Origin of the sequence: Ferriphaselus amnicola, assembly GCF_000974685.2 — a bacterium.
In the GTDB taxonomy this organism is placed as follows: domain Bacteria; phylum Pseudomonadota; class Gammaproteobacteria; order Burkholderiales; family Gallionellaceae; genus Ferriphaselus; species Ferriphaselus amnicola.
In genome coordinates this window covers 2113736-2343005 of record NZ_AP018738.1, presented here as the reverse complement: position 1 = coordinate 2343005, position 229270 = coordinate 2113736, and the positions used below count along the sequence as shown (strand labels likewise).

Genomic DNA, 229270 nt, shown 5'->3' with positions numbered 1-229270 from the left:
CGCAGCGGCGGCCTGATCCGTTGGTCCATGCCGCAAAGGCTGACTTACCTTGGACGCATCTCCTTCTCCGTCTTCCTAGTTCACTTCCCGCTTCTGCTGGTTGTGAATGCAGCTTTCTCCCAACTTTTCCCGGCCGATCCTATTGTCAATGCGTTTGGGATGGTTCTAGGCTTTGCCATCAGTATTGTGGGTGGCGCGCTATTCTACCAATGGGTGGAGAGCAGATACCTTTCACAAAAGATGCGATTGTTACTCCCCGCCAGCTTTTTTGCGTCAGGCTGGCTGGCAGCAGTGGGCTTACACTAGGCTGTACTCATATCAGACAAAGCCAAAGCGCCCCATTCGGGGCGCTTTGGCTTTGTCTGATATACGTTGTGCGTAAGTCATTGAGATGTACCAGGGATGCTGGCGATCGGGAGCGAATCTGGGGGCTTCAAAAGTCCGTAAAGTTGGTGAAATTAGGGGGAGGATATATATCCTGTCTATATCCATCGGCATATGGTTATATTTTTTGAGGTCATATAGAGTCACGGCCGCATCCACTCGAGAATCGCGTATCTACTAGAAAATCTGAGCGGGATGCTGGCATTAATCTTTCGAAATAATCTTGGTGACACCAACTGCTTGGTGGCAACCAGATGATTAATTAATAACATTTAAAATATATAACTTCAGGGGTTGTTGTATGAACAAAATCACATCGGTAATTTTACTGGCTATATGTGCATCTGCTACAGGATGTTCCACGATCACAGGGAGCGGAACAACCCAGCCAATGTCATTTGAGACCCTCTCATCAGAGGGGGCAGAACTCGATGGGGCTAAATGCGAACTAACCAATGACGAGGGTACTTGGTTTGTTGTTACACCGGGTTCGACGACTGTACATCGGTCAAATAAAGATTTGCGTGTTATCTGCAAGAAGCAGGGAATTGATGCGGGCACCGCAGCAGTTGTCTCCCGCACTAAAGGTAATATGTTCGGCAACATATTATTTGGTGGGGGAGTCGGTGCCATTATTGATCACAACAATGGCAGCGCTTATGAGTACCCCCCGCTAGTGCAGATTTTCATGGGGCGCGAAAATCAAAAGATTGATGCCAAGACACAAAAAGCCGATGGAAATAGCCAGCAGCCGAAAGAGCAGAGTAGCAGCCAGCCAACGCAAGAGCAGAGTGGTGGTCAGCAGCATCAAGCCGCGAAATAGAGCTATTTAGTCAGGCTCTTATTCAGACTAGGTGAACTTGGACTGAGAACAACTAAGCCCCGAGATCGGGGCTTAGTTAATGGTTGATCTGTCCTATCGTCAAGCGGGAATTAATCCCAACTCAATGCTCCGCCCGACTGATATTCGGTGACGCGCGTCTCGAAGAAGTTCTTTTCCTTCTTCAAGTCGATCATTTCGGCCATCCAGGGGAAGGGGTTGGTTGCGCCTTGGAACAGTACGTCGATGCCGATCTGCTGGCAGCGGCGGTTAGCGATGAAGCGCAGGTATTCCTTGAACATGCCGGAATTCAGTCCGAGCACGCCGCGCGGCATGGTGTCTTCGGCGTAACGGTATTCGAGGTCAACGGCTTTCTGGAACAGGCCTTGGATCTCGGCGCGGAACTCGGGTGTCCACAGGTGCGGATTCTCTAGCTTGATCTGGTTGATCACGTCCACGCCAAAATTTAGATGCATGGACTCGTCGCGCAGGATGTACTGGTATTGCTCGGCCGCGCCTGTCATCTTGTTTTGGCGACCGAGCGCCAGGATCTGCACGAAGCCGACGTAGAAGAACAGGCCTTCCATGATGCAGGCGAACACGATCAGGCTGCGCAGCAGCTTCTGGTCGGCTTCCGGCGTGCCGGTCTTGAAGTCCGGGTCGGTCAGCGTCTCGATGAACGGGATCAGGAACTCGTCCTTGTCGCGGATGCTCTGGATCTCGTGATAAGCGTTGAACACCTCGCCTTCGTCCAGCCCTAGGCTCTCTACGATGTACTGGTAGGCGTGGGTGTGGATGGCTTCCTCGAAGGCCTGACGCAGCAGGAACTGGCGGCATTCCGGGTTGGTGATATGGCGATAGGTGCCCAGCGCGATGTTGTTTGCTGCCAGCGAATCGGCGGTGGTGAAGAAGCCCAGATTGCGCTTGACCAGACGACGCTCGTCCTCGGTCAGGCCGTTGGGGTTCTTCCACAGCGCGATGTCGGCGGACATGTTCACTTCTTGCGGCATCCAATGATTAGCGCACGCCGCGAGGTATTTCTCCCACGCCCATTTGTATTTGAACGGCACCAGCTGATTCACATCGGCGCGGCTATTGATGATGCGTTTGTCTTCCACGCGCACGCGACCTGTGCCGGTGGACGCAGTCTGAGTTGCCGTGCTGGTGCTGCTCAGCATGGATGTGGCGGAATTCATCGCGCCCATGCGGATGGCAGGGGCGATGGAAGGGGTGATCTCGTCGTCGAAAGATAGCATTTCGGTTCTCCTGCTTGGTTCCCGCTGTGCGGGAAAGGTGTCGCTTGTTCTATGGATGCTTATCAATGAGCGACCTGCTTACAGGCCGCTCGCTTGGAACCGGCCTTACTGGCAGGCTTCACACTCGGGGTTGTCAATCGAGCAGAACTTCGTCTCCTCAACAGGAGCGGCCGAGGCCGTCGCAATCCCGCCGCTGTTCGGTACGGCATTCAGCGAACCTGCACGCGAGGTCGATTTCTCTGCCGAAGTCGCGCCCAAAGTACGCAGGTAATACGTTGTCTTCAAGCCGCGCAGCCAAGCCATCTTGTAGGTCTCATCCAGCTTGCGACCAGAAACACCTGCCATGTAGATATTGAGCGATTGCGCTTGGTCGATCCATTTCTGGCGACGCGAGGCGGCTTCGATCAGCCAGCTAGGTTCGACTTCAAACGCGGTGGCGTACAGGTTGCGCAGCTCGGCTGGGATGCGGTCGATTTTGCTCAAGCTACCGTCGAAATACTTCAAGTCGGCAATCATCACTTCATCCCACAGGCCGAGTGCTTTGAGGTCGTTCACCAAGTGGTCGTTGATGATGGTGAATTCGCCGGACAGGTTCGATTTCACGAAGATGTTCTGGTAGGTCGGCTCGATGCTGGCCGACACGCCGACGATGTTGGAGATGGTCGCGGTCGGGGCGATCGCCACGCAGTTGGAATTGCGCATGCCATGTTGGGCGATGCGGGCGCGCAGCGCGGCCCAGTCTAGCGTGGCGGAGGTGTCCACTTCGACGTAGCCGCCGCGAGCGTCGCGCAGCATGTCCAGCGTGTCTTGCGGCAGGATGCCCTTATCCCACAGGCTGCCGCGATAGCTGGAGTAGCGACCGCGTTCTTCAGCTAGATCGGTGGAGGCGAGGTAGGCGTAGTAGCACACGGCTTCCATCGAGCGGTCGGCGAATTCCACAGCCTGTTCGCTGGCGTAAGGGACGCGCAGAGTGTGCAGCGCATCCTGAAAGCCCATGATGCCCATGCCCACTGGACGATGGCGCAAATTGGCGTCGCGCGCTTTCTTCACAGCGTAGAAATTGATGTCGATCACGTTGTCTAGCATGCGCATCGCGGTGCGGATGGTGCGCTGTAGCTTAGTGTGGTCGAGCTTGCCGTCAGCAGTCAGGTGCGCGGCCAGGTTCACCGAGCCCAGGTTGCACACGGCGATCTCGGATTCCGAGGTGTTCAGCGTGATCTCGGTACACAGGTTGGAACTGTGCACCACACCGACGTGCTGTTGCGGGCTACGGATGTTGCACGGATCCTTGAAAGTGATCCAGGGATGGCCGGTCTCGAACAGCATGGTCAGCATCTTGCGCCACAGCGAAGCGGCGGCGACCTTTTTGAACAGCTTCAACTCGCCGGAAGCGACCTTCGCCTCGTAACCGGTGTAGGCCTTTTCAAAGTCAGCGCCGAATTTGTCATGCAGGTCTGGGCAGGTTGATGGCGAGAACAGCGTCCACTCGCCACCTTCCATCACGCGCTTCATGAACAGATCGGGGATCCAGTTGGCGGTGTTCATGTCGTGGGTGCGTCGGCGGTCGTCGCCGGTGTTCTTGCGCAGCTCCATGAACTCTTCGATGTCGAGGTGCCAAGTCTCCAGATAGGCGCATACCGCGCCCTTGCGCTTGCCGCCTTGGTTCACCGCCACGGCGGTGTCGTTCACCACCTTGAGGAACGGCACCACGCCTTGCGACTTGCCGTTAGTGCCCTTGATGTGGCTGCCCAGCGCACGCACGCTGGTCCAGTCGTTGCCCAGACCGCCAGCGAACTTGGACAGCAGCGCGTTCTCCTTCAAGGCTTCGTAGATGCCGTCGAGGTCGTCCGCGACAGTGGTCAGGTAGCAGGAAGACAGTTGCGAACGGCGCGTGCCAGAGTTGAACAGCGTCGGCGTGGACGACATGAAGTCGAAGCTGGACAGCAAGCGGTAGAACTCGATGGCGCGCGCTTCGCGGTCGATCTCGTTCAGCGCTAGACCCATCGCCACACGCATGAAAAACGCTTGCGGTAGCTCGATGCGTTCGTCTTCGATGTGCAGGAAGTAGCGGTCATACAGGGTTTGCAAGCCGAGGTAGTTGAAGTTCAGGTCGCGGCTGGCGTCTAGCTCGGCGCCCAGACGAGCTAGGTCGTAGTGGCCTAGCTCTGGGTTCAGCAACTCGGCATCGATGCCGCGCTTGATGAATTTGGGGAAATACTCGGCGTAACGCGCAGCCATTTCAGCTTGCGTTACCTCTTCGCCCAGAATGACGAAGCGGATGTTGTCCAGTAGCAGGCGAGCGGTGACGAAGCCGTAAGCTGGGTCTTTCTCGATCAGGGTGCGTGCGGACAGGATGGTGCTCTTGTGGACTTCCTTCAGTGACACACCTTCGTACAGGTCTTTCAGGGTTTGCTTGAGGATCAGCTCGGGATCGACCGCATTGCCCAAGCCTTCGCAAGATGACGCAATGACGTTCTTCAGGCGCGACATGTCCAGCGGATGCAGGCTGCCGTCCAGATGGGTGACGTTCAGCGTATGTTCGACCTCAGTCTTCTTCGCCTTGGCGCGCTCTTGGGAGCGCTGCTCGCGATAAAGCACATAGGCTCGCGCCACGTCGTGTTCGCCGGAGCGCATTAGCGACAGCTCGACCTGATCTTGGATGTCTTCGATATGTACCGTGCCGCCCTGCGGCTGACGGCGCACCAGCGCGTTCACCACGTTGGCGGTGAGTTGCTCCACCATTTCGCGTACACGGGCGGAACCGGCGGCTTGGCTGCCGTTGACAGCGATGAACGCCTTGGTTACGGCGATGGCGATCTTGGACGGCTCGAACGGGACGACGGAGCCGTTACGGCGCACGACTTTATATAGATCGAACACGGAAGCGCTGGCTTCTGAGGATTCGGTTCCGTGCTGGAAAGGCGGCGGAACAACGGCGGAGGTTTCGGCGGTGTACAGCATGGAATATTTCTCCCTTTGTAATTATTGGGTTGTATGGTTTTTATGATGTAAACCACAACATATGGTGTTTGTGCTGCGTGGAATGCGCTAATTCTAGTGGAAAGCAAAATTTCCGCAAGTGCTTTTTCAGAAAAAATATCGCTTGTTTTCAGGCAGAAAATACTGCCTGTGGAAGAGCTTATTTCAGGCTGGAAAGATAGCGATCCCAGTCAAAATGCGAGCCGGGATCGGTCTTGCGGCTGGGGGCGATGTCGCTGTGGCCAGCGATGTCACGCAGTGGGTAACGGCGACGCAGACGGCGAGTTAGGCGAGTTAGGGTGGCGTACTGGGCTGGGGTGAATGGCGTGTCGTCATCGCCTTCCAGTTCGATGCCTACGGAGAAGTCGTTGCAGCGGGTGCGTCCCTGCCATTCGGACACGCCAGCGTGCCAAGCACGTTTGCCACAAGGGACGAACTGGATGAGTTGGCCATCGCGCCGGATCAGAAAGTGCGCCGAGACTTTAAGTCCGTGCAGTCGTTCGTAGTACGGGTGTGCGTCGCAATCCAGTGTATTGGTGAAAAGTCGCTCAATCGCCGGGCCGCCGAATTCGCCCGGGGGCAAGCTGATGTTGTGGATCACCAGCAGTGAGATCGCTGTACCGGGCGCGCGGCGGTCACAGTTCGGTGATGCGATGCGGCGCACACCGCTGAACCAGCCTTCGGCATCAGCCTTCATCTTTGTCCGCCCCCTTGATGCCGAGCCGCTCCATGCGATAGCGCAGGGTGCGGAATGTCACGCCTAGCATTCGCGCAGCCGCCGTGCGATTGAAACGCGTGCGTCCTAAAGCCTTGAGGATTTCGTTGCGTTCGACTTGGTCGAGGTAGTCTGGCAACGGCACGGCACCGTCGGCGGCGAGAGCTGTGCCGGTGGTTTCGTCCTCGCTGGGCGTGAGTTGTAGATCATCCACATGGATGGCTACGCCGTCGCACAATGCCAGCGCACGTTCGATGATGTTCTCCAGTTCGCGCACATTGCCGGGGAAAGCATACGCGCCGAGTGTGCTCAGCGCATCTGGAGCGAAAGTCACAGTCGAGTCGCCGCGCAGTCGCAGCAGCAAGCGCTGGGCGATTTCTGGGATGTCATCGCGCAGCTCGCGCAGCGGCGGCATCGTTAGATTGATGACATTCAGCCGGTAATACAGGTCTTGGCGGAACTTGCCTTCCTGCACGCGTTGGGCGAGGTCGTTGTGGGTGGCACTGATGATGCGCACGTCCACCGCCTCTTCCTGCGTCGCACCGACCTTGCGCACCTTCTTTTCCTGAATGGCGCGCAGCAACTTGACCTGCATCGCCAGCGGCAGATCGGCCACTTCGTCGAGGAACAGCGTGCCGCCGTTGGCCGCTTGGAAAAATCCGTCGCGATCCTGCTCTGCGCCGGTGAACGCACCCTTGCGGTAACCGAAGAATTCGCTTTCCATCAGATTCTCGGGGATGGCACCGCAGTTGACCGGCACGAACGTCTGCTCGCGGCGGGGACTTTGCTCCACGATTAAACGTGCCGCCAGCTCCTTGCCGCTGCCGGACTCACCGCAGATATGCACCGGAGCCTGACTGCGCGCCACGCGGCCGATCAGATCACGCACCTTTTGCATCGCGGGCGCATGTCCGAGCAGGCCGCGTTCGTCGCTGCTTTGTTCGGTTTTTCCGGGTGCGGGTTTAGGGACGTGGATGGCGGATTTGACCAGCGCACGTAACTGATCTAGCGACACCGGTTTGGACAGGTAGTCGAATGCGCCAGCCTTGAGTGCCGTGATGGCACTTTCCATATTGCCGTGAGCAGTGATGACGGCGATGGGCAAGTCTAGATTCTGTGCCGTGATGTGACGTACGATGTCCAGCCCTTCGCCGTCCTGCATCCGCATGTCGGTCAGGCACAAGTCATAGTCGTTGTGCTTTAAACAGTCCAGTGCGGCATGCACGCCATCTGCGCGATCCACTTCCAGCCCCATCCGTAGCAAAGCTAACTCAAGCAACTCAAGGATGTCTGGCTCGTCGTCCACCAGCAGCACGCGGGCGGCGGTGTTGCTGGTCTGGCGTCGCTCATTGCTCATTCGTTCCTCCAAAACTGATCCTGAAGCTGGCACCGCCGGTCTCCGTAGGGCGGTATTCCAGCCGTGCTCCGTTCGCCTCGCACAACTCTCGCGAGATGTAGAGCCCCAAGCCTGTGCCCGAGGCTTCTGTGGTGAAGAACGGCTCGAACAGATGTGGCACGGCTTCCGGCGGGATGCCGCTGCCATCGTCGCTGACTTCCAGTGTGGTATGGCCGTTTTCGCACCAGCCGCGCAAGGTTACGCTGCCGGGTTGCTGGCGGCAATGACGCAGCGCATTGCCGCACAGATTCCATAGGATCTGTTCCAGATGGCCGCGGTCGAAGCAGACGGGTAGCGCGCCATCGAGCGTCAACTTGAGGGTTTTCTTCGGTAGGCCGGTGGGTTGGATGATCTCGTTCGTTAGCCCCGGCAACTGAGCATGCAGGTCGAAACTTTCCTGATGCAAGCGATCACGGCGATTGAGCTGCATGATGTCGTTCACCATGTGATTGAGCCGCGCTACGTTGGACAGGATGAGCTGCAGCATGCGGTTGCGCGACTCGGTGCGCTTCTCTTCGCGCAGGAGCTCGGCAGCATAGCTGATCGAGGATAGGGGATTGCGTACCTCGTGAGCGATGCTGGCGGTGAGTCGGCCTAGGGCGGCGAGCTTGAATTGCTGCGCCTGTTCCTGAATCCGCCGAGTGTCCTCCAGCACGATCACCGCCCCCCAGAAACCTTCACGTTGCACCGGAAGAAAGCGCACGCCCAGTGGCGAGGGTTGGCCTGGCACGTTGAGTGTGGTGTGCGTGGGATGAGGCTCGGTGCGCCACATGGCGTACAGATCGGCCAGTAAAGGGGAGAGTTCTGTGAGTGCCCACTCGCTGCTGGAATCAATCTCTATTTCAAGTAGGCGTGAGGCGCTGGGGTTGGACTGGCGAACGACGCCGTGTTCGTTGACCACCAGCACACCGTCCGGTAAGTCTTGGATCAGCAGGCGATTGGCCTCCGCCATATTAGACAGTTCCACGCCGCGTGACAGAGCGAGTTGCTCGCTTTGTGTAGCGAACTTCGCCAACAGGAGAGCCAACCAAGTGACGGCGAAATAGGCGACGCACAGTAGCCCGACCTGCATGAACAGTTCCGGTGCGACACCGCGCGTGAGCACCGAGTGAGCTTGTTGCAGTAACACCGCGATGCTGGCGAGCGCCGCGTAGAGCAGGGTGGTTCGCCCTCGACTGACCAAACCGGCAGCGGCTAGCGAGACCAGCATCAACACACTTAGTCCGCTGGAAATGCCTCCGCTGGCATCGGCCAGTAAGGCGATGCAGACGATATCCACGCCGACCATGCTGGCGAGCAGCCATGTGAAGCTAGGAAGTTGGGCCCGAACCACGACGAGGCCCACCAAGGCGATAAAGAAGTAGCTGAGGCTGGTCCAGAAGAATAAGGGTGAGTCATTGCCGCCCAGCCAGAGCTCGTTGCTGAATGGATAGAGCAGGAACAGAAATACGCCACCGAGCAGCAATCGATACGTTGCGTAAAAATAGAGCGAGCGCCATAGCCGCTCTTGTGCCGAAGCGGCTCCGAATTCTGGCGGCAAGGGCGAGGGGAATGGCACGTCTAATCTGCTTGATCGCCGGAATGAAGGCGGCGATGTGCCTCGTTGCAATAGCGTTTTCCATCCGCCAACAGGCTCTCGCTCTTAGGCAGATTCACACCGCAGTATGCGCAACACACCATGTCTTCGGTGGCTTCAGGCGTGTGAGGCTTGCGTGGCGAACGACGATAGGATTTTAGTAGCAGATAGACCAGCGCCACGATAGCGGCTAGGAACAATAAACGACTCATCGCCGTCACTCCAATCAGGATTCAAGAACAGGCCGCACTTTATCATCCGCCAGCCGTTTGGGGGAGCGGGCGGCTTAGGTCAAGCGCCGGGCGTGAGCCGTACTCGTTCGATCAGCACACTCTCTTTGCCGTCGCTGATCCAGCATTGCCCGTCTTGGATGGTGGCCTGCAACGACATGGTGCGCTGCGCCAGCTTGGACAACGCGACCGTCTGCTCGGAAGGAAGTTGGTACACGGTGAGGTTCTTCAAGCGAGCGAACGCGTTCTTGTTCTGCTCGAACCAGATGTCGGCAGCGCGACCGCCGTAGGCGTACTGCACTACCTGATCGGCACGGCCGCAAGCGCGGCGGATCAACTTCTCGTCCGGCAGCCCGACATCCAGCCACAGCTGGATCGCCCCAGTCAGGTCTTTCTGCCACAGCGCAGGCTCGTCGTCCGCACTCAACCCGCGCCCGAAATCCAGCCACTCGTGCGCGTGCAGCGCAAAGGCCAGCAGCCGCACCATCATCCGTTCGTCCGTCTCGGACGGATGGCGCGCCAGCGTCAGCGAGTGGTCGGCGTAATAATGCCGCTCCATATCGGCGATCTGGAGGTTGGCTTTGAAGACGGTGGATTTGATGGCCATGATTATTCGTTCACCCTACCGCGCAATTGCTTCACCGCGCCGCGTTTGGTCTTGCTCTCGATGCGCCGCTGCTGCGAGCCGCGCGTGGGTTTGGTGGCGATGCGGTTCTTCGGTGGTGTCGCCACGCTTTGCAGCACAGCCTTCAGTCGCCGCAACGCCTCGTTGCGATTCTGTTCCTGATTGCGATGCTCCTGCGCCTTGATCACTAGCACGCCCTCCTTGCTGATACGCTGATCGGCGAGGTTCAGTACACGTTGTTTGAAGTCATCCGGCAGGCTGGAGGCTGGGATGTCGAAACGCAGCTGCACCGCGCTCGACACCTTGTTGACGTTCTGCCCACCCGCCCCCTGCGCGCGGATCGCCAAGAACTCGATCTCGCGCAGAGAAAGCAACAGGCCGGGGGCGAGATAGAGCATGGCTTAGGCCAGCACGCGGATGGTCACGTCGCCCAGAGTGACCACCTGACCGGCGCGAATCTTGGCCGTCTTGCGCAGTTCGAGCACGCCGTCCACGGAGACCATGCCCTCGGCCACCATCATCTTGCCCGCGCCGCCGGAGTCGCACACGCCGGTGAGTTTGAGCAGGTCGTTGAGGGCGACGAATTCGCCGCGCAGGTGGAAATCGACGGTCTGGTTCATAGCTTCGCCGCGTGTTCACGCGTGGTATGGAACACCACCTTTGGCCATCTTTCCTGCGTCAGCCTCAGGTTGACATTGTTGGGCGCGAGGTAGGCGAGGTTGCCTGCCGCGTCGATGGCGAGGTTGTGCGACAGGGCTTTCTCGAAGTCGGCGAAGATCTTCTTGTCTTCGCAGCTCACCCAGCGTGCGCTGCTGATCGAGGCGCTCTCGAACATCGCATCCACGCCGTATTCGCCTTGCAAGCGGCTGGCCACTACGTCGAACTGCAACATGCCGACCGCGCCGATGATGAGATCGCCGCCATCCACGGGTTTGAACACCTGCACCGCACCTTCCTCGCCCAGCTGTTGCAAGCCTTTATGCAGCTGCTTGATCTTGAGCGGGTTGCGGATGCGTACCACGCGGAAGAAGTCCGGTGCGAAGTAGGGAATGCCGGTGAATTGCAGCAGTTCGCCTTCGGAGAAGCTGTCGCCGATCTGCATGTTGCCGTGGTTGGGCAGGCCGATGATGTCGCCCGCATAGGCCTCTTCAGCTTGTTCGCGGCTGGAGGCCATGAAGGTCACCACGCTGGAGACGCGAATCTCTTTGCCGATGCGCAGGTGCTTCATCTTCATGCCCCGCTCGAAGTGGCCGGAGCAGACACGCAAAAAGGCGATGCGGTCACGGTGCGCCGGGTCCATGTTGGCCTGGATCTTGAACACGAAACCGGAGAACGGCTGTTCGGTCGGTTCGACGCTGCGCACGGAAGCGTCGCGTTCGCGCGGCGCGGGTGCCCAGTCGATCAGCGCGTTGAGGATCTCGCGCACGCCGAAGTTGTTGATGGCGGAGCCGAAGAACACTGGTGTCTGTTTGCCGGCAAGAAACTGTTCCAGATCGAAGGGGTGCGATGCGCCATGCACCAGCTCGACCTCCATCTTGAGTTGCTCGATCTCCAGCGGGAAGCGCTCGGCGAGGATCGGATTGTCGATACCCTTGATGATCTCCACCTCGCCATCGGCGCGCTCTTCGCCCGGCGTGAATAGCAGGATCTCGTCGCGCAGCAGGTGGTAAACGCCCCGGAAGGTCTTGCCCATGCCCAGCGGCCAAGTCACCGGCGCGCACTGGATGTTGAGCACCGACTCGACCTCGTCCAGCAATTCCAGCGAATCGCGCACTTCGCGGTCCATCTTGTTCATGAAGGTAACGATGGGCGTGGCGCGCATCCGGCACACGTCCAGCAGCTTGATGGTCTGCGCTTCCACGCCCTTGGCGGCGTCGATCACCATCAGCGCCGAGTCCACGGCGGTCAGCACACGGTAGGTGTCTTCGGAGAAGTCTTGGTGGCCAGGGGTGTCGAGCAGGTTCACCACGTGGTCGCGGTACTCGAACTGCATCACCGACGAGGCCACCGAGATGCCGCGCTGCTTTTCGATCTCCAAAAAGTCGGACGTGGCATGGCGACCGCTCTTGCGCGCCTTCACCGCACCGGCCATCTGGATCGCGCCCGAGAACAGCAGCAGCTTTTCGGTCAGCGTGGTCTTGCCCGCATCCGGGTGGGATATGATGCCAAAGGTGCGGCGACGCGCCACTTCGCGCGCGATGAGTTCGCTCGGCGCGGCAGCGTTGGATGAGGATACGATGTCGTCGGACATGATGTGCGTCCCGTGAAAAAAGTGCGCGAGTTTAATGGGTTGGTCACGGAAAGTCTAACCGGCATGAATTTCTATCGAGTTTCGATACTTTCCACTAAAGTGAGCAGGGGTATCGCCGATAGTGAGGATGGGCAGTGACCAATGTAAGGCTGGTAAATCAGCGTGGGGGAATTATGAGCAACGGACATTCTTCAATACTTGGGCAGTTGAAATTATCGTTTCTTGGCTTTGGTCTGAGCATGGGGCTGGTCTTTCCTTTCTACGCGAACCTGTTCGTGGTTTGGAAAGATGGGATGCTGCTTTGGTTCTGCATCGGTTGCGTCGTGGCGGGGGTGACGATTGGCGTTATCAACCATCGACTGCTTACCTTGCTGTTGTTGAGTAAGTTGCACCAAGTGGCGATGGCGGCTGATCGGATACGCAAGGGTGATCTGCGTGAAGGGTGCGGAGTGCGTAGCCGCGACACGATAGGTGAGATCACCGAAGGCTTCGATGCCATGACCATGAGCTTGCGCGAGACAATCAAAGACATATCCAGCGCTGCCAATGTCGTCGATAACTCGGCCCGTGAGATCGGCGAAACTATGTCATCGCTGGATGGAAATATGGCGGAGCACCGTTCCAATTCACGGGAGATCATTCATGTGGTCAATGGGCTGTCCGATGCATCGGACTCGATCCTGACTTTGTCCAGCGAGGCGGGGGAGGGGGCATCCTCCGTTGATAGTTTGGTTCAGTTGGGCGTGACCCACGTCAAGGCATCCGAACAAGCGATCTCCGTACTGGATACGGCTAGCAAAAAAATCTCTGCCAATGCGACTAGCCTGCAAACCAGTGCGAAAGAGGTGGAGGCGGCGATCGCGGATATTCGTGCAATTGCGGATCAGACTAATCTTCTGGCATTGAACGCGGCGATCGAAGCCGCTCGCGCTGGGGAGCAGGGGCGCGGGTTTGCGGTCGTGGCGGATGAGGTTAGGAAGCTCTCCGAGCAAGCCGCACAAGCGACGAGACGTATCGACAGCGTGCTTAAGCGCGTCAGTCAGGATGTCGCCTCCACGGTGGAACTGTCGAATGAGAATGCGGGTGCTGTGCGCGAAGGTCTTGAAGCATCTAGGCTTTCCTCGGAGATATTTGTGCAAATCGAGCAATCGACTTCGGCGATGAGGCACTCGGTCGATGCGGTGCGCGAAGCCGCTGATGATCAGCAGACTTTAGTGGGTATCGTGCGTACCCGTATCGCTGAAAATGAGGTGCGCACCGATGATGTGGCTCAATACACTGCATCCTGTTTGTCGGACGTACAGCAAATGGTGCAAACAGCCCATGATCTGAATGACATCACCAAGAAGTTCGTGGTTTAAGGTGTAGGCCCCCTCATTTTTTGGTGATCGACTTGGGTCGGTCAAAATCACTCAAGCTGCCCAGAGTGGAGCTTCCTCCATCAGCGCGATCTGTTCGCGTAACTCCAAGATGCGATCCTGCCAGTAGTGCTGCGTGTTGAACCAAGGGAAAGCATGTTTGAACGCTGGATCGTCCCAGCGGCGGGCGAGCCAAGCGGAATAGTGGATCAGCCTCAAGGTGCGCAGCGCTTCGATGAGGTGCAGTTCGCGCGTGTCGAATTCGCAGAAGTCCTCATAACCGGCCAGCACGTCACCCAACTGGCGCACGCGGTCTTCGCGCTCGCCAGAGAGCAGCATCCATAGATCTTGCACCGCGGGTCCCATACGGCTGTCGTCGAAATCGACGAAATGCGGGCCGCCGTCTGTCCACAGCATATTGCCGGAATGGCAGTCGCCATGTAGTCGAAGCTGGCGAGATGTCCCCGCGCGTTCGTAACAATGCCGCACCCCTTGTAGCGCCTGATCTACCACGCTGCGGTAAGCGGCGTCGAGGTCGGGCGGGATAAATCCGTTGTTCAGTAGATAGTCGCGTGGCTCGATGCCAAACGTGGCGATATCCAGTGTGGGGCGCTGCGCATAGTCTTTGAGCTGACCAACGGCGTGGATGCGCCCCATGAATCGCCCCAGCCATTCCAGCGTATCGCGGTTCTCCAGCTCCGGTGTGCGGCCACCGTGTTTGGAAAAGACCGAAAAGCGAAAACCATCGAAATGATGCAGCGTGGTGCCGTTGAGTGTCAGCGCGGGTACTACGGGTATCTCGCGTTCCACGAGTTCTTGCACGAAGGCGTGCTCTTCGAGGATGGCGGCGTCTGTCCAGCGCTGCGGGCGGTAGAACTTCGCCACCAGCGGAGCCTCGTCTTCAATGCCCACTTGATACACGCGATTCTCGTAGCTGTTGAGCGCAAGGAGACGCCCATCACAACGAAAGCCTAAACTTTCGAGCGCGCTAAGGATGCTGTCGGGGGAGAGAGCGCTGAAGGTCTGAAAGTCCATACTGAATGTGTCGAGAGTGTGCGCGTTGAGCAGGAGTGCGCTGCCATTGTCCGCCAAAGTCGAGTTGAACGCTAACAGGTCACACGGAGGCGGTCGATACATGTGATTGACATGGTCAAGCGTGGCGGGATAGATTCCGGCCCTCACTTACGTCCCTCGGCAACTCGAACATTATGGAAAAACTACTCGCAGATATCGTCCACATTGCACGACAGGCTGGTCAAGCCATCATGGTGGTATATGCAGATCCGGCCAATGCGGTGATGACCAAGTCGGATGACTCACCGCTGACCCAAGCGGACTTGGCGGCTGATCGTGTTATCAAGGATGGCTTGCTAGCCTTGAATACCGGCTGGCCGATCCTGTCGGAAGAGTCGGCGCAGATCCCATTCGAGGAACGCAAAGCATGGTCGAGCTTCTGGCTGGTCGATCCCTTGGATGGCACTAAAGAGTTTATCAAGCGCAATGGCGAGTTCACCGTCAATATCGCACTGGTCGAGAACGGTCAGCCCATCCTCGGTGTGGTGTATGCGCCAGTGCTGGATGTGTGTTACTTCGCCGCACGCGGTGTGGGCGCGTTCATCAAGCGCGGTGCCGAAGATGCGCATCCGATCCATGCAGTGAGCCCAGCGGCAGGGGAGGCGATCAAAGTCGTCGCCAGTCGATCACATGCCGACGAGCGCACCACGGCACTGTTGCAAATGCTGGGCGAGCAGCAATGCGTCAGCATGGGCAGTTCGTTGAAGCTCTGTCTGGTTGCTGAAGGGGCTGCGCATTACTATCCTCGCCTAGGGCCAACCATGGAGTGGGATACGGCCGCCGCTCATGCGGTGGTGATCGCATCCGGTGGCAATGTTCACGACAATGCGGGCGTTGAACTTCAATATAACAAGCCAGACTTGCACAACCCAGAATTCTTAGTTCGGGCAAGTGCGGCGAAGCCGTTGCGGTGGTGAGGCGACTGACTAGCTGATCGCGTGATTGGGATCGCGGTGCGAGATGGCTTAGGACAGCAAAGTCTTCGCACCGATACCGATCAAGGCGACGGCAAGGATACGCTTGATCCAATCAGCCGAGACTTTTCGAGCCAAGAGGCTACCGACGATCACGCTGGGAATGGAGCCAGCCAGTAGGCTCACCAGCATGTGGCCATCGACCTTGCCTGCAAACAGATAGCCCAAGCCCGCTGCGACCGCCAGTGGAATGGCATGCACTAGGTCGGTGGCGACCAAGCGATGCGGGGTCATGCGTAGCGGATAAAGATATACCAGCAGGACGCTACCGAGCGCACCTGCACCGATCGATGTCAGGGCGACGATGATGCCCAGCATGGCGCCCGCCAAGGTGGTCAGCGCGGGTTGAAGTTGCTTGAAACGCTGTGCTCCGCTACCCGTGCGCTTTGCGCGGGCGACTTCCATTAATCGGTGAGAAAAGAACATACCCAGCGCGGTGAGGATGACGATGCCGCCGATAGCATGGTTCAGCCAGCTTATTTTGCTGACGGATTCTCCCAGCGACAAGGCGATCACTACCAAAAGTGCCATGGGTATGCTGCCCAGCCAGAGGCGTTTAGCTACTTGCCAATCGATCTGCCCAGACTGGTGGTGGATGCTAGCACCGACGATCTTGGTGATGGCGGCGAACCAGAGGTCGGTTGCGATGGCTGTGGTTGGTGAGATACCAAAGATCAAAAGCAGGATGGGGGTCATCAAGGCGCCGCCACCGACACCGGTCAAGCCGACCAGTGCGCCGGTCACGGCACCGGCTATCGAATAATTCCAGTCGATCATGGGGATATTTGTCGTAAGAATGGGGAGGCTACCTCTGTTCTGAATGAGTTTCGAACAGAGGTGGTCATTGGCGTGTCAGCCCGCTGGTGTTGATCGCCGAGCGGGCTAACGGGGCTACTGAGTGAGCTTCGCTTTCATCAAGCTGACGGATTCGCTAGGTGTCGCTTGGGTCGTGTCGATCCGAATCTCAGCATGCAGCGGTGCTTCGTAAGCGCTATTGATCCCAGTCATGTTTGGGATCTGTCCGGCGCGCGCCTTCTTGTACAAGCCCTTGGGGTCGCGGCTTTCGCAGACATCCAAAGGGGTATCCACGAACACCTCGACGAATTGCCCCTCTTCGAACAAGGATCGGGCGAAGTCCCGTTCGCTGCGGAAGGGCGAGATGAAGGCGGTGATGACCACCAGTCCGGCATCGACCATCAGCTTGGCGACTTCGGCGACGCGGCGGATGTTCTCGACGCGGTCGGCATCCGTGAAGCCCAAGTCTTTGTTCAGACCGTGGCGGATGTTATCGCCATCCAGGGTATAAGTGCGATAACCCTCTGCGTGGATCGCCGACTCGAACGAGTTGGCGATGGTCGATTTTCCGGAGCCGGAGTAGCCGGTCAGCCAGAACACCTTGCCCTGATGGCCATTCAGCCGCTCGCGCTCAACACGGGTGATGGTGTGTGAGTGGCGGTGGATGTTTTGCGCGCGGCGCAGGGTGTGGCGGATCGTCCCGGCAGCAATGGTCGCGTGGGTGAAACGATCCACCAGAATGAACGAACCCAAGCTGTTGCTGTTGGCGAAGCTGTCGAACGCCAGTGGCTTGCTGGTGGACAGCTTGCACACGCAGATGTCGTTCAATTCGAGTTGCTTGTGCGATTCGTGCTTCAGCGTGTTCACATCGATCTTGTAGTCGATGGCGGTGATGGAGGCTGAAGTCCACTGAGTCGCCAAGCGCAGATCATAAGTGCGGCCACTCAGCCCAGGCTCTTCGCCCATCCAGACGATGGTCGCTTCGAATTGATCGGTGGTGTCGAGCGGATTCTGGGCGTGGCTGAACACGTCGCCGCGCGAGGCATCGATCTCGCGGTTCAGGGTCAGCGTGATGGCTTGCCCTGCACGCGCTTCCGGCAGGTCGCCATGGAAGGTGACGATGCGCTCGACTTCGGCTGTCTGGCCAGTGGCGGTGACGCGCACGGTGTCGCCGACTTTGACGGTGCCTTCAGTGATGGTGCCGGTGAAGCCACGGAAATCCAGATTCGGTCGATTGACCCACTGCACTGGGAATACTAGATCGTGCTTGGCCGGACGGCTCACGTCCACAGTCTCTAGGTAACCCATCAGCGTCGGGCCGGTGTACCAAGGCGATTTTTCCGAACGGGAGAGCATGTTGTCGCCCTTGAGCGCGGACAGCGGGATCGGTGTGATGCTCTCGAAACCCAGTGTTTGAGCGAACTCGCGGAAATCGGCTTCGATGTTCTGATACACCTGCTGATCGAAATTCACCAGATCCATTTTGTTGATGGCCAGTACCACATGGCGGATGCCCATCAACGACACCAGATAAGCGTGGCGGCGGGTCTGCACTTGCACGCCGTAACGTGCGTCGATCAGCAAAATGGCGACATCAGCGGTCGAGGCACCGGTAACCATGTTGCGAGTGTATTGCTCGTGGCCGGGGGTGTCGGCGACGATGAACTTGCGCTTGTCAGTGGCGAAGAAACGGTATGCCACGTCGATGGTGATGCCCTGTTCGCGTTCAGCGGCCAGTCCGTCCACCAGCAGGGCGAAGTCGATATCCTCACCTTGGGTACCGTGTTTCTTGGAGTCACTTTTTAAGGAGGCGACTTGATCGTCATAGATCTGCTTGGCTTCCCATAACATACGGCCGATCAACGTGCTCTTGCCGTCATCGACGCTGCCGCAGGTGATGAAGCGCAGCAGGCCGAGTTGCTCTTGCTCTACCAGGTAGGCTTCAACTGCAGTGCGCGCATCGGCAGCGCGGGTGGCACTCGTTGTTTTAGCGATCTTGCTCATTAGAAGTACCCTTCTTGCTTTTTCTTTTCCATGGAGGCCGACTGGTCGCTGTCGATGGCGCGACCTTGTCGTTCGGAGACGTGGGAGTTCATCAGTTCAAGGATGATCTCTGGCAGCGTCTCGGATTCGGATTCGATGGCGCCGGACAGTGGGTAGCAGCCCAGGGTGCGGAAGCGGATCTTGCGGCGCTGGATGGTTTCGCCGGGAAGTAGGCGCATGCGGGCATCGTCCACCATCAGCAGCATGCCGTTGCGTTCGACCACGGGGCGCTCTTTGGCGAAATACAAAGGCACCAGCGGGATGTTCTCGCGGTAGATGTACTGCCAGATGTCCAGTTCAGTCCAGTTGGAGATCGGGAAAGCTCGAATACTCTCGCCTCGGCGTTTTTTGCTGTTGTACAGGTTCCACAGCTCGGGGCGCTGATTCTTTGGCTCCCAGCGGTGTTGAGCGGTGCGGAAGGAGAAGATGCGCTCCTTGGCGCGTGACTTTTCCTCATCGCGACGGGCACCGCCGAAGGCGACATCGAATTTCCACTTGTCCAGCGCTTGCTTCAGGCCTTCGGTCTTGGTCACATCGGTATGTAACGCCGAGCCGTGGTCGAAAGGATTGATGTCCTTTTCGATGGCTTCAGGATTGACGTGCACCAGCAGATCCATACCGCTCACTTCAGCCATGTAGTCGCGGAACTGGTACATCTCTTGGAATTTCCAGCGCGTATCCACATGGAGCAGCGGGAAGGGCGGTGGCGCGGGGTGGAAGGCTTTACGAGCCAAGTGCAACATCACGGCAGAGTCTTTACCGATGGAGTACAGCATCACGGGATTCTCAGCCTCTGCAGCCACTTCGCGCATGATGTAGATACTCTCGGCTTCGAGGCGATCCAGATGACTCATGGTCTCGGCGGGTAGCGCGCGGTGTGGGCGTGCAGCTTGTGTCTGCGGCGACAGGTCGAGCACTGGCTGGTAGCCTAGCAGGCCAAAGGCGATGCCGGCGGGTGCTGCCATTGTGCGCAAAAGCTCGGTGAGTGCGCCATGCGGGAAAATCACCACGTCTTTGTCGATGTGGGTGCGCAATTTGACTAGCGCATCCGTCAGTGCGGTGAGGCCACCTTCGCTGGTCAGTGGATATTCGAGCGGAACCCAATAGCGAGCACCGCGCGCATCATTGGCGTGCAAGCAGTCAGCGCCGCTGGGTAACTGGGCGAGTTGGGCAAATAGCACCAGCTTGCGGCGCGCACGCACGTCCTCAATTTCCCACTCCAGTACCTTGGGGGTGGGCACGCGATTCAACTCGTCCCGCAGACTGTTCGCATCCAGCTCGATAGGCAAAATGCTCAATTCATGCAAGCGGCGCTCAGCGGTTCGCTTGGTATCCGCGACACCGAGCTCGGTCAAGTGAGTGAAGGCAAGATCGGTATCCCAAACTTGGGGTGATTCCAATTTATGGCTGACAGTCATAGTAGGGGGTAATTGTCGCAATAAGTTTAATTGATGTATTCTGCATGATATTGGCAATTATCGCTACCATAAAAATGCCATTTAAATATTTTTATGCAAAATGCGACAAGGATCTGGCTGGTCGGTTGGCGTGTATAAGTGGGTGCGCTACGTTTTGTGTGTACAGGCTGCATCAAATGAATGTGGGCACTAGATTCTAGTGCCCACATTCATGCGTGATTGGTGCGCTCGGCGGGAGTCGAACCCACGACCCTTGGCTTCGGAAACCAATACTCTTATTGTAATTTATTCTAGTATTGGCGAGTGATTTATTGATATTTAATATAATTAAACTATAATTCCAGCACACTTTGAGCACACTGAGAGGTGGAAGTTATGGCGTCGTTTCGGCAATTACCCAGCGGGAAGTGGCAAGCGATTGTCCGGAAAAGAGGGCAAGCCCCGCAGTACCGATCATTTGATTTTAAGCAAGATGCGCAAGATTGGTCGGCCGATGTGGAAACAAAGATAAATCGACGGGTATTTAGCGATCTTGCTAGTGCTCGGGAAAAAACACTGGGTGACGCTCTGGATGAATACGCTGAGTACGTCAAGTCGCGGCATAGAGGGGCGAATATTGAGCTTTTCAGGATAGACCGATGGAAGTCGCATCAATTATCCAAGCGCTGCATTGCGGACATCACCAGCGAAGACATCGAGTTGTTTCGGAAGGCTAGGCAAGCCGAAGGTGTCAAGGATGGGACAATTCGGAATGACATCAATGTCCTCCGCGCGGCTTGGAAACACGGGGACTTTAAGGTTGAATGCCCAGTCGCCCGCTCGTTTCGAGTGCTGAAGCCGGCAGATGAGAGAGATCGCAGACTATCCGAACTGGAAGAGCGATACCTGTTCGCGGCTTTATCGAGCACGCAGTGTTCGCGGCCAGACAAGGCAAACAGGTGGCTGTCGCTGGTGGCACGATTTGCAATTGAGACATCTGCGCGCCTAGGTGAAGTCATGTCGTTACGCTGGGAACGCGTTGACATGAAAGCGGCGGTTGCGACACTCTTGAAGGAGGACACTAAAAACGGCGAAGCGAGATTGGTTCCGCTATCGCCGGGGGCACTTGATACATTGAAGTCTGCCAGAGCGCTGAATCCGGCGCTTACTGGGCCGGTATTTCAAACAACCAGAAGCGCGTTCGATCAGGGGTGGAAGCGCGCCAAGGCCAGAGCAAGGAAAGCCTACGAAAATGATTGCAGGGCATCGAGCCTTCCCGTCGATCTCGGCTTCCTGGATGACTTTCGATTCCATGATTTTAGGCATGAGGCTGCATCCCGGTGGGCACTTCAGTTCAGTCACTTCGACTTGAAACAAATAACTGGTCACAAGGATGATCGAAGCCTGGCGCGGTATGTAAATAAGTCGCGCGAGGATGTGTCGGAAATTGCTCGGAAAATGAAAACGAGAGTCAGTTAGCTGCTCCTCTTGAGTTTCCCGCTCGGTCAATATTCGAGAGTGAGCCTCTACTTGTTGATGCGCACACTAGGTTATCCCACCCGCGCAAACAACAGTGCAGGTTTTGGCACCCCTCCTCTTGCCCTGCCCAAAATAGACTATTAATACCCCGGTGGTGGGCAAGAGGGAGTGTCATCCTACTTTTTCCGCTTTTTCGTGGGACCGGAGGAAAATGCTGCCTTCAGAAGTTGTTTCACTTCAGCATCTTGATCAGGGGAGGCGAGGGGGGGTACCTGCTCATTGTCGCCTGATACATTTTGTCCGGTTTCTTGGGAAAGAGGCGGATTGTTTTGGCCCTGCTCCACTGGGAGTAAAACTGGGTAGTTAACAATCGCATACTCATCTTCGGGCTGATCGCATTCGTTGGTGAGTGGTGCGGTAGCTGGTTGCTGCGACAAGTTGTACGATGGGCTGGTCTCTTGTGTCCTTGGCTCTTCCATAATCACTATCGTCTGCTCGTCTGATTTCAACCACTTAATGAGTATAACTAGAGCGAGCACCCCGATGGCAGCAAGGCAGGGAAGGGCAAGGTGGAACCAGCGCGCCCACCACCATCGTGCGGCCTCGGTGCGATACCCATATTGCGCAGCATATACTTCAAGGGTGTTGGTGGGCATCGACCAGTAGAAGGGGGTTTGGGGAAGCCGAGTCGGCGGCAGGGTCTTGAGCTGACGGGCAATGGAGTCCTTTGATGCAAGTGCTACAACCGCTTTACACATCGTGCTTCGCTGGTCGACACGGCAACTGGAAATTGACACGACGATATCAGTCAACTGTTCGGTAACCAGCGCACAGTCCGAAATTGAGTTGAAACTCCTGCACAGTTCGTGTGCGTGTATCAGTTCTCTGGTAGGGATTCCATTACTCTTCCAATCCCGGTGCGTTGCTTGGAAAATCTGCAGCTCGGCATCCCTCTTGTTCTTGTATTCATCGAGATACGAACACCCAGATACGAAGAGAGACGCAATCAGAAGACTAATCAGAGGAGCCATTAGAGTCTCCTGAGCGAGAGAAGAGATGGAAGTCGACCTTCCGAATAAGCCAATCCGGGATGGTCTCTGATTTGATGGATTCCCAGTGATTTCTGGAATTCTTCTGCCATTCTTTGAGGGTGGCCTCAGGCTGCATCGCTGCAGAATAACGGCTCAAGATTGCCTGTGAGTCGCTGACAATCGCAAACCGATCAAATGCTGGTGGAATTCCGTCTTCGATTTTAAGGGATTGAATAATGCCCAAAACGAATTGGTCAAGATCACGCTCCCACTTTGCGCTCAGTTCGACCTCTATCGCGAGCCGAAGACCAGAGGACAAATGAAGTACTACATCCGGTAGCTTCTGGAGTGGTTGGGTATCAGTTGATATCAGCATTCGTTCCGTTTGATAGCCCTTCGCCAGACCCGCATTGATCGCGTTCAGCGTGGCGACTTGGGCAATCAGGTTATGACGAATGTTTGACTGATTGACCCGGTACGGGTCAATCTCCGGGTACCGAAGTAGCTCGCTTGCCTGCCGCTCAGCCTCGGCCAGACCAGATGCGGAGAGCGTGAAATACGCTTTCGGGTGACCGCTTTTCGTCGGGGTTGCAATAAGCCACCCCTGCTTGGACAGTCTTGAAGCATAACCAGCGGATGTGCGGTTCAAAAGTTGCTGGATGACTGTCGCGGTGGAGTAACCCCATCGATAAATCCAGTTGAGCACCAAATTTCTTGAGGCCATTGATAATTCATTGGGGCTTTTGCCAGAGGATTTCAATGCCTCTCTAGCATTGGCCAACTGCTGCAGCCGGGCTGCGGATTTTTCAGCATCAGCTGCACTTACCTCGTGGGCCATTGTTTCATCATGTGAGTTTTCCATTTCCCTGCCTCCGATTCGTTGTTCTGGCTAATCCCCCTTGCAGCAGTTGATTGGAGAAATCTGCCTTGTTGAACATATTTCAGCAGTCATGACATTTTTATGCAAGAAAAAAATACAAATAAAACAAATAGATGAGCTAATAAATTAGAGCGAAAATATAGAGATGCCTCACACGAGAAAAGAAGATTTTGCGCAGGAATATCGTGAGGTTTTTCTTGGATAAACCATTGTGGTGGGGCTCTGATTCTGAGCCTGATTACGTCTCTGAGCGCTGTAATCAGACGAACAATCAGAGCATGGTGATACTTCGGCCAGGAAAGACGCTCTGGCCTGCGCGCAAAAATCTGCACCACACTGGCTCCCTGCGGTCGATCGCCTAGGGGCGATTTCCCAGTGTTTATGCGGCTGGACGCCGCATATGCAGTTCTTTACTTGCCTTTCGTCGTGCCGACTCCAGCGGCTGGATGAATCCAGCCTCGGGGCCGCCCGCGCAAAGCGCGGCTCCCCTCTGCGAGGGCTGCGCCGCGAGCTGTCTTCGACATTCCCGGCTTGTGGTGCTGCCGCCCCATCGGTCTGGACGACCGACCTCTCCCAGAGGGGAGCCGCGCTTCGCTCTGGCGGCGGGACTGCGTCCCCCAACAACGACCACTCGCTTGGGCTCGTTTTCGGCCGCTGATCGCGTCCTCATCCGTTGTCGGCTCCCCCTGCCATGAGATATGTCTGCTGGGGCAGACGTATCTCATGGGCTGCGTGCTGGACGCACTTGCCCATCCACCTCGATAGTGGTGGATGGCTCCCTAGGCGTCGCTAGCGAAAATCGAATCCGCGCTAAGGCACAGCTTCATCTACTTCGACACTATTGCTAATTGAGACCTCTATATCCTTTGGCATATTGCCTTGCCTGCCCAATCCACGCAGAATGCGTCCGGAAAATATAACGACAAGAACCAATGAACCACCAATCCCTTTCATCTTTCATTTGGTCTGTCGCCGACCTGCTGCGTGGCGACTATAAGCAATCCGAATATGGCAAGGTGATCTTGCCGTTTACCGTGCTGCGCCGTCTGGACTGTGTGCTGGAAACCACCAAGACGGCGGTGCTGGCAGAACTTGAATCCCGGCAGCAAGCCGGGCTGAATCCGGAGCCCTTCCTGTTACGCAAAGCGGGACAGAGCTTCTACAACACCTCGCCGCTGGACATGAAGAAGCTGATGGGCGATCAGGATCACATCCGCGAAAACCTCTACAGCTACGTGCAAGCCTTTTCGCCCGCCGTGCGCGACATCTTCGAGCGGTTCGATTTTCATACTCAGGTTGAGCGTTTGGGCAAAGCTGGGTTGCTGTATCAGGTCACCGAGAAATTTGCGCAGATTGACCTGCATCCCGAATCGGTCAGCAACAGCCAGATGGGGTTGGTGTTCGAGGAGCTGATCCGCAAGTTTGCCGAAATATCCAACGAGACTGCCGGGGAGCACTTCACCCCGCGTGAAGTTATCCGTCTGATGGTTAATCTGCTGTTCATCGAAGATGATGATGTGCTGTCCAAGCCGGGCGTGGTGCGTACCATTTATGACCCGACCGCAGGCACGGGCGGAATGCTGTCCATCGCGGGCGAATATCTGGAAGAGCATAACCCTCAAGCCCGTCTCACCATGTTCGGTCAGGAACTCAACGATGAGTCCTATGCCATCTGCAAGGCCGACATGCTCATCAAAGGGCAGGATGTCGCCAACATCATGCCGGGCAACACGCTGTCGGATGACGGCCACCTGCACAAGAAATTCGACTACATGCTGTCCAATCCGCCGTTTGGCGTGGAGTGGAAAAAGGTCGAGAAGGAAATCCGCAAGGAACACGAGCAACAAGGATTCAACGGTCGCTTCGGCCCCGGCCTGCCGCGTGTGTCGGACGGCTCGCTGCTGTTCCTGCTGCATCTGGTCAGCAAGATGCGCCCTGCGGCAGAAGGCGGTAGCCGTTTCGGTATTGTGCTGAATGGCTCACCGCTATTCACTGGCGGCGCAGGTTCAGGCGAAAGCGAAATCCGCCGTTACGTGCTGGAAAACGATCTGGTCGAGGCTATCATCGGCCTGCCCACCGACATGTTCTACAACACCGGCATCAGCACCTACGTCTGGATACTCTCCAACCGCAAGCCGGAAGCGCGCAAAGGCAACGTGCAACTGATCGACGCCAGTGGTTTCTGGCAGAAGATGCGTAAGAGTCTGGGCAGCAAGCGCAAGGAACTGTCGGACGCGCATATCAACGAGATCACCCGCTTGTTTGGCGAGTTCGTTGAGGCCGAGCAAGATGGAAAACCGATCAGCCGCATCTTCAAGAATCAGGATTTTGGCTATCGCACCATCACCGTCGAACGCCCGCTGCGCGATGAGCAAGGCAAGATCGTGCTGGGAACAAAGGGAAAACAGAAGGGCAAGCCGCAGCCTGATTCCAGCCTGCGCGACACCGAAAACGTCCCGCTGAATGAGGATGTGGAAAGCTACTTCAAACGCGAAGTGCTACCCCACGCCCCGGATGCGTGGATTGACCACGACAAGACCAAGGTGGGCTACGAAATCCCGTTCAACCGCCACTTCTACGTGTTCCAGCCGCCGCGCCCGCTGGCCGAGATTGATGCAGAACTGAAGCAATGCACGGATCGGATTTTGACGATGATTGCGGGGTTGTCGGCATGAACACCGAAAAAAAACTCCAAATCCGTAACAGCACGGCAGAGTTTTTGATCTTCACCGGACAAAGCGGCGAGCAGAGCATCGAAGCGCGCTACGAAGATGAGAATGTCTGGCTGACGCAAAAGCTGATGGCAGCGCTATTCGATGTCAGTGTGCCTACGATTAACGAACACCTGAAGAATGTCTTTGAGCAGGGGGAAGTCACCCGCGAGGCAACTATTCGGAAATTCCGAACAGTTCAAACCGAGGGCAGTCGCGAGGTTGAGCGCAACATAGATTTCTACAACCTCGATGCCATCATCTCCGTCGGCTACCGCGTCAACTCCGTACGAGCCACCCAATTTCGCCAGTGGGCCACGCAGGTGCTGCGCGAGTTCGCCATCAAGGGCTACGTGCTGGACAAAAAACGTATGGAGAATGGCGCTTTTCTGGGCGAGGACTACTTCGAGCGCCTGCTGGCGGAAATCCGCGAGATCCGCCTCAGCGAGCGCAAGTTTTACCAGAAGATCACCGACATCTATGCGACCAGCGTGGACTACAACAAAGACGCCCCCACCACTCGCGACTTTTTTGCCAAAGTGCAAAACAAACTGCACTTCGCCATACATGGCCACACCGCCGCCGAGCTGGTCGTGAAGCGGGCCGACAGCAACAAAGAGCACATGGGCCTGACCTCATGGGAAAACGCCCCGCTCGGCAAGATCATCAAAAACGATGTCGTCATCGCCAAGAACTATTTGAATAAAGAAGAGCTGGAATCATTGGGGCGCATCGTCAACGCCTATCTGGAACTGGCTGAAGAAAGAGCGTTGCGCAAAATCCCTATGACGATGGAAGACTGGGCAATCCGCTTGGACAAATTTCTGGAGCTCACCGAACGCGAAATTCTGCAAGACAGCGGCAAAGTCACGGCGCAGATCGCCAAAGACTTCGCGGAAAGCGAATTCGAGAAATACCGCATCGTGCAGGACAGATTGTTTGAGTCCGACTTTGATCGCGAGATCAAACGCATCGAAGGTGAAAAAGAATGAGTTTGCCGCGTTATTCGGAATACAAGGACAGCGGTGTGGAATGGCTGGGTGAGGTGCCGGAGCATTGGGGTATTGCACCCTTTTATAGTGTTGCCACTGAGCGTGAAGAATCAAATGTCGGAATGCAGGAAGATAATCTCTTGTCTCTTAGCTATGGACGCATTGTTCAGAAGGACATCAGCTCGAATGATGGCCTGCTCCCAGAATCATTTGAAACCTATCAAATAGTCAGACCGGGCGACATTGTTTTCAGACTGACCGACCTTCAGAACGACAAGCGCAGTCTGCGCACTGCAATCGTCGAAGAAACAGGAATCATTACTTTTGCCTATGTCGCTGCGAAACCAACCAAAATTGAGTCACGTTATCTGTGTCATTTGCTTCGCGCCTACGATGTGACGAAAGTGTTTTACTCGATGGGCGGTGGATTGCGTCAGTCCATGAAGTTCTCGGATCTCAAGCGCTTACCTACGCTGCTACCTCCGCCAGACGAACAACAAGCCATCGCCGCCTTCCTCGACCGCGAGACGGGGAAGATCGATGCATTGATTGCCGAGCAGCAGCGACTGGTGGTGGTGCTGGCGGAAAAGCGGCAGGCGGTGATTTCGCACGCCGTCACCAAGGGGCTGAACCCTAAGGCCAAGATGAAAGATTCCGGCATCGAATGGCTAGGCGAAGTGCCGGAGCATTGGGATGTGATGAGGCTGAAACATATTAAGGCGCTAACGCCCAATGCGTTTGTTGATGGCCCATTTGGAAGCAACCTAAAAAGTGTGCATTTCATTGACGATGGCGATGTATACGTCATTGAAAGCAACTTCGCTACACAAGGAAAACTTGAGCCGTCTGAATTGAAGACAATTTCAAGTGAGCACTTCGAAAGCATTAGGCGTAGTGAGACAAAAGCTGGGGATATTGTGATTGCCAAGATTGGCGCGCAATTTGGCAAGGCATCTGTTCTGCCTTCCATCGACAAACCAGCAGTGGTTTCTGGAAACTCGATGAAGCTGACTGTTGATGAAACAGTCTGTACAACATTATGGGCCTATTGGCAGTTATATATCTTGAAGGCAAGCGGTGAAATTGATCTTCTTAATAATGGAAGCGCGCAACCTGCACTTTCTCTTAGCGCAATGAATCAGTTGGTCTTCTTGCTTCCACAGATAGATGAGCAAAAAATAATTCTTGCTTTCCTCGACACCGAAACCGCCAAATTCGACACCCTCACCGCCGAATCCAACCGCGCCATCGCACTATTGCAAGAGCGCCGCAGCGCGCTGATTTCCGCCGCCGTCACCGGCAAGATTGATGTGCGGCAGGCAGTCTGATGGCGAGGCGCTACCAAAGGCGTAGCGCTGCAAGCGGCGTGGTGCGCGATACGATAGAGGTTGCGAATGTGCTGCCTTGGTGGGGTGCCGCGATACTCGGTTTGGTGCTGTTCATTCTGTTTTATTGGGCGTTGCCTTTTTGGTTGCAATCGAAGCTGGATGAGCTACAGGGCAATATGTTCAAGCCGATGGTGGAGGTGCTGTTTGGCCGTCGTATGCACTGGCTGCAATGGATCGGTATTGCGTTAGGGTTGGTTAGGTTGTTCTTTGCGATGCGCAATTATTTTGTTGCTTGCAGCATGAATAGGCGCGATTTGTGGGGCGTCGGTTGGCTTGCCAGATCGTTGGCACGTCTCTTTGATTGAAAGTGAACTATGACAGGCTTGCACAAGGAAATCGAATTCGAGAACGACATCTGCGAGCATCTGGCAGCACATGACTGGCTGTATGCAGAAGGGGACTTTACAGCCTATGACCGCGCCCGTGCTGTATTCCCCGCCGATGTGATCGCTTGGGTGCAGGCCACCCAACCCAAGGCATGGGAGTCATTGAGCAAGAGTCACGGAGCCGCTACCGAAACCGTGTTGCTGGATCGTATCCGCAAGCAACTGGATGACCGGGGCACGCTGGATGTATTGCGGCATGGCATCGAGTTGCTGGGCTTGCGCCAGCCCTTGCAACTTGCCCAGTTCAAACCCGCGCTGGCGATGAACTCGGAGTTGCAAGCCAAATACGCCGCCAATCGGCTGCGTGTGGTGCGTCAGGTGCGCTATTCGCTGTTCAACGAGAACGCGATTGATCTGGTGCTATTCCTGAACGGCCTGCCGATTGCGACGGTGGAGCTGAAATCGCACTTCACGCAGTCGGTGGACGATGCGGTGGATCAATACCGTTTTGACCGCCACCCCAAACCCAAGGGGCAAGCTGCCGCCGAGCCGCTGCTGGATTTCCCGCGTGGTGCGTTGGTGCATTTCGCGGTGAGCAACAGCGCAGCGATGATGACTACGCGCCTGCTGGGTGCGGCAACCACTTTCCTGCCCTTCAATCTGGGCGACCACGGCGCAGCAGGTAATCCAGTCAATCCGAACGGACACCGCACCGCGTATCTGTGGGAGCAGGTCTGGGCGCGGGAAAGCTGGCTGGAAATCATCGGGCGTTACATCGTCGCCAAGCGCGACAGCAAAAAGCAGATCAAGGCGATCATCTTCCCGCGCTATCACCAACTGGATGCGACCCGGAAGCTGGTGGCGGCGGTAATCAGTGAGGGGGCCGGGCAGAAGTACCTGATCCAGCATTCCGCTGGTTCGGGCAAGACCAATTCCATCGCATGGACGGCGCACTTCCTTGCCGACCTGCACGATGCCCAGCACAAGAAACTGTTCGACTCTGTGCTTGTGGTGTCGGATCGCACGGTGCTGGATACGCAGTTGCAGGAAGCCATTTTTGACTTCGAGCGTACCGCTGGTGTCGTCGCCACCATCAAGGGCGAAAGCCAGAGCAAGAGCGGCGAACTGGCGCAGGCATTGTCCGGCGGGAAGAAGATCGTGGTGTGTACCATCCAGACCTTCCCGTTCGCGTTGCAGGCTGTTCGGGAACTCGCCGCCACGCAAGGCAAACGCTTTGCCGTGATAGCCGATGAAGCGCACAGCTCGCAGACCGGCACGGCAGCTTCCAAGCTCAAGCAGTTGCTAAGTGCCGAGGAAATGCAGGAATTGGCGGACGGTGGCGAGGTGGGCACAGAGGATTTGCTGGCGATGCAAATGGCCGCGAGGTCGAACGACGCGGGCATCACTTATGTCGCCTTCACCGCCACGCCCAAGGCCAAGACGCTGGAGCTATTCGGTCGCCGCCCCAATCCGGCCTTACCCGCCAGCGATGAGAATCTGCCCGCGCCGTTCCATGTTTATTCCATGCGTCAGGCCATCGAGGAGGGTTTCATCCTCGACGTGCTGAAAAACTACACCCCCTACAAGCTGGCGTTCAAGCTCGCGAACGAGGGACACGAGTGGGACGAAAAGGAAGTGGAACGCAGCACGGCGATGAAAGGCATCATGCGCTGGGTGCGTCTGCATCCCTACAACATCAGCCAGAAGGTGCAAGTGGTGGTGGAACACTTCCGCGACAGCGTACAGCCGCTGCTGGAAGGTAAAGCCAAAGCAATGGTGGTAGTCGGTAGCCGACTTGAGGCGGTGCGCTGGCAGATCGCCATCGACAAGTACATCAAGTCACAGGGCTACAAAATCGGCACGCTGGTGGCATTCTCGGGCGAAGTAAACGATCAGGAATCACATCCCGATCCGCTCACCGAAACCAGCAAGGTGCTCAACACCAACCTGAACGGGCGCGACATCCGTGAAGCCTTCGCCACGGATGAGTACCAAATTTTGCTGGTCGCCAACAAGTTCCAGACCGGCTTTGACCAGCCGTTGCTGTGCGGCATGTACGTGGACAAGCGGCTGGCAGGCATACAGGCGGTGCAAACCCTGTCACGCCTGAATCGCGCCTATCCGGGCAAGGATACGACCTACATCCTCGACTTCGTAAACGACCCGAACGAGGTGCTGGCAGCTTTCAAGACCTATTACGAAACAGCAGAGCTGGACGGTGTGACCGACCCCAATCTGGTGTATGACTTGCGAGCCAAGCTGGATGCCGAAGGCCACTACGACGATAACGAGGTGGATCGTGTCGTGAACGTGGAAATGAATCCGCACGCATCACAGGCTGAGCTTTCCGCAGCCATTGAGCCGGTCGCAGATCGTCTGCTCAAGCGTTACCGGGCGGCACTGACAAATCACCAAGCCGCCGTCGCCAACAAGGATGCAAAGGCCGAACAAGAGGCGCAGGACGAGATGAATGCGCTGATGCTGTTCAAGCGTAATCTGGGCGCATTCCAGCGGGTGTATGCCTTCCTGTCGCAAATCTTCGACTACGGCAACACAGCCATCGAGAAGCGGGCGATCTTCTTCAAGCGACTGCTGCCCTTGCTGGAGTTTGGGCGTGAGCGTGAGGGTGTCGATCTCTCGAAGGTGACGTTGACCCATCACAAGCTGAAGGACCAGGGAAAACGCAACTTGGCACTGGTGAATGGCGAATATCCCAAGCTGTCGCCACTGTCCGAGACGGGCAGCGGAGAGGTGCAGCAGAAAGAGAAAGTCTATCTGGCCGAGATCATCACCAAGGTGAACGAGCTGTTTGAAGGCGAACTCACGGACGACGACAAGCTGATCTACGTGAACCACGTCCTCAAGGGCAAGCTGCTCGAATCGGAGATTCTGGTGCAGCAGGCTAACAACAACACCAAAGAACAGTTCGCCAATTCGCCCGACCTGTCCAATGCGATTCTGAGTGCGATTATGGATGCACTGTCTGCGCATTCGACCTTGAGCAAGCAGGCATTGGATTCGGAAAAGGTGCGGAGCGGTTTGAAAGATGTACTGCTTGGGCCGGCTCAGTTGTATGAGGCGTTGAGAGCACAGCAGGTTGTTAACGGCTAGGTTACCAAGACTGTTGATGCGCGCACTAAACTATCCATACTGCGCGCTTAAGACTACCCAGCAAATATCGCCGAACCGTGTTTCCATGAAAGGGTAACTTACCCATCGCCCTGGGTAGTCAGATTTGCGCACACTGGGTCATCCCACCTACGCAAACAATACGCAATTGTTCAACAAGCTGAAAGCAGACATTCTGGCAGACAACCCCGACAGCCTTTTCAGCAAATTGCCGCCGCCCGCCATAGCCAAAGAATGAGCTTTACCAGCATCGGTATTAAGCGACCGAAAATGGCAGGCAACCGCCAGATCACAGTAAATTCTGCTGTTCATATTGCTGCCATTCAATAGTTCATCGGTCGCGTGGTGACTGGCAGTCATACTCCACTTTCTGAATTGGACGGGTTAAAGAATCTAGCTTCGGCTTTTCCATAGAAGTGCAGGAACTTCTTCGGTAGTTGGCGCTGACTTGGCCGCTGGAACGGACATATCTTTGGCAAGGCAGAGGAGGGGTATTAAAAGCAATCGTGAGTTTTTGCGCGAAAACTGCGGTCTGAGGGAAATCAAGAATTTTGCACCACACGAAGTGGCAGGGGGATTGATAGGTTGTGAGCGGGGGAGTATCTCTTCAGCTGCGGGTAGTGCTTTGCTAAAGTTATTCCAATTCCTATATTAGGTCACAGTCCCCCGCCAACTATGGCTGATATTCAGGTTTACGGCGGGTGATTGGAAACATCAGGATTTTGGCTCTTCGATTTTCGGTAGTCGCGAGCACTGGTGTGCCTCCAGTGAATCTAGGAGTGCTCAGCTTGTCCCACTTGATTGCCGCCTGAGTTCGATGTGGTTCGGGCAGCAGGGAAATGGTCACCTCAGTGAATAACTCATAGGGCACCTCTTTCCAGCGCTCATGAGCTTCTTGCCATGCAGCCTTTCCAAGCTCAATGGTTGTGGAGCCATCGTTTTCCATGATCGAGTTTTTTGAGATGTACAGTTTAAAATATTTCAAAGTGATGGTGCTCAGTCGTCGGTAGTATGGAGCGAATCATGACATTTTGAAACGCAAAACCTGAACCATGACTGCCAACAACTCAAACAGCCTAGTATTGAAAATTATCCGCAAGTATTCACTTTGGGCATTATGCCTTGGTTTCTTACCAATTCCAGTCTTGGGCGTAGTTGCGATCATTGTCGTCCAACTTTTGATGCTGTCAGAGTTGGCCAAAACATACGGCGGGTTCGATAAGATACATACGGCGAAATGGATGATTGTGGCGATCATCGTAGCCTTGGCAGTGCTTCCTTTGAGTCGGGCGGCTGTAACAATATTGAAGGCGGTCCCGGTTGTTGGCAGTATCTTGGCCTTTTTGATATTGCCGGCGATTGCTGGAGTGGTCACGGCTGGTTTAGGCCGGTATTTTATGTCCCGCTATTCTGGTACTCGTACCGCCTAGCAGATGACCGAATGGCGCGGCTCTGATGGCGGGGTATCTTCGTTGCCCCTGAGCTGGCTACCGAACCCGTCCACCTCTGCCTATTTTTGCGCGCTCTTTTCGAAGCCGATCTCGTTCGGTTCGTTCCCTCATTTCACGTTTGTCCTTGGCATTGCGCTTGGCATGCTCGATTAAATATTTGCCAGCGAAGATGACGACAACCCACAAGCACAGTAGGAATAGAAGGTCAGGGCGCATGATTCAGTTGTATTGAGAATATCGGTTGGTTAGTTGCGAACGTAAATAAACTTCTGGTTTGCAAAAATACCAGAAACGTGACAAACAGTCACCATCAAAATAGAAACTGATAGATATGGGCTGGCTTGTTAGTTTCTTGAACATGGAAGCTATAAAAGAACGCAAAGAGTTCAGCAAACGTCTGCGAGAGTCGTTGGAGGAGGCTGGGCTAAGAAGTGATAGCCCGGCCGCGTTAGCGCGCGAATTCAATCGGCGCTATCCCGGCAATCCTATATCCTCTTATGGGGTCAGAAAGTGGTTGATGGCTGAAGCGATACCTAGCCAAGATAAGCTGCGCGTATTAGCGCAACTGCTGAAAGTCAGTGCCGATTGGTTACGATTTGGCGGTCAAGCAGAGTCCGGGGTGGCTGCTCAAGTGGAAGTGGCTCCAATGCTGGACTACGCTTTGATGCGAGCCATTGCCGATCTTTCTGAAGAGCATCAAACAGTGGTTCGAAGTTTGGTGGCCTCGTTGAAAAAAATAGAGACTCGGTAGGGATTGCCTTAGGAGGGTTCGCATTGCAGATGGCCCCTTGATTCTTGCCGCACTTAGTGGGGTGTGCGCGCAGTATGGATCGGCTCTGCTAACATGCAACTAATGCGAAGACCAAGTGGCCTTTGTCAACGATGCTATGGATGACGATTGAGGAAGTCGAGTTCGATAGCGCCCGCAGCTTACTCGACGATATCAATCGGAAGCATTAACAATATGGGCACATTTACCATTGGGTAAATGTGCCCATCAAGTCAGTATTTCATCGCGACTGACTTCACTTCGTCAATTGAGATTTCTCCGGTGTGGACGAGGAATTCGAGATTGGAAATGGTCAAATACATACACAGACGGTGACGTATAGCTTCGCTCACCGATCTGAAGGATCGAGCCCCATTCGACAAAGACCGCAAATATATCAAGCTGACATTCAGCTCTGCTGCGAGCTCTTTCAGCGACCAGCCACGTTCGCGATTTTTCTTACGAATGAGTCGCTTGATGTCCCGGCCTACAGCAAGGTTAATTTGTTTTTGCGAGAGCTGTTCAGCGTGCTCCTGAAGTTCGGTTGGTGTGACCATTTGGGTAGCTGATACTGCGTGACAATGTGCCATAATGCCTCCGATTAAGTGAATGAAGTGTACTTTAAGATGCATTTATTCTTTCAAGGGATCTAAATGTCATCCTGAGTAACATTATACGATGTAAAATATCACTCCACAATAGCAAAAGTATAGTTAACGTAAATAATATTCATGCAGAATGATTAAATGTCACTTGTCTCGCATTATGGGCGAGCGAAAGATGAAAATTGTTGATGTGGCTCGGGCAACTGGGCTGCACCGAAATTCAATCACGCTGTTGTTTGATGAAACGGCCAGTCGTGTGGACATCGAAACTATCGATGCACTTTGCAAACTTTTTGGTTGTCAGGTTGGAGAGCTGTTCGAATTTGTCGATGACAAGGATTGAGCAACCTTGATCGGATATTTGCGTTCGTTGTTTCAGTGAAGCTTCCAGCTATTATTGAAGCTGCGGGTGATTAAGTTTCGTGCCTGTGGATCGATTCAAATAATGCCATAACTACATAGTTCAGCACTACAAAGAGGGCAGGGAGAGCCTTTGGGGAAATATCCAAGGTGAATTAATGAGTTCCAGCCTTTTCTAGTAACAGCTGTACGTCTGTATTCAGAACCTTTGATATCCGATGGAGAATTAGAAGGGAGGGGTTTGCTATCCCCCTCTCCAATTGAGATACATAGGTGCGATCGACTCCTGCGGCAAGTGCCAGCCCCTCCTGTGACAGACCAGCCTGCTGACGTAAGATTTTTATCCTATAGGCCAATTGCTGAAGGAGGCTTTCGAAGTCGTCATGAGATTCCATGAACGAAGAATGATGCTTGTGAGATTGTCAGTCCACGGAATATAATCAACATACCAGCCTGATTATTCCCAATAAGCCATGTTCCACACCGAAGATTCAGCAGAGCTCTCTCTCCCGCCAAATTTTGCGCCACCAGGGATTCGAAGTTGGTGCTGGCTAGAGTTAACTTCGGATAAGCCCTACTACTGGGTGGCGTATGAAACTTGCGGGAGTGGGATGAAATTTCAGTTCATGTTTCCCGACATTCGCCAGACTTTGCAATTTCTGACCGAAATGTCAGAGCGCATTGCCACCGTTCAACTATATGTAATTAGTCCGAGTGGCATGAATCATTCAGACCAGATTCAGATGAATGCCATTTCTGAAATTTGGAAAACCACGAAAAATGACGAATTCCTGATAGTCACGAATATTGGTAAAAAATACTACGGTAACTATTTTTCGAGTGAATCTTCTTCAATTGAAACAGAGAGAGTTTGGCGAGCGTAACCAGTATATGAATCGCTGCGAGAATAAATCTGACTGAAACCAGAGTATATCGACTTAATTCTACTTTCCGTAGTATGACAAAACCGAATAGAAATGAAACTTGGGAGAATGCCAAGCGAATGGCTTTCTGGGATCGTGGAAAAATGACCCTGAATCGATGGCAAGCCGAAATCGACTTAAAGAACCCAGAATTTATCCGAGCCAGCGTGAACTTTATGGAGCCAAGGAATTTTATCGACCTCCTTGGGAAAGAAAATTTCATTCGAAAATGGGGTGATTTTCGCAAGGAAGACCGGTTGTTTGAGGATAAGAAAGCCATCTTGGATGGCGCATGGAGCCTGTATGTTGTCGGCGACATCGGATTTCGAGTTGTGCCGGAAATTGCTCTTTATCCAAAGAAAAAACTCGCTACCCTGCGCCTACTTGTTGCGTCGAATGGAGACTTGAATATCTATCAGATTGCCAAGCAGCTTGGCAGGAGCTATCACCGGGTACACGATGATGTGGTTAGCTTTATGGCTGGAGGTCTTGATTAAATCTACTTACACATAAATGTGTAAATTCAACACAGAAACTTACACAAAACTGGCAGAAAACTGGCAGAACAGACTTTGTGAAAATCGACAGTACAGAAATATGTATGTTTTAGCACGGAAACTGGCAGAAAACTGCCATAAAACTGGCACACCGCTTTAACTCGAAGGCCTGCTGGCCGGTTCGAGGGTGTAAGAAATTTTGTGTAAATGGTCGTTGTGACACCTCTTTCAAACTGGCGGCAGTTTCCCTAATGATGACCGGTGTCAGTCGCATAGCAGACCTAGGTTGGGTAGTACGCCAGCGGCAGCTCAGGCCAAGGATGTGACGGTCAGGAATTCGGCCATAAGAGACGGTGGGGAATAGCTGAGAAGGCTGCATGAAAATTCTAAAGGGAGTCCGCTTCACTCCTGACAGCGGACGTTCAAAACTAAGAGTTTTTGATGTTTGGCCGTCGCTTTCTAACCCATCAGAGCCGTTCTTGTATTTACGCTATTGGACGCTCGACAATAGTTCAGCCATTAGTTCACCCTGCGGTGTGCTATTCGAAGCGATCCGACTGAGCTAGTCCTTCAGTTCGATCCACCCCGGTTCGATCTGGAATCAGACACACGTTCTGCCTTTCCCATAACAGCGTGATTCTTCGATCACAAACGCTCAAGAATATCTGATTCATGCCGATTGCCGACGCATGAGCTGTGAGTGTTTTTTCATCCTCCAAATAATGACGATTCAAGACTGAGTAATCGCCTCGTCTATCGCTGCCCAATCCTTTTGCACGCATCAATAACGGAGTAGCATCCAAACGAGGAGTAAAAAATAAAATGGAACAGTGGAAGCGCCTAGTGCTATTGATCGTCGTACTGCTGAGCATCTCTTGTGACAAGCAGGACGAACCGGTTTATCAGCCAACTTTTAGCAAGGAATCCAGTGCCCCATCGATGGAATTCATCGTAGGTATCCATCCCTTACACAATCCTCAAAAGTTGTTCGAGGTCTATGGTCCTATCGTGGATCTCCTCAATGCCAAGATTCCCAATGCACATTTCCATCTAGAGGCTTCTCGAAATTATGAGGAGTTCGATAAGAAGCTCTACAGTGGCTATTTTGATTTTGCGATGCCGAACCCCTATCAAACCGTCAGGTCGATGAAAGCGGGCTATGCCGTGTTCGGCAAGATGGGGGACGACGCCGACTTTCGGGGCATCATCCTCGTGCGTAAAGATGCCGGGATACGTTCTGTTGCAGATCTTAAAGGTAAGAAAGTATCTTATCCCGCCATCACTGCCTTGGCCGCCACCATGATGCCGCAGTACTACTTACATACGCACGGATTAGATGTGAATCGCGACATCGAGAACGTGTATGTAGGCTCACAAGAGTCATCCATCATGAACGTCTATCTAGGCCAAGTGTCAGCCGGAGCGACATGGCCGGTGCCGTGGAAAGCCTTCGTCAAGGAACATCCGGATAAGGCATCGCTACTCGAAGTCAAATGGCAAACGGAAGCGTTACTCAACAATGCTTGGGTCGTGCGTAAGGATGTACCTCCTGAAATGACGCAGAAGGTCGCCGTCGCCTTGTTCGAATTAAACACGAGTGCGGAGGGAAGAAATATGTTGGAACGGCTCCCTATCTCCAGATTCGAGAAAGCCAACAACGCGACATACAAACCGGTCGAAGATTATCTGGAGAGGTTCTCCAAGGTCGTTCGCCCGATCGAGCGGTGATATATATGAGCTTCGATAAGTTCAGCGACACATTATTGCGAGGGTCGAACCGGCGTCAGATGATGGTCTGGTTCGGATCATCCGCTCTGCTACTGATGTTGAGCTTCGGATACTGGCAACTAGACCAGCAGCGAGATTTCATCTACCGGGTAACGAATGAGCGCGCTTTGGCCATCTCCCATGAGATATCCGTGAGTACGAAATCTTGGGCACTGGCGGGCGATTTGGCCGGATTGCAGGAAGTGTTGCTGGGATTCAATGAGGCACAAGATATTCAGCGCGCCTATTTTGTGGATCCACATGGGCAAGTCCTTGCGTCGACCAATCCTGATGAGATTGGTCTTTTCATGAGCGACAAGATCAGTCTTGATCTGTTGGCCTCCAAGTCGAGCGAGGAGATCGTTCTCGCCGACCAGAAGAACTACATCGCAGTGGCTCATCCGGTGATGGCAGGTCAGCGGCACGTTGGATGGTTGCGCGTCGAGATGAGCAGGGATTCTGCGAATGCCAATATAGAGGCAATCAAAATCGCATGGCGAAACTTCACCATCAGTGCAGTGCTTTTGGTGGTTGCCATATCGTTACTGTTGTCGAGGAAACTCACTAATGGATTGAATCATTTGGTGCAAGTCGCAACAGAGGTTGCGCGAGGTAAAGAGGAAGCACGGGCAAAGATCTTGTCTCAAGATGAGGTGGGGGTGTTAGCTCATTACCTAAATGAGATGCTGGATACCTTGGCTCGACAGAAAGGTGAGCTGCTGGTCACTTCCGAAGCTTTAAGAGACTCAAGAGAAGGTTTTCAGAGCCTACTCAACACGATGGCGGAAGGCATGTATGAAGTCGATACAGATGGCAATTGTATCTTCGTGAATGAGGCGTTCTTGCACATATTGGGTTATCAGAATCGTGACGAGGTCATCGGCAAACATATCCATGAATTGATACACCACCATCGCGCGGACGGCAGTATGTATCCGGCAAGTGAATGCAAGATGTATCGCGCCTATGAGAAGCAGGAAGAGATCAATGTGGCGGATGAGGTGTTCTGGCGCAAAGATGGTACGCAAGTCCCTGTTGAATATTGGTCTCATCCGATCGTAAAAGAGGGCGTGTTAGTCGGTGCGATAGCGACATTCATCGACATCACCGAACGCATACGAGCAGAACAGGCGTTGCGAGAAAGCGAATCAAAGATGCGTGATATCGTCGAAAACGCTCCGTTCGGTGCACATCTTTATGAGTTGATGCCAGACCATAGTCTTATCTTTGTGGGTGCGAATAATGCAGCTACGAGTATCCTAGGATTAGATCATCAGCAGTTCATCGGCAAAACAATCGAGGAGGCTTTCCCTCCACTGATAGATTCACAAATACTTGATGCCTACCGGCGTGTTGCTTCCACTGGGGTTCGTTTTGAAACAGAACAATTTTCTTATGATGGCGATAAGATCCACAGTGTCTTCGAGGTGCATGCGTTTCAAACAGGAAAGAATCGCATGGCGGCGTTTTTCAGTGACGTCACTGAGCGTAAGCGCCACGAAGAGCAAATCCATCTTTTGGCTTTCTATGATGCACTCACCAAGCTGCCCAATCGTCGTCTAATGAATGATAGATTGAGCCAAACAATAGCGGTCAGCAAACGAAGTGGTACTTATGGCGCATTGATGTTCCTTGATTTGGACAACTTTAAACCACTCAATGACTCTCATGGGCATGCGGTGGGGGATTCACTGCTAATCGAAGTGGCGAATCGATTAAAAATCTGTGTACGGGAAATGGATACAGTCGCCCGATTCGGCGGGGATGAGTTCGTGGTGATGCTAAGTGAGCTGGGTGAAGACAAGGTTGCCGCTACAGCACTCGCGCGAATCGTCACAGAGAAGATCCTCGCCAAGTTGGCGGAACCTTATGTTCTCAAGGCGGTGGATGAACATGGGGTAGATACTATAGTGACGCATCACTGTACAGCCAGTATCGGCATCGTAGTTTTCAATGGCGCTGAAGCCAAGCAAGACACAATCTTGAAATGCGCTGATGATGCGATGTATGCAGCCAAAGATTCAGGTCGGAATACGATCCGCTTCTTTGAGTTGGATGGGGTTTTGGCTAGTTGAACTGAAGGATCATCGTTTCAAACCCGTCAAAAGTAGTTACGTCGTTACGATATTCCGCACGGAAATAGTATTGATATTACAAATCGGTATCCGCTCGATGTATATCTGTGGCTGGTAATTAGGATAGATGGAGGGGGGCGTGGGTTTCTTGAAAAAAGGTTTGGCTGAGTTCGGGAATATTTGTTGAGGTACGGAGATTTTGTTTTGAGCACACATTTTTCTGGCCTAAACCCAAGAATGGTTAAAAAGTGCCGATAAGAGTGGCAGAAGGTGGGTAATATTTTTCTGGGTGTTTTATTCGCGATGATTATGCGCTGTAAAGGTATCCCATGCATCTAGCTAGCGATCAGACATGGCTACACCCTAATCACCAGAAATCCATGCGCAACATGGGAGCGTTTTTGTTGCTGCTAGCAATTATTCAATTGCTAGCTTGGCTGTTGCCTTCGTGGCCAGAATTTAAAGGCATTCCCTACTACTTGCCCCTGCATGTCTTGCTGGAGACGGCCTCCATCATCATCTCGATGATGGTGTTCGTCATGGGCTGGAACTCGCTTAGCCGCAACCTGTCTGGGAACATCGTACTGCTCGCCTGCGCCTATTTCGCCGTGGGCATACTCGATTTTTTACACACAATATCCTACGGTGGGATGCCCGACTACATCTCGCCCAACGACGCACAGAAGCATCTCAATTTCTGGCTGTCCGCACGTCTCTTGGCCTCATTCGTATTACTGGTGGTCGCACTCAGACCTTGGACGCCGCTGCGTTCCAAGGCGACGCGCTACCTGATCCTAGGTACCTTGTTTGCCCTCACCTTCGTCATCAATTGGATCGTGGTGTACCACCAAACGTGGTTTCCAGACACTTTCATCGCGGGACAGGGGCTGACCGCATTCAAAAAGAACTTCGAATATACGATTATCGCGATCAATGTGGTCACGGCGCTGATCCTATGGTCGAAGATGCGTGCGCCACAGACCTTCAACGTGGTGCTACTGTTCGGCGCGGTGTGCACTCTGGCGATGAGCGAGTTCTTCTTCACACTCTACACTACCATGACTGGCAGCTATAACGTGCTGGGCCATATCTATAAAGTTATCTCCTATATCTTTATTTATCGCGCCATTGTGGTCGAGGTCATCGAAGAACCCTACTCCCTGCTCGAACAGACCCAACAGAAGTTATCGATGTCGCTGAAAGCCTCCAATACCGGACTGTGGAGTTGGAATCTGAAAACCGATCATGTGTACTACTCGCCGGAGTGGAAGGCACAACTTGGCTATCTACCGGACGATCTGCCTGACACCTTGGATACTTGGAAATCACTACTACATCCCGATGATCGTGAGGGTGCACTCGACAAGGTGCGTGAGTACCTCGCTTCCAGCGAGCTGCAATATGAGAACGAGTTCAGATTACGCCATCGTGATGGGGAATATCGCTGGATCATGGCGCGCGGTGAAAAACAATTCGACACGAGTGGGAAAGTCTCCGATCTGATTGGTTCACATATCGACATCACCGAGCGCAAACAGGCCGAGGTGGAATTAAGGAAGTATCAGGACCACCTTGAGGACGAGGTGCAGCTGCGCACCGCCGATCTCTTGCTAGCGCGCAACGCGGCGGAAGCAGCGAACAAGGCCAAGAGTGTGTTCCTGTCCAGCATGAGTCACGAGTTACGCACCCCCTTGAACTCCATTCTTGGTTTCTCCAACATCCTGCGACAAGACCCCGAACTGCGACAAGAGCAACGCGACAACTTGGGGATCATCAATCGCAGCGGCGAACATCTGCTCACCCTGATCAACGACGTGCTGGAAATGGCCAAGATCGAAGCAGGTAGAGTGGAGATCGAAAACGCCCCCTTCGACATCGGCGAGATCGTGCGCGACGTCACCGACATGATGCATATGCGCGCCCAAGAAAGAGGGCTGCAACTGCTGGTCGAGCAATCTTCAGAATTCCCGCGCTTCATCAAAGGCGATGAGGCGCGTTTACGTCAGGTCCTGATCAATCTGGTCGGCAATGCGGTGAAGTTCACGCAGGAGGGGGGCGTCACGGTTCGCTTTGGCATGAAGCCGCACACCACGCCGCCACGCCTGATGATCGAAGTCGAGGATTCCGGTCCGGGCATCAAGCCAGAAGATCAGCAGCGCATCTTTCTGCCATTCGTACAACTGTCCGAATCGACCATGCAGAAAGGCACGGGGTTGGGCCTGACCATCACACAACAGTATGTGAAACTGATGGGTGGGGATATATGCGTCGAAAGTACGCTGGGCGTAGGATCGATTTTCCGGGTGGAATTGCCCGCAGAAATGGTATCGGCAAGTGAAGTGGTCAAACCAGAGTGCACCGTCAAGGGCGAGGTCACCGGTTTGGCGCCAGACCATCCAGAGTACCGTGTCCTGATTGTGGAGGATCAAGTGGAGAACCAATTGCTGCTCGCCCGCTTGATGAAAGATATCGGGATCGCGGCCAAGGTGGCGGAGAACGGCGAGCAGGCAGTGAACCTCTTTCAAACCTGGGCGCCACATCTGATTTGGATGGATAGGCGCATGCCAGTGATGGATGGCATCGAAGCGACACAGATCATCCGACAACTACCAGGAGGAACTGACGTCAAGATCGTCGCAGTCACCGCCTCAGCTTTTGCCGAACAGCGTAACGAGATGCTTGAGGCCGGCATGGATGACTTCATCCGGAAGCCTTACCGATTCAGTGAGATATATGAAAGCCTAGCGAAACACCTGGGCGTTCGCTACGTCTATGCGAACGAGCAAGGCAGCAAACACCGAAACAACGTTGTGCTGACGACTCAGATGTTGAGCCGATTGCCGACCAGCCTGCGCAATGAGTTACACGATGCGCTGGAAAGCCTTGAGGAAGAACGTATCCATCTCGCCATGGAACAGGTCGCAACCTGTGATCCGACCTTGCATCAGGCACTCTCCGCATTGGTGTCTGGTTTTGACTATCCAACCATCCTGAAAGCATTGCAGGACAGCCATCCTGAAGGAATACCATGACATACAAAGGGAAGATACTCGCCGTTGATGACACCCCCGCTTCACTACGGTTATTGACCGACCTTTTGAAGGCGGAGGGTTATGAAGTACTGTCTGCAATTAGCGGGGAACTGGCATTGCATGCTGCCGCAACACATCCGCCCGATTTGGTGCTGCTCGATATCCGCATGCCAAAAATGGATGGGCTGGAAGTTTGCCGACGCCTCAAGGCGAACGAAGCGACTAGGAATGTGCCGGTCATCTTTGTCAGCGCGGTCACCGAGATAGATGAGAAGGTGCTAGGTTTTGGCGTGGGTGCGGTCGACTTTGTCACCAAGCCGTATCAACGCGAAGAGTTGATGGCTAGAGTTCGCGCCCACTTGGAATTGCATCGTCTGCGCAACCATCTAGAAGAGGTGATCCAAGAACGCACCATAGAGCTCCAGCAGAGTGAACAGAAACTACGACAGAATCTGTTCGATTCGGTCACCGCATTGGCCTCCATCGTCGAAATGCGCGATCCCTATACCGCAGGACATCAAAGACGCGTCTCACAACTGGCTGTCGCTATCGCCAACGCTCTTCAGTTGCCATCCGAACAGATTGAGTGCATTAGCTTAGCGGGTGTTGTGCATGATGTTGGCAAGATTCAAGTTCCCTCCGAGATCCTCAGTAAACCAGGCCGCCTTAATCCTCTGGAATTCGGTCTGATTAAAGAACACGCACAGAACGGTTACGAGATATTGAAAACTATCGACTTTCCTTGGCCTATCGCACAGATTGTGCTGCAACATCATGAGCGATTGGATGGGTCGGGCTATCCACATGCGCTCAAAGGAGACCAGATCCTGATCGAGGCCAAGATCATGGCGGTAGCCGATGTCGTCGAGTCAATGATTTCCCACCGTCCCTATCGTCCAGGATTAGGTATCGACGCGGCACTGGAGGAGATCGAGCGCAACAAAGGCAAATTGTTTGATCCCATGGTCGCCGACATATGCATCAAACTATTCCGAGAGCATGACTATGTCATCCCCAACTAAATCAACTCCATGGCGCCTGACTTGGACAGATGACTTGAGCGTCTGCGATCCAGAGATCGATGCCGAACACAAGCACTTCATCATGCTCGTCAACGAACTGAATGGAGCTATCATCTCGCGTTTGGGCATTGAAGAGATCAAACGATGCATGCGTGCCATTGTGGATGACGCGGTGGCGCACTTCGCCCATGAGGAGCGTTTGTTCAAGGAATGGTGCTATCTGAATGCATCTGAACATGCACTGAAACATGCAGAAGCGATCCAGTATTTTCATAATATCACCGAGGGTTTTGAACGTAACGGGACGGACTACGAGTGGATCGAGACTGGGCTAAAGGTCAAGCAGGCTTTCATCGGCCATCTACTGGAAGAGGATTTGAAGTACCGTGATTACTGCCGCGAGAATTGCAAGTGTTGAATCCAAGCCACAAGCAGAATTTCTGAAATCCAACTTTGGCCGATTCAGGAGTCTTTCATTCACATGAGGCCAACTGGCAGCAATGGGTTAGCAAGCGACGGTCGATCACCATCAGACACTTAGTTTTGAACGTCCGCTGTCAGGAGTGAAACGGACAACCCCTCAGAGCATTCAATCAGCCTTCTCAGCATTTCCCCACCGTCTCTTATGGCCGACGACCGGACTTCGGCCAAAGCCGCCATCCAGGATGGCCAGCCGATTTTGTCTGCAATGAGTTGGCAAGCCGCCCTTGAATATACTGGTTACGCGCGCCAAACTCTGACAGAGGGGGAACATTAGAGGAAGCGCAACACCCATGCCGACTCAGTCACAGATAATGAATGAGTCCGTTGCAAGGGAACATAATTCTGTCTATCTGCTAATTCGAACACGAGCTAGGCAGAAACTGAGCACACTCGCACCACACCAAAGCTTGGTAGTTAAACTGTCACGACCAATGTTGCGATACTCGTGGTAAACATCGAGGCGACGGCAAGCAGCCTCTCCTTTGGACAGGCTGTCGTAGCAAAAATCGCCAGCCAGATTGGAGCTGAAATAAACAACATCACAAGCAGCAGCAACACCGCCACGAGCGACACAAAATGCCACCCGATGTTACTTATCATTAAATTTGCAGTTGGCATGACCATAATCTTTAGTCCCATCGGAAAGTTGAAAAAAATCAGAAAGAAAGACGACTCACTAAATAGTAGAGTATATCTATCAAGTTTAGTTCACTTTTTTTGGGCTAAAAATTAGGTTGTTCGTTTCCATCAAAATATAGCCAGCATGACCAAATGGCGCAAGATTCACATCCCGATTTTCATCGTCTTCGTTGCACTGGCACTGGGTCATATAGTGAGCATCATTCTATTTTGGGGATAGATATGAGCAAACTCCTCAAGATGATCTTGGCGGCCAATATTATCGCCATCACTGTTCTTGTATTTGCTTACCCAAACTTGATGGTTGGCCCTGGCAAGCTGATCAACGGTCACAAGCAACTGGAAACGGATTGTTTTGCCTGTCTTACCACATTGGTAGGTGCGACTTCAGAGCGCTGTGTGGTTTGCCACAAGCCAGCCTAGATTGGCAGACTGACATCTGCCAGAAAACCTATTGCAAAACCACTTACCTCAACCCCCTTCCATCAAAAGTTACTCAGTCAAGACATGCATCGCATGTCATAGCGATCATGCAGGCGTGAAGCAGTTCAGGCAGCAGGGACATTTCAATCACGCTTTGCTTAAATCGGAAACACTAAAGGAATGCCAAGGCTGGCACAAGTCTCCCAAAGATGCGCTACACGAACAAATCACGGGCAACTGCAGCCAATGCCACAACCAAGAGAAATGGGAACCCCTTGGCGACAAATCCGCCACAAATAGTGGGGCTACTTAATTTTTACGTAGTCTATTCGCCGTGTTGCTCCAATCTTGCCACCATGTTTTCGAACTCACTAACTGGAAGCGGTCTGGAATAAAAAAATCCTTGAGCGTAGTCGCAGCCCATATTGAGTAGAAAATCCCGCTGTTGAGAGGTTTCCACCCCTTCAGCCACGACTTTTAGTCCGAGCTTATGCGCCATCACTACAATCGCTTCGGCCAGCGCCATGTCACTTGAATCAGAGGATAAATTGCTGATGAATGACTGGTCAATCTTGATGTAGTCGATATCCAGCTTCTTCAGATAGGCTAAGGAGGAATAGCCGGTACCGAAGTCATCAATGGCGACTTGAATGCCAGCATCACGGAAGGCTAGCAACTCGGACGCGACCTCCGGCGTGGTGTTCAACAACAATCCTTCGGTGATCTCGATAATGAAGTTCTGGCCGCTCAAACCCGACAATCTTAGTTGTTGCTGCCAGTCACAACGATCCGCCTTTGATTGTATCTGTAGCGGAGATTTGTTGATGGTGACCTGAAAGTCCGAACCAAAGCGGCTGAGCCAAGCCTGAGTTTGCTGCACAGCTTGGGCAAACACCCAATCGCCAATCTCAAAGATAAGTCCAGAATCTTCAGCGAGGGGGATGAAATCCACTGGGTTTATTAGGCCCCGCTTCGGGTGGAACCAACGAAGCAGAGCCTCGGCTTTGTGAATTCTACCGGTCTGCAACTCAACGATGGGCTGGTAGAATAATTGCAACTGTTGTTCAGGTAGCGCGTTACGCAAGTCGTTTAGCAAGAGTAGCCGGTATTGTGCAGATTCCTGCATGGCGCTGGTGAAGTAGCTGAAACGGTTTCGCCCAGAACTCTTGGCCACGTACATCGCCTGATCGGCATTCTTCAGCATATCCTCCAAAGTTATCGCATCGTCTGGGTACAGGGTGATCCCGATGCTGGCAGAAATATAAGCAACATTTTTGCCCAACTCGAACGGCTGCACCAAAGACAGCAGAACCGCCTCGGCGATGCGCTCAATACAACTTAGATCGTCCAGATCGGCCAGAATGATGGTGAACTCATCGCCGCCCAATCTCGCTACCGTATCTGATTCGCGTACACACGCCACGATGCGCTTAGATGCTTCGACCAGTAAAGCATCACCGATATCGTGCCCCAAAGTGTCGTTGACCTCTTTGAATCGATCTAAATCAAGGAACATCAGAGCCAACTTCAATCCTGCGCGGTTTGCTTTCTTTAAGTCTTGCACCAATCGATCATGGAACATGCGGCGATTCGGCAACTGGGTAAGCTGATCGAAGTTGGCGTGCATCCAGATCAGTTCTTCAGACCTCTTCTTTTCGGTGATGTCCGAGAACATAGCAACGCGTCGGTTCACTGTGCCATCGGCGTGGCGTATAGTATTGATAGTTAACCACTCCACATAGAGGTCGCCATTCTTACGCCGATTCCAAACTTCACCCTGCCAGCGACCGGTTGCTTCGATCTGTCGCCACATATCCAGATAGAAGTCCGGTTGATGTTTGCCGGATTTTAGTAGGGCGGGATCTTTGCCCATTACCTCCATCGAAGTGTATCCCGTCAATGTGGTAAAGGCTGGATTGACATCCACAATGCGGTTATCAGCATCGGTAACCAACATTGCTTCGCTGCTGTTATCGAGCACCAGTGCGGCTAATCGCAGCTTCTCCTCGACGGCTTTTTGCGCGGTGACATCGCGCGCCGAACCGACCACGCCGACCAACTCACCTTTGTCATTCACAAATGGGGCTTTATGTACATCCAAGAACAAGAACTTGCCCTGAACATTGCCATATTCATCGAACTGTGAGGGTTTGCCATTTTGCAAGGTCAGCATATCGCTGTCCTGACAAAGCTCTCCGAAAGTATGCCATTGCGGATCCTCGGGATGGCGATTTCGCTCACGCAGTGCAAAAAACATATCATCCTTGCCTATCGGTTCATCGGTATCAGAAGCATTCAGCAGTTGCTCGCAAATTGCCTTGTTGGCGAATAGATAGCGATTTTCCAAATCTTTTGCCCAGATCATGTCTGGCACGTTGTCGGTGATCAGGCGCAGCAAATTTGCCAGTCCCTGTGCCCGAGCTTCACTCTCGCGGAGAGCGACCTCGGCATTTATTCGTATCGTGATATCGGTCGAGATGCCGCATAGCGCGTAAATACTGCCATCTGCGCTTCTAAGTGGAAGCTTGGTAGATAGGTAAGTAGCGGTGAGCCCAGTAGCCGGAACGGTATTGGTTTCCTCGACCGAGATGGTCTCTCCCCCAAGCAAGACTTGGCTATCATTGTGGCGGATTGTTTGGGCAGTTGCCTCATCGAAGAATTTCTCATCACCGAAACCAACGATTTCGGCCATAGAGGCGCCCCACAATTCCCTTACTGGGCGATTGGCGAACAAATAGCGGCCATTGATATCTTTGAGATAGATGTAGGCATCCACACTGTCGAGGATGATGCGCAACTTTTCTTCACTGGCTTGCAATGCCAGTTGTGTGCGCTTACGTTCAGTTATGTCAGTGATTATGGTGACTACGAAGCTCCGCCCATGTAGGTGTACCGTCTTGCTGCTGACGTGGACGTTTCGCAGAGAGCCGTCACGGTGGCGGTGTAGAGTCTCGAATGCCATCGATCCAGTCGTCAAAATGGTGCGTATGTTGGATCTAATCTGTTCACCATCATGCTCTGCCTGAATATCAGGGATGGAAAGCTGGGCAAACTCTGCCTGACTGTACCCCAGACCCTCGCACATGGCATCATTAAACTCAATAAACCCTTGTGTTGTCGGGTCAAAAAGAAGTACACCTTCATTCGCGTGGGTAACGATGGCGCGGTAGATTTCTTCGCGTGCAGCCAATTCGGCTTGAGCCTTGACTTGCTCGGAAATGTCCTTGAAACACCAAATTCGACCACGCTTATCGCCAATATTTAAGGCGCGCGTGAAGCGTGTGAAAGTTCGGCCATCCTTGAATGTCAGTGTATCTCGGGCTTCGTTATCGTTTTGGTAGATTTGACGAACCAAGCTCAGGAAGGCGTCGGGATCGTTGAGCTGATCGAGTACATGTGCGAGCAAAAGCTCGTCTTGACCCGCGCTGGCTAACTCCTTGGGCACGCGCCACAGCTCTAAGAAGCGTTGATTTGCAGACAGAATGTGACCATCCTCACCGACCATCAATATCCCTTCATCGGTGGATTCGAGGGTGGCGCGTAATAGCGCTTCGCTTTGCTGTAACTGCTCCTCGGCGCGTTTGCGTGCAGATATGTCGCGCACCGTACAGAGGATATGTGGAACGCCGCGCAAATGGGTGGTAACCGCCTCCAATGAGCCGATGATTTTGATGCCATCTTTTGTGGTGAATTCAGATTCAAGACCTTCGCACCGTCCGGTGTCGATAAGCGCTTTGGTCATGCGCTGCCTATCATTTACGTCTGACCATAAGCCCAAGCCGATCGTGGTATTGCCTATCGCTTCTTGTTTGGAGTAGCCGGACACCTTAACGAACGTGTCATTCACCTCGGTGATGAGGCCATCCGATAAGCGACTGATAAGCATCAGGTCGGGGTTATCATTGAAGATATTCTGAAGTCGATCATTGATGTCACCAAGGGCGAGTTCAGCCATTTTGCGAGCATCGATGTCTAGGCTACCACCTGCTGCTAACAGTGGCTCATTGTTGGCACCGCGTTGCACGACGTTGCCTCGGCTCTGCACCCAAATCCAGCCGCCGCCGATTTTCTTGACGCGATATTCAAAATCGAAACCAGCGTTATCTGGTAACAAGGCACGTTGAAAATGCTCCATGAACGGGGCTTGATCGTCAGGGTGGATATTGTTCATCCAACTTGGAATGGTGTGAGCTTCACCCAAAGAGTCAACGCCAAGCCAATGTTCCTTTGCATCGTTGTAACGCAACTCTCCAGTGACGAAATCAAGCTCCCAAAACACCATCTGAGCTGCTTCAATCGCCATTTCGAGACGCGTTTCTGCACGCCGAACGCTGGCTTCGAGTGAATGTTGCTGAGCCTTGGCTATCTCATTAAGAACCTCAGCCAAGAATCCCAAGCTAAGTGGCGCAACTATGCCCGCCACAACCAAAGCAATAACCCAAGTATCTGCATGGACTACGCCATTTATTCCATAATCTACGGCAGATGCGGTTAGCTCAACCGCGAGCAAAATGACAATACCTGTTACTGCGATGACTCGCCAACCACGGTAACGCTGCATGAGTAAAATCAACTTTGAAGTCATTTATTCCTTTTGAGCAAGTTACGCGTCCTCGTCACTAAGTGACGTCCAGCACTTCTATTGTTAATGCGATACGTAATTTCTTTGAGGCAACAGAAGGCCCCCTAGCCGTCAACACCGACCAATAAATCTGAATGGTCCGAAAAGTCTGGGCAGGTCACAATGATGCTACTCTTTTCATTCGAACAATAAAACTCGACCAGAACTATCTGGATTTCATGAAGCAACCGGGGGCACGATTTTCGATAAGCTCAAGTTTGGCCTGATCTTCCCACGATCAAAGGCCGAGTGTTATGTAAGGACGCTGATGATGGGCATACGAATGTCGAGTTTAAACAGAACATTGGTCGTGACAATTTAACTACCATGTTTGTTATAGTGCAGGTGTGATTGCCTTCTACTTGGCTTAGGCTAGCGCTAGTAAGTAGATGAAAATCATGATCCCTAGCAGCGGGTTCACTCATTATGTGTGATTGAACCGACATGGGAGTTGCATTTCCCCTAAAGTGCTACCCCCGTGTCGCTAACGAGCGCCTTCCCTGGGCTTCTCGTGCCGTTGCTTTCTAACACCCCGTTAAATGATTTAACGGGGTGTCTTTTACAACTTCAGTAGCGGGTCGAGTGCCGCCCTGTGTAGCCAGTGTCCGCATGCTGAATGACACCGGCCACTCGTCAACGACGGACTCAATGACGGCTATGGCCGACTTTCAGTCATTCTTCATTTCGACCAAAGCTGATCGCTTGATAAATTCGACCGGCACAAATATGTACGTTTAAGCACAAATACTTACATTTCTAGCACGGAAACTTACACAATCAATCTGGTCGAAAATCGACAGTACGGAAATATGTATGTTTGAGCACAAAAACTTACATTTTTAGCACAGAAACCTACACAACCGATTTAATGACTAACAGTCATCGGCCAAAGCGCTCATAGGCTTACTCAGGGTAATTAGTCTGAGCAGTAGCCGTTCCAACACATGAAGCTGTTTTGGATAATTGGGCGTGGAAGATAAGAGCTAGGTTGCTCTAGACGCTCCGACGCTCAGGGTAGGCCTTCCAGTGGGAGTCGGGGCGGAAGCTCTAGACCTCCCTCTACAAAAATCTGGGGTGCAGGGCATGATGCCCAGCTTGGTGCGGGCAGCTCCTGCGGGTAGTCAGCCTTGAAGGTTGGGAAAACCACTGGCGGGCACTTTTCACTTCATGATCCACCTCCCTCGCGAATCATGGCACGATACTGCCGCACAGTCATTTCTAATTCAGCAGCAGCCTTGCGCTCCCGCTCCGTCGGACGGCCAGCTTTGCACCTCTTGGAGGAGGATGGTGCTGGCGCATTGAGAGGCGTGCCGTTGGTTGAGGCTACCGGGATGCCTGTTTTGATGTACTGTTCAACATCATTGGACAAGACAACAATGGTGCGGCCGCCAGGGCGGCGATGGATCGGAACAGGGAAATTCTTGCGGTGTGCGGCTTGGCGAGCTGCGCCTAGCGAACAGTAGCCCAGAAGTTCCGAAGCCTGCGCAAACGACAAAATATGAGATGTAAACATGCAGACGCCCTTCCCCGGTGCAATGCCGGATCATGGACATTTCGGTCATGCGCCGCCGAGCGGACATCCGCTCTCGGCTTGCACCCCGTGCTGCATCGCGGACTCCATTGGGACCCTACTGGCGGGGCCCCATCCTTTGGCTGTCTCCACTACCACCCTTCCTGAGTGGATTCTTCGATTATATTGATTTGTGAATTTTCATCAAGACTTGTTATCTATTGTGGTCTTGGTAAATTATCCTAGGAGCTTCCCTGAAGTTCTAGCACACTATGAGCACATGCAATGTGTGATCTTGTGTAAGTTTGCGTAATGTTGTGTGATGTGGGGTGAATAAAAATGGCAGATAACTATATGAATTATCTGCCTTTGTATGGTGCGCTCGGCGGGAGTCGAACCCACGACCCTTGGCTTCGGAAACCAATACTCTATCCAGCTGAGCTACGAGCGCATTTTGAGGCGCGCAGTATATCGGGTTTTACTTTGCAGGTGAGTTGCTTGAAGTGAGATTGGTGGCGGAATTTCCATGTAATAGTAGATAATCCAGCGAGTATGGTGCATCGTCATATGGCTGTGTGCAAGGCGGTGAGGCCGGTTGAAGCAAGACTATTTCTGCCTAGACGAGTGGGTTCCCCATAAATAATCTGTTTTAAGTCTGGAGTTATACGATGAAGACATCATTCCATCCCTTGTTGCTATCTCTGTTGCTGGTTGCGTGTGGAGGGCATGAGGCCGCTGGGCAAAAAACGGGGGGCGGTATGCCTCCGGCAGAAGTGAGCGTGGTGACGGTCAGCGCAGGTAGTGCAACCTTGACGCGGGATCTTCCGGGGCGACTCGAGGCATACCGTACCGCGCAAGTCCGTGCGCGAATTGATGGCATCGTGGAAAAGCGATTGTTCACAGAGGGGAGTGACGTCAAGGCGGGTAGTACCTTGTTTCACGTAGATGCCCGTAGCTACCAAGCTACTTTTGAGGCTACCAAAGCGGATGCAGCGCTAGCGAAGCAGACCGTGGAACGTTACAAACCTTTGCTGGAGGCGAAGGCCGTCAGCTTACAAGACTACGAGCAGGCGGAGGCACGCTGGAAGCAGGCTGAAGCCGCGTTGGCGAAGGCTCGCATCGATTTCGAGAATACCCGCGTACCCGCGCCGATCAGCGGACGTATCGGGCGTGCGATGGTGACCGAAGGTGCGTTGATCGGCCACGGTGAGGCAACCCTGTTGGCGACTATCGAACAGGTGGATCCGATTTATGTCAATTTTACCCAGCCAGGGGCAGATGTTCTGCGCCTACGCAAGTCGATCAGCAGCGGAAAATTGAAAGGTGCTGAGTCCACGCGAGTGGAGTTGGTGCTGGAAGACGGCACTGTGTACCCGATAGCGGGCAAGTTGCTGTTCTCTGATCTGGCAGTCGATGCAGGTACTGGCAGTATTTCTCTGCGCGCTGAGTTTCCCAACCCAAAACACGAGTTGCTACCGGGGATGTTTGTATTAGCGAGATTTTCTGAAGCTAATGCAGATGGTGTAATCAAGGTTCCGCAGCGGGCGGTGATGGCTGGGCCGCAAGGGCAATTCGTGATGACAGTCGGTGAGGGAGACAAAGTTGCGCCACGCCCAGTCGCTACAGGGGGTATGGCTGGGGCGGATTTCATCATCAGTAGTGGCTTGAAAGGGGGCGAACGCGTGATCGTGGATGGCTTGCAGAAAGCCAAGCCGGAGAGTGTAGTGAAACCGGTCCCGTTGGATCAAGTGGCCGTCGCACCGGTGGCTGCTTCCGCCGTGGCCGCTAAGAAATAGTCCGGGAGAGCGCTCGTGTTCGCAAAATTCTTTATTGATCGCCCTATTTTCGCTTGGGTGATCGCGCTGGTCATTATGCTGTGTGGCGCATTGGCCTTCCAGAAGCTTCCTATCACGGCCTATCCGACCGTCGCGCCACCCGCTATCGCGGTCAATATCATCTATCCAGGGGCATCTGCCCAAGTGGTCGAGGACACGGCGGTGACCTTGGTCGAGCAGCAGCTCAACGGGATCGAACATTTGCTTTACATGGAGTCTGCCTCCGAGCAAGGGCGCGGTACCATCACCCTGACCTTCGAGGCAGGGACGGATCTGGATGTGTCTTCAGTCGAAGCTCAGAACCGGATCAAGCGGGCGGAGCCGCGCTTGCCGCAGGAGGTACAGCGGGCGGGCATCACGGTCGGCAAGGCGGCACGCAACTATCTGATGTTTGTGGCGCTGATCTCGCCAGATAAGAGTCGGGATAATGTCGCATTAGGCAGCTATGCCGCATCCAGCGTACTTGATCACATCCTGCGGGTTCCCGGCGTTGGTGAGGCGGTTCTTTTTGGTACCGAATATTCGATGCGGTTATGGTTGGATACCAACAAGCTGTATGCCTACAATTTGACCCCAGCCGATGTCAAGCGCGCCGTGGCTGCCCAAAATACCCAGCTTGCGATGGGCGAGTTGGGACAGTTGCCTGCTGCTCCTGGGCAACAGCTCAATGCGGTCATCGTTACTAAGAGCCGACTGTCTTCGCCGGAGGAATTTGGCAATGTGGTGATACGCGCCAATCCCAATGGTTCTTCGGTGCGCTTGCGTGATGTCGCCCGAATCGAGTTGGGGGCGGAAGATTATTCGATGGCGGCGCGTCTGGATGGCCAGCCCGCCTCGGCGATTGCGATCCGTTTGGCACCGGGGGCCAATGCGTTGGAAACGGCTCGTGCCATCAAAGATAAAATGGCCGAGTTGTCCAAGCAGTTCCCGCAAGGCATAGGTTGGGAAATCCCGTATGACACCTCGAAGTTCGTGGATATCGCTATCCACGAAGTGGTGATGACACTGGGCATTGCCATGGTGCTGGTGTTCTTTGTGATGTATCTGTTCCTCGGCAATCTGCGGGCGACCTTCATTCCCACCATCGTTGTTCCGGTCGCGCTGACTGGTACGGTGGTCGGCCTATATTTTCTAGGCTATTCGATCAATATTCTGACCTTATTCGCTATGGTGCTGGCGATCGGTATCGTGGTGGACGATGCCATCGTGGTGGTGGAGAACGTCGAGCGCATCATGATGGAGGAGGGACTACCGCCGCGTGCCGCCACACGCAAGGCGATGGATCAGATCTTCAATGCCATCATCGCGATCAGTGTGGTGCTGTCGGCAGTGTTTGTACCGATGGCGTTCTTCAGCGGCTCGGTCGGTGCGATCTACAAACAGTTCGCGGTTACGCTGGTGTTGGCGATGGCATTCTCAGTGCTCATCGCACTGACACTGACGCCTGCGCTATGTGCTTCGATGATGAAGCATGAACCAGAGAAACTGATGCCGACGACCGGCTTTTTTGGCTGGTTCAATCGCTTCTTTGTGCGTAACTCTCAGCGTTATCAATCCAGCGTGCGCCGTATTCTTGGTCGCAGCGGACGCGCCATGGCTGTGTATGCGGCGATCTTGGTCGGCATGGGCTGGTTGCTGGTGCAGCTGCCGACGAGCTTCTTGCCGGAAGAGGATCAGGGATATTTTTTCAGTGTGATTCAACTCCCGTCTGGGGCGACGCGGGAGCGTGCTCAAGAGGTCCTGCAACAGGTTGAGGCGTTCTACTTGAAACAGCCCGAGGTCGAACATGTCATCGGTGTGATGGGGTTTTCCTTTTTCGGACGCGGACAGAATACCGCGATGACCTTCGTGCGCCTCAAGGATTGGGATGAGCGCACTCAGGAGGGGAGCGATGCGGCATCGTTGGTGAAGCGTGCAAACATGGCGCTGTTCGGCATCAAGCAAGCGATGATCTTCTCCGTCAACGTGCCGCCTATCCCAGAGTTGGCGGCGGTCGGCGGTTTCGACTTCCGCTTGCAGGATCGCTCAGGCCAAGGACGCGACAAGCTGATGGAGGCGCGCAACATGGTGTTGGGCATGGCCAGCAAGAATCCAGTGTTCGCCGGAGTGCGACCGGAAGGGCAGGAGCCCGCACCGCAACTACAGATGGATGTGAATCGGATCAAGGCGCAGGCGCTGGGTGTGGATATGAGCGAGCTGAACGAGACGCTGCAATCGGCACTCGGGGTGGCTTACATCAACGACTTCGTGCGCAATGGCCGCATTTTGCGCGTCCAGTTGCAGGCGGAAGCGGCGACTCGCGCCACCGTCGAGCAGATTTTGCGTTTGCCGGTGCGCAATGCTAAGGGCGGCATGGTGCCGCTGTCCGAGATATGTACTCCGCATTGGGTGGTCGGTGCGCCCAAATTGGATCGCTACAACGGTATGCCGTCGGCGAAGATCGCGGGCGGCCCTGCGCCTGGCCATAGCAGTGGCGAAGCCATGGCGGCGATGGAGCAGATCGCTGCGCAATTGCCACCGGGCTTTGGCTTCGAGTGGTCGGGTACCTCAAGTGAAGAAAAGCTCTCCGGCAATCAAGCCCCGCTCCTGTTCGGCCTGTCGGTGATCGCGGTGTTCCTGTGTCTGGCTGCCTTGTATGAAAGCTGGTCTATACCGTTTGCGGTGATTCTGGTGGTGCCTATCGGCATACTCGGGGCGCTACTGGCCGTGACTTTGCGCGGGTTACCGAACGATATCTACTTCAAAGTCGGCCTGATCGTTATCATCGGCTTGTCGGCCAAGAACGCTATCCTCATCATCCAGTTTGCCCGAGACTTGCAGGACAAGGGCATGGACTTGGTCGAGGCGACGCTGGAAGCCTGTCGCTTGCGCTTCCGTCCGATCTTGATGACATCCATCGCTTTCATCTTTGGTGTGTTGCCACTGGCCATCTCGTCCGGCGCAGGCTCCAATAGCCGTCATGCCATCGGAACCGGTGTGATGGGCGGTATGCTGGCCGCGACTGCACTCGCGGTATTCTTGATTCCGGTGTTCTTTGTGCTGATGCGGCGCTACTTCCCAGAAAAATTCCATCCCGAAGCCGAGGAGAATCCGCATGACTAAGTCGATCAAACAGCAACGCTCGCGGCCCTGGTTGCTTTCTGTGCTGGTCTGTGCAGTCCTTGGTGCTTGCAAAAGTGGGCCAGACTATCAGCGTCCAGCGCTGGACTTGCCTCAGGATTTGGGTGCTCATGTCACCACGGCGGAGCCAGCCACAGCTGCTCTGCCAGGGGATCATTGGTGGGAGTCGTATGGCGATCCTGTGTTGAATGCACTGGAGCAAGAGGCGTTGGTACATAACGCCGACCTGAAGGTGGCTGCATCGCGGGTGATCGAGGCTCAGGCGCAACTGGGAATTTCCGAGGCCGATCAACTCCCAACGTTGAGTGCGAATCTGAGTGATAGCCGCACCAAGAACACCTTGAACGGTGTTTTTCCGCGTCCAGCGACGCTGCCGCGTATCCAGAACTATTCTCGCGCCACCTTAAATGCGAGTTATGAGCTTGATCTATGGGGGAAATTGCGCCGCGCTAATGAAGCTGCACGGGCGCAATTGCTGGCTTTCGAGGCATCTCGTGATGCTGTTCGTTTGTCGATGACCGCTCAGGTGGCGCAGCAGTATTTTGCCTTGCTTGCCTACGACGCGCAGGAGGTGGCCGTGCGCCGTGCACTGGCGGGCCGACAGCAAATTCTAGAGATGGACAAAACGCGAGTCCAAGTTGGAGTCCTGTCCGAACTGAACTTCCACCAAGCGCAAGCTGAAGAAGCTGCGGTGCGTTCCCAGTTGGCGACGTTGTCGCAAGTACGTGGCAAGCAAGAGGCTGCGCTGGCACTGCTGCTCGGACGCTCGCCACGCGAGGTGATGAGTGCGGATCTGGCGCGCGGTCAGCCTAAGTCTTACACCGCACACGTTCCAGCCGGATTGTCAGCGGAATTACTGTTGCGTCGCCCTGACCTCAAACAAGCTGAGCAGAACCTGATCGCCCTGAATGCGCGTATCGGCGTGGCGCGTGCACAGTATTTCCCCTCGATTAGTCTCACTGCTTATGACGGTTACGAAAGTACCGCTTTCGCGAGTTTATTCACCGGAGCATCGGGTGTCTTTCAGTTTGCTGCCGGTCTCAGTCAACCTATCTTCAATGCGGGGCGTATTGGAAACTCAGTCAAAGTTGCGGAAGCTGCGCGCGACCAAGCTGTAGTGCAATATCAACACGCCGTGGCGAGTGCTTTTGCTGATGTACGCAATGCCTTATCAGCGCAGACAGCCACGCAACAAGTGCTGGAAGCCGAGTCCTTACGCACTGAAGCATTGGCGCAAGCCTACCAACAGGCGAGCCTTCGCTATCAAAGTGGGGTGGTCAGCCAGCTAGAGTTGCTCGATATTGAGCGTAGTTATCTACAGGCGGAATTGTTGATGCAAGATGCCTTGCGCTCACAGCGAGCTGCTGTGGCTGATCTGTTCATGGCGTTGGGGGGAGGTTGGTGAGAATTGGTGTCAGAAGGCATTAGATATGCCCAGAGATTATGGAGATATTGAGGTAACTGATCTCATCCTGCCACTAGAAAACTTCCCGACCGAACATGAGCCCACCCGTTGGACTCAGTTCGGCAGAGGAGTGATCAGACTTAAGGTTGTTTGGGGGCAACCTGTGGCAGCTTCCACACTTCGCGGTTGTAATCCATGATGGTTCGGTCACTGGAAAACTTGCCGCTGGTGGCAGTGTTGATGATGCTCATGCGTGTCCACTCGTCGCGATTTCGGTAGGCTTGATCGACACGGCGTTGGGCGTCGATGTAACTACGGAAATCGGCAGCGGTCATCCACGGATCGTTCGAGCTATAGATCGAATGGATGATCGGATCAAAGATGCCGGGCTCGAACAGGTTGAAGTTGCCGCTGGTCAGTAAGCCCATCACGCGCTTGAAGTCTTCATCACCCTCGATGATCGCACCGGGATTGTAGCTGGCGCGATTGGCATCGACCTCTTCGGCGGTGAGGCCGAACAGGAAGAAGTTTTCTGCGCCGGCTTCTTCACGGATCTCGATGTTGGCTCCGTCCAGTGTGCCGATGGTCAGCGCACCGTTCATCATGAACTTCATGTTGCCCGTGCCAGAGGCTTCCTTGCCTGCCGTCGAGACTTGCTCGGATAGATCGGTGCCTGGGCAGATGATTTCCATTGCCGAGACGCGGTAATCGGGCAAGAATGCTAAACGCAGCAGGCCTGCGGTGGCGGGGTCGCCATTGACCACGCGAGCTACGGCGTTGACCAGTTTGATGATGCGTTTCGCCATCATGTAGCCGGGAGCAGCCTTGCCGCCGATGAGTACGCAGCGCGGAGTCAGGTCGGCCGTGTCGCCACGTTTGATGCGGTCATACAGGTGAATGACGTGCAACACGTTGAGTAACTGGCGCTTGTACTCGTGGATGCGTTTGACCTGTACATCGAAGATCGCATGGGTGTCGAAGTCCACATCGCAATCTTGCAGTACCAAGTCGGCCAGTCGTTGCTTGTTTGCCTGCTTGACTTGGTGCCACTCAGCGCGGAAGGCGGCATCATCGGCATACGGTTTCAGCTTTTGCAACTGGGATAGGTCGGTGATCCAACCTTCGCCTATGGTCTGGTTGATGAGCTTGCTCATGGTTGGATTGCTCCAAGCCATCCAGCGACGTGGTGTCACACCATTAGTCTTGTTGTTGAATTTCTTAGGCCACACTTCGTAGAAGTCATGCAGCAGATGTTGTTGCAACAATTCCGAGTGCAGCGCGGCAACGCCGTTCACTGAGTGGCAGGCGACCACGGCTAGGTAAGCCATGCGTACATATTGTTGGTCACCCTCTTCGATGATGGACATGCGACGTTGGCGATCGGTGTCGCCGGGGTAGCGCAAGGCGATCTCGGAAAGGAAGTGGGCGTTGATCTCGCACACGATCTCCATCAGGCGAGGCAACAAGCGGCGGAACATATTCACGTTCCATTTTTCTAGCGCTTCTGGCAGCAGAGTGTGGTTGGTGTAAGCCATCGTGCGGCTGGTGATCGTCCACGCCTTGCTCCAGCTCAGGCCATGCTCGTCCATCAATAAGCGCATCAACTCCGGTACGGAGCAGGTCGGGTGTGTGTCGTTCAGTTGGAAGCAGTTTTTCTCGGCGAATTGGCTGAAATCATTGCCATGCAGTTTGACCCACTCGCGCAGGATGTCCTGCAAGCTGGCCGAGGCTAGGAAATATTGCTGGCGCAGGCGCAGCTCTTTGCCGTTTTCGCTCGAATCGTTTGGGTAGAGCACCATGGTGATGTGCTCGGCGGCATTCTTGGCAGCGACTGCTTCGGTGTAGCTGCCCGCGTTGAATTCGGATAGATCGAACTCTTCGGTGGCAGCCGCGCGCCATAGGCGCAGCGTGTTCACGGTGCCATTCTGGTAGCCTGGTACTGGAACGTCATGTGGCATTGCCATGACATCGCGGGTATCGACCCAGCGCACTTGCATTTTTCCTGACTGGTCGGTGATGAACTCAGTGTGGCCACCGAACTTGATGCGGGTGGCGTATTCAGGACGTTCGATCTCCCAAGGATTGCCGTCGCGGAGCCAATGATCTGGCACTTCAAGCTGGTTACCATTGTCGATCTTCTGGCGGAACATACCGTATTCGTAGCGAATGCCGTAGCCGGTGACCGGCAACTGCAAGGTGGCGCAGCTGTCGAGGAAACAGGCGGCCAAGCGACCCAAGCCGCCATTACCCAAGCCTGCATCGTGTTCTTGTTCGACCAAGGCTTCGAGCTCGACGCCCATCGTGCGCAACGCATCGGCGGTTGCGGCATCCACGTCTAGATTCAGCATGGCATTGCCCAGCGCACGTCCCATCAAGAATTCGAGCGACAGGTAGTAAGTGTGCTTGCAATTCGCTTCTTGATACGCCAGTCGGGTATTGCGCCAGCGCTCGACCAAACGATCACGCAATGAAAGTACCAGTGAGGCGTACATCTGATGACTGGTGTCTGCGGACTCATCGCGTCCTAGCGTGTGGCTGAAATAGCGCCGGAAATCATCGACGATGCTGTCAGCATCCATGCCTAGAGGTGGGAGATTGCCGATGGTGGCAGGGGCTTGTGGTTTCTTGGCTCGGGTATTAATGATGGACTCCTAAACGTATTCTATTAATCGATAGTCTGGTTGTGGTCGTCAGTTGCATGAGCTAAGGCCTAGGTAGCGACTTCGCTATCGTTAGTCCAGCAATTGACGTGCCAGTAAAAAGAATCAATATGTCACTGAATTCTTGGGAGATGCGATTTCTCGCAACCTAAGAATCAAATTCCTGTGCATCACTTTTGTGTGAGTGGTGCACTCATTTAATGCGGTCTCAGAGCATTACGAATCGCAGCGGAATTGGGCTTGTCATGCTGAGCTGAGTGCTGAGAAGATCGGTTCAGCACTCGGCGATTTATCGCCAATATGACAGAACCTATCGTTTGAAAGTCGAAAACTGAGGGGTGCTCATGGCCGGATTGTACGACAGATGGTACTTGCTTGCTTGAGCAACAACGATCAGCGAACTCTGGTAAGGAGCTACAAGCATAGGGTTTATGGGCTCGTCGATTCGACGGCCTCTGTGGCAGCTTCACTTGCCATCGTATCCAGATCCCTATCCCGTGTCTCTTGGCTGATCCACAGTGCGACAAAAGATAGGCTCCCGAGTATGGCTAAATAGATGCCGACCGATCCTGCGCCGTAACTGTGTGCCAGCCAAGTGGCCGCAAAAGGTGTGAGTGCCGCGCCTAAAATCGACGCCAAGTTGTACGCGATGCCGGAGCCAGTGTAGCGAGTGTTGGTGGGGAAAAGCTCAGGTAGTAAGGCTGACATAGGGCCAAAGGTTAGGCCCATCAATGACATGCCGGTACAGAGGAATATCAACATCAGCCCAAGGTTGGCTTGCTCACCTGTGCCCATCGCTTCAGGCGCAAGGAATAGGCTGAAGCTGAACCCGAACACGATGAGCGCCACGGTGACGACTAGTAGCAAGCTGCGTCGCCCATAACGATCGGCCAATTTCCCTGCCACGGGGATGCCGGCGGCGAACAACAGCACCGAAGCCAGTTGCAGCTTGAGGAAATCCTTGTAGCCGATGCCGAGGCCGCCGCTCTCGACTTTGCCGATGGCGTAGGAAAGCACCCAAGTCGTCATCAAGTAAAACACGCCGTAGGTGGCGACCATGATGAACATGCCGAGCAGCAATTCACGGGGATTTTTGCGCAGGACTTCCGCCAGCGGCGACTTCAGCCGCTCGCCGCGTTCCACTGCGCGTGCGAATACCGGCGTCTCGTTGAGTTTGAGGCGCACGTATAGGCCGATCACCACCATGCCGATGGAAAGCAAGAATGGGAGACGCCACCCCCAGATCAAGAAGGGATCAGTGGGCTCGGCATGGGTAGAGTCATAGCCGAACCACGTAGTAAGCAACAGGAACAAGCCGTTGGCGAGGATGAAACCGAACGGTGCGCCGAGTTGTGGCCACATCGCCGCCGAGGCGCGCTTGCCGGGTGCCGCGGTCTCGGTTGCCAGTAGTGCCGCCCCTGACCATTCGCCGCCCAAGCCCAAGCCCTGACAAAAACGTAGAATGGTCAGCATTGCTGGGGCATATAAGCCGACTTGCTGGTAGGTGGGCAGCAGGCCGATCAAAAAGGTGGCGATGCCCATCAGCAGCAACGATCCGACCAATGTGGCTTTGCGTCCGACTCGATCACCAAAGTGGCCGAACAGGATCGAGCCAATGGGGCGTGCCACGAATGCCACACCGAACGTCGCCATCGAGGCTAGTAAAGCGGTGTTGTTGTCACCTTTTGCAAAAAACAACAGCGGAAATATCGATACTGCCGCTGTGGCATAGATGTAGAAGTCAAAAAATTCGATCGTGGTGCCGATCAAACTGGCGAAGATGATGCGGTGGCGGTCGGATGGCGTGACTGTGTCGGTCGACTTGGCGGTGGATTGGTTCTGCATGAAAAGATCACTGGCATGGAGTCAGCGCGCATTCTAACGCGAGCCGCTATGGGTTGCGCATCCCTACATTTGACATCGCACCATAAATGCCGGAAACTCCGCCTCAGTGCCGATTTGACATCAGCTTGCGGGGCACTTAAAACATTCCAGCTAAAGCGAGGCGACCCGCTCTAGCTCCCAAGCTGAGCGGGTTTTTGTTTTGAGGTACACATTGGATAATTCAGTAGGTATAGTCAGCGCGCAACGCGCCCATTTCGACACTCCGCTCGAGCTTAAGAGCGGCGCGGTGTTGCCGCATTACGACTTGGTTTACGAGACTTACGGCATGCTGAACGCTGACAAGTCCAACGCCATTCTGATCTGTCATGCCTTGTCCGGCCACCATCACGTCGCAGGCGTGTATGCCGATGAGCCGAAGAACGTCGGCTGGTGGGACAACATGGTCGGCCCCGGCAAGCCGTTGGATACGAACACGTTCTTTGTCATCGGATTGAATAATCTCGGTGGTTGTCACGGTTCCACTGGGCCTTCCAGTCAGAACCCCGCCACTGGACACCCTTACGGCGCGGCCTTCCCAGTGTTGACCGTAGAAGACTGGGTGGAGTCGCAAGCGCGCTTGGCCGACCGCTTGGGCATCACGCAATTCGCCGCTGTGATCGGCGGTAGTTTGGGCGGGATGCAGGCATTGCAGTGGTCGCTGTCTTTTCCTGCGCGGGTGCATAACGTGCTGGTGATTGCTGCCGCCCCTAAGCTCACCGCGCAGAACATCGCCTTCAACGATGTCGCCCGCAACGCCATCCTGACCGACCCGGATTTCCACGGCGGCGACTATTATCAGCATCACACCGTGCCCAAGCGCGGCCTGCGGCTGGCGCGGATGTTGGGGCATATCACCTATCTTTCGGACGACGCGATGGCCAATAAGTTTGGCCGCGAGTTGCGTCACGGCAAGGTGAACTACGGCTACGACATCGAGTTCCAGATCGAATCCTACCTGCGCTATCAGGGCGACAAGTTCGCTGGGTATTTCGATGCCAACACCTATCTGCTGATGACCAAAGCGTTGGACTATTTCGATCCGGCCCATGATTTTGAGCACGATCTCAATCGCGCCTTTGCTCGTGCTCAGGCAGATTTTCTCGTGGTGTCGTTCTCTACGGATTGGCGTTTCGCACCTGAACGCTCGCGCGAGATCGCGGATGCCCTGTTGCACAACCACCGCAACGTGAGTTACGCCGAAATTACGTCTGCGCATGGTCACGACTCCTTCTTGATGGAAGACGAGCAATACATGGCTGTGATGCACGCCTACCTTGAGCGAGTCGCGAAGGAGTTGAAATGAGCACATTCATCAACACCCGCCCTGACTTCGCCGCCATCGCACGCTGGATACCGGAAGGTGCTTCCGTACTCGACTTAGGTTGTGGCGACGGCAGCTTGCTGCGTTACCTAGCTGAAACGCGCAAGGTGAGTGGCTATGGTGTCGAGATCGACGATCAGAATATCGTCGCTTGCATCAAAAACGGCGTGAACGTGATCCAGAGCAACTTGGAGTCCGGCCTGTCCGGTTTCGAGGACCATGCCTTCGATTACGTTGTCTTGTCGCAGACACTGCAAGCCACCCGTCACACCGAACCGTTGGTGCGTGAGATGCTGCGCGTGGGGCGCGAAGGCATCGTCAGCTTCCCCAACTTCGGATATTGGAAGGCGCGCCTCAACGTCTTGCGCGGCCAGATGCCGGTGTCGGACGTGCTGCCTTACCAATGGTATGACACGCCCAACGTCCATCTTTGCACCTTGGATGACTTCGAGATGTTTTGCGAAAAATACCAGATCAGCATCCTTGAGCGCCGAGTGATGACGGAAGGCAACGAAATCGGACTACTGCCCAACCTGTTCGGCGCGACAGCGATGTATCGGTTCAAGCGCGCAGAATGAGCGTCTGGGAGCAATTGTTCACGCGGAGGATGGCGATCTGCGTGTTCACCGGCTTCGCTTCCGGGTTGCCGCTGTACCTGCTGCTCAACCTTGTTCCGGCTTGGTTGCGCAGCGAGCATCTCGATCTTAAGACCATCGGGCTGTTCGCGCTGATCCAGTTCCCCTACACGTGGAAGTTCGTCTGGTCGCCGCTGCTCGATCGCTACGCTTTGCCGCTGCTGGGGCGGCGGCGCGGCTGGATGTTGTTGACGCAGGTCGGTTTGCTGGTGAGCATCGCTACTTTAGGCGGATTTTCGCCGCAGACTGAGCTTTCTACCATCGTGTTGCTCGCCACTTTGCTGGCGCTATTGTCGGCGACGCAGGACATCGCACTGGATGCTTTCCGTCGTGAAATCCTGTCAGATGCCGAGCTAGGGCTGGGCAACTCAGTGCACGTCAATGCTTACCGCATCGCCGGGCTGATTCCCGGTTCGCTGTCGTTGATTCTGGCCGACCATTTCGCGTGGAACACAGTGTTCCTCATCACTGCGTTGTTCATGTTGCCGGGCATTGCGATGACTCTGCTGGTGCGCGAACCTGCGGGTGTTGCCGTACCCAAGACTTTGCGCGAGGCGGTGGTTGAGCCATTCCATGAATTCATCGGGCGTCAGGGCTGGCGCAGCGCGCTGTTCATCCTCGCCTTCATCTTCCTGTACAAACTCGGTGACAGTATGTGCACCGCGCTGGCGACGCCGTTCTATCTGGATATGGGCTACAGCAAATCCGACATCGGGCTGATCGCCAAGAATGCCGGACTGTGGCCAGCAGTGATTGGTGGCTTGCTGGGCGGACTGTGGATGGTGAAGATCGGCATCAATCGCGCACTGTGGCTGTTCGGTGTGGTGCAACTACTGGCCATCTTCGGTTTTGCGTGGCTGGCTGCGCTGGGGCAACAGCTTGAGATTGGAGCCGTGCAGCGTCTCGACTTGGCGTTGGTGATCGGGCTGGAGGCGTTCGGCGTGGGCGTGGGTACGGCAGCGTTCGTCGCCTTCATCGCGCGTACTACTCACCCTGCTTACACCGCAACGCAGTTTGCCCTGTTCACTAGTCTGGCCGCCGTGCCACGCACCTTTGCCAATGCCACCACCGGCTGGCTGGTGGATGGCATCGGTTGGACTAATTTCTTCTTGCTGTGCGCCGTCATCGCTGTGCCGGGGATGCTGTTGCTGGTGAAGGTGGCGCCTTGGAGCGAAACCAGTCGTTTAGAAACTACCGATCAACGAGTCTAACCGCTGCTCGCCATGCCTAACTCAGACCTCCTTGCTCGATCGCTTTCTGCCGTATGGCATCCGTGCACGCAGATGAAGCGCCACGAGACGCTGCCACTGGTGCCCATTACGCGCGGCGCAGGTGTGTGGCTGTTCGATGCGGACGGACGGCGCTATCTCGATACGGTCAGCTCTTGGTGGGTCAACCTGTTTGGACATTGCAACCCGCGCATCAACGCCTCGCTCACGGATCAACTCGGCAAGCTCGAACATGTGATGTTGGCGGGCTTTACCCATGAGCCAGTAGTGCAGTTGTCCGAGCGCTTGCGCGAGCTGGCGCCCGTTGGACTGGGGCATTGCTTCTACGCCTCCGACGGTGCTTCGGCGACCGAGATCGCGCTGAAGATGAGCGCCCACTATTGGCGCAACCACGGCCAGTCCGAGAAATCGCAATTCATCAGCCTCGCTAACAGCTACCACGGCGAGACGCTGGGCGCGCTGTCGGTCACCGATGTGGCGCTGTTCAAGGATGCCTACGGCGTGCTGGTGCGCCAGAACTCCACTGTCCCCAGCCCAGACTGGCGCGATGCCGCCTCCGGTGAATCCGCTGAAGACTACGCTCTGCGCTGCGCGGCCGCGCTGGAAACGCATCTGCAACAACATCACTCGCAACTCGCCGCTTTCATCATCGAGCCACTGGTGCAAGGCGCGGCAGGCATGGCGATGTACCACTCGGCCTATTTGCGCCGAGCGCGCGAGTTGTGTAGGCAATACGGCGTGCACCTGATCGCCGACGAGATCGCGGTGGGGATGGGGCGGACTGGGACGCTGTTCGCCTGCGAGCAGGGCGGCATCGCCCCCGACTTCCTGCTGCTCTCCAAAGGCATCACCGGCGGCTACCTGCCGCTGTCGGTGGTGATGACCACCGATGCGATCTATCAGGCTTTCTATGCCAACGAGGTGGCGCGCGGTTTTCTGCATTCGCATTCCTACACCGGCAACCCGCTGGCCTGCCGCGCCGCGCTGGCGACGCTGGATATCTTCGCCGCAGACGATGTGATCGCCGCGAATCAACGCAAGGCGACGCGGTTCAACCAACTTGCTGCCCCGCTGCGCGAGCATCCCAAGGTCAAGGACTTCCGCAACACCGGCATGATCTGGGCTTTCGAGGTGGAGACTCCGCACCGAGATTTTGCCCAGCGCTGCTTCAGCCTAGGTTTGCAGCACGAGTTGCTGCTGCGCCCTATGGGCAACACGGTCTATTTCATGCCGCCTTACGTTATTAGCGAGGAAGAGTTTCGCATGTTGGTAACCCACACCCTGACCATCATCGAGCAACTGACATGAGTTTCCTGCGCATTTTTCTGCTCACGATTGGCCTATTCTCCAGCGTCCACGCAGCAGACTTGCCGCCGCCTGTGTTGGCTGCGCTGAAGCAGGTGCAAGTCCCGCTCGGTAACGTCGGCATCGAGGTGCGCGAGGTGAATGCCCGCTCACCGCTGATCTCACTGAATGCCGAGAAGCCGATGAATCCAGCTTCGGTGATGAAACTGCTCACCACCTACGCTGGGCTGGAGCTGCTCGGCCCGGCTTACACTTGGAAGACCGAGGCTTGGTTGGGCGGGCAGCTGGACAGCAACGGCGTGCTGCATGGTGATCTGATTCTGAAAGGTACGGGCGACCCCAAGCTGTCGCTGGAGCAGTTCTGGTTGTGGCTGCGCGAGTTGCGCAATCGTGGGTTGCGCGAGATCGAGGGCGACTTGGTGCTGGATCGCAGCGCCTTTGACTTGCCGCCGTTTGATCCCGCCGCCTTCGACAACGACCCGCTACGTCCCTACAACGGCGGGGCGGATGCCTTGCTGCTGAATGGCAGCGTACTGACCTTGCGCTTGGTGCCGCAAGGCACCGCCGTCACATTGCTGGACGAGCCCAAGCTGGCTGGACTCGTGCCCGAGAATCGGTTGCGGCTGGTAAATCGCGCCAACTGCGGTGCTTGGGACGATGCGATCCAAGTCACTGTCGCCGATGGCAAACTGATATTGAAAGGTGATTACCCCGCGATCTGCGGCGAGCGCAATCTCTACCTCAGCCCTTTGTCTCCGCGCGATTATGTCCACTCGGCATTCAAAGCGTTGTGGCAAGAGCTGGGTGGTACGCTGCGCGGCGGGCTGCGCGGTGGCCTCGTCCCCACTAACGCCACGCTGCTTTCTACGCACACTTCGCCGCCGCTGGCCGAAGTCATCCGCGACACCAACAAGTTCAGCAACAACGTGATGGCACGGCAACTGCTGCTGTCGCTCAGCTTGAAAGAAGGTGCGCCTGCCTCTATCGCGGCCAGCAGCGCCGTCATCCGTGACTGGTTGCGTAACGCTGGGATGTCTGCACCCGAACTGGTGCTGGAGAACGGCGCGGGGCTGTCGCGGCTGGAGCGCATCTCGCCACAACATCTGGCGCAGTTGCTGCAACACGCCAGCGCCAGCCGCTTCCAAGCCGAGTTCGAGGCTTCGCTGCCGATCGTCGGGTTGGATGGCACGTTGCGCAAGCGCTACAAAGATCACGCCCTCGCAGGCCATGCTCACCTCAAGAGCGGATCCCTGAATGAGGCGCGGGCGGTGGCTGGCTATCTGCAAAGTCGCAGCGGCAAGCAGTGGATCGTCGTCTGCATCGTCAATCAGCCGGGAGCCGCCGCCTCGCAGCCAGTCTTCGAAGCTCTGCTAGATTGGTTGCACGAACAATAGCCAGCCCAATATCCGCCGGACTAGCAGGTATAATCCCGCCCCATTACGTCGTCCACGCCACTCACAGGAGTTCTCATGTCTGACCTTTCTACCTTGAACCAGCAGTTCGGCATCGCCGAGCAACTCGAATTCGTCGAAGCCGCGCCCGGCATGATCGTGGCGCGTATCAGCAACGCTCACGCCGAGGCGACCATTGCGCTGCAAGGCGCGCACCTGATGACGTTCAAGCCGAAAGGCGAGGCCGATGTGATCTGGATGAGTCCCGCCGCCAAGCTGGTGGTCGGCAAATCCATCCGTGGCGGCGTGCCAGTGTGCTGGCCGTGGTTCGGCGCTCATGCCTCCGAGTCTAGTTTTCCTGCACATGGCTTTGCCCGCACGGTGGGTTGGAACGTGGTCGATGCGCGTCCACAACCCGGCGGCGAAACTCAGATCGTGTTTGAACTGCCAGCCTCAGCCATGCCCAAGGCGCAATGGCCGCACGCCTGCCGCGTTCAATTGCACATCAACGTCGGCGTGAAGCTGACCATGGATCTGGTCACCGATAACACCGGAGATACGGCTTTCCCGCTGGGCGAGGCGCTGCACACGTATTTCCCGATCAGCGACGTGGACAATGTTCGTATCGCAGGGCTCGACGGCTGCACCTACCGCGACAAGGTGACGGGTATGGACCTGAAGCAGCAGAGCGGTGACATCACTATCCCTAGCGAAGTGGATCGCGTCTATCTGGACACCGAAGCGACCTGCGACATCGTGGACAACGGCGCGAACCGCCGCATCCGCATCGCCAAGAGCGGTAGCCGCTCGACCGTGGTATGGAACCCGTGGATCGAAAAAGCGGCCAAAATGGGCGACTTCGGTAGCGATACCGGCTATCGCACCATGCTTTGTGTGGAAAGTGCCAATGCCGTTGAGAATGTGCTGACTCTGGCAGCGGGCGAGTCGCATACGCTGACAGTGATCTATAGTAACGAAGCGCTGTAAGCTTGGGTTTGTCGATGTCCCTGCTGCGCTGCCTTCGCCCCTTGCAATGGCTGATTCCGGTGCTGTTGCTCAGCGCCTGTGTCTCGACGGCACCGGAGATCCTGTACAAGGATGTCACGCCGCCCAGTTCAGTCAGCATCCAGCCGCTACGCAATCCTGATAGGCCGGTGGTGGCGTTGGTATTGGGGAGCGGCGGCATACGCGGCTTCGCGCATATTGCCGTGATCAAGGTGTTGGAAGCGCATCACATCCCAGTGGATATCGTGGTCGGCACCAGCGTCGGTAGCGTAGTCGGTTCGCTTTACGCAGGTGGCTACACGGCGGCTGACTTGGAGCATTTAGCGGTGCAGCTCGAAGAGAGTCAGATACGCGATTATTCGATCACGCGACGCGGCATCATCGGCGGTGAACGTTTGCAGGATTTTGTCAATCGTGCGCTGGAGAATCGCGACATCGAGCAATTGCCCAGGCCTTTCGCAGCGGTCGCTACCGAACTGGATAGCGGTCGTATGGCCGTGTTCAATCATGGTAATACCGGCGTGGCGGTGCGAGCCTCCAGCTCGATTCCCAGTATTTTCAATCCCGTCGAGATCAACCATATCACTTATGTGGATGGCGATCTGAAGAATCCTGTGCCGGCCTCCATTGCCCGACAGATGGGTGCGGATGTGGTGATCGCGGTGGATATTTCGCAGCAGCCGCAAGACCATCCGAATGCCTCCGGCCTGATCGACGTGTTGGTGCAGAGCATCCGCATCATGCGCCAGTCCATCCTCGGCCATGAGCTCAAAGAGGCTAACGTGGTGATCCGCCCCGGCATCTCCGTCAGCTCGTTCGACTTCAGCCCAGAGCTTAAGCAGACTCTGTTCAAAGCAGGCGAAGAGGCAGCTACCGCTGCTTTGCCGCAAATATTCGAGCAGCTACAAAAGTCAGCGCTGCTCAAACAGACGCGAGCAAACTAGCCCCGTCGTGCGCAGCGAAGGGCGACACTGCTAAACTCTTCCCATGTTCCGCTACCCGCTTCCTTATCAGGCCGACTCCCGTGCCTACTTTCTCGCTATTGCGGATATGCCGTGGGCGATGTGGTTGGATAGCGGCGGGCGTGGGCGCTTCGATATTCTTACCGCGCATCCCATTGCCACCCTAGTGACGCAAGGCGAGCAGACGGAGATAGGTGGCGTTGCCGCCGAGTGGCGATCAGATGCGGATCCGCTCGATTTGATTCGTGAGCAACTGGGGGTAAAGGCCACAAACTCGCCCGACATTCCCTACGCTGGCGGCGCACTCGGCTATTGGAGTTACGATCTAGCGCGACGCTGGTTCATGTTGCCTAACTTGGCCCAAGAGGCTGAGCACTTGCCCGAAATGGCCGTGGGTATTTACGACTGGGCGTTGGTGGTCGATCATCAGTTGCACACCGCTCAATTGGTCTCGCATTTGCGTCATCCGCAAACTGAGGTGTTCTTGCATCATATCGCTGAGCGATTCGACACGGTAAATGATTGTGGTCAGGCCGGAGCGGAGCGTGCGTTTCGTGTCGCGTCGACCATCAGTTCCAACTTTACCCGTGCCCGCTACGAGACTGCTTTCGATACCGTGCAGCGTTACCTGCACTCGGGCGATTGCTATCAGGTCAATCTCGCCCAGCGTTTTTCCGTACACGCGCAGGGTGATGCGCTGACCGCTTACCTCGCCTTGCGTGAGATCAGTCCAGCTCCGTTCTCCGCTTTTCTGAGTCTGCCGCAAGCGCAGATCATGTGCGCTTCCCCGGAGCGTTTTTTACGCGTGGAAAATGGGCACGTGGAAACTAAGCCGATCAAAGGTACACGCCCGCGAGGCGCGGATGCCGAGGAAGATGCCATGCGTCTGGCCGATCTACGTACCCACCCTAAGGATCGAGCCGAGAATCTGATGATCGTTGATCTGTTGCGCAACGATCTAGGTCGTTGCTGCCTGCCCGGTAGCGTGCATACGCCCACTCTGTTCGAGATCGAAAGCTATTCCAACGTCCATCACCTAGTCAGTACCGTTACGGGTGAGCTAGCCCCTAGCGAAGATGCGCTGTCGCTGCTGCGTGCCTGCTTCCCCGGAGGTTCCATCACGGGTGCGCCCAAGCAACGCGCCATGCAGATCATCGAAGAACTCGAACCTCATCGTCGAGGCGTGTACTGCGGTGCGATCGGCTATATCGGTTACGACGGCAACATGGATAGCAACATCGCGATCCGCACGTTAGTCTTGGCTGAAAATAACCTGCGTTGTTGGGCAGGCGGAGGGATCGTCGCCGACTCCATCGCCGAGGCAGAGTATCAGGAGACTTTGGACAAAGCCGCCGGTATGTTGGCGCTGTTGAGGATGTTTGGTGGGTAACCGTAGCCAGTGCCGGGAACTTGGTGCTAAAGCCCTCAGTCGGAGGGCGACTGCTGGCATAATGCCAAAAACAAGAACACACAACTGCCATGACTGAAACCACTGCCCGTGTCGCGATTCATCCTCCTGAGATGAATAGGCACGCGTCGAAGCACTCTGCTGAGCTGACTCTTTCTCAGTTCATCCGTAGATTAGGTCACCCTGGTAAAGAAGCCGGCAGCCTGAACAAGTTCCTAGATCAGATGTTCGTGATCCGTGAAGCGGAAGGTGAAGAGCGCATTCAGACAGAGAGCTTTATCCACGAATGTTTTGGCCGCGCTTATGGGGCGGATGTGACCAGTTTCATGCCACGTTTGTTAGAGTTGCGGACGCGGCGTGGCGAGTTGACGGCCGCTTTCGGTGTGCGTTGTGCGGCGGATGCACCGCTGTTCCTGGAAACCTATCTAGATGCTCCGATTGATGAAGTGTTGGAAAGAAAGCTTGGCTATCGCCCATCTCGTGAAAAGATCGTCGAGATCGGTAATCTGGCGGCCATCTATCCAGGTGCAGTGCGCTGGTTGATCGTCGCACTCACCGTGCGGCTTTATCAAGAAGGCTATCAATGGGTGGTGTTCACCGGCACGACTGAGTTAAAGAACGGCTTCCATCGTCTCGGTTTGCGTCCGATCCCGCTAGCATCGGCCAGTATCGAGCAACTGAGCATCGATCAGCGTGCGGGCTGGGGCAGCTATTACGATACACTGCCCACTGTGATGGCGGGTAGCATAGGCTATGGCTATCACGAGATACAGAGTCACTGCGAGTTTCCCAAGGCTGGCGAGATCAGCTACAAAGAGGTAATCCTATGAGCATGATATTCCAAGCAATCTCTGACCACGCCCGCCAACAGCCGAATGCAGTTGCGCTGCAAGGTGTGCAGGAGGAGCTAAGCTACGCGGAGCTGATCGAGCGGGTGATGACATGTGGTTCTGGCATGAGCCGAACTGGGTTGCGTACCTTCGGTCTATTGGCGGATAACGGTTTGGATTGGGCCGTGGCCGATCTGGCGGCACTGTTCGGCAACACGCTGCTGGTACCGCTGCCACCGTTCTTCTCGTCGCAACAACTGCTGCACGCCATTCACGATAGTGGGTTGGAGGCTATCCTCACCGACCAGCCAGAGCGCGTCGCCGCCTTACTTCCCGGCCAAGTCGAGCGCATGCAAGCACCGTTTGCGGGCAGCTTGAGTTTGCTGCGGCTGACTCAGCCTACCACCGTACTTATGCCGGTTCACACCGCCAAGATCACCTACACCTCGGGCACCACCGGTAATCCCAAGGGCGTGTGCCTAAGCCGGATGGCGATGGAGAACGTCGCACAATCACTGCGACAAGCGACGGCGGCGATACCGGAAGATCGTCACCTTTGCTTGTTGCCACTTTCGACCTTGCTGGAGAACATCGGCGGCATCTATGTTCCTCTGCTGGCTGGGGCGACTGCTTGCGTGCTGCCGTTGCAGCAGGTCGGATTGACGGGCGCTGCGGCGTTGGATACCGCTGCCATGCTGCACGCCATGCACAGCCAGCGCGCTTCGACGGCCATCATGGTGCCGCAGATGCTACATGCGTTGACCGCGGCCATCGGTATGGGCGCAGCGACTCCTGCCACATTGCGTTTCGTCGCCGTGGGTGGTGCGCCGGTTTCGCCGCGCCTGTTGGAAACCGCCAAGCAACTCGGCGTGCCTGCCTTTGAAGGCTACGGCTTGTCGGAATGCTCGTCGGTGGTCGCCGTCAATACGCCGGAAGCGAACTTGCCTGGTAGCGTCGGCAAGCCCTTGCAGCACGTCAAGATCAAATTCGCCGAGGATGGCGAGATTCTGATCGGCGGTTCGGTGTTCGAGGGCTACCTCGGTTCGCCGGAGAAACCGAGCAAAGACGGTCTGTGGCCCACTGGTGATACCGGCTATCTGGACGAGCATGGCTATCTGCATCTGACGGGGCGCAAAAAGAACATGTTCATCACTTCGTTCGGGCGCAACGTCGCGCCGGAATGGGTGGAGAGCGAGCTGATCATCCAGCCCGCCATCGCTCAGGCCGCCGTGTTCGGCGAGGCTAAACCGTGGAACGTCGCCATCATCGTGCCACGTCCGTTGCCGGGCAAAGAGATCGCAGAGTCCGTCGCTCAGGCGATCTCCGCCGCCAATGCTACGTTGCCGGACTACGCTAGGATCGGGAAGTGGCTGATTGCATCCGAGCCCTTCACCTCGCAGAATGATCTGCTTACGACCAATGGTCGCTTGCGCCGCGCGGAGATAATGGCGCGCTACGGCCAAGCGATGGCTCAGCTCTATACGGAGACCCTAACATGAGTTTTTACGAAGAATTGCAACAAGCCACTGCCCCTGAGCGCAATGCACTGTTGTCCGTGCTTATCATTGGCCGAGCACTTCAGGGCAAAGTCACGCTCGATGAATACGTCGCCTTTCTCACTCAAGCTTACCACCACGTCAAACACACTTCGCCGTTGCTGATGACCTGCGGCGGGCGCGTACCGGAAAGCCATGAGTGGATACGTGTGGCATTGGCGCACTACATCGAAGAGGAAATCGGACATCAGGAGTGGATATTGAGCGACATCACGGCCTGTGGCGCTGATGCCGAAGCCGCTCGGCACAGCCAGCCCAACCTACACACCGAGCTGATGGTGGCTTACGCTTACGACACCATCATGCGCAAAAATCCCTGCGGTTTCTTCGGTATGGTGTTCGTGTTAGAAGGCACCAGCATCCAGCTAGCTACCCATGCGGCGGGCATCATCAAGCAAACGCTAGTCCTGCCAGACAACGCCTTCTCCTATCTCACCAGCCACGGTTCGCTCGATCTGGAACACATCGACTTCTTCGAGAGTGTAGTCAACCGGCTGGAAGCGGACGAGGATAAGCAGGCGGTGATCCACTGCGCTAAAGTGTTTTTCCATCTATATGCCAACATTTTCCGTTCGTTGGATGCTGGAGTTGCCGCATGAATCTAAGCGGAAAACGTATTCTGGTCACCGGTGCGTCCGGTGGGATCGGTCGGCTGGTGTGCCTGAAACTACTGCAAAAAGGTGCAGAACTGCTGCTGGCTGACCGTCCCTGTGAGCCTTTGGACAAACTACTGGCAGAGATCGGCGATCAGGGTGGCAAGGCCACAGCGCTCCACACCAATCTGCTGGAGGAGGGCGCTGGCGAAAAACTGGCGCAGGACGCACAAGCGACTGGGCAGATCGACATCGTCATCAATCTGGCCGGCATCATGAGCTTCCGGCTGTTCCAGAACGAGAGCGCGGAAAATTTGCAACGCATGTGGCAGGTCAACGTCATCGCACCGATGCAGCTCACCCGCGCCCTGTTGCCAGCGATGGTGGCACGCGGCTCTGGGCGTGTCGTCAACATCGGCTCTATCTTCGGCTCCATCGCCTTTGTTGGTTTTACTACCTACTCGGCCAACAAGTTCGCGGTGCGCGGCTTCTCCGAAGCCCTGCGCCGCGAGCTGGATGGCTCGGGCGTGGACGTGACCTACATCGCCCCGCGCTATACCAAGACGCCGATCAATGCTGGCGCAGCCGCCCGTATGTCGGAAGCGCTAAAGATGAACATGGACGAGCCGGATCTGGTTGCTGCTAACATCGTGCTCGCGATCGAGAAGGACGCCAAGGACTACTACATTGGTTTCCCGGAGTGCCTATTTGTGCGCCTCAACGCTATACTGCCGCGTCTGGTGGATGCCGCCATGCACAAGCAGAATGCGCAGATTCGTGAGTTCGCCCGCAATGAATAATCCGTTCAATCAGCTAGGAAGGAAGAATATATGAAGATTTCGAAGTGGATACTCGCTGCCGCCCTGATGGGTAGTTCAAGCTTGGCTATGGCTGATGCCATGATGGATGCCATCGCTGATCTGCAACATGGCTGGGCCAAGGGTTACTACAGCACACCAGAAAAGCAGCAAGAGGCCTACTTTGAAGCGCTGCAAGCCAGAGCGCACGAGGTGACCGCCAAGTTTCCGGGCAAGCCTGAAGCGCTGATCTGGGAAGGCATTATCACCAGCACTCATGCCAAGTACCAGAGCAAACTGTCAGCGGGTGGCACAGCCTCGGAAGCACGTGATCTGCTGTTGCAAGCAGAAAAGATCGACGCGAATGCACTGGATGGCTCGGCACTGACCTCGTTGGGCAGTCTGTACTACAAAGTGCCGCGCATCATTTCCTTTGGTGACCATACCAAAGCACGCGCCTATTTGGAGCGCGCGCTCAAAGTCAATCCGAACGGTATCGACCAGAACTTCTTTATGGGCGAATTCCTCGCCGAGAAGGGCGAAAAGGCTAAAGCGGTGGAATTCCTAAAGAAAGCGCAGGCCGCACCAGCTCGTCCGGGACGCGAAGATGCGGATGCGGGTCGTCGTGCCGAGATTCAGGAATTGTTGAGCAAGCTCAAGTAATGCATCGCTCATACCAACAGAAAAGCCGGGATTTCCCGGCTTTTCTGTTGGTATGAGCTTGTCTGTGAGGAGGCTCTGCTGAGCGACTAGGTATTTTCGCTGTTGCTAGCCGTTTTGTGCTGGGCGTTGAAAGCTTCTAGCCAGTTAAGGAAATCCGCTTCCGGCATCGGACGGGCGAGGGCGTAGCCTTGCACGATGTGGCAGCCCATCTCACGCAGGGCGGTCAGGTGTTCTGGGGTTTCCGCCCCTTCGGCGACGCTCTGCTTGCCAAAAGCGGCTGTCATGCCGAGGATGCCTTCGACAATGGCACGATCCTCCTTGTCCACCAACATGTCGCGGACGAAAGACTGGTCGATCTTCACTGTGCTGACGGGCAGACGACGGAAATAGGTCATCGACGAGTAGCCGGTGCCGAAATCGTCTAGCGCAAAACCGACCCCCAGTCGTTTGCACTCCTCGATGATGCGAGTCACCCGCTCCAGATCGCCCAGTGCAGCGGTTTCCAGTATCTCAAGCTCTAATCGATCCGGTGGAGTGACGTAGCTTTCCATCGCCAATGTCAGTTTGCGCGAAAAGTCTGGGGCGAGTAGTTGGCGCGGCGCAACGTTGATACTGATGGAAAGGTTATGCCCTTCGATTCGCCAGCGTGATAGCGTACTTAGTGCCTGATCTATAACGTAGTCGCCTATGCTCACGATCAGATCGTCGTGTTCGATAAAGGGCAAAAAGTCGTCAGGCATGGTCAGACTTCGCCCCTCATCGCGCGGCCAGCGTATCAATGCTTCGACCCCGATCACCTTATCAAGCAAGGTGTTTACCTTAGGTTGCCAATAGATGACGAATTCTTTTCGTTGCAGGGCTGACTTTATTTCATCACGTAACTGATGCTGTTTGCGTGTCAGCAGATCGACACTAGGATCGAACAGGTGGATGCGGCTGCGGCCCTGTTGTTTTGCTTGATACATGGCTTGGTCGGCGTGGCGCAGCAAGGTATCGGGATCGTTTTCGTCGCTTGGATAGAGGGCGACACCGATACTGGCAGTGACGGCTACCGAGATGTCGGCGCTGATGTCACAGGGCTGAGCTACACGTTCCAACACTCGAGCCAATATCTGATTGCCTTCAGATGCGGTTTCCAGATCGGAAAGTAGTAGCACGAATTCATCGCCCCCTAGGCGAGCCACCGTGTCGTTGGATCGTATCGTTTCAGATAATCGGCGGCCGATCTCAATCAGTACTTTGTCGCCTGCCTTGTGGCCATAGCGGTCATTGATCGGCTTGAAACCATCGAGATCTATGTAGCAGAAAGCGATGTGGCGATTGTTGCGATCAGCGCGCGCCATGGCTTGCTCCATGCGGTCGGCCAACACTACACGATTGGGTAGGCCCGTGAGCGAGTCGTAATAAGCCAGTCGCTCGATCTTTTCTTGCTGCTGTTTCTTCTCGGTGATGTCGGCGAAGATGCCGATGTAATGGCTAACCAGTCCAGCATCATTGCGTACGGCGATGATGCTGATCTCTTCGATGAACTGCTCACCATTTTTGCGCCGGTCATTTATTTCGCCGTGCCAGTAGCCGGTCTCTAACAGCTCCTGCCACAGCGCCTGATAAAACTCATGGCCGTGTACCCCCGATTTAAGAATGCTAGGTTTCCCACCGATCGCCTCCTCACGGCTGTAGCCAGTGATGGTGGTGAACATGCGGTTGATGTCCATGATGTGGGCATCGGCATCAGTGATGATGATGCCTTCTCCTGCTTCTTGAAATACGCTGGCGGCGAGTTTGAGCTTCTCCTCGTTGCGCTTCTGTTCTGTGATGTCATACCAGATCGATGCCATGAATTGCCGGTTGCCGATCAGCACACACTGGCTGCTCACATGCGTATTACGTAGTGTCCCATCCCGACGTCGGTGCAGCACATCAAATGCACTATGACCTTGGCTGATGATGGCATGGATGCGTTGTCGCACTTGCTCCGTCGATAGCTCAGCCTGAATGTCAGCCAACGTGAGTTCGGCGAATTCCTCGCGGCTATAACCTAGCCGAGTGCAGGCAGCTTGGTTGAATTCGACAAAACGTAACGTCTCGGCATCGATCAGCACGATGCTATCTGCGGCCTGATTGACGATGGCGCTGTAGATTTCCTGACGTTCGCGCAGTGCTTCTGCTGTACGGTGGCGAGCGGTGATGTCGAGTGCAAAGCCAAGTACACCGATGAGTTTTCCGGCTTCATCCAGCATCGGAGTTTTAGTGGTGGAGAGTAGATGTTCGCGACCATCATCGGCGAAACGTACCCACTCTTCCGAAGTGATGGCTCCCCCAGCGGCAACCGCTTCACGGTCTTTCTGATAGAAATTCTCAACCACCTCGGGTGGAAAGAATTCATGCTCAGTTTGACCCAAGAGCTTATTCTCCTTGAAACCGATGCAGCGCTCAACTTGGGGGTTGCAGGCCAAAAATCTGCCACTGGGATCCTTTAACCAAATCAGGAGTGGCAGGGTGTTGAGCAGCGTCTTGAGTTCGTTGCGTTCACGCGCGAGTTGTTGGTTCGCAGTTTCCAGTGCCGTGATGTCGTGGAATGTCCACAGTCTTGCTTTTTGATTTTCCAAATCAAGTAAGCGAGTGTGCATCTCAAAAATTCGACCATCGGCAAACTGCAGTCGTGACAGCCGTGCTTCTTGATTCACGCAGATCTGATGTACCAGTCTCAGAAACTGCTCGGGTTCGGCGAGTTGAGAGTGGATGAAGTCCAATACCGGCTGGCCGAGTCGGGTGGAAATAACTTCATCTGGAATACGCCAGAGTGCTTGGAACTGGCGGTTGATCTCAAGGATGCGATCATCTTCTGCAACGACTAATAATCCCTCGTTAGTGGAGTCCTGAATGGCATGGAGTAACTTCTCTAGATCAGTCTTCTGTCCGCTGACGATGCGGTGAGCGTGCCAGCCTTCGGCAGTGACTTCTAGCCCTAGTCGTTCCAGTAGTCCGTGCTGGCTGACTGAGCCCTTATATTTTCCCTCCTGATCCACGACTACGATGTGGCGGATGCGGTGCTCGCTCATGCGGGCGACGGCCTCGGCTACAGAGGCGGAGATGGGGATGGTCTGCACCGGCGAACTCATCACATCTTTGAGTATTAGGTGATCAGGGTTGGCATGGGCAGAGAGTAGGCGCGGAATGTCGCGTTCGGTGATGATACCGATAGGGCACTCATTGCTGGTGACGATGACGTAGTCCCAGCGTTCGCACACCATACGCTCCAATACGACAGACAGTGATACGTCCGGCGGCAAGCTGGGTGACTTGCGGTCCATTGCCGAATCCAAGTGATGGATACGGTTGAGCACATCCAAGCCAAGGTGGGTGCGGAAGTCGGTTTCGCTGACAATGCCTACAACGATGCCTTGTTCATCAGCGACGATCAAATGGCGAACCGAGTGCTGTGCCAGCAAGGACATGCCATCACTGAAATCGGTATCGGGCGTGACGGTAAAGACCGGAGCGCTCATCACTTCGACGACTTCGGTGCTCTCAGGGCAGTGTTGATGCATCAGCCGGACTAGATCGCGCTCGGTAAGAATGCCGACCGCATGACGCTCGACTTCGATCACTAAACAAGAAATATGGGCTTCGGCCATCAGCCTAGCCGCCTCATTCACCGTGGTATCCAGTGCAATGCACTGAATTCGAGGGTTCATGATGTCTGATAACTTGCGTTCGACGATGGGTTTCATCGTGAGAATAGGTGAAATTGGATCCGGTATGTACTTTGCGCCCAAAACTACTGCGAATGCAAGGGTGCGAGAAGAAGATAGAGAGCGCTTCGGCGGGCTCGGAATGCACTGGGTTGGAGTATCGAATGGTGCATCCTCAGCAAAAAACTCACAAAGCGCCAGTTTCTTCTCTGGCGTAAAGCTATCTGCGGTCGAGGGCTATCATCAAGAGATGCCTTGATCTATTTAATTAAATCAATTGGATGGGGAGCCTGCATCACGTTTTGTGGGACGGATGGAGCTGAGCTTTAAGTGTCTGGCATGCTGATTGCTTTATAGAATATCGAAAGTGTCAGGTTCACACTTGCTGCTTTCTATTTCTCCTCCTGTGCTCGGGCGTCCTCTCCCTCTTGGACGCCCTTTTTTTGCCCAACGCAGATTCTATCCATGCGTCGAGGCGCTGAGGGCTTCCCGTATAATGGGTCACCGAATCCTCAAATGTATATCCATGTCGTCTTATCTGCACGCTCCTGAAGTTCAACCGCCACGTAGCGACTGGCAAACCATCCGCACCATGTTCCCGTATCTGACGGAGTTCCGTGGGCGTTTGGTGGCGGTGGTGATCTTGCTGGTGATGGCCAAACTGGCGAACGTGATGGTGCCACTGGCACTGAAAGAGATCGTCGATGCGATGAGCGTAAGCAAGGCCTTGCTGCTGGTGCCGGTGGCGCTGATCGTGGGTTATGGCGCATTGCGTTTGTCCAGCACCCTGTTCGGTGAACTCCGCGATGCCATCTTCGCCAAGGTGACGCAGCGCGCCATCCGCCGTGTGGCGCTGCAAGTGTTCGAGCACTTGCATGCCTTAAGCCTGCGCTTCCATTTGGAGCGGCAGACTGGCGGCGTGTCACGCGACATCGAGCGCGGTACGCGCGGCATCAGCTTCCTGCTGACGTTCCTGCTGTTCAATATCTTGCCCACCTTTCTTGAAATCTTCCTGGTGGCGATCATCTTGCTGAACAAGTATTCGCCTTGGTATGCCGCGATCACATTCATCACGCTGGTGATCTATGTCGTGTTCACGGTCAAGGTGGCAGGCTGGCGCATGAACCTGCGGCGCACCATGAACGAGCTGGATTCGCAGGCCAATACTCGCGCCATCGATAGCCTGCTTAACTACGAGACAGTGAAGTATTTTGGCAACGAACGCTATGAGTCTGAGCGCTACGATCGCCAGATGGCCAGCTGGGAAACGGCAGCGGTGCGTGACAAAGTGTCGCTGGCCTCGCTGAATGCAGGGCAGAGCTTCATCATCGGCATTGGCGTCACCCTGTTGATGCTGATGGCGGCGAACGATGTCAGTCAGGGGCGGATGACGGTGGGCGATCTGGTGCTGGTCAACGTGTTCATGTTGCAACTCTATATGCCGCTGCACTTCCTCGGTTTTGTTTACCGCGAGATCAAGAATGCACTGGCCGACATGGAGAAGATGTTCCGTCTGCTGGATGAGAACCGCGAGATTCAGGATGCAGCGGGAGCGCCAACGCTGGCGGTGGGGAATGCTGCGGTGAGTTTTCAGCACGTCAGCTTCGGCTACGATCCCGAGCGGCAGATCCTATTCGACGTGAGCTTTGATATTCCTGCCGGACATACGGTCGCGGTGGTCGGGGCGAGCGGGGCGGGTAAGTCAACCTTGTCGCGCTTGCTGTTTCGTTTCTATGATGTGACGGCAGGCGGTATTTTTATCAATGGGCAGGATTTGCGCCATGTCACGCAACAAAGCCTGCGTGCCGCCATCGGCATCGTGCCGCAGGATACCGTGTTGTTCAATGACAGCATCTTTTACAACATCGCCTATGGTCGCCCTGATGCTACGCGCGACGAAGTGATCGCGGCGGCGCGTTCTGCGCACATCCACGATTTCATCGGTGCGTTGCCACAAGGCTACGACACGGTCGTGGGCGAGCGCGGGTTGAAACTCTCCGGTGGCGAGAAGCAGCGCGTCGCCATCGCTCGCGCCATCCTGAAAGACCCCGCCATCCTGATCTTCGACGAAGCGACCTCGGCGCTGGATTCACATTCTGAAAGGGCGATCCAAGATGAGCTGCGTGCCATTGCCCGTGATCGCACCACGCTCATCATCGCCCATCGGCTGTCCACCGTGGTCGAGGCTGAGCAGATTCTGGTGATGGATCAAGGGCGTGTGATCGAGCGCGGTAGTCACCGCGAGTTGTTAGCTGCGCAAGGACGCTACGCGCAGATGTGGGCATTGCAACAGCAGGAGCAGGTGTAACGCGCGGTGAATCAAGCGCGCCGCCAAGTGGTTCCTTGCGGCGTGTCTTCCAGTACGATACCCGCTGCCAGTAGCTCCTTGCGGATGCGGTCGGCTTCGGCGAAGTTTTTGGCTTTCTTGGCGGCGGCGCGGGCTTCGATACGACTATCAATTTGAGTCTCAGAATAACCTTGGGCTATTACCTGCCCGAGCTGAACCGGTGCACTCACGCCGACAACGTGAACGACAGCACTTTGTCGTCTTTGCAAAAAGAACTGTGGGTCGCGCTCAAGCAGCCCCAGCACACCACCCAATGCTTTGAGTTGCGCAGCCGCTTCGGTCGAATGGCTGCGATTCACTTCGTTCGCCAGATCGAACAGTACCGCGACCGCTTCCGGTGTATTGAAATCGTCGTCCATCGCGGCGCGGAAACGCTGGGCGTGGGGTTCGTTCCAATCAACTTCTCCCCCACCCCAACCCTCCCCCGGAGGGAGTAACTTCAGTGCGGTGTAGAGCCGCGTCAACGCACCCTTGGCATCGTCCAGATGCGCGTCGGAATAATTCAGCGGGCTGCGGTAATGAGCACGCAGGATGAAGAAGCGCACCACCTCGGCATCGTATTTCTTCAGCACGTCGCGGATGGTGAAAAAGTTGCCTAGTGATTTGGACATCTTTTCGTTGTCCACCCGGACAAAGCCGTTGTGCATCCAGTAGTTCACGTACTGGCACTGGTGTGCGCCTTCGCTTTGCGCGATCTCGTTCTCGTGGTGCGGGAACTGCAAGTCTGCGCCGCCGCCGTGGATGTCGAACTGCTTGCCGAGTAGCTCGGAACCCATCGCCGAACACTCGATGTGCCAACCGGGGCGGCCTTTGCCCCATTTGGAATCCCACTTCACCTCGTTGGCTTCGCTCTCTTTCGCGCTTTTCCACAGCACAAAATCGAGCGGGTCATTCTTGCTGGAGGCGACTTCGACGCGCTCACCGGCGCGCAGGTCTTCCAGCGATTTGCCGGATAACTTGCCGTAGCCCTCGAACTTGCGCACGGCATAATTCACGTCGCCGTCGGCGGCTTGATAAGCGAGGCCGTTCTGCTCCAGTTGCTCGATCATCGCCAGCATCTGCGCCACATACTCGGTGGCGCGCGGCTCATGGTCGGGGCGTTGTACGCCCAGCGCATCGGCATCCTGATGCATCTCATCGATGAAGCGCTGGGTCAGTTGGCGTATGGTTTCGCCTTTCTCGGCTGCGCGCTTGATGATCTTGTCGTCGATGTCGGTGATGTTGCGCACATAGGTCACGTCATAGCCGGAGGCTTTCAGCCAGCGGTTCACCATGTCGAACACCACCATCACGCGGGCGTGGCCGAGATGACAAAAGTCATACACCGTCATGCCGCACACGTACATGCGCACTTTTCCTGGCTCGATGGGGGTGAATTCCTGCTTGTCGCGAGTAAGGGTGTTATGGATTTTCAGCATGGGTGAATCAGAATGTCATGGGTTTGTTGTCGTTCAGGTTGAGCCAACCTTTTACGATGCGATAGATGATCCAGCAGAAATTGGCGAACAGCACGGCAAAGCCAATCCCGATGATGAGGGTCGCGCCACCGATCACCGCCCACAGCAGGCCGAACCAAAAGGTGCGTATCTGCCAGCGGAAGTGGCTTTCCAGCCAGGTGCCTGCGACGTCGTCTTTCTTCACGTAGTTGATGATGATGCCGACGATGGCCGTGAGGCCGGTGAAGTACGAAAGCGCATACAGCACGTAAACGATTAGCGTGAGCGTCTTCAGTGATTGATTCTTGTTGTCGTCCGATTCAACGATCAGGTCACTCATATGTACTCCCGGTCTGGGCGGCCAGCATCATCCAGCGATGTTTACTCGCGCCTGTGGCATTAGTCCTGATTGCCGCGTATCAGTAGTACTGGAACGGTAGCATTGCGCACGATGTTCTCAGCGACGCTACCCATCAGCAGTCGGTCCACACCTTTGCGGCCATGCGTGCCGGCGACGATCAGGTCGGCTTCCCACACTTCTGCTTGTTCAGCGATGATTACGCCCAAGTTCTGGCCGGCATCTTCGACCTGCTTGATTTCGGAAGTCACGCCAGCTTGCTGTACTTTTTCCTGCACCTTGGTTAACACTTCGGCGCTATGGATCAGCTCACCTTCGCCTGGCGTGAAGCCGGGCACCATCCAATTCTCCTCGTTCCACAGCAGAACGGGGTCGATCACGCTGACGTTCAACAGCAGCAGTGTCGCGTTGCCAGCTTTTGCAAGCATGATCGCCTCATCCAGCGAGCGTGAAACCGGGTTGCCATCCACTGCCACCAGAATTCGTTTGTACATGATTCCTCCTTTAGCCTTTCAGCTCTTGGTCCAGCCGTCCCGCAACGTCACCGTGCGGTTGAATACCAGTTTGCCACTGGGTTGGTGGTCGCGACGGTCGGTCACGAAGTAGCCGAGGCGTTCGAACTGGTAACGTGTCTCGGGGGCGGCATCCTTCACGGCGGCCTCTACCCAACCTTGTACCACGTTGAGCGAATCTGGATTGATGAAGTCGAGGAAACTTTGCTCCTTGTCGCCGTCCGGCTCGGACACGGTGAACAAGCGATCATACAGCCGGATCTCGGCGGGCAGTGCGTGGGCGCGGGACAGGAAGTGGATCACGCCCTTGACCTTGCGGCCGACCGGGTTCTGCCCCAGCGTGTCAGGATCAATGCTGCACTTGAGTTCGATGACCTTGCCGGACGCATCTTTCACCGCTTCGTCGCAGCGCATCACGTAGCTGTGGCGCAGACGGATCTCGCCGCCCAGCGTCAACCGCTTCCAGCCGGGTGGCGGCACCTCGGCGAAGTCGTCCGCTTCGATGAACAGCTCGCTGGAGAACGGTACCACGCGGTTGCCGAGTTCCGGCACGTTGGGGTGGAAGTCCGCTGCGCGCGTCTGCGCGCCGTCAGCATTGGTGATCGTGACTTTGAGCGGATTGATGATGGCCATCACGCGCGGCGCGCGCAGTTCCAGGTCTTCGCGGATCGCGCCTTCCAGCACCGCCAGATCCACGTTGTTGGCACTCTTGGATACGCCGATGCGTTTGGCGAACTCGCGTATGCCCTCTGGCGTGTAGCCGCGACGGCGCATGCCCGAAATCGTCGGCATGCGCGGATCATCCCAGCCACTCACTTTTTTCTCGTTCACCAGTTGCAGCAGCTTGCGCTTGCTGGTGATGGTGTATTGCAACTCAAGCCGCGAGAACTCGTACTGGCGTGGGTGGCAAGGGATGGTGATGTTGTCGAGTACCCAGTCGTACAGCGGTCGATGGTCTTCGAACTCCAACGTACAGATGGAATGGGTGATGCCTTCCAGTGCGTCGGAGATGCAATGGGTATAGTCGTACATCGGGTAGATGCACCACTTGTCGCCGGTGCGGATGTGGTGGGCACGGCGGATGCGGTAGATGGCGGGGTCGCGCAGGTTGATGTTGGGCGAGGCCATGTCGATCTTGGCGCGCAGCACCATCGCGCCGTCGGCGAACTCGCCGTTCTTCATACGGGTGAATAGGTCGAGGTTCTCTGCTACGGAGCGGTCGCGATTCGGGCTGTTGCGCCCCGGCTCTTTTAGCGTGCCGCGATATTCGCGCATCTGCTCCGGCGTCAGATCGTCCACATAGGCCAAGCCCTTGTTGATGAGCTCAACGGCGAATGCGTACAGTGCGTCGAAATAATCGGATGCCCAGCGAACTTCGCCATTCCACGTGAAGCCAAGCCAGCGCACATCATCCTGAATCGAAAGCGCATATTCTTCACTTTCCTTTTCAGGATTGGTGTCGTCGAAGCGCAGGTTGCACGCGCCGCTAAAGTCTCTAGCTAAGCCGAAATTCAGGCAAATGGACTTGGCATGTCCGACATGCAGGTAACCGTTCGGCTCGGGCGGGAAGCGCGTGACGATGGCAGAATGCTTGCCGCTAGCGAGGTCGGCCTCGATGATGTTACGAATAAAGTGGGAAATCGGCGCTGGCGTAAGGCTATTCATGCACTTATCAAAAATATGTATTGAAACGTGGGCGATTTTACCCGAAAATCCGAGCCACTTTCCTGACAAAGCAAGGGGAGTGGCTACTGAAAGTGTGTAGCGCGTGCCAAAGCTCAGGGTGGCCGAAAGATTATCAAGGCCAGATGTGAACCAAAATCATAAAAAACAAATCAAGATGAATATGCCGAGACACTTCAATCAGCGCGCCGCAGTCAGTGCGATGCTACTTTGCCTTAGTCTGCCTGTTGGGGCAGGCGACATTCAGGATGCCAATCTATTATTCAAGCAGGGGAAACAGACCCAAGCACTGGAGAAAGTGAATGCGCTGCTGGCGAAAGACCCTAAAGATATGCAGGCGCGCTATCTGAAGGCGGTGATCTATACCCAGCAAGGGCGTACCAATGATGCCATCACCATCTTCCAGTCGGTCATCAGCGATCACCCAAATATCGCTGAGCCATACAACAACCTTGGCGTACTGCATGCCAGTCTAGGGCAGTATGAGAAAGCCAAGATCGAGTTTGAGACGGCGATCCGTCTGAAGCCGAATTACGCGATCGCCCACGAGAATCTGGGCGATTTGCATGTCAAGATGGCCAGCACATCCTATGGTTATGCGACCGATGCTGATCGCGGTAATGCTAAAGCCAAAGATAAGCGCGAGCAAACTAAGTCAATGACTAGCAGCAAACCCGCTACTGCGGCACCATCGCTCGCGCCTGCTGCTGTAGCGGCTGCCAAGCCGGAAGCACCCCAGCCGGCGGTCGTTGCTGCTGCTCCAGTCGCTCCTGTTGTGGCATTACCTGTAGCTAAGCCTGTAGAGCCCGTGGTCGTCGCTAAGCCGACAGCTCCAGCTCCTGCAGTTGTTGCACCTAGCAAAGTGACCTCGCCCGAAGCGTCGCCTAAGCCGGCGGCAGTACCAGCACCAGCTAAACCCGCCGTTGCACCTGCTTCGACGTCGTTCTGGCAGGTTTTGGTAGGTTCACATCCCGATGCGCCGGCGGTTTCCCCGACGGCAGCTGTCAAGTCTGCTCCTGCCGCGTCGAGCCCTGTTGTGGTGCAAAAAGCGCCTGTGGTTGCAACTCCAGCGAAACCTGTGGAGGCCGCCGCTGTCGCACCAACCAAAGTGACCTCACCCGAGACGCTCCCCAAGCCAGTGGCGGCAACTGCACCAGCCAAGCCTGCTGCGACACCTTCAGCGCCATCGTTGTGGCAGGTTGTAACCGGCTCTCATCCTGATGCACCGAAGGCTGCTCCGACTGTTGTGGCCAAACCGGCTCCTGTTGCACCGACCCCTGTCGTGGCAAAGCCTGCGCCAGTCGTTGTCGCCACAGCGCCGGCTAAACCTGTGGAGGTTCCTGCGGTCGTGGTTAGCAAGCCTGCCGCTCCAGCTCCTGCGGCTACGGTTCAAAGTAAAGCCGCTACCCCAGCTCCGTCGATCAAGGCGGCTGCGCCTGTCGCTGAAAAGCCAGCAGCCCCCGTCGCAGCAATCCAGACTAAACCAGTTGTCGTCGCAGCGCCTGCTGCTGTGGCCAAGCCTGTGGCAGCTGATGGCAACGCTGCGGTACTCGGTGCTGTGAATGATTGGGCTGCTGCGTGGTCGAGCAAGGATGCGAAGAAGTACCTGTCGTTCTATGCCAAGGATTTCGCTACTCCCGGCGGTGCATCGCGCGTTTCGTGGGAGTCGGCTCGCCAACAACGTATCAGCAAGCCGAAGTTCATCAAGGTCGGTGTGGATAATGCCAAGGTCACAATGATTGACAGCACTCATGCGACGGTGACCTTCAAGCAGACTTACCTGTCCAGCACCCTGAGTGAAGTCAGCAGCAAGACTCTGACCTTGGTCAAGTCGGGCGATGCGTGGCTCATCAAGGAAGAAAACGCAGGTAAGGCGGCATCGGCTCCTGAGGCGGTGGCAGCTATGCCAGCTGCATCTGTGCCAGTTAAGCCAGTCAGCCCAGCACCGGCTCCTACCTCCGTGGTTAGAGCACCCACCGCTGCTCTTGCACCTAAACAAGATGCGAGCAATGTGGGTAGTACCTCGGCGATTCGTCCGTCCATGCCTGTGCTGCCCGGTAGCCGTTCGCGCAAGCCCGTAGCCGGTTCGGCTGACGACTCATCGCCAGTCAACGCTTTGCGTGGTTGGGCGACGGCTTGGTCAGCTAAGGATGCGGATAAGTATCTGTCGTTCTATGCCAAGGATTTCACAGTGCCCGGTGGAGTTCCACGTGCAACGTGGGAGTCGGCGCGCGAAGATCGAATCAGCAAGCCGAAATTCATCCATGTAAATGTGGATGATGTAACGGTGACGCAAACTGACGGCACCCATGCTCGGGTGACGTTCAAACAGACCTATAAGTCGAGCTCCCTGAACCAAGTCAGCCGTAAGACCATGGTGATGGTGAAGACGGCTGACGGTTGGCAGATCAAGGAAGAGAGCGGCAAGTAAGCTAGCTTCGTTTGATCGCTGCACAAGAAAATCCCGCTTCGGCGGGATTTTTTCTGTCTGATGCCGCCACATTCGGCTTGCCACTGACGGGGGAATGACGAATTTTCGCACGGTGAGCCTATGATAAAATTCGGCGAAACTTTCTGCGAGATCGCGCCATGTCTGGAAACACCTTCGGAACCCTGTTCACCGTTACCTCTTTTGGCGAATCCCACGGCGCAGCCATCGGCTGCATCGTCGATGGCTGTCCGCCGGGGATGGCGCTCAGCGTCGCTGACATCCAGCCTGACCTTGATCGCCGCAAGCCGGGCACCTCGCGCCATGTCACCCAACGCCGTGAATCCGACACCGTGGAGATCCTCTCCGGCGTGTTCGAAGGCAAGACCACCGGCACGCCCATCGCGCTGCTGATCCGCAACGAAGACCAGCGTAGCAAGGACTACGGGACGATCGCTGAATCCTTTCGTCCCGGTCACGCCGACTACACCTACTGGCAGAAATACGGCATCCGCGACTATCGCGGCGGCGGGCGTTCTTCGGCGCGCGAAACCGCAGCGCGCGTGGCCGCTGGAGCTATCGCCAAAAAGTGGCTGAACGAACGCTTCGGCGTCACCGTGCGCGGCTATCTGGCGCAGTTAGGCGAGCTAGACGTCCCGTTCCAAAGCTGGGATGACGTGCCCAACAACGCCTTCTTCGCCCCCAATGCCAGCGTCGTACCCGCGCTGGAAGATTATATGGACGCGCTACGCAAGTCCGGCGACTCCATCGGCGCCAAGCTCGGAGTCGTCGCCAGCGGCGTACCCGTCGGCTGGGGCGAGCCGGTGTTCGATAGATTAGATGCCGACATCGCCCACGCGCTGATGGGCATCAACGCGGTCAAGGGCGTGGAGATCGGCGCAGGCTTCGACTGCGTCACCCAGCGCGGCAGCCAGCACGGCGACGAACTCACTCCTGACGGATTCTTGAGCAACAACGCCGGCGGCATCTTGGGCGGTATTTCGACCGGGCAGGACATCGTGGCGCACTATGCGATTAAGCCGACTTCGAGCATTCGCCTGCCGCGCCACAGCATCAACAAGGCAGGCGAAGCGGTGGAAGTCTCCACCGAAGGACGGCACGACCCGTGCGTGGGGATACGCGCCACGCCGATCGCTGAGGCGATGGTGGCGTTGGTGTTGATGGATCATGCGCTGAGGAATCGGGGGCAGAATGGGGATGTGGTGTGTGGGACGATGAAGATTCGTTAATTGGTCTAAGGCTATGAGCGAAGACCCTGTGTCGGAAACAGCAAAGGCTGTTCAAGAAGTTGCCAAAACAACTGGTAAAGCCATTGATGCCGGACAACAGTTTGGCGAATTTATTTCTCGATATATTGCCGGTTCTATAGAGCAAGGATTCGGGATAGTTGAAGACAAACTCAAATACATGCGCTGGGAAAATCAAGTCAAGTTGATGCATCGAGCTGCAAAACTGTCTGAACAAATCGGCCTGACTCGTCCTAATCGCGCAATCCCTCTCAAACTTGCAGTTCCTTTATTCGAGGCTGCCTCACTGGAAGATGATGAGCGCCTCCAAGATCTTTGGGCTCAGCATTGGTAAATGCAGCCAACCTCGATAGCTCAATCATTCTACAGCGTGCCTATATCGACATTCTCAACCAAATTACCCCATTGGAAGCTGAGATATTGATGAAGGTTTATTCTCTACCGTTCGAGAGAGTGAGTCATGAGGGCGTGGAAATTGGATGGTTGCCTGTTGAAGTTCGTATCGGCAAGGACGATGGGAGAGAAGATGATTTGCCTGTACCCTCCGATGAAATCAAATTGGCGCTCGCGAATTTAGCCAGGCTTGGCTGTCTTTCACTCCAAAGATCATGGGGGGGCGGTGAAATTTATAAGAAGGTAAACCCAACCCTTCTTGGGAGATCATTCGTTGAGGCATGCACCCTTCAACCGGCCCGGTAGGCAGCTAGGTAGGGCGCAATCGTTATTGCGCCGCATGGTTAAAACCGCCGGGGGTTGCCCGGCAGCAAGTTCCCTTTCTTGTCTGGCAAGAAAGGGAACCGAAAGAAGCCGCCCCCGGTTTGCCGCCCTTCAGGTTCCCTGCGTTGCTCAAACGGTCAGGCGGCTGCGGAACTCGCGCTTTGCGCTCAGACAGTCCTCGCCGAAAGCCCCTGACCGTTTTCCGCTACTCGGCGGCGCACAGGGGAAAAGCACGTTGCTTTTGTGTGCGCTGCGCGCACGTTTTTTGGCGTAGCCAAAACCAATGGGTGGGCAACGAGTTGCCCACCCTACAACTGGGTTTGGTTTTCTCCCCTCATCCGCCACCGAGCAGAGGAGGCTGGTCAGGGAATTCTGACGAATATGTTTGAGTCCGTGGCTGCGAAGCAGATCGGACGAGTTTATGAGGAAGAGTAGGGAGGGGGTGGAAACTGGATGGATAGAGAGGACAAAAAAAGCCACGAAAGCCGCGTAAATACTAGAGATAACACCAAAACAGAAAAAATCTGATTTCTGGACAGTTTTGGGGTAAAAGTGGGAGATATTCGGGAGGAATTATGGAGAAATTACCAGAATGAATACGGAAATAATCCCACTTCAAATGCCATTTAATACATCATCGAACGCGATTTAATATCACCGTCAGATAATCGTGAGTGACATCAGCAATCAGCTGACGATCCGACACAGGAAGCCCTACCAAACGCCGAGATGGAAGCCCTGGATGATTTACCCGCTTCCGATACATCCCACCAAATTTAAGTGCCTTGGATTTTTTTGGGGAAATTGTATAAGGCTGGGTTCCCGAATGGTGCCAGGCGGCTCGCATTGACTCAGTTGCACCGTCGAAACCAAGCACCAAAATATCGCCAGTTGCTTGGTAATTGAAACTTTGAAGCATGCGCCCCGTTTTATTCAGTGGCCCACCCTTACGCTTTTCCATAAGCGTCATGGGCGACAACTCTTTCCACTTCGAGCCATCCGGAGCCAGTCCAGCATTGTGACGCTCTCGGTTCACACGCAATAATGATTCACCCACGCTTCCGAGCAACTCTTGTGGATGGGATATGGCCTGTCGTGCTGCGGTCAGCGCACGGACAAGGTGATTTACTTGAAAATTTAATTCTAATTGCATATTATGGTGACTCCTTGTGGCGATAGAAGAACGGGTGCCTGACATCACCAGACCCAATCAAAACCACAGACGCGACCTTGCAGGAGGTCGCGTTTTTATTTTTTGAATACCAAACGTCCGATCCGCTGCTTATCGAAGTACTTCAGGCGCGCCTTATCGCTGCTCGGTTCAGCCATGAATGTGGTTGAGCCAGTCCAGCCGGTATGCCCCCATTCAAAAACCGTAATTCCATACTCCCCCGTTCCTTCTACCTCGAAGGCCCGCAAGTAACGTCGCTTTAATCTCCAGCGCTTCGGCTTATCAGGGTTGTCGTTCGACCAGGCTCGATCCTCTTCCCATGCCCACCAGATTTCGTCTGGCTCGATCAGCGTCATGGCTAGCATGTTCACGTAGCGCAGGCGTTCAATCTTTTCCGGCTTTGCCAGCCATTTAAATTCTCCCGTTCCATCATGGAACAGCGCCTTGGTGATTGCGATGGAAACACCTACTGCATCAGTGAAAACTGACCCCGTTTCCATGTTTGCTCCGAAGATGTCGAGAAAGTCGGCCACCGCCATTTCCGGTGCCGTTCCTGCCGGAAGAATTACGTCCGCTGGGATGGTGGTTGGCTTAAGTGGCGCTGGTGATTTGAATCCAGTTGGCCACGGCGTACCACGCTCCTTCAGTACTGCATCGTATCCTTGCAGCGGCGGCACGGTATGCGGCTCCAGCCATGCCTTGCCGGGGTTATAGGCGAAGCCCGGATCAATTCCCTTGGGAACGCGCACCGTGCGCGGGTTGCTGCCGTTCTTGCCGACCACACGCTCTTCCCATTCGATGGGTGGTGCGGTATCCGGCCCGGACTTACCGGCCTGCTCCCAGACCTGCTTGGCCTCAGTGCGGGTTAACGAATCTACCCTGCATTTGCAGCCCCATCCGTTTTGCGGCATGTGCACACCGAACCACGGATCATCAGCGGGAAGGGTCAATCCATCCCAAGACTTATGCTCCAGTCGCGGGTGCTCGATGCTGGTGTGCCGGTAGCGCCAGTAAGGGCGGAATTCCTTGAGCGACACCATCTGCTGATAACGCCCAGCGTTGTACGCCTGCGTGATGTTAGTGTCGTAGATGATCTTGCTGCGCCAGCCGGGTGCACCGTTGTGCGCCCAGCCATGCTTGGCGACGATCTCATCGAAGCGGGTGCGGAATTCATCGTAGCCGCCGCCTTCCCACTTGGCTTTTTGGATGGCGTTGTAGAAGTCTTCGACCAAGGCATCATGAGCGGCACCGGCCACAACAAAGGCGTGACTGTGCTGCTCTTGCCAGATGTCCGTCCAGCCTGACGTTGGAAGCTTGATCTTGTTGCGATAGAACTCAATCGCTTGGTCGAATTGAAAGCCGCTCATACTTGCTATGCTGGTAGCGGGCTATGGCGTGGTTTTGCCGCCTGCTTTTCCCGAATCTGCTCCACCTTCGTCCAAATTCTCGCCAACTCGCATTCGCCCGCGTCGTGCATGTCCATTTGTTGCGCCAAGCACAACGCCGCGAGCGTCACCATCACGCCGCCGACTTCTTGCACTGGATCGCCTACCGGCCCACCAAAGACGTAGTCCACAAGCTGGTGTGCCTCGCTTTGTGTGCAGCCGGTGGACTGAACAAGCTCCAGCGCCTCTTCCAAAAAACGATGGTTGCGCTCATCTACGTCGTTCGAAATTTGTTCTCCGAAGCACACGGTCATCCACGGCTTCACTCGCTTCTGAAATGTCATCGTCAATCTCCGTTATTGATATTTCCACCTATATCCGCCCGCCCAGCCAGATTCGCCGCCGTCATCCCCTCAGCGATGTTCTGCACCCACTCTTTTGATGGAGTTGCTGTCAGCGCGGCGATCTTGTCCAGCGCCTCGTCAAAGCTGCCAGACTCAGCCACGATGGACGCGATCTGTTGGGTTAGCACTTCTTCATGCGGGGCAGATAGCGCGGCCAGTCTGGCGGCATAGATTCCGGTCACGTCGGCTTCCTTGGCCTCTTTCGCCAGCACAGCCAGACGCACCAGCGCCGCATCGGCAGGCTTGGTTGCGGGTGGCGTTTCAGCAGGCTTGGAGCTTCCTGCCACCAGCAGCTTTGCCCCTTCCTTGGCACGCGGGATCTGAGTCACCTGGTGCGCGTATTCGACATCGATCTCCATGCCCATCGCGGCGCCATCATTCAGCACCTTCACCATCTTGCCTTGATCGACGGTTTCCTCGGTGTCATAGACGAACTTCGGCATTCTGTTCTCGGGGAACATGCCGTTGATGAGCACAATCGGACGCACCAACTGATTGTTGATAGTCGGCTGGATCTGGCGCACGTCATGCAGCAGAATCTCGCGGCGCACCTTATCGTAGATCATGATGCGCGCTTCGGACGTGGTCTTGCCATCCAGCTCGCCGCCGAGGATGGCCTTGGATTGTTTGCTCTCCCAGTACGCCGTCGCGTTGAGGAAGTCGTCAACATTGCCCTTGGCCGCGGCTTGGATGAAGTCGATAGTCATATTGGCGGGAACGACACCAGCACCATCCGACCCGATATTGCGCACTGCGCGCAGTAGCTCGTCGCGCTGAGTCTTGCCGATGCCTGACGGATATTTACCCAAGCGCAACGGCAAGCCATACACCTCAAGAAAGCGCTGCATGTCGCGGATGTTGTAGGCCTTGTAGGCATACGTCCACGCCAGAACACGGAACAGCGAGGCCTGCTCGATGTAGCCTGATTTAGCCCGGTGCTCATGCACCACCCAGCCCCACTCGCGCAGTGGCTCCGGCATCCCCATCTTGAGCAGTTGAATCTCTGCCGTGTCGCGGTCGGTCTGAAAGTTGCGCTGAGGAAGGAAATTCAGGCTACGCGGCAACCACTCGCTGCCAGTTTTCCATTCGATCTCCAGCGCAGCGAATCCCTTGCCGATCGCATCGGTTAGATCGTATTGCGCATCCTCAAACCGTGGGATGCTGGCGAGCATATCTTGTAGCTCAACTGTTCGGTCGATCTCGGCCTGAGTAGCATCCTTGGGTGGCTCCAGCTTCCAGCCCAACCCAGTCACGGCACGGCGGCGCTTGGCCAGCTCAGAAAAGATGTGTGGATCTTGCTCCTCGACCAGCTCGAACAGAGTGGCCTGTTCGGTGATGAAGCCCTGATCGGCCTGCGCAAATGCGCTGGCCAGACGGGACGGGTCGAGCGTGTTCACGCTCATGTAATTGAGGGTGTTGCCCTGAATAGAGCGCGGGCCGGATTGCAGGGTATCTAGGCCGGTTTTGGTTATTCTGGCCAGTGCAGCCTTCATCTGTTTAATCATCATCTTCCCAATCATCATGATTACTACTGTATCGGCTGCTGCTGCGCATCTGGCTGCGAGGCCGCGCCGCCGAGGTGTACTGCCACTCGCCGCCGAACTGTGTAGCCAGCGTGTGCAGCATTTCCAGTGCATCTGGGCCGTCGTCATGGTCAGCTTCTGGCCAGAACTTGAGCTGCTCGATCAGCGTGCTTTGCGAGCGGTGCAACAGGATCTGGCCGTTGGATACATGCGGTTGCAGGCTGATGATGCGCAGCCCCTTGTCGGTGCTGGGTGTGACTGGAATCGCCGGAAATGAGATACCGGCCAGCGCGGCGCGTTTGATCAGCTCGCTGTACAGGAAAGCCTGGAACTGGACGGTTTCCACCGCCCAAGCCACACAGCCATATTCGGCCTGCAACTCGATAGCGCGGCTGATGATGAGGTCGGGCACGCGGCGGCAGATGTCCGCCTCGACCACCGATAGCTTCATCGTCTTGCGATTCAGACCGCCGACCAGAAGTGCCGAGGGGTCGCGCGCCGCGCCTTGCTTGCCCAGAGATGGGTCGAGCGCACCAAAGAATGTCCAGTCGTTGTCGCGGTCGATCCAGAACTGGACGTTCTTGAACGGAGCCGTCTCGTCGTTACCAGCCTCGTTCTGCTGTTCCTGATTGAACGCATCGTGATTGACGGCGCGCATGCACATCAGCCGATACAGCGGTCGCACCTCTGGCCACGACACCACGGCCCCGGCATCCATCGCCGTCTTGTTCTGCTCGTATAACGCGCGCGCTTCGGCCTCGAACACCTCTTTCTCATCATCGTCACCGGAGCGGGTGTAGATCGCCTCCCAGCGCTCCCACAGCGCCATGTTGTCCGGCCACTGCATGATGGAGCGGAAGATGCGCCGCCGCCATCCCGGTGCGCGCGCCACGCGGTTGATCGCGGCATCGTAATGCAGCGAGGTGCCGACCCAGAACACGTCCATGCCGCCTCCGGGGCCAGCCAAGCCGATCACAGCCGACAGGACGTATTTCTCGATCTTGTCGCGCTGCTTCTTGTCCTTCACGTTCTCGTCGTTTTCGAGATCATCCAGAAAGATCAGGTCAGGCCGATGTGGGCCGTGCTTCATGCCGCGAATCTTCTTGCCAGTGCCGCCGATGCGCACCTTGACGTTGTTGGCGGTGATCGCCGTCGTGGCCTGCCATACCCGGCCTTGGCCACACGCTTCGGGGAAGTCCATCGCCAGGCGCGGGTTGGTATCCAGCTCAGCCTTGATCGACTCCAGCATCTCGGCGGCTTGCTCCTCGGTGTTCATGATGATGCCGATCATGTGCTTGCGACCGGTCACGATGCACCACAAGCTGCCGAGCTGAGTTTCGTAAGTGGACTTGGCCTCACCACGTGGCGCTTCGTGCACCTCGCGGCCATCGGCAGCGCCATCGATCACCTCCGGCAGGCGCTTGAAGATGAACTGCTGGAATAGCGAAAAGTAAGGCGTGGGCACGTAGTGCGGGAAATAGGTCTGGCAGAAAAACCCGTAGTCATGCCAGGCGCGCTCACGGCGTACACGGCTGGCCTCCGCGTCAGTCGGAAACGCCTCGCACTCCAGTTCGATCTGGTTGCGGATGTCCTCGCCCAGCTTGGCCAGTTCCAGCTCGAACTCACGCCAGTTGCGGACTTCCTTGATGTCACGATCTTCAGCCATTTTTACTTGCCACATCCTTGGCTAACATCGCGGCCTTATCTTTATAAGCAGCCTTCGATAGCTTGAGGTATGACTCGATTAAATCTCGGTCTTTAGGTGACTGATCTTTCAGCCAGAACTCATAAAATCCACCCATTCCTTCGACGTTACGTGACACATCTTTAGCCATTGATGCGTGAGCAATGACAGAAAGCGCGTGTTCAGTCGCAGTAGATAGCTTAGCCATATCTCTTTCCTAGAGTCGCCCCCACCTCTTCAAAGTGCGGTTGAAGTGCTTTCAAAGCGGCGGGGTCTTTTAGACGCAGGTGGTCGGCGATGGTCTTGAGCGTGTCCAAAGCCACCGACAGTCCAGAAAACTGAGGATTCACGCGCGCAAATGCCTTGCTGAACTTGGCATAGGCATCGGCCAGTTGGGCGAGCAGCTGCGCCTTATCCGCTGCTGGGATCTTCGATTCCTCCAGCTCGCGCGTCGTGGTGATGACTTGTCGTGCAAAGTCTTCCACCAACTGCTGGTTGAGCGCGTCGATTCCGGCATCGCTGATCTTGTAGGCCATGCGTGCCGTGTCCCAATCATCTCCCTTGACCTTGGCGGCTCTTTTCCAGTCGCGGGCGGTGTCGTAGCTCACCCCGCACGACACAGCCGCACCATTAAGGGGTAGCCCCTCCACGAAGAGCTGGCGCACGCGATCGCGAGTGTCCTGAGAGTGAGCCATCAGTGTGGGATGTGCTTGATAAGTTCGACCGCTGCCGCAGCCAGCGCGCCGCCCACGCCACCGCCCAATGCGCTGAGCTTGGCCACCTTCTCGATGATCTTCTTATCCTCACCTTCCAGCGCGGTGACACGATCACCCAGACCATTGATCTTCCCCCTGACATTCGCTTCGAGATCGTCGATGAGCTTGTTGATCGCCGAGCTACTCTCTTTGATCTTGTCCGACAGGTTGTCTTCCACGCGATTGATGCGTGCCGTCGCAGCCTGGTCAAGTTTCTGGATGTCGCCCCGGATCGCGGCCATGTTGGTATTCATCGCCTCCACAGTGCCGACCAGCTTGCCGATACTGTGCATGATCTGGGCGTTGCTCACGCCGCCGCTGTCTAAACCATTGTCTTTGTCACCCACAAAATCCCCCTAACCAGCCAATTACCGCCATTGAAAAAAATACTACCGTCGCGTAGTGCCACGTCCTTACGCGCTTGTCGGAACCCATTAGGATCACCGCGCACACAAATACCCCGGCGAAAAAGAAGCCCAATAGCCATCTGAAATCGTTATGCCACCACGCGCTGCCGATGCCACCAGTGACGAAGGCCGAAATTAGGCACAGGATGTAACCAAGACGGCTCATCTCACTGCCTGATCGAAGGAGCTTTAGCCAGCAGTTCGTCTTTGTCGCGCGAGCCACGCGAGCTGCCGAACTCGAACTGATGCGCATCGCGCAGGCTCAGGCCGAAGTAACTTGTCACGGTGGATAGTTGAGCTAGGAGTGCACCAAAAACACCTTCGCTTATAGCATCTGGGTATTTGGCTTTGACATAGCCAAGGGCGAGCATTCCTAACAGTCCGAACAGAAGCCCAATCACATCAGTGAGCACCATCAGGTCGGCGCGTTGATTGCGATACCCAGCCAGGTGCAGCGATACGTCGCGAGCACGGGCATCTTTGCGATCACCGGCAGCCACACGTTCCAGCTCTTCCAGATTGGCAAAGCCAAGCGACTGCATCCTGAGGGCGAAATCGTTGTCTGCCTGACGCAGCGTGGCGAGTTGTTCGGGCGTGGCTGAGGCTACGGCTTGCTGAATGGCACGCTGGTTGGGCTCGACCTCCACGCCGATAGCCTGTCCGATGGCCGTGGCAGCCATGCCGACCAGCTGTGGGACATTGCCGGTGGCGGCAGCGCCGATCCATGGGAGAATGGTTTTGAGTAACTCGTTCACGCTGCGCTCCCCACGGATTCATCCAGCAGCACATGTCCGGCCAGCGGCTGCTTGCCTCCGGCCAGCCATGCGGCCACGTCGAAATTCGGGCAGGTCTTGGTCACGCCGGGCAGCCCGCGATGGCCGACGATCTCTACACCGGGATAGGTTGCTTGCAGGCTTTCGATCAGACGCTTGAGGGCTTCCCACTGGGCGCGAGTGAACTTGTCTTTACCGATGATGCAAATGCCGATCGAGCTAGCGTTATAGCCCTGGGCATGCGCGCCGATCTCATCCACATGGCGAGCGCTGACCACGGCCCCCGCGACGTAGATCAGGAAGTGATAGCCGATGCTGGTGAGGGCGGGCTCTTGCACCCGACGCCACCCCGGCAGGCGCTTGAATCCGCGTACGCGGTGCCAGCTGTCGATCTCTTGCAGCGGAGTGGTGAAGTTCTTGTCGCCGGGCTTGCCGGTGAACAAAGTGCGCCCGTTCGGACTATCCGAGCAGTGAATAACGATACGTTCGATTCTGCGAGCCATCGCGGCCTCCCATCAGTTGATGGTGGGAGATTACGCGCGCGCGAGTTGGGTTATGAGGCGGGAAATGTTTCCCGAGGGGCGATGGTAAGTGGCTTAGGGTGGAATGATCCCCTCAATATAGGAGGAGCATCATGGGAAACCAAACGGCGCAGGAAAAACTGGTGGCAACGGAAAAGCTGCTCAACTTCATGAGCGACGAGTTAGCGGACTGTCACCAACAAGAGAAGCTTGAAATATTGGTGCTGGCCTATCACGCCCTAGCCGGTACGCATGAGCTGCGCAGACTGGTTAGCCAGATTTAGTCATGTCATGGAAGTGCGCTTGCACGGCCTGAAGACAGTCTTCTAGAACGCCCTCAACACTTGGGCTGCGGGTGTTGCTGGAGTAGTTCTTCTGGCCAATAGTGGCACTCGCGAGCTGGGTGGCCATCTTGAGTAGTTCGATTGCGGTTTCTTCTTTCATAGCGGGTTCCTTGGGTTACTGGTCTTTGGGGAGATTCACTGGGGCGGCTGACAGCGCGTAACTGCGTCCTGACTTTACCCTCGCCACATCTCCAATGATCTCTCCGTAATACATGGCATAGCGAAACTGCTCGGCATCAAATTGCGGGAATTGTTTGGCGAGCGTGCTCTGCACAATGCCCGGATTGGCCTCGATAACGGGGAGAGCCGCGCTCATCACTTCCGCGTAAAGCGGATCGTCGCGGGTGAATGCGACCATCAGCTTTTTGAATTTCTCATGAACCTCTGGCGGAGTGTTTTCATTGGTGATTGCGTAGGCCAGTTTTTGCAGCCATGCGCGCGCAAAATCGTAGTCCCCGGCGTTCCATGCCTGTTTGATTTCGTCGAACTGCTGTCGCCACTCTATGGACAGATAACCGTCATCAGTTTCGACGGTATGGACGCGCGCTGGATTATGTTCGACACCCCGTTGCGCTTGCTGCTCTCGCTCCTGAATGATTTGAATATTTTGCGCGTGAAACTCCTCGGCCTCACGTTTTTTTCGGGCGGATTTTTCTTCTGCGGATTCTGTTGGCTTAGCTTCCTCCGCCTTTCTAAGTTGATCTTTCTTCCAATCCTTATAGACGAAAATAGCAGTAGGTATGCCAATTACGATGGCAAAGAGTAATCTGCCGCCCACCTGCTCATATAGCCAGATGAAGGGATAGGCGAGGATGAACAGAATGGCACCGACAAATATGGCAAAACCACTTGCGGCATCCGACTGCTTGCTCATTTATTTCCCCTTTGGTTCTGCCTCAAGCTTGAACGACAACGCCTTAGCTACCGTCCCTGGTTTTAGCCCCAGCTTTTCATCCGCCTCGGTGCTGTTCAATCCGCAGTAGTCAAGAAAGCGGTCGATGATCTCTATCAGGCTGCTGTCCCCGTTGAGGATGTAGTCCACATCTAGCTTCAAATCTGGGCGCTGCGCCACCAATGCCCATAGTTCCTTTTCGGGGAAGCTTTCCCGTTGTCTTCGTCCAGTCCACGCACGTTGTGACAAGCCGAGCAACTCGGCTACCTCTTTGTCAGTCTGTTTTTTTAGCTGCTGTTTCAGCCGCAGTGTCGCTTCCTCAAAATAATTCATCCCCCCCCCCTTGACATTAAATTAAATGGTATTAAACTTACCTCATAGTAATTTAATTACCATTAAGCCAAGCCAAAAATAAGGAGCCTCACATGACTAAGACCCCTCAACAAATTAAATCTGATTTCGATGCCAAGGGCATCCCTGTTTCCAGTTGGGCAGATCAGAACGGCTTCCCGAGAGACGCAGTGTACCGCGTTTTGAACGGCTTCACCCCGTGCAAACGCGGCCTGCCACATCGTATTGCAGTCGCCCTCGGCATCAAGCCAACCGCCAACTAAAACGATCAACGGTGGTAGAGCGCCCGAGCGTCAGAGCCGCAAGACAGCCAGAACGCCTGAGCGCCAAACGCCACCACCCAATAAACCAGTGAAAGGGATGTGCAAATGAAACCAAAAACACGCAAAGGTTATACCCGACTGCAACTGATCGAATTATCCCAAAAGCTGCCGAACTTTCCGGGGACGCTGGATGATTTCACGCTGGCGGATGTATTGATGGAATTGTTGGAAGCGGAGCAGTTGAACATCGGTAAGCAAAGCGCCGCCGTGTTGCTGGGGTTAGTTAAAAAGCTGACTGATCGCGCCATTACAAACGCACCCAAGCCCGCGCAAGTTAACGGCGACGGTGAGCCGGTGTACACCGTGGCTGAGATCGCCGCCATCACCGGAGAAACGCCGGAGGCGGTGAGGTCGGGGATCGAAGCTATCCGGCAGGAAGGCGGGGGCGCGGCAGTCAATGCGCTGATGGCCGATCCGAATCAAGTCTCGTCTTTGCACTAAGGTGGGCGAAATGGAAAAGAAAATTCAACTTGCCGACGGCGAAAGCCAACGCGATCTGGTGAATCAGTTGTTAGGCCAAATTCAGATGGCTAATTCTTTCGCGAGATTCGCCGACGTCGTCAGTTTGCAAAAGCTAAAACATATCAAGGAAACCAAGGCATATAAGGCTGTTTCTGGGATGGGGGCTGTCTCGGCTGACGGTGAAAAAATCGCCGACGTCGGCACTTGGGAGGGATTCTGTAGTGCGCTTGGCATGAGCAAAAGCAAAGTTGATGAAGACTTGTTGAATCTAAGTGCATTTGGCGAGGATGCATTGAAAAAGATGGCCAGCATGGGAATCGGCTATCGCGATCTGCGCCAGTACCGCAGATTGCCAGATGACGATCGGGCGGCGCTTACTGAAGCGGCTAAGACAGGAGACAAGGATACCCTGCTTGACCTGGCGGAAACTCTGATCGAGAAGCACTCCAAGGAAAAAGCCGCGCTCAAAAACGAAATTGCGACAAGCGAGACGCTGGTAAATAACCTTAAGCGCAACTTCGACACGGTCAACAACAAGAAGTTGGCGCTGGAAGACGAGGTGGCGCGCCTGCGTCCGCGCACGCTGATGCCGGGTGTTGCCGAGTTCGATGCGCGCACCTTCGAGGTGCGCCACGAAGCGGCAGGGCTGGAATACGGGGCGCGGATTCAGATGGATGCACTGGATACGCTGTTTATCGAGGTTTTGCAGGATGCGGAGGTGGACGCGGAAACCGAATCGCTGCGACTTAAAGCGGTGGGGCTGGCAGCCGGGGCGATGCTGGCGCGCGCGCTCGACCTGTACGAGCGGGTCAAGGAAGGGCTGGGCGGCGAAATGCCGGTTAAACCGCATGGCGACCTGATGCTCACCAGCGATGAGAAAGACATGCTGCACGCCGGGGTGATGCTGCTCAACGCCAATTTTGAGCGGGGGCGTGAGGCTCGCAAGATGACAGTGGATGATGAGGTCAATAAACACCGCACCGGCCCCGGTCGGCGCAAGGGCAGCAAGAACAAGAGTGGGGGCGAAAAATGAAAGCCCTGACCATTACCCCTGCGGCAACACAGTTGCCACGCCCAGCATTACGGGCTGAGGTCATCAGGCTGGACAAGCACCGCAAGGGGGCATTTGCGGTGGCCGGAGACAAGAAGAAGATCGCGGCGTACCACTGGGAAAGTGTGATTACAGCGATCCGCGCCATACAAGGCCGTGGCTCGGAAAGTGCCGCCGTCGATCTGTTCATGCGCCGGGCTGAGAACGGCGACTTGAAGCCGAGCGTGATGGATGCGCTGGCTGCCGTGTCGGTAGGCAAGCGCATGATGCCTTCGCGCAGCACAATTTTTGAGAAGCTGGCGGCGTACCGCGACCACGGCGTGGATGGCCTGGTCAAAAAACACAAGGGGCGCATCCGCATCGAAGGGCGCTGGGAAGGGTTGGCGCTGGAGATTTGGAGCCAATCGACCTCTCCGGAAATCGCCCCTATACACCGCAAGCTGATGGAGGTGCATGGCTTTACCGTCGGCTACGAGCAAGTGCGCGGCTATATCAATGCGCTGCCCGCCACGCTGGGGCGTATGAGCCCGGCACGGATCGGACGCAACGCTTACCGGTTGTCGCAAAAGTCTTTCATCCGCCGCTGCATCGACAACCTGCTGCCGGGCGACATTTATGTCGCCGACGGCTACTGCGCCGACATTTACCTCGCCCACCCGATCACCGGCAAGCTGTGGCGGCCAGAGCTTACCGTGGCAATGGATCTTGCTAGCCGACATATCGTGCATATGCGCGCAGACGAGCATGAGGGCACCTATGCCGTGCAGAACATGTGGGCGGAGTGTTTCGTGAAGTGGAACCATGTTCCACTGATCCTGTATGTCGATAACGGCTCTGGGTATTTCAACCACCTGATGAGCGACGAAATGACGGGATTCTATGCCCGCTCCGGTGTACAGGAGGTCATCCATGCCATCCCCGGCAACCCGCACGGCAAGGGCTGGATTGAAAGGTTTTTCAGGACGTTTAAAGACGATTTCTTGCGCGTTCGCTGGGCGGCGTATTGCTGCGCCGACGAGCAAGCTGACGAAGTAAAAAATCACCTGGTCAACGAGGTCAAGGAAGGGCGTATTGCTTTGCCTACATTGGCCGAATTTATGGAGAGCGTGACGGCATGGTTGGCCGATTACCACGGCAGGGCCATCCCGAACCAGCCCGCGCTGGCCAAGCAGACACTGTGGGCGCAGTTGCAGCCCGTGCCGCCCACGGTGAACCTTGCCGTGCTCAAACGCCGTTCAGAGATGCGCAAGGTTCGCCGCTCCGCTGTGGTGCATATGGGGCGCGAGTATAGCCACCCCGACCTGCTCGCTTGGAACGGCCAGCCCGTTGTTCTGGAGTACGACCTGACGGATGACAAGGTGGCGGTGATCCGCACCGAAGCGGGCGATTTCATCTGCGATGCGCATCTGGTTAAAAAAGTTCAGCAGTTCTCGGACAACCGCCTGGAAGACCTGCGGCAGAAGCGACTGGAGAACCAGATCAAGCGCAAGCAAAAACACCTCGAAGAAGATATAGCCCGCGCCGGTCGGGTATTCGATGCCGAAGCGCTGGCCGAGGGGGCGCTGCCCGCACTGGAGGGTGAATCGCAGCGCATCGAGGGCGGCGATTTCAGTCTGGACGATTTTAACTAAGGGAGAACAACATGACGCAGAAGACCTATCCAACTCACTACACCGCTGCCGACATCGCGCTGGTGGAACGCATCCACGTCTGGATGACCGAGCACTTGTACAAGCAGGCAGCGCTGGCACGGCTGGCACGGATACCGGCCAGTACGCTGAATCAGATCATCAACGGCAACTATATCACCAGCCCGAGCAAGCAGCTGGCTGCGGTGGAGTCGGCCATGCGCCACGCTGAGGAAACCACCTCGGACGCAGTCGCTCCGGTGGAAACCAGCGTGTTCAAGTTGGGGCAAACCTGCTGCGCGATGGCGCGGCGCAACCGCAATTTCGCGGTGTTCAGCGGCTTCGTCGGCACCGGCAAGACTTTCGCCATCAAGCACTACGCCGCGACGCACAGCAACACGCACTTGATCGAAGCTACCCCAACGATGACCCCGCAGAGCCTGATCCGCGATCTGTCGGTGCGCATCGCCGGATACAGCGGCAAGGGCAGCATCGCCAGCCGCTTTGACGCGGTGGTGGATGCGCTGCGCAATACCGACAGCCTGCTGATCGTGGATGAGGCCGAGACGCTGACCCCGCATCAGCTGCATACCCTGCGCCGCCTGCGCGACCTCGCCAACGTCGGCATCTTGCTGGTGGGTACCGAACATCTGTCCGGCCTCATCAAGCCCGCACACGGGCAATTCGACCAGATCCGCAGCCGCACCGGTTTCTGGCCAGAGACTGTGCGCCAAATCTCACAGGAGGATGCAGCGGCGCTGGTGCAGGCCGGATTCGGTACCGAGGAGGTGCCCGACGAGGTGGTGGTGCGGCTGTATCAATACTGCAAGGGAAGTGCGCGGATGCTGGTGGAGGGGCTGATCGCCTCGATGCAGCAGATGCGCAAGGGCAAGTCGCTGAGCTGCGACATGGTGGATTTTGTGGCGCGGCAGGCACTGTGCTTGCAAGCCTTACCTAAGGGAGCGTGAGATGAACGAGAACTTCAAGACTTTACTGGGAATCGTGGCCTTTGTTGCGGTGCTGGCCTTCTTCGCCAAGATGGACTACGTCGCCGATCTGGAAATGGAAAACCAAGCGCTGAAGGCCAAGGCGGATCAGTGCCAAGGTCGTCGTATGGTCTATGCCGAGAGGGAGGAATAGCCATGTGCGGAACCGCGAACACGATGGGCGACGATCAGCACCGTGTAGCCATCAGGCTGGCGGCTTGCGCCGCAGAACTTGACGAGCTGAGGGACTTTATCCCCTCGCGCCGGCGCTTGGCGGTTGAGGTCGTCGAAAAGTTGCATCAGCGTGCGCAGGCGTTTGCGGGTGCCCGCATCGCCGAAATCTATAGCGACGACGAAGAGGATACCCATCTGTGAAAACCTCCTGCCCAGCCTGCGGAGCCACGGCCAGCCTCGATGTGCTGCTCGGCAACGAGGGTGCACGCGAGGCTGTAATGGCCGCGCTGGCCATGCCTGCGCCCATCGGCAAGCTGCTCATCCAGTACCTCGGCCTGTTCCGCCCGGCGCATCGCAACCTCTCGTTCGACCGTGTGGCCACGCTACTCAACGAGCTGCTGCCGCTGATCGCTGAGGCCAAGATTGAGCGCAACGGTCGTGTCTGGAGCGCCCCGCAAGATTACTGGCGCATGGCGCTGGAAGAGATGCTGGCCAAGCGCGAGACGCTCACCCTGCCGCTCAAAAGCCACGGCTACCTGCTCACGATCATTGCCGGATATTCCAGCAAGGCCGAGGCCGTACAGGAGGCTCAGTCCGAAAACACCCGCGCCGGTCGCACGCCGGTCGGCAGCGTGGCAGCACGTCAACCCGTAGCACCCGCTCAGCCCGAGCAAAAGAGAACACCCATCCCGGAATCGGTGAAGGCCGAGCTGGGGCGCTTGAAAACCAAAACCCACCCATAGGAGACCATGATGAACACGACCGAAATCAAACCCATCCCCGAGGGATACATGCAGGATGCCAAGGGCGCTCTGTGGCCCAAGGACACCGTGCGCGAGATCGATTTGCTGCGCGATGACCTGGTGCGCGAGATCGTTTCCCGCGCCAAGGCGCAGTCCGAAGCGCTGGCGCAGTTCAAGGCCGGGGTATTCGGCGACATCGAGAGCTTCATCCAGCTCAGCGGCGAGAAGTACGGCGTGAAGATGGGCGGCATCAAAGGCAACGTCAGTCTGCTCAGCTTCGACGGTCGCTACAAAGTTCAGCGCGCTGTGGCTGAGTCGCTGGCCTTTGACGAGCGCTTGCAAGTGGCCAAGGAACTGATCGACCAGTGCATCCATGAATGGAGCCAGGGATCGCGCTCCGAAATCCGTGCTCTCATCAACGATGCCTTTCAGGTGGACAAGGAAGGCCGGGTGAACTCGGCGCGCATCCTGAGCCTGCGCCGCCTGGACATCGCCGACGAGAAGTGGAACAAGGCCATGCAGGCCATCGGCGAGAGCATCCAGGTGGCAGGCAGCAAGACCTACTTCCGCGTGTACGAGCGCGTCGGCGACACCGACCAGTACCGCCCGATCAGCCTTGATATTGCGGCGGTGTGATGAACGCGCTGATCGTTTTCCTCGGCACCTTCGCTACCGTGTTTGCGCTCGGATTCCAGAGCCAGAACGTGAATCAGGGCCACTACAAGGCCGCGATGCTGACCTCGTTCGCCATTGGCGGCGGCAATCTCGTGATCCTGCGTTCCATCCCGGACGGCAACCTGTACGCGTTGCTGGCCTATCTGCTGGCTGGGCCCATCGCCATCGTGGCCAGCATGTGGGTACACGAGCGGACGCTGGGCCGGAAGTAGCCCGTGGTCTGAATAACCACCTGTAGCAGATTAACGATTTACCCACCCACTGAAAGGAGCAACACCATGAAGAAGCAAGACCTCATCACTCAACTCGCAGCCACCAGCAGCATCAAGCAAGGCACCGTCGAAACCGTGCTGGATTACCTCGGTGTCGTCGTCCAGCGTGCGCTGGCCAGCGGTGACGAAGTGACACTGCCCGGAATCGGCAAGCTGCATGTCGAGCGCAAGGAAGCCAGCAAGGGCCGCAACCCACGCACCGGTGAATCCATCGACATCCCGGCCAAGAACGTGCCCAAGCTGAGCGTGGCCAAGGCGCTGAAGGATGCAGTGAACGCCTAAATCACCGCTTCCAGCCCGTTCTCCGAGCGGGCTGCGGGAGAGGGTTTAACAGAGAGAGAATGATGAGCGATTCCAGAAAAGACATCCTGAAGAAGATCAAGAAGTGCTTGGCACTTTCGGCCAGCAGCAACGAGCACGAAGCCGAGGCAGCCTTGCGTCAAGCGCGAGCGCTGATGGAGAAGCACGGCATCGACGATCAGGATGTGCTGGCCTTCGAGGCCAGCGAGCAGCATGCGAAGGCAGGAGCACAATCCAGTCCGCCACTCTGGGAGCAGGTATTGTCAAACAAAGTGGCTGATGCGTTTGGTTGCCAAGTGATATTTTCATCCGGCTGGGCGTTGAGTCCTGCCAAGTGGAAGTTCATCGGCTGCGGTGTGCATCCAGAGGTGGCCACCTATGCCTTTCAGGTGCTGCATCGCCAATGCAAACGGGCGCGCGCTGAGTTCATCTCCGACAAGCTGAAACGCTGCAAGCAGGCCACCAAGACGCGCCGCGCCGATCTGTTCTGTCAGGGGTGGCTGCATGCCGTATCAGGCAAGATCACCGCGCTGATCATTAATGAGCGCGAGGAGAGCGCCATTGATGCTTATGTGGCTAAGAACTACCCCAGCCTGCGCGACCTGAAGCGGCGTGATCGTAACGCCGGGCGCAACTTGAGCGACCGTGAATGCAACGACATTGGCGCTGGCTACTCCTCCGGCAAGAACGCTGAACTCAATCGCGGTGTCGGTGGTGCCGAGCAGATCAAGCTGGGGGCATCATGACCGATCTAACCAAGCACTACCTCCAGCTCGTCGGCATCGCCAAGGGATGGGCGATGAAGAGTCTGCCGGGGTGGAACGACGAGATCCACCGTGATCTGTTGCAGCGCCACGGCGCAATGGAGATCGATGGCCGTATCTCGGCCAGCAGCCTAAACGTGCCGCAGCTCGATGCGGTACTAAGCGACTATGAGCGGCGCGGCTGGAGTCGGCAGAAGCGCGTCTTCACTGGCGGTGGGGATGCCAAGAAAGTGCCGGAGCGCATCGCCATGATGGTGAGGATGTGGGGTAAGCTGGGCAAGGCTGGCAAGGTGGAGAAAGCCACCCGCCCGGCGCTGCTGGCCTTCTGCGCGCGTCAGGCTGGGCGCGCAGTGCCAAATCTGGATAGTCTCTCGGTGGCCGAGTCGCAGAAGATCATCGAAGCGATGAAGGGATGGCTGGCGCGATGACACACACTTGGCCATCGGTCGATGCTGAGCTGCTGCGCACGCTGCCGCCCGTGCTGGGGGCGGTAGTGCGGGCGCTGGGCTTCGGGCGCGCCAAAGAGTTCCTGGTCGAGCGCGGAGGGGTCAATCTCAGCATCCCTAAGCACCGTAGCGCTGGCCTTGGCCTGAGCGATGACGAGCTGGCCAGACTGCGCGAGATGCTCGCACCACACATGGATGCCGCCGACCGCGTCTGGATGCCTAAGCCTGATAAACTGTTCATCCGCGTGCGCGACGAGCAGATCCGCCGAGAAAAGCACCACTTCAGCATCACCGCCCAAGCGCGGCAGCATCACCTCTCTAGTCGGCACATCCTGAATGTGCGGCGCGAAGGGGATGATGCGCAGCTGGACTTGTTTTGAGGCAGAATTAGCGCCATGAATGGAGAGACCATGAAGCTTACTAAAGAGCAACTTGAGCTAACACGCCAGTGGTTTGATGCTGTGCAGGATCTAAATCCTAGATATCTGACCCAGGAGGATTGTGTTCTGGCAAATGCAATCTACCAAGAGTTGGGGATGCGAGTACCTCATTCCATTGTAAATATGCTGCCAGAAAAATCTGGAGCATCTTCCACCTGACGTACATGCGTTTAAAAATCACTACGTGCATTTGAAATGCCAGTGACCTGCCAAAATCAGGCCATCGCACCACCCAAACCTTCCAAGCCCTCAAAACGCGTTTAAATCGGTTTCGCTCCATCCTCGGGCGGGAAACATTTCCCGCCTCGTTTCAACTTCCCTCCAGCGGCATGATGCTCTCCATCAACAGGAGACCTCATGCCTCACAGCAATCAACAATCTGCCAACTTCGCCGCCCTCACCTTTGAGTTGGGTGCGGGTGGTGATGCGGTCACTACCGAGGCGCATCTGCTGCCGGTGGGGCCGTTCCGGTCGAGCGATGTGCGTCCGGTCGAGTGCGCCGCTTGGCAACTGGATGCCTCCATCGCTGCGCGGGTGATCGCCCGTGCAGCTGACCGCAAGACGGATACGCTGATCGACTACGAGCATCAAAGCCTGCGTTCGGAGACGAACGGCCAGAAGGTGATCGCGGCGGGGTGGATTCCCAACACATTCGAGTGGCGCGATGGCAAGGGGCTGTATGCCATCAATATCGGCTGGACGGGGCAAGCCCGTCGCGAGATCGCCGACAAGCAGTATCGCTATATCAGCACAGTCTTCTACTACGACGGCGTGACCGGAGAAGTGCTGGAGATCATTTCTGTTGCACTCACCAATACCCCCGGCATCGACGGGCTGGATGCGCTGGCCGCAATGGCGCGGGCGGCGTTGTCGCGGGGAGAACTTACCGATTTTTTAACCACAGGAGGAGCCGACATGGCACTGAATGACCAGCAAGCGGCAGCGCTCACCTCTGAGCGTGACAGCCTGAAGACCAACGTGACGGCTCTGACTACCGAGCGCGATGGATTGAACACCCAAGTGGCAGCACTGACCCGCGAGAACGGCGAACTGAAAACCAAAGTCGCCGCGATCGAGGACGAGAAGGCCAAGGCGGCGTTAGCGGCGGATAAGGCCAAGCACGCAGAGCTGCTGACGGCAGCGCTGACCGATGGTCGCCTGACTCCAGCGCAAAAGCCCTGGGCGGAAAAGCAGACGCTGGCCGCGCTGACCGAGTATCTGGATGCGACCAAGCCGGTGGCGCTGCTGACTAAGCAGGTGGACGGCAAAGATCAGGCTGGCAATCACGGCCTGAATGAAACCGAGCTGGCGTTCTGCACCAGGATGGGTGTGAAGCCGGAAGACTACGTTAAGAACAAGGCATCCTGATCGCCTGATCGCCTGATCTGACGTGGTACGGAATTGAGTTCTAAACTTTTTAGGAGATAACGATGTTTGCAAAAATTAGCTTTAAAACGTGGGCGCTGGCGTTGGTTGGCATGGTTGCTCTGGCATTGGTTCTGACCGGGCATTCTGCATTCAATGCCGATTCGGATACCGTGCTGATGGCATTCGGCGGCCTGCTGACTCAAGCGCAGATCCAAGCGCTGCACACTACCCTCAAAGCTCGTTTCAATGCCGGTCTGGCTTCGGCTCCCAATCAATGGGATAAGGTGGCGCGACTGATGCCGAGTGATGGTAAGTCCAACACCTATGCCTGGCTGTCGCAGTTCCCCGCCTTCCGCGAGTGGGTTGGATCCCGTCTGCACAAGAAGTTGTCCGAAAACGCCTACTCGGTGACGAACCGTAAGTTCGAGAACACCATCGACGTGGAGCGCACCGACATCGAGGATGACAACTTTGGTCACTATGGTGCAATTGCGGAAAGTTATGGTCAGTCGGTGATCGATCTGCAAAACGATCTGGTCTTTCAAGCCCTGAATAATGGCTTCGCCAGCCTGTGCTACGACGGACAGTTCTTCTTCGATACCGATCATCCGGTGTATCCGAATGAAGACGGCACCGGTGTCGCAGCGACCGTCAGCAACATGCAGGCGGGTGCGGGTGAGCCGTGGGTTTTGCTGTGTACTGAACGTGCACCCAAGGCGCTGTACCTGCAAGAGCGCATCAAGGCCCAGTTCGATGCGGTGACTTCGGCGCAGAACCAAAACGTGTTCGATCTCGATGTGTACAGCTTCGGCGGACGCTGGCGCGGCGCTGCAGCCTACGGCTTCTGGCAATGTGCCTTTGGCTCTAAGGCCACGCTGGATGCGGCCAACTTCCAAGCGGCTTACACCGCGATGATGAAGTTCAAGGGCGATGGCAATCGTAAGCTGGGCATCACTCCCGATCTGCTGGTGGTGGGCCCAGACAGTCAGGCCGCTGCTGAGGCTCTGCTGAAGGCTCAGCAGAAAGCGGGCGGTGAATCCAACATCAACTACAACAAGGTCAAGCTGCTGGTTACCCCTTGGCTGGGTGCCTGATCTGCTCCCGGCTCCCTCGCGGAGCCGGGTTTGAACTGAATTCATTGGGAGTTTGAATCATGAGTAAATCGATTGTAGTGGTGCTTTCCGTGCGAGTGAACCTCAAGACTGACATCGAGAGCTTCTTCCGCTGTGGCATCCAGTTTGGCCGCGAGTGGCAGGTAGTCGAGGTCGATGAGGCTACGGCGCTGCGCTTGCAAGAAGAACAGATGCTTGAGGTATCGGCAGACGCTGCCCCTGCCGCACCTGTTGCGCCCACCGACCCTGCTGAACGTGCTGCGGCGATCAAGGACGCGATCGCGAAACTGGATGCGGCTAACGCCACCTTGTGGAAGGCGGATGGTGCGCCGACTACGGTGGCCATCGAGACCTTGACCGGCTGGATCGTCTCGGCAGCTGAGCGCGACGCGGTCTGGGCTGAGATCAAGGCAGCCTGATCATGCCATTCGCCACCCGCTCTGATCTTTTGGCACGCAGCAATGCGCGTCGGCTGGCGCAACTGGCGGTGCCTGCCGATGTGCAGATGCCGCCAGTTGATGCCCTGCGGGTAGCGATTGAGGGCGGTGATCTGTCAGCGCTGACCAGTGAGGAGCACGCTTCGATCACGCTGGCGCTGTCGGCCATCGACGGGGCGCTGGTGGATGCGGCGGAGCTGCTGGTGAGCTACCGCATCCCGGCCACGTCCTCCAGTCCGCTGATCGCCCGTCTGTGCTCGACCATTGCGATGCACTACCTGCAAGGGGCCGAGCGGATGACGGACGATGTGAAAAATGCTTATGAGGCTGCCGTGGCCACGCTCAAGGCGCACGCTGAGGGGAAGCTCAACTTGTTACCGGTGAGCGTCGCTGAAGCCGCCCTGCCGGAAGATCAGGTGATCTTTTCCAGCTCGCCACGTCGTTATGGCAGCACCGTACCTGATAGCGGCTGGTGATGATCTCGCTCAAGCCCATCATCTTGATGCTGACCGATAAGCCCGTGTGGTTTGGCGGGCTGTGGTTCCGCAAGGTCGATGGTGCAGCGGCCTACGCCAAGATTCGCCCGGATGCGTTGCCCCTGCCCGCCGCTTGGGTGGTGCGCAGTGCAGATAAGGGTGAGCCGATCGGCGAGCGGCTGGACTCGGATGAGCCCGAATTCGACGTGGTGATCGCCATCGAGAATGCGCGCGGTCATGAGCCGGGCGAAACCGACGAGCAGCTGCTCAAGTATCGGCAAGCGGTGTACCGCTTGCTGCGCGGAGAGGAAGGCGCGCCGGACACGCGCCCCATCAAATGGCGCGGTGGCCGCGTGATCGAGTACACCGAAGACGACCTGTACTGGGCCGACCGTTACAGTTTTGAAGGCGTTATCAATAACTACCTGCCTGACCCGGCAGGTTTCAACAGCATCAATCGAACAGGAGGCACTTTATGATTTCCATTCCTCAACTCCCCGCCGCTCTGCGCTATCCGGGGGCGTATATCGTTGTTGACGGGTCTCAGGCCGGTCTGGGTGGCGACATCCCAGCTGTGCTGCTGGTCGGCCAAAAGCTGGCCACTGGTACGGCCCCTGCGGGTGAGGTGACTCGCCTCGCTGGCGTGCAAGACGCGATCAACAAGGCCGGTGCTGGCTCCATGCTGGCGCAGATGGCCGCTAAGTATCGTGCAGTCGATCCGGCGCTGGATCTGTACATGTTGCCCTATGCTGATCTGGTCGCTGGGGTGGCTGCCACTGGCACGATCACACCGACCGCAGCACCGACAGCCAACGGCACGTTGGCGCTGTACATTGCGGGCAAGATCATCAATGTGGCAGTCACTCCTGTCATGACCACGGCGGCTGTAGCTACTGCCATTGTGGCAGCGATTACTGCCGCCGGGAATGATATTCCGGTCACGGCGGCGGCTGTGGCCGCTGTGGTCACGCTGACTGCGCGCCATAAGGGCACCTGCGGCAATGCCATCGACGTGCGCACCAATCTGTACGGTGAGACTACTCCGGCAGGTCTGGCGCTGACGCTGGTGGCCATGACGGGTGGTGCCGGTGATCCGGTACCGGGAAATCTGTCTGCGATGTTGGGTCAGCAGCGCTGGTACCGCTATGTGGCACTGGGCATCAACGATGCTGCCACGCTGGCCGCTTGGCATGCTGAAAGTCAAACGCGCTACCTACCGCCGATCCAAGCGGGCTTCCGTGCCTTCACTACCTTCCGTGGTGACTACGCCACTGCGGCGGCATTTGGTGTGACCAAGAACTACGAGCACATCTCCAACCTCAGCATCGAGCTGAACCCCACGACCACCTGGGAAGCTGCTGCCATCGTGTGTGCCGCTGCTGCGCCACGTCTGGTGAATAATCCGGTGGAATCGCTGGAGGGTACACCACTGCCCGGCATGCTCGGCGTGAGTAATCATGACTGGACGAACGCCAACAGCCTGCTGTTCAAGGGTATGAGCTTGATGTCGGTGGCTAAGGACGGATCGTGCTTCATCAAGCGTCTGATCTCGATGTACCAGTTCCGCCCTGACGGTTCTGCCGATGATGCCTTCCTAGACATCAATACTGCCGAGGTGATGGAGCGTATCCGCTATGAGCAGCGCATCGGTGCGATCAAGCGCTTCACCGGATCGGCAGCAGCCAAGAGCAACGAGGGTTATCGCCCCGGTCTGCGGATCACCACGGTGGACGATGTACGCGCCTACCTGCTGAGCCTGTATCAGAACACGCTGCTGCGCGAGTACGGCTGGGTACAGGAGTACGGCTACTACAAAGATACGCTGGTGGTGGAGCAACACCCTACCGATCCGAGCCGCTTCAACTTTGCGGATCAGCCGGTGCTGTTGTCGCCGTACTACATCCTCGCCGGTGTGGGCCAGTTCCGCAAAGCGGTTTAACGATCTACTGAAAGGGGTTTGAAATGCAAATCAATAACATTCGGACGGTCTCGGCACCGTCAGTCGGTAAGCTGCCACTGGCAGATAAGCCCGGCACGTTTACACCCAGTGGCAAGAAGCGCGAGCATAAGCCCGGTCGGCTGGCCTCGGACGGCGGTTACACCGAGTCTGAGGTGGCCGCTAAGTTGGAGCTGAACCTCAACCTGCTGCCCGGTGTGAATGCGCAAGCGCTCAATAACATCAAGGATGAGGATGTCACGGTGCGGCTGGCCGATGGCAGTGTGCATCTGATGAGCTTGGCCTTTGTGGCTGATCCTGTGCCTGTGGACGGTGGTGAAAGCAAGATGACCATCATGTCCAACGTCTCTGAGCGTATCGCCTAGCCATGCGTATTCCCTACATGAATCCGCTGGGCGGGCCAGAGCGCTACGATGTCAATGGTTCAGCTCAAGTCTCAGGACTGGTCACCGCATTTCGTGACGACTTCAACGGTGCAGGGCTAAACCAGAGTGAGTGGAATGTACAACTAGGTGCGGGAATGTTCATCAACGTGGCTAACGGTGAGCTGGGGATCGTCAGCGGGGTCACCCCGAACTCGGAGACCATCATCACCGGCAAAACGCCATTCACGGTGCCGTTCCGGCTGTGGTTCATCATGCGCCTGAGCCAGCGTATCGCCAATCAGGAGTTCTATCTGGAGGCAGTGAACGCTGCGGGAGATATGTTGGCGCAATGGCTGCTGGATGGTGCGGTGCCAACGACTGGCAAGGTCGATGCTAGGAATGGCGGAAATACCAGCTCTGGGGCAGGAGCCTACAACATCAATGGAACGGGAGCAGATGGCATCTTGGAAATACAGCTTTTCCCGGATGAGTGCTGGTTCCGTGCACAAGCAGTGGATTCAAATGCTGGCCGCAATCTCGGCGTAGTGCGAACCCGGAACATCCCAGACCCCAATGATGAGTACTACATCCGGATCCGGGTGAGGAATCTCGGTGTGGCTCCTGCATCCAGCACGAGTCTGATTTTGGGTGCGGTATGCGGTCAGGACATCAATGAGGTTCCCGTAGAAATCACGGGTGGCCAGGGAGTTGGAGTCTTGGGTCAGTCCGTAGCTGTCGTATTGCCAGGTGGAGCAAACATACTGGTAACCAATATTTTCTACAACGATACGGTGACGCCTCTAGCTGCATCAGGAGTATTTACTGGAACCGCGCGTGATCTTGGCGTCTCGGGTGGTAGCACTACCGCCCGATTCACAGCTACAGTTTTCGCCGATCAAGCAGGGACGCTGTACATCGATATGAGCAATGACAACGTTACTTGGCGTCAGGCTAAAAAAGCACCGATGGTCGCGGGAGATAGTGTTGAGCTGTCTGCTGTTGTCGTCACTCGTTATTACCGAGCGCGCGTTGTGAATGGTGCTGCGGCACAAACAGCATTCATGTTGAACTCGAATGCCGGGAGGATCTGATGACGACTCACATACCATCTACGTATAACCCCTCCATCGCGCACATCGAGGATGCTGATGGGAACGTGTTCCAGGCGCTCAATGAGACCGGGGACGATTGGGATGAAGCCGCTACGCTGGCTCAGCGTGAAGCGTTCTATGCATCGAAAGGACAAAAATGAAACTTAATCACCCGATCACCTTCGGAAAATCGACTATCACTGAGCTGAAGTTTCGTGATCACCCTATTGCATCAGATTACTTATCGTTCGACCGACGCGGCGGCGTGGCGCAGCGGATCGCGCTGATCGCTAGTCTGACTGGTATGGACGAGGCGGTGATCGGACGGCTGCATGGTGTCGATTATCGCAGGGCCGAGGCGATGGCCGAAAAGATGATGGAAGATGATGAAACGGAAGCCTTGACTGATGAGGCGCTGTTTCCGAAGCCGAAAACGCCGGAACAGGAGGCGGCTGAAAAAAAGTCACTCGAATCGTGACGGCGGCGGCGCTGGTGATGAGCGTATTGCACCAGCCTGAGCCCGTTGTCATGTCGTGGCCACTGCATAAGCTATTCATGTACGCCGGGATCGCCGCCGCAATGTCGGGCACGACCTTCGACTGACTACTCTTCCTCGGGAAATATTTCCCGCCTGACCGCGCCGCTCGCGCGCACGTAAGCTCCGGTGTAAATCCACTGGAGCTTTTTTCATGTCTGAACCAGCCGTTCGCGCAGAGTTACACATCACGCTGAAAGATGGCACGACTGCCGGGCTGAAGAATATCGAGCAGCAGGCAGAAAGAAGCACCCGAAAAGTTTCCGAGACCAGCGCTGCGGCAGCCAAGAAATCCGCTAGCGAGACGGAATCATCTACCTCACAACAGCGTGCCAGTTACGAGCGCCTATCCCGTGCCAGAGAGGTGTTGGGCGTTCGTTCTGAGCGCGCCATCCAGCGTGAGATTCAGCAGACCGAGGCTGCCTATAGGCGACTGGAGGTTTCCGGAAAATTATCGACCAGTGAGTTGTCCGGTGCTTCCGATTTGGCACGGTCGCGGATAACTCGATTGGCCGGAGAACTTGCAAAAGTTTCGGATGGGTCGGTACAACCTCGCATCACTCTGAAAGATGGCGCGACTGCTGGGCTTAAGAATATCGAGCTGCAGGCGGAAAAGACCGCCAAAAAGATAACCGAGGCCAGCGCTGCGGCGGCCAAGAAATCTGCCAGCGAGACGGAATCATCTACCTCACAACAGCGTGCCAGTTACGAGCGCCTATCCCGTGCCAGAGAGGTGTTGGGCGTTCGTTCTGAGCGCGCCATCCAGCGTGAGATTCAGCAGGTCGAGGCCGCTTACAAGCGGCTAGAGTCATCCGGCACGATGTCTCAAGATGCGCTTGCTCGCGTAGCCGACAAGACCCGCGAGAAGATCACTCGTCTCACCAACGAGATGGGCAAGCTGACTGCCGAGCAGAAGAAGGTCACGCAGGAGGCAGAGCGATTCGAGAGGATCAACTCGCGACTGCGCACTGGTGTTGCCGTGGGCGCGGGTGTGGCAGCGGCTGGCTATACCCTGTCTTCCCCGGCTAAGGCAGCGATGTCATTTGATGAACGCTTGGCTGGCATGGCGAATACCGCCTACGCTGAGCGGGACGCAGCGGGTCGCAAGGTAGGTATGAAGGAGCTGGAGGCGGTCATCAATCGATCTACTCAGCCCGGCATTGGCGGTGGAACCCGCGAGCAGGCTGCTGAGGCGCTGGATGCGATGATCGCCAAGAACACCCTAGGGTATCAGCGTTCGGTTGAGTTCTTGCCGACAGTGATGAGGACGGCCAGCGGGGCCGGTGCCGACCCGACACAGATATCTAACCTCGCCAGTGTGTTGGTCGGTCAGAAGGTGGTGTCCAATGATCGTGAACTGAAGACGGCGCTCAACATGATCACTGCCGCCGGTCAGGCGGGTGGATTCGAGATCAAGGATATGGCGCGCTGGCTCTCCCAGCAGATGCCATTGGCCGGCAAGGCTGGCATGATGGGGCTGGACGGGTTGCAGAAAGTGCTGGCGATGAATCAGGCTTCTGTGCTGACCGCTGGCACGACTGATGAGGCGGGGAACAATGTCCGCAACCTGCTGGCCAAGCTCGCCTCCAAGGATACTGCGACGGACTTCGAGAAGGCTGGACGTGGAGACTTGACCACGTACATGATGAATCAGCGGCTAAAGGGGAATGATGCGGTCACCGCCTGGATGAGCATCATCGACAGTGAGGCCGAAAAAGACCCGCGCCTGAAGGCCGCCATCGCCAAGCTTAATGAGACTAAGGACAAGGGTGAGCAGGCGCAGATTCTGGAGTCCATCAAGGCGTTGTCCGAGGGCGGCGTGATCGGCAAGTACTTCCAGGACATGCAGGCCGTGGGCGCGCTGATGGGGCTGCGCAACAAGGATGTGGTCGGCAATGTCGATGCGGCTGTCTCGCGCAATCGTAAGGAATACGGCGTCAACGATGTGAACTATGAGGTGATGTCTGGGACGGCATCATTCCAGGTGCGAGCAGCGGAGCAGGCCAAGGATTCGGCTCAGAAGAGTGCGATGGATGGGCTGACACCGGCCATTGGTCGAACAGCAGCCATGTTCACCGATATCGCCAATAAGCATCCGGTGCTGATCGGTGCAACGACGTTGGCCACTGGCGCGCTTGCTGCCTTGGCTACTGCTGCCGGGCTTTCGTCGCTGGCGCTGGGTGGAAAGGAAAATGCCATCGCTCGCACCGCATCGAAATACATGCCTGCCATCGGCAAGACAGCGCGTGCGGGTGGCGTGGGTGTTGCTGCCCTAGCGGGTGGGTACGCTCTCGACAAGGCATTCGGGGAGGAGTCCGCCATTAGCCGGTATGGATCGTCAGCCCTGACCGGAGCTTCGTTCGGAGCGCTGTTCGGCGGGCCGATCGGTGCGGCGGTAGGCGGTGGTCTGGGGCTGGCCTTTGAGGGTATCAAGGATCTGCTCAAGCCAGCGGAACAGAAGCCGGTGGATGTGAATGCCAAGATGACGGTCGGCCTCGCACCCGGCCTAGTGTTGCAGAGCCAGTCCATGCAGTCTAGCGGCCCGGTCAAGAGTGTGATGAACACCGGCAATATGTGGGGTATCCCATGAGCTGGGCGGATCGGATGGTGACGGCCCGGTTCAGGGATAACCCGTTCCTGACAGAGAGCCACGATACCAAGGGCGGTCGCCGTTTGGTGGTGCATGACTACCCGGGCGGCGAGGAGCCGGTGGTTGAAGATATGGGCGCGAAATCGGGCGAGTTTCGCCTGAATGCCTACTTCATCGGATTTGACTACGACCTGTTCCGTGATGCCTTTCTAGTGGCGCTGAATACGCCGGGTGCGGCATGGTTGGATCATCCGTGGCGCGGTCAGGTGTGGGTGCGTGCGCGCGATTGGTCGATCCACGAAAGCAACGATAAGGGCGGTTATTGCACCATCAGCGTGGACTTTGTGCCGGGCGGTAAGGACGCGGCCATGCCTACGCCAGATATGGCAGATGTGGCCAGTTACAGTTGTGCCAACTATCTGACTGGGGTGATGGCCGACTTCAATCTGGACGCTATCCCTGATCTGGGAATGCTCAGTTTAATTGCCACGGTACAGATGCAGCTAGACAAGCTGCGCACCATTATTTCGCTGGCACAGTTGCCCCTCACGGTATTGAGCCAGGTGCGCAATGTGATTGATGGACTCAAGACTGATTTGGCGGTGTTGCTGGCCACGCCTGCCAGCTATGCAGCAGCGCTGCGATCCTTGGCTAATGTGCTGGGGGCGGTCGAAAAGGCACCTGTCGTGGGTAAGGTAATGAGCACGCCTTCTGCGGCTTCGGTGGGCAGTTTCGCAGCTCAATTGGCTGGGATTAGCAACGCTTCGGTGGCGGCGACTGGGTCGGCAGCCACTGCGTCCTCGGCTCTAATCGCCGATACGGCACTGCCCAATCTAGTCACACATTTGGTGACGATGGCCACGCTGCCGGTGGTGATGCCGGGTGGCTCGGGTGACTCGCCGGCGCTGCGCCGCAATCTGATCCGCGAAGCCAGCCTGCGTGGCCAGCTGCTGTTGGGTGCGGCGGCGCAAGTGGCGCTGGCGGACTATCGGGTGGCCAACGACCGCGATGTGGTGCTGGCCAGCGTGGTGGGTGCGATCGACCAGATGCTGCCCTCGATGTCGGACACGGTGTTCCAGCTCGCGCTGGATATGCGCGCGGGGCTGAGCGATGCGCTGCTGGCGCAGTCGCTGGAGCCCGCCGTGGTGCGCGAGGTGGTCAACCCACTGCCAGCGACGGTGCTGGCGCATCGGATGGAGGTGGCTGAGGAGATCTTTCTAGCGGTGAACAAGGTGCGGCATCCGCTGTTTGTCCAGGGGAAGGTCTATGGCTGAAGGCATCATTGAGATCCGCTTCGATGGCCAGCGCTATGGCTACTGGCAGAACGTATCGGTGCGCGAGTCGGTGGATGATCTGTGCGCCTCGATCAATTTGGGGATCACGCTGCCCGGTGCGGGCGAGGCGCTGAAGCTGTCTGCCAATACGGTGGTCGAAGTGCTGGCTGATGGTGAGCTGGTCAGCACGATCCGTTCGGGCAAGATCGAGCGCGACGTGCGTGCGACCGATCACACCATCCAGTTTAGCGCGCGGTCGCTGGCGCGGGAGCTGGTAGATTGCCAGTACTCGAAGACGCTGAATAATCTGAAACTCGAAGAGGTTGTGAAGCGCATTTGTAAGACGTTCAACGTGCCAGTGAAGGTGGCCGCGAAGACAGCCGTAGTGCCCAGTTTCTCGATGCAGTGTGAGACCCCAGCTAATGCGCTGATCAATGCGGCGCGCACAGCCAATCTGCTGCTCTACCCACAGCCGGATGGTGGGCTGATCTTGACCGAACCCGATGCAGGCGAGGTGGTGGCCACGCTGGTGTATGGCGAGCACATCAAGAGCTACAGTTTGGTAGATGACTACGATATGCGGTTCTCGGAATACGTGGTGAAGAGCTTCGATTATGAGAGCGGCGCGGCGCTCAAGGGGGCCGTCAAGGATGATGGCATCAGCTTCTTTCGCCCGATGCACATCGTGGCTGATCGGCATGGCCACAGTCATGGCGGTTGCGATCGGCGCGCAGTACTGGAGCGCAACCGCAGGCTGGCCAGAGCGCATTCGATCAAGCTGACGGTGCAGGGGTGGCGGCATGCGACAGGCCTTTGGGCGGTGAACACGCAAGTGCGCGTGGTGATTCCTCATGAGGACATCGACGGCGTGTTCCTGATTGGCGATCGCACGCTGGGGCAGGATGATCGTGGCGGCTCCGTTACCGAGCTGCATGTGATGCACCGCAATGCGTTTGCGGGCGAGCCGCCGAAGAAAACCAAGCGGAGTGCGGGGGCGCGGCGATGACACGGTGCGCGGCAGCGATGGGTGCGGGAATCGCCGCAACTCACCTCATCTACACCATGAACGGCTCCTCTGAGCGATGTGAGGTGAGTCGATGATCGGTAGCGTATGGAGGCGTTTACAGCTGCTCTGCGCGCAGGGCGTGGTGAACCTAATCGGTGCCGACAAGATTCAGGCGCGGGTGCTCGATGGGGAGCCGCTGGACAATATTCACCGCGTGGAGCCCTACGGCTTCAGCTACCGCCCCAAGCCTGGTAGCCGGGCTTATCTGTTTTTCCCAGCGGGTGATCGATCCTATGGCGTGGCGCTGGTGATCGGCGATAAGCGTTACCAGATGGATCTGCAAGAGGGGGAAGTGGCGCTGCATGATGATCAGGGGAACTTCGTTAAGATTGGTCACGGCGGTGTGGTGACGGCCAAGGCATCGGCCAAGGTGATCGCAGATACCCCGCTGTTTGAGACCACACAGGATGCAAAGATCGGCGGGAAGCTGATCGTGATGGGTGGTGCAGACATCATGGGAGCTATATCGAACAACGGCAAGAACGTCGGCAGCTCGCACACCCATGCGGAAACCGGAGTCAATACTATGGGGGTCAACTGATGCTGAAACTGGTACAAACTGGCACGGGAGTGTTCGATCTGGCATTCGATGATCCGGCGCTGGCCGACGAGGATGCTGCTGTGGCCACGCTGGTGTATGCCGTGTTGTTTTCAGATGCTGAAGCGCCCCTGGCCCGCTTCCATGATCGCTATGATCGGCGCGGATGGTGGGCTGATCCCGCTGCCGGATGCGGCCTGTGGCATCTGCGTCGCCAGCCGCTGGGCAGCGCCGCTCGGCGCGAGACGCTGGCCATGATTAAAAGCGCGCTGACTCTGCATGGGATGAGCGGCGTTGAAGTCATTGACCTCCCCGATTCGGCGGGAAATGTTTCCCGCGTTACTCTGCAAGTCACCGGACTGCACAATGGCCGCCAAGCCATTGTGAAAGTCCCGTTGTGACCCCGTACAACCGTCCCTCGTTTACCGATTTATTAACGCGCATCGAGAGTGATCTCGCTGCGCTGCCTGCTGTGCTGCGCAGGTCGCTTGCCGCAACCTGGGCGCGCGTGGCAAATGGCGAGCACGGGCATCTGGACTGGATCGATGCGCAATGCTCTCCGTTGACCTGTGAGCTGGAACGCCTCTCCGACTGGGCGGCGCTGTACGGTGTGGATCGTCTGTTGGCGACGGCTGCCTCGGGTGCCGCACTCGTTACCGGAAATGTCGGGGCTCAGGTGTTGGCTGGCACGCTGCTGCGCGGCTCCAATGGGTTGGATTATTCGGTTCAGGCCGCAGTGGTGCTAGGCGCAGGCGGTGTGTCCGTATCGCTGCGTTGTGCGGTATCGGGTGCGGCAGGCAATCTGGCGGCAGGCCAAGTATTGTCGCTGGTCGATCCCATTGCCGGGGTCAATAGCGCCGTTACCGTGGGGGCGCTGGGTATCACGGGTGGGGCCGACGATGAGCTGGTTGATACATGGCGTGCGCGGGTGGCCGATGAATGGCGCACCGTCACGACGGAGGGCGCGCGCTCAGGCAAGCCTAAGGATTATCGCCATTGGGCTAAGAGTGCTCACCCGTCGGTGTCGGGGGCGCTGGTGCAGCTACACACCCTGGGCATCGGTACGGTGGTGGTGCGGCCTGTCTGCAATGGGCTGGCGAACCGGCTGCCAACTCAGGCCGTGCTCAATGCAGTGGCGGCCTATTTCGATCCCGTAGTGCCTGCGACGGCGGACTGGCGTGTGGTCGCGCCGACTGCGCGTCCCGTGACGCTAACTATTCATCTACTCCCCGCTGTCGATACGGCACCGAATCGTGCGGCGATCAGCGCGGCGCTCACCGATCTGTTTCTGAGCAAGGGCGGCACCGATACTGAGGTGGTGCAATTGCTGTGGGCGGAGGTGGATACGGTGATCTCGCTCACCACGAATCAATACACGGTTGATGAGAGCGTTCCCATTGTTTGGGCGGCGCATGAAGTGCCGGTCTTGCAGCCGATCATCTGGATCTAGCCGTGCAGATCCAGCCCTATACCGCCAGTGATTATGCCGATGCGCAGCGTGCGCTGCTGCCGCCCGGCGCGGCTTTTGATTGGCCTGCCGGTGGAGTTGGCGATGCGCTGCTCACAGGTATGGGGGCGGAGCCTGCGCGCGTGGGTGAGGCTGCTCAGCAGGTGCTAGATGCCGCTATTGAGGTGCACCGCCCGAAGCATGGCAGCTGGCATATCAGCGAGTATCGCCGGGTTGCCGCAGCAGCACTCTCTGGTGCGATCGATGTATCTCCTCGCAGCGCATTTCGCGTAGGCAGCCATGTGGGTGAGCGGATTTGGAGTGCCGCGGCGCACGGTGTGTCTTTCCCTGTTGAGGTGGTGACGCGCGCTGCATTTTGTGTGGGTAGCGGTGCGGGGCAGCGCCTTTGGAGTCCTAGCGGGCCAAATACTAATTTCTCAGTGGGGTTGTACAGCGTCGATCATTTGATGGGGCCACTCCGCGTTGGATCGCATGTTGGCGATGCGACATGGGGTGCGCGTGCGCGTCACATATTGAGGGTGCGCTACTACCAGTCTGTTGTTGATCCAAAGCCGATGTGGGATGCACTTGCCGCTTTCAAGCGGGCTCATGTGTTTTTGTGGTTTGAAGATGTTACTGGAGATGGAGGGGTATATGGACAGAATTAATGGTGCGGGGCATGTGAACCGCCGATTTGTTACGGAGGATGCCGCGACTAGCCGCCCTCCGACTGAGGTCACGGATACATGGCTGAATGGCATCCAAGAAGAAATCGCGGCGGTGATCGAGAGTGCAGGTGTTGTGCTGTCCTCAGCATCCAATACTCAGTTACTGGCTGCGCTGAATACGCTATTCACGAAAAAAGCGGGCGCGACTGGGTTGATCCGCTCGTTGACCTTGGCAGGCGGTGGCATCGTGCGCGAGTGGGGGGACGTGGTTAATGACGCGACGGTCGGTGGGATTGAGTTTGGGTTTAGCTACAACGCGAATATCAATCTGGCCACAGGCGCATGGCTTGGCCGCGATATTGCTGGCCCTTGTTTTTTGCGCAAGTTGAACGACACCGGCGTGAGTGAGGAAATCTGGTTTGCACCAACGGCTGCGGCGGGCGTAGTTCCTGCATGGACGTGTGTCAATGTGATCGATCCATCTGGGGTGTCGAACACCAACATTAGCGGTAAAAATCTGCTGGTCAACGGGAATTTTGACACGTGGCAAAAGGGTGGTGGGCCGTTTGTTAATTGGACGTTTTTGGCTACCTATGCCAGCGGGGACTATGGATATACGGCTGATCGCTGGACATGTGGCCGTTTAGGTAATGTCGCGGGGATGACCATCAGCAGGGTAGCAGGCCTGACCCCTGACGCAAACTATGCTCTTAAGTGTCAGCGAGTCGCTGGGGACGCATCGGTCAATCAGATGTATGTGGACTACGCCTTCGCTACATCTGAGATTCAGGGGTTTCAGGGCAAGCAGATTACGGTCAGCCTCGATTTAATTACGGGGGCTAACTTCTCATCAGCCGGCTCAAATATCAGTGTGAGTGCGGTCTATGGCACAGGTGCGCAAACACGACCATCCAACGGTTTTACAGGTTTAACTGGTGAGTCCGTTGTATTTTCTGTGCCACCCGGACAGACGGTGACTAGATATTCAAAATCCTTTGCACTTACCGTTCCAGCGAACTGCACTCAGATGGGGCTGCGCATTAACTTCGCACCGGTGGGTGTCGCCGGAGCAGACGACAGCTTCACCGTGGGACGAGTGCAGCTGGAAATTGGTAAGGCGGCAACGCAGTTCGAGGTTGTGAGAATTGACGACAACTTACGCCGCTGCATGAGGTACTACCAAGTAGTAGATAGTCTGAACGGTATTGCTACTGCCCCGCCGCTCGCGTATGCAGGATACGGCGCGGCGGGCAGCAATCACTCAATTTATCAGCCCTTGATGGTGCCGATGAATTCATTACCAACCGTAACGAAGGCTGGAGCCTGGACGGTGGCCAACTGTGGCCAGCCCACAATCACAGCAGGGCAGACTCATGTCGGAGCGACAGCGTCAATCACCGCGCTGGGGTCTTTCTCCTACTCAAATCCAGCCGCTGCACTTTGCTACACACTTGATGCGAGGGTAATTTAATGATCACGCTAAATGAAACCGGCACTCACCTGATCGAGACCACTGATGAGGGATACGACCGCCACGTACCCATTGATCCCAATAATGGGCACTACCGTGAACTACAAAAGCGGCTGGAGGGCTGGACGGAGACGTTGGAGGATGGTTCAGAGATTTGGCACGAGGCGACGGAAACACTCATGCCATTCCAATCATCGGCTGAGCAGGTCATCGGCTCACTGTCGGCTGCCATCCAGCAGCATCTCGATGCTTGGGCGCAGACGCGTGGCTACGATGGCATTCTCTCGGCCTGCACCTATGCCACCAGCAAGGTGCCGCGCTTCAAAACCGAAGGACAAGCTGCTGTGAATGCTCGTGATGAGGTCTGGTCTGCGGCCTATACCCTACTGGAAGAGGTGCAGTCAGGTGCCAAACCGATGCCTACGATGGACGAAGTAATCGCCACTCTGCCAGTTCTGAGCTGGCCTGCGTAGGAGAGCTAAAATGAATTTAACCAACATCAACAACGACAAGATGTTGCACTTCTTTTTGACTGCACTACTGGCCGTGCTGTGCATGATTGCGCTGTTAGCGTTCGCGGGGCCGGTAATACACCAATACGCCAAGATCATCTCGATGGCGGTGTGCGCGGCGGTGGCGCTGGCCAAAGAGCTGTGGGATGCCCGGCACCCATCCCACACCAGCGACGGCCTCGACTTCGTTGCCGGGATGACCGGCGCGGCCTGCGTGCTGGCGGTATTGCCTTAAAGAGACGGTGCGACCGGGATGGGTGTTACGAGCACCTAACCCAGCCACCATCCGCAGAAGCGTCCTGCGTTTAGCCTAGGCACCGTGCTGTGATCACAGCGGAGCGGAGGCTACCACGCTGGAGTAGTAGATGGAAACTGTACGATGCGGCGCATGTAATCGAAAACTGGCCGAAGCGGAATTCACCCGCCTAGCAATCAAGTGTCCGCGCTGCGGCACGATGAATCAAATGATGGCCACGAGCCACCGACCTGCGCGCCACGGAGCGTCCACCCAAGAGGAGACGCACCATGCAGGACACACAAGCCCCGATCTTTAACAATTTGCACTCGCCGATCATCCCGTGGATCGGCGGCAAGCGGCGACTGGCCAAGACCATCATTCCGCTGTTTCCAGCCCACAGCTGCTACGTCGAGCCGTTTGCTGGTGCTGCAGCTCTGTACTTCCTGAAGCATCCGGTGAAGGTGGAGGTGCTCAACGATGTGAACGGCGATCTGGTGAATTTGTACCGAGTAGTCCAGCACCATCTGGAAGAGTTCACCCGTCAATTCAAATGGGCGCTGACCAGTCGCCAGATATATAAGTGGATGCAGGCCACGCCCGAGGAGACGCTGACAGATATTCAGCGGGCGGCGCGGTTCTACTACCTCCAGAAAAACGCCTTTGGCGGCAAGGTGGACAAACAAACCTTCGGCACCGCCACCACCAGCGCGCCGCGCCTCAACCTGTTGCGGCTGGAAGAAGACCTGAGCCAAGCGCACCTGCGTTTGTCGGCGACCTTCATCGAGCATCTGGACTGGGCGACCTGCATCACCAAGTACGACCGCGAGCACACCTTGTTCTATTGCGACCCGCCGTATTGGGGGACGGAAGGCTACGGCGTGGACTTCGGCTTAGAGCAATACGACCGCATGGCCGAGCTGGCCAGAACGATCAAAGGCAAGATGATCATCAGCGTGAACGACATCCCGGAGATGCGCAGGGCATTCTCTGGCCTGACGATGGAGAGTGTGCCGATCACCTACACGGTCGGCGGCGCTGGCCGGAATCGGGTCAAAACGGCGGAGCTGATTATTCGTAACTGGTAATGAAAAAGCCGACCTATTGAAGTCGGCTTTCTTGTCGTTTTAATCGTGTTTAAACTTCATTTAACTAATGTTTATTCTCCGTCCTGAAATCAATCTTTTTTTGATATATTCACTGTCCGAGAATCAAACTCAATCTGTCCGAAAATCAAAGCCGCTTTACTGGAAGCCTGACCAGCCGGAGCCGCGCAGGGAATCCCGTTAGGGATGGCGGATTGGGGGCGATTTCTTTTGGTTCCCTTTCTTGGCAAGACAAGAAAAGGAACTAGCTGCCGGGCTGCGTGGTTGTTGGGGCTTTAGCCCCTTACAACCACGGCGTACCCCTTGCGGGTGCAACCCCCAGCGGTCTTCGTCGAACCCAGCCAAACTCATACTGAACACGCCCCCCATTTTGTATTAGCATTCGCCGTCCACAAAAACGCAGCTCCCAACGCATCTATGCCCACCACCCACGCCCGTTGGCTGATCCTCATCACCTTGCTTGCCAATGCGGCGGCGATGTTTTCGCCGGTGATCAACAGCGGGGACTCGATCACCTATGCAGCCTTGGCTCAGCATATCGCGCTGAACAACGATTGGACGAGTCTGGTGCTGGACGGGCAGGACTGGCTGGACAAGCCGCACTTTCCGTTCTGGGTGACGGCGGTATTCTTCAAGCTGTTCGGCAGCAGCGCGTTCAGCTACATCCTTCCCGGCTTCCTGTTCCACCTCGTCGGCGGATACTTTACCTATCGCATCGCTCGACTGTTCTACGGGCGGGAGGTGGCGTGGCTGTCGGTGCTGGTGTTCGTGTCGGTGTATCACCTGATGGATTCGTCCATCGAGGTGAAGGCAGAGACTTATCTCACCGGCTGTATCATGGGCGCGAGCTATTACTGGTTGCGCTACGACGCGCAGGCGAAGCTGAAATACCTGCTGCTGGGTGCGCTGTTCAGTGCGATGGCGGTGATGACCAAGGGCGTGTTCACGCTCATCACCATCAGCAGCGGGCTGGTGTGTATGTGGCTGTATCAGAAGCAGTGGCACAAGCTGTGGAGTGGTAAGTGGTTACTCGCTTTGGTGTTGGCTTTGCTGTTCACTGCGCCGGAGCTGTTGGCGTTGTACGTGCAATTCGACGCCCATCCCGAGAAGGTGATGTTCGGCCAGACGCATGTCTCCGGCATCAAGTTCTTCCTGTGGGATAGCCAGTTCGGGCGCTTTTTCAATACGGGGCCGATCAAGAACACGCAAGGTCATCCGTTCTATTTCGTGCTGGTATTCCTGTGGGCGTTCCTGCCTTGGGTGGCGGTGTTCTTGGCGTCGATGTCGTCGGGTGTCCGTCGGCTGTTTACGCGTAACGGCGAAGATGGCGCGGGCTTTGTGTTTTTGTGCGGCGCGTTCTTCGTCACTTTCGGCCTGTTCAGCGCCACCAGCTTCCAGCTCGACCACTACACGGTGATCCTGTTTCCGTTCGCGGCCATTCTGTGCGGAAAGTTTCTTGCTGACTGGCTCAGTGCCGCCTCGGTTGGGCGCGGTCTGCGTTATGTGCAGTGGGGCATCGCCGCGTTGTTGGCTGGATTGGCGGTGGGTTTGAGTATCTATGTGGCGAATACCTTGTTGATGATGGTGGTGCTGGGGGCGGCGCTGGCGCTGCTCGCGTATGTGTACGCAACGCGCCAGCAAGTTCGACTGGGCGCGGTGATGTATCCGGTGTTGGCGATGAATCTGCTGTTCGTGTTCTTGTCGCTGATGACTGCACTTACGCTGAGCAAATATGACGTGGCGCACAATGTGGCCAAGGCGCTCGCAGGCCAACCTGCGCAGCCGGTGTATCTGCATCAGATGTCTTTGCAGGCGCGGGAATTTTCGCTGTATCTACAAAAGCCGTGTGAGTCGGTGGATGATTTTGCAGCGATCCAGCCGCAACGCGGCTTTCAGGTGGTGCTGAAGGAAAGTGACGTGCCACGCTTTGCGCAGCGTTATCCGCAGTTCAGCCGCATCGCCTCGTTGCAACTGATGATCCACAAGACGGGGACGTTCCCTAAGATGCTGAAGATGGCCCAAGGCACCTGGCCGACCGACGAGATCGCCGTTCTGCACGTTCCGTAGGTTTAGCGTTTCGCCACCTTGCGATATAGCCAGAGATGGCGGTTCAGGTCGGCATTGCGTCCACCATCCCAGATCAATTCCCATTTATCCTTCGGGCCGCTGGGGATGACCGCTGAGCCTTGTGCTAACCATAGATCACAATCATCGGTAATGTTGTAGCGCGGGGTGATGTCGCCGAAGTATTGCAGCATGGCGCGATGTACATCATCCAAGTTCGCCCCTGCGATGCAATGGTACTGTGCTGGCAGATGCGCCTTTAGATCCATCACTGCGCTGCGATAGCTCTTGCCCGTATCCAGCCAAGGCAGCCAGAGCGTCATCGCTAGTATCCACAGCAGTGTGACGCCCGCTGCCCAGTTGACCACGGCGCGACGAATGGAGCGGCCTACGCGCCAGATGAAGGCGATCCACAATACGGTCGAGGCGGCGGCGATCCAGAACGAGGCCTCTTGCACGCTGGGCTGGTAGCCGGGGTGGTATTCCTTGAGCCAGAAGGTGATCTTGGAGTGGTTGTCTAGGAGCAGGCCAGCCCAGCCCCACCACAGCAGGATGGCGATGAAGCCGAAGGTCATGATGCCGAACCAGTCCAGCGCATTGGCCGCACCTCGGCGCAAGGTGGCCAGCGATGCTGTGGCCAGTAAGGTCAGCGGAACCAGTATGGGCAGAGCGAACACTTCTTTGATGTTGGGTACGATGCTTAGGGTGAGCAACATCACCACGAACGCGACCAGTGGTAACTGGAATTCCGGCTCGACCAAGACCTTGCGGCGCGCTTCCCACACTGCCCATGTTGCCAGCGGCAGGGCGGGCCAAGCGAACCAAGGCAAGATCCGCACGTAGTAGAAGGCGTCGCGGTAGTCGCCACTGCCAGCATACTCAAACCAGCGTCCGATGTTGAGCGTCCACGCCCATTCGATAAACAGTTGGGGCGAGCGCAGGTAGAGTAACAGCGGCCAGATCGTCAGCCAAGGGAGTGCGAACAATAGCGCCCACATTAGTGTGCGTCGGTAATGCTGATTGCGCCATACTTGGAATAGCAACAGTCCCAAGCTGATGAATACGAATAGGATGGGAGCGATGAAGCCCTTGGCCATGAAGCCGATGCCGACACCGGTGCCGATCCAGAGGGGGGCTTTGCTGCTGTGGCGCAAGATCAGCGTATAGCCGTAAAGCATCATGGCGCAGCCGCTCACCAGCGCTAGGTCGGTGATGAGTTGGTGCGATCGCACCAGCATTCCCAAACAGCCGATGAGAATGATCACCGCTGCCCAGCCGCGTCCCTTGCCAAACAATTCGCGCCCAGCCAAGCCGGTGAAAAGTAGGGTCACACCCGTGTAGAACGCACTGGCGAAACGTGCCCCGTCATGTAAGGGCAACCAAGGCGCAAGCATCTCGGCGAACAGCGCAGCCGTCCAATAGAACAGCGGCGGCTTGTCCATCGCAGGCATGCCTGCCAACGAAGGTACCAGCCAGTCGCCCAGATGCAGCATGGAGTAGATGAGGCCAAAGCCGTAGGCCTCGTACGGTTCCCAAGGGTCATGTCCGACCAAGCCGGTGAACATCCAAACTGCGCACAGGGCTAACATCAATACCACCTTGGCGGTGGTGATGGGGTGTTCGCGTTGGTGTTCGGGGTAGCTGAACATCAGTCGATGATCTTGATCGACTGTCCAGGCGTCGGTTCGCCTTTAGGGTATTGCGCGTTGATCAGGCGCAGATAGCTTTCAGCGTTCTTTCCGAGTGGAGATCGTCGCGCCAGTTCGGCATACGTGTCGCCGGTCTTTACCGTGATGATTTTGACTTGGAGTGGACGTAGTTTCTTACGCTCGGCCTCACTCATGCCATGCAAGCTGCGCATGGAATTTAGTACGGCATTACGTTGCGCATCCATAACCTCAGGTGATTTGGCGACAGTTTGCACGATGTAGGTTTTGCTTCCTAAATAGGTCACGCCGGTGATGGTGCTTGGTGTGTAGGCGATCGCAGCCGACAATCCATTGAATTCTTCCGGCTCGACGCGGCTGCCACCACCGGTCAAGCGTCGTGCATATTCTGTCGGAGTGCCCGTAGGTTTTACGTCCATTTTCAATTGCATCGAAACCAATTTATCTGGACTGCGGGCCGAGATGCTGGCGGGAGAGTTAGTGACCTTCCACTCGCTTGGGAAGCTTATGGAGAATCCCAGCTCGCCATGACTGAAGACATTGTTGCGAACTACGCCTTGGTCACTGCTGTCGTTGAAGGTGAGGCCGTCGATTTGGCGCAGAAAGACATCGCGTCCTTCATAAGGATTGGCCACTTCAAGACTTTTTGATTCGCCTACGACTTGTTGTAATCGTGTGTCTGCATCTGGGTGCGTGGCAAATACGCCATGATAGCGGCGCGGTTCACGGCCTTCTTGCTTGGCGATATCGGTGTCGAAAAGCTCTTGATTCTTCAATACGCCGACCACATTGATCATGGCGTGAGGATCGTAACCGGAGCGTGCTAGATAGTCGGCGCCGAGGCGGTCGGCCTCCAACTCATGCTCGCGACCATAGCCGGAAAGCAAGGCTCCGCCAAGCATGTTGGTCAGGTTGTAGCCGGCATTGGTGCCTAATTCGGGGACGAAGATGGAGGCGAGGGTCACGCCGATCTGAGCAGCTTGCGATGCACTTTGTTGGCGCACGCCATGACGCGCCGTGACGTGACCGGTCTCATGTCCCAGCACTGCCGCCAACTCAGCTTCGGAATTGAGATAAGCCAGAATCCCGCGTGTGACATAGATATAGCCACCTGGCAGTGCGAACGCATTGATCTCAGGTGAATCGACCACGGTGTAGTGATATTTAAGCAGCGGACGATGGCTTCGGGTGGCAACCTTTTGCCCTACGCTTTCGACATAGTCTTGCAGGGCCCGCGAGGGGTAAACTCGATACTGCTGTTTGACTAGGATGTCTTGGCGCAAGCCTATACTGACCTCTTGCGCTTCGGACATCATCACAAAATCTTGCCTGCCGGTGACTGGATTTCTTGCACAACTGGAAAGTGCCAGCAATATCGGCACGACCAACAAGGATTTCGTGAGTGTGTTCATAGTCAGGCTCCAAAACAAAAAGGCAGCAAACGCTGCCTTTTGATTGATACCAGATGCAAAGTTCCCTTAAGCAGCAGCTTTCGCACCAGCCTTGCCGTACTTCTGGTTGAACTTCTCGATACGACCAGCGGTATCCATGATCTTTTGGGTGCCAGTGTAGAACGGGTGGCACTCGGAGCACACTTCAACGTGCAGTGGCTTGCCCATGGTGGACTTGGTGGTAAAGGAATTGCCGCAGCTGCAATTGACGGCGATTTCGTTGTACTGTGGATGAGTGTCAGCTTTCATGGTCTTTTCCTAAAAAATTCGGGTGCGGCGTATGTACGCACTACAGGGGCGCGGATTATCCATAAAATTTCGATTGCACGCAAGCCCTTAATCTAGGTCTGGTCACAGGTTTGGATTCTTACCAAAAAGCTACTTGCACGATGTAAATGGTTATCTCAGTATGGGAACATCTGAATGTTCGGCTAACTTGCGCGGTTGGAAGCGCAACGAGGGTCACTAAAATACTCACTGGGTGCGGAATATTGGGTGGGCTTTGTTTTGAAAAGTCCGACTTGGTCATGATGCGAACGGTCTTGGGAGAGGGGCAATGCGCTTTGGGGTTGGTTGGATAGCGAAAATGGTGGCGGTGGGCGCTTTTTTAATGGCTCACTGCGCACAAGCATCAACATACTTCTATCCGGATATCAATCCGGTGGTCACTACAGGAGCCAATCTGTCGTGGTTGAAGGAGGGCCGAGGCAATGATGGATATGTGTCGGTGGTGTCCGAGGTGATTCCGGCGAGTGCTTGCGTTCCGTTGTCTAACAAAGGTTTCTGGGGCGGAGAAAAGACGCAGTTAGTTCTTTCTGTTACGACCACTGGATTTTTGCGTGATAAGCCTGAGGATGAAATACCCATTGCTACATTTGATGGTCGCGATGACGGTTCTGAATGCGCGACGCTGAGCACTACTCCCATCAATGTTGTCCCACTTACCTTACTAGGAAAATATTCGTCAGTGAACGCGGGGAAGCTCGCCATTACGCTGAATGTGAAGAGTGCGAGAAACTCAAGCCAAGATTACATCGGATCAGCGAAGCTCGTACTCGGGGCGGCGGCGATGGTGATGACGGGCGGTGCTGCATCAGCGATTGGCGGAATTGCCGCCACGGTGGGTAACCCAGTACTTTCCGAGGCGCAGTCTCGGACAAATACTATCCTAGGAAGTATGGCAAATGCCAAATCTACGCTACCACTCTCTTGGAAGAAGCTCAGAGGTGGCTTAAGTGTCGTGGAGTTTCCTGTGTATCGATCCGATGGGGCGGTGAAATCGACTATCCCAAGGGATGTGAATCCGAGTGCTCAGGCCAAGCAGGAGAGCCAAACGACGTTGTTCACTGTGCGCCTAACCTTTAACTATGTAAGCTCTCTGTTCGATCCGGCCTCTGGGGGAGCGACTGAGCTGTCTGGGTCGAGCGGACTTTCGATGATCAATGTACTCAACTCCCGTGCAATGCATAGCTCGGTCAATTTCATGCAGTATTTGAATGACGCCTCTCCGAGCTTACTGCAATCGATTGCTATGGCTGAGGGGCAAGCCTTATCCAAGGCGTGCGGGATCGGAATCTACAAGCTAAAAAAGCTCAATTTGAGCGATTTAGATACAACGATAGTTATGAAATCATTTGTTGATGAGGCTAAAGGTGGGATGGATTGGTATCGCGACCCGCAGTTGGTCAAAGATTGTTTCGGTCATGAAATGGCGATACAGGCACATTTAGAGGAGCTTTATGGTCCATCCACCCCGGAATTTGTGATTGGGGACGTTCAAGATGGCGTGGGTAGTGCTTATAAGTTATGGAGGGAGGCGATAGGTCCAACCTTGGCGGAGTTCAGGCGTACTTTAGCAGCGAAGCAAGATCAGCAAGGAGCGCTGATTGATTTCAACTTGAAGCAAGATATCGAATTGGGATTTGCGCATGATGTGCAACCTTGGTCGCAAGGAGACGGCGCGGCACCGGCTTATGCGGGCATCAAGATGTTGGCGGAAAGGCGGATTCGCACGATCGGATGTTTTATCTATAAGGAGGCTGCAAACCTCTCGGTAGAAAATCCAAGCGCATATTTTCTTATGGAGAGCGAGGATGGCAACCACTGGGTTGGGTACGCAAAAATTCCGTCTAAAGGGGCTGGGCGTAAACTTGTTTCGGTTTTGATTTCAGGTATGACGCCAGACTGGGCGAGATACTTCTCATCCTTTCACTACCCGGGTGGGGAGTGTAGATCGCTCCTAGAGCGCTATCAATCAAGCCCTTCGCTGACGCTACTTGACGGACGAAATGGCGCAGGGGAGGGGCGACTGCCGTAGGGCGTTACAACTCTGTCGCGCCCTAGTTTTGCGAGATGCTTGCTTGCTGAGCGACGCTCAACTTGTTCGAGTGCGCGTAACAACGCGCTAGTTCACAATTCGGATATTGGTAATGTGGCTGTGCTAATGGGCGGGATGGATGTAACTGGCTGAATTGATTGGTGGGCGATACTGGGTTCGAACCAGTGACCCCTGCCGTGTGAAGGCAGCGTTAGTTGTACGCTATCTAATTGAAATTCCTTTACAAAAATTAGTCGGGTGGTATTTTCATACCAATTATTCCCAATTTGCCACCATGACTAAACAAACCAAGTACCCGAAAGCAATACAGAAAAACATTCGCCAAGTCGGACCTTCAAGCTTCGAGGTCAGAATCTCCAAGAATGGTTTATCGCTCGATAAGACGTTCGATTCACTCTCAGAAGCAAAAATATATCGTGATGGCATTCATCACCGATGCGCCCTCGACCCTGTTGAGTCTGACATCATCTCAGCCCGACTGAAAAGGAAAGTAAATCGTGACTTCACTGTTGCAATGGGGCTAGAGCGCTACCGCACAGAGAAAACGCTTAGTAAAAAGGGAGAAAGCTCCGAAGCCCATCGGCTCAATAAACTTCTCCGCACCTCGCAGGCATCTCTACCTCTTTTTTCGGTCAAGCCTGATGACATCATTGAAATGGTGCGGGAGCTGAAAACCATGCGCCCAGCCGCAAAGGGCGTTAAGTTCAAGCCAATATCAGAGGCAACACTAAAAAGATATTGGAATCTGATCCATCATTTTTTCGAGGTGGCTCGCCTTGAATGGAAAATCATCGACTCGAATCCCCTCGAACTGGTCCCCAAGGGTCAGCGGCCCAAGGACGGGAAACCACGTACACGACGCTTGATCGGAAACGAGTATGAGTTGATGCTGGCCCAACTTTCCGGCGAGGCACGCTCAATCTTCATCCTTGCTGTCGAGACATCAATGCGTAGATCAGAGTTAATGGGGGCCGAATGGCGCAACATCAATCTCAAGACAGGTCCGCTGGTACTGGAGGATTCGAAAAACGGAGAGTCAAGGATAGTTCCTTTGTCCAGCCAAGCTTTGAAGGAATTGCGTGCACTGCATAAATTGCAAAGCGTGGGCAAACATGGGCAACCACGCATCCCCCAAGGTAAGGTGTTCTCAATTACCCTTGGGCAACTACGCTCCAAGTGGGAGCGTGCGAGAAAAGAAATCAATGCAGCCGACTTGCACTTTCACGACATTCGGCACGAATCCATCAGTCGAGCCTTCGAGAAAGGATTAAATGTCATCGAAGCCGCAGTTCTTTCAGGCCATAAAACCATATCCATGCTGAAGCGATATGCAAATTTGCATCACGAGGACATCAGACGAAAACTGGGTTAATAAATTGCTTGCTAGAAAATGTGGGCTTTATATCATTACAAAGTGTGTCACTTAAGGCGAAGTACGGTTGGGAGCATGCCCAACTGAGGCACTTGATGATCCGGGAGCATTGGCAGGCTCCCGGGGGGCGGTATGCATGATCGCAGATTTATTTCTGCTGATGGATGAAAAGGCCAGCGAATGAGCCGCTCCCGTTAATTTCTTGCCAGCACTACTGCGTCTTCACCAAAATCCTTTTGTCGCAGCTTCGTTTTGGAGATACTGATGAATTATCTATCAGCTGCGGAGCTTATATTTGCCCAAATTGGTGTTGTCACTCGACTGTCGGTCGAGGACGTCGCCATAATTCTGCGGAGACCAACACAATCAATCCGGAACTCAATCTCGCTTGGACGATTTCCAATACCATCGTACACAGAAGGAGCGAGACGCTGGTTTGATGTTCGGCGAGTCGCTGAGTATCTTGATCGTCGGTACTGCCCGCCACCGCAAAAGAAACGTGGGCGTCCAAGCCACCCAAGCATGAACAGGAGGGGCATATGAGTTCCTCTTTACGCACTGCGGCCGCAACCAAAGCTGCCAAGGAGCTCATCGAGATGGGCATAGATAGGCGAAGCATGGGCCTGAAGTATCTGTTACTCATCCTTGGTTGGGCTGCAATCAATGGTCAAATAACGGAACCGGAGTCCCGCCTTCTGCTTGGACGAGCTGGTAAGTTGAAACACTATGCCTCACAAGGCTACTTGATTCAGCATGACTTGCCTCCAGGATTGAAGGCGGCGCCCCATTTTCCGCATTTGCACTATTTCCACCTTTCAGATAAAGGAATGATGTTGCTCCTCCAGCATCATCCGCATTTGTGTGGATTTGGAAATATGGATCTTCGCCAGAGGCTATATTTGCATGACTTTATTGGTCGTATTGAGGCAATGTGGAGATTCAGGTCCTGCCGCATTGCTGGCTATATTCCGGAGTGCAGGCTTCCTGAGTTGTCCTCCGCAAATCAAAAGCAACATGATGGTCATTTCATTATGCACAATGGTGATCGGATAGGTTTGGAAGTTGAGGCGGCAGACTGGAAGTCTGAAAGCAAGCTAGCCAGATTTGTTGCGCAATGCTTAAACTCGATTGCCAACAATCGAGTCCAGAGGGTACTCATACTGACCCAAACTGAAAGTGCCAAGCGTCATTACGCAGAGCCATTTCAAGCAGGTAAGTTCTACTATCCATTCTGGATTAAGGAAAATGGCAGGTGGTATCCTAAGCAATCGTCAAAGACGATCATTTCTCATGAGCTGTCATCAAAAGTTTCCATTGAGTTGATCCAGTCCGAAAGCGAGATTGCAGATTTGATAGAGCCACATCCTCCTACATGGCTACCCTCGACAGAGGAGTATTTTGAAGAGGGGTATTTTGAAGAGGAGGATATAGAATAAGGCAGGGCAGAGGGGATGAAGATCCAGAACGGGTGCGCAAGCACCCGTTCTGTTTTCGAGGTTATTATCGTCAACCATATCGTAATCGGTAACACGATATTGGTTCACGATATCAGATCACGAAATCGATAACGATATCGCAATCTCAAATTCAACTGCATTTTTCACCTTCAAACCGGGCGGAACACCAGCAATGACGGCCTGAACGGCCTATTGCTGGTTCGTCGCTAGGGCGACGTCCTTGGTTTTTGGAAGAGGGCGCGCTCGCTTTGCTCGGCTACCCGCCTTTTTGCCTTCTCCAGCGCGCCAAGCGCACTTCGAGGCCGGTCTGCCCCTCCATGTGTCGCTGCCGCACCACATGGAGCCTCTGGCTGCCCTCAAAAACGCGGGTAGCCGAGCAAGTCGGCGCGCCGGGGTGCAGGCACCCCCCACTAGGTCACCGTGCCTGGGGGCACTGGAATCGCTGGGGCGATTCCTGACCAAGTGGCTCCCCCCATGCCGGAGTCTGGATTCGGCAAGCGCATCCAGACTCCGGGGCACGGGCTGCACGCCCGGCCCCACCGCAAGCGGTGGCCCCCACCATGCGGCACATATCCAATTGCCACAGGACTGAGCAGATGGTTTCCGCATTTGATTTCTCCCTTTCCCTGCCCTGCCCACGCAGGCCAAAACCAAATAGAACAATGGTAGTAATTTCAAGCAGGTAAAGTAATGTCTGAAAATCGGCCTGAGCCGCCGCCAGAGCTCCTCCCGGCATACGGCAGCTATGCGATCTATACCAGCTATTGGTTTGGAATATCGCAGAATGTGAACTGAATTGATCTTGAACGACATAATTGAGCATGTTTGTATCGCTCTTTTGTGATGAAAATCACAGACACGCTGAGAAGTCGGCCTTATCGTGCAGATGCTGTTGAGTAATTAATAGTAGTGGTTGTGGAAAGTGACAAGTTCAATAGCCTTGATCGTGTCCTTTGCGTATGCTTCATTTAGTCTCGATAGATTTCAAATGCGTTGGTAATTGTTGTTTGTTTTTCAATCAACCTAATTAGGAGTATCAATGATGAGCAAAACCACCTCTCTCGCTGCACTAGCGGCCTTTATTACCTTTGGGAATTTCTCAGCTTGGGCTGCGGACCAGAATCAGACTCAAATCCAAGGTCAGACTCAAACTCAAAACCGAGATCAGTCGCAAAATCAAGTTCGTCAATCAAGCGGGGGACAGATCATGTCCCCGCAAGAGCGAGATGAGCAGCGCAGCAAGATGCAAAATGCAAACTCCCGTGAGGAGCAAGAGCGCATTCGTGCGGAACACCATGAAGAAATGAAGGGGCGCGCCCAAGATAAGGGGCTTTCCATTCCTGATACCCCCCCCTCTCGTCGCCAAGGTATTATGGGTGGCGGTATGGGCGGTATGGGCGGTATGGGCGGTGGTGCCGGTGGAGGTCGCGGGGGACGCTAGATTGCCGAGGGCAGTTACTCAAAGGGTCTGCAGGACAGGCCCTTTTTAAATTTTGCCTACTTAGACTCCTCAGTGAATCGATACATTTCGTGGCAGGCGATGCAGTTATTCATAGCAACACTCAATTTTGTGATCACTTGATTGCTATCTTTCGACTTGGCAGCCTCGGCGGCAATGTCGTCAAACTTTCCACGCGTATCAAAGCCGAGCGCCTTCATCTCGACGGGAAGCTTCCTAAACAATGAACCCGGTGTATCTGCTTCGGCTTGCATGCCGGATGCTTTGGCAGACTTGATGACCGCATCAAAATCTTTCTCGGATGCTGCCGCCAATATTCCCTGTGAGCTTTGCAGCCACACACGCATCTCCAGTAGCAGTGCATTGCGCTCATCTTTACTCAACACGACCGCCTGGCGGCCATCGTCCGATGGCTTTACATTACCGACTGTAAATTTATACCCCAATGCCGCGACAATGACGGTCAACACTGCGACCAGAGTCCAACTTAATTTGCAGTTCTTCATATGATTTTCTCCATGAGTAATGGTTGATTTTCCGCTGATTTATTTGCTGGCTGTGCCGTAGAAATGTTCGACAAATTTCCCACGGAAAGCCTGATGGCAGCTTAGGCATGAAGATTGCACTTTCTGAAAGGCTGCGATGACTTTCTTTCCATCCTTTTCTTGCGCCGCATGAAGTAGATCATGTGCGGCTTCATGTGTTTCGCCATCAAGCGCTTTGAATTTGGGCATGTCAGTTCCCATGAACGACATAATGCGCATTTTTTCCGTCAGCGGCGGTTGTGGATGTTCTGCAATCATTGGAGCCGTTTTAACAACCAACTCCCAATCTTCACGCGAAATCCCATCGGTAATGACCTGCATATTTCTGCCCAGTTCCTTCATCACTTTTTGCAGTTCCAGTGGTTCGGCTGCCTGCACATGTGATGCAGATAACGCTAGGGCAATAAGGGCGGTAGCTACGATCAACTGCTTTTTCATGTTAAGTCCTTTCAAGGGTGGAAAATGTAACGAATCAACTGCGAGCTTTGATACCATGTAAAAATATAGGAAATGTTTTTCTAGCCTCGTCAAACAGACTACGCTTGTCGTTAAAGATAGTGACCTGCATGACCAAGCCTTGAATCATGCCGATATACAGTACTGCCGCATGCTGGCTATCCAACTCATCCGACACTAGACCTTGCTCCTTGGCCACCTCAAGTAACGTGGCGATCTTGGTTTCGTATCCTGAAATGATGGTCTGGATGAGTGCGCGCAATTTGCTATTCTTTTTGTGCAGCATTTCCGAGAACAATAATCTTGGAATCGCTGGATGCTTGTTGATAAACAGGATGTGTGCGAAGAACATACGCTCAATCGCATTGAGCGGGTCGGTTGCCTCGGCTGCGGCCTTCTCCAATACAGACATCAAGCGGTCACGTATCCAGTTCATGACGCCGAACCAGATGTCGTCTTTGGTAGAAAAGTGCTTGAAGATTGCGCCCTGCGTAACATTCATGGCATCTGCCATGTCTTGGGTCGTTACGCTGTCTACGCCTTTCTTGGCGGCAAGTTCAACAGCTACACGAATAATCTCGCTCTGTCTTTCTTCCGTGGGCAAGCGACGTCTGGTAATTTCCTGTGTCATGGTTTCTCTTGACCTCCTTTAAGCCGAGCGGCCCTCGCCTGCCTCTTCATAGGTGCGTCCATCGCGAATGTGATAGATACGCTTGAACGTTGGAATGATTTTTTCGTCATGCGTCACCACGATAATGGCTGTTTGGTATTGCGCTGCCATTTGGTTCAGAATGCGCACCACGTTAAGAGCGCGCTCGCTATCCAACGGCGCGGTGGGTTCATCCGCCAGGATCACCGGTGGACGATTCGCCAGTGCGCGTGCAATCGCCACGCGCTGCTGCTCGCCGCCAGAAAGCTGGGAGACTTGCGCCTTGGCGCGATGACCAACATCCAAAGCAGCCAGCAACTCTCTGGCCCGTTCACGCGCTCTAGAGTCAGGAACGCCAGCCAGCATGGGGAGCAAGGCGATATTGTCAGTAACGTCCAGGAATGGAATCAGATAAGGAGCCTGAAACACAAAACCTATCCGATCCCTGCGCAAAACGCGCAAGTCGTCGATCTTCCAAGTCTGATCAAATACGGTATCGCCACCAAGCTGCATCTTTCCGGCTGTCGGTTCAATGACCGCCCCCAGACATTTCAATAGCGTGCTTTTTCCCGATCCGCTTGGCCCTACCAGGCCGACGACCTCGCCGGGCCAGATCGTCATATCCACGCCCTTCAGAGCATTGACGGCAGTATCGCCCTTGCCATAGCGCTTGCTGAGACTCTCAATATGAATTGCGGGTTGGTTCATGCTGCTAACCTCCAATCGCCGTTGCAGGATCAACCCGCAAGGCTGCACGAATCGCAAAGATGCTGGCAATTGAGCAGATCAGCATGACAAGCACGAAGCCTCGCAGAGCATCCCCCGGAATGAGCAGCACGTACTTAGGGAACAGCGGTGCCCATAGCGTGGCCGAAGTTTTGCCAACGACGAAGCCGATCAATCCCAGTCCCAGTGCCTGCTGCAACACCATGCCGCTGATTGTCCGGTCACTGGCGCCAACCAACTTGAGCACAGCGATCTCGCGGATCTTGTTCATAGTCATGGTGTAGATGATGAAGGCAACGATGGCGGCACTGACGATAGCCAGAATTACCAGGAACATGAAAATCTGTTTGGATGAAGTAGCGATCAGCCGGGCGACCAGAATTTCTTCCATTTGATCCTTGGTATAGGCCTGCAAATGTTTCCAGCGCTGGATGTCGCTGGCTACGTGTTCTGCCCCGAAACCCGGCCTGATCCGTACAAGTACCGCATTAACCATGTGACTGGAAATCTGTGCGGCGAGGACGACGTTCAGTGCGCCAGTCGAGCCTGGACGGTTGAGCGCAGGATTCGCTGCCGTTCGCGCACGCTCATTGAGCAGTGCATCATTGTCTTTAAGAAATTGTACTTCCTGCGCATCTTTCAGCGGGACGAATACCATTGGGTCACCGCTGGAAGAAACCATGCGTCGTGTCAGTCCGACCACTGTGAATTGATGACGACGAATCTGGACGCGATCTCCCAAATTCAGCCCAGTTTTGATGTCGGCCAGCGCTTCGTAGTGAGACTGTGCAATTGGTCGACCGGCCACCAGATACTCTGGATTACCAGGTCGATCCGGCTCGATACCAACGAGCATGATGCGCACGTCCTTACCCTGATGCTGTATCTGCATCGTCAGATAGGCGACGTTGCCTGCTTCCATTACACCGGGCTGCCCGAGCAGATCACGCACAACATCGTCATGAATGCTGGATGGCTCAGCATACGGCCCCAGAGTGTCTTGCTGTACCACCCACAAGTCTGCGCCCGCATTGGCGATCAGCACGTTGGCATCATCCACCATGCCTCGATAAACGCCTGCCATTGTCAAGGTAACTCCAATCAGCAAGCCCAGCCCGACACCGGTAAAAACGAACTTACCCCAGCCATGCAGAATATCTCGGCTCGCCAGATTGATCACGTTCAGTTCCTCACAATTTCGGGAACGACCCTGACCTTCAAACCGTCGTGCAGTGCCTGTTGGCTATAGACAATCACCTCATCTTGAGCACCAAGGCCGTCGATGACTTGAGTGCGCCCATCCAGCGAAGAAACACCCGTCTTAATAAAGCGCAACTGGGCATGCCCCTCTTGCAACACCCAAACCGCCTCCTGCTGGTTGATGCGCTTAACCGCCGCGCTGGGAATGGAGATCGCCCGCTCAAGCAAAGGGAGCTGGAAAGTAATTTCCGCGTACTCCCCCAAACTCGGATGGATTTCCTGGGTTGAGAATGCCACATTGACGATACGCTCTTCCGTAACGGAATCACTGATCAAGTCGATACGCGCCAGCGCCCCAGGAATATGGAGTTGCGGCTGGGAGCGCAACACAATATCCGCCTTAAATCCCGGCTGTAGCATGCCAGACTGCTTCTGATCCACGCGGGTTTTAACCCACAAGTCGCTCGGCTCAACCACTTGCAGTGCCGTTTGGCCGGGTGAAAGAATGGCTCCATTATCCACCATACGGGCTGTGACGATACCGCTCACCGGACTGATCAACCGAGTTTGCTCTTGCAGCTTCTTCGCCCCCTTAGAGTCGGAAAGGGTTTTGGCATACTCGCGTTTGGCGGCAGACAAGTTCGCTGCTGCAGCATCCACAGCGGCGATCGCGGCAGTTCTTTCGTGCAGTTTGGCGTCCAGCATTTCTTGGCTGATAAAGCCGCGCGTATGCAATTCCGAAAATCGTGCATGAGTCGAGGTCGTGGTTCTGCTGCGGCTCTGAGCCTCAAGCAACTGAGCCTCGGCAACCTTGACGGTATTGGCAGCCCGCTCTGCCATGTGCTGACTGCTGGCAAGTTTTTCATTAAGGTCGATGGGGTCGATCTCAGCGATGACTTGTCCTGCCAACACTTTGTCGCCCTGATCAACCAACACTCGACTCACTCGGCCATTCATGATTGGCGCGATGTTGTAAGTATGCCTAGCTTCGATGATGCCCACTCCGAAAACCTCTGGAGCAAGATTGGCAACTTTAATTTTGTCAGTCGTTACCTTAACGGGAGCCAGTGGCCCTTGAGTCAGAATGACCCACAGGAATATGGAAAACAACGCAGCGGCTATCGCCAGTAGTGAAATTTTCCGTCTTGAGAGATTTAGCGACTTAAGCCCAGAAAGGACTTTATGCCTACAGCGCAAAATCGCCCAACGTAGTGAAGGTCGACCAATTATTCGCACACATAAACCCCGCAAGTAAGTATTAGATTACTATTCTATTTCTTCGAATATTTAATTGTAAACATATTATTTCAATAAGTTACTTATGTAACTTTCATCACATACTTGAGGGATGGAGAAGCACTACACTTCCAAAGATATGCATCCTGAAAAGGTAATGCCTGCAAATCAGCGCACAGGGATTGAGTTTCTGTCTAATCAGTTGTAAGACTTGCATACACATAGCCCAAGAAAAAACTCGGTCCGCTGTGCAAATCACACCGGCCTTTCAACAGCGTCGTCTCTAATGACCGGAAAGGCCGACGATTGGACATCGGCCTGTGGAATTTCAGGAGCGACAGGTGGCATTGCGCCGAGTTTGCCTGATTAAGATTTTCTGGTGATTCCTGCAACTGCCAGCAGAAATAGAAAAAACAATTTCGGGCAGCTTGATGTGATGAAGATATTTATGAAGTGCAGAGTAAGTCAGCATCCCAAATTTTCCCAAATTAAATCCGGAAAATTGGTTATACGGGGGGATGGTGAGTGATGTAGAATTACATAACCATCTGATTTGATTGGTGGGCGATACTGGGTTCGAACCAGTGACCCCTGCCGTGTGAAGGCAGTGCTCTACCGCTGAGCTAACCGCCCAATCATTTGTTTATTAACGATTTATCGTATTATTTTGGTTAATCGGAAAAAATAATAGAAAAATAATAGAAAAAAATCCCAAAAAGCCAGACCTTCTCAATGTAATTCGTTAATCAAGTCTCACATTCTAGCAGGGCAAAATAAAAAAACAATTAGTAGACAAGAGAAATCTACAGCGCGCATTCAGATTAGAAGAAATTTCTTGTTTGGAAGACATAAGTGCCCGCCTCATATCCAGCCGATCTCAGGGGATCCCGAAAGGCAGGTTACCGAACTCGCCCTTGAGCGTCTTCCGAGTCACTCACTGGGGGGCGACTGGGGCGGCGGGATAACAGGGGTATTCTGGTGGGGCCATCGGGGGCAAGGTGGGGTATTAGACTAACACTACCATCTTTATGGGTAAATCACACATTCAGGTCTGATGTGCCGTATCCAAGTCGGCCTCAACCTTGACCTCTTGCATTATCCAAGCCTTAGCCTCGTCCAGAGTAGCGCACAGCTTCCTTCGCATTTTGCTGCTTTTTATGGCACTAAGCACCTTGTGTTGAATTGCGTGTAAAACTGACCCACCAATTGCATTGAACTTTGACCCACCCTTGAATTATCTCTGAACGTTTCAAGTTGTGGATAGTTTTCTGTTTTTGCCCTCCTTTCCCGATTGAGTTGAACTGTTTCTGAAGCGGTAACTGTCGTTGCCGGACTCCACGATGTGGCAGTGGTGCGTCAACCTGTCGAGCAACGCCGTTGTCATCTTTGCATCCCCGAACACACAGCCCCATTCAGCGAAGCTTAAGTTGGTCGTGATCACAAGACTCGTGCGCTCATAGAGTTTGCCAATGAAGTGGAACAGTAATGCACCTCCCGCTTGGCTGAACGGCAGATAGCCCAACTCATCCAGAATCACCAGATCGGCATACATCATCCGGTTAGCAATCTGCCCCTGTTTGCCCGCAGCCTTCTCCAACTCCAACGCATTCACCAACTCAATGGTCGAGAAGAACCTGACTCGACGATGCTGATGTTGCACCGCCTGCACACCGAGTGCCGTCGCCAGATGCGTCTTGCCCGTGCCAGGGCCTCCGACCAGCACCACATTGTGTGCCTGATCCAAGAACTCGCATCGATGCAACTGCCGGATGAGTGCCTCGTTCACCACGCTCTGGCTGAAGTCGAAACTCGCCAAGTCACGGTAGACTGGGAAACGGGATGCCTTCATCTGGTAGGCGATAGAGCGTACCTCGCGTTCCGCCATCTCGGCCTTGAGCAAGGTACTCAACATCACTTGTGCACTCTGATAGGCAGGTGAACCTTGGCTAGCCAGTTCATCCACCGCCTGCGCCATGCCGTATAACTTGATGCTCTTGAGCGTGGTGATCATGGCTTCATGCTGCATGGCGCACCTCCCTCAATTGGTCATAGCGGCTAACGTTAGACTGCGGCTCGACCACGAGCGTCAGATGGGCCGGCGTATCAACAGGGGCTGGTGGTGCAGGCTCAATCAGTCGCGTCAGCAGATTGAGCACATGCTGCTTGGATGGCACACCGCTCTCTAGGGCCAACTCGACTGCTGTGAGCACGGCAGCTTCATCGTGCTGTAAGACGAGGGCTAAGATTTCTACCATCTCCCGATCTCCACCCAGTCGCTTGAGCAAGATGTTCTGCAAATGCTTGAAGCCTTCGGGTAGTTCAGCGAACGGTGCACCGTTGCGCAATGCACCTGGCTTGCGTTGAAGCACGCTCAGGTAATGACGCCAGTCGTAGATCGTCTGACCATGAGCATGCTTATTCGAAATCATCCGCACATGCTCGGCAATGATTTGAGATTCAGCTACGAACAACAGCTTGTCGGCATACACCCTCAGGCTGATGGGGCGGTTGGCATAGGAGGCCGGAACACTGTAGCGGTTACGCTCGAACATGACCAAGCAAGTCGGCGACACGCGTTTGACGTGTTCAACAAATCCATCAAATGGGCAGGACAGCGCCATCAGGCAAGGATGTTCGTCCGCATAGACATCTGCGATACGACGTTCCGATTGTAGGGGATGAGGGAGTTCTTTCCAGAGCGACAGGCAGCGTTGATGTAGCCAGTCATTGAGTTCATGCAGACTCCCAAACGCGGGGAGTTTGTTCCAGATGCGATGCCTTGCATCTTGTACGTTTTTCTCAATCTGTCCTTTCTCCCAACCGGAAGCTGGATTGCAGAATTCAGCATCGAACAGGTAGTGGCTCACCATGGCAGAGAAGCGGATATTGACGTCGCGTTGTTTGCCGCGTCGGACCTTGTCTACTGCGGTGCGCATGTTGTCGTAGATGCCACGCGCAGGCACGCCGTCGAAGACAGCGAAGGCATGGTTGTGTGCGTCGAACAGCATCTCGTGTGTCTGCAACGGATAGGCACGCAGATAGAAGGCTCGACTGTGACTGAGTTTGAAGTGAGCAATCTGAAGTTTGGTGCGTTCTCCCGCGATGACGGCCCAGTCTTCGCTCCAATCGAACTGGAAGGCTTCACCAGGTGCAAAGATGAGCGGAATGAAGGTGCCGCGTCCCGCCGTCTGCGCCTGTTCTTGTTGTTGCTGTCGCCATCGTTTAGCGAAGGCAACCACTCGGTCGTAGGAGCCTGTGAAGCCTAGCTGCACCAAGTCGCTGTGCAGTTGCTTGAGACTACGCTTCTGTTTGCGTCCTTTGCCAGCTTCGGTCTTTAGCCATGCAGTTAGCTTGACGGCATAGTCGTCGAGCTTGCTGGGGGTCTTACGCTTGGGGTACTTGGGCTCAACGACTTTGTTGGTCAAATACTTCCTGATGGTGTTGCGGGAGAGTCCGGTCCTTCGAACGATCTCTCTGATGGGCATGTTGTCGCGCAAATGCCAGCGCCTGATGCTGCTTAATATCGCCACGTTGATCACTCCTGTTTGTTCCCGCTCAAATATTGAGCAGGACAGTATCTATACGTGGGTCAAATTTGGATGCAATTTACTGCGCTAGGTGGGTCAGTTTTGGGTGCAATTCAACATCCAGCAATCTACGCATGGTCTCAACACCATCGATTTCAGGCATTTTTAAGTCTAGGAAAATCAGATCTGGTCTACTCTCTTTAGCCATCTGAATTCCTGAAAACCCATCTTCTGCTACTCGGACTTCGCAACCAATTTCCTCTAACACCAACTGAAAGGACCCCCTGACTGCCGCATCATCATCAATAACCAAAATCTTTGTTCTCATGCCTCCCCCTCTAACTATTTGATACAGCCTTGAATGTCATTTTCATGCAACAGCCATCGCTGGTGCCTTGATCTAATTCTAGAGTCCCACCAACTTGCTCAACTAACTCTCTTGAGACAGATAAACCCAACCCAGTTCCCTTCCCAACAGGTTTAGTAGTGAAAAATGGCTCGAAAATTCGAGCCCTATACTCTTCTGGAACCCCCCCCCCGTTATCGCAGACTCTCAGAACGACATGCATATTTGAAGTTGATGCGACGATACGTATTTGCGGCTTACTTTGCTTATCTACCGCATCCCTAGCGTTTAATAATAGATTCACAAGAACCTGCTGCAAAGAACTAGCTGCGCAACGAATCATCGGCAAATTCGCGTCAATCTTTACCTCCAACTCCACATTTCCTCTAGAGAGTTCGCCTTGAAGTAAAGAGCTCACTTGTTTGATTGCATCTTGAACATTGCATGTCACTTGCTTTGTATTATCCGTGCGAATAAACACAAGCATGTTTTGTACGATTTTTTTAATTCGCTCAATTTCTTGCAGGGCACTTTTCAGCACCTCAATCGATTTTGGATCTATTGCCTTGTCCTTGGCATACTCGACGTAGTTCATAACTCCCATTAACGGATTGTTAATTTCATGCGCCACCCCCCCTACCATCGTACCAATCGATGTCAACTTCTCTATTTGAATCATCCTTTCGCGAGACTCGAGTGCTTGCTGTTGCTGCTCTCGTATCAATGCTTCATCTTCAATTAGCTTATTTGTCATAAGCTCTAGTTCTGAATTCTTTTCTTGCAGAACTGCGCGAGCATTCAACTCAATTGAAATACGACGCCTTGAGTCCCTTAGGATAACTAATGTAGCAAAGGCAGCAGAAGCAAGCGCCAGAATGCTTAAGCCGAATATCAAAACCATTAGCCATTTGATGTTTCTTGATACTACTCCCTTACGTTCGGCTAGAAGCTGCTCTTCGATGCGGATGTATTCATATATTTCAATTCGAATTTCATCCATGATGCGCTTTCCCTCACCCAACCGCGTGGCTAGGAAAGGAGTTTCCAACTGTTGCCTTCGTCGCAAATCGATATTAGCAGTGTTAACTCTTAACTTCTCATTTATAAGAAATGACAGTCTATTGACCCTCTCGAGTTGAGCTGGATTATGTTTAGGGATTTGACGGAGTTCATTGATCCTTACATCAAAGGAGTCTTTCACTTTTAAGTATGGCTCAAGAAAGGATTCATCCCCTGTCAATATGAATCCACGTTGAGCTGTCTCTGCGTCAACTAAGTTGGCTTGCAGTTGCGATGCGGCCAGAATCAGGGATTCGGTTCTGCTCCTCAGATCATCAGCAGCAGTAGTCTGTTGCAGAACTGAAATCAAAAGAACAAGCACAGTAATGACTGCAACGAGCATTAAACCAAACCAAATAGTGAGTCTACTAATTAGTGCCATATACGTCCGAGTATGAATTGATATTGCCGCACTCTTATCCCACGATCTTCTTGCGCCTGTTGCAAGCGCAGTTGTCCAGAATTTATTGAGGACTTTGGCGAACGCCATTCAGTGCCAATTTATCAGCAATTCCTACACAGTTCCATAGGCAGATCAACCTTCTCAAGAATCTGACGAGCTGGGGTTGTGGTCTGTGGTTTCTTGACTTTCGGTAGCTACGGTGAAACAGGCAGGGGGCGGCGTAGGCGCTCCTAGACTGGAAAAGAGAAAATATTCGAACATAGGCAATCCCCCTATCGAGATACCTTGCGAGTTCAAGAACAGCAACTTTACATTGCCAAAAGAGCTTTACAGGAAAAAATGGCCTTGAGAAATTTCGTTCTAAATTTCCCCTTTCGACTTCTTGAAAAGCTTTGCGACTTGCTCAATCGTGGGAGCGACACCGCGGGGAAACTATTTCACGCAGCAATGGGAGAAGCTCGTTTTGGCTCATATCCCGATAGAAAAAAAATAGAAAATTTTGTCTGATTTTTCTATTAATTATCGTGAATATTCGTGAAGTGCCGTGAAGTTTCGTGAGGATATGTTGTTGCTTTTACAGGATTATTTGCGTAAGTGCTTGATTTTCACTATCTGGATCAAGGCTGTGTGAAGGCAGTGCTCTACCGCTGAGCTAACCGCCCAATCAAGGGCGCGGATTAAATCACAACCGCGAGCTGGCGGTCAATTTGTTTGTCGCGCGCAGCGCCTCAGCTGGCGTAAAATGCGACCTCTTTAAATTTCACCGCCTCGTACCATGACCGTTCGTACCCGTTTTGCTCCCAGTCCTACCGGCTATCTTCATATTGGCGGCGCGCGCACTGCGCTGTTTTCTTGGGCCTATGCCAAACGTCATGGTGGGCACTTCATTTTGCGCATCGAGGATACCGATGTGGAGCGCTCTACACCGGAAGCGGTGCAAGCCATTCTTGATGGCATGAAGTGGCTGAATCTGGATTACGACGAAGGTCCGTTCTACCAGATGCAGCGCATGGAACGTTACAAGCAGGTGATCCAGCAGATGCTGGATGAGGGTACGGCCTACCGATGCTATATGTCGTCCGAGGAGCTGGATGCGATTCGGGAAGCGCAGCGTGAGCGCGGTGAAAAGCCCCGTTACGATGGGCGCTGGCGACCTGATGCTGGGAAGGTTCTGCCGCAGCTGCCGGTAGGCGTTGCGCCCGTGATCCGCTTTAAAAATCCGACCGAAGGCGTGGTTGCTTGGAAGGATCAGGTCAAAGATTACATCGAGTTCGCCAACGCTGAGCTGGATGATTTCATCATCGCCCGCTCTGACGGTACGCCGACGTATAACTTCTGCGTAGTGGTGGACGACTGGGATATGGGCATCACTCACGTTATTCGTGGCGATGATCACGTCAATAACACGCCGCGCCAGATCAATCTGCTGCGCGCACTGGGCGCGACACCGCCGCACTACGCGCATCTTTCGATGATTCTGGGCGACGACGGTCAAAAGCTATCCAAGCGTCACGGAGCGGTTTCTGTCACTCAATATGATGATGATGGCTATTTGCCCGAGGCGGTGCTGAACTATCTGGGGCGCCTCGGTTGGTCGCACGGCGACGATGAGATTTTCAATATTGAGCAATTCTGCGAGTGGTTCGACCTTGATCACATCACCCCCTCAGCCGCGCAGTTCAACACCGAAAAGCTTAATTGGCTGAACGCGCATTACCTCAAGCTAGCTGATGATGCTCGCTTGGCCGAGCTGGTGCGTACACGCCTGCAAGCGCGTGGCATCGTCGTCACCGATGCTCCCGCGCTCGCTGACATCATGGCTCTTTATAAGGGGCGCGTTGCTAACTTGAACACATTGGCCGACGAAGCAGAGGTGTTTTACATCGATCTGCAGCCATCGCAGGCATTGCTGAGCGAACAGTTGATACCGGAAGCTGTACCCGCCTTGGCTGAACTGGTGGAGGAGCTGGCGACTGTGGAGTGGAGTGCGGCCTCCATTGGTGCGTTGATCAAGCAGGTCATCGGAAATCACGGATTGAAGATGCCAAAGTTGGCGATGCCTTTGCGTGTGATGTTGGTCGGACAGACTCATACTCCGTCAGTGGATGCCGTAGTGGCGCTATTCCCGCGCGAGCTGGCGCTGGCAAGGATAAAAAAGCATCTTTAAAAAATATTCACAAACCGGCTTTACAACTGCAGGGTCGGTCAATATAATGCGCGCTCTTTCGAGGTACGGGGGTATAGCTCAGCTGGGAGAGCGCTTGCATGGCATGCAAGAGGTCAGCGGTTCGATCCCGCTTACCTCCACCAAGAAGAAAACGGAAGTCCTACGTCCCCATCGTCTAGAGGCCTAGGACATCGCCCTTTCACGGCGGTAACCGGGGTTCGAATCCCCGTGGGGACGCCAATTGCGTATAAACAAGCCACTGATTAAAGTGGCTTTTTTATTGCCATCGTGTTATGTTTTTCATTATATATCAATAGGTTACGGTTCGCTCTGGTTCTAGATTGTTGAATTGCGTGTAAAACTGACCCACCAATTGCATTGAACTTTGACCCACCCTTGAATTATCTCTGAACGTTTCAAGTTGTGGATAGTTTTCTGTTTTTGCCCTCCTTTCCCGATTGAGTTGAACTGTTTCTGAAGCGGTAACTGTCGTTGCCGGACTCCACGATGTGGCAGTGGTGCGTCAACCTGTCGAGCAACGCCGTTGTCATCTTTGCATCCCCGAACACACAGCCCCATTCAGCGAAGCTTAAGTTGGTCGTGATCACAAGACTCGTGCGCTCATAGAGTTTGCCAATGAAGTGGAACAGTAATGCACCTCCCGCTTGGCTGAACGGCAGATAGCCCAACTCATCCAGAATCACCAGATCGGCATACATCATCCGGTTAGCAATCTGCCCCTGTTTGCCCGCAGCCTTCTCCAACTCCAACGCATTCACCAACTCAATGGTCGAGAAGAACCTGACTCGACGATGCTGATGTTGCACCGCCTGCACACCGAGTGCCGTCGCCAGATGCGTCTTGCCCGTGCCAGGGCCTCCGACCAGCACCACATTGTGTGCCTGATCCAAGAACTCGCATCGATGCAACTGCCGGATGAGTGCCTCGTTCACCACGCTCTGGCTGAAGTCGAAACTCGCCAAGTCACGGTAGACTGGGAAACGGGATGCCTTCATCTGGTAGGCGATAGAGCGTACCTCGCGTTCCGCCATCTCGGCCTTGAGCAAGGTACTCAACATCACTTGTGCACTCTGATAGGCAGGTGAACCTTGGCTAGCCAGTTCATCCACCGCCTGCGCCATGCCGTATAACTTGATGCTCTTGAGCGTGGTGATCATGGCTTCATGCTGCATGGCGCACCTCCCTCAATTGGTCATAGCGGCTAACGTTAGACTGCGGCTCGACCACGAGCGTCAGATGGGCCGGCGTATCAACAGGGGCTGGTGGTGCAGGCTCAATCAGTCGCGTCAGCAGATTGAGCACATGCTGCTTGGATGGCACACCGCTCTCTAGGGCCAACTCGACTGCTGTGAGCACGGCAGCTTCATCGTGCTGTAAGACGAGGGCTAAGATTTCTACCATCTCCCGATCTCCACCCAGTCGCTTGAGCAAGATGTTCTGCAAATGCTTGAAGCCTTCGGGTAGTTCAGCGAACGGTGCACCGTTGCGCAATGCACCTGGCTTGCGTTGAAGCACGCTCAGGTAATGACGCCAGTCGTAGATCGTCTGACCATGAGCATGCTTATTCGAAATCATCCGCACATGCTCGGCAATGATTTGAGATTCAGCTACGAACAACAGCTTGTCGGCATACACCCTCAGGCTGATGGGGCGGTTGGCATAGGAGGCCGGAACACTGTAGCGGTTACGCTCGAACATGACCAAGCAAGTCGGCGACACGCGTTTGACGTGTTCAACAAATCCATCAAATGGGCAGGACAGCGCCATCAGGCAAGGATGTTCGTCCGCATAGACATCTGCGATACGACGTTCCGATTGTAGGGGATGAGGGAGTTCTTTCCAGAGCGACAGGCAGCGTTGATGTAGCCAGTCATTGAGTTCATGCAGACTCCCAAACGCGGGGAGTTTGTTCCAGATGCGATGCCTTGCATCTTGTACGTTTTTCTCAATCTGTCCTTTCTCCCAACCGGAAGCTGGATTGCAGAATTCAGCATCGAACAGGTAGTGGCTCACCATGGCAGAGAAGCGGATATTGACGTCGCGTTGTTTGCCGCGTCGGACCTTGTCTACTGCGGTGCGCATGTTGTCGTAGATGCCACGCGCAGGCACGCCGTCGAAGACAGCGAAGGCATGGTTGTGTGCGTCGAACAGCATCTCGTGTGTCTGCAACGGATAGGCACGCAGATAGAAGGCTCGACTGTGACTGAGTTTGAAGTGAGCAATCTGAAGTTTGGTGCGTTCTCCCGCGATGACGGCCCAGTCTTCGCTCCAATCGAACTGGAAGGCTTCACCAGGTGCAAAGATGAGCGGAATGAAGGTGCCGCGTCCCGCCGTCTGCGCCTGTTCTTGTTGTTGCTGTCGCCATCGTTTAGCGAAGGCAACCACTCGGTCGTAGGAGCCTGTGAAGCCTAGCTGCACCAAGTCGCTGTGCAGTTGCTTGAGACTACGCTTCTGTTTGCGTCCTTTGCCAGCTTCGGTCTTTAGCCATGCAGTTAGCTTGACGGCATAGTCGTCGAGCTTGCTGGGGGTCTTACGCTTGGGGTACTTGGGCTCAACGACTTTGTTGGTCAAATACTTCCTGATGGTGTTGCGGGAGAGTCCGGTCCTTCGAACGATCTCTCTGATGGGCATGTTGTCGCGCAAATGCCAGCGCCTGATGCTGCTTAATATCGCCACGTTGATCACTCCTGTTTGTTCCCGCTCAAATATTGAGCAGGACAGTATCTATACGTGGGTCAAATTTGGATGCAATTTACTGCGCTAGGTGGGTCAGTTTTGGGTGCAATTCAACACCTGCCCTACCAGATCACCGCGCAGGCTGCGAGATATCTGCTGAATGAAATTCTCAAGGCGATCACCGCGCTTCCAATCCTGATTCTCGATCTCCACGCCTATCGATGATAATCGCCCACGATCTCCTGCATCCTTGAAGTAGATTGCATCGAATAACTTACATTCACAGTATTTTTTGGCCTCAGTCATCTGCCTGCGAGGAATCAAATAATCTGAAACCGCACTTTTCTGCAAATGGTAGGCAGTCACCTCTGCGAGCATGTGCTCATGCCAGAATAGGTTGCGTGTAACCTTGTGGGAGTCTGAAATGTGCTCGAGAGGAAATTGCTCGCAACCTTGGGCAATTTCGTATCCAGCCTTGGTCAAAAGGTAATATGAAGGGCGATCGTCATACTCCTTACCCAGCCGTAGTAACCCTCGCTTGGCTAATCGATTGCAATAGTCGCGCCTAGTTGTTCCCAGCAGTGTAGTGCTGATTGATTCAGTTGTGAATCCGAACCGATTACAGAGCCGGAGTATCTGCTTCTCCACAAAAGCCTGCCGATCAAGGGGAGACATTTTCATCGTGTGGCCTCCCTAGTCTTGACCCAGTTGGAAACATCTTCTGAGCGCCAAGCAGTTGCACGCCGACTGATTTTGATCGGTGCTGGGAAGTCACCATCCTTCACCAATTGATACAACGTCGTCTTTCCAAGACGCACCAGAGCAAGAACCTCCGACAAGCGTAGTAATCGCATATCCATAATCTACCTTCCCGTATGACAAGTGAACCACAAGCACATACTAATGTTTACAGGTGTCGGACATGTATCTTTAAATTCAAGGATAATGCAGAATATCAGGTGTCGGTATGAATGATGAAGTTCGAATATGGAAGACAAAATTCGTAAACTCAGGCGTGGTCGCCCAACCAACTTTGTTGGACGCGAGCGCATCCGACTTATCACTTCGATGATTAGCAAGAATTCGGGGCTATCGAGCTCTAGGCTGGAGGAGTATTTTTGTATCGGATCAGAAAAATCAAAGGGAGCGCTGTGGCGTGACTATAGGTCAGGAAGAAGACCTGTTGGCGATGCTCGTGTGGAGTTTATTATGAAAAAAGCTACTCTGGCCGGGTGGATCAAGCCAATTGAGGATTTGGCTACTGAACAGTCTCAGGCGCTCCTTAATGAACTTAAGAATATTTTTCAGGACACTAAGAAGCAAGGTCAGGATGAGTTGCGGAGATGTGTTCGATCCATGTTCGATATCATTCCTATTGAACAGATCAGGGAGATAGTCCAAGAGGAATTTGAGGCCCATTTGCTCAGTAAGTTATAATTCTGCTGCGCTAAGAAGCGTAGAAATTCAACCTCTCATGGGGGTTGAACTGGTGGGTAACACGGTGGGTAACGGCTATCTTTGTTTTTTGTAAAAATGGCTTGGGAATGCGCTATTGGACGACTCGGTTCAGATCCCCGTGGGCCAATTGCGTAATAAAAAAGCCACTGATTCCAGTGGCTTTTTTATTACTATCCAGTCGCATCAATTATCATTATCAATAGGTTACTGTTTGCCAGTGCTTCGGACGATCACGCCAATCTGAACTCAAATGATCATGAGTATCCGATGCCGATATGCGGGTTCCATGTGTTTAGGCATAGGCGGTTAAGCTCAAGGTGACCGGATCCTGAGATGCGCAAGTTATAATCCTGCCAGCCCCATGCCGGGGAATATTTTGGAGTTATCTTGTTCAAACTGATTGGTGTTGTCGTTGGTTACCTGCTGTTGGGCTTTATTGGGGCCGTCATTGGATTTTTCGGTGGGGCATTCTTTGATCGGATGCGTGCGTATGGCTCGGGTGGTATGAACCCGCTGCAGAATGCGCTACGTCAGGCGGTTTTCCTAGAAACTGTGTTCATTTCGATGGGCAAGTTGGCCAAAGCTGATGGCCATATCTCTCAGGATGAAATCGATCATGTCGAAGTGCTCATGCGGAAGCTGGGCATGACCGATGAGCATCGTAAGCAAGCGATAGCTTTGTTCAAACAAGGTGCGGATGCTGCATTCGATGTAGAGCCGACATATCAGCGCTTCATGTCGATATGCGGTCAGACTAAAGACTTGAAGCAAGTTCTGCTGGTCTATTTGATTGTCATGGCTCATGCGGATGGTCATTTTCATCCGCAAGAAGAAGCATTGTTGATCAAGATCGCTGAGTACCTCGGCTATGACCAGGCCGCATTCAGACATTTGCTGGATATGGTGATCAATCAGTCTCACTTCGGAGCGGGGCAAGCGACTTCCGGTCAGGCGATCGAGGATGCCTACAAGGCGTTGGGCGTGAGCAAGGAAAGTACGGATGCGGAAATCAAGCGCGCCTATCGCAAGCTGATGAGTCAATACCATCCAGATAAGCTCATGGGTCAAGGCGTACCTGAGGATATGATCAAGGTGGCTACCGAGCAGGCTAAGGAGATCCAACTGGCTTACGATTTGATCAAGAAAACGCGAGGGATATAGCGCTCTCATGAAATATCAGCACTATAAGGGCGGTATTTATGAGATGGTCTGTGAGGCTAAGCTCGAATCCGACCCTCAAATCATCATGATGATCTACCGAGCTGCCAACGGCACGATTTGGGCGCGTCCCAGCGACGTGTTCTTTGAGCAGGTGCAACATGAAGGGCGTGATGTGCCGAGATTTGCGCGGATCAATGACTAAATCAGCATGGATAGCACGAGTTTAATCTTCTTGTTGTTATTGGCCGGAGGCGTGTGGTTCTGGCTCAGCAGCATCCGCGTACTGGAATTGGCGCGGAGCGCGGGTCGAGAGGCGTGCATCAGAGCGAACGTGCAGTTTCTCGATGATACCGTTGCTAGTATTGGGGTAAGCCTTGTTCGCGATGCGTTCGGGCGGCGGGTGTTGCGCCGTACTTATCGCTTTGAGTTCAGTGAAACCGGCAACTCCAGAATCGAGGGGCGGGTCGTTATGCAGGGTGAATCGGTGGAGTCCGTCACGATGGATCCCTACTTGGTCGTGACTTGAATCGAAGGGGCCTTCATTCTCTTGCTGCCTTTTCTGGCAGCTCTGAATGCTTACTCTGCGCTCCTTACATCAGCTTCGTCCCAAGATTGAATCTCAAGGATCGTGCGCAAGCAGCCTATGAAAATGATGTGTTCATCAAGGCAGCAGTTGCGAACGCAGAGATACAAGCTGTTTGGCCACTTCTAATCAGGCTGTGGTGTTGATGTTCTGCCCCAAGTTGGGAGGCAAATTGCCCGTGCTAGGTTGCAAAGGCTGAGGGAGCGCATGGATGAGTGCCATCGCTGACTGTGCTTCGATACTCATGGCTTTTTTGAGTATGCTGATCCCAACTGTGTCACTGGCATTGCTGATTAGCGCTGCGTTAGTGCTAGAGGTGATGTTCATGATTCGCTCCTTGTAAGCTATCGGCATGTAGATTACTCTGGAGCAAGGCAGTAAGGCAACCATCCTCATCACTGCTAGGTGGTGATTGGCAGGGAGGCGGTAATTTCAGATAAGATTTGCGAACGCCATTTTTTCTGTGCATTAATCGGTTGCGTGGAGAGGGCGTATTGCTACGTTAATTGCCTATGAAAATACTCAATACTTGGAGTTTGGTATGCGGTGGCTCAGTCGATTGAATCCTAGAAATAGTTTGCGCGCCCAAATCAGCTTTGCGAGCGGCGCAATTGCGCTATTACTATCGCTGGCGCTGAGCTATTACGCGGCGGAAAACAGTAAGAACCAGATCGAGAAGAGTGAGGGCGAGTCTTTTGCTCGCCGAGCAGCCAGCATGCTTGATGTGCTTGATCGCGGCATGTTCGAGCGGAGTCGTGAGATTCAGAATGCAGCCACGCTTGAGGATATTCGTGATCCAGACGTTTCTGTAGGTCGCAAGCGCGAGATTCTTGAGCGGCTTCAGCGCAGCTTCAATGCCTACGCTTGGATTGGGATTTGTGATGTCCAAGGCAAAGGTTTGGTCGGTACCGGAAAGTACCTTGAAGGTAAAGACTTGGCCAAACGTCCGTGGTGTAGCAAAGGGCGTGATCGTGCCTATCTGGGAGATATGCACGATGCGCTTTTGCTTTCAAAGTTGTTGCCCAATCCCAGTGGTGAGATGTTCTATCTTGTCGATGTCGCCGCCCCTGTGATTGATAAACAGGGCAAGCTCCAAGGTGTCTTGTGTGGGCACATCTTCTGGAAGTGGGCGGAGGAGGTGCTAGACAGTAAAAAGACGCCCGGTATGGATACGTTTCTTCTTTCTCAAGATGGCTTGGTTTTATCTGGGCCAGAGCCGGCACGTAGCGACTTAGCCAAAGTGGCGCCTCTGACTTTGCGCACCCTTAGGCAGTCAGGGCAACGTAGTGGCTATTTGCTGGAAACATGGGCGGATGGGAAAACTTACCTGATTGGCTATGCCAAGTCGTCCGGCTATCGTGACTATCCGGGTATGGGATGGATTTCGCTAATGCGTGAAGATGTGACCCAAGCTTTTACGCCAGCACGACAGTTGCGTCAGCGCATCTTGGCGATGGGGGTGATGCTGGGGTTGATGTTCGCGTGGCTAGGCTGGATGATGGCTGGGCGTATCGCCGGTCCTATTACTCGTATCAGTCAGGCGGCAGACAAGGTGGCTGCGGGCGAACTGACGTATGACGTGCCCATGCAGCAAGGCAATGGCGAGGTGGCTCATTTGTCCACGGCCATTCACGATATGGTCGGCAGCCTGACTCGTGAAATATCTGAACGAAGAAAGGCCGAGGAAGGTTTGCGTTTATCCGCAGAGGTCTTTGCTAACAATAGTGAAGCTATCGTGATCACGGATGCCTCGAACGCTATTGTGATGGTCAATCGAGCCTTCACCGAAATAACGGGCTATTCTGACCGCGAGGTTCTCGGCAAAAATCCCCGCATCCTAGCGTCTGGTCGCCACACTAAAGAGTTCTATCAAGGCTTTTTCACGGTGCTGCATAGCCATAACCAATGGCGAGGGGAAATTTGGAACAAGCGCAAAAATGGAGAGGTCTTCCCTGAGTGGATCACCGTGAGTGTGTTGCGTGATGAGCGGGGCGAAGTTACTCATTACATTGCCGTCTATCTTGATTTGTCCGAGCGAAAAAAAGAAGAAGAGCGCATCCAATACCTAGCCAATTACGATGTATTGACCGGCTTACCAAATCGTTACTTATTGAATGATCGCTTGGAGCAGGGGCTGAGTTACGCTCAGGGACATCAAGCGCGGCTCGCAGTCATGTTCATTGATTTGGATCACTTCAAAAATATCAATGATTCACTCGGGCACGATATCGGTGACGCATTGCTGAAAATGGTGGCTGATCGCTTAAAGCAGTGTTTGCGCCGCTCCGATACCATCGCGCGTTTAGGTGGCGATGAGTTTGTGGCGGTCATCGGCGACTTGAACTCGGAGGACGAGGCCACTTTCATCGCTGAAAAAATGATTGCGTCGCTGATGCAGCAGTTTGACGTGGGTGAGTACCAGTTGTCGGTAACGCCGAGTATCGGAGTGAGTATTTATCCCGAAGATGGCGAAACCGCCACGCTCTTGCTTCGTAATGCTGACTTGGCGATGTATCGCGCCAAAGATGCTGGCCGTAATCGTTTGGAGTATTACGAAGCTGCCATGAATGCCAAAGCCGTGCAGCGACTCCAGCTAGAAAACGACTTGCGTAGTGCCCTAGCTAAGGGGCAACTCACGATGTATTACCAGCCCAAAGTAAGTGTGAGCAGTGGTGAAGTGGTAGGTATGGAAGCCTTGCTTCGCTGGTCGCACCCGCAAATAGGATTTGTTTCTCCGGCAGACTTCATTCCTGTGGCCGAGGAGAGTGGCTTGATCAACGAAATTGGCGACTGGGTATTGCACCAAGTGGCCATGCAGCAACGTATCTGGCTGTCTCAGGGCTATCGCATTGTGCCTGTGGCCGTTAATCTGTCCGTGCGCCAATTCGGGCAAAAGAATTTCGCAGAAAAGATACAGTCCATCGTTCGTAATGTCGGCATCCCCACCCATTTCATCGAGTTGGAACTGACCGAAAGTATGTTGATGGATATCGGCGGTGACAGTATCCGCGTCATGGATCAGTTGAATGAGGCTGGTTTTGATCTGTCGCTGGATGACTTCGGTACGGGCTACTCTTCACTCAGTCGCTTGAAGCTGCTTCCGATGAAGTCACTGAAGATCGACCAGTCGTTTGTGCGGGACATAGACACGGATGAGAACGACGAGGCCATTGTCAATGCGACGGCTGTATTGGCGCATGCAATGGAAATGAAGGTGATCGCAGAGGGGGTGGAAACCCAGGCTCAGCTGGATTTCATACGTGACTTACACTGCGAGGAATACCAGGGCTATTTATTCTGCCGCCCCGTTCCAGAAAGTATCGCTGTTACCTATCTTCAGCGAGAGTCTGCGATTTAATATGGGTCCCTACTTGGCATTCTTTGATTCAAGCGAATTATGATCGAGCTGGCTCTTCTTGCCATCATCGTTACCGTCGTCGTGATTCTGATCAAGCCTAGCAGAACTCCACCCCCCGACAGCCCTTTGGTCATCGAGCGTGTGGGGCAGTTTCACGCCACTTTGGCTCCGCAACTCAAATTGGCGCAGCCGTTGATCGAAGCTATCGCGCATCAGTTACTGGAGCAGGGATTCTCGGAGGGGGATAGCGAAACGCTGTGTTTTGAAATCTGTGATGCGGACGTGGTCACACATGGTCATAAGCGCTACCTGCTGGGGCTGACTCGGCGCAACGGTATATTGTATTTTCAGGCGATCAGTCCTCGACCACTTGCACCCGATACGGATCGAGATACGCCTTACAAGATACTTCAGGATTATGCTGCGCTGGTGCTGGTAAACATCCCGGCGACTTCTATCAATCCGGAAGTGAGTGATCTGCTGGCTAAGGGGGTGCTTTTCGTGGCTAAGTCGCGTGGTGTCACCATTGAGCGCCTTTTTAGCCTGCGGCTTCAGTGATGTTGCGGCAGCGTGTCTCGCGGATGAAGCAGGCGCCGAGTAATCCCAGCAGAGCAAAGGCGAACATCACGCCTAGGCCGTACTGATAGTTTGCGGGCGAATAGATGCGTGCCCCGACCAATGTTTGACCGTCCCACTGTTGATCCATCACCCAGCCGACCAAGGGCTGCAAGATGCCGGCACCTATGAACGAGCCGGTGTTGACCACACTGGTCGCCATGCCGGATAGGGCGGGAGGGTTGACCTCCTTAGCGCTGGCCCAAGAGAGGGTGAATCCTGAGGCGGTGAAGCCCATCAGAAAAAATAGTGCCAAGCTGCCCGCTACCGGTAGGTTCCACATCAACAACATCGGTAGCCAGCACAACACATACAACAACGAGCCGCCAGCGATCACGGGTTTGCGGCGCTTGATGCGGTCGGAGATCAGACCGCTGCATAGCGCCCCGATGGCGAAGCCTATCAGCAATACGCTGTTGTGCTGACTCGCCAGCTCTCGGCTCATGTTGTGTGCGTCGCGCAAATAGGGCACGGCCCAGAGGCCGGCGAATGCGAACAGCGTTCCGGCGATACCGAAATTGGGAAAGAATCCCGGCCAAGTCTGACGATTCTTCGCTACCTGTATGAGGCCTGCGCGCCAGTGACCATCATGCTTGGGGTGCGGTGGTTTGCCCTCTAGTTCGCGCATACTCGGCAGTCCCGCTTGATGCGGATGATCGCGGACCCATTTCCACACCAGTACCGCTAACAGCAAGGAAATCACGCCCACTGCGCCGAATACGTTACGCCATGAGGTCTGCGACACCAGCCAGACCAAAGGGGAGGTGGCCAGTATCGCGCCTACATTGCCTAGTAAAATCGAGAAGCCGCCTGCGCTGCCGAAGTGGCGATCATGGAACCACACTGCGTTGACCTTCATCAGCGAGATGAAAAATACCGATACGCCGAGTCCCACCAGTAGTCGTCCGATGGAAGCCCATAGTAGTGAATCTGCGCTGGCAAACAGTAACGAGCCTACACCTGCCACGACTGCGCCTAGGCTGACGATGCGGCGCACGCCTAAGGTGTCCGCCATCACTCCGACTGGGATCTGCATCAGCATATAGATGTAGAAATACATCGCTGCCAGCCCACCCAATGCCGCTCCGCTGGCGTGAAAATCATGCTGCAACTCGCCTGCGATGGCGGCGGGAGCCATGCGATGAAAGAATGCCAGCATGTAACACAAGGCCAGCAGAGTGAAAGCGATCCAGCGCAAACGACGAATCTTCTGGTGTGGCATCAACTTTCTCGGTCGGCGGGTATAAATAGGACAGGGGGCTTGCGCCCCCTGTATTGAATCATAACTTCGTGCTGCTTAGATGTTGCGTGTGGCGCGACTGCGGGTCTCTGAACTTTCCATCCACTTCTTGACTCGGGCAGCATCGCCCACGCGGGTCTGTTTGCCTTGCGAATCCAGCAGCACCATGATGACCGGACGCCCTTGGATATTGGCTTCCATCACCAGACAGCGGCCAGCTTCATTGATGAAGCCGGTCTTGCTCACACCGATGTCCCACGACGCGTTCTTTACCAGCGGATTGGTGTTGTTGTACTGCATCGTGCGGAAACCCGCGGGGGTCACTTGGTGCGATGCGGTAGTCGTGAACTCATGGATCAGCGCGTAGTTGTCGGCGGCATCCACCATCTTCACAAGATCTTGTGCGGTGGAGACGTTATTACTATTCAACCCGGATGGCTCTAAGAAGCGGGAGTTGTTCATGCCGAGTTGGCGAGCCTTTTCGTTCATCTTGGCCACGGCAGCCGCTGTGCCGCCTGGGTAGGTGCGAGCCAAGGCGCAGGCGGCGCGATTCTCCGACGACATCAAGGCTAATTTCAACATCTCGGCACGGGTCAGGGTCATGCCTGGACGCATCCGCGAGTGAGTGCCTTTGAGGGTATCCACATCAGCTTCGCTGATGGTGATGGGTTCGTTCATCGGCAGATTGGCATCCAGCACCACCATTGCGGTCATCAGCTTGGTGATGGAGGCGATCGGTGCAACGGTATCGGCATTCTTGGAATATAGCGAACGATGCTCTTGTGCATCATAAATCAACGCGATATTCGAATACAGGCGTGGCGAGGTGCCCGCCTTTTCCATGACCAAGTTGGTCAGCGCGTCATCTTCTTGTTTGGAGTAGTGCTTACGGCTTGCCTTATGAGGTTTAACCTTATGTGCCTTCACCTTTTGCACCGTCTTGGCTGCCTTGAGGTGATGCTTGTGCTGCGGTTTGGCATCTGCGGGAACACTTTGGATCAGCAAGGCGCATCCAGCCATTAGCGCAATAATCAGTTTGCTACCCATGATTTTCTCCACAGCAAAATACGATGCTTCAAGGATACCAAATAATTCAGGTAAATCAAGGGGAATCAGCAACTATTTAAGAGAGTGCTTTCATGGTGGGTCGGCTGTTGATATTCATATCGTTCCTGCTTGGGAGAGTGTTCTCGCAGTGACGGATGCTCGATTTTCGACGGCGCGCACTTGAATCGGGACTGGTACTTGGTGAGTGCAAACTTCGCTTGAGTTCGGTGGCTTCAGGTCGCTCATGTGCGTTTGTAGTGTAGAATGCGCGCCTAATTTATTGCTCGGTCTATCCGTTTTGAACCCCGATTTCGTCAGAGGAACCACCATGTCTCTCACGCCTTCCGCCGCCGACAAGAAAGCTCGTACGCTTTCTGAAGCGATGCCCTATATCCAGCGTTTCTTCGACAAGACCATCGTGGTCAAGTACGGCGGCAACGCGATGACTGATCCCCAGTTGCAGGATAGTTTTGCCCGCGATGTGGTACTGCTCAAGCTGGTGGGGATGAATCCAGTCGTGGTTCACGGCGGCGGTCCCCAGATCAATGAGTTACTGAAGAAGGTGGGTAAGCAGGGCGAATTCATTCAGGGCATGCGCGTCACCGATGAAGAGACCATGGACGTGGTCGAGATGGTGCTGGGCAAGGTCAACAAGGACATCGTCAATCTGATCAACAAGCACGGCGGCAAGGCCGTGGGCCTGACTGGGCAAGATGGCGCCTTCATTCGCGCCGAGAAGATGCTACTGGAAAGCAAGGATGAGCCGGGCAAGATGCTGGACATCGGCCAAGTGGGTGAGATCACCAAGATCGATCCGACCATCATCAGCTTCCTCGATTCCGGCGATTTCATCCCCGTGGTTGCGCCCATCGGTGTGGCACCGGATGGCGAGACACTGAACATTAATGCCGATCTGGTGGCGGGCAAGTTGGCTGAAGTGCTGAAGGCCGAAAAGCTGGTGCTGCTGACCAACACGCCGGGCGTGCTGGATAAGGACGGCAATCTGCTTTCCGGCCTGACACCCAAGAACATCGACGATCTGGTAGCGGACGGCACGCTATCTGGCGGCATGTTGCCCAAGATCAGCTCGGCACTGGATGCGGCGCGCAGCGGCGTGAAGTCGGTACATATCATCGATGGTCGCGTGGAGCATGCGCTGCTGCTGGAGATTCTGACCGACGAAGGCGTGGGTACACTGATCAAGAGCAAGTAGTCGAGGTTCCAATGTGCGGCGAACGGGTGTGGATATTCGATCTCGACAACACTCTGCATAACGCGACGCCGCACATCTTTCCGCACATCAATCGCAGCATGACGGCTTACCTTCAGCGGCATTTGGGGCTGGACGAGGCGGGGGCGGATGCTTTGCGGATGGATTACTGGCGGCGCTACGGTGCGACGTTGACTGGACTGATGCGGCATCACGGCACCGATCCTCATCACTTTTTGTGGCATACGCACCAGTTTCCCAATCTGCCGAACATGGTGCTGCGCGAGGCGCGTCTGCGCCATGTGCTGAAGCGCTTACCGGGACGCAAGATCGTGTTCTCCAACGGCCCGCAGCGTTATGCGCGGGCGGTGCTGGAGTTGATGCGGGTGGCGGACTTGTTCGATGATGTGCTGGGTATCGAGCAGAGCGACTTTCGTCCTAAGCCAGAGCTGGCCGGTTTCCGCGCTGTGTTGCGCAAGCACCGGCTCAATCCGGTCCGCTGTGTGATGGTGGAAGATAGTCTGGAGAATCTGCAAACGGCCAAGCGACTGGGTATGAAGACAGTGTGGGTGAACGCTGGACAACGGATGCCTGCGGCAGTGGATGTGAAGATTAAGGATGTGCTGGTGTTGCCCAAAAATCTGGCACGTTTACGGTAGTCGAAACACTGAGTCCGTCATTCCGGCGCAGGCCGGAATCCAGCGATATGTAACTGGGCACCGGCCTGCGCCGGTGCGACGACGCAACAAGTAAGGAGAAAACATGGCGACAAAACCGGGCGAACGCAAACTACAGATCCTGCAAACCATTGCGACCATGCTGGAGCAGCCCAAGGGCGAGAAGATCACGACCGCGCTGCTGGCGCAGAAGTTGGAGATATCTGAAGCGGCGCTGTACCGTCATTTCGCCAGCAAGGCGCAGATGTACGAAGGGCTGATCGAGTTCATCGAGCAGACGGTGTTCGGGCTGGTCAATAAGATCATTGCCGACGAAAGCAATGGCATGAAGCAAGCTGAATCGGTCGTGGCGCTGCTGTTGCGCTTCGCCCAGAAGAATCGCGGTATGACTCGCGTGTTGATCGGTGATGCGCTGGTGAACGAGAACGAGCGTCTGCAACAGCGCATCAACCAATTCCTTGATCGCATCGAGGCTACGCTCAAGCAGGCTTTGCGTATTGCTATCACCCAAGGCGAGCTGCCAGCGGATACCGATGTCGGTGCATATTCCAACTTGATGGTGTGTTTCGTGGTTGGCCGCTGGCAACAGTTCGGCAAGAGTGGCTACACCCGCGACCCATTGGCGCAATGGCCGCAGCAGTGGGCTTTACTGAAAAAATAATGAAACGAGACTGACATGATCCTGATCCTCACTTCCAATACCCAACCGGACAGCGCTGAATTCCGGCAGTTGATGAGTCACCTTGATGCCATGCCCGGCATCAAGACGCGCGTCCATACTGAGCGCGGCGATGAGCAGACATTGACTGAGCTGTACCTGATCGGCAATACCAAGGCGCTGGAGATCGAGGACATGCAGAACCTGCCTTGCGTCGAGCGCGTGGTACGTGTGTCGCAGGAATATCGCATCCTCGGTCGCCACAAGGATGACGACCGTCCCTCCCACTTCGAGTACAACGGCGTGCGCTTCGGGCAGGACACCTTCAATGTGTTCGCCGGTCTGTGTGCGGTGGACAACCGCGAGCACGTCGAGATGATGCTCAAAGCCGTGCGTGACAACGGCCAAGTCTGCACCCGCATGGGCGCTTACAAACCACGCACCAGCCCGTATGCCTTCCAAGGCCATGGCAAGGCGTGTTTGCCTTGGGTGTTCGAGCTGGCGGGCAAATACGGCATCAAGGTGATTGCGATGGAGATCACCCACGAATCACATTTGAACGAGATCAGCGAAGCTTTGCACCAGACCGGCAACCCGACCGGCGTGATGCTGCAGATCGGTACCCGCAACACGCAGAACTTCGAGCTGCTGAAGATCGTCGGTCGCCAGACCGAGATGCCGGTGCTGCTCAAGCGCGGCTTCGGTATCACCTTGGATGAGTCGCTCAATGCGGCTGAATATCTGGCATCCGAGGGCAATCGCAATGTCGTCTTCGGCTTGCGCGGCATGAAGACCAACATGGGTGATCCCCATCGCAATCTGGTGGACTTCGCTCATGTGCCGGTGGTCAAACGCCTGACCCGGATGCCAGTGTGCATCGATCCGTCGCACTCGGTCGGCACGCGCGCCGCCGGGCCGGACGGCATCCTCGACGTGATGCATGCCACTGCACAAGGTGTGGCAGCAGGCGCCAACATGGTGCTGGTGGACTTTCATCCGGTGCCGACCAAGGCGCTGGTCGACGGCCCGCAAGCGCTGCTCATCCCCGAACTGCCGCACTTCCTCGAAGACGTGCAGATCGCCCGTGAAGCTTATCTGAAGCGGGTCGCGCTGGCGGAACGATACAAGCAGCAGTGAGTGTGAGATCCCCTCTCCGGCGCCATGCGCTGTTCTCGTCTGGCCTTGTGCGAGGCGGACGAGGAGGGGGGAGCTTTTGGTTACTGCTTTTTGCTTTCTTTGCTGCCTCGCTCCAGGCGGTTCCGCTCTCCTTTACTGATGACAGCGGCACTACGCTGATTTTCACCACACCTCCGCGACGCATCATCTCGTTGGCTCCCAATCTCACTGAATTGGCCTATGCCGCTGGCTTGGCCGACAAACTGGTGGCCGTTACCGCTTACAGCGATTACCCGCCCGAGGCAAAGAAGCTGCCTCTGATGGGTGATGCTTTTCGGCTGGATTGGGAACGATTGCTGGCACTCCAGCCTGATCTAGTACTGGGCTGGCAGAGTGGGCTGTCGGCGCGTGATCGCGCCATGTTCAGCAAGCTCGGGCTGAGATTGCTGGTGCTGGAACCTCGCCATCTGGAAGATATTCCCAAGGCATTACGCTTGCTGGGGCAGGTCGGTGGAACGGGAGAGGTGGCAGAAGCGTCGGCGCGGGAATTTGAGCGGCAGCGCGATGGACTACGTCTTCAGTATGCCGCGCGAGCTCCGATGCGCGCCTATTTTCAGATCGCCGATACGCCATTACTCACCGTGAATGGAGATCACATCATCAGCGATGTGCTGCGGCTGTGCGGTGCAGAGAACGTGTTCACCGCTGCGCCACTGCTGACTCCGACAATTTCCACCGAAGCCTTGCTTACGGCGAGGCCGGAGGTCTTGCTCGCCCTAGCGGTGAGTCCTCGCCAGATGGAAGACGTACTGCGTACTTGGCGTCTATTGCCGCTGCCAGCCGTTAAGCAGCAACACTACGGTTTCTTTGAGCCTGATCTGATGAGCCGCGCCAGCCCACGCATTCTGCAAGGCGCGACAGCAGTTTGCTCGCAGATAGATGCAGCTCGTCGCACTTTTTCTCGTCAGTAAGCGCTGATCAGGCTGTGCGTTCATGGAGAGTGGAGTTATGCCGAACCCAAGCCGAAAGAATCCCCTTCAAAATTATCGGAATTGGTCGTAGTATCCTTGCCCATGAGAACATTTCCTTTGACCGGTAAGATACTTCAGCATCTGGAAACGTTGACGCGTTACCGCGATACTTCCTTATTGAAGATCAGCTTGATGAACACCCTGCTTTCGTTGACTCGAATCAGCGAAGTGCGTTTGTATGATGTGTTCGAGAGCGAAGGCGAGCATCTGCTGGCATTGTCAGCTTGGAGCGAACAAGGTGAAGTGCATGGCAGTAACGACTCGCCTTCCGATGATCAGGTAGTGATGGTCGAGATAGACTCTCCCATCGCTCAGGCACTCTCTACACAAAAATCGGTCGCTATCCAGTCGGTGAGTGGCTATCAGACTTGCGTCCCTATTGTGCTTGGCGACAAACCCATTGCGATCTTTGAGTTCGACAGCGAGCAGTTGATTACTGATCATGAGCAAGATGTATTAGATGGTGTCATAGGTGTATTCCGTAACTATCTCGATCTGTTGCGCGATAGCCAGCATGACACGCTGACCGGCCTGCTTAACCGGAAGACTTTTGATTTCGGATTTGCTGGGCTGCTGGCTTCGTATGGACAGGAGTCCACGCATCCTTCTGAAGATCTGCGGCGGGTGGCAGATAATCACTGGCTGGCCGTGATGGATATCGATCATTTCAAGCGCATCAACGATAAGTTCGGTCACCTGTATGGTGATGAAGTGCTGATCCTGATGGCTAATTTGATGCGTACCTCGTTCCGTCGCCATGATCGGCTTTACCGCTTCGGTGGAGAAGAGTTTGTCGTATTGATGCGAAATGTGGATGTTGATGGGGTTCGCAGCAAGTTGGAGAAATTCCGTCAGTCGGTCGAGCAACATGAGTTTCCCCAAGTCGGGCAGGTGACGATATCTATCGGCTTTGCCCCTATCATGACCTCGGACACTCCCTCGGTAGTGGTTGGCAAGGCCGACGAGGCGCTGTATTTTGCCAAAGAGCATGGCCGCAATAGGGTGTGCGGATATGATGAGCTCATCGCCAGTGGCGAATTGGCACCTATGAAAAGTAATCAAGACGCGGATTTCTTCTAGAGATATTGGAACCGCTCACGGCATCCTTTTAGTTGTTGCAGTTCATTCCATGATTTAGTCAGTTCGTCGCAAGCCGCTTTGGCGACTAAGCGCTTGAGACTATAGTGCGCTCGTCATCAGCTCAAGGCGGCACTATGAAACCTACCGAAACACCACTTTTGCAACTGCGCGACATCCGCCGCCGCTTCATGCTGGGCGAGACTGCCATCGACGCACTTCACGGCATCTCGCTGGACATCCATGCAGGCGAGTTCCTAGCCGTGTGGGGACCCTCCGGCAGCGGGAAATCCACGTTGATGAACCTGATCGGGTTGATCGATGCGCCGACGTCTGGCGAGATCCAGTTCGATGGGCAACATACACGTCGACTGGATGACGATGCGCTGACCGAGTTTCGTGGCAGGCAGATCGGTTTCGTGTTCCAAAGCTTCAATCTGGTGCCAGTGCTCTCCGCGCTGGAGAATGTGATGCTGCCCTTGCAGATACGCGGCATTTCAGAGCACGAGGCGCGCGCCCGCGCCGCAGCGGTGCTGATGGATGTCGGGCTGGCGAAATTCGGTCTGTCGTATCCAGATAAACTGTCCGGCGGCCAGCGCCAACGTGTCGCCATCGCTCGTGCGCTGGTGGTCGCACCCAAGCTGGTGATCGCCGACGAGCCGACCGCCAATCTGGATTCCGAGAACAGCCGGATCATCGTCGATCTGATGCGCGAGATGAACCGCGCTCGTGGCGTCACTTTCGTCTTTACCACCCATGATCCGCGCTTACTTGAGCATGTCGATCGCAAGATTTTGCTGCGCGATGGACATATCGAATCCGATGAGGTGATGCAATGAATACCTTCAAACTCGCCCTGCGCGGCCTGTCGCGCAACCGCCGCCGTTCCTTGGTGACGCTGCTGGCCATCGCTTTCGGTTTTGCTGCCATCTCGCTGTTCGCCGGTTACACCCATAACGTCTATGACGGGCTGGCGCGGCAATCTATCCACGGCGAACTGCTCGGCCATCTCACCATCAGTCGTCGTGGCATGAGCACGGAAGGCAAGCTCGACCCCGAACATTATCTGCTCAGCAGCGCTGATGTCGCACGCATCACGCAACTGCTGAAAGATGAGCCACACATCAAACTGATCGCACCGCGTCTGGGGCTTTCCGGCCTAGTCAGCAATGGCCGTGCCAGCACGATCTTCATCGCCGAAGGCATCTCGCCGCAGGCGATGGAGAAGTTGCAGGAGAATGTGCTGACGGCAGACGAGGTGCGTAGTGGCATGTATGCCAGTGTCATCAAGAAGCTCGACCCGGCCGCGTCTGAGAAAGTGCTGCTGAGCGAAGGCTTGGCCGAGATGTTGCATCTCAAGCCAGGCGATACCGCGCCCTTGCTCACTAATACTATAGGCGGACAGGCCAACGCGCTCGATGCTACGGTGGGCGGGCTGTTCAACACCGGCAACGCAGGCAGCAACGACAAGTTCGCCTTCATGCCGCTGGCACTGGCGCAGTCGCTCTACGATGTTGATAGCGGAGCCGACCGATTGACCGTGCTGCTGGACGATGTGGCGCGCACGGAATCCATGCGCGACGATCTGCTGGGTAAGCTGAAAATGGCCGGCTTCGATGTGGAGATCAAGACCTGGCAGGAGCTTTCCGACTTCTATAACCAGGTCCACGACATGTTCGACATGATCTTCGGCTTCATCTTCAGCATCGTGCTGACGGTGGTGGTGATGAGCGTAGCCAACTCGATGGGCATGACGGTGGTCGAGCGCACCCGCGAGATCGGTACCTTGCGCGCCATCGGGCTGAAGCGCGGCGGCGTGGTGCGCCTGTTCACGGCCGAAGCCCTGCTGCTCACCCTGCTCGGCTGCGCCGTCGGGGTCGCCATCACCTTCGCCGTGCGCTACGGCATCAATGTCGCGCACATTTCTTACACGCCGCCCAACAGCGCCAGCGCCGTGCCGCTGCTGGTGGACGTGGATGCGGGGCGCACGCTTTTCACTGCAATGATGATGTTGCTGGTCGGATCCTTGGCCGCGTATCTACCCGCCCGTCGCGCTGCCCGGCAGCCGGTGATCGATGCACTTGGCCACGTTTGAGAGAGGTCGCCATGAAACTAGGAATCATACTTTCACTGCTGTTCTGGAGCGCTAACGCTTGCGCAGCGACGGATGCAAAAGCGCTGCTCGAACACGCTGATCGCGCTCGTGGTGGCGGCTTGCCGGGAATCGTGTGGGAGATTAAGCTGACCTCGCGCGATGGCGACAAGGTGTCGGATGAACAGCGTTTCGAGGTGCGCGCGGTGGATGATGCCAGCGTGGCTGAGACGCTGGAGCCGGCCCGCTTCAAAGGCTCCAAGCTGTTGCAGGTTGGGCGCAATATGTGGCTCACTCGTCCCGGTTTATCTAAGCCCATTCCTATTTCACCACGTCAGCGATTGAGCGGCGAAGCCTCTAACGGCGACATCGCCGCCACCAACTATGCCGGAGATTACGATGCGCAACTGACCGGTGATGAGGCGGTGGACGGCGAGGCGTGCCACGTGCTGGAGCTGACCGCCAAGCACAAGCGAACCACCTACGACAAGATACGCTACTGGGTGTCGGTCAAGCGCGAAGTGGGCGTAAAGGCTGAGTTCTACTCGCTCTCTGGCAAGTTGCTCAAGACCGCACGCTTCGATTACGGCAACACTCTCGCACACAACGGACAACGCATCCCTTTCGTTAGCCGCATGACCATCCGCGATGCGCTGCTGGATGCCGAGACGACGATGGTGTTCGGTACGGTGCAGGTTCGCAAGATCCCAGCGGCGGAGTTCGATCTGGGGCAGATGCAGTGAAAAAGCGTTTCGGAAGGCGTCTGCGGCGTTGCGCGGTACTCGGAGTCCTCATGTGCCGTCAGGCACATTCCAGCTCCTCTGTTCCGTGCGCCTTGCATCCATCCTCCCGGAACGCATTTTTGGGAGGATTCATCGGCGCGATCTTTTCCCTGCCCCTCCTCGCCGCCGATCTGCGCTGGGACGGCGCGCTTTATGGCTACGCAGCCCACAGCAGCCTGCGCGCCGATAGCGTGCTTAATCCCGCTAACCTGATCGCTCGCTTGCCGCAGAACAGCTCCACCGCCGAAGCACGTTTCAATTTCAAGGCCGAGGGCGAGGGGCTGCGACTCACCGCTCGCCCCATCCTGTTGGCGCAAGATGATCGCAATAGTTTCGGCAGTCAGCGTCAAACGGACGCGTATCTCAGTCAGTGGCAGTTACGCTGGCGTGCTTCCGAAGCCTGGAGTCTGGCTGCTGGGCGCGAGGTGCTGAACTGGGGGCCGGCGCAGTTCCGCTCGCCGTCCAGCCCATTCTATTTCGACAACGGTCGCAGCAACCCGATGCGCGAATTGTCTGGCGTGGATGCACTGAAAGCGTCGTGGACCCCGAACATGGAAACCACCTTGTCGCTGGCGCGTATCACTGGCTCTGGCCATGTGGTGCAAGACAGTTGGCGCGATAGCTGGTTACTCAAGGCAGACCAGCGTGGCGACGATTGGGCGGCTGGGCTGGCACTGGTGCATACGCCAGGACAGGGCGCGTTCACCGGTTTGCACGGACAGTTCACCGCCAGTGACGCACTGATGCTGTACGGTGAAGCATCGTCCTCCACGCGTGCCTCTGCACTGCAATCTCCTGCAGATGCGGCGCTGCCGTTCAGCATCGCCCAGCGATCATTCCGGCGTACCACCGCACTGTTGGGTTCGGCCTACACATTTGAGAACGGCCAGTCGCTCAACGCCGAATATCTGCACGATGGACATGGCTACAGTGCTGTTGAGCAAAGTACCTATTTCACCCGTGCCGCCGCGTCACCGATGAGCGCGGGCTTGTCGCTTGGCTATGCGCCATCCCTGTTAGGGCGCGATTACTTGCATCTGGTGTGGCAGAGCAATCTGATGGAAAGCGGCGGTTACTGGCGGACGATGGCGACGCACGGGTTCACCGATGGTGGCAATGAATTGTCCGGCTACGTCGAGCATGCCATCAGCGGACGGGTCACGGTATTTGCGCTGGGCGTGCTGCCGGTCGGTACGGCAAGGCAGGAGTCTTCCAGCCTGTTCAGGCATAGCGTGACGGCGGGCTTGAAGATTGCCCTGCACTGATTTCGTACGGATAATCCCATTATGCGCCACTTGCTGATCTCCACACTTTCGTCCTTGCTGTTCAATACAGCCATCGCGGGTCTGCTGACGGTGATCTCCTTCGGTGACAGTTTCTGGACTAACTTCGTGTTCTCGCAGTGTATCGGCTTGTCCATCTACGCGACCAATGCCACCGTGATGTGCCGCGTCACTGACCGGCGTCGGCGCTGGCTGGTGCTAGTCTTTAGCTTTCCCGGCAGTATCTTCCTCGGTGTCACGCTGGGTGCATGGATCACCGGTGCGGGCGACTGGAGCGATCCACGTGCTTGGGTCGCTGTGGTGATCGGCCTATTCTTCGGCGGCATCGGCGGCATCACTTACTTCCTGTCCGAGCGCATCGAGAAACTGGACGCCGAGGTGAAGCAGCGCCAGTTGCTGCAGAGCGAGACCGAACGGCGCGAGTTGGAGGCGCAACTCAAGTTGTTGCAGGCACAGATCGAGCCGCATTTCCTGTTCAACACGCTGGCCAATGTCGGCAGTCTGATCGACTCCGATCCAGTCGCTGCACATCGCTTGCTGGAACGTCTCAACGACTGGCTGCGCATCGCTCTCGCTCGTGCCCGCAGCGACCATGCCACGCTGGGCGACGAGTTGCACATGCTGGAAAACTATCTGGAGATACTGAAAGTGAGATTCGGCGAGCGGCTGCGCTGGCGCATCGAGGTGGGCGAAACCGCGCGTCAGACTCGCTTCCCGCCCATGCTGCTGCAACCCTTGGTGGAAAACGCCGTCCGCCACGGTATCGAACCCAAATTGGGCGGTGGCGAGATCGTGATGCAGATTCGTGAAACAGCGAATGGTCTGGAGATCGAGGTCAGCGACAGCGGTGCTGGACTAGGCAGTGCCGCTGATTCCGGCACAGGGTTGAGCAATGTACGCGCTCGACTGGCGGCGCTGTATGGGGCGCAGGGGCGGCTGATGCTGGAAGACAGGGTGGGCGGCGGTACGACTGCGCGGTTGGAGTTGCCACGATGAACGCCCTCCTTGCCGACGACGAACATCACTTGATCGATGACCTGCGCCGTCGTCTGTTGCGGCTATGGCCTGAGCTGAAGATCGTTGCCACCTTGCACGACGGTATCGCGGCTGCCGAGGCGCTGGCGACGCTACAGCCTGACATCGCTTTTCTCGATATTCGGATGCCGGGTTGCTCTGGGCTGGAGGCTGCGCAGTCCGCTCCGCCGGGGTGTCGGGTGGTGTTCGTCACCGCCCATGACGACCACGCAGTGCAGGCGTTCGAGCAGGCAGCGGTGGATTATCTGTTGAAGCCGGTGTCGGACGAGCGTCTTGCTCGTTGTGTGGCACGCTTGCGCGAGGCTGCGCCTGCGCCGGAAGCCTTGCTCGCCAAATTGCAATCACTGCTTGCGACTCCAGCTAAGCCGGAATCACTGCGCTGGCTACGCGCTCAAGTGGGGCAGACGGTGCGCCTGCTGGCGGTGGAGGAGGTGTGCTATTTCCAGTCCGCCGACAAATACACGGCGGCTTATACCCGCGATGCCGAGTTGCTGCTGCGCACACCGCTGAAGGAACTCATCACTCAACTCGACCCCGCAGAATTCTGGCAAGTGCATCGCGGCACGCTAGTCAATGTCCGCCAGATCACCACCGCTCGCCATGACCTGCTCGGGCGTATCACCCTGACCTTGCGTGACCGTGCCGAGACGCTGGCGGTGAGCCGCAGTTACACGCACTTGTTCCGGCAGATGTAGGGGATCAGTTCAGAGAGTGCAGGCCGATCATGTTGCCTTCGGAGTCCAGCACTAAAGAGATGAAACCGTACTGGCCGATGGACATCTTGCTGCGATGGACGCTGCCGCCGAATTCCGTGGCGCGACTCTCCTCCTCGGCGCAATCTTTGCAACTGAAATACACCAGCGTGCTGTTGCCACCGGAGCAAATACCTTCCATTTTGACTAGCGAGCCGCCTGCACCCCAGCGTGCAGTGTCTATCGGGAATGCCCACATCTCGATGGGATTCGAGAGTTTCTCCAGCGTGCATTGGAATACCGATGCATAGAATCGTTTCGCACGCTCCATGTCCTGCACATAGATTTCGAACCAGCCTACAGGATTGGGTTTCATGATGGGTGCCTTGGGTGGGGTTGGGCGTGATTTTGCCTGATTGTGCTGACTTTTCGCAAGAGTGGCAGGGGCTTAGTGCTGACGTTCCCAGCCGGTTTCTGCCTGCTCGGCTTCGAGGTTGATCGTCCGTGCGAGTACGAACAGCCAGTCGGACAGTCGGTTGAGGTACGGCAACAGCTTGCTTGAGATCAGCTCTTGCTGGGACAGCGCGGCCACGTCCCGTTCGGCGCGGCGGGCAGTGGCGCGGGCGACATGGCTGAGCGCAGCGGCGCGAGTGCCGCCGGGGAGGATGAATTCTTTCAGCGGCGGTAGTGCGGCGTTGTAACGGGCAGTAAGTTCATCGAGTCTGGCCACGGCTTGCGAGGGGAACTGGCCATGTTCTGGGAAGGCCAGTGCGCCGCCCAGTTCGAACAGTTCGTGCTGCGTGGATAGCAGGTCGGTGCGGATAGCGTCCGGCAGAGATTCGGTAAGCAGCAAGCCGAGCAGGCTGTTGAGTTCGTCCACGCTGCCGATGGCGGTGATGCGGGCGCTGGTCTTGCTCACGCGCGAGCCATCGGCAAGGCCGGTCGTGCCGTCGTCGCCGGAGCGGGTGATGATGTGTGTCAGGCGGTCGGCCATCACTGTTTGCTCATGCATTCGATATAGATCGCGGCATCCGGCTGGCCGCCGTTGCGCTGCGCCTGCCAGATCATCTCGCCCAGACATTCCATCATGGCGTGCTGGGCTTCGTGCTCGGATTCGTACTTTCTCGTCAACCGCGTGAACTGTTCGCGCACGCCGTGCGGCTGGCCGATGGAGATCTGCTCCTCGATGGTGAGGTGCATCATCAGGTGCAGGAAGGGGTTGGTGGTGCCGTGCTCCGGCAGGTAATCCTTGTCCAGCGCGACATCGGGATTGGCGAGCAATTCGTGGAACTCTGGGTGCTTTTCGATCAACTGCGCCGTCAGGTCTTCCAGCGGGGTGAGCAATTCGCTTGAACGGCGCTTGCGCCAAGTCTCGAATAGGAATTGGCGCGCTTGGTCGCGCGTGGGATTAAACAAAGACTTTCTCCTTGAATTCGCACAGGTCGGCGATGAGGCACTGGCCGCACTTCGGCTTGCGTGCCACGCAGGTGTAGCGGCCATGCAAAATCAGCCAGTGGTGGGCGTCGAGCTTGAATTCGTTCGGCACGACTTTGATCAGCTTGTGCTCGACTTCGACCACATCCTTGCCGGGGGCGAGTCGGGTGCGGTTGGAAACCCGGAAGATGTGTGTATCCACCGCGATGGTGGGTTGGCCGAAGGCGGTATTCAGGATCACGTTGGCGGTCTTTCGGCCCACTCCGGGCAAGGCTTCCAGCGCCTCACGCGTCTGCGGAACCTCGCCCTGATGATGTTCTAGCAGCAAGCGACAGGTCTGGATGATGTGTTTGGATTTGGTCTGATACAGGCCGATGCGCTGCACGTAGCTGCGCAACTCATCCTCGCCCAAGTCGAGTATGGTCTGTGGCGTGTTGGCGACGGGGAACAGTTCGCGCGTGGCGAGGTTGACGCTCTTGTCGGTGGCCTGCGCCGACAGCACCACCGCCACCAGCAACTCGAACGGGGTCTTGTATTCCAGCTCGGTGGTGGGATGCGGGTTGGCCGCGCGCAGGCGCGTGAAGATCTCCCCGCGCTTGGCTGCGTTCATCAGTGCGTCGCGGGAGAGCAGCCGCCTTCTATCGTCACGGCGACGGTATCGGCTTTGCGCGCCTGACGCTGGCTGTGCCAATTCTTCAGTGCGATCAAGCAGCCTAGGCCGATGAAGGCGCCGGGCGGCAGTATCGCGAGCAGGAAACCGTGATAGTCGGGGATGATGTGCAGCACCCAGTCTTTGGCGGCGGCACCGAGTGCGAGGTCGATGCCGGAGAACAGTGTGCCTTTGCCGATGATCTCGCGGATGGCGCCGAGTACCGCCAGCACCAGCGTCAAGCCCAAGCCCATGGCGAAGCCATCCAGCGCGGCATGGCCGACGGCATTCTTGGCGGCGAAGGCCTCCACCCGCGCCAGCACGATACAGTTGGTGACGATCAGCGGAATGAAGATGCCCAGCACCACATACAAACCGTACATGTAGGCGTTCATTAGGTACTGCACCACGGTGACCAGCACGGCGACGATGAGGATATAGACCGGGATGCGGATCTCGTTGGGGATGTAGTTGCGGATGGGCGAGACGGCGGCGCCGCTCAGTGCCATCACGACGGCGGTCGCCAAGCCGAGGCTGACCCCGTTGACCACGGTGCTGCTCACCGCCAGCAGCGGACACATGCCCAGCAGTTGCACTAGTCCGGTGTTTTGTTTCCAGATGCCGTTGTACAGGATGTCCTTGTAGGTCGGATCGCTCATGGTTTGTGCTCCTCATTGGCGGCGGGCGCGAACAGCTTGTCCTTGTTTGTCTCGAAATACTTCAGCGCCTTGTGGGTGGCCTTGATCACGGCGCGCGGTGTGATGGTCGCGCCTGACATGTAGTCGAACTGACCGCCGTCCTTCTTCACCTTCCAGCCCGGTTCGGGCAGGTTGGCGTGCGACTTGCCGTCGAAATTCTTGATCCAATTGCCCTTGGGGAGTTCGATGTAGTCGCCCAGCCCCGGTGTTTCGTGGTGAGTGACAACCCGTACGCCCGCCACTTCGCCGTTGGCGCGTATCGCCATGATCAGCCAGATCCGGCCACTGTAACCATCCGGCGCGATGGCTTCCAGCACGACAGCGGAGGGTTCGCCGTTCAGGCGGGCGCGGTGGATGACAGTGGTGCTCGGTGTGCCCAGTAAGGGATCGGCGGCCACCTCCAGCGTGTCCTGAATGATGTCGTTGTCATACAGCTCAGTCGGCAGGAGTTGGGTGATCAGTTTGAGCTTTTCGGCCTCTTCCGTCTTCTTGATCGTGTCTTCGGTCAGCAGGTGAGTGGAAGCCAGCACGAAGGTGCCGATCACCGAGAAGAACAGCAGATTCACTGCCGTGCGGAACGAGGCGCGGGCGAGCGTGTTCCTCATTTCCCCTTCTCCTTTTTGCCGAACACCTTGGGTTGGGTGTAAGCGTCGATCAACGGCACGCAGATGTTCATCAGCAAGGTGGCGAAGGCCATGCCGTCGGGGAAACCACCGAATGCACGGATCAGATAGGTGATGATGCCCGCACCTGCGGCGAAGATGATCTTGCCGCGTGGGGTGGTCGGGCTGGTCACCGGGTCGGTTAGGATGAAGAACGCACCTATCATCGCTGCACCCGAGAACAGGTGGAACAGCGGCGTGACGTAATGCGCCGGGTCGATCACATGGAACAGCCCTGCCGTGGCGTACAAGGTGCCGAGATAGACGATGGGCAAATGCCAGCTGATGATGCGACTCCACAGCAGGTACAGTCCGCCGAGGGCGAAGCCGGTCGCCACCATTTCGCTACCCTTACCTGCGAGGCGGCCATAGATCGGCATGTCGCGGATGTCGCTGATGGTCGCGCCCAGGTGTAATTGAGTCTTGAGCGTGTCCAACGGCGTGGCCATGGTCACCGCATCCAGCGTCAGACCGCGCGGCAGCACACCGTTGAAGATGTAGCCCAGTTGTTCCAAAAACGAAAGCTCGGAATGGCCGACCGGATGCGGTGTTAGCCAGTGCGTCATCTGTACCGGGAAGGAGATGATGAGCACGGCGTAGCCGATCATTGCTGGGTTGAACGGGTTGTTGCCTAAGCCGCCGTACAGGTGTTTGGAGATGCTGATGGCGAAGATTGTGCCGACTACCACCAGCCACCAGGGCGCCAGCGGCGGAATAGACAGTGCCAGCAACCACGCCGTGAGCAGGGCACTGTTATCCTTCAGGAACGGCTCGACTGGGCGGTCGCGCAGCTTGAGCATGGCGGCTTCGGTGGCGAGTGCGGCAACACTGGCTAAGGTGATCGACACCAGAATCGCTGGGCCGTAGTACCAGACGTAGAGCGCGATGCCGGGCAGCAGCGCCAGCATCACCTTGAGCATGATCTCGGCGACGCTGGAGGGTTTGCTGATGTAGGGCGAAGTGAACATGTTATTCCTTGGGCGACTCGGCTGGCGCACTCGCCGTAGCATGAGCGTGCTGCTCATGGTGCTTGTCTAGGTCTGCTTCGGGATGCGCCAGCTCCTGAATATGCGCGCGGCGAGCTTCGATCTCGTTGATCTTGGCTTGCTGTTCGGGCGTCAAATTATCAGTGTTTCTCGGTTGCACGGCATCGTGTTGCGCCTGTACTCGCGCCATCGCCGACTGGATGCGCGCTTGCGCATCTTCGTCAGTGTTGGTAGTGGCCGCAGCAGCGTCGGCCTGTTGTTTGGCGAGCAGCGCGGCGCGCTCTTTCTGTGCCAGCTTCTCGGCTTTTTCTTGTTTTTCGCGTTCGATGCGGAATTGGCGATATTCGTGGCGCTCACGAGCTAAGTCGGCAGCGCGCTTGTCGCGCTCACGTGCCCAGATTTCGCTCTTGGCATAGCGGTAATACTGCACCAGCGGGATGTTGCTGGGGCAGACGTAGCTGCATGCGCCGCATTCGATGCAGTCGAACAAGTGATAATCCTGAGCTTTGCCGAATTCCTTGGCTTTGGCGAACCAGTGCAACTCTTGCGGTTGCAGCTCCGCTGGACAGACCTCGGCACAGCGAGTGCAGCGTATGCAGGGCATGGTCGGCGCGGGAGCTGGGAACGATTCGGGAGCGGTAGCGATGATGCAGTTGGTTGCCTTGACCACGCCGACCTGATCGGACGGCAGCATGAAACCCATCATCGGGCCGCCCATGAGGTAGCCGTTGGTGCCGGATTTAAGGCCAGCTTGTGCGACCAGTTCGGCCACGGGCGTACCCAACAGCACTTCGTAATTTTGTGGACGTTCGACATTGCCGGTGACGGTCACTACACGGGACAACATCGGTTCGCCATAAGAGATGGCGCGATAAGCCGAGTAAGCGGTAGCTACGTTGAAGCACTGCACGCCTTTTTCGGTAGAGCGCACACCCGCAGCGACTTCGATGCCGGTCAGTACGCGGATAAGCTGCTTGGCGCCGCCACCAGGATAAACGGTAGGCACGGCGACCGCTTCCATGCGCTCATGTTTGCCATCGATAATGGCTTTCTGCATCGCCGCCAGCGCCTCCGGCTTGTTGTCTTCGATGCCGACCACGACCTCTTCGGCGTGCAGTAAGTCGCGCATCATCTCCGCGCCCAGCAAAATTTCTTCGGCGCGTTCGCGCATCAGTCGGTCATCGCAGGTGATGTAGGGCTCGCACTCGGCACCGTTCAGCACCAGCGTCTTGAGCTGATGTTTGCTGCTGTACAGCTTCATGTCGCTAGGGAATACCGCACCGCCTAAGCCGACCACACCTGCGTCGCGCAGGCGGTGGCGAATGTCGGAGTGCGACAGTTCGCGGTAGTCCACGCCCAGATTCTCTACCCATTCATCCTTGCCGTCGGGAATCAGGGTGACGCAAAGATCGTCCATGCCTGAAGGGTGAGCGACCTTGCTGTAGTTGATGGCGGTGATGGTGCCGGAAGTGGAGGCGTGTACCGCGCTCGATAAACGTCCGTCCGCCTTGCCGATGACCTGCCCTTTGAGCACATGCTCGCCCACGCTGACCACCGGTCGGGCGATGTTGCCGACGTGCTGGTGCAACGGAATGACCAGCTTCGATGGCATCGCTGCCGCGAGGATGGGCGTTTCGCTGGATTGCGTCTTGTTGGTGGGCGGATGCACGCCGCCGTGGAAACGATGGAGCTGTCTCATGGTTTCGCAGCCTTTGTGCTGGGGATCAAGGCGTACACCGGATACTTCCACTTCCAAGTGGTGACGGATTCTGCGATCGGTTCCATGCTGATGCAATCGACCGGGCAGGGCGCGATGCACAACTCGCAGCCGGTGCATTCCGAAGCGATGATAGTGTGCATCTGCTTGGCGGCGCCGAGGATGGCATCCACTGGGCAGGCTTGCAGGCACAGCGTGCAGCCGATGCAGTTGTTTTCGTCCACGAAGGCGACGGCTTTGGGTTTGGGAGCGGCACCTTCGCCGAAGGGTTTGGCTTCCACGCCCAGTAACTCGGCCAGCTTCTGGATGCCTTCTTCGCCACCGGGCGGGCACATATTGATGTCGGCACCACCTTCGGCGATGGCGGTGGCGTAAGGTCGGCAGCCGGGGAAGCCGCACTGGCCACATTGTGTCTGTGGCAAGATCGCGTCGATCTTATCAACCAGCGGGTTGCCTTCAACTTTGAATTTGAGTGCGGAGAATCCTAAGCCAGCGCCCAGAACCAGCGCGAGGATGGACATGACCAGTAGCGCGGTCAGCATTATTTGATGAGTCCCGCGAAGCCCATGAAAGCGAGGCTCATCAGTCCAGCCGTGATCATGGCGATAGCCGATCCCTTGAATGCGGGGGGGACATCTGCGCCTTCTAGTCGCTCACGGATGCCGGCGAATAGGATCAGCGCCAGTGAGAAGCCCACCGATCCACCGAAACCGAATAGTAATGACTGGATAAAGTCGTGTTTCTCTTGCACGTTGAGCAGCGGGATGCCGAGCACGGCGCAGTTCGTGGTGATCAGTGGCAGATAGATGCCCAGCGTCTGGTACAACTCGGGGCTGGTCTTCTCGATCACCATCTCGGTGAACTGTACGATGGCAGCGATGACCACGATAAATGATAGTGTGGTGAGGTAGGCCAGATCGGGGCCGAGCAAGTATTCGTTAATCAGGTAACTTGAGCCGGAACCCAGCGTCAGTACGAACGTGGTTGCCGCGCCCATGCCGAATGCCGCTTCCAGTTTTTTGGAAACGCCCATGAACGGGCAAAGCCCGAGAATCTTGACCAGGACGATGTTGTTGACGAACACCGTACCGACCAGAATGAGCAGGTAATCAGTCATGATGGCCTAAAAATTTAGGCGCGGATTATGCGCCGAAACGGGGTGGGGTTCAATCACCCGTGAGTATATCCATAGAAGGGGTAGATATATCTGCTGGTTGAATTTGCGTATGGCGTAGTCTGTGCGGATATGCTGGGCAATGGTACGTTCAGTCGCGGGGTATATTTCTTGATTAACGGCGTGTACTATGCAAAAAAGCTGTTCAGCATTAGCCCTGGGGAGGGAAAAATGAGAGCGCTATGTTTAGTTTTTCTATTATTTCTGTCAGGTTACTCTTGGGCTGAAACGCAAGCTGTGCCGCTGCGCTTGGCGCTTTCTGCGGTGTTCCTCGGTGAGCGACAGGATGTGGTGGTGCGCTGGCGTGATTATCTGGAAAGCCATCTTCAACGTCCGGTCATGTTCGTGCAGCGCAAGAGTTACCGCGAGCTGACCGATATGCTGCAACAGGGCGAGTTGGATGCAGCGTGGATTTGCTCCTCGCCCTACGTTAAGCACAAGTCAGTGCAGAAGCTGATGGCGGTCGGGGTGTGGCAGGGTGAGCCGCTGTACCAGTCGTATCTGATCGTACCCGCGACTGACACCACTACCCATTCCATTGCGGATCTGCGCGGCAAGATTTTCGCCTATTCTGATCCTGAATCGAATTCTGGCTACTACGTCGCTCAAGGCGAGCTGCTCAACCTCGGCGTTGATCCCAAGCACTTTTTCTCCAAGACCATGTTCACTTATGCGCATCGCAAGAATGTTGAAGCCGTGGCGGCGGGGCTGGTCAATGGCGCGCGGGTGGATGGTTATATCTACGACATGCTGAATACCCTGTATCCGGCGTTGATCGCCAAAACGCGTGTGGTGCAGAAGTCAGAAAAGTTCGGTTTTCCACCCATCGTGGCGCGGATTGATCTGCCTCAGGCCGAGTTTCGTCAGTTGAGTACGGTGCTGCTCAATATGCAGAACGATGCCGAAGGCAAAGCGCTGTTGGCCGCCTTGGGGCTGGACAAATTCGTGGCAGGTAACGATCACCTGTTCGATGGCGTAGCTGAGCTGGTAAGCAAGGTTGATCGGGCTGGAGGTGGAGTGAATGTTCCATAACTTTAGCCTTCGTACCAAACTGGCCGCTTTTGTGGTGCTAGTGGTGGGCGTGACGGGCTGGGTGATTGCCGGATTCGTGTTGTGGCATGACTACCGCAGTGAACAGGAGAACTTGCGTAATGATGGCTTAGCATTGGCGACGATGTATCAGCATGTGTTGCTCGATCCTCTGCGCCAAGAAGATGATTTTCATACGTTTGAATTGTTGTCTGCACCATTTTATGACACCAATCGTAAGGCCTTGGGAACGAGTCGGCGCGCATTGCAACACGTGATTCTGCTAGACGATCAGGGCAAGGTATTGGCAAGCTCTGACCCAATCCACATCCCTTTGTTGGCTAAGTATGCCGAAGTTGAGCCTGAATTCGAGAAGGCTAGCCTAGGTTTGCCTCAATTCTTGCAAGGTATGGCACCGCGTTGGATCGAACATGACGAGGTGCGCGGGCTATATTTGCTGGTGCCGCTAGGCGAAAACGGAGTTAAGTACGCTACGCTGGTCATGGACTATTCCATGCAGGTGATTATTGATGGTTTTATGACTAGAGCGTTGCAATCGCTCGGCATCATCAGTCTCATCTCTTTTGTCCTGATGCTCTTGGCGTATCGTCTTGCGCATCGCTTGTCCGACCCTTTAGCTAGATTGATGCAGGAGATGCGTCAATTAGCTGAGCGACATGGCTGGCGAGTTGTGGCGGACTCGCGGCAGATGGATGAGATCTTGCAGTTGCAAAATACCTTCCGTGAATTTGAATGTGGGCTGTTGAATGCAGAATTGCAGCGGGATGAGTCTTTGCAAAGGGAGCGTCTAGCTTTGGCTGCGCTCGACCACAGTAGTCAGGGCGTGGTCATCACTACGCTTGATGCGTCCATCATCTACATCAATAACGCGTATTGTAACAATGTCGGCTATAGCCAGAATGAGCTGCTGGGACAGAATCCTCACTTTATGCAATCGGGCAAAACACCAGCGGAAACGTACCAGTCCTTATGGGCAGCCTTGACGGCAGAGCAAAGTTGGCAGGGTGAACTGATTAACCGACGCAAAGATGGCGGTGAGTATCTAGAGTTGCTCACGATCTCGCCGATCCGTCAGGCCGATGGGCGAATCTCGCACTACCTAGCGATACAGGATGATATTTCTCAGCGCCGTGCGGCGGAAGAACATATCCGACATCTGGCTGAACATGACGCTCTGACGGGGCTGCCGAATCGAGCGTTGTTGGAAGATCGTTTGGAGCAGGCGATCAAGAGCGCGGCGCGTAACAAGGAACGATTGGCGTTGATGTTCCTTGATCTTGATAACTTCAAACAAGTGAATGACTTGCAAGGTCACCATCAGGGCGATCAATTATTGAAGCTCGTGGCTCAGCGTTTACTCGGAACGCTACGAGCTTCCGATACCTTGGCCCGCTTGGGCGGGGATGAGTTTGTACTGCTGGCTCCCATCAACAGTGAGACAGAGGCACAGTTGCTGGCGGCTAAAATCGTACAAATCTTGTATGAACCGTATTTTCAGGCTAATGCTTCCGAACTGAGTGTCTCAGTCAGCATAGGTGTGAGCCTTTACCCAGAGCATGGTCAAACTGCTGAGGCGTTGACTATGTGTGCTGACATTGCCATGTATCAAGCCAAAGCAAGAGGCCGAAATACTTACTGTTTATTCTCTCCTGAGATGCAAGGGGACTTGCGCGATCGCGTGACCTTGGAAGGTGAGCTGCGCCTTGCGCTGCAACAACGGCAATTTGTGTTGCACTACCAACCCCAATTCGATGCACAGACGGGCGAAGTGGGTGGGCTGGAGGCCTTGATCCGCTGGCAACATCCGCAGTATGGTTTGCTCCATCCTGAGAATTTCATCGCGGCGGCAGAAGGCTCTGGTCTAATCGTTGAGATCGGTGCTTGGGTGATCGACGAGGCTTGTCGGCAAGTGCGTGTCTGGCTGGATGCAGGGCTTGTCGTGCCATGCCTAGCCGTGAATGTCTCGTTCAAGCAATTCCATGGACATGACTTGCAAGGCACCGTAACCGCCGCGCTGGAGCGATATCGCTTGAGTGGAGCGAGCCTAGAGTTAGAGTTGACAGAAAGTGTGATGTTGCGTGATCCGGATCGAGTGTACGCCGTGTTGCACGGGTTGCGCCTGATGGGTGTTCGGCTGTCTATCGATGACTTTGGCTCTGGCTATTCCAGTCTGATGTATCTCAAGCGACTGGATGTGGATACGCTGAAGATCGACCGTGCATTTGTGACCGACATCCATTCAGAAAAAGGGCGGGCGATGGTTGAAGCCATCATCAAAATTGCTCAAACCCTCAAGTTGCATACGGTGGCGGAGGGGGTAGAAACCGTGACTCAATTGACTGAGTTAAGGAATTTGAATTGCGGCGAGATTCAAGGTTTTCTACTTGCTAAACCGATGCTCCCCGACCAGGTCAAGGTGCTACTTGCTGAGGCAGAGCGCCATAATCTGATCGATCAAATCATGCCGGCGAACAATTTCGTCATTTGATCGCGAGATCAAATCTCGATCTTGGTCCCCATTTCGATTACTCGATTGGTCGGGATCTTGAAGAAGTCGGCGGCATTCATAGCGTTCTTGGTCATGGCCAAGAATAGCCTTACACGCCACATCACCATGCCTGGCTTCGCTCGGGCGACGACCAGCGCGCGGGAAATGAAGAAGGAGGTCGTGGCCATGTCGAAGTACAAGTCGTGGATACTACACATTTCCAGCGCCGCAGGGATGTCTGGCGTTTCCATGAAGCCATACTCCAGATTGATGCGGTAAAAGCTTTTGCCAAGCACACTGATTTGCATACGTTCGTGGTTAGGTACATAGGGGCGTTCTTCGACGCGGACGGTCATCAGTACGTTGCGTTCATGCAATACCTGATTGTGTTTGATGTTGTGCAGCATGGAGGAGGGGGCGCCCGAGCCAGCGCTGGTCAAGAATACGGCAGTGCCACTAGCCTTGGGGATGTCGTCGGAACCATCGATGATGACTTGTAGCGGTACTTCGTTGCGGGCGATCTCGGCGAACAATAATTGGCGTCCCCTACGCCAAGTCATCAGTACGGTGAACGATATAACAGCGATAGCCAGCGGGAACCAGCCGCCTTGGGGGATCTTGATCGCATTGGCAAAGAAATAAGCGAGGTCGGCCAATAATAAAATCGTCACCAGCGGTATCGACAGCCACAGCGGCCAGCGCCAAGCGAGGAAGATCATGAAGGAGATCAGCAGGGTGTCGATGGTCATGGTGCCGGTCACGGCAATACCGTAAGCCGCTGCCAGATTGCTAGAGCTCTGGAAGGTCAGTACCAGATAGATCACAGCGAGGTACAGCGTCCAGTTGGTGAACGGTGCGTAGATCTGGCCGCGCGCCTTGTCCGAAGTTTGGCGTATCTCCATACGCGGTAAGAAGCCCATTTGCACGGATTGACTAGCCACAGAGAATGCGCCTGAGATGACTGCTTGCGAGGCGATCACAGTCGCGGCAGTGGCGAGGAAAATCATCGGCATCAGCGCCCAGCTAGGGGTGAGTAGGAAGAATGGATTCTCGATGGCCTCGGGGTGGTCGAGCAACATCGCACCTTGGCCAAAATAGTTGAGCACCAGCGCCGGTAGGACGAAGGTGAACCAAGTTACGCGGATGGGGAAACGGCCAAAGTGTCCCATGTCGGTGTAGAGCGCTTCGCCCCCAGTGACAGCCAATACCACCGAACCGAGCGCCAAGAAAGAGAGTTTGGGGTCTTGTAATAGGAAGTGGGCGGCGTTGAGGGGATTGAGCGCCAACAACACATGTGGATTGATGATGATGTGCGATAAGCCGATCACCCCTAGGCTCAGGAACCAGAACACCATGATCGGGCCGAAGGCCAGTCCGACTACGCCGGTGCCTCGTTTTTGCACGAAAAACAGCACAGTCAGTACCGCTACGGTGATAGGCAACACATAGTTGCCGAGTTCGGGAGAAATGACGTTGAGCCCTTCGACAGCGGAAAGCACCGAGATCGCTGGGGTGATCATACTGTCGCCGAAGAACAAGGCGGCGGCGAAGATGCCCAGTGCGGTGACGACCCACTTGGTGCGCGGACTTTTGGCGGTCAACTCACTGACCAGCGCCAGTAGGGATAGGGAGCCGCCTTCGCCGTGGTTGTCGGCGCGCATGATGATGGCGACGTATTTCAGCGAAACCAGCAGCATGATGGTCCAGAACATCACTGAAAGTACGCCGAGAATATTGGCTTCAACCACCGGCAACGGGTGGTGTCCAGCAAATGTCTCCTTCAGCGCGTACAACGGGCTGGTGCCGATGTCGCCATAGACCACGCCAATCGCGCCTATCATCAGCGCAGACATGTTTTGCTTCGGTCCGGTGTGGCTCATATTCGCATCTCGGGCTTCGATGAGGCGCGCACTGTACCCTTGCCTGTTAGCGAATGCAATCTGAGTGATTCTGCTTGAGTGTCAAAAGCGTAGGAATACAATCACCACATGGCTGCTTCCGAGCCTCAACCCATCATTCGATAGGATTTCAATTGAAAATACTGGCCACCCTATTTTTTGCAACTATCGTGTTGGCGAATCCGGTCTTCGCACTTGAAGATCCTGCGGTAATTTACTGGAATACTGACGCTGGCAAAGCGCTGCGCGCTCGAATCTCCACTGATGCCGATTTCTGGCAACTTAGCCCAGTGTTCGCCGTGCAAGAGACACAAACCTTTTGCGCGGTCGCCAGTGCCGTCACCGTGTTGAACGCGCTGCCAATCAGCAAACCTGTGGAACCCGCATTTTCTCCATACCCTTACTTCACTCAGAGCAACTTCTTCACGCCTGCCGTGACCAAGCTCATCAGTCGGCAGACGGTGCTGGTGCAAGGGGTGACGCGTGACGAGATGGTGCAGATGCTGAATCTGCAAGGTGCAAAAGCACACTCTATCGCGGGCGATAGTTTGGATGAGGCTAGGCTGCGTGCGCTGCTACAGAATGCACTGGGCGACGACGGTCAGTTCGTGCTGGCGAACTATTTTCGGGCGAATCTGGGGCAAGTCGGCGGCGGACATTGGTCGGTATTAGCGGCTTACGATGCTCCGACCGACCGCGTACTGATCCTGGATGTCGCCAAATACAAATATCTGCCGGTGTGGGTGAGTGTCAGCACTTTGCGGCAGGCCATGGCCACGTTGGATACCACCAGCCAGAAAACACGCGGGTTGGTGATTGTGGGAGGTTTCTGATCACAACGCCTTGCTGACCTTCATAATGGTGTGATCTTCCTGGCTGACCTGTATGGTAAAACCTAAGCGGGTCATTAGTTTTAGCATGTTGTGGTTGTTGTTCAGCACCTCGCCTTCGATGGTGCGGAGTCCCATATTGCGGGCGGCTTCCATCAGCGATGTCATCAACTTCTGCCCCAAGCCTTTGCCGGTGAGGTTGTCGGCGACGACCAGTGCGAATTCGCAGGAGAGGCCATCAGGGTTGGTGGCATAGCGCGCAACACCAAGCTCGACTTCTTGTCCGTGCTCTTCCGTCATCGCAACCAGCGCCATCTCGCGGCTGTAGTCAATCTGGGTGAAACGCACCAGCATGGTCTCGGTGAGTTCTTGCACGCTGTTCATGAAGCGGAAATACTTGGATTCATCCGATAGGTCGCGCACGAATCTTTGTACCAACTCAGCATCTTCTGGGCGGATCGGGCGGATGGTCAGCTCGGTGCCGTCGGCCAGTTGCCACTCGTTGACGAGGTGGGTGGGGTAGGGGTAGATCGCCATGTGAGCATAGCGATCAGCGCTCGGTTGGCGGAACTCGACCACCACGCGCGCATCGGCGGCCAGTGCGCCGTGCTCGTCGAGAATCAAGGGATTGATGTCCATTTCCTTGATGAGTGGCAGCTCGCACACCATTTCCGAAACCCGTAGCAACACGTCTTCCAGTGCTTCCATGTTCGCAGGTGGCATGTTGCGGAACGCTTTCAACATCTTGGCGATGCGCGTTTCGCGAACCAGCTCCTTGACGAGGAAGCCATTCAACGGTGGCAAGGCCACGGCGCGGTCGCCCATGATCTCGACGGTCGTGCCGCCCGCACCGAAGGTGATGACCGGGCCGAACACCGGATCGCTGGTCACGCCTATCATCAGTTCGCGGCCATTCGGCTTCACTACCATCGGCTCGATCGAGATGCCGTCCAACTTAGCTTGGGGAAGCTTGCGCGATACGTTGTCGATGATCTGCTGATAGGCTGCGCGTACCTCGTGGGCATTGCTAAGATTGAGCATTACGCCACCGGCATCACTCTTGTGGCTGATGTCGTGCGAATTGATTTTCATGGCCACGGGGAAGCCGAGTTGTTGGGCGATCAACAGCGCCTCATTGGGCGAGTGCGCGACCATGGTTTTGGCGACGGGAATGTGGAAGGCGGCAAGCAGCGCCTTGGATTCCATCTCGGTCAGCACCTTGCGGCGTTCCTGCATCGCGCCTTCGATGATCAGGTTCGCGCTTTCCACATCGGGCTCGATGTGATGCGAAGATGGCCCTGGCATTTGCATCAGCAGCTTTTGGTTGCGGTAGTAGGCGGAGAGGTGAGCGAACACTTCAACTGCTGGCTCAGGGGTGCGGAAGTGCGGGCGGTGTGCGAGGTTGAATGCTTCGCGGGCATCGGCTACTTGCGATTCACCCATCCAACAGGTCAGCAAGGGTTTGCTGTGCGTGTTCGTCAATTCGATCAGCGCTTGTGCCGAGGCCAGTGGTTTGGTCATCGCTTGCGGCGTGAGGATAGCCAGCACGCCGTCCACATTCTCGTCCTCGAGACAGGCTTTGACCGCGTGGTGGTAGCGGTCTGCCTGCGCATCGCCGATGACATCCACAGGATTGGCATGCGGCCAATTTGGCGGCAGATGCTGATTCAGGTAGTCGATGGTGGCATCGGAGAGCGTAGCCATGGTCAGCCCCAGATCGACGGCACGGTCAGTCGCCATCACGCCGGGGCCACCGCCATTGGTGACGATGGCGAGGCGGTTGCCGACTGGACGGAAGCCGCACGACAGCGCCTTCGCTGCCGTGAATAGCTGAGTGATGGTTTGCACACGGATCACTCCGGCGCGATTGACGGCGGCATCGAACACATCGTCCGCACCCACCAGCGAGGCGGTGTGCGACATTGCCGCTTTGGAACCTGCCGCATGGCGACCGACCTTGACCAGAATCACCGGTTTGATGCGCGCCGCAGCGCGGAGCGCACTCATAAAACTGCGCGCATTGCGGATGCCCTCGATGTACATCAGGATGCTTTGCGTCTGCGGATCGGAGACGAGGTAGTCAAGGATTTCGCCGAAATCGACATCCGTGGAGGATCCCATCGACACCACGCTGGAGAATCCCACATCGTTGCTGTGCGCCCAGTCCAGAATAGCGGTGCACAGTGCGCCGGACTGGGAGACGAAGGCGATGTTGCCCGCTTTCACGCCGCCCTTGTTGAACGTGGCGTTCAGTCCGATGGATGGGCGCATGATGCCCAAGCAATTCGGTCCTACCAGTCGAATGCCGTAACGGCGGGCGGTTTCGACCAACTCCTTTTCTAGCTTCACGCCGGCTGTACCTGCTTCGGCGAATCCGGCGGTGATGATGACTGCTGCTTTTACACCGTGGACGCCACAGTCCTCAATAATGCCGGGGACCGTGTGGGGAGGTGTGGCAATCACCACCAACTCGACTGGCTCCTCGATGTCGGCCAAGCTCGCGTAAGCGCGTTGTCCTTGAATCTCAGTACTTTTGGCGTTGATGGGGAACAGAGCACCTTTGAAGCTGCTCTCCAGCATATTCTGGAATACGATCTGTCCCACGGCATCAATGCGGTCACTGGCACCAAATACGGCGACCGATTTGGGTGCGAACAATGGGTTGAGGTAGTGTTTGCCCATGATTTTGTGCTGTTGCGAGGAAGTATTGGCCGCTATCATAGCACCGTCACGTTGCCAGATTTTTACGGAGAGCTATTTGCAAACTGCCTATATCAGCCACCCGCTTTGTCTTAAACACGATATGGGTATACATCATCCAGAATGTCCGGCGCGCATCCACGCCATCGAAGATCAGTTGATCGCCTCCGGCTTGATGGATTATCTGCAACATCACGATGCCCCCGAAGCAACACGCGAGCAGTTATTGCATGTGCATGATGCGGCTCATCTTGACCATGTTGCGGCTACCTCGCCCGCGCAAGGTATCGTTCACATCGATGGCGATACTGCGATGAATCCCTATACTTATCAGGCTGCGCTGCGTGCAGCGGGGGCGGCAGTACTGGCGGTCGATTTGGTGATGACGGGCAAGGTTGAGAACGCTTTTTGCGGCGTGCGTCCTCCCGGTCATCACGCCGAGCGTGCTCGGGCGATGGGTTTCTGCCTATTCAATAACGTCGCTGTAGGCGCGGCGCACGCGCTGGAGCATCACGGCCTGAAGCGTGTTGCCATCGCGGATTTCGACGTGCATCACGGCAATGGTACTGAGGACATTTTTCGCAACGATCCGCGCGTCATGTTGTGCTCGACCTTTCAGCATCCGTTCTATCCCGATAGTGGCGCGGACTCAGGCAACGAGCACATCATCAACGTGCCATTGGCGGCGGGCGCAGGTGGTAGCGAATTTCGCGCGGCGGTCACCGAGCATTGGCTGTCTGCGCTGGAGGCATTCAAGCCGGAGATGATCTTCATCTCCGCCGGTTTCGATGCCCACCGCGACGACGATATGTCCATGCTGCGCCTGAGTGAGCCAGATTACGCTTGGGTGACGACCGAACTGAAACTCATCGCAGAGAAATATGCGCAACGGCGCATCGTCTCGGTGTTGGAAGGCGGTTATGAACTACACGCCTTGGGCCGCAGCGTGATGACTCATGTGAAGGTGTTGAGTGGGCTGTGACTCGATGGACATAGAGGAATCTATCATGCTGATATGCTGGAAAAAAGAACTTGAGATCGGGAATGAGATGATCGACACCCAGCATCGGATGCTGGTGTTGTTGTTGCGTAAATTACATATTGCGGTGGTGAACAAACTGGAGCACAAAGTGATCATGGGTATCCTTCTGGAGATCAAGAAATTTACCGAGTTCCATTTTTTGAGCGAAGAGAATCTGATGGCGGAATTACATTACCCAGAGTTGCGTCAGCACGAGAAGATCCACTCCGAACTGTTGTCTCAGTTGAATATCTTCATCGCCAAGATCAATCGTCAGCTAGAGTCGCCTGAAGATATTCTGGAAGTGATCCACACATGGGTCGCCAATCATGTGGTCAGTGAAGATATGAAGATCGCTCAATTTGTCAGAGAGTCCCAATTCCGACCCATCGCGGAGGATTGCTATGCCCTGTATTTGCGGTAGGCTTCTACCATGCACACACTTTCATCCCTGCGCGCTGGCGAACTGACTGGCATCCAGCGTCTCGATCTTGCTGAGGGCCTGACCGAATTCCCGCGCGATATCTTTGATCTGGCGGATTCGCTAGAGATACTCAATCTGTCTGGCAACTCGCTGTCCAGCCTGCCCGACGATCTGTCCCGGCTGCACAAGCTGCGCGTCATCTTCTGCTCGGACAATCGTTTCACTCGCGTGCCTGAGGTGCTGGGGCGCTGCCCGCATCTGGAGATGGTCGGCTTCAAAGCCAATCAGATCGAGGAACTGCCCGCTGCCGCGCTACCGGAGAAGCTGCGCTGGCTGATTCTCACCGACAACCGCTTGCGCGAGATACCGCCTGAGTTGGGTCGTTGCGCGCGACTGCAAAAACTCATGTTGGCGGGCAACCAGTTGACGCACCTGCCTGACGAACTGGCGGCGTGTCAAAACTTGGAGCTGCTACGCATCGCCGCCAACCGCTTTGAGCATCTGCCCGATTGGCTGCTTGCCCTACCGCGTCTGGCTTGGCTGGCGTATTCCGGCAACCCGTGCAGCGATGCCAGTGAAGCCGCTGCGATGAAGAATCTGCATATCACGCCGGTCGAGTGGCATACGCTGGAGTTGCAGCACGCGCTGGGCGAGGGCGCATCTGGTGTGATCTACCGTGCTGAGCGGCACGCGCAGGGCGCGGTGGCGGTGAAGATGTTCAAGGGTGCACTCACCAGCGACGGCCTGCCGCGCAGCGAAAAAGCCGCTTGTCTCGCCGCTGGCGCGCATCCCGGCTTGATCCCAGTGGTCGGCAAACTCAGTGGGCATCCCGAAGCTACACCCGGCTTGGTGATGTCGCTGATCGACCCCAGCTTTCGTAACCTCGCCGGGCCGCCCAGTCTGGCCTCCTGCACCCGCGACATCTATCCAGCCGAGACACGCTTCAGCGTGCGCGTCGTGCTCGATCTTGCCCTTGGCATCGCTGCCGTGGTCGAACACCTGCACGCGCAAGGCGTGATGCACGGCGACCTGTACGCCCACAACATTCTGTGGAATCCGCAGGGGGATGCGCTGCTGGGTGATTTCGGAGCGGCATCGTTCTTGCCTCTCTCAGATCCGCCGCTCGCTCTCGGTCTGCAACGTCTAGAAGTGCGCGCTTTCGTCTGTCTGTTGGAAGAGTTGCTGGCACGGTGCGACGCGCCAGCGGCTGAGTTAGACGCGTTGTGGGATTTGCAGCGGCGTTGCGATAGCGGGGACGTTGGAGCAAGACCACTTTTTCAAGAGATAAGCGCGGAGCTGGGAAAGTGGGGGGGTAAGCTACCGAACTCATCAGATGGGAGGGAGGATGGAACCATGTGAGTTGCTGGACTTGAGAGTAAACTTTCTACTACGTCGTTACCGCTAATTTCTATGTTTCACTCAACCTCTTCTGCCAACGTATCTGCTGCGACCAAGAAGCCCTTGCGTCCAGTGGAGTACCCGTCTGTGGCGGAAATTCCTGTAGCTTGGCTCGTTGCGCTGGTCGTGATCGTACTGATCTGGGGTGGGGTGGTCGCACAGGTGACGGATCTGTATTTTGATCGCATCAATGAGGAGTTGATCGCAGATAGCCAGATGCGCGCCAAGCAAGATGCCAACAGTATCGGTAGTGTGCTGGAACGCCGGTTGGAAACGATAGAGGGCATCACTCAATACTTGTCACAGTCAGCGGAGGTCTTTGCTGCGCTGAATCGCTTCGGCAGTGACGTGCAGCCTTCAAGCTTGGGGCGCACTGCCAATATCGAACGTTGGGGCAACGATGGACCGCTTGCTAGATTGAGTCGGGAGCTGAAAGTCGCAGCGAATGCGGTCAGTTTGGATGCGATCTTTGTGGTGAATGCGGCAGGGGATTGCATCGCTTCCAGTAATGCCGGTGAATCAGATCAGTTTGTCGGTACTAACTTCGCTGACCGACAATACTTCCAAATGGCGCAGCAGGGTCAGCAAGGTCAGCAATACGCGATGGGTAAGGTAAGTGCGAAAGCGGGTTTATATTTCTCTGCGCCGATCATAGGCAAGGGTAAATTCATCGGAGCGGTGGTGGGCAAGCGAAATCTGGATCAGCTTGCTTATCTAGTGCAGCGAGACAACACATTCTTGGTGGATGATCATGGCGTAGTGATCCTGTCTCAGAACAAAGCGATGGAAATGTCTGCCTTGGCAGAGGCCGGAGTCAATCGACTGTCGAGTGCGCATAGACTGTTACATTACCGGCGTGACACTTTTCCGCAATTGAGCTTGATCCCGTGGAGCCGTGCGTTCCCCCAGTTGACCCGACTTCAGGGGCAAGAGACTCCGATGGTGCTTGGCAGGTATCTGCTTAAAAAGAGTGGGTATCAGATTTTCTCTTTGTGGCCGATTGATGAGATCCGAGACCATGAGGCGCTACGCAACTGGTTCAAATTAGGTGGCATTGCCGTCGGCACACTGTTGATTTTGGTATTTATTGGTACTGCGGTCTATGTGCGCACTCAAAGCCAGTATCGTCGCCAACTTGATGAGAGCGAGCGCAGCTATCGTGGCATCTTCAATAGTTTGGATGAGGCGATCTACGTGCTTGATGAAGCAGGCTACTTTCTGGATGTGAATGCAGGGGCGGCTAAGATGTATGGTCAGCCGCGTGAATATTTCATCGGCAGTACCCCCGCGCTTCTCAGTGCTCCGGGGCGTAACGACTTGCATAAAGTCGCTGAGCGACATGCGTTGGCTTATGCCGGTGAGCCGCAGACATTCGAATTCTGGGCGGTGCGTGCCAATGGAGAGGTATTCCCCAAAGAGGTTCACCTCTACCCAGCCGAGCATTTCGGGAAAAAAGTGGTTCTCGCGAGTGCGCAGGACATTACGGAACGTAAGCGGATGGAGGAGGCAGGTCAGCTTGCGCAACTGGTGTATCAGAATACCAGCGAAGGCATGCTGGTGTGTGATGCGAAAAACCGCATCATCGCCGTCAATCCAGCGTTCACGGCGATGACAGGCTATACGGTAGAAGAGGCGATAGGGAATACGCCACATCTGTTGAATTCCGGCAATCACTCAGAGGAATTCTATCGAAAGATGTGGGAACACTTGGATAGAGATGGCTCTTGGCAGGGCGAAATATGGAATCGCCGCAAGAATGGTGAGGTCTATCCCGAATGGCTGACCATCAACACGACCTACTATCCGGGTGGTTCTGTACATCGCCGAGTCGCTCTGTTCTCGGACATCAGCAAGCGCAAGGAGTCGGAAGAGGTCATTTGGCGGCAGGCCAACTTCGATATGCTTACCGCTTTGCCCAATCGCCGGATGTTTCGCGACCGCTTGGAGCATGAGATCGGCAAGGCGATACGCGACGGCGGCTCGCTGGCGCTGCTGTTCATCGACCTTGATCGGTTTAAGGAGGTCAACGATACGCTAGGTCATGAAGCGGGTGATCAGCTGTTGGTGCAAGCGTCTAAGCGCATCTCTGACTGTTTGCGCGAAACCGACACGGTAGCGCGATTGGGGGGCGATGAGTTCACCGTCATCTTGCCGAACTTGAGCGAATCCGCCCATGTGGACACCATCGCGCAAGCGCTGCTCGACAAACTGTCCGAACCTTTCGAGTTGCAAGGCGAACAGCGCGCTTACGTTTCTGCCAGTGTTGGCATCGCGCTGTTCCCGGACGATGGTTTCGATGCGGAGGTCTTGGTCAAGCACGCCGATCAAGCGATGTACGCTGCCAAGGCGGCGGGTCAGAACTGCTACGCTTACTTTACCGCCTCGCTACAAGAAACAGCGCAAAACCGGCTGCAGCTGGCTAATGCACTACGCAGTGCGATGGAGCTCGAACAGCTGCACGTCGTGTTCCAGCCCATCGTTCGACTCAGCGATGGCCATCTACATAAGGCTGAAGCGCTGCTACGTTGGGTGCACCCAGTACGCGGCCTCGTCAGTCCTGCCGAGTTCATTCCCTTGGCAGAGGAGATCGGCCTTATCAGCGACATGGGTAACTGGGTGTTCGAGGAGGCGATGCGCAAAGTGAGTCAGTGGATGCCATTGCATCACGGCCAGTTACAGATCAGCGTCAACATGTCGCCGTTGCAATTCCACAGTGGTAGGGATACGGCCAGCGTTTGGCTAGACTATCTGCACCGCCTTGATCTTTCAGGAAGTAACGTCATCATCGAAATCACGGAAGGATTGCTGCTGCATGCCGATCCCACGATCTCGATCCAGTTACTGGGCTTCCGAGATATGGGTATTCAAGTGGCGATCGATGACTTTGGTACGGGCTACTCTTCGCTGGCCTATCTACAAAAATTCGACATCGATTATCTGAAGATCGATCAGGCATTTGTTCGCGCCCTAGATACGGACAGCGGTAATCAGGCGCTGGTCGAGGCGATTGTGGTGATGGCGCACAAGCTGGGGCTGAAGGTGATTGCGGAGGGAGTGGAAACCGCAGCGCAGCGCGATTTTCTGCGCAACATCGGCTGCGATTACGCCCAAGGTTATCTTTTTGCCAAACCACTCCAGCCGGACGATTTCGAGGCTATGTTGCGAGGCAAGGCGGACAGTGAAATCTAAGCCGGCTATTGGAAACGCAATGCTTCGATCGGCCTGAGCATCGAAGCTTTCCTCGCGGGATACAAGCCGAAGAACACCCCGACAGCGGCAGACACGCCGAAGGCCAGCAGGATGGGTTGCGCGGTGATGCGCACCGGTATCTCTGCGAATTTGCCGATAGCCCCGGCTAATCCCGCCCCGAGCAGGATGCCGATGACACCGCCGGTCACGGTGATGATGATGGATTCCAGCAGGAACTGAGTCAGGATAGTGCGGCGATCCGCGCCGATAGCCATGCGGATGCCGATCTCTCGGGTGCGCTCGGTCACCGATACCAGCATGATGTTCATGATGCCGATGCCGCCGACAAACAGCGAGATGGAAGCGATCGCTCCCAGCAGCAGCGACATCATGCCGGTCACTTCCGAGGCGGTATCGGCGACCGAGGTCATGTTGGTGACACCGAAATCGTTCTCTGCTTTTTCGCGGATATGGTGACGTTGGCGCAGCAACTCAGTGATCTGACGTTCCAGCGAATTCAGGCTGGCCGAGCTTTCTGCTTGCACCATGATCATGCCGACCGCCGTGCGAAATGGACCGCCGAGCAACTGCCGCTGGGCGGTAGTCACGGGCACGATGATGGAGTCGTCTTGGTCCCGGCCATCCATGCTTTGCCCCTTCTTGCTCAGCACGCCGATGATGGTGAACGGCAACCCTTTCACGCGGATGACTTGGCCGATCGGGTCTTCATCACCGAACAGGTTTTCGACGACTTTTTGGCCGAGGATGGTCACGCGGGTGGCGCTGGAAATGTCGGAATCACTGAAGCTGCGTCCCAGTTCCACGCGCCAATCGCGCAGTTCCAGATACTCGGTGTTCACACCTAGCACCGAGGTGTTCCAGTTGTTCGGCCCATAGACCAGTTGCGCGAAGCCGGTAGAGATGGGCGAAATGTATAGTGTGGGCCCAAGTTCGCGGATGGCCGTGACATCGCCTAGGGTCAAGGTCGGCATCCCGCCCATGCCGCTGCGCACGCCGCCGGAGCGCGCCGACGCGGAGTTGATGATGAGCAGGTTCGCGCCCATGGAGTTGATGGTGCCGATGATCTTTTGCTGCGTGCCTTGCCCGATGGCGACCATCAGCACCACGGCGGCTACGCCGATGGTGATGCCTAGCGCGGTGAGAAAGGTGCGCAGGCGGTTAGCCAGCATGGCTTGCCAAGCTTCGCCGAGCAGTGTCGCGATCATGCCTCGACTCCGTGAAAATCGGACATCGGGCCGTCATAGGCCAGCAAGCCATCCTTCAGATAGACCAGCCGTTGGGCGTAGCGTGCTACGGTCATGTCGTGGGTGACCAGTACGATGGTGATGCTTTGTTCGCGGTTGATGCGCTGGAACAACTCCATGATCTCGCGCCCAGTGTGGCTGTCGAGATTGCCGGTTGGCTCGTCGGCTAAGATCAAACTGGGGCGGGTGACCAGCGCGCGGGCGATGGCGACGCGCTGTTGCTGGCCACCTGAGATGCGTGTCGGCAGCGAGTTCACCAGATGTCCTAGTCCGACTTTTTCCAGCATGTCGGTGGCGCGTGTTAGGCGTTCGGGTTTGCCAATGTGTTGATAGACCAAGGGCAGTGCCACATTGTTGCCGAGGCTCATGCGTGGTAGCAGATTGAAACCTTGGAACACGAAACCGATGACTTGTCCGCGTAGCCGTGCTAACTCGGATTCTGCCAGTGTGCCGATGTCGGTGTCATTGAGCAGATAGCGTCCACCACTGGGGATGTCCAAGCAGCCCAAGATGTTCATCAGTGTGGACTTTCCCGAGCCGGACGGGCCCATGATGGCGACGAACTCGCCTTGATTCACGGCGAGCGAAACGCCTTTGAGCACAGGTACTGCACCGGCATCGGTGAGGTAGTCCTTGGTCAGGGCATCGAGCTGAATGACGTTGGACATGTTATTGCAAGCGGATCGGTGGCGCTGGGGTGTTGTTGCTGGCTGGTTTTTCTGGTCGAGTGTCTTCCACCACTACCGCATCACCCATCTTCAACTCACCTTGTACCACTTCACTGAATTTTCCGTCGGAAACGCCGACCAGTAGTGGAATCTGCTTCAGTTTTCCCGCATCCAGCACATAGACGCTGCCGCGTAACGTACCCAGCTGCACGGGCAAGCCTTTTTTCGCCGTGCTGCTCTTGCGATTGGTGCGCTCGGCCCCTTCTGGGCGGAAACGTAGTGCTGCATTCGGCACTTTCAGTACCTCGGATTTTTCGGCGGTGATGACCCCGACGTATGCCGTCATCCCCGGGAGTAATAGGCTGTCTGGATTTTCTACGTCGATCACTACGTTATACGTGACGACGTTCTGTAGCGTGGTCGGATTCAACCGTACTTGGCGTACTGTGCCTGCGAACTGGCGACCGGGGAAGGCATCGACGGTAAAGCTGGCGGCTTGGCCAGCACGGATGTTGCCGATGTCCGCCTCCGCGAAGCTGGAATTGATTTGCATCTTGGAGAGATCCTTGGCGATCTGAAATAGTACGGGGGCTTGGAACGAAGCGGCGACGGTCTGTCCCACGTCGATCTGGCGCGACACGACTACGCCAGAAACCGGCGAGCGGATCTGGGTATAGCCGAGATTGGTGCGATCACGAGCCGCTTGTGCCTCGGTCAGGGAAAGTTGGGCTTTGGCCGCTTTAAGCACCTGAACGGCGGTTTCCAGTTCTTGTTTGCTGGCGTATTCCTGTGCGTACAGTCCGCGCATGCGTACTTCGTTGGCCTGTGCCAGATCGAGACTGGCACGTGCACTGGCGACGCTGGCCGCACTTTGCTGTGCCTGCGCCTGAACGAGTGCGGGATCAAGTTCCAGCAACACTTGGTCGGCAGTGACATGGTCGTTGAAGTCGGCATGGATGCGTCTGACGATGCCAGAAACTTGGCTGCCGACGCTGACCAGCGTCACGGGGTTGAGTGTGCCATTGGCTGAGACGGTTTGGGTCAGCTTGCCACGCTCCACGGCTTCGGTGGTATAGCGCGGGCTATCGGAATCCGATTTGGGGAAGAGCCAGACGCCAGCAATCACTGCGCCAAGCAGAGTCGTGATAATCAGCGTTTTCTTCACTAGGGGAGCAAGGGGCAGGTTCATCTCAATGGTTCAAAGTCGTTTGCGTCAGGTCAAGTTCGCCGATGGCTTGCGCCAAGGCAAAACGGCTGGCGAGGAAGGTGTAGCGGGCGGTGATGCGCTGTTGGCGCGCACTGGCAAGGGTACTTTGCGCGGTGAGTACGTCGATCAGGTTGCCCAGTCCCGCCTTGTAGCGTCCTAAAGTCATGCGCTCCGATTGCTCGGCGGAGGCGACTAGATCGTCGGCAGAGCGCAGTGCTTGACTACCTGTCAGTAGAGACTGGTAGGCTTTCCAGACATCTAAGGCAATTTGGTTGGCGACGCGGTCACGTTCGGCGACACGACTCTCGACTTGAGCTTCGGCCGCGCGGGTCTGGTAGGTGGTGCGCATGCCCGTGAAGAATGGCACGCTGACCGAAACGCCTAGGCTGTTGTTGTGAGTATTCGGTGCGCCGGAGGTGATGCCTAAAGAGGTCGATGCGTTCAGATTGATGCTGGGCAGGCCTGCGGCGCGAGCAACGGTCACTTGCGCTTCGGCGGCTTTGATCTGAGCTTCGGCGGCAGCAAGGTCGGGGCGTTTGCGGCGGGCGTCGGTGATGAGTTGGCCGATGGCTTGCTCGGTCGGTTGATCGGGCGATGCCGTGTCTGCCTCGGCAAGCTCAAACGGCTGGCTCGCTTCAAAGCCCATCAGGTTGGCGAGGGTGCCTGCGGCTGTCGCAGCATTGCCTGCGGCTGTGATGCGATTGAGCGTCGCTTGCGAAAGCGCCGTCTGTGCTTGCATCCGGTCGGCGGGCGTGGCACTGCCGTTTTGATAGCGCGCCTGGGCAGCGGCTAGGCTTTCCCGTGCTGCGGCTTCTGCGGCTTGCGTTGCCTCTACGCTGGCTCGTGCAGAGTGCAAGGAAAAATAGGCTTGGGCAGCCGTTAGCCAGACGGTTTGCAAGGTCGCGTCGCGAGTGGCATTGGCGGCGATCAATAGCTGTTGAGCGCTTTCCAGATTGGCAGCACGAGTGCCGAAATCGAGCAGCAAGTAGCTGGCGGTCAGCCCGATACTTTGCCCAGTGTTGGTGGTGGCGGGCGTCGCCCCGACCTGAGAGGTGTTCCGGTTGCCGCTTCCGCTGATGGTGAGGTTGGGGAGGTAGCTGGCCGAACTGACACCGACTTGTGCTGCTTGTGCTCGCGAGTTCGCCCATAGTGTGCGGGTCTGCGGGTTATGACACAAGGCGAGATCAACCACATCGGATAGCGTCAGTCGTTGCTGGATGCGGGCGGAGTTGCATTCGTCACTCGTGCGAGTCGGCTGACTGCGCTCAGTGACTCCCCAGGGATTATCAAAGCTCCAAGCCATCGTGGTGATGGGATGGCAGACTGCGAGCAAGATAAAAAGCGGATGGGGTTTCATGTCTATTTTATGAGTGTGGCTACGGGGTAAAGTTTCGCTCACCTAGTAGATTTCTATCGTGCCCGAGATGCGGATGCTTAATTGAGTGGTGCCTGCGACGAAGTCTGGTGTCGGCATGCTCAAGTCGGCGGCGGAACGCGCTAACATGGGAAAAGCACCGCCATTGCCACCGTCGTCGATGGCTAGGTGCTGAACCTTGTATTCACGTGCGTTCATAGCTTCGGCAACGACTTTTGCTCGCTTGCGGAATTCGACCATGGCTTCAGCGATCATTTCATTCTTTACTCGCTCGCGCGTTTCGGGCGCTAGCGTAAAGCTGACACCACTCAACTGGATGCTTTCTTGCAACTGGGCAATGAGTTGCCCCGCAGCTTTGAAGTCATGGGTTTCTAGGCGCAACTCACCGTGGCCACGCCAGCCGGAAAGTTGATTGTTCTTGCCATACACAGGGAAAGTCGATTGGTTGCCGCTGCTGACATTCACGCTCGGAAACGCTTCCGCCTTGCGCAAACAGATGTTGAGAATGCCTGTGAGCTGACTAGCGACCTGAGTGGCAGAGCGATCATGGGTGTCGGCACTCAATTGCGCGACTAGCAGATCGTTGCTGACTTCGCGGTTGACCTCGCTGCTGAAATCAACGTGCGGACGGTCATCCGCCCAAACGGGCGTGGTACTTAGCAAGGCGCAGAGAAATAAGTTGCGTAGCATGGTTCCCTCATGAGTAGTCACGTGCTGATTGCGCGCGATTATACGGGATGGTGTTACTTCATTACGGTGTTGCGTGTGTGCTGCCGGGGCTATAAAGGCAAGCGCCGAGCGCCGTTGTAGCGGGTGCGCCAATAGCCGATGCTTAGACTTTCAACTCGAATGGTGCCGCCAACGCGAGGTGCGTGGATGAACTGAGATTCGCCCAGATAGATGCCTACATGAGAATAGGGCTTGCTTGTGGTCTTGAAGAATACGAGGTCGCCGGGAGCGAGTTGATGCATGTCGATACGGCTACCTAAATTGGACATCTCTCGGCTAGTCCGTGGCAGTTTCATGCCGAGGGTGTGGTCGTACACATGTTGTACGAAGCCGCTGCAATCGAAACCTTCATCGGGCTTTTCACCTCCCGGACGGTAAGGCGTTCCATCCAGACTCATGGCATAGAACGTCATGTCATGGATTGCAGGGTTGCCACTACGTAGCGGCTCCCCCCCCTCTTTGGGTGGGGAACTAGAGCAGGCGCTAACCAGTACGAGCACCAGAGTGGCTAGGAGTTTCTTCATGGCCGCCAATTTACGGTAGAGTGGCGAGCGTGTAAAGCAGATCGTCTGAACTGGAGTAAGGCTGTGAGTGTCACGAAATTGTGTGGGTTGGGCTGCGTGTTGTGGTCTAGCCTGAACTGGGCAGAGGTGGTGGTGATTCCCTTGCAGCATCGCACGGTGGACGAGGTCTTGCCCGTAGTGCGTCCGTTACTAACGCCGGATGGCGCGGCGAGTGGCATGAATAACCAGCTTATCTTGCGAGGGGAGCCTGCTGCGCTGGAGGAGATACGCGCGCTGCTGCCTAGCCTAGATGTGCCGCTGCGTCGTTTGCGTATCACTGTATTGCAGGATGTAGATGAGACGACAGCGAATCGACTGCGTGAGCTATCCGCTAGTCTGGATGTTGGTCATGCGGCTCGCATCGGTGTGGCGGGATCGCATGGGCACAGTGGATGGGTGGTGGACGCAGGCCCAGGGGAAGGGCGGGTGCGCGGGCGAGAAGAGGCTAGCCAGATGCAGCTGGAGGATCGTAAGACGCAGCAGGTGCAAGTTGTCGAAGGTGGACGCGCTTTGGTGCGAGTGGGGCAGTCACAGCCGATGAGGTTGCGGCAGCGGATGGTGACACCTCAGGGGCAGACTCGAATCATCGAGACTACGCAATATCGCGAGGCGAATAGCGGCTTTTATGTGCAACCCCTTTTAGTAGGCGAGCGGGTGATGGTCGAGATCACGGCACAAAATGACTCGCCCATGCCTAACAATGGTGGCTATGCTCGGGCTCAACAAGTCACTACGACGGTTACGGGGCGCTTGGGAGAGTGGTTGGCGTTAGGCGATCTGGCGCAACAAGCATCGGAGCGCAACAGCAACATCGGCGGTAGTCAAAGCTCCAATGGGCGAGAGTCGCGCCGGATATGGCTGAAGGTGGAGGAGATGCGCTGAGCGCAGACTCAGAGTAGCGAGTAGCGCTTGAGTCCAGGCGCATCAGTGATCTCGATCTGCTCGCGCCCAAGTTTGACCCAGCCTTGATCGGCGAATTGTTTGAGTAAGCGGCTGACCATCTCTCGCACGCTGCCTAGTTCGTCGGCAAGTTGCTGGTGGGTGGCGCGCAGTGGGCTGGTTTTGGTAAGGAGTAGGGCGGCCAAGCGTTGATCGAGCTTTTGGAAGGCCACCGCCGAGACCAGTTGCATCATGTCGGTGAGTCGATCCGAGAACAACCCGAAAATATAGTCACGGAAGGGCTCAAAGGCCGAAATGAGCTGTCGAAAGACTGGGGCAGAAAGTACCACCATCTCCACGTCTTTTTCCACCTCGCCGCGTGCTTGATAGCGAGTGTGTCCCATCAAGCAACTGCTGGTGAGGATGCAGCTTTCGCCGGGATCAACGCGATATAGCTGTAACTCACGTCCATTGGGCGAAGCTTTGATGACGCGCACATTGCCAGCAAGCAGTAGCGGAAAGCCTTGGCAGGGCTGATCTTCGTCAAATACCACGGTGCCAGCAGGTAGGCGAAGTAGTTGAGCGCCATTGCACAGCGACTCCAATAGGTTCGCCGGCAATCCCCTCAGCATGGGGTAGGCTGCCAGCAAGCGTATCTGGATCGCTGTGTCCAACATATATCAGGCTTCCGGGCGCATGTGCGGGAATAGGATCACGTCGCGGATACTCGCTGCATCGGTCAACAGCATGACAAGGCGGTCGATGCCGATGCCCTCACCAGCAGTGGGTGGAAGGCCGTATTCCAGCGCGCGAATGTAGTCGCCATCCTTGAACATCGCTTCTTCGTCACCTGCCTCTTTGGCGGCTACTTGTGCATCGAAGCGCGCCTCTTGGTCTTCCGAGTCATTCAGCTCGGAGAATCCGTTGGCGATCTCTCGGCCGACTATGAATAGCTCGAAACGTTCGGTGATGCCGGGTTGTTTATCGGAGGCGCGGGCTAGCGGCGAGACTTCGACTGGATAATCGACGATGAACGTCGGTTCGAACAGCAGGTGCTCGGATAGCTCCTCGAATAGCGAGAGTTGCAGGCCGCCGACACCATCGTCCGGTTTGTGTTTTGCCTTCAGATCTTGCAGCTCGGTGAGCAGGAACTCACGATCACTCAGCTGCACATCGGTGAATTGCGGATGGTATTTCTGAATCGCCTGAGTGATTGTTAGTCGATGGAATGGCAGGCCAAGATCCAGCTCTTTGCCCTGATAGCTGATGACGGTGGTGCCTAACACCTTACGCGCCACTTCTCGGAACAGGCTCTCGGTGAAGTCCATCAGGTACTTGTAGTCACGATAAGCTTCATAGAACTCGATCATGGTGAACTCGGGGTTGTGTCGAGTCGAAAGCCCTTCGTTGCGGAAGTTGCGGTTGATCTCGAACACTTTCTCGAAGCCGCCGACCACTAGGCGCTTGAGATAGAGCTCCGGCGCGATACGCAGGAACATCTCCATGTCCAATGCGTTGTGGTGGGTGACGAAAGGCTTGGCCGAAGCGCCGCCAGGGATCGGGTGCAGCATCGGAGTCTCGACTTCGAGGTAGTCGTGGCGCAGGAAAAAATCGCGGATGGCTTGAATCACCTTTGAGCGAGTAATAAATGTTTTGCGCGTGTCCTCGTTAGTGATGAGATCAACATAGCGCTGGCGATATTTTTGCTCCTGATCGGTCAGGCCGTGAAATTTTTCGGGCAGCGGTTGCAGAGATTTGGTGAGCAGGCGTAGCGCGGTGACTCGTACTGACAGTTCGCCGGTCTTAGTCTTGAACAGCACGCCTTCTGCACCTAGGATGTCACCAAGATCATAATGTTTGAACGCGGCATGGGTGGTTTCGCCGGAGTCGTTATTGCTGATGAATAGCTGGATGCGCCCACTCATGTCCTGAATCGTGGCGAAACTGGCTTTGCCCATGACGCGCTTCAACATCATGCGGCCAGCGATGCTTACCTTGAGTTGGTCGGCCTCCAGCTCGTCATGCGTTCTTTCGCCGTGATCGGCGTGCAGTGCCCCTGCAAGATTTTGGCGGTCAAAGTCGTTCGGAAACGCGACACCATTTTCGCGCAAGGTGGATAGTTTGCTGCGGCGTTCGGCGATGATCTGATTGGTATCTTGCGGGGCGGCTGGGCTGGCTGGCGTGGTCATCAATGCTCTCGATATATATAGGTCACGGTCTGGTGAGTGTTAAGAAATATGGGTAAATTCACTCAAAAGTCGCTGAATTATACACTTGCGCATAGCCTCGGCGATGAGGTGCTAGCTTTTCGGGAAAAAGAATGGGCGCAACCCGCATAATTGCTTGACCCGGTGAATATCCCTTGATATAAATGCGATCGGTTCGAGTTCGATTAACTAACAGAGCAAAAGGGGGGCATGTGAGTAATAAATCTGATTTGATTGATGCAATCGCAACATCCGCTGATATTTCCAAGGCTGCTGCTGGTCGTGCGTTGGATGCGACTGTCGCTTCCATTAAGGCGTCTCTGGCTAAAGGTGAAGAAGTTAGCTTGGTCGGTTTCGGTACTTTTTACGTGGGTGAGCGTGCTGCTCGTAGTGGCCGCAATCCCCGTACTGGCGCTTCGATCGATATCAAGGCGGCCAAGACCCCGAAATTTAGGGCTGGCAAAGGCCTGAAAGATGCTGTAAACTAGCGGGCTTGTTGGGTGCTTAGCTCAGCTGGTAGAGCACCGCCCTTACAAGGCGATTGTCGGCGGTTCGATCCCGTCAGCACCCACCAGAAGTTACAAAAGTTTTTGGAGTGGTAGTTCAGTTGGTTAGAATACCGGCCTGTCACGCCGGGGGTCGCGGGTTCGAGTCCCGTCCGCTCCGCCAAACAAAAGGCGAACGAAAGTTCGCCTTTTTTCGTGTTGTTATCTCATTCCTTCGAGTAGGTCGTTATGTTTGATTTCGTGCAGGAAAAGCGCCGTCTGGTTCAGATCGTTCTTGGTCTGATCGTGTTGCCATTCGCCTTTTGGGGGGTGGATTCCTACCAAAAATCAAGTGGTGGTGATTACTTGGCTAAGGTCGATGGGGTGAAAATATCGCCCCAAGAGTTTGATAATGCGCTGCGCCAGCAACAAGACAAGGTGCGCGAAATGACTGGCGGAGATGTCGATCCGGCTATGTTTGATAAGGTCGAAGTTAAACAGTCGATTTTGGAAAGCTTAATCAGCCAAAAGCTGTTGTTGTCTCAGGCTCGTTCGGCAGGGCTGGCGGTGACTGATGAGCAGCTCGCGCAGGTGATCGCGGGTATCCCAGCATTCAGTACAGATGGCAAGTTCGATCAGAAGCGTTATGAGTCGCTACTGGCATCGCAGAATATGACGCCAGTCACGTTTGAAGCGCGCGTTCGCGAAGAGTTGAGTGTTCGTCAGTTGACCGATCCTTATACTCAAAGTGGTTACGCTTCCGTTGCTGCAGCCGAGAATCTGATTCATTTGGCCGAGCAGCAGCGCACTATTAGCGTCGCAACCTTGTCTCCGGCGGCTTATCAGGCTCAGGTCAAGGTGGACGATACCGCAGTGCAAGCCTATTACGATAAGAATCAGAATGAGTTTCAAGCACCCGAGCAAGCGCGGGTCGAATTCTTGGCGTTTTCGGCGGGAGCCTTGCAAGGCCAGGTCGAGGTTGATGAAGCGGAGTCAAAAAAGTATTACGACGAGCATCAGGCGGAATTCGGTGCTCCAGAGCAGCGTCAGGCGGCGCACATCCTGATCAGTGTTTCGCCGCAGTCTAGTGCCGCCGAGAAAGAGGCGGCCAAGGCTAAGGCTGAGAATGTTCTTGCGCAAGTTAGGCAAAATCCAAGTAAGTTCGCCGAGCTGGCCAAGCAAAACTCACAGGATCTTGGATCGGCTGTGAATGGCGGTGACTTGGGCGTGTTTGGTCGTGGCGCGATGGTAAAACCATTTGAGGAGGCGACGTTTGCACTCAAAGCAGGAGAGATATCTGGCTTGGTTCAATCTGATTTTGGTTATCACATCATCAAGTTGCTTGCGGTCAAGCCGGCGCGCATCGCATCGCTGGCGGAAGTGAAAGGTGCTATCGACCTGAAGCTAAGGCAGCAGAAGGCCGCTGACAAATTCGCTGAGCTGGCCGAGAAGTTCAGTAATGCGGTGTATGAGCAAAGCGACAGCCTGAAAGCGGCTGCTGATCTGGTGAAACTGCCTGTGCAGCAAAGTGGCTGGCTGGTGAAGGGGCAGACTCCGGCGGCTCCTTGGACGGACAGGGCGCTGCAAGCTGTGTTCAGCGATGATGTGGTGAAGAATAAACGCAATACGGCGGCCGTCGAGATCGGGCCGAATACTTTGCTGGCCGCGCGTTTGGTCGAGCACAAGCCCGCCAGTGTGCGCCCTTTGGTTGAAGTGGCTGCAGCCATTCGTCAGAAGCTCCAGTTCCAGCAAGCAATGGAGTTGGCGAACAAGCAAGGTAAGGACAATCTCGCTCAGTTGCAGAAGGGGGCGACGCCTGAAGTGAGTTGGCAGGCGGCACAGGTGGTGACTCGTGCGCGTCACCCGGGCTTGGAAGGCGATCTGGCTCGCCAGCTGTTTCAAGCGAATACCTCCAAGCTGCCGCTGTATCTAGGGGCTGAAACTGCTCAGGGTTACCTCTTGTTACGTCTAGAGGCGGTCAAAGAAGGAGCGGAGATCGACGATGCCAAGCGTTCCGCTTACATGCAGCAACTGCGCCAGTTCAGCGGCGAAGAGTTGATGCGTGCCTATCTGGCAGATGCCAGAAAACACGCCGATGTCAGCATCAAACCGTTCGCGGAAGCTGAAAAGAAGTAGAGTTTTTTCTAGACCGTCGGTAGAATGCGCGCCGGTCAAGGGAGTGGTAGTTCAGTTGGTTAGAATACCGGCCTGTCACGCCGGGGGTCGCGGGTTCGAGTCCCGTCCACTCCGCCAATAACGAAAAGGGCGAATCGCAAGATTCGCCCTTTTCTATGTCTGAATGAATAGCGCTATTCTTCGCTGGTTCCCAGTGCGGTGGTATTGAAGCCGCCGTCCACATAAGTGATCTCGCCGGTCACGCCGCTGGCGAGGTTGCTGCACAAGAAAGCGGCAACGTTGCCGACTTCCTCAATGGTGATGTTGCGGCGCAGCGGTGCGCATTTCTCGTTGTAGGTGAGTAGTTTGTTGAAGTCGGCGATGCCCGCAGCCGCCAAGGTGCGGATGGGGCCGGCAGACACGCCGTTGACACGGATGTTGCGCGGGCCGAGGTTTACGGCTAGGTAGCGCACGCTGGCTTCCAAACTGGCTTTGGCTAGCCCCATCACGTTGTAATGCGGCATGGTGCGCACTGCGCCGAGATAGCTTAGCGTCAGCAGCGCAGCTCCTTCGTTGAGATAGGGCAAAGCGGCCTTGGCTAGTGCTGGGAAGCTGTAAGCGCTGATGTCATGGGCGATGTGGAATGCCTCACGGCTGAAGCCATCGAGGAATTCGCCCGCGAGTGCCTCCTTAGGAGCGAAGGCGATGGAATGGACGAAGCCATCAAAGTTGCTCCAGTGCTGCTCTAGGTCAGTGAATAGCTGCTCAATTTGCTCATCACTACCGACATCACAGGCAAACACCAGCTCGCTATCGAAATCCTTGGCTAAACCTATCACTCGGTCGCGGATGCGCTCGCCCTGGTAGGTAAAAGCCAGCTTTGCGCCTTCGCGGTGCATCGCCTGAGCGACGCCGTAAGCAATGGAGCGGTTGCTAACCATGCCGGTGATCAAAATACGCTTGCCTGCGAGAAATCCCATGTCGTCCTTGGTTTGAAAAATAGTGAGGCGATTATAAAGCAAAGCAGATGCGTGGCAGCCAGCTGGCGAACGTGCCTACGCGGGTTCAGTGTGTATTGCGGCAGTAGATGACGGGGCACACAGATGAGAGTAAGCGCGAGATGTTTTTACCCGCTATCATCGAGCCTCTTGATTAACTACAGCACTCAGATGGCAAATACTTCAAATTTGTTAGCGATGTTTTCGATTGATGTGGTCAGCTTTGTCTTCTCGGTGGTGGTATTGGGCGCGTACCACCTCTATTTGCGGGGTAAAGTCAGGAAAGACCCAGCCTATACGATTCAGGCGCTGAACAGGACGGCGCGGGCGATGTGGGTGGAAACCATGATGAGTTCGGGTAAGCCGGATGTGATCCCCATTCAGACACTGCGAAATTCCACCATGGCAGCCACCTTTCTGGCATCGACTGCCGTGCTGTTGATCATGGGGGTGTTGACACTGAGTGCGCAATCTCAAACTGGCACTTGGCAGGTATTGAATCCGCACGGCCCCACTCACATCGAGCTATGGGCTATCAAGTTGATTTTGTTGCTGATCGATCTGTTTGTGGCCTTCTTTAGTTTTTCCATGGCCATTAGAATATTTAACCACGTGGGCTACCTGATCAACGTGCCTTTGGGTATGAAACACAAGTCCATGACTGCACAGCATGTTGCTGAGTATCTAAATTCGGCGGGCAAATACTACAGCATCGGGATGCGAACTTATTATTACTGCGTCCCGTTGGTGTTTTGGCTATTCGGCCCCGTTTTCATGGTGTTGGCGACACTGGCTTTGGTTCCATTGCTTTACAAGCACGACCGAGCGCCGAAAGTGCTAGTGGATGACTTTCGCTAATTGTCTCCGGGCTGGGTTGTGTCGATTGGGGTATGGGCGGCTCTTAACCCCTGTTTAGACAGTTGTTATTGATGGCTGGTCGAGGCCATCATTGCCGCGACTCGCGGTCATACCTTCGTATATAATCCCGCGCTGTTTGTTATCAGGATTGCGCTGCAACCATGCTGGAAGTCAGCAACCTAGCCTGTTCCCGAGGAGATCACCCGCTGTTCACCGACCTTAGTTTTACGCTAGAGGCGGGTGAGCTTTTGCAGGTGCAAGGTGAGAACGGCAAGGGTAAGACCAGCTTGCTGCGCACTCTGTGCGGATTCATGCAGCCGGTGGCAGGTGAGATACGCTGGCGCGGCGAGAATGTGGAAGAGCTAGACGAGGATTACTTCGCCGAATTGCTTTATCTTGGTCACCACAACGCTATCAAGGACGAGCTCAACGCGCTGGAGAATTTGCAGATTTCTGCGGGCTTGGCGGGCATCGAGTTGGGCGAGAAAGAGGCTGTCGCGGCCTTGCGCCGCATGGGCCTGAAAGGGCGCGAGCATCTGCCGGTCAAGGTGCTGTCGCAAGGCCAACGTCGCCGTGCTGCATTGGCGCGGATGCTGGTGTCGGATGCGCCTTTGTGGGTGCTGGATGAACCATTGACGGCGCTGGATGTCGGAGCAGTCGGTCTGATTCAAGAATTGTTGGGCGAACATCTGGCGCGTGATGGCATGGTGATCTTCACCACGCACCAGCCGCTGGTGGTCGAGGGTGTCGAGTTGCGGCGCTTGGTGTTGTCGTGAAGAAGCTCTCGCTGCTCTCCTTGTTGCTGCTGGTGATCCGGCGCGATCTGCTGCTGGCGATGCGTCGCCGCGCAGATGTGCTGACCACGCTGATCTTCTTCGTAATGGTCGTGAGTCTGTTCCCGCTGGGAGTTGGGCCGGAGTTGGATATGTTGCGCAAGATGGCGCCCGGCGTGGTGTGGGTGGCGGCCTTGTTGGCTTCCATGCTGTCGCTGGCGCGCTTGTTCGCAGCAGACCATGCCGATGGCACACTGGAGCAGATGATGCTGGCACCTCAGTCATTGTCGGTGCTGGTGCTGGGAAAAATGATTGCTCACTGGATGGTATCCGGTTTGCCACTGGTGCTGATGGCACCCGTGTTGGGTTTGCAGTTCGATATGCCGCCGCAATCGCTGGGAATCTTGATGTTGGGTCTGCTGCTCGGCACACCGGTGTTGAGTATGCTAGGCGCGGTGGGCGCGGCGCTGACGCTGGGCTTGCGTGGCGGAGGAGTACTGGTCTCGTTGCTGGTGTTGCCGTTGTGCATCCCTGTGCTGATCTTCGGTACGGGTGCGGTCGAGGCGGTGAATAGTGGCTTGAACCCCAATGCGAACCTCGCGCTGATGGGTGCGATCGTGACCATGGCGCTAGTGTTCACGCCCTGGGTGACGGCGCAGGCTTTGCGTATTTCTATGGAATGAGTTTCGGGAGTTAGATTTGGCAATCAACTGGTTCAAATATTCAGCACCGACCAACTTCTACAGCTTGGCTGGTAAACTGATCCCTTGGTTCGCGGTCGCGTCGTTGCTGTTCTTCGTGGCAGGAATGTACTTCGGCTTTGTGGTCGCGCCGACGGATGCCGTGCAAGGCGAGGCTTACCGCATCATGTTCATCCATGTGCCGGCCTCTATCCTGTCGATGTTCATCTATCTCATCATGGCGGGCTACGCGGCGCTGGGTTTGATCTTCAAGACACGTCTTTCGTCGATGATGGCCTCTGCACTGGCGCCGACCGGTGCGCTGTTTGCCTTCATTTCACTGTGGACCGGTGCACTGTGGGGCAAGCCGATGTGGGGTGCGTGGTGGGTGTGGGATGCACGCCTAACTTCCGAGTTGATTTTGCTGTTTCTGTATCTGGGCTTCATTGCGTTGCACGCCTCCATCGACGACCCGCGTCGCGCTGACCGCGCCGCTGCCTTGCTGGCCATCGTCGGCTCGGTCAACGTGCCCATCATCTATTTCTCTGTGAAGTGGTGGAATACCCTGCATCAAGGCTCCACCATCAAGTTCAGCGGCACGTCCATGCACGTCGCCATGCAGCAGGCTTTGTTGCTAATGCTGCTGGCCTGCTGGTGTTACGCCATCGTTGTGGCGTTGGCGCGGGTGCGCAGCATCATTTTGGAACGTGAAGGCGCGACTCAATGGGTGGGTGAACTATCTGAGGTACAGCGATGATGAGCGATCACAGTTTTTACATCTGGGGCTCCTACGGAATGGCCGCCCTGATTTTCGTAATCGAGATTTTGCTGGTGCGGCAGCGCCGCAAGAGCGCGTTACGCGCTTTGCGTTTGCAACGTGACGCAGGAGATGAAGCATGACCAAGAGACAAAAACGTCTGGCCTTTATCGTGGGTGGTTTGGCGCTGGTGGGCGCAGCCGCCGGGCTGGTGTTGTATGCGCTGAAGGACAATGTCAGCTTGTATTTCACTCCGACTCAAGTGGCTAACCATGAAGCGCCGCAAGGTCGCAATTTCCGCATCGGTGGCCTAGTCGAGCCGGGCAGCGTCAAGCGTGAAGACGACGGTCTGACGGTGCACTTCCGCGTCACGGACAACGTGCGGGGTATGGATGTGGTCTATAAGGGCATCCTGCCCGATCTGTTCAAAGAAGGTAAAGGCATCGTCGCCCAGGGTAAATTGGAAGAGGGTAACCTATTCCGCGCCGACGAAGTGTTGGCCAAGCACGATGAGAACTACATGCCGCCCGAAGCCAAGGCAGCACTCGATGCAGCCGCTCTGGCGCAATCCGGTGTGAGCGCGGCCTCCACCGTTCCTGCTGCGAAATAAGGGATACCTACATGATTCCAGAGATTGGTAATTTCGCCCTCATCATCGCGCTGCTGCTGGCGCTGTTGCAGGGCGTGCTGCCCATTTGGGGCGCGGCACGCGGTAACGCGGTGCTGATGGGGATGGCTCGCCCGATGGCGGCTGGACAGTTTGTGTTTGTGGCGGTCGCTTTTGCTTGTTTGTTACAGGCTTTTGTCGGCAATGATTTCTCCGTGCTCTACGTGGCGCAGCATTCGAATTCACAACTGCCGGTGCAATACCGAGTCGCTGCGTTGTGGGGCGGTCACGAAGGTTCGTTGCTGCTGTGGACGTTCATCCTGACCGTGTGGACAGTAGCGGTGGTGATGTTCAGCAAGCACCTGCCGGAAGAGATGGTGGCCCGCGTGGTCGGCGTGATGGGACTGATCTCGGTCGGTTTCTTGCTGTTCATGTTGTTTACTTCCAACCCCTTTGATCGCTTGCTGCCTGCCGCAATGGATGGTCGCGACCTCAATCCGCTGTTGCAAGATCCCGGCTTGGTCATTCACCCGCCGATGCTGTACATGGGCTACGTCGGTTTCTCGGTGGCGTTCTCATTCGCTATCGCTGCGTTGTTGGGCGGACAGATGGATTCCACTTGGGCGCGCTGGTCGCGCCCGTGGACGACCGTGGCTTGGGTGTTCATGACCATAGGTATCGCGCTGGGTAGCTGGTGGGCGTATTACGAACTGGGTTGGGGAGGCTGGTGGTTCTGGGATCCGGTCGAGAACGCTTCCTTCATGCCTTGGCTGGTCGGTACGGCGCTGATCCACTCGTTGGCCGTGACCGAAAAGCGTGGCGCGTTCAAGAGCTGGACGCTGCTGCTGGCCATCGCCGCGTTCTCCCTGTCGTTGCTGGGAACCTTCCTCGTGCGTTCCGGCGTGCTGACGTCGGTACACGCTTTCGCCACTGACCCGAAGCGCGGCATCTTCATCCTGTCCTTTTTGGTCATCGTCATCGGCTCTTCCTTGCTGCTGTTTGCTTGGCGCGCGCCCAAGATCGGCCTGGGCGGTCGCTTCGAGCTGGTATCGCGTGAATCCTTGTTGCTGACCAATAACGTGCTGCTATCCGTGGCCTCGGCCTCGGTATTCATCGGTACGCTGTTTCCCTTGTTCGTCGATGCGCTGGGTATGAGCAAGCTATCCGTCGGTGCGCCTTACTTCAACAAAGTGTTCGTGCCGCTGATGGTCCCGATGATTTTCATGATGGGCTTGGGGCCATTGGCGCGGTGGAAGCAGTCTAGCGTGCCCGATCTAGCTAAGCGCGTGCGTTGGGCATTCGCGTCTAGCGTAGTCATTGCCTTGGCGCTGCCGATGGTGCTGGGTAATTGGACGCCGATGATCGCACTCGGGGTGTTGATGGCTTTCTGGATATTTACCACTTGTGCGCTGGACATCACGAAGCGTCTAGGCGGTCGTGACAAGGCGTTGTGGGAGCGTCTGCGTAGCCAATCGCCGAGTTATTACGGCATGCAGTTGGCTCACTTGGGCATCGGCATCTTCATCATTGGCGTGACTATGGTGAAGGGTTATGAGACCGAGCGCGACGTGCGTATGAACGTCGGCGACACGGTGGTGGCCGGAGGTTACACCTTCCGCTTCGATGGCGTGCGCGAAGAGAAAGGCCCCAATTACATCGCGGCACAAGGTCGAGTGACTATAACCCGTGATGGCCAGCCGGTGACGCAACTCTTCCCTGAAAAACGCCAGTACAACGCCTCCGGCATGCCGATGACCGAAGCGGCGATCCAAACCGGATTGCTGCGCGATCTGTATGTCTCGTTGGGTGAGCCTATCCCCGACAGCAACGGTGCCTGGGCGGTACGTGTGTATCACAAACCATTTGTCGATTGGATCTGGGCGGGCTGCCTGATGATGGCGCTGGGCGGTATTTTGGCGATCTCTGACCGTCGTTATCGTATCCACGCCCGTCGCAAGCAAGCGACCTCCACAGCCGCCGTGGATGGAGCATTGAAGGAGCAGACAGCATGAAGCGTTTCATACTTCCCTTGGTGATTTTCCTGGTGCTGGCGGGCTTTCTATACAAGGGCCTGAGCCTTGATCCACGCGAAGTCCCGTCGCCCTTGGTGGGCAAAGTCGCTCCGGCCTTTGTGTTGCCGCAGTTGCATGAGTCCGAGAAGACTTTTTCGCCAAAAGACATGGCAGGCAAAGTGTGGCTGCTCAATGTCTGGGCCTCGTGGTGTGGTGCGTGTAAGGATGAGCATCCGGTATTGATGGCGTTGTCGAAGCAGAACATCGTTCCCATCGTCGGCCTTGATTACAAAGACAAGCGCGAAGATGGCGAAGCGACCTTGGCCAAGGCGGGCGATCCCTACACGCTGACCGTCGCCGATGTCGATGGAAAAGTGGGTTTCGACTACGGCGTGTATGGCGTGCCGGAAACCTACGTCATCGACAAACAAGGCATGATCGCCTACAAGCTGATCGGTGCAGTCACGCCGCAGAATCTGCGTGACACGCTGCTACCCTTGATCGCGGAGTTGCAATCCAAATGAGATATCTGTTGATCGCCCTGATGTGTCTGCTGCCAAGTTTCGCTTTCGCCGGCGAAGCTAAAGACATCGCCGATGACCCCGTGATGGAAAAACGGATGATCTTGCTGGCGGAGAAGGTGCGTTGTCTGGTGTGTCAGTCCGAGGCGGTGTCCACCTCGCACTCCGACTGGTCGAACGATGTGCGCGAGATCATGCGCGAGAAGATGAAGGCGGGCGCGAGCGATCAGGAGATTCTCGATCTGCTGGTCGAGCGTTTCGGCAAGTCGGTGTTGTTCGATCCGCCCGTGGATAAGGAAACGGCGCCGTTGTGGATCGCACCATTCGCTTTGATGTTGTTGGGCGCAGTGGCTTTGTTCTTCAAGCTGCGTAAGCGCCAGACCGAAGTGGTGTCCGCAGAACTTTCCAGCGCTGACGCGCAACGCGCCAGTGCGCTGTTGGGCGATGCCGACGAGCGCGTCCAGTCACCGAATAAGGATTCCCAAGCATGACCCAGTTCTGGATGATCTGCGCCGCGCTACTGCTGGTAGCCGTGGCTTTTGTGGTGCTGCCCTTGTGGCGCAGCCGCGTGCGTACCAATGATGTAGTGCGCGATGCCGCCAACCTCGAAATCTTCCGCGACCAAATCGCCGAGATGGATGCCGATCTGGCCAATGGTTTGTTGACTCAGGAGCTTTACGAACAGGGCAAACGCGAGTTGCAAGCGCGTGTGCTGGATGAGGTGAAGTCGCCCGAGGTTGCCAGTGTGTTGGCGCGCGATCCGCATCGCAAGCTGGCGATCTTGCTGGTATTGGCCGTGCCACTGCTGGCGGTCGGTCTGTATGGCATGGTGGGTAACCCGAACGCCTTTTTGCCGCAAGTCTCTCACGCCAATACTGACGGATTCGGTGCGATTCGCTCGGAAGCTGCGCTGGGTGAGTTGCAGAAGAAACTGTCTGAAGAGCCTAAGAATGCGGAAGGCTGGTTGTTGCTGGCGCGTTCCTTGGTCGAGCTGGAGAAATATCCAGAAGCAGTCAGTGCGTTCAAGAAACTGGTCGAGTTGGTGCCTAACGAATCACCGGTTTGGGCGGATTTCGCAGATGCCCAAGCTATGGCCAACGGCCAGAGTCTGGTGGGTGAACCGACCAAAATGTTGGACAGGGCCTTGGCTATCGATCCCGCCAATCCTAAGGCGCTGGCCCTCTCAGGCTCAGCGGCGATGGAGCGGGGCGATTACGCAGCGGCGGTTCGCCATTGGGAAAATCTGCTGAAGCAGGTTCCTAAGGATAGCGAAGATGCCAAAATGATCGAAGGCGGTATCCAGCAGGCACGTGACTTCTTAGCTCAGTCTAAAGGCGGCAAAGCGCCCGTCATGGCTGCGCAGCCAGAACCCGAGAAGATCGTCAGCGATGGGAAAGAACGCATCACTGGCACGATCACTCTGGATGAGGCGGTCAAGGCGAATGCCAGCCCAGAAGATACCTTGTTCGTGGTCGCACGCGCGCTGAGCGGCCCCAAGATGCCACTGGCGATCATTCGCAAGCAGGTCAAAGATCTACCACTCAAGTACACACTGGATGACACCATGGCGATGGCGGCTGAGATGAAACTCTCTAATTTCGACCAAGTGGTCGTGCTGGCTCGTGTGTCGAAGTCGGGTACGGCAATGCCGCAAGCGGGTGATTTGGAAGGTGTAAGTCAGCCGCTCAAGCCGGGTAGCAAAGATGTGAATGTGACAATCAGCACCATCATCAAACAAGGTGCAAAGTAGGAGTTGAACAGCTGGGGCGATTCGTGGATAATGCGCCCCTTCCCAGCCGGGATGGCGGAATTGGTAGACGCGCTGGACTCAAAATCCAGTTCTAGCGATAGAGTGGGGGTTCGATTCCCCCTCCCGGCACCAGATGTAAAAGGCTCACAGAAATGTGAGCCTTTTTACTTTGTGCTAAAGCAGGTGCTCTGGGTGTCGGGCATTTCGCTTATCTTGCCGACAACTGCACGCCTCGACGAGCCGCCATGCGGCTTCCAATCTCATGTAACTGTTCTGGGGCTAACAATGTCTCAGCCAGTGGCAGCAGCATCGTGTTTTCCAGTTCAATGTGCTGGGCGTAAAGCTCAGTGAAGTGTTGGGTGATGGCTTCATCTAACACTGGGGCTTTATCGTTGGCGATATCGAGTAGCAATGGGCGCAGATTCTTCCATGCAGCTTCCATCCCTTGATGTTCTTGTAGCAAGCGGGCGATCAGTGACTCCGCCCTTCCATCCTGAGTGGCGCGTAGCTTAGGGAATAGGTCTTGCTCTTCATCTTGATGGTGATGCTGTCCGGCGGTATCAAAATAACGCAGGATGGCGAACGCGGCTTGACTGGCTTGGGCATCGTGTCCGTGAGTTGTTAGGTGTTCTCGTAATCGTTTCAGCGTGGTGCATTGCGCTTGTATCCTGCCGTGACACGCGCGCAGCATTTCCAGTGGATCGTCGAACGAGGGGGCGGCAGAGCTGCCGATGAGTGAGTTCATGGCAGGGCTTTCAGTAGGTGAGAAAGGGGTCGTGAGTAATCGCTGTGGCGGCGATGTAGAAGAAAACAAGCTGTGCGGCAAGCCAAGTCATCAGTCGTGCCGAATGAGTCTGGATGATTCTGAATGCCAGTATGCCAAGGCCGATATAGACCATCAGGGCAATGATCTTGGCTGCTAGCCAGGGTGAGTTCGCGGGTGAGTAGCCGAGCTGCCATGCAAGCCAGATTGCACTGGCGAGTAAGAGAGAGTCAACGCTGTGCGGTATGACTCGCACCCATCGTTGTCGCATGATGGAAGAGTTGCGCAATAACCAAAATCCTCTGAGCCAGAATAGGCTGAAGCTCAGTGCGACGCAGCTTAGGTGGATATATTTGAGCAGCAACATCGATCGACCTTTTCGAGTGGGAGATGAGCGATGCGATGTCCTAAATGTGGTGTTTCAGGACATCGCCCCGCTCAGGCGTAGCTTACGCGAACACTCTGGGTCTAACCGATGCACGTTCAGTTATTTACGCATCTGCGCGGTGAGTGCGGCTACAGCAATGCCGATGACAGCGGCAACTCCGATGACGGTAATGATGGACGATAAAATGCTCATGTCTGCCTCCTTGGGGTTGTTATTCAATGGGTGGGAAATTCATCCCAGTGAAAATTTAGCATAAACCCATTTATGAAAACAACCATTAGTGGATCATTATTGACTATATTAATCAGGTAATTGAGGCGATATAAGGTTGAGTAACTCGCTTGGTGATGGATAGCGTTGATACCTAAGATATTGTGCTCGACTTCCCGAGCATCATGCACTTCCAACATCACAACGTCGGATTTTGCTATGCTTCACCCAGCTTGCTTTACCCTGAATAATCGTATCAAGGAGATCACATCATGAATCGAAACAACCTACTGTTGACATTAGGGATGGCTGCCGTGTTGGGCGGCTGTGTCAGTAGCAATTCCGGCGATGTCTATTCGCGGGATGAAGCGCGCAGAGTGCAAACCGTGCAGTTCGGTACGGTTGAAAGTGTGCGCTCGGTCAAGATCGAGGGCACACAGTCGGGCATCGGTGCGGGCGCGGGCGCAGTCACTGGCGCGATCGCGGGTAGCTCGGTGGGGCAAGGGCGGGGTAGTGCTGTGGCGGCGGTGCTTGGTGCTGTAGCGGGTGGCGTGGTCGGTGCGGCTGCCGAGCAGGGTTATACCCGCGAGAATGCCACCGAAATCACGATCCGCCTTGAAGGCGGGCGCATCATCTCCATCGTGCAGAGTGGAGATGAGAAGTTTCAAGCTGGCGACAAGGTGAAGATTGTGGAGAGCGGTGGCGAAAACCGCGTCACTCATCAATAAGCCTGCCTGACGAACGCTTCTTGCTCAGAACGGTAACTCCAGCGCCTTGCACAGAAAGCCCATGTAAGGCGCAGCCGTGCGGAAGCGTTCCACCACCTGCGGGCGCAGCTGGCCAGAAGTCACTTCCGCTTCGCTTAGGCTGCACATGCCAATGAAATCCTTGCGCTTCAGGTCGTCCAGCAGCGGATGATCTTTGGCGAAGCCGCGCGGCGCGTTGGCGAGCGAATCGCCTTCCAGCGTGAAACGCTGACGAAAAGCTGCCGCATCCCGCGCCGCCAGCCAGCGTTCGCCGTTTTGCGCGATAGCCTCGCGTATCTTGAATAGCGCGTCCGGCTCGGGATGCCACAGCCCGATGCCCAGAAAACACCCGCCTGGCTCGATGTGCAAATAATAGCCCGGCGCATGCACATCTTTGCCTACCTCGTGGCGGAACTGGATGCCGATGTTGGTCTTGTAAGGCGTCTTGATCTTGCTGAACCGCGTATCTCGCTGCACCCGCATCAGCGACCCGCCCACCTTCTTCGGCTGCGCCAGAAAGTGGCGCGAAATCGCTGGCATCTCGTCCGACATGTCGCTGATGAATCTCAGCGCCGGCGAACGCACGCAGTCCTCGTATTCCTGCTTGTGCGCCTCGAACCACTCGCGGGTGTTGTTGGCTGCCAGCGCGGAAAGGAAGGCGAAGGTCTGTTCGGTGAAATAGGAATCAGTCATTTTGTTGCTCCTGAATGAAGTAGGGTGGGCAAACGGTTTGCGGTTTGCTCACGCGGTGGTGTGAGAATGCCCCGCGTGGGCAACGCTGCGCTTTTGCCCACCCTACAAAGTCATAGCAACTTCTTTAACTGATAAATCCGTTCCAGCGCTGCTTTGGGGCTGAGTTCGTCCGGGTCTAGCTCTCGCAGCGCCGCCACCAGCGGGTGCTCTTCCGGCTCGGGTGCTTCGTAGAGTGGCAGCGCGGCGAAGAGGTCGCCTTGGGGATTCTGGGCGGCGCTTTGTTGTTCGAGGCGGACGAGTTGTTTCTTGGCGCTGCGGATGACGCTGTTGGGCACGCCCGCCAGCGCGGCGACTTGCAGGCCGTAGCTCTGGCTGGCGGCGCCTTCGTTGACGCTGTGCAGGAAGACGATGCTGTGCTGGTGTTCGATAGCGGAAAGATGCACGTTGGCGAGTTGCTGGAATTCTTCGTTGAGCCGCGTCAGTTCGAAATAATGGGTGGCGAACAGGGTGTAGCTGCGGTTGGCTTCCAGCAGATGGCGGGCGATGGCGTAGGCCAGCGCGAGGCCGTCGAAGGTGGAAGTGCCGCGCCCGATCTCGTCCACCAACACCAAGCTGCGTTCGGTGGCGTTGTGCAAAATGTTGGCGGCTTCGGTCATCTCGACCATGAAGGTGGAGCGCCCGCTGGCGAGGTCATCCGATGCGCCGATGCGAGTGAAGATCTGGTCGATCTCACCCAGCACGGCTTCACGCGCCGGGACGAAGCTGCCGACGTGGGCAAGCAGGGCGATGAGTGCGGTCTGGCGCATGTAGGTGGATTTACCGCCCATGTTGGGGCCGGTGATGAGCAGCAGTTTGCGCGCTTCGCTCAACTGGCAGTCGTTGGCGATGAACTGCTCGACTTGCGCCTCGACCACCGGATGGCGGCCTGCGGTGATCTGTAGCACCGGCTGATCGACGAACTGCGGCGCGCAGAAGTTCAGCGTGGCGGCGCGTTCGGCGAAGCAGGCCAGCACGTCCAGTTCCGCGATGGCGCTGGCGATGCGCTGCAACTGCGGGATGAAGGGGGCGAGCGCATCCAGCAGTTGCTCGTACAGCCACTTTTCGCGCGCCAGTGCGCGATCGTTGGCCGAGAGCGCTTTGTCCTCGAAAGCCTTCAGCTCCGGCGTGATGTAGCGCTCGACGTTCTTCAGCGTTTGGCGGCGGCGGTAGTCGTCCGGCACCTTGTCGGCATTGGCCGTGCTCACCTCGATGTAGAAACCGTGCACGCGGTTGTATTCCACCTTGAGTTTTTCGATGCCGGTACGGGCGCGCTCGCGCGCTTCCAGCGCCAGCAGGAAATCGCCGCAGTTTGTCTGGATGCCGCGCAGCTCGTCCAGTTCGGCATCAAAGCCGTCGGCAATCACGCCGCCTTCGCGTAGGACGGAGGAGGGTTCGGCTTTGAGGGTGCTCTGGAGCAGCGTGGCCAGTGATGCGTCGGTCTGCAACGAGATGAGCAGCTTCGTGACCAGCGGTGCATCGCAATCCGCCAGATGTGCAGTCAGTTGCGGCAGGGTCAGCAGCGTGTCGCGCAAGCCGGAAAGATCGCGTGGGCGGGCTGACCTGAGCGCGATGCGGGCGGTGATGCGCTCGACATCCACGCAGGGTTTGAGTTGCTGGTGGAGGGCGCGGTGTGTTTCGCCGAATTGCTCGATCGCATCCAGCCTAGCGCGTAGCGCCGCTCTGTCGCGCAGTGGGTGATGCAACCAGTTGCCTAGCAGTCGGCTGCCCATGTTGGTGGCGCAGGTGTCGAGCAGGGAAAGCAGCGTCGGTGCGGGTTCGCCTCGCAGGGTCTGAGTGATCTCTAGATTGCGGCGAGTGGCGGCATCCATACGCACGTACTGGTCGGCGCTATACACCTGCATGCTGCGGATGTGGGTGATGCTCTGGCCCTGAGTGAGCTTGGCATAGCCGAGTAGCGCGCCTGCCGCTTCGAGACCGAGGGTGAACTGGTCGCAGCCGAAGCCAGCGAGGTCGCGGGTGGCGAACTGCTGGCACAAGGTGCGGCGTGCGGTCTCCAGCTCGAAGTGCCAGTCGGGTAGCGGCTTGTGTGCGGCGTTGAGGCCGGGGGGCAGTGCTGCGTTCTCGGCGTGCAGAATCTCCGAAGGTTGCAGGCGCTCCAGTTCGGCGCTCAAGTTATCGGTGGCGGTCTCGCTGACGTAAAACTGGCCGGAAGCGAGATTCAGCCAGGCCAGCCCGAGTTTGCCGCTGCGCTGGTGCAGCGCCAGCAGTAAGTTGTCGCGCTTCTCTTCCAGTAGCGCGGAGTCGGTGACGGTGCCGGGCGTGACGATGCGCACGACTTTGCGTTCGACCGGCCCTTTGCTGGTGGCAGGGTCGCCGATCTGTTCGCAGATGGCGATGGATTCGCCCATTTTCACCAGCCGTGCCAGATACTGCTCGGCGGCGTGGTACGGCACGCCCGCCATCTTGATGGGGTTGCCGTTCGACGCGCCGCGTTGGGTCAACGTGATGTCGAGTAGTTTGGCGGCGCGCTCGGCATCGCCCATGAATAGCTCATAAAAGTCGCCCATGCGGTAGAACAGCAGCATGTTTGGATGCTCGGCCTTGATGCGCAGGTATTGCTGCATCATCGGGGTGTGCTGGGCGGTGCTCATAGGGCGCGATGTCTGGATGTTTCGAGGTCGCGCATTTTACCGTCTATCGCGTGGAGTTGAGGCTGGAAGTAGCGAATTCGAGTTGCGCGGCTTTCCCAAAGCCGCTATATTCGCGCCCATGCACTTCTCCAAGCACATCACCGAGTCCCACTCTACCTTCAGCCTGCTGGCCGCGCTGAAGCTGCGCGTCGCGCGCTAAATACTTCCCCCACACTGACAGAATGACTAGCGCAGCGCTCAATCAGCCGCTGTGTTTCGTAACAATTTGCAATGGAGTTTTACCATGACCAATCAATTGATAATTTTTGACACGACTATGCGCGACGGCGAGCAAAGCCCCGGTGCTTCGATGTCCCGCGACGAAAAGGTGCGCATCGGTCGTCAACTGGAACGCTTGCGCGTGGACGTGATCGAGGCAGGCTTCGCGGCGGCGTCCGACGGCGACTTTGAAGCGGTGCGAGCCGTGGCGGAGGCCGTGCGCGAATCCACCGTATGTTCCTTGGCACGTGCCATCGAACGCGACATCCGCCGCGCCGGTGAAGCGATCAAGCCTGCCGCGCGTGGCCGTATCCACACTTTCATCGCCACTTCGTCCATTCATATGGAGAAGAAGTTGCGCATGACGCCTGAGCAGGTGATCGAGAACGCTGTCGCTGCCGTGAAGTTGGCGCGCCAGTACACCGACGATGTGGAGTTCTCCGCCGAGGATGCGATCCGTTCGGACGAGGATTTCCTCTGCCGCGTGTTCGATGCTGTGATCAAGGCGGGCGCAACCACGTTGAACGTGCCGGACACCGTGGGTTACAGCATCCCGGCTCTGCTCGGTCAACGTATCAGCAACTTGATCGCGCGCGTGCCGAATTCGGATAAAGTGATCTGGTCCACCCATTGCCACAACGACCTCGGCATGGCCGTGGCCAATTCCTTGGCGGCGGTGATGGGCGGTGCACGGCAGGTGGAATGTACGATCAACGGCTTGGGCGAGCGCGCGGGAAATGCGGCGTTGGAAGAGATCGTGATGGCGGTGCGCACTCGCCAAGACGTGTTCCAATGCGACACGCGCATTGACGCGACGCAGATCGTCCCAGCCTCCAAACTGGTATCGCAGATCACCGGTTACCCAGTGCAGCCGAACAAGGCCATCGTCGGCGCGAATGCCTTTGCGCATGAATCCGGCATCCATCAGGACGGCGTGCTCAAGCACCGCGAGACTTATGAAATCATGCGGGCGGAAGATGTGGGCTGGAACGCCAACCGTTTGACCTTGGGCAAGTTGTCTGGCCGCAATGCCTTCAAGTCCAAGTTGCAGGATTTGGGCATCGAGATCGCCAGCGATGAGGCGCTTAACGCAGCGTTCACCCGCTTCAAGACCTTGGCTGACAAGAAGCGCGAGATCTTCGACGAGGATTTGTATGCTTTGATGTCGGGCGAAGCGCCGGATGCAGTCGAACGCTTCAAGTTGATCTATAGCAAAGTGCATTCGGAAACCGGCGAAGTCCCCTTGGCGACATTGACCTTGACTGTGGACGGTAAGGAGCAGCGTGGCGAATCTTCTGGTTCCGGCCCCGTGGATGCGACCTTCAAGGCTATCGAGCAAGTGGCGAACAGCGGCACCGAGTTGTTGTTGTACTCCGTGAATGCGATCACTACTGGCACGGATGCACAGGGCGAAGTCACCGTTCGTTTGTCCAAAAATGACCGCGTGGTGAATGGTCAGGGTTCCGACTGCGACATCGTCGTCGCTTCGGCTCAGGCTTATCTGAATGCACTCAACAAGTTGCATAGCAAGCCAGAAACGGCACATCCGCAGCTTTGAACTTTTTCAGCGGATGGTTATCTGAACGGGCGGCACGTTACGGCGTGCCGCTTTTTTATTCAATCGGGAGAAGGTCGTGAAGAAAATTCTGGTATCGGGTTTGGCGTTAGCCGCATTGCTGAATGGCGCGAGTGCGTGGGCTTGGGGTGACTGTACGCCACGTGTTCGTTCCCAGTGTTTTGGCGCCGAGATGGTGGGCAAGAATTTGGCAGGTACTGACTACACCGGTACCGATCTGAATAAAGGTGATTTCTCGCAAGCGAATTTTTCGAAAGCGAAGCTGGCCGGGGTGAATTTCTACAAGGCCAAATTGGTGGGAACGAATCTTTCAGGGGCTGACCTGACCCGCGCTATCTTGGATTATGCGAATCTGTCGGGAGCGAATCTGAGCGGAGCCAACCTGAGCGGAGCCAGAATCGAGGCAGTGGATTTTTCAGATGCGAACTTGACCGATGCTAATCTAGCGGGAACTCGTGTGGCGGGTGCAAAGTTTTTCCGCGCGACACTGTGCCGCACCACCATGAGCGACGGCATCATCAACAACTCTGGTTGTCCGGTGGAAAAGCCGAAAGCGATCGAGCCGCCTGCTGTGCTGACGGTCAAGCCATTGGGCAACGTCATCAACGGTTGCGAGATCAAGTCGCAGACGGTCTGTGCCAATGCGGCGTTGGCTGAGGCCAATCTGGCCTCGGCGGAACTGAGCGCCGCTCAGCTCTACATGGCGAATCTGGCCTCGGCTAACCTGTTTCGCGCTAATCTTTCCAAGGCGAATCTAACCGAAGCCAACTTGGGCAAGGCGAATTTGGATCGTGCCAACCTGTCGCAAGCCAACCTGACCGATGCGAATCTGAGTCGCAGCGTGCTGCGTGGTGCTCGCTTGGAGCGAGCCAATCTGACTGGCGCGGCTTTGTTGGGCGCCGACTTGACGGATGCTGACCTGACGGGCGCGAATCTGACGGGTACAGCGACTGGCGGAGCGACTTTCTGCCACACGACGATGCCGGATGGTTCGATCAACAATAGCAGTTGTATGCCGCCTGAAGTGAAGGCGGTAGAAAAGCCGAAAGTCGAGGCGGCTCCAGCAAAGGCTAAGGCAAAGTCCAAGGCTAAGGCGAACTAGGTAATCAGTCATCAAGAAGCGGCGGGATTTTCCCGCCGTTTTCATTTTGTGCGGGAGCGCGGTGCGGCGGTAGGGTGCGGTAGAATGTCGCTCTATCAAATCTATTTCTTTTCGCCATGCTGCGCCTCACCGAAATCAAACTCCCGCTCGACCATGACGAAGCCGCGTTGCCAGCGGCGATACGCACCCGGCTGAAGATCGCAGCGGGCGAGTTGCTGGGGTTCACCGTGGCGCGGCGCGGCTATGATGCGCGCAAGAAGACCGACATCCATTTCATCTACACTCTGGACGTGGAAGTGAAAGACGAAGTGGCACTGCTCAAACGCCTGAAGGGCGTGCCGCACATTGCCATCGCGCCGGAGACGCGCTACCAGTTCGTTGCCCATGCACCGCAAGGACTGAGCGAACGTCCCGTGGTGATCGGCACCGGGCCGTGCGGTTTGCTGGCAGGCTTGCTGCTGGCGCAGATGGGCTTTCGCCCCATCATTCTGGAACGCGGCAAGGCGGTGCGCGAACGTACTAAGGACACGTGGGGTTTGTGGCGGCAGAGCAAGCTGAACCCTGAATCCAATGTGCAATTCGGCGAGGGTGGCGCGGGGACGTTCTCCGACGGCAAGCTGCACACCCAGATCAAAGACCCTAAGCAGCACGGGCGCAAAGTGCTGGACGAATTCGTAAAATCCGGCGCACCGGAAGAGATCCTCTACGTCAGCAAGCCGCACATCGGCACGTTCCGGCTGGTCAGTATGGTGGAAAAGATGCGCGCCGAGATCGAGTCGCTGGGCGGCGAGTTCCGCTTCCAGAGCCAGGTTACCGACATCCTCATCGACAACGGTCAAGTGCAAGGTGTGACGCTGGCCAATGGCGAGACCATCACTTCGCGTCATGTCGTGCTGGCCATCGGCCACAGTGCGCGCGACACTTTCGACATGGTTTATCAGCGCGGTGTCTATGTCGAAGCCAAGCCGTTCTCTATCGGCTTCCGCATCGAGCATCCGCAAACGTTGATCGACCAGTGCCGCTTCGGCCCATTCGCCGGCCATCCGCAACTGGGTGCGGCTGACTACAAACTGGTGCACCACGCTAGCAACGGCCGCTCGGTGTACAGCTTCTGCATGTGTCCGGGCGGGCAAGTGGTGGCTGCCACCTCGGAGCCGGGGCGCGTGGTCACCAACGGCATGAGCCAGTATTCGCGCAACGAGCGTAACGCCAACAGCGGCATCGTGGTGGGCATCAGCCCGGAAGACTATCCCGGCGGCCCGCTGGCGGGCATCGAGTTCCAGCGCCAGTGGGAGAGTCGTGCCTTTGAGTTGGGGGGCGGTAACTATTTCGCGCCGGGGCAGCGCGTTGGCGATTTTCTGGCTGGACGCGCCTCTACGAAGCTGGGTTCAGTCGTGCCGTCCTACCAGCCGGGCGTGACCCCGACCGACCTTGCTACCGCCTTGCCGGATTACTGCATCGCCGCCATCCGCGAAGCGTTGCCTGCCTTTGGCAAGAAGCTGCGCGGTTTCGATATGGCTGATGCGGTGCTGACCGGAGTGGAGACGCGCACCTCGTCGCCGATCCGCATCAAGCGCGGCGACGATTACCAGAGCCTGAACACGCGCGGCCTGTATCCTGCGGGTGAAGGTGCGGGCTATGCGGGTGGCATCATGTCCGCCGCTATCGACGGCATCGAAGTGGCCGAGGCGGTGGCGCTGGATATGCTGCGGGTGTGAAGTGGGCCGTCACCGAAAGTAACTGATCGCGCGTCAGCTTAGACTGGGGCTTCTACACGATCAGTTGCCTGATTGTTTGTGCATGCTACGTTTTGATGGGGTTACCTTTACTCTGTGCTTAGAAAACGCCAACGGCATTTTTTGCCCAGCCACGAAACCATCCGGCATAACCGCTGGCTGCGCCCGCTTGCGGGCTGGTTGGATAAGCCGAATCTGTGGAACATCAATCGTCGTTCGGTGGCGGGTGGCGTGGCGGTGGGTTTGTTTTGTGGGCTGATCCCTGGGCCAGTACAGATGTTCGGCAGCGCGCTGCTGTCCATCCTGTTCCGGGTGAATCTGCCGGCAGCGCTGTTCAGCACGTTGTACACCAACCCGCTCACCATCGTGCCGCTGTACGTGCTGGCCTATGAGTACGGCGCGCTGGTGACGGGACAATATCTGGGGCTGAAAGCGGAACAGCTGGCCTTGCCGGAATTACACTGGAACAACTGGCACACAGTCATCCCTGCTTGGCTGGCGACTCTGGGACAGCCGTTCCTAGTGGGTTTGCCATTACTGGCTGCGACCTTGGCCTTGCTAGGATATGTGGCGGTGCGTCTGGTCTGGCGCTGGCGGGTGATCCATGCCTGGCAGAAGCGGAAGTGGAAATGATGAATGAGCGATGGATTAAGGAGACGAAAATGACAGGTTTCAATCGTTGGCTATTGGCGATG

The 229270-nt window shown here is 55.8% G+C and carries 222 protein-coding genes and 9 tRNA genes (2 of these 231 cut by a window edge); 140 read left to right on the top strand and 91 right to left on the bottom strand.

Annotated features, from left to right (window positions below):
- Together OYT1_RS11650 and OYT1_RS13600 are read left to right on the top strand one after the other, a co-directional pair.
- Positions 1-306, top strand: partial view of an acyltransferase family protein gene (locus OYT1_RS11650; RefSeq protein WP_062626662.1) — the 3' end only. The gene continues 795 nt to the left of window position 1, outside the view; the window shows 306 of its 1101 coding nt (coding positions 796-1101); the start codon falls outside the window, past its left edge; its stop codon occupies positions 304-306.
- Positions 307-685: 379 nt separating this feature from the next.
- Positions 686-1207, top strand: coding sequence for a hypothetical protein (locus OYT1_RS13600; protein ID WP_145983713.1), 522 nt, complete (start codon positions 686-688; stop codon positions 1205-1207).
- A 110-nt stretch (positions 1208-1317) separates the two neighbouring features.
- Here OYT1_RS13600 and OYT1_RS11640 read toward each other — a convergent pair whose 3' ends face one another.
- The 10 genes from OYT1_RS11640 to OYT1_RS11595 form a co-directional block, all read right to left on the bottom strand.
- Positions 1318-2460 (bottom strand): ribonucleotide-diphosphate reductase subunit beta, encoded by a 1143-nt coding sequence (locus OYT1_RS11640; RefSeq protein WP_062626664.1) that lies wholly within the window; start codon positions 2458-2460, stop codon positions 1318-1320.
- A gap of 105 nt (positions 2461-2565) precedes the next feature.
- Positions 2566-5421 carry a ribonucleoside-diphosphate reductase subunit alpha gene (locus OYT1_RS11635; protein ID WP_062626665.1) on the bottom strand — a complete coding sequence of 952 codons (2856 nt, stop codon included), beginning with the start codon at positions 5419-5421 and terminating at the stop codon, positions 2566-2568.
- A 178-nt stretch (positions 5422-5599) separates the two neighbouring features.
- A complete protein-coding gene (ampD, locus tag OYT1_RS11630; protein ID WP_062626666.1) occupies positions 5600-6136 on the bottom strand; it encodes a 1,6-anhydro-N-acetylmuramyl-L-alanine amidase AmpD in 537 nt (178 codons plus the stop codon).
- A complete protein-coding gene (locus tag OYT1_RS11625) occupies positions 6126-7511 on the bottom strand; it encodes a sigma-54-dependent transcriptional regulator (protein WP_062626667.1) in 1386 nt (461 codons plus the stop codon). Before OYT1_RS11625 ends, ampD begins: the two co-directional genes overlap by 11 nt.
- A complete protein-coding gene (locus OYT1_RS11620) occupies positions 7501-9108 on the bottom strand; it encodes a two-component system sensor histidine kinase NtrB (RefSeq protein WP_062626668.1) in 1608 nt (535 codons plus the stop codon). The genes OYT1_RS11625 and OYT1_RS11620 overlap by 11 nt, the downstream gene beginning before the upstream one ends.
- Positions 9109-9110: 2 nt before the next feature.
- Positions 9111-9338: a PP0621 family protein gene (locus OYT1_RS11615; RefSeq protein WP_062626669.1), complete on the bottom strand. Its 228-nt coding sequence runs from the start codon at positions 9336-9338 to the stop codon at positions 9111-9113.
- A 79-nt stretch (positions 9339-9417) separates the two neighbouring features.
- Positions 9418-9963: a YaeQ family protein gene (locus OYT1_RS11610; protein ID WP_062626670.1), complete on the bottom strand. Its 546-nt coding sequence runs from the start codon at positions 9961-9963 to the stop codon at positions 9418-9420.
- 2 nt (positions 9964-9965) lie between these two features.
- Positions 9966-10379 (bottom strand): alternative ribosome rescue aminoacyl-tRNA hydrolase ArfB, encoded by a 414-nt coding sequence (gene arfB / locus OYT1_RS11605; RefSeq protein ID WP_062626671.1) that lies wholly within the window; start codon positions 10377-10379, stop codon positions 9966-9968.
- 3 nt (positions 10380-10382) lie between these two features.
- Positions 10383-10601: an RNA-binding S4 domain-containing protein gene (locus OYT1_RS11600; protein ID WP_062626672.1), complete on the bottom strand. Its 219-nt coding sequence runs from the start codon at positions 10599-10601 to the stop codon at positions 10383-10385.
- Positions 10598-12232 (bottom strand): peptide chain release factor 3, encoded by a 1635-nt coding sequence (locus OYT1_RS11595; RefSeq protein WP_062626673.1) that lies wholly within the window; start codon positions 12230-12232, stop codon positions 10598-10600. The genes OYT1_RS11600 and OYT1_RS11595 overlap by 4 nt, the downstream gene beginning before the upstream one ends.
- A gap of 173 nt (positions 12233-12405) precedes the next feature.
- On the opposite strand from OYT1_RS11595, the gene OYT1_RS11590 reads away from it, so the two are divergent.
- On the top strand, positions 12406-13593 hold the full coding sequence (locus OYT1_RS11590; RefSeq protein ID WP_084611981.1) for a methyl-accepting chemotaxis protein: 1188 nt from the start codon (positions 12406-12408) through the stop codon (positions 13591-13593).
- 51 nt (positions 13594-13644) lie between these two features.
- Here OYT1_RS11590 and OYT1_RS11585 read toward each other — a convergent pair whose 3' ends face one another.
- Entirely contained in the window at positions 13645-14625 is a 981-nt protein-coding gene (locus tag OYT1_RS11585; RefSeq protein WP_062626796.1) for a serine/threonine protein kinase, read from the bottom strand.
- Between the two features lie 173 nt (positions 14626-14798).
- Between OYT1_RS11585 and cysQ the strand changes: the two genes are divergently transcribed.
- Positions 14799-15581: a 3'(2'),5'-bisphosphate nucleotidase CysQ gene (gene cysQ, locus OYT1_RS11580; protein WP_062626675.1), complete on the top strand. Its 783-nt coding sequence runs from the start codon at positions 14799-14801 to the stop codon at positions 15579-15581.
- A 48-nt stretch (positions 15582-15629) separates the two neighbouring features.
- Here cysQ and OYT1_RS11575 read toward each other — a convergent pair whose 3' ends face one another.
- The 3 genes from OYT1_RS11575 to cysD all read right to left on the bottom strand — a co-directional run bounded on the left by OYT1_RS11575 (position 15630) and on the right by cysD (position 19876).
- Complete coding sequence (locus OYT1_RS11575) at positions 15630-16415, bottom strand: sulfite exporter TauE/SafE family protein (protein ID WP_062626676.1); 786 nt, start codon at positions 16413-16415, stop codon at positions 15630-15632.
- A gap of 114 nt (positions 16416-16529) precedes the next feature.
- Positions 16530-18437, bottom strand: a complete 1908-nt coding sequence (cysN, locus tag OYT1_RS11570; protein WP_062626677.1) for a sulfate adenylyltransferase subunit CysN — start codon at positions 18435-18437, stop codon at positions 16530-16532.
- Positions 18437-19876 carry a sulfate adenylyltransferase subunit CysD gene (cysD, locus tag OYT1_RS14150; protein ID WP_269460707.1) on the bottom strand — a complete coding sequence of 480 codons (1440 nt, stop codon included), beginning with the start codon at positions 19874-19876 and terminating at the stop codon, positions 18437-18439. Before cysD ends, cysN begins: the two co-directional genes overlap by 1 nt.
- Positions 19877-20269: 393 nt before the next feature.
- Between cysD and OYT1_RS11560 the strand changes: the two genes are divergently transcribed.
- Positions 20270-21352: a site-specific integrase gene (locus OYT1_RS11560; protein WP_062626678.1), complete on the top strand. Its 1083-nt coding sequence runs from the start codon at positions 20270-20272 to the stop codon at positions 21350-21352.
- A gap of 176 nt (positions 21353-21528) precedes the next feature.
- On the opposite strand, the gene OYT1_RS11555 is transcribed toward OYT1_RS11560, so the two are convergent.
- Complete coding sequence (locus OYT1_RS11555; protein ID WP_062626679.1) at positions 21529-22383, bottom strand: hypothetical protein; 855 nt, start codon at positions 22381-22383, stop codon at positions 21529-21531.
- A complete protein-coding gene (locus OYT1_RS11550) occupies positions 22367-23245 on the bottom strand; it encodes a hypothetical protein (RefSeq protein ID WP_145983711.1) in 879 nt (292 codons plus the stop codon). The genes OYT1_RS11555 and OYT1_RS11550 overlap by 17 nt, the downstream gene beginning before the upstream one ends.
- Before the next feature lie 950 nt (positions 23246-24195).
- Between OYT1_RS11550 and OYT1_RS11545 the strand changes: the two genes are divergently transcribed.
- The 5 genes from OYT1_RS11545 to OYT1_RS11525 are packed head-to-tail and all read left to right on the top strand — an operon-like array spanning position 24196 to position 31791.
- Positions 24196-25938: a type I restriction-modification system subunit M gene (locus OYT1_RS11545; RefSeq protein ID WP_062626681.1), complete on the top strand. Its 1743-nt coding sequence runs from the start codon at positions 24196-24198 to the stop codon at positions 25936-25938.
- A complete protein-coding gene (locus OYT1_RS11540) occupies positions 25935-26966 on the top strand; it encodes a virulence RhuM family protein (RefSeq protein ID WP_062626682.1) in 1032 nt (343 codons plus the stop codon). Before OYT1_RS11545 ends, OYT1_RS11540 begins: the two co-directional genes overlap by 4 nt.
- Entirely contained in the window at positions 26963-28294 is a 1332-nt protein-coding gene (locus OYT1_RS11535) for a restriction endonuclease subunit S (protein WP_084611983.1), read from the top strand. The genes OYT1_RS11540 and OYT1_RS11535 overlap by 4 nt, the downstream gene beginning before the upstream one ends.
- A complete protein-coding gene (locus OYT1_RS11530; RefSeq protein WP_062626683.1) occupies positions 28294-28659 on the top strand; it encodes a hypothetical protein in 366 nt (121 codons plus the stop codon). The genes OYT1_RS11535 and OYT1_RS11530 overlap by 1 nt, the downstream gene beginning before the upstream one ends.
- Before the next feature lie 9 nt (positions 28660-28668).
- Entirely contained in the window at positions 28669-31791 is a 3123-nt protein-coding gene (locus OYT1_RS11525) for a type I restriction endonuclease subunit R (RefSeq protein ID WP_062626684.1), read from the top strand.
- Positions 31792-31938: 147 nt separating this feature from the next.
- Here OYT1_RS11525 and OYT1_RS13725 read toward each other — a convergent pair whose 3' ends face one another.
- Both OYT1_RS13725 and OYT1_RS11520 read right to left on the bottom strand, forming a co-directional pair.
- The gene (locus OYT1_RS13725; RefSeq protein WP_172588555.1) at positions 31939-32169 is read right to left on the bottom strand and encodes a hypothetical protein; all 231 of its coding nucleotides are present in this window, start codon (positions 32167-32169) and stop codon (positions 31939-31941) included.
- Between the two features lie 313 nt (positions 32170-32482).
- Positions 32483-32755 carry a hypothetical protein gene (locus tag OYT1_RS11520; RefSeq protein WP_062626685.1) on the bottom strand — a complete coding sequence of 91 codons (273 nt, stop codon included), beginning with the start codon at positions 32753-32755 and terminating at the stop codon, positions 32483-32485.
- 106 nt (positions 32756-32861) lie between these two features.
- Here OYT1_RS11520 and OYT1_RS11515 point away from each other — a divergent pair, with 106 nt between their 5' ends.
- Positions 32862-33239, top strand: a complete 378-nt coding sequence (locus OYT1_RS11515; protein ID WP_062626686.1) for a hypothetical protein — start codon at positions 32862-32864, stop codon at positions 33237-33239.
- A 352-nt stretch (positions 33240-33591) separates the two neighbouring features.
- The gene (locus OYT1_RS11510) at positions 33592-34011 is read left to right on the top strand and encodes a transcriptional regulator (RefSeq protein WP_062626687.1); all 420 of its coding nucleotides are present in this window, start codon (positions 33592-33594) and stop codon (positions 34009-34011) included.
- Positions 34012-34262: 251 nt separating this feature from the next.
- Here OYT1_RS11510 and OYT1_RS11505 read toward each other — a convergent pair whose 3' ends face one another.
- Entirely contained in the window at positions 34263-34661 is a 399-nt protein-coding gene (locus OYT1_RS11505; RefSeq protein ID WP_062626688.1) for a helix-turn-helix domain-containing protein, read from the bottom strand.
- 148 nt (positions 34662-34809) lie between these two features.
- Here OYT1_RS11505 and OYT1_RS11500 point away from each other — a divergent pair, with 148 nt between their 5' ends.
- Positions 34810-34977, top strand: a complete 168-nt coding sequence (locus OYT1_RS11500) for a helix-turn-helix domain-containing protein (RefSeq protein ID WP_197714085.1) — start codon at positions 34810-34812, stop codon at positions 34975-34977.
- Positions 34978-35149: 172 nt separating this feature from the next.
- Here OYT1_RS11500 and OYT1_RS14110 read toward each other — a convergent pair whose 3' ends face one another.
- Positions 35150-35389, bottom strand: a complete 240-nt coding sequence (locus OYT1_RS14110; protein WP_062626690.1) for a helix-turn-helix domain-containing protein — start codon at positions 35387-35389, stop codon at positions 35150-35152.
- 78 nt (positions 35390-35467) lie between these two features.
- Between OYT1_RS14110 and OYT1_RS11490 the strand changes: the two genes are divergently transcribed.
- The 9 genes from OYT1_RS11490 (at position 35468) to OYT1_RS11450 (ending at position 45855) form a co-directional block, all read left to right on the top strand.
- Positions 35468-35878: a hypothetical protein gene (locus OYT1_RS11490; protein WP_145983710.1), complete on the top strand. Its 411-nt coding sequence runs from the start codon at positions 35468-35470 to the stop codon at positions 35876-35878.
- Positions 35879-35997: 119 nt separating this feature from the next.
- The gene (locus tag OYT1_RS11485) at positions 35998-36414 is read left to right on the top strand and encodes a hypothetical protein (protein ID WP_062626692.1); all 417 of its coding nucleotides are present in this window, start codon (positions 35998-36000) and stop codon (positions 36412-36414) included.
- An 822-nt stretch (positions 36415-37236) separates the two neighbouring features.
- Positions 37237-38142, top strand: a complete 906-nt coding sequence (locus tag OYT1_RS11480; RefSeq protein WP_062626693.1) for a phosphate/phosphite/phosphonate ABC transporter substrate-binding protein — start codon at positions 37237-37239, stop codon at positions 38140-38142.
- Positions 38143-38147: 5 nt separating this feature from the next.
- Positions 38148-40256: a diguanylate cyclase domain-containing protein gene (locus OYT1_RS11475; protein ID WP_084611984.1), complete on the top strand. Its 2109-nt coding sequence runs from the start codon at positions 38148-38150 to the stop codon at positions 40254-40256.
- A gap of 380 nt (positions 40257-40636) precedes the next feature.
- Positions 40637-43288: an MASE3 domain-containing protein gene (locus OYT1_RS11470; RefSeq protein WP_062626695.1), complete on the top strand. Its 2652-nt coding sequence runs from the start codon at positions 40637-40639 to the stop codon at positions 43286-43288.
- Positions 43285-44310 carry an HD-GYP domain-containing protein gene (locus OYT1_RS11465; protein ID WP_062626696.1) on the top strand — a complete coding sequence of 342 codons (1026 nt, stop codon included), beginning with the start codon at positions 43285-43287 and terminating at the stop codon, positions 44308-44310. The genes OYT1_RS11470 and OYT1_RS11465 overlap by 4 nt, the downstream gene beginning before the upstream one ends.
- Before the next feature lie 34 nt (positions 44311-44344).
- On the top strand, positions 44345-44728 hold the full coding sequence (locus OYT1_RS11460) for a bacteriohemerythrin (RefSeq protein ID WP_197714084.1): 384 nt from the start codon (positions 44345-44347) through the stop codon (positions 44726-44728).
- A gap of 510 nt (positions 44729-45238) precedes the next feature.
- Entirely contained in the window at positions 45239-45526 is a 288-nt protein-coding gene (locus tag OYT1_RS13900) for a hypothetical protein (protein WP_232013179.1), read from the top strand.
- 128 nt (positions 45527-45654) lie between these two features.
- Positions 45655-45855, top strand: a complete 201-nt coding sequence (locus tag OYT1_RS11450) for a hypothetical protein (protein ID WP_062626699.1) — start codon at positions 45655-45657, stop codon at positions 45853-45855.
- Positions 45856-46180: 325 nt separating this feature from the next.
- Here OYT1_RS11450 and OYT1_RS11445 read toward each other — a convergent pair whose 3' ends face one another.
- The 3 genes from OYT1_RS11445 to OYT1_RS11435 all read right to left on the bottom strand — a co-directional run bounded on the left by OYT1_RS11445 (position 46181) and on the right by OYT1_RS11435 (position 52437).
- Positions 46181-50440 carry a PAS domain S-box protein gene (locus OYT1_RS11445; RefSeq protein ID WP_062626700.1) on the bottom strand — a complete coding sequence of 1420 codons (4260 nt, stop codon included), beginning with the start codon at positions 50438-50440 and terminating at the stop codon, positions 46181-46183.
- Positions 50441-51641: 1201 nt separating this feature from the next.
- Positions 51642-51989, bottom strand: coding sequence for a hypothetical protein (locus OYT1_RS11440; RefSeq protein ID WP_062626701.1), 348 nt, complete (start codon positions 51987-51989; stop codon positions 51642-51644).
- A 371-nt stretch (positions 51990-52360) separates the two neighbouring features.
- Positions 52361-52437: transfer RNA gene (locus OYT1_RS11435), tRNA-Arg, on the bottom strand.
- 217 nt (positions 52438-52654) lie between these two features.
- Here OYT1_RS11435 and OYT1_RS11430 point away from each other — a divergent pair.
- The 3 genes from OYT1_RS11430 to OYT1_RS11420 are packed head-to-tail and all read left to right on the top strand — an operon-like array spanning position 52655 to position 58346.
- The gene (locus tag OYT1_RS11430; protein WP_062626702.1) at positions 52655-53782 is read left to right on the top strand and encodes an efflux RND transporter periplasmic adaptor subunit; all 1128 of its coding nucleotides are present in this window, start codon (positions 52655-52657) and stop codon (positions 53780-53782) included.
- A gap of 15 nt (positions 53783-53797) precedes the next feature.
- The gene (locus OYT1_RS11425) at positions 53798-56923 is read left to right on the top strand and encodes an efflux RND transporter permease subunit (RefSeq protein WP_062626703.1); all 3126 of its coding nucleotides are present in this window, start codon (positions 53798-53800) and stop codon (positions 56921-56923) included.
- A complete protein-coding gene (locus tag OYT1_RS11420; RefSeq protein ID WP_062626704.1) occupies positions 56916-58346 on the top strand; it encodes an efflux transporter outer membrane subunit in 1431 nt (476 codons plus the stop codon). The genes OYT1_RS11425 and OYT1_RS11420 overlap by 8 nt, the downstream gene beginning before the upstream one ends.
- A 140-nt stretch (positions 58347-58486) precedes the next feature.
- Here the strand turns inward: OYT1_RS11420 and OYT1_RS11415 are convergent, their stop codons facing one another.
- On the bottom strand, positions 58487-60925 hold the full coding sequence (locus OYT1_RS11415) for a glycogen/starch/alpha-glucan phosphorylase (protein WP_084611986.1): 2439 nt from the start codon (positions 60923-60925) through the stop codon (positions 58487-58489).
- Between the two features lie 510 nt (positions 60926-61435).
- Positions 61436-62851, bottom strand: coding sequence for an MFS transporter (locus tag OYT1_RS11410; RefSeq protein WP_062626706.1), 1416 nt, complete (start codon positions 62849-62851; stop codon positions 61436-61438).
- 211 nt (positions 62852-63062) lie between these two features.
- Between OYT1_RS11410 and metX the strand changes: the two genes are divergently transcribed.
- From metX to OYT1_RS11345, 13 genes are all read left to right on the top strand, one after another.
- Complete coding sequence (metX, locus tag OYT1_RS11405) at positions 63063-64193, top strand: homoserine O-succinyltransferase MetX (protein WP_062626707.1); 1131 nt, start codon at positions 63063-63065, stop codon at positions 64191-64193.
- Complete coding sequence (gene metW, locus OYT1_RS11400) at positions 64190-64789, top strand: methionine biosynthesis protein MetW (protein WP_062626708.1); 600 nt, start codon at positions 64190-64192, stop codon at positions 64787-64789. The genes metX and metW overlap by 4 nt, the downstream gene beginning before the upstream one ends.
- A complete protein-coding gene (locus tag OYT1_RS11395; protein WP_062626709.1) occupies positions 64786-66057 on the top strand; it encodes an AmpG family muropeptide MFS transporter in 1272 nt (423 codons plus the stop codon). Before metW ends, OYT1_RS11395 begins: the two co-directional genes overlap by 4 nt.
- A gap of 12 nt (positions 66058-66069) precedes the next feature.
- On the top strand, positions 66070-67383 hold the full coding sequence (bioA, locus tag OYT1_RS11390; protein ID WP_062626710.1) for an adenosylmethionine--8-amino-7-oxononanoate transaminase: 1314 nt from the start codon (positions 66070-66072) through the stop codon (positions 67381-67383).
- Positions 67380-68774, top strand: a complete 1395-nt coding sequence (dacB, locus tag OYT1_RS11385) for a D-alanyl-D-alanine carboxypeptidase/D-alanyl-D-alanine endopeptidase (RefSeq protein ID WP_062626711.1) — start codon at positions 67380-67382, stop codon at positions 68772-68774. Before bioA ends, dacB begins: the two co-directional genes overlap by 4 nt.
- A gap of 75 nt (positions 68775-68849) precedes the next feature.
- Entirely contained in the window at positions 68850-69758 is a 909-nt protein-coding gene (locus OYT1_RS11380; protein ID WP_062626712.1) for a D-hexose-6-phosphate mutarotase, read from the top strand.
- 14 nt (positions 69759-69772) lie between these two features.
- A complete protein-coding gene (locus tag OYT1_RS11375; protein WP_062626713.1) occupies positions 69773-70720 on the top strand; it encodes a patatin-like phospholipase family protein in 948 nt (315 codons plus the stop codon).
- A 43-nt stretch (positions 70721-70763) separates the two neighbouring features.
- Positions 70764-72128: an aminodeoxychorismate synthase component I gene (gene pabB, locus OYT1_RS11370; RefSeq protein ID WP_062626714.1), complete on the top strand. Its 1365-nt coding sequence runs from the start codon at positions 70764-70766 to the stop codon at positions 72126-72128.
- Between the two features lie 89 nt (positions 72129-72217).
- Positions 72218-72976: a thermostable hemolysin gene (locus OYT1_RS11365; RefSeq protein WP_062626715.1), complete on the top strand. Its 759-nt coding sequence runs from the start codon at positions 72218-72220 to the stop codon at positions 72974-72976.
- Positions 72973-74475, top strand: coding sequence for an AMP-binding protein (locus tag OYT1_RS11360; RefSeq protein ID WP_062626716.1), 1503 nt, complete (start codon positions 72973-72975; stop codon positions 74473-74475). Before OYT1_RS11365 ends, OYT1_RS11360 begins: the two co-directional genes overlap by 4 nt.
- Positions 74472-75131 (top strand): TenA family transcriptional regulator, encoded by a 660-nt coding sequence (locus tag OYT1_RS11355; RefSeq protein ID WP_062626717.1) that lies wholly within the window; start codon positions 74472-74474, stop codon positions 75129-75131. Before OYT1_RS11360 ends, OYT1_RS11355 begins: the two co-directional genes overlap by 4 nt.
- Positions 75128-75925, top strand: coding sequence for an SDR family oxidoreductase (locus OYT1_RS11350; RefSeq protein ID WP_062626718.1), 798 nt, complete (start codon positions 75128-75130; stop codon positions 75923-75925). Before OYT1_RS11355 ends, OYT1_RS11350 begins: the two co-directional genes overlap by 4 nt.
- A 30-nt stretch (positions 75926-75955) precedes the next feature.
- A complete protein-coding gene (locus tag OYT1_RS11345) occupies positions 75956-76585 on the top strand; it encodes a tetratricopeptide repeat protein (RefSeq protein ID WP_172588554.1) in 630 nt (209 codons plus the stop codon).
- Positions 76586-76671: 86 nt separating this feature from the next.
- Here OYT1_RS11345 and OYT1_RS11340 read toward each other — a convergent pair whose 3' ends face one another.
- A complete protein-coding gene (locus OYT1_RS11340) occupies positions 76672-80283 on the bottom strand; it encodes an EAL domain-containing protein (RefSeq protein ID WP_172588553.1) in 3612 nt (1203 codons plus the stop codon).
- On the opposite strand from OYT1_RS11340, the gene OYT1_RS13720 reads away from it, so the two are divergent.
- Both OYT1_RS13720 and OYT1_RS11335 read left to right on the top strand, forming a co-directional pair.
- Positions 80282-80539 (top strand): hypothetical protein, encoded by a 258-nt coding sequence (locus tag OYT1_RS13720; protein ID WP_172588552.1) that lies wholly within the window; start codon positions 80282-80284, stop codon positions 80537-80539. The genes OYT1_RS11340 and OYT1_RS13720 overlap by 2 nt on opposite strands.
- 267 nt (positions 80540-80806) lie before the next feature.
- Positions 80807-82588: an ABCB family ABC transporter ATP-binding protein/permease gene (locus tag OYT1_RS11335; protein ID WP_062626720.1), complete on the top strand. Its 1782-nt coding sequence runs from the start codon at positions 80807-80809 to the stop codon at positions 82586-82588.
- An 11-nt stretch (positions 82589-82599) separates the two neighbouring features.
- Here the strand turns inward: OYT1_RS11335 and cysS are convergent, their stop codons facing one another.
- The 4 genes from cysS to OYT1_RS11315 are packed head-to-tail and all read right to left on the bottom strand — an operon-like array spanning position 82600 to position 86598.
- The gene (gene cysS, locus OYT1_RS11330) at positions 82600-84045 is read right to left on the bottom strand and encodes a cysteine--tRNA ligase (protein ID WP_062626721.1); all 1446 of its coding nucleotides are present in this window, start codon (positions 84043-84045) and stop codon (positions 82600-82602) included.
- Positions 84046-84052: 7 nt separating this feature from the next.
- Positions 84053-84403 carry a DUF4870 family protein gene (locus tag OYT1_RS11325; protein WP_062626722.1) on the bottom strand — a complete coding sequence of 117 codons (351 nt, stop codon included), beginning with the start codon at positions 84401-84403 and terminating at the stop codon, positions 84053-84055.
- Positions 84404-84462: 59 nt separating this feature from the next.
- The gene (locus OYT1_RS11320; protein WP_062626723.1) at positions 84463-84915 is read right to left on the bottom strand and encodes a universal stress protein; all 453 of its coding nucleotides are present in this window, start codon (positions 84913-84915) and stop codon (positions 84463-84465) included.
- A gap of 18 nt (positions 84916-84933) precedes the next feature.
- Positions 84934-86598 (bottom strand): glutamine--tRNA ligase/YqeY domain fusion protein, encoded by a 1665-nt coding sequence (locus OYT1_RS11315; protein ID WP_062626724.1) that lies wholly within the window; start codon positions 86596-86598, stop codon positions 84934-84936.
- A gap of 181 nt (positions 86599-86779) precedes the next feature.
- On the opposite strand from OYT1_RS11315, the gene OYT1_RS11310 reads away from it, so the two are divergent.
- From OYT1_RS11310 to OYT1_RS14105, 4 genes are all read left to right on the top strand, one after another.
- Positions 86780-89047 carry a L,D-transpeptidase Cds6 family protein gene (locus tag OYT1_RS11310; RefSeq protein WP_232013178.1) on the top strand — a complete coding sequence of 756 codons (2268 nt, stop codon included), beginning with the start codon at positions 86780-86782 and terminating at the stop codon, positions 89045-89047.
- Between the two features lie 158 nt (positions 89048-89205).
- Positions 89206-90294 (top strand): chorismate synthase, encoded by a 1089-nt coding sequence (aroC, locus tag OYT1_RS11305; RefSeq protein ID WP_062626726.1) that lies wholly within the window; start codon positions 89206-89208, stop codon positions 90292-90294.
- 13 nt (positions 90295-90307) lie between these two features.
- Positions 90308-90646: a hypothetical protein gene (locus OYT1_RS11300; RefSeq protein WP_062626727.1), complete on the top strand. Its 339-nt coding sequence runs from the start codon at positions 90308-90310 to the stop codon at positions 90644-90646.
- Entirely contained in the window at positions 90628-91011 is a 384-nt protein-coding gene (locus OYT1_RS14105; RefSeq protein WP_408608771.1) for an Abi-alpha family protein, read from the top strand. The genes OYT1_RS11300 and OYT1_RS14105 overlap by 19 nt, the downstream gene beginning before the upstream one ends.
- 652 nt (positions 91012-91663) lie before the next feature.
- On the opposite strand, the gene OYT1_RS11290 is transcribed toward OYT1_RS14105, so the two are convergent.
- The 10 genes from OYT1_RS11290 to OYT1_RS11240 form a co-directional block, all read right to left on the bottom strand.
- Complete coding sequence (locus OYT1_RS11290; protein WP_084611987.1) at positions 91664-92182, bottom strand: phage virion morphogenesis protein; 519 nt, start codon at positions 92180-92182, stop codon at positions 91664-91666.
- 95 nt (positions 92183-92277) lie between these two features.
- A complete protein-coding gene (locus tag OYT1_RS11285) occupies positions 92278-93567 on the bottom strand; it encodes a PBECR2 nuclease fold domain-containing protein (RefSeq protein ID WP_062626729.1) in 1290 nt (429 codons plus the stop codon).
- A 5-nt stretch (positions 93568-93572) separates the two neighbouring features.
- On the bottom strand, positions 93573-93929 hold the full coding sequence (locus OYT1_RS11280) for a hypothetical protein (RefSeq protein WP_062626730.1): 357 nt from the start codon (positions 93927-93929) through the stop codon (positions 93573-93575).
- Positions 93930-93931: 2 nt separating this feature from the next.
- Complete coding sequence (locus tag OYT1_RS11275) at positions 93932-95497, bottom strand: DUF935 domain-containing protein (protein WP_084611988.1); 1566 nt, start codon at positions 95495-95497, stop codon at positions 93932-93934.
- Positions 95487-97178 carry a phage terminase large subunit gene (gene terL / locus OYT1_RS11270; RefSeq protein ID WP_062626732.1) on the bottom strand — a complete coding sequence of 564 codons (1692 nt, stop codon included), beginning with the start codon at positions 97176-97178 and terminating at the stop codon, positions 95487-95489. The genes OYT1_RS11275 and terL overlap by 11 nt, the downstream gene beginning before the upstream one ends.
- The gene (locus OYT1_RS11265; RefSeq protein WP_062626733.1) at positions 97171-97404 is read right to left on the bottom strand and encodes a hypothetical protein; all 234 of its coding nucleotides are present in this window, start codon (positions 97402-97404) and stop codon (positions 97171-97173) included. Before OYT1_RS11265 ends, terL begins: the two co-directional genes overlap by 8 nt.
- Positions 97397-97891, bottom strand: a complete 495-nt coding sequence (locus OYT1_RS11260; protein ID WP_062626734.1) for a DUF1804 family protein — start codon at positions 97889-97891, stop codon at positions 97397-97399. Before OYT1_RS11260 ends, OYT1_RS11265 begins: the two co-directional genes overlap by 8 nt.
- Positions 97891-98298: a hypothetical protein gene (locus OYT1_RS11255; RefSeq protein WP_197714083.1), complete on the bottom strand. Its 408-nt coding sequence runs from the start codon at positions 98296-98298 to the stop codon at positions 97891-97893. Before OYT1_RS11255 ends, OYT1_RS11260 begins: the two co-directional genes overlap by 1 nt.
- Before the next feature lie 227 nt (positions 98299-98525).
- Positions 98526-99113, bottom strand: coding sequence for a hypothetical protein (locus OYT1_RS11245; protein WP_062626736.1), 588 nt, complete (start codon positions 99111-99113; stop codon positions 98526-98528).
- Positions 99110-99634, bottom strand: coding sequence for an N-acetylmuramoyl-L-alanine amidase (locus OYT1_RS11240; RefSeq protein WP_084611989.1), 525 nt, complete (start codon positions 99632-99634; stop codon positions 99110-99112). Before OYT1_RS11240 ends, OYT1_RS11245 begins: the two co-directional genes overlap by 4 nt.
- A 131-nt stretch (positions 99635-99765) precedes the next feature.
- On the opposite strand from OYT1_RS11240, the gene OYT1_RS13715 reads away from it, so the two are divergent.
- Complete coding sequence (locus tag OYT1_RS13715; protein WP_172588551.1) at positions 99766-99936, top strand: hypothetical protein; 171 nt, start codon at positions 99766-99768, stop codon at positions 99934-99936.
- Here the strand turns inward: OYT1_RS13715 and OYT1_RS13710 are convergent.
- From OYT1_RS13710 to OYT1_RS11230, 3 genes are read right to left on the bottom strand one after another with little or no spacing between them, the layout of a single operon-like run.
- Positions 99923-100096, bottom strand: a complete 174-nt coding sequence (locus OYT1_RS13710) for a hypothetical protein (RefSeq protein WP_172588550.1) — start codon at positions 100094-100096, stop codon at positions 99923-99925. The genes OYT1_RS13715 and OYT1_RS13710 overlap by 14 nt on opposite strands.
- A gap of 15 nt (positions 100097-100111) precedes the next feature.
- On the bottom strand, positions 100112-100870 hold the full coding sequence (locus OYT1_RS11235; protein ID WP_062626737.1) for a hypothetical protein: 759 nt from the start codon (positions 100868-100870) through the stop codon (positions 100112-100114).
- Positions 100871-101221: a hypothetical protein gene (locus OYT1_RS11230; protein ID WP_062626738.1), complete on the bottom strand. Its 351-nt coding sequence runs from the start codon at positions 101219-101221 to the stop codon at positions 100871-100873.
- 92 nt (positions 101222-101313) lie between these two features.
- On the opposite strand from OYT1_RS11230, the gene OYT1_RS11225 reads away from it, so the two are divergent.
- The 38 genes from OYT1_RS11225 to OYT1_RS11050 all read left to right on the top strand — a co-directional run bounded on the left by OYT1_RS11225 (position 101314) and on the right by OYT1_RS11050 (position 129818).
- A complete protein-coding gene (locus OYT1_RS11225; RefSeq protein ID WP_062626739.1) occupies positions 101314-101502 on the top strand; it encodes a DNA-binding protein in 189 nt (62 codons plus the stop codon).
- 105 nt (positions 101503-101607) lie between these two features.
- On the top strand, positions 101608-102003 hold the full coding sequence (locus tag OYT1_RS11220; protein WP_062626740.1) for a hypothetical protein: 396 nt from the start codon (positions 101608-101610) through the stop codon (positions 102001-102003).
- 10 nt (positions 102004-102013) lie between these two features.
- Positions 102014-103057: a hypothetical protein gene (locus OYT1_RS11215; protein ID WP_062626741.1), complete on the top strand. Its 1044-nt coding sequence runs from the start codon at positions 102014-102016 to the stop codon at positions 103055-103057.
- Positions 103054-104706 carry a Mu transposase C-terminal domain-containing protein gene (locus OYT1_RS11210; RefSeq protein WP_062626742.1) on the top strand — a complete coding sequence of 551 codons (1653 nt, stop codon included), beginning with the start codon at positions 103054-103056 and terminating at the stop codon, positions 104704-104706. The genes OYT1_RS11215 and OYT1_RS11210 overlap by 4 nt, the downstream gene beginning before the upstream one ends.
- 11 nt (positions 104707-104717) lie before the next feature.
- Positions 104718-105671 carry an AAA family ATPase gene (locus OYT1_RS11205; RefSeq protein WP_062626743.1) on the top strand — a complete coding sequence of 318 codons (954 nt, stop codon included), beginning with the start codon at positions 104718-104720 and terminating at the stop codon, positions 105669-105671.
- Position 105672: 1 nt separating this feature from the next.
- Positions 105673-105843 carry a hypothetical protein gene (locus OYT1_RS13705; protein WP_172588549.1) on the top strand — a complete coding sequence of 57 codons (171 nt, stop codon included), beginning with the start codon at positions 105673-105675 and terminating at the stop codon, positions 105841-105843.
- A gap of 2 nt (positions 105844-105845) precedes the next feature.
- Positions 105846-106064, top strand: coding sequence for a hypothetical protein (locus OYT1_RS11200; protein ID WP_062626744.1), 219 nt, complete (start codon positions 105846-105848; stop codon positions 106062-106064).
- Positions 106061-106606, top strand: coding sequence for a hypothetical protein (locus OYT1_RS11195; protein WP_062626745.1), 546 nt, complete (start codon positions 106061-106063; stop codon positions 106604-106606). The genes OYT1_RS11200 and OYT1_RS11195 overlap by 4 nt, the downstream gene beginning before the upstream one ends.
- Before the next feature lie 6 nt (positions 106607-106612).
- Positions 106613-107242 carry a DUF3164 family protein gene (locus tag OYT1_RS11190; protein WP_062626746.1) on the top strand — a complete coding sequence of 210 codons (630 nt, stop codon included), beginning with the start codon at positions 106613-106615 and terminating at the stop codon, positions 107240-107242.
- Complete coding sequence (locus OYT1_RS11185; protein WP_062626747.1) at positions 107242-107493, top strand: hypothetical protein; 252 nt, start codon at positions 107242-107244, stop codon at positions 107491-107493. The genes OYT1_RS11190 and OYT1_RS11185 overlap by 1 nt, the downstream gene beginning before the upstream one ends.
- Before the next feature lie 66 nt (positions 107494-107559).
- The gene (locus OYT1_RS11180) at positions 107560-107835 is read left to right on the top strand and encodes an HU family DNA-binding protein (RefSeq protein ID WP_062626748.1); all 276 of its coding nucleotides are present in this window, start codon (positions 107560-107562) and stop codon (positions 107833-107835) included.
- Between the two features lie 62 nt (positions 107836-107897).
- Positions 107898-108599: a DUF2786 domain-containing protein gene (locus tag OYT1_RS11175; protein WP_062626749.1), complete on the top strand. Its 702-nt coding sequence runs from the start codon at positions 107898-107900 to the stop codon at positions 108597-108599.
- Entirely contained in the window at positions 108596-109045 is a 450-nt protein-coding gene (locus OYT1_RS11170; RefSeq protein WP_062626750.1) for a regulatory protein GemA, read from the top strand. The genes OYT1_RS11175 and OYT1_RS11170 overlap by 4 nt, the downstream gene beginning before the upstream one ends.
- Positions 109042-109443, top strand: a complete 402-nt coding sequence (locus tag OYT1_RS11165; RefSeq protein WP_062626800.1) for a hypothetical protein — start codon at positions 109042-109044, stop codon at positions 109441-109443. The genes OYT1_RS11170 and OYT1_RS11165 overlap by 4 nt, the downstream gene beginning before the upstream one ends.
- A gap of 30 nt (positions 109444-109473) precedes the next feature.
- Positions 109474-109662: a hypothetical protein gene (locus OYT1_RS11160; protein ID WP_145983707.1), complete on the top strand. Its 189-nt coding sequence runs from the start codon at positions 109474-109476 to the stop codon at positions 109660-109662.
- Positions 109663-109860: 198 nt separating this feature from the next.
- On the top strand, positions 109861-110871 hold the full coding sequence (locus tag OYT1_RS11155; RefSeq protein ID WP_062626752.1) for a phage protease: 1011 nt from the start codon (positions 109861-109863) through the stop codon (positions 110869-110871).
- Between the two features lie 62 nt (positions 110872-110933).
- Positions 110934-111965 carry a Mu-like prophage major head subunit gpT family protein gene (locus tag OYT1_RS11150; protein WP_232013177.1) on the top strand — a complete coding sequence of 344 codons (1032 nt, stop codon included), beginning with the start codon at positions 110934-110936 and terminating at the stop codon, positions 111963-111965.
- 59 nt (positions 111966-112024) lie between these two features.
- On the top strand, positions 112025-112402 hold the full coding sequence (locus OYT1_RS11145; protein ID WP_062626753.1) for a hypothetical protein: 378 nt from the start codon (positions 112025-112027) through the stop codon (positions 112400-112402).
- Positions 112403-112404: 2 nt separating this feature from the next.
- Positions 112405-112896: a phage protein Gp36 family protein gene (locus OYT1_RS11140; protein ID WP_062626754.1), complete on the top strand. Its 492-nt coding sequence runs from the start codon at positions 112405-112407 to the stop codon at positions 112894-112896.
- Entirely contained in the window at positions 112896-113375 is a 480-nt protein-coding gene (locus tag OYT1_RS11135) for a phage tail terminator protein (protein WP_062626755.1), read from the top strand. The genes OYT1_RS11140 and OYT1_RS11135 overlap by 1 nt, the downstream gene beginning before the upstream one ends.
- Positions 113372-114835 (top strand): phage tail protein, encoded by a 1464-nt coding sequence (locus OYT1_RS11130; RefSeq protein WP_062626756.1) that lies wholly within the window; start codon positions 113372-113374, stop codon positions 114833-114835. The genes OYT1_RS11135 and OYT1_RS11130 overlap by 4 nt, the downstream gene beginning before the upstream one ends.
- Before the next feature lie 23 nt (positions 114836-114858).
- On the top strand, positions 114859-115218 hold the full coding sequence (locus tag OYT1_RS11125; RefSeq protein WP_062626757.1) for a phage tail tube protein: 360 nt from the start codon (positions 114859-114861) through the stop codon (positions 115216-115218).
- A gap of 2 nt (positions 115219-115220) precedes the next feature.
- Entirely contained in the window at positions 115221-116309 is a 1089-nt protein-coding gene (locus OYT1_RS11120; protein WP_062626758.1) for a hypothetical protein, read from the top strand.
- On the top strand, positions 116309-116470 hold the full coding sequence (locus OYT1_RS13700) for a hypothetical protein (protein ID WP_172588548.1): 162 nt from the start codon (positions 116309-116311) through the stop codon (positions 116468-116470). Before OYT1_RS11120 ends, OYT1_RS13700 begins: the two co-directional genes overlap by 1 nt.
- Positions 116467-116787, top strand: a complete 321-nt coding sequence (locus OYT1_RS11115) for a phage tail assembly protein (RefSeq protein WP_110818380.1) — start codon at positions 116467-116469, stop codon at positions 116785-116787. Before OYT1_RS13700 ends, OYT1_RS11115 begins: the two co-directional genes overlap by 4 nt.
- Before the next feature lie 211 nt (positions 116788-116998).
- Complete coding sequence (locus tag OYT1_RS11110; RefSeq protein WP_062626759.1) at positions 116999-119434, top strand: phage tail tape measure protein; 2436 nt, start codon at positions 116999-117001, stop codon at positions 119432-119434.
- Positions 119431-120708, top strand: coding sequence for a DNA circularization protein (locus OYT1_RS11105; RefSeq protein ID WP_062626760.1), 1278 nt, complete (start codon positions 119431-119433; stop codon positions 120706-120708). The genes OYT1_RS11110 and OYT1_RS11105 overlap by 4 nt, the downstream gene beginning before the upstream one ends.
- The gene (locus OYT1_RS11100; RefSeq protein WP_062626761.1) at positions 120701-121714 is read left to right on the top strand and encodes a phage baseplate assembly protein; all 1014 of its coding nucleotides are present in this window, start codon (positions 120701-120703) and stop codon (positions 121712-121714) included. Before OYT1_RS11105 ends, OYT1_RS11100 begins: the two co-directional genes overlap by 8 nt.
- 91 nt (positions 121715-121805) lie before the next feature.
- Positions 121806-122315 carry a phage baseplate assembly protein domain-containing protein gene (locus tag OYT1_RS11095; protein WP_062626762.1) on the top strand — a complete coding sequence of 170 codons (510 nt, stop codon included), beginning with the start codon at positions 121806-121808 and terminating at the stop codon, positions 122313-122315.
- Complete coding sequence (locus OYT1_RS11090; protein ID WP_062626763.1) at positions 122315-122713, top strand: phage GP46 family protein; 399 nt, start codon at positions 122315-122317, stop codon at positions 122711-122713. Before OYT1_RS11095 ends, OYT1_RS11090 begins: the two co-directional genes overlap by 1 nt.
- Positions 122710-123762 carry a baseplate J/gp47 family protein gene (locus OYT1_RS11085; protein WP_062626764.1) on the top strand — a complete coding sequence of 351 codons (1053 nt, stop codon included), beginning with the start codon at positions 122710-122712 and terminating at the stop codon, positions 123760-123762. The genes OYT1_RS11090 and OYT1_RS11085 overlap by 4 nt, the downstream gene beginning before the upstream one ends.
- Positions 123763-123764: 2 nt before the next feature.
- Positions 123765-124427 carry a hypothetical protein gene (locus tag OYT1_RS11080; protein WP_062626765.1) on the top strand — a complete coding sequence of 221 codons (663 nt, stop codon included), beginning with the start codon at positions 123765-123767 and terminating at the stop codon, positions 124425-124427.
- On the top strand, positions 124414-125898 hold the full coding sequence (locus OYT1_RS11075) for a hypothetical protein (protein WP_062626766.1): 1485 nt from the start codon (positions 124414-124416) through the stop codon (positions 125896-125898). The genes OYT1_RS11080 and OYT1_RS11075 overlap by 14 nt, the downstream gene beginning before the upstream one ends.
- The gene (locus OYT1_RS11070; protein WP_062626767.1) at positions 125898-126371 is read left to right on the top strand and encodes a hypothetical protein; all 474 of its coding nucleotides are present in this window, start codon (positions 125898-125900) and stop codon (positions 126369-126371) included. Before OYT1_RS11075 ends, OYT1_RS11070 begins: the two co-directional genes overlap by 1 nt.
- Before the next feature lie 10 nt (positions 126372-126381).
- Positions 126382-126645, top strand: coding sequence for a hypothetical protein (locus OYT1_RS11065; RefSeq protein WP_062626768.1), 264 nt, complete (start codon positions 126382-126384; stop codon positions 126643-126645).
- Between the two features lie 130 nt (positions 126646-126775).
- Positions 126776-126964 carry a Com family DNA-binding transcriptional regulator gene (locus OYT1_RS11060; RefSeq protein WP_084611991.1) on the top strand — a complete coding sequence of 63 codons (189 nt, stop codon included), beginning with the start codon at positions 126776-126778 and terminating at the stop codon, positions 126962-126964.
- Positions 126936-127733: a DNA adenine methylase gene (locus OYT1_RS11055; RefSeq protein WP_062626769.1), complete on the top strand. Its 798-nt coding sequence runs from the start codon at positions 126936-126938 to the stop codon at positions 127731-127733. Before OYT1_RS11060 ends, OYT1_RS11055 begins: the two co-directional genes overlap by 29 nt.
- A gap of 435 nt (positions 127734-128168) precedes the next feature.
- Entirely contained in the window at positions 128169-129818 is a 1650-nt protein-coding gene (locus OYT1_RS11050; protein WP_062626770.1) for an ArnT family glycosyltransferase, read from the top strand.
- Between the two features lie 2 nt (positions 129819-129820).
- Here the strand turns inward: OYT1_RS11050 and OYT1_RS11045 are convergent, their stop codons facing one another.
- The 3 genes from OYT1_RS11045 to rpmE all read right to left on the bottom strand — a co-directional run bounded on the left by OYT1_RS11045 (position 129821) and on the right by rpmE (position 133182).
- Positions 129821-131464 carry an ArnT family glycosyltransferase gene (locus tag OYT1_RS11045; RefSeq protein ID WP_062626771.1) on the bottom strand — a complete coding sequence of 548 codons (1644 nt, stop codon included), beginning with the start codon at positions 131462-131464 and terminating at the stop codon, positions 129821-129823.
- Complete coding sequence (locus tag OYT1_RS11040; RefSeq protein ID WP_062626772.1) at positions 131464-132894, bottom strand: M48 family metalloprotease; 1431 nt, start codon at positions 132892-132894, stop codon at positions 131464-131466. The genes OYT1_RS11045 and OYT1_RS11040 overlap by 1 nt, the downstream gene beginning before the upstream one ends.
- A gap of 66 nt (positions 132895-132960) precedes the next feature.
- Entirely contained in the window at positions 132961-133182 is a 222-nt protein-coding gene (rpmE, locus tag OYT1_RS11035) for a 50S ribosomal protein L31 (RefSeq protein WP_062626773.1), read from the bottom strand.
- A gap of 307 nt (positions 133183-133489) precedes the next feature.
- Between rpmE and OYT1_RS11030 the strand changes: the two genes are divergently transcribed.
- Positions 133490-135250, top strand: a complete 1761-nt coding sequence (locus OYT1_RS11030; protein WP_062626774.1) for a discoidin/SUN/FTP domain-containing protein — start codon at positions 133490-133492, stop codon at positions 135248-135250.
- Between the two features lie 159 nt (positions 135251-135409).
- Here OYT1_RS11030 and OYT1_RS13695 read toward each other — a convergent pair.
- Positions 135410-135568 (bottom strand) — tRNA-Val (locus tag OYT1_RS13695).
- On the opposite strand from OYT1_RS13695, the gene OYT1_RS11020 reads away from it, so the two are divergent.
- From OYT1_RS11020 to OYT1_RS11000, 3 genes are all read left to right on the top strand, one after another.
- Complete coding sequence (locus OYT1_RS11020) at positions 135546-136643, top strand: site-specific integrase (RefSeq protein WP_062626775.1); 1098 nt, start codon at positions 135546-135548, stop codon at positions 136641-136643. The genes OYT1_RS13695 and OYT1_RS11020 overlap by 23 nt on opposite strands.
- Before the next feature lie 539 nt (positions 136644-137182).
- Positions 137183-138079, top strand: a complete 897-nt coding sequence (locus tag OYT1_RS11010) for a hypothetical protein (RefSeq protein WP_062626776.1) — start codon at positions 137183-137185, stop codon at positions 138077-138079.
- A 1228-nt stretch (positions 138080-139307) separates the two neighbouring features.
- Positions 139308-139541 carry a hypothetical protein gene (locus OYT1_RS11000; protein WP_232013176.1) on the top strand — a complete coding sequence of 78 codons (234 nt, stop codon included), beginning with the start codon at positions 139308-139310 and terminating at the stop codon, positions 139539-139541.
- A 56-nt stretch (positions 139542-139597) separates the two neighbouring features.
- Here the strand turns inward: OYT1_RS11000 and OYT1_RS10995 are convergent, their stop codons facing one another.
- The 11 genes from OYT1_RS10995 to OYT1_RS10945 form a co-directional block, all read right to left on the bottom strand.
- Positions 139598-140065, bottom strand: coding sequence for a hypothetical protein (locus OYT1_RS10995; protein WP_062626777.1), 468 nt, complete (start codon positions 140063-140065; stop codon positions 139598-139600).
- A gap of 39 nt (positions 140066-140104) precedes the next feature.
- On the bottom strand, positions 140105-140542 hold the full coding sequence (locus OYT1_RS10990; protein WP_062626778.1) for a cytochrome c: 438 nt from the start codon (positions 140540-140542) through the stop codon (positions 140105-140107).
- A gap of 34 nt (positions 140543-140576) precedes the next feature.
- Positions 140577-141191, bottom strand: coding sequence for a TetR/AcrR family transcriptional regulator (locus tag OYT1_RS10985; RefSeq protein ID WP_062626779.1), 615 nt, complete (start codon positions 141189-141191; stop codon positions 140577-140579).
- 18 nt (positions 141192-141209) lie between these two features.
- The gene (locus OYT1_RS10980) at positions 141210-141917 is read right to left on the bottom strand and encodes an ABC transporter ATP-binding protein (protein WP_062626780.1); all 708 of its coding nucleotides are present in this window, start codon (positions 141915-141917) and stop codon (positions 141210-141212) included.
- A 4-nt stretch (positions 141918-141921) separates the two neighbouring features.
- The gene (locus OYT1_RS10975; protein WP_062626781.1) at positions 141922-143115 is read right to left on the bottom strand and encodes an ABC transporter permease; all 1194 of its coding nucleotides are present in this window, start codon (positions 143113-143115) and stop codon (positions 141922-141924) included.
- Positions 143116-143117: 2 nt separating this feature from the next.
- A complete protein-coding gene (locus tag OYT1_RS10970; protein WP_269460706.1) occupies positions 143118-144245 on the bottom strand; it encodes an efflux RND transporter periplasmic adaptor subunit in 1128 nt (375 codons plus the stop codon).
- Positions 144246-144929: 684 nt separating this feature from the next.
- Positions 144930-145004 (bottom strand) — tRNA-Val (locus tag OYT1_RS10965).
- 616 nt (positions 145005-145620) lie between these two features.
- Positions 145621-146397 carry an IS21-like element helper ATPase IstB gene (gene istB, locus OYT1_RS10960; protein ID WP_062627778.1) on the bottom strand — a complete coding sequence of 259 codons (777 nt, stop codon included), beginning with the start codon at positions 146395-146397 and terminating at the stop codon, positions 145621-145623.
- The gene (gene istA, locus OYT1_RS10955) at positions 146387-147910 is read right to left on the bottom strand and encodes an IS21 family transposase (protein ID WP_062627779.1); all 1524 of its coding nucleotides are present in this window, start codon (positions 147908-147910) and stop codon (positions 146387-146389) included. The genes istB (OYT1_RS10960) and istA (OYT1_RS10955) overlap by 11 nt, the downstream gene beginning before the upstream one ends.
- A 67-nt stretch (positions 147911-147977) precedes the next feature.
- Positions 147978-148226, bottom strand: coding sequence for a response regulator (locus OYT1_RS10950; protein WP_119283540.1), 249 nt, complete (start codon positions 148224-148226; stop codon positions 147978-147980).
- A gap of 10 nt (positions 148227-148236) precedes the next feature.
- Positions 148237-149793, bottom strand: a complete 1557-nt coding sequence (locus tag OYT1_RS10945; protein ID WP_119283538.1) for a CHASE3 domain-containing protein — start codon at positions 149791-149793, stop codon at positions 148237-148239.
- A 198-nt stretch (positions 149794-149991) separates the two neighbouring features.
- Here OYT1_RS10945 and OYT1_RS13595 point away from each other — a divergent pair, with 198 nt between their 5' ends.
- From OYT1_RS13595 to OYT1_RS10930, 4 genes are all read left to right on the top strand, one after another.
- Positions 149992-150213: a hypothetical protein gene (locus tag OYT1_RS13595; RefSeq protein WP_145983706.1), complete on the top strand. Its 222-nt coding sequence runs from the start codon at positions 149992-149994 to the stop codon at positions 150211-150213.
- A gap of 268 nt (positions 150214-150481) precedes the next feature.
- Entirely contained in the window at positions 150482-151873 is a 1392-nt protein-coding gene (gene gltX / locus OYT1_RS10940) for a glutamate--tRNA ligase (RefSeq protein WP_062627776.1), read from the top strand.
- Between the two features lie 67 nt (positions 151874-151940).
- Positions 151941-152016 (top strand) — tRNA-Ala (locus tag OYT1_RS10935).
- A gap of 21 nt (positions 152017-152037) precedes the next feature.
- Positions 152038-152113, top strand: a tRNA-Glu gene (locus OYT1_RS10930).
- A gap of 176 nt (positions 152114-152289) precedes the next feature.
- On the opposite strand, the gene istB (OYT1_RS10925) is transcribed toward OYT1_RS10930, so the two are convergent.
- From istB (OYT1_RS10925) to OYT1_RS10910, 4 genes are all read right to left on the bottom strand, one after another.
- Entirely contained in the window at positions 152290-153066 is a 777-nt protein-coding gene (gene istB / locus OYT1_RS10925; protein WP_062627778.1) for an IS21-like element helper ATPase IstB, read from the bottom strand.
- Complete coding sequence (gene istA / locus OYT1_RS10920; protein WP_062627779.1) at positions 153056-154579, bottom strand: IS21 family transposase; 1524 nt, start codon at positions 154577-154579, stop codon at positions 153056-153058. Before istA (OYT1_RS10920) ends, istB (OYT1_RS10925) begins: the two co-directional genes overlap by 11 nt.
- A gap of 84 nt (positions 154580-154663) precedes the next feature.
- The gene (locus OYT1_RS13590) at positions 154664-154876 is read right to left on the bottom strand and encodes a hypothetical protein (protein ID WP_145983705.1); all 213 of its coding nucleotides are present in this window, start codon (positions 154874-154876) and stop codon (positions 154664-154666) included.
- 371 nt (positions 154877-155247) lie between these two features.
- Positions 155248-155430 (bottom strand): helix-turn-helix transcriptional regulator, encoded by a 183-nt coding sequence (locus OYT1_RS10910; protein WP_197714082.1) that lies wholly within the window; start codon positions 155428-155430, stop codon positions 155248-155250.
- Positions 155431-155557: 127 nt separating this feature from the next.
- On the opposite strand from OYT1_RS10910, the gene OYT1_RS10905 reads away from it, so the two are divergent.
- The 4 genes from OYT1_RS10905 to OYT1_RS10890 all read left to right on the top strand — a co-directional run bounded on the left by OYT1_RS10905 (position 155558) and on the right by OYT1_RS10890 (position 157715).
- Entirely contained in the window at positions 155558-156007 is a 450-nt protein-coding gene (locus OYT1_RS10905) for a hypothetical protein (protein ID WP_062626381.1), read from the top strand.
- Between the two features lie 408 nt (positions 156008-156415).
- Positions 156416-157189 carry a co-chaperone DjlA gene (gene djlA, locus OYT1_RS10900; protein WP_062626380.1) on the top strand — a complete coding sequence of 258 codons (774 nt, stop codon included), beginning with the start codon at positions 156416-156418 and terminating at the stop codon, positions 157187-157189.
- 7 nt (positions 157190-157196) lie between these two features.
- Positions 157197-157391, top strand: a complete 195-nt coding sequence (locus OYT1_RS10895; protein WP_062626379.1) for a DUF1653 domain-containing protein — start codon at positions 157197-157199, stop codon at positions 157389-157391.
- Positions 157392-157397: 6 nt separating this feature from the next.
- The gene (locus OYT1_RS10890) at positions 157398-157715 is read left to right on the top strand and encodes a DUF3301 domain-containing protein (protein WP_062626378.1); all 318 of its coding nucleotides are present in this window, start codon (positions 157398-157400) and stop codon (positions 157713-157715) included.
- Positions 157716-157765: 50 nt separating this feature from the next.
- Here OYT1_RS10890 and OYT1_RS14100 read toward each other — a convergent pair whose 3' ends face one another.
- A complete protein-coding gene (locus OYT1_RS14100; protein ID WP_084611957.1) occupies positions 157766-157882 on the bottom strand; it encodes a DUF1289 domain-containing protein in 117 nt (38 codons plus the stop codon).
- 19 nt (positions 157883-157901) lie between these two features.
- The gene (locus OYT1_RS10880) at positions 157902-158099 is read right to left on the bottom strand and encodes a YjfB family protein (protein ID WP_062626377.1); all 198 of its coding nucleotides are present in this window, start codon (positions 158097-158099) and stop codon (positions 157902-157904) included.
- Positions 158100-158313: 214 nt separating this feature from the next.
- Between OYT1_RS10880 and OYT1_RS10875 the strand changes: the two genes are divergently transcribed.
- Together OYT1_RS10875 and OYT1_RS10870 are read left to right on the top strand one after the other, a co-directional pair.
- Positions 158314-161130 (top strand): bifunctional diguanylate cyclase/phosphodiesterase, encoded by a 2817-nt coding sequence (locus OYT1_RS10875; protein WP_062626376.1) that lies wholly within the window; start codon positions 158314-158316, stop codon positions 161128-161130.
- Positions 161131-161169: 39 nt separating this feature from the next.
- Positions 161170-161688: a hypothetical protein gene (locus tag OYT1_RS10870; protein WP_062626375.1), complete on the top strand. Its 519-nt coding sequence runs from the start codon at positions 161170-161172 to the stop codon at positions 161686-161688.
- On the opposite strand, the gene OYT1_RS10865 is transcribed toward OYT1_RS10870, so the two are convergent.
- Entirely contained in the window at positions 161669-162967 is a 1299-nt protein-coding gene (locus tag OYT1_RS10865) for an MFS transporter (RefSeq protein WP_062626374.1), read from the bottom strand. The two genes, OYT1_RS10870 and OYT1_RS10865, sit on opposite strands and share 20 nt — an antisense overlap.
- Before the next feature lie 75 nt (positions 162968-163042).
- On the bottom strand, positions 163043-164032 hold the full coding sequence (gene pbpG, locus OYT1_RS10860; RefSeq protein ID WP_088178202.1) for a D-alanyl-D-alanine endopeptidase: 990 nt from the start codon (positions 164030-164032) through the stop codon (positions 163043-163045).
- A gap of 328 nt (positions 164033-164360) precedes the next feature.
- Between pbpG and argB the strand changes: the two genes are divergently transcribed.
- The 12 genes from argB (at position 164361) to OYT1_RS10800 (ending at position 175688) form a co-directional block, all read left to right on the top strand.
- Positions 164361-165245, top strand: coding sequence for an acetylglutamate kinase (gene argB / locus OYT1_RS10855; RefSeq protein WP_062626373.1), 885 nt, complete (start codon positions 164361-164363; stop codon positions 165243-165245).
- 11 nt (positions 165246-165256) lie between these two features.
- Positions 165257-165901 carry a pyrimidine 5'-nucleotidase gene (locus OYT1_RS10850; protein WP_062626372.1) on the top strand — a complete coding sequence of 215 codons (645 nt, stop codon included), beginning with the start codon at positions 165257-165259 and terminating at the stop codon, positions 165899-165901.
- 103 nt (positions 165902-166004) lie between these two features.
- Positions 166005-166580 (top strand): nucleoid occlusion factor SlmA, encoded by a 576-nt coding sequence (gene slmA / locus OYT1_RS10845; protein WP_062626371.1) that lies wholly within the window; start codon positions 166005-166007, stop codon positions 166578-166580.
- Between the two features lie 15 nt (positions 166581-166595).
- Complete coding sequence (locus OYT1_RS10840) at positions 166596-167714, top strand: 3-deoxy-7-phosphoheptulonate synthase (RefSeq protein WP_062626370.1); 1119 nt, start codon at positions 166596-166598, stop codon at positions 167712-167714.
- 2 nt (positions 167715-167716) lie between these two features.
- Positions 167717-168664, top strand: a complete 948-nt coding sequence (locus OYT1_RS10835) for a cobalamin-binding protein (RefSeq protein ID WP_172588547.1) — start codon at positions 167717-167719, stop codon at positions 168662-168664.
- 102 nt (positions 168665-168766) lie between these two features.
- The gene (locus tag OYT1_RS10830) at positions 168767-169804 is read left to right on the top strand and encodes a GGDEF domain-containing protein (RefSeq protein ID WP_084611955.1); all 1038 of its coding nucleotides are present in this window, start codon (positions 168767-168769) and stop codon (positions 169802-169804) included.
- A gap of 134 nt (positions 169805-169938) precedes the next feature.
- Positions 169939-170640, top strand: a complete 702-nt coding sequence (locus OYT1_RS10825; protein WP_062626367.1) for an ABC transporter ATP-binding protein — start codon at positions 169939-169941, stop codon at positions 170638-170640.
- A complete protein-coding gene (locus tag OYT1_RS10820) occupies positions 170637-171896 on the top strand; it encodes an ABC transporter permease (protein ID WP_062626366.1) in 1260 nt (419 codons plus the stop codon). Before OYT1_RS10825 ends, OYT1_RS10820 begins: the two co-directional genes overlap by 4 nt.
- Before the next feature lie 11 nt (positions 171897-171907).
- Positions 171908-172636: an outer membrane lipoprotein-sorting protein gene (locus OYT1_RS10815; protein ID WP_062626365.1), complete on the top strand. Its 729-nt coding sequence runs from the start codon at positions 171908-171910 to the stop codon at positions 172634-172636.
- A 119-nt stretch (positions 172637-172755) separates the two neighbouring features.
- On the top strand, positions 172756-173940 hold the full coding sequence (locus OYT1_RS10810) for a hypothetical protein (protein ID WP_062626364.1): 1185 nt from the start codon (positions 172756-172758) through the stop codon (positions 173938-173940).
- 21 nt (positions 173941-173961) lie between these two features.
- Complete coding sequence (locus OYT1_RS10805; protein ID WP_062626363.1) at positions 173962-174954, top strand: sensor histidine kinase; 993 nt, start codon at positions 173962-173964, stop codon at positions 174952-174954.
- The gene (locus OYT1_RS10800; protein WP_062626362.1) at positions 174951-175688 is read left to right on the top strand and encodes a LytR/AlgR family response regulator transcription factor; all 738 of its coding nucleotides are present in this window, start codon (positions 174951-174953) and stop codon (positions 175686-175688) included. The genes OYT1_RS10805 and OYT1_RS10800 overlap by 4 nt, the downstream gene beginning before the upstream one ends.
- Positions 175689-175692: 4 nt before the next feature.
- On the opposite strand, the gene OYT1_RS10795 is transcribed toward OYT1_RS10800, so the two are convergent.
- The 10 genes from OYT1_RS10795 to rsxA all read right to left on the bottom strand — a co-directional run bounded on the left by OYT1_RS10795 (position 175693) and on the right by rsxA (position 182948).
- On the bottom strand, positions 175693-176061 hold the full coding sequence (locus tag OYT1_RS10795; RefSeq protein WP_062626361.1) for a VOC family protein: 369 nt from the start codon (positions 176059-176061) through the stop codon (positions 175693-175695).
- A 72-nt stretch (positions 176062-176133) separates the two neighbouring features.
- Positions 176134-176679, bottom strand: a complete 546-nt coding sequence (locus OYT1_RS10790) for a cob(I)yrinic acid a,c-diamide adenosyltransferase (RefSeq protein ID WP_062626360.1) — start codon at positions 176677-176679, stop codon at positions 176134-176136.
- Positions 176679-177101 carry a DUF1841 family protein gene (locus tag OYT1_RS10785; RefSeq protein ID WP_062626359.1) on the bottom strand — a complete coding sequence of 141 codons (423 nt, stop codon included), beginning with the start codon at positions 177099-177101 and terminating at the stop codon, positions 176679-176681. Before OYT1_RS10785 ends, OYT1_RS10790 begins: the two co-directional genes overlap by 1 nt.
- Positions 177094-177729 (bottom strand): endonuclease III, encoded by a 636-nt coding sequence (gene nth / locus OYT1_RS10780; RefSeq protein WP_062626358.1) that lies wholly within the window; start codon positions 177727-177729, stop codon positions 177094-177096. Before nth ends, OYT1_RS10785 begins: the two co-directional genes overlap by 8 nt.
- Positions 177729-178427: an electron transport complex subunit E gene (locus OYT1_RS10775; RefSeq protein WP_062626357.1), complete on the bottom strand. Its 699-nt coding sequence runs from the start codon at positions 178425-178427 to the stop codon at positions 177729-177731. The genes nth and OYT1_RS10775 overlap by 1 nt, the downstream gene beginning before the upstream one ends.
- Positions 178424-179071, bottom strand: a complete 648-nt coding sequence (gene rsxG, locus OYT1_RS10770) for an electron transport complex subunit RsxG (RefSeq protein WP_062626356.1) — start codon at positions 179069-179071, stop codon at positions 178424-178426. The genes OYT1_RS10775 and rsxG overlap by 4 nt, the downstream gene beginning before the upstream one ends.
- Entirely contained in the window at positions 179068-180096 is a 1029-nt protein-coding gene (gene rsxD, locus OYT1_RS10765) for an electron transport complex subunit RsxD (RefSeq protein WP_062626355.1), read from the bottom strand. Before rsxD ends, rsxG begins: the two co-directional genes overlap by 4 nt.
- A gap of 1 nt (position 180097) precedes the next feature.
- A complete protein-coding gene (rsxC, locus tag OYT1_RS10760; RefSeq protein ID WP_062626354.1) occupies positions 180098-181813 on the bottom strand; it encodes an electron transport complex subunit RsxC in 1716 nt (571 codons plus the stop codon).
- A complete protein-coding gene (rsxB, locus tag OYT1_RS10755; RefSeq protein WP_062626353.1) occupies positions 181810-182373 on the bottom strand; it encodes an electron transport complex subunit RsxB in 564 nt (187 codons plus the stop codon). The genes rsxC and rsxB overlap by 4 nt, the downstream gene beginning before the upstream one ends.
- On the bottom strand, positions 182373-182948 hold the full coding sequence (gene rsxA, locus OYT1_RS10750) for an electron transport complex subunit RsxA (protein WP_062626352.1): 576 nt from the start codon (positions 182946-182948) through the stop codon (positions 182373-182375). The genes rsxB and rsxA overlap by 1 nt, the downstream gene beginning before the upstream one ends.
- Positions 182949-183176: 228 nt before the next feature.
- Between rsxA and OYT1_RS10745 the strand changes: the two genes are divergently transcribed.
- Complete coding sequence (locus tag OYT1_RS10745; RefSeq protein ID WP_172588546.1) at positions 183177-184037, top strand: substrate-binding domain-containing protein; 861 nt, start codon at positions 183177-183179, stop codon at positions 184035-184037.
- Positions 184027-186543: a putative bifunctional diguanylate cyclase/phosphodiesterase gene (locus OYT1_RS10740; protein ID WP_062626350.1), complete on the top strand. Its 2517-nt coding sequence runs from the start codon at positions 184027-184029 to the stop codon at positions 186541-186543. The genes OYT1_RS10745 and OYT1_RS10740 overlap by 11 nt, the downstream gene beginning before the upstream one ends.
- Positions 186544-186551: 8 nt before the next feature.
- Here the strand turns inward: OYT1_RS10740 and OYT1_RS10735 are convergent, their stop codons facing one another.
- Complete coding sequence (locus tag OYT1_RS10735; RefSeq protein WP_062626349.1) at positions 186552-188423, bottom strand: potassium transporter Kup; 1872 nt, start codon at positions 188421-188423, stop codon at positions 186552-186554.
- A 152-nt stretch (positions 188424-188575) separates the two neighbouring features.
- Here OYT1_RS10735 and OYT1_RS10730 point away from each other — a divergent pair, with 152 nt between their 5' ends.
- The gene (locus tag OYT1_RS10730) at positions 188576-189274 is read left to right on the top strand and encodes a phytochelatin synthase family protein (RefSeq protein WP_172588545.1); all 699 of its coding nucleotides are present in this window, start codon (positions 188576-188578) and stop codon (positions 189272-189274) included.
- Here the strand turns inward: OYT1_RS10730 and OYT1_RS10725 are convergent, their stop codons facing one another.
- Positions 189275-191953: a bifunctional acetate--CoA ligase family protein/GNAT family N-acetyltransferase gene (locus OYT1_RS10725; protein WP_062626415.1), complete on the bottom strand. Its 2679-nt coding sequence runs from the start codon at positions 191951-191953 to the stop codon at positions 189275-189277.
- 76 nt (positions 191954-192029) lie between these two features.
- Between OYT1_RS10725 and OYT1_RS10720 the strand changes: the two genes are divergently transcribed.
- From OYT1_RS10720 to OYT1_RS10705, 4 genes are read left to right on the top strand one after another with little or no spacing between them, the layout of a single operon-like run.
- The gene (locus tag OYT1_RS10720) at positions 192030-192953 is read left to right on the top strand and encodes a histone deacetylase family protein (protein WP_062626347.1); all 924 of its coding nucleotides are present in this window, start codon (positions 192030-192032) and stop codon (positions 192951-192953) included.
- Between the two features lie 25 nt (positions 192954-192978).
- Positions 192979-193416 (top strand): bacteriohemerythrin, encoded by a 438-nt coding sequence (locus OYT1_RS10715; RefSeq protein WP_172588544.1) that lies wholly within the window; start codon positions 192979-192981, stop codon positions 193414-193416.
- 9 nt (positions 193417-193425) lie between these two features.
- Complete coding sequence (locus OYT1_RS10710; RefSeq protein WP_062626345.1) at positions 193426-194775, top strand: leucine-rich repeat-containing protein kinase family protein; 1350 nt, start codon at positions 193426-193428, stop codon at positions 194773-194775.
- Positions 194776-194826: 51 nt separating this feature from the next.
- Positions 194827-198003 carry a bifunctional diguanylate cyclase/phosphodiesterase gene (locus OYT1_RS10705; RefSeq protein ID WP_062626344.1) on the top strand — a complete coding sequence of 1059 codons (3177 nt, stop codon included), beginning with the start codon at positions 194827-194829 and terminating at the stop codon, positions 198001-198003.
- Positions 198004-198008: 5 nt separating this feature from the next.
- On the opposite strand, the gene OYT1_RS10700 is transcribed toward OYT1_RS10705, so the two are convergent.
- The 6 genes from OYT1_RS10700 to OYT1_RS10675 all read right to left on the bottom strand — a co-directional run bounded on the left by OYT1_RS10700 (position 198009) and on the right by OYT1_RS10675 (position 203771).
- A complete protein-coding gene (locus OYT1_RS10700) occupies positions 198009-199229 on the bottom strand; it encodes an ABC transporter permease (protein ID WP_062626343.1) in 1221 nt (406 codons plus the stop codon).
- The gene (locus tag OYT1_RS10695) at positions 199226-199936 is read right to left on the bottom strand and encodes an ABC transporter ATP-binding protein (protein WP_062626342.1); all 711 of its coding nucleotides are present in this window, start codon (positions 199934-199936) and stop codon (positions 199226-199228) included. Before OYT1_RS10695 ends, OYT1_RS10700 begins: the two co-directional genes overlap by 4 nt.
- 1 nt (position 199937) lies before the next feature.
- Complete coding sequence (locus OYT1_RS10690; protein WP_062626341.1) at positions 199938-201125, bottom strand: efflux RND transporter periplasmic adaptor subunit; 1188 nt, start codon at positions 201123-201125, stop codon at positions 199938-199940.
- A gap of 1 nt (position 201126) precedes the next feature.
- Positions 201127-202500 carry a TolC family protein gene (locus OYT1_RS10685; RefSeq protein WP_062626340.1) on the bottom strand — a complete coding sequence of 458 codons (1374 nt, stop codon included), beginning with the start codon at positions 202498-202500 and terminating at the stop codon, positions 201127-201129.
- A gap of 42 nt (positions 202501-202542) precedes the next feature.
- Entirely contained in the window at positions 202543-203208 is a 666-nt protein-coding gene (locus OYT1_RS10680) for an SIMPL domain-containing protein (RefSeq protein WP_062626339.1), read from the bottom strand.
- A gap of 89 nt (positions 203209-203297) precedes the next feature.
- The gene (locus tag OYT1_RS10675) at positions 203298-203771 is read right to left on the bottom strand and encodes a C40 family peptidase (protein ID WP_172588543.1); all 474 of its coding nucleotides are present in this window, start codon (positions 203769-203771) and stop codon (positions 203298-203300) included.
- Positions 203772-203834: 63 nt separating this feature from the next.
- Between OYT1_RS10675 and OYT1_RS10670 the strand changes: the two genes are divergently transcribed.
- Entirely contained in the window at positions 203835-204692 is an 858-nt protein-coding gene (locus tag OYT1_RS10670; protein WP_062626337.1) for a secretin N-terminal domain-containing protein, read from the top strand.
- Between the two features lie 8 nt (positions 204693-204700).
- On the opposite strand, the gene OYT1_RS10665 is transcribed toward OYT1_RS10670, so the two are convergent.
- Together OYT1_RS10665 and lysS are read right to left on the bottom strand one after the other, a co-directional pair.
- A complete protein-coding gene (locus tag OYT1_RS10665) occupies positions 204701-205366 on the bottom strand; it encodes a Crp/Fnr family transcriptional regulator (RefSeq protein ID WP_062626336.1) in 666 nt (221 codons plus the stop codon).
- A gap of 3 nt (positions 205367-205369) precedes the next feature.
- Positions 205370-206878, bottom strand: coding sequence for a lysine--tRNA ligase (gene lysS / locus OYT1_RS10660; RefSeq protein WP_062626335.1), 1509 nt, complete (start codon positions 206876-206878; stop codon positions 205370-205372).
- 230 nt (positions 206879-207108) lie between these two features.
- On the opposite strand from lysS, the gene OYT1_RS10655 reads away from it, so the two are divergent.
- The 5 genes from OYT1_RS10655 (at position 207109) to OYT1_RS10635 (ending at position 209634) form a co-directional block, all read left to right on the top strand.
- The gene (locus OYT1_RS10655; protein WP_269460705.1) at positions 207109-207384 is read left to right on the top strand and encodes an HU family DNA-binding protein; all 276 of its coding nucleotides are present in this window, start codon (positions 207109-207111) and stop codon (positions 207382-207384) included.
- Positions 207385-207394: 10 nt separating this feature from the next.
- A tRNA-Val gene (locus tag OYT1_RS10650) sits at positions 207395-207470 on the top strand.
- An 18-nt stretch (positions 207471-207488) separates the two neighbouring features.
- Positions 207489-207565, top strand: a tRNA-Asp gene (locus tag OYT1_RS10645).
- A 65-nt stretch (positions 207566-207630) separates the two neighbouring features.
- The gene (locus OYT1_RS10640) at positions 207631-209517 is read left to right on the top strand and encodes a SurA N-terminal domain-containing protein (protein ID WP_062626333.1); all 1887 of its coding nucleotides are present in this window, start codon (positions 207631-207633) and stop codon (positions 209515-209517) included.
- Between the two features lie 40 nt (positions 209518-209557).
- Positions 209558-209634 (top strand) — tRNA-Asp (locus OYT1_RS10635).
- A 56-nt stretch (positions 209635-209690) separates the two neighbouring features.
- Here OYT1_RS10635 and fabI read toward each other — a convergent pair.
- Positions 209691-210476 carry an enoyl-ACP reductase FabI gene (gene fabI / locus OYT1_RS10630; RefSeq protein ID WP_062626332.1) on the bottom strand — a complete coding sequence of 262 codons (786 nt, stop codon included), beginning with the start codon at positions 210474-210476 and terminating at the stop codon, positions 209691-209693.
- A gap of 189 nt (positions 210477-210665) precedes the next feature.
- On the opposite strand from fabI, the gene OYT1_RS10625 reads away from it, so the two are divergent.
- The 11 genes from OYT1_RS10625 to OYT1_RS10575 all read left to right on the top strand — a co-directional run bounded on the left by OYT1_RS10625 (position 210666) and on the right by OYT1_RS10575 (position 218584).
- A complete protein-coding gene (locus OYT1_RS10625) occupies positions 210666-211352 on the top strand; it encodes a DUF599 domain-containing protein (RefSeq protein ID WP_062626331.1) in 687 nt (228 codons plus the stop codon).
- A 161-nt stretch (positions 211353-211513) separates the two neighbouring features.
- A complete protein-coding gene (gene ccmA / locus OYT1_RS10620) occupies positions 211514-212128 on the top strand; it encodes a cytochrome c biogenesis heme-transporting ATPase CcmA (protein WP_062626330.1) in 615 nt (204 codons plus the stop codon).
- Entirely contained in the window at positions 212125-212808 is a 684-nt protein-coding gene (gene ccmB, locus OYT1_RS10615) for a heme exporter protein CcmB (RefSeq protein WP_232013174.1), read from the top strand. The genes ccmA and ccmB overlap by 4 nt, the downstream gene beginning before the upstream one ends.
- Positions 212809-212824: 16 nt before the next feature.
- A complete protein-coding gene (gene ccmC, locus OYT1_RS10610; protein ID WP_062626329.1) occupies positions 212825-213562 on the top strand; it encodes a heme ABC transporter permease CcmC in 738 nt (245 codons plus the stop codon).
- 38 nt (positions 213563-213600) lie between these two features.
- Positions 213601-213705 (top strand): hypothetical protein, encoded by a 105-nt coding sequence (locus OYT1_RS10605; protein WP_232013173.1) that lies wholly within the window; start codon positions 213601-213603, stop codon positions 213703-213705.
- Positions 213702-214172 (top strand): cytochrome c maturation protein CcmE, encoded by a 471-nt coding sequence (gene ccmE / locus OYT1_RS10600; protein ID WP_062626328.1) that lies wholly within the window; start codon positions 213702-213704, stop codon positions 214170-214172. The genes OYT1_RS10605 and ccmE overlap by 4 nt, the downstream gene beginning before the upstream one ends.
- An 11-nt stretch (positions 214173-214183) precedes the next feature.
- A complete protein-coding gene (locus OYT1_RS10595) occupies positions 214184-216181 on the top strand; it encodes a heme lyase CcmF/NrfE family subunit (RefSeq protein ID WP_062626327.1) in 1998 nt (665 codons plus the stop codon).
- Complete coding sequence (locus tag OYT1_RS10590; RefSeq protein WP_062626326.1) at positions 216178-216705, top strand: DsbE family thiol:disulfide interchange protein; 528 nt, start codon at positions 216178-216180, stop codon at positions 216703-216705. Before OYT1_RS10595 ends, OYT1_RS10590 begins: the two co-directional genes overlap by 4 nt.
- Positions 216702-217193: a cytochrome c-type biogenesis protein gene (locus OYT1_RS10585; protein WP_062626325.1), complete on the top strand. Its 492-nt coding sequence runs from the start codon at positions 216702-216704 to the stop codon at positions 217191-217193. Before OYT1_RS10590 ends, OYT1_RS10585 begins: the two co-directional genes overlap by 4 nt.
- Positions 217190-218452 (top strand): c-type cytochrome biogenesis protein CcmI, encoded by a 1263-nt coding sequence (gene ccmI, locus OYT1_RS10580; RefSeq protein WP_062626324.1) that lies wholly within the window; start codon positions 217190-217192, stop codon positions 218450-218452. Before OYT1_RS10585 ends, ccmI begins: the two co-directional genes overlap by 4 nt.
- A gap of 45 nt (positions 218453-218497) precedes the next feature.
- Positions 218498-218584 (top strand) — tRNA-Leu (locus OYT1_RS10575).
- Positions 218585-218660: 76 nt separating this feature from the next.
- On the opposite strand, the gene OYT1_RS10570 is transcribed toward OYT1_RS10575, so the two are convergent.
- Positions 218661-219197: a hemerythrin domain-containing protein gene (locus OYT1_RS10570; RefSeq protein WP_062626323.1), complete on the bottom strand. Its 537-nt coding sequence runs from the start codon at positions 219195-219197 to the stop codon at positions 218661-218663.
- Between the two features lie 10 nt (positions 219198-219207).
- Positions 219208-219582 (bottom strand): SirB2 family protein, encoded by a 375-nt coding sequence (locus tag OYT1_RS10565; protein ID WP_062626322.1) that lies wholly within the window; start codon positions 219580-219582, stop codon positions 219208-219210.
- Between the two features lie 503 nt (positions 219583-220085).
- Here OYT1_RS10565 and OYT1_RS10555 point away from each other — a divergent pair.
- Positions 220086-220541: an outer membrane lipoprotein gene (locus OYT1_RS10555; protein WP_062626320.1), complete on the top strand. Its 456-nt coding sequence runs from the start codon at positions 220086-220088 to the stop codon at positions 220539-220541.
- Positions 220542-220565: 24 nt separating this feature from the next.
- Here the strand turns inward: OYT1_RS10555 and OYT1_RS10550 are convergent, their stop codons facing one another.
- On the bottom strand, positions 220566-221252 hold the full coding sequence (locus OYT1_RS10550) for a DUF2461 domain-containing protein (protein WP_062626319.1): 687 nt from the start codon (positions 221250-221252) through the stop codon (positions 220566-220568).
- A 110-nt stretch (positions 221253-221362) separates the two neighbouring features.
- A complete protein-coding gene (gene mutS / locus OYT1_RS10545) occupies positions 221363-223903 on the bottom strand; it encodes a DNA mismatch repair protein MutS (protein ID WP_062626318.1) in 2541 nt (846 codons plus the stop codon).
- 16 nt (positions 223904-223919) lie between these two features.
- Here mutS and OYT1_RS10540 point away from each other — a divergent pair, with 16 nt between their 5' ends.
- From OYT1_RS10540 to OYT1_RS10515, 6 genes are all read left to right on the top strand, one after another.
- Positions 223920-224102, top strand: coding sequence for a hypothetical protein (locus OYT1_RS10540; protein ID WP_062626317.1), 183 nt, complete (start codon positions 223920-223922; stop codon positions 224100-224102).
- Between the two features lie 84 nt (positions 224103-224186).
- Positions 224187-225719: a 2-isopropylmalate synthase gene (locus tag OYT1_RS10535; protein WP_062626316.1), complete on the top strand. Its 1533-nt coding sequence runs from the start codon at positions 224187-224189 to the stop codon at positions 225717-225719.
- A 76-nt stretch (positions 225720-225795) separates the two neighbouring features.
- On the top strand, positions 225796-226839 hold the full coding sequence (locus OYT1_RS10530; RefSeq protein ID WP_062626315.1) for a pentapeptide repeat-containing protein: 1044 nt from the start codon (positions 225796-225798) through the stop codon (positions 226837-226839).
- A 116-nt stretch (positions 226840-226955) separates the two neighbouring features.
- Entirely contained in the window at positions 226956-228557 is a 1602-nt protein-coding gene (locus OYT1_RS10525) for an NAD(P)/FAD-dependent oxidoreductase (RefSeq protein WP_062626314.1), read from the top strand.
- Between the two features lie 114 nt (positions 228558-228671).
- A complete protein-coding gene (locus tag OYT1_RS10520; protein WP_062626313.1) occupies positions 228672-229208 on the top strand; it encodes a DUF2062 domain-containing protein in 537 nt (178 codons plus the stop codon).
- A 29-nt stretch (positions 229209-229237) separates the two neighbouring features.
- A protein-coding gene (locus OYT1_RS10515; protein WP_062626413.1) for a DUF3124 domain-containing protein crosses the window boundary here: on the top strand, positions 229238-229270 show its 5' portion. 447 nt of this gene lie beyond the right edge of the window; the window shows 33 of its 480 coding nt (coding positions 1-33); the start codon lies at positions 229238-229240; its stop codon lies off the right edge, out of view.

Excerpts from the sequence above, each read along its gene's own strand:
- OYT1_RS10585 (WP_062626325.1), top strand. The coding sequence starts at position 216,702 with ATGAGATATCTGTTGATCGCCCTGATGTGTCTGCTGCCAAGTTTCGCT.
- OYT1_RS10950 (WP_119283540.1), bottom strand. The coding sequence starts at position 148,226 with ATGAGAACAAAGATTTTGGTTATTGATGATGATGCGGCAGTCAGGGGG.
- rsxA (WP_062626352.1), bottom strand. The coding sequence starts at position 182,948 with ATGACTGATTACCTGCTCATTCTGGTCGGTACGGTGTTCGTCAACAAC.
- OYT1_RS10815 (WP_062626365.1), top strand. The coding sequence starts at position 171,908 with ATGAAACTAGGAATCATACTTTCACTGCTGTTCTGGAGCGCTAACGCT.
- OYT1_RS11265 (WP_062626733.1), bottom strand. The coding sequence starts at position 97,404 with ATGGCTAAGCTATCTACTGCGACTGAACACGCGCTTTCTGTCATTGCT.
- OYT1_RS10800 (WP_062626362.1), top strand. The coding sequence starts at position 174,951 with ATGAACGCCCTCCTTGCCGACGACGAACATCACTTGATCGATGACCTG.
- OYT1_RS11285 (WP_062626729.1), bottom strand. The coding sequence starts at position 93,567 with ATGAGCGGCTTTCAATTCGACCAAGCGATTGAGTTCTATCGCAACAAG.
- rsxC (WP_062626354.1), bottom strand. The coding sequence starts at position 181,813 with ATGAGACAGCTCCATCGTTTCCACGGCGGCGTGCATCCGCCCACCAAC.
- OYT1_RS11175 (WP_062626749.1), top strand. The coding sequence starts at position 107,898 with ATGAGCGATTCCAGAAAAGACATCCTGAAGAAGATCAAGAAGTGCTTG.
- OYT1_RS11105 (WP_062626760.1), top strand. The coding sequence starts at position 119,431 with ATGAGCTGGGCGGATCGGATGGTGACGGCCCGGTTCAGGGATAACCCG.
- OYT1_RS11500 (WP_197714085.1), top strand. The coding sequence starts at position 34,810 with ATGAAAATTGTTGATGTGGCTCGGGCAACTGGGCTGCACCGAAATTCA.
- terL (WP_062626732.1), bottom strand. The coding sequence starts at position 97,178 with ATGGCTGAAGATCGTGACATCAAGGAAGTCCGCAACTGGCGTGAGTTC.
- OYT1_RS11075 (WP_062626766.1), top strand. The coding sequence starts at position 124,414 with ATGGACAGAATTAATGGTGCGGGGCATGTGAACCGCCGATTTGTTACG.
- OYT1_RS11055 (WP_062626769.1), top strand. The coding sequence starts at position 126,936 with ATGCAGGACACACAAGCCCCGATCTTTAACAATTTGCACTCGCCGATC.
- OYT1_RS11070 (WP_062626767.1), top strand. The coding sequence starts at position 125,898 with ATGATCACGCTAAATGAAACCGGCACTCACCTGATCGAGACCACTGAT.
- OYT1_RS10605 (WP_232013173.1), top strand. The coding sequence starts at position 213,601 with ATGGCCGCCCTGATTTTCGTAATCGAGATTTTGCTGGTGCGGCAGCGC.
- OYT1_RS11540 (WP_062626682.1), top strand. The coding sequence starts at position 25,935 with ATGAACACCGAAAAAAAACTCCAAATCCGTAACAGCACGGCAGAGTTT.
- lysS (WP_062626335.1), bottom strand. The coding sequence starts at position 206,878 with ATGACCACGCCAGCCAGCCCAGCCGCCCCGCAAGATACCAATCAGATC.
- OYT1_RS11350 (WP_062626718.1), top strand. The coding sequence starts at position 75,128 with ATGAATCTAAGCGGAAAACGTATTCTGGTCACCGGTGCGTCCGGTGGG.
- OYT1_RS13710 (WP_172588550.1), bottom strand. The coding sequence starts at position 100,096 with ATGAAAGAAGAAACCGCAATCGAACTACTCAAGATGGCCACCCAGCTC.
- OYT1_RS10570 (WP_062626323.1), bottom strand. The coding sequence starts at position 219,197 with ATGAACTCACTCATCGGCAGCTCTGCCGCCCCCTCGTTCGACGATCCA.
- OYT1_RS13700 (WP_172588548.1), top strand. The coding sequence starts at position 116,309 with ATGACGACTCACATACCATCTACGTATAACCCCTCCATCGCGCACATC.
- OYT1_RS11060 (WP_084611991.1), top strand. The coding sequence starts at position 126,776 with ATGGAAACTGTACGATGCGGCGCATGTAATCGAAAACTGGCCGAAGCG.
- OYT1_RS11535 (WP_084611983.1), top strand. The coding sequence starts at position 26,963 with ATGAGTTTGCCGCGTTATTCGGAATACAAGGACAGCGGTGTGGAATGG.
- OYT1_RS11190 (WP_062626746.1), top strand. The coding sequence starts at position 106,613 with ATGATGAACACGACCGAAATCAAACCCATCCCCGAGGGATACATGCAG.
- OYT1_RS11115 (WP_110818380.1), top strand. The coding sequence starts at position 116,467 with ATGAAACTTAATCACCCGATCACCTTCGGAAAATCGACTATCACTGAG.
- OYT1_RS11470 (WP_062626695.1), top strand. The coding sequence starts at position 40,637 with ATGCGCAACATGGGAGCGTTTTTGTTGCTGCTAGCAATTATTCAATTG.
- OYT1_RS11235 (WP_062626737.1), bottom strand. The coding sequence starts at position 100,870 with ATGAGCAAGCAGTCGGATGCCGCAAGTGGTTTTGCCATATTTGTCGGT.
- OYT1_RS10995 (WP_062626777.1), bottom strand. The coding sequence starts at position 140,065 with ATGAAGAACTGCAAATTAAGTTGGACTCTGGTCGCAGTGTTGACCGTC.
- OYT1_RS11465 (WP_062626696.1), top strand. The coding sequence starts at position 43,285 with ATGACATACAAAGGGAAGATACTCGCCGTTGATGACACCCCCGCTTCA.
- ccmA (WP_062626330.1), top strand. The coding sequence starts at position 211,514 with ATGCTGGAAGTCAGCAACCTAGCCTGTTCCCGAGGAGATCACCCGCTG.
- OYT1_RS10795 (WP_062626361.1), bottom strand. The coding sequence starts at position 176,061 with ATGAAACCCAATCCTGTAGGCTGGTTCGAAATCTATGTGCAGGACATG.
- OYT1_RS10790 (WP_062626360.1), bottom strand. The coding sequence starts at position 176,679 with ATGGCCGACCGCCTGACACACATCATCACCCGCTCCGGCGACGACGGC.
- OYT1_RS11050 (WP_062626770.1), top strand. The coding sequence starts at position 128,169 with ATGCCCACCACCCACGCCCGTTGGCTGATCCTCATCACCTTGCTTGCC.
- OYT1_RS11365 (WP_062626715.1), top strand. The coding sequence starts at position 72,218 with ATGACTGAAACCACTGCCCGTGTCGCGATTCATCCTCCTGAGATGAAT.
- OYT1_RS11590 (WP_084611981.1), top strand. The coding sequence starts at position 12,406 with ATGAGCAACGGACATTCTTCAATACTTGGGCAGTTGAAATTATCGTTT.
- OYT1_RS10625 (WP_062626331.1), top strand. The coding sequence starts at position 210,666 with ATGGCAAATACTTCAAATTTGTTAGCGATGTTTTCGATTGATGTGGTC.
- OYT1_RS11625 (WP_062626667.1), bottom strand. The coding sequence starts at position 7,511 with ATGAGCAATGAGCGACGCCAGACCAGCAACACCGCCGCCCGCGTGCTG.
- OYT1_RS11440 (WP_062626701.1), bottom strand. The coding sequence starts at position 51,989 with ATGTTTACATCTCATATTTTGTCGTTTGCGCAGGCTTCGGAACTTCTG.
- OYT1_RS11320 (WP_062626723.1), bottom strand. The coding sequence starts at position 84,915 with ATGTACAAACGAATTCTGGTGGCAGTGGATGGCAACCCGGTTTCACGC.
- OYT1_RS11445 (WP_062626700.1), bottom strand. The coding sequence starts at position 50,440 with ATGACTTCAAAGTTGATTTTACTCATGCAGCGTTACCGTGGTTGGCGA.
- OYT1_RS10685 (WP_062626340.1), bottom strand. The coding sequence starts at position 202,500 with ATGAAACCCCATCCGCTTTTTATCTTGCTCGCAGTCTGCCATCCCATC.
- OYT1_RS11000 (WP_232013176.1), top strand. The coding sequence starts at position 139,308 with ATGTCCCCGCAAGAGCGAGATGAGCAGCGCAGCAAGATGCAAAATGCA.
- OYT1_RS10700 (WP_062626343.1), bottom strand. The coding sequence starts at position 199,229 with ATGATCGCGACACTGCTCGGCGAAGCTTGGCAAGCCATGCTGGCTAAC.
- OYT1_RS11635 (WP_062626665.1), bottom strand. The coding sequence starts at position 5,421 with ATGCTGTACACCGCCGAAACCTCCGCCGTTGTTCCGCCGCCTTTCCAG.
- OYT1_RS11545 (WP_062626681.1), top strand. The coding sequence starts at position 24,196 with ATGAACCACCAATCCCTTTCATCTTTCATTTGGTCTGTCGCCGACCTG.
- OYT1_RS11525 (WP_062626684.1), top strand. The coding sequence starts at position 28,669 with ATGACAGGCTTGCACAAGGAAATCGAATTCGAGAACGACATCTGCGAG.
- pabB (WP_062626714.1), top strand. The coding sequence starts at position 70,764 with ATGTTCCGCTACCCGCTTCCTTATCAGGCCGACTCCCGTGCCTACTTT.
- OYT1_RS11595 (WP_062626673.1), bottom strand. The coding sequence starts at position 12,232 with ATGTCCGACGACATCGTATCCTCATCCAACGCTGCCGCGCCGAGCGAA.
- OYT1_RS11575 (WP_062626676.1), bottom strand. The coding sequence starts at position 16,415 with ATGATCGACTGGAATTATTCGATAGCCGGTGCCGTGACCGGCGCACTG.
- OYT1_RS11310 (WP_232013178.1), top strand. The coding sequence starts at position 86,780 with ATGCCGAGACACTTCAATCAGCGCGCCGCAGTCAGTGCGATGCTACTT.
- arfB (WP_062626671.1), bottom strand. The coding sequence starts at position 10,379 with ATGCTCTATCTCGCCCCCGGCCTGTTGCTTTCTCTGCGCGAGATCGAG.
- OYT1_RS11140 (WP_062626754.1), top strand. The coding sequence starts at position 112,405 with ATGCCATTCGCCACCCGCTCTGATCTTTTGGCACGCAGCAATGCGCGT.
- OYT1_RS11520 (WP_062626685.1), bottom strand. The coding sequence starts at position 32,755 with ATGGAAAACGATGGCTCCACAACCATTGAGCTTGGAAAGGCTGCATGG.
- OYT1_RS11555 (WP_062626679.1), bottom strand. The coding sequence starts at position 22,383 with ATGGCTCCTCTGATTAGTCTTCTGATTGCGTCTCTCTTCGTATCTGGG.
- OYT1_RS11510 (WP_062626687.1), top strand. The coding sequence starts at position 33,592 with ATGGGCTGGCTTGTTAGTTTCTTGAACATGGAAGCTATAAAAGAACGC.
- OYT1_RS11485 (WP_062626692.1), top strand. The coding sequence starts at position 35,998 with ATGGCTTTCTGGGATCGTGGAAAAATGACCCTGAATCGATGGCAAGCC.
- metW (WP_062626708.1), top strand. The coding sequence starts at position 64,190 with ATGAGCACATTCATCAACACCCGCCCTGACTTCGCCGCCATCGCACGC.
- OYT1_RS11615 (WP_062626669.1), bottom strand. The coding sequence starts at position 9,338 with ATGAGTCGTTTATTGTTCCTAGCCGCTATCGTGGCGCTGGTCTATCTG.
- OYT1_RS11290 (WP_084611987.1), bottom strand. The coding sequence starts at position 92,182 with ATGCAATTAGAATTAAATTTTCAAGTAAATCACCTTGTCCGTGCGCTG.
- OYT1_RS11550 (WP_145983711.1), bottom strand. The coding sequence starts at position 23,245 with ATGGAAAACTCACATGATGAAACAATGGCCCACGAGGTAAGTGCAGCT.
- OYT1_RS10595 (WP_062626327.1), top strand. The coding sequence starts at position 214,184 with ATGATTCCAGAGATTGGTAATTTCGCCCTCATCATCGCGCTGCTGCTG.
- OYT1_RS11490 (WP_145983710.1), top strand. The coding sequence starts at position 35,468 with ATGTTCCACACCGAAGATTCAGCAGAGCTCTCTCTCCCGCCAAATTTT.
- OYT1_RS10665 (WP_062626336.1), bottom strand. The coding sequence starts at position 205,366 with ATGTTGGACACAGCGATCCAGATACGCTTGCTGGCAGCCTACCCCATG.
- OYT1_RS11040 (WP_062626772.1), bottom strand. The coding sequence starts at position 132,894 with ATGAACACACTCACGAAATCCTTGTTGGTCGTGCCGATATTGCTGGCA.
- OYT1_RS10825 (WP_062626367.1), top strand. The coding sequence starts at position 169,939 with ATGAAACCTACCGAAACACCACTTTTGCAACTGCGCGACATCCGCCGC.
- OYT1_RS11340 (WP_172588553.1), bottom strand. The coding sequence starts at position 80,283 with ATGAACCCTCGAATTCAGTGCATTGCACTGGATACCACGGTGAATGAG.
- rsxD (WP_062626355.1), bottom strand. The coding sequence starts at position 180,096 with ATGTTCACTTCGCCCTACATCAGCAAACCCTCCAGCGTCGCCGAGATC.
- OYT1_RS10540 (WP_062626317.1), top strand. The coding sequence starts at position 223,920 with ATGTTTCGAGGTCGCGCATTTTACCGTCTATCGCGTGGAGTTGAGGCT.
- OYT1_RS10640 (WP_062626333.1), top strand. The coding sequence starts at position 207,631 with ATGTTTGATTTCGTGCAGGAAAAGCGCCGTCTGGTTCAGATCGTTCTT.
- cysS (WP_062626721.1), bottom strand. The coding sequence starts at position 84,045 with ATGCTGAAAATCCATAACACCCTTACTCGCGACAAGCAGGAATTCACC.
- OYT1_RS10910 (WP_197714082.1), bottom strand. The coding sequence starts at position 155,430 with ATGGATATGCGATTACTACGCTTGTCGGAGGTTCTTGCTCTGGTGCGT.
- OYT1_RS11045 (WP_062626771.1), bottom strand. The coding sequence starts at position 131,464 with ATGTTCAGCTACCCCGAACACCAACGCGAACACCCCATCACCACCGCC.
- OYT1_RS11375 (WP_062626713.1), top strand. The coding sequence starts at position 69,773 with ATGTCCCTGCTGCGCTGCCTTCGCCCCTTGCAATGGCTGATTCCGGTG.
- OYT1_RS10680 (WP_062626339.1), bottom strand. The coding sequence starts at position 203,208 with ATGCTACGCAACTTATTTCTCTGCGCCTTGCTAAGTACCACGCCCGTT.
- istB (WP_062627778.1), bottom strand. The coding sequence starts at position 146,397 with ATGCAGCATGAAGCCATGATCACCACGCTCAAGAGCATCAAGTTATAC.
- OYT1_RS10535 (WP_062626316.1), top strand. The coding sequence starts at position 224,187 with ATGACCAATCAATTGATAATTTTTGACACGACTATGCGCGACGGCGAG.
- OYT1_RS10945 (WP_119283538.1), bottom strand. The coding sequence starts at position 149,793 with ATGGCGTTCGCCAAAGTCCTCAATAAATTCTGGACAACTGCGCTTGCA.
- OYT1_RS11300 (WP_062626727.1), top strand. The coding sequence starts at position 90,308 with ATGAGCGAAGACCCTGTGTCGGAAACAGCAAAGGCTGTTCAAGAAGTT.
- OYT1_RS11600 (WP_062626672.1), bottom strand. The coding sequence starts at position 10,601 with ATGAACCAGACCGTCGATTTCCACCTGCGCGGCGAATTCGTCGCCCTC.
- OYT1_RS10715 (WP_172588544.1), top strand. The coding sequence starts at position 192,979 with ATGCTGATATGCTGGAAAAAAGAACTTGAGATCGGGAATGAGATGATC.
- OYT1_RS13600 (WP_145983713.1), top strand. The coding sequence starts at position 686 with ATGAACAAAATCACATCGGTAATTTTACTGGCTATATGTGCATCTGCT.
- OYT1_RS10850 (WP_062626372.1), top strand. The coding sequence starts at position 165,257 with ATGTGCGGCGAACGGGTGTGGATATTCGATCTCGACAACACTCTGCAT.
- aroC (WP_062626726.1), top strand. The coding sequence starts at position 89,206 with ATGTCTGGAAACACCTTCGGAACCCTGTTCACCGTTACCTCTTTTGGC.
- OYT1_RS11210 (WP_062626742.1), top strand. The coding sequence starts at position 103,054 with ATGAAAGCCCTGACCATTACCCCTGCGGCAACACAGTTGCCACGCCCA.
- OYT1_RS10840 (WP_062626370.1), top strand. The coding sequence starts at position 166,596 with ATGATCCTGATCCTCACTTCCAATACCCAACCGGACAGCGCTGAATTC.
- OYT1_RS11260 (WP_062626734.1), bottom strand. The coding sequence starts at position 97,891 with ATGGCTCACTCTCAGGACACTCGCGATCGCGTGCGCCAGCTCTTCGTG.
- OYT1_RS10905 (WP_062626381.1), top strand. The coding sequence starts at position 155,558 with ATGGAAGACAAAATTCGTAAACTCAGGCGTGGTCGCCCAACCAACTTT.
- OYT1_RS11215 (WP_062626741.1), top strand. The coding sequence starts at position 102,014 with ATGGAAAAGAAAATTCAACTTGCCGACGGCGAAAGCCAACGCGATCTG.
- OYT1_RS10565 (WP_062626322.1), bottom strand. The coding sequence starts at position 219,582 with ATGTTGCTGCTCAAATATATCCACCTAAGCTGCGTCGCACTGAGCTTC.
- OYT1_RS10775 (WP_062626357.1), bottom strand. The coding sequence starts at position 178,427 with ATGAGCGATCCGACCTACAAGGACATCCTGTACAACGGCATCTGGAAA.
- OYT1_RS11205 (WP_062626743.1), top strand. The coding sequence starts at position 104,718 with ATGACGCAGAAGACCTATCCAACTCACTACACCGCTGCCGACATCGCG.
- OYT1_RS10555 (WP_062626320.1), top strand. The coding sequence starts at position 220,086 with ATGAATCGAAACAACCTACTGTTGACATTAGGGATGGCTGCCGTGTTG.
- OYT1_RS10690 (WP_062626341.1), bottom strand. The coding sequence starts at position 201,125 with ATGAACCTGCCCCTTGCTCCCCTAGTGAAGAAAACGCTGATTATCACG.
- OYT1_RS10880 (WP_062626377.1), bottom strand. The coding sequence starts at position 158,099 with ATGAACATCACCTCTAGCACTAACGCAGCGCTAATCAGCAATGCCAGT.
- OYT1_RS11360 (WP_062626716.1), top strand. The coding sequence starts at position 72,973 with ATGAGCATGATATTCCAAGCAATCTCTGACCACGCCCGCCAACAGCCG.
- OYT1_RS10675 (WP_172588543.1), bottom strand. The coding sequence starts at position 203,771 with ATGAAGAAACTCCTAGCCACTCTGGTGCTCGTACTGGTTAGCGCCTGC.
- rsxB (WP_062626353.1), bottom strand. The coding sequence starts at position 182,373 with ATGCTGACCGCGCTACTGGTCATGTCCATCCTCGCGCTGGTTCTGGGC.
- OYT1_RS13590 (WP_145983705.1), bottom strand. The coding sequence starts at position 154,876 with ATGACTGAGGCCAAAAAATACTGTGAATGTAAGTTATTCGATGCAATC.
- cysN (WP_062626677.1), bottom strand. The coding sequence starts at position 18,437 with ATGAGCAAGATCGCTAAAACAACGAGTGCCACCCGCGCTGCCGATGCG.
- OYT1_RS11020 (WP_062626775.1), top strand. The coding sequence starts at position 135,546 with ATGACTAAACAAACCAAGTACCCGAAAGCAATACAGAAAAACATTCGC.
- OYT1_RS11065 (WP_062626768.1), top strand. The coding sequence starts at position 126,382 with ATGAATTTAACCAACATCAACAACGACAAGATGTTGCACTTCTTTTTG.
- OYT1_RS11315 (WP_062626724.1), bottom strand. The coding sequence starts at position 86,598 with ATGAATAGCCTTACGCCAGCGCCGATTTCCCACTTTATTCGTAACATC.
- OYT1_RS13715 (WP_172588551.1), top strand. The coding sequence starts at position 99,766 with ATGGGAAACCAAACGGCGCAGGAAAAACTGGTGGCAACGGAAAAGCTG.
- OYT1_RS13725 (WP_172588555.1), bottom strand. The coding sequence starts at position 32,169 with ATGACTGCCAGTCACCACGCGACCGATGAACTATTGAATGGCAGCAAT.
- OYT1_RS11030 (WP_062626774.1), top strand. The coding sequence starts at position 133,490 with ATGCGCTTTGGGGTTGGTTGGATAGCGAAAATGGTGGCGGTGGGCGCT.
- OYT1_RS11130 (WP_062626756.1), top strand. The coding sequence starts at position 113,372 with ATGATTTCCATTCCTCAACTCCCCGCCGCTCTGCGCTATCCGGGGGCG.
- OYT1_RS11165 (WP_062626800.1), top strand. The coding sequence starts at position 109,042 with ATGACACACACTTGGCCATCGGTCGATGCTGAGCTGCTGCGCACGCTG.
- OYT1_RS11415 (WP_084611986.1), bottom strand. The coding sequence starts at position 60,925 with ATGGATGCTGACAGCATCGTCGATGATTTCCGGCGCTATTTCAGCCAC.
- OYT1_RS11125 (WP_062626757.1), top strand. The coding sequence starts at position 114,859 with ATGCAAATCAATAACATTCGGACGGTCTCGGCACCGTCAGTCGGTAAG.
- gltX (WP_062627776.1), top strand. The coding sequence starts at position 150,482 with ATGACCGTTCGTACCCGTTTTGCTCCCAGTCCTACCGGCTATCTTCAT.
- OYT1_RS11170 (WP_062626750.1), top strand. The coding sequence starts at position 108,596 with ATGACCGATCTAACCAAGCACTACCTCCAGCTCGTCGGCATCGCCAAG.
- OYT1_RS11120 (WP_062626758.1), top strand. The coding sequence starts at position 115,221 with ATGCGTATTCCCTACATGAATCCGCTGGGCGGGCCAGAGCGCTACGAT.
- bioA (WP_062626710.1), top strand. The coding sequence starts at position 66,070 with ATGCCTAACTCAGACCTCCTTGCTCGATCGCTTTCTGCCGTATGGCAT.
- OYT1_RS11395 (WP_062626709.1), top strand. The coding sequence starts at position 64,786 with ATGAGCGTCTGGGAGCAATTGTTCACGCGGAGGATGGCGATCTGCGTG.
- OYT1_RS11200 (WP_062626744.1), top strand. The coding sequence starts at position 105,846 with ATGTGCGGAACCGCGAACACGATGGGCGACGATCAGCACCGTGTAGCC.
- OYT1_RS11610 (WP_062626670.1), bottom strand. The coding sequence starts at position 9,963 with ATGGCCATCAAATCCACCGTCTTCAAAGCCAACCTCCAGATCGCCGAT.
- OYT1_RS11275 (WP_084611988.1), bottom strand. The coding sequence starts at position 95,497 with ATGATGATTAAACAGATGAAGGCTGCACTGGCCAGAATAACCAAAACC.
- OYT1_RS11480 (WP_062626693.1), top strand. The coding sequence starts at position 37,237 with ATGGAACAGTGGAAGCGCCTAGTGCTATTGATCGTCGTACTGCTGAGC.
- OYT1_RS11150 (WP_232013177.1), top strand. The coding sequence starts at position 110,934 with ATGTTTGCAAAAATTAGCTTTAAAACGTGGGCGCTGGCGTTGGTTGGC.
- OYT1_RS11450 (WP_062626699.1), top strand. The coding sequence starts at position 45,655 with ATGAGCAAACTCCTCAAGATGATCTTGGCGGCCAATATTATCGCCATC.
- OYT1_RS11640 (WP_062626664.1), bottom strand. The coding sequence starts at position 2,460 with ATGCTATCTTTCGACGACGAGATCACCCCTTCCATCGCCCCTGCCATC.
- OYT1_RS10740 (WP_062626350.1), top strand. The coding sequence starts at position 184,027 with ATGTTCCATAACTTTAGCCTTCGTACCAAACTGGCCGCTTTTGTGGTG.
- OYT1_RS11560 (WP_062626678.1), top strand. The coding sequence starts at position 20,270 with ATGGCGTCGTTTCGGCAATTACCCAGCGGGAAGTGGCAAGCGATTGTC.
- OYT1_RS11010 (WP_062626776.1), top strand. The coding sequence starts at position 137,183 with ATGAGTTCCTCTTTACGCACTGCGGCCGCAACCAAAGCTGCCAAGGAG.
- rpmE (WP_062626773.1), bottom strand. The coding sequence starts at position 133,182 with ATGAAAGCTGACACTCATCCACAGTACAACGAAATCGCCGTCAATTGC.
- OYT1_RS11180 (WP_062626748.1), top strand. The coding sequence starts at position 107,560 with ATGAAGAAGCAAGACCTCATCACTCAACTCGCAGCCACCAGCAGCATC.
- istB (WP_062627778.1), bottom strand. The coding sequence starts at position 153,066 with ATGCAGCATGAAGCCATGATCACCACGCTCAAGAGCATCAAGTTATAC.
- OYT1_RS11355 (WP_062626717.1), top strand. The coding sequence starts at position 74,472 with ATGAGTTTTTACGAAGAATTGCAACAAGCCACTGCCCCTGAGCGCAAT.
- OYT1_RS10525 (WP_062626314.1), top strand. The coding sequence starts at position 226,956 with ATGCTGCGCCTCACCGAAATCAAACTCCCGCTCGACCATGACGAAGCC.
- OYT1_RS11240 (WP_084611989.1), bottom strand. The coding sequence starts at position 99,634 with ATGGCTCGCAGAATCGAACGTATCGTTATTCACTGCTCGGATAGTCCG.
- OYT1_RS11110 (WP_062626759.1), top strand. The coding sequence starts at position 116,999 with ATGTCTGAACCAGCCGTTCGCGCAGAGTTACACATCACGCTGAAAGAT.
- OYT1_RS10985 (WP_062626779.1), bottom strand. The coding sequence starts at position 141,191 with ATGACACAGGAAATTACCAGACGTCGCTTGCCCACGGAAGAAAGACAG.
- OYT1_RS11145 (WP_062626753.1), top strand. The coding sequence starts at position 112,025 with ATGAGTAAATCGATTGTAGTGGTGCTTTCCGTGCGAGTGAACCTCAAG.
- OYT1_RS10820 (WP_062626366.1), top strand. The coding sequence starts at position 170,637 with ATGAATACCTTCAAACTCGCCCTGCGCGGCCTGTCGCGCAACCGCCGC.
- dacB (WP_062626711.1), top strand. The coding sequence starts at position 67,380 with ATGAGTTTCCTGCGCATTTTTCTGCTCACGATTGGCCTATTCTCCAGC.
- ampD (WP_062626666.1), bottom strand. The coding sequence starts at position 6,136 with ATGAAGGCTGATGCCGAAGGCTGGTTCAGCGGTGTGCGCCGCATCGCA.
- OYT1_RS11410 (WP_062626706.1), bottom strand. The coding sequence starts at position 62,851 with ATGCAGAACCAATCCACCGCCAAGTCGACCGACACAGTCACGCCATCC.
- OYT1_RS13720 (WP_172588552.1), top strand. The coding sequence starts at position 80,282 with ATGATGTCTGATAACTTGCGTTCGACGATGGGTTTCATCGTGAGAATA.
- OYT1_RS11225 (WP_062626739.1), top strand. The coding sequence starts at position 101,314 with ATGACTAAGACCCCTCAACAAATTAAATCTGATTTCGATGCCAAGGGC.
- OYT1_RS10805 (WP_062626363.1), top strand. The coding sequence starts at position 173,962 with ATGCGCCACTTGCTGATCTCCACACTTTCGTCCTTGCTGTTCAATACA.
- OYT1_RS13705 (WP_172588549.1), top strand. The coding sequence starts at position 105,673 with ATGAACGAGAACTTCAAGACTTTACTGGGAATCGTGGCCTTTGTTGCG.
- OYT1_RS10890 (WP_062626378.1), top strand. The coding sequence starts at position 157,398 with ATGGATAGCACGAGTTTAATCTTCTTGTTGTTATTGGCCGGAGGCGTG.
- OYT1_RS10895 (WP_062626379.1), top strand. The coding sequence starts at position 157,197 with ATGAAATATCAGCACTATAAGGGCGGTATTTATGAGATGGTCTGTGAG.
- ccmE (WP_062626328.1), top strand. The coding sequence starts at position 213,702 with ATGACCAAGAGACAAAAACGTCTGGCCTTTATCGTGGGTGGTTTGGCG.
- OYT1_RS10875 (WP_062626376.1), top strand. The coding sequence starts at position 158,314 with ATGCGGTGGCTCAGTCGATTGAATCCTAGAAATAGTTTGCGCGCCCAA.
- OYT1_RS11100 (WP_062626761.1), top strand. The coding sequence starts at position 120,701 with ATGGCTGAAGGCATCATTGAGATCCGCTTCGATGGCCAGCGCTATGGC.
- OYT1_RS11185 (WP_062626747.1), top strand. The coding sequence starts at position 107,242 with ATGAACGCGCTGATCGTTTTCCTCGGCACCTTCGCTACCGTGTTTGCG.
- OYT1_RS11135 (WP_062626755.1), top strand. The coding sequence starts at position 112,896 with ATGATCTCGCTCAAGCCCATCATCTTGATGCTGACCGATAAGCCCGTG.
- OYT1_RS10590 (WP_062626326.1), top strand. The coding sequence starts at position 216,178 with ATGAAGCGTTTCATACTTCCCTTGGTGATTTTCCTGGTGCTGGCGGGC.
- OYT1_RS10870 (WP_062626375.1), top strand. The coding sequence starts at position 161,170 with ATGATCGAGCTGGCTCTTCTTGCCATCATCGTTACCGTCGTCGTGATT.
- OYT1_RS10705 (WP_062626344.1), top strand. The coding sequence starts at position 194,827 with ATGTTTCACTCAACCTCTTCTGCCAACGTATCTGCTGCGACCAAGAAG.
- OYT1_RS10695 (WP_062626342.1), bottom strand. The coding sequence starts at position 199,936 with ATGTCCAACGTCATTCAGCTCGATGCCCTGACCAAGGACTACCTCACC.
- OYT1_RS10735 (WP_062626349.1), bottom strand. The coding sequence starts at position 188,423 with ATGAGCCACACCGGACCGAAGCAAAACATGTCTGCGCTGATGATAGGC.
- OYT1_RS10865 (WP_062626374.1), bottom strand. The coding sequence starts at position 162,967 with ATGCCACACCAGAAGATTCGTCGTTTGCGCTGGATCGCTTTCACTCTG.
- slmA (WP_062626371.1), top strand. The coding sequence starts at position 166,005 with ATGGCGACAAAACCGGGCGAACGCAAACTACAGATCCTGCAAACCATT.
- OYT1_RS11335 (WP_062626720.1), top strand. The coding sequence starts at position 80,807 with ATGTCGTCTTATCTGCACGCTCCTGAAGTTCAACCGCCACGTAGCGAC.
- OYT1_RS11090 (WP_062626763.1), top strand. The coding sequence starts at position 122,315 with ATGCTGAAACTGGTACAAACTGGCACGGGAGTGTTCGATCTGGCATTC.
- OYT1_RS11220 (WP_062626740.1), top strand. The coding sequence starts at position 101,608 with ATGAAACCAAAAACACGCAAAGGTTATACCCGACTGCAACTGATCGAA.
- nth (WP_062626358.1), bottom strand. The coding sequence starts at position 177,729 with ATGAACGCAGCCAAGCGCGGGGAGATCTTCACGCGCCTGCGCGCGGCC.
- OYT1_RS11380 (WP_062626712.1), top strand. The coding sequence starts at position 68,850 with ATGTCTGACCTTTCTACCTTGAACCAGCAGTTCGGCATCGCCGAGCAA.
- OYT1_RS10830 (WP_084611955.1), top strand. The coding sequence starts at position 168,767 with ATGAGAACATTTCCTTTGACCGGTAAGATACTTCAGCATCTGGAAACG.
- OYT1_RS14110 (WP_062626690.1), bottom strand. The coding sequence starts at position 35,389 with ATGGAATCTCATGACGACTTCGAAAGCCTCCTTCAGCAATTGGCCTAT.
- OYT1_RS11160 (WP_145983707.1), top strand. The coding sequence starts at position 109,474 with ATGAAGCTTACTAAAGAGCAACTTGAGCTAACACGCCAGTGGTTTGAT.
- OYT1_RS11475 (WP_084611984.1), top strand. The coding sequence starts at position 38,148 with ATGAGCTTCGATAAGTTCAGCGACACATTATTGCGAGGGTCGAACCGG.
- OYT1_RS11345 (WP_172588554.1), top strand. The coding sequence starts at position 75,956 with ATGAAGATTTCGAAGTGGATACTCGCTGCCGCCCTGATGGGTAGTTCA.
- OYT1_RS11515 (WP_062626686.1), top strand. The coding sequence starts at position 32,862 with ATGACTGCCAACAACTCAAACAGCCTAGTATTGAAAATTATCCGCAAG.
- OYT1_RS10550 (WP_062626319.1), bottom strand. The coding sequence starts at position 221,252 with ATGACTGATTCCTATTTCACCGAACAGACCTTCGCCTTCCTTTCCGCG.
- OYT1_RS10710 (WP_062626345.1), top strand. The coding sequence starts at position 193,426 with ATGCACACACTTTCATCCCTGCGCGCTGGCGAACTGACTGGCATCCAG.
- mutS (WP_062626318.1), bottom strand. The coding sequence starts at position 223,903 with ATGAGCACCGCCCAGCACACCCCGATGATGCAGCAATACCTGCGCATC.
- OYT1_RS11430 (WP_062626702.1), top strand. The coding sequence starts at position 52,655 with ATGAAGACATCATTCCATCCCTTGTTGCTATCTCTGTTGCTGGTTGCG.
- OYT1_RS11505 (WP_062626688.1), bottom strand. The coding sequence starts at position 34,661 with ATGCATCTTAAAGTACACTTCATTCACTTAATCGGAGGCATTATGGCA.
- OYT1_RS11280 (WP_062626730.1), bottom strand. The coding sequence starts at position 93,929 with ATGACATTTCAGAAGCGAGTGAAGCCGTGGATGACCGTGTGCTTCGGA.
- OYT1_RS11230 (WP_062626738.1), bottom strand. The coding sequence starts at position 101,221 with ATGAATTATTTTGAGGAAGCGACACTGCGGCTGAAACAGCAGCTAAAA.
- argB (WP_062626373.1), top strand. The coding sequence starts at position 164,361 with ATGTCTCTCACGCCTTCCGCCGCCGACAAGAAAGCTCGTACGCTTTCT.
- OYT1_RS10980 (WP_062626780.1), bottom strand. The coding sequence starts at position 141,917 with ATGAACCAACCCGCAATTCATATTGAGAGTCTCAGCAAGCGCTATGGC.
- OYT1_RS11325 (WP_062626722.1), bottom strand. The coding sequence starts at position 84,403 with ATGAGTGACCTGATCGTTGAATCGGACGACAACAAGAATCAATCACTG.
- OYT1_RS11530 (WP_062626683.1), top strand. The coding sequence starts at position 28,294 with ATGGCGAGGCGCTACCAAAGGCGTAGCGCTGCAAGCGGCGTGGTGCGC.
- OYT1_RS11420 (WP_062626704.1), top strand. The coding sequence starts at position 56,916 with ATGACTAAGTCGATCAAACAGCAACGCTCGCGGCCCTGGTTGCTTTCT.
- OYT1_RS10725 (WP_062626415.1), bottom strand. The coding sequence starts at position 191,953 with ATGGGCAAACACTACCTCAACCCATTGTTCGCACCCAAATCGGTCGCC.
- OYT1_RS10745 (WP_172588546.1), top strand. The coding sequence starts at position 183,177 with ATGAGAGCGCTATGTTTAGTTTTTCTATTATTTCTGTCAGGTTACTCT.
- OYT1_RS11585 (WP_062626796.1), bottom strand. The coding sequence starts at position 14,625 with ATGGACTTTCAGACCTTCAGCGCTCTCTCCCCCGACAGCATCCTTAGC.
- ccmI (WP_062626324.1), top strand. The coding sequence starts at position 217,190 with ATGACCCAGTTCTGGATGATCTGCGCCGCGCTACTGCTGGTAGCCGTG.
- OYT1_RS11155 (WP_062626752.1), top strand. The coding sequence starts at position 109,861 with ATGCCTCACAGCAATCAACAATCTGCCAACTTCGCCGCCCTCACCTTT.
- OYT1_RS10990 (WP_062626778.1), bottom strand. The coding sequence starts at position 140,542 with ATGAAAAAGCAGTTGATCGTAGCTACCGCCCTTATTGCCCTAGCGTTA.
- rsxG (WP_062626356.1), bottom strand. The coding sequence starts at position 179,071 with ATGAGGAACACGCTCGCCCGCGCCTCGTTCCGCACGGCAGTGAATCTG.
- cysQ (WP_062626675.1), top strand. The coding sequence starts at position 14,799 with ATGGAAAAACTACTCGCAGATATCGTCCACATTGCACGACAGGCTGGT.
- pbpG (WP_088178202.1), bottom strand. The coding sequence starts at position 164,032 with ATGGGTAGCAAACTGATTATTGCGCTAATGGCTGGATGCGCCTTGCTG.
- OYT1_RS11095 (WP_062626762.1), top strand. The coding sequence starts at position 121,806 with ATGATCGGTAGCGTATGGAGGCGTTTACAGCTGCTCTGCGCGCAGGGC.
- fabI (WP_062626332.1), bottom strand. The coding sequence starts at position 210,476 with ATGGGATTTCTCGCAGGCAAGCGTATTTTGATCACCGGCATGGTTAGC.